Origin of the sequence: Amycolatopsis granulosa (assembly GCF_011758745.1) — a bacterium.
Classification (GTDB): Bacteria; Actinomycetota; Actinomycetes; order Mycobacteriales; family Pseudonocardiaceae; genus Amycolatopsis_E; species Amycolatopsis_E granulosa.
In genome coordinates, this window is record NZ_JAANOV010000001.1 from 4383877 (window position 1) to 4607026 (window position 223150).

211 protein-coding genes, 3 tRNA genes, 2 pseudogenes and 1 riboswitch (2 of these 217 running past the window's edge) are annotated in these 223150 nt (G+C 71.7%); of the genes and pseudogenes, 101 read left to right on the plus strand and 115 right to left on the minus strand.

The window, feature by feature from the left end:
* Window positions 1–4083: the 3' portion of an HAD-IC family P-type ATPase gene (locus FHX45_RS21515; protein ID WP_167104950.1), read on the plus strand. Its footprint begins 219 nt before the window's first position; 4083 of the gene's 4302 nt are visible here — the last part of the coding sequence; its start codon lies off the left edge, out of view; its stop codon occupies window positions 4081–4083.
* 67 nt (window positions 4084–4150) lie between these two features.
* On the opposite strand, the gene FHX45_RS21520 is transcribed toward FHX45_RS21515, so the two are convergent.
* The 3 genes from FHX45_RS21520 to FHX45_RS21530 are packed head-to-tail and all read right to left on the minus strand — an operon-like array spanning window position 4151 to window position 6319.
* Window positions 4151–4816: a GntR family transcriptional regulator gene (locus FHX45_RS21520; protein ID WP_167104953.1), complete on the minus strand. Its 666-nt coding sequence runs from the start codon at window positions 4814–4816 to the stop codon at window positions 4151–4153.
* 3 nt (window positions 4817–4819) lie between these two features.
* The gene (locus tag FHX45_RS21525) at window positions 4820–5536 is read right to left on the minus strand and encodes a maleate cis-trans isomerase family protein (RefSeq protein ID WP_167104956.1); all 717 of its coding nucleotides are present in this window, start codon (window positions 5534–5536) and stop codon (window positions 4820–4822) included.
* Window positions 5537–5578: 42 nt separating this feature from the next.
* On the minus strand, window positions 5579–6319 hold the full coding sequence (locus FHX45_RS21530) for a maleate cis-trans isomerase family protein (protein WP_167104959.1): 741 nt from the start codon (window positions 6317–6319) through the stop codon (window positions 5579–5581).
* A 92-nt stretch (window positions 6320–6411) separates the two neighbouring features.
* On the opposite strand from FHX45_RS21530, the gene FHX45_RS21535 reads away from it, so the two are divergent.
* The 3 genes from FHX45_RS21535 to FHX45_RS21545 all read left to right on the plus strand — a co-directional run bounded on the left by FHX45_RS21535 (window position 6412) and on the right by FHX45_RS21545 (window position 9862).
* Window positions 6412–7404: an NAD(P)-dependent oxidoreductase gene (locus tag FHX45_RS21535; RefSeq protein WP_167104962.1), complete on the plus strand. Its 993-nt coding sequence runs from the start codon at window positions 6412–6414 to the stop codon at window positions 7402–7404.
* A gap of 13 nt (window positions 7405–7417) precedes the next feature.
* Window positions 7418–8812, plus strand: a complete 1395-nt coding sequence (locus FHX45_RS21540) for an amidase (RefSeq protein WP_167104965.1) — start codon at window positions 7418–7420, stop codon at window positions 8810–8812.
* A 75-nt stretch (window positions 8813–8887) separates the two neighbouring features.
* Window positions 8888–9862, plus strand: a complete 975-nt coding sequence (locus tag FHX45_RS21545) for an aldo/keto reductase (RefSeq protein ID WP_167104968.1) — start codon at window positions 8888–8890, stop codon at window positions 9860–9862.
* A 40-nt stretch (window positions 9863–9902) separates the two neighbouring features.
* On the opposite strand, the gene FHX45_RS21550 is transcribed toward FHX45_RS21545, so the two are convergent.
* Window positions 9903–11267 carry a WS/DGAT/MGAT family O-acyltransferase gene (locus FHX45_RS21550; RefSeq protein WP_167104970.1) on the minus strand — a complete coding sequence of 455 codons (1365 nt, stop codon included), beginning with the start codon at window positions 11265–11267 and terminating at the stop codon, window positions 9903–9905.
* A 93-nt stretch (window positions 11268–11360) separates the two neighbouring features.
* Between FHX45_RS21550 and FHX45_RS21555 the strand changes: the two genes are divergently transcribed.
* From FHX45_RS21555 to FHX45_RS21575, 5 genes are all read left to right on the plus strand, one after another.
* Window positions 11361–12362 (plus strand): glutathione S-transferase family protein, encoded by a 1002-nt coding sequence (locus tag FHX45_RS21555; protein ID WP_167104973.1) that lies wholly within the window; start codon window positions 11361–11363, stop codon window positions 12360–12362.
* 22 nt (window positions 12363–12384) lie between these two features.
* Window positions 12385–14031, plus strand: coding sequence for a thiamine pyrophosphate-binding protein (locus FHX45_RS21560; RefSeq protein ID WP_167104976.1), 1647 nt, complete (start codon window positions 12385–12387; stop codon window positions 14029–14031).
* A 313-nt stretch (window positions 14032–14344) separates the two neighbouring features.
* Window positions 14345–14536, plus strand: coding sequence for a DUF2795 domain-containing protein (locus FHX45_RS21565; RefSeq protein ID WP_167104979.1), 192 nt, complete (start codon window positions 14345–14347; stop codon window positions 14534–14536).
* Between the two features lie 148 nt (window positions 14537–14684).
* Window positions 14685–15530: an alpha/beta fold hydrolase gene (locus FHX45_RS21570; protein WP_167104982.1), complete on the plus strand. Its 846-nt coding sequence runs from the start codon at window positions 14685–14687 to the stop codon at window positions 15528–15530.
* Between the two features lie 33 nt (window positions 15531–15563).
* Window positions 15564–16019, plus strand: a complete 456-nt coding sequence (locus FHX45_RS21575) for a MarR family transcriptional regulator (RefSeq protein WP_167104985.1) — start codon at window positions 15564–15566, stop codon at window positions 16017–16019.
* 134 nt (window positions 16020–16153) lie between these two features.
* Here the strand turns inward: FHX45_RS21575 and FHX45_RS21580 are convergent, their stop codons facing one another.
* From FHX45_RS21580 to pepE, 3 genes are all read right to left on the minus strand, one after another.
* Window positions 16154–16984 (minus strand): PaaX family transcriptional regulator, encoded by an 831-nt coding sequence (locus FHX45_RS21580; protein WP_341771657.1) that lies wholly within the window; start codon window positions 16982–16984, stop codon window positions 16154–16156.
* A gap of 161 nt (window positions 16985–17145) precedes the next feature.
* Entirely contained in the window at window positions 17146–18069 is a 924-nt protein-coding gene (locus tag FHX45_RS21585) for an aminoglycoside phosphotransferase family protein (RefSeq protein WP_167104991.1), read from the minus strand.
* A gap of 168 nt (window positions 18070–18237) precedes the next feature.
* On the minus strand, window positions 18238–18948 hold the full coding sequence (pepE, locus tag FHX45_RS21590) for a dipeptidase PepE (protein WP_167104994.1): 711 nt from the start codon (window positions 18946–18948) through the stop codon (window positions 18238–18240).
* 94 nt (window positions 18949–19042) lie between these two features.
* Between pepE and FHX45_RS21595 the strand changes: the two genes are divergently transcribed.
* On the plus strand, window positions 19043–19474 hold the full coding sequence (locus FHX45_RS21595) for a TIGR03667 family PPOX class F420-dependent oxidoreductase (protein ID WP_167104997.1): 432 nt from the start codon (window positions 19043–19045) through the stop codon (window positions 19472–19474).
* Here the strand turns inward: FHX45_RS21595 and FHX45_RS21600 are convergent.
* Window positions 19471–19746 carry a helix-turn-helix transcriptional regulator gene (locus FHX45_RS21600; protein WP_167109289.1) on the minus strand — a complete coding sequence of 92 codons (276 nt, stop codon included), beginning with the start codon at window positions 19744–19746 and terminating at the stop codon, window positions 19471–19473. The two genes, FHX45_RS21595 and FHX45_RS21600, sit on opposite strands and share 4 nt — an antisense overlap.
* 72 nt (window positions 19747–19818) lie before the next feature.
* On the opposite strand from FHX45_RS21600, the gene FHX45_RS21605 reads away from it, so the two are divergent.
* The gene (locus FHX45_RS21605) at window positions 19819–20106 is read left to right on the plus strand and encodes a GntR family transcriptional regulator (RefSeq protein WP_167105000.1); all 288 of its coding nucleotides are present in this window, start codon (window positions 19819–19821) and stop codon (window positions 20104–20106) included.
* Here FHX45_RS21605 and FHX45_RS21610 read toward each other — a convergent pair whose 3' ends face one another.
* Both FHX45_RS21610 and FHX45_RS21615 read right to left on the minus strand, forming a co-directional pair.
* On the minus strand, window positions 20107–21162 hold the full coding sequence (locus FHX45_RS21610) for a DnaJ domain-containing protein (RefSeq protein ID WP_167105003.1): 1056 nt from the start codon (window positions 21160–21162) through the stop codon (window positions 20107–20109).
* Window positions 21163–21281: 119 nt separating this feature from the next.
* Window positions 21282–21674 (minus strand): DUF2237 family protein, encoded by a 393-nt coding sequence (locus FHX45_RS21615; protein WP_167105006.1) that lies wholly within the window; start codon window positions 21672–21674, stop codon window positions 21282–21284.
* A 139-nt stretch (window positions 21675–21813) separates the two neighbouring features.
* On the opposite strand from FHX45_RS21615, the gene FHX45_RS21620 reads away from it, so the two are divergent.
* Together FHX45_RS21620 and FHX45_RS21625 are read left to right on the plus strand one after the other, a co-directional pair.
* Complete coding sequence (locus FHX45_RS21620; protein WP_167105009.1) at window positions 21814–22245, plus strand: SRPBCC family protein; 432 nt, start codon at window positions 21814–21816, stop codon at window positions 22243–22245.
* A 68-nt stretch (window positions 22246–22313) separates the two neighbouring features.
* On the plus strand, window positions 22314–23111 hold the full coding sequence (locus FHX45_RS21625; protein WP_167105012.1) for an aminotransferase class IV family protein: 798 nt from the start codon (window positions 22314–22316) through the stop codon (window positions 23109–23111).
* Between the two features lie 49 nt (window positions 23112–23160).
* Here FHX45_RS21625 and FHX45_RS21630 read toward each other — a convergent pair whose 3' ends face one another.
* On the minus strand, window positions 23161–24636 hold the full coding sequence (locus FHX45_RS21630; protein WP_167105015.1) for a flavin-containing monooxygenase: 1476 nt from the start codon (window positions 24634–24636) through the stop codon (window positions 23161–23163).
* Window positions 24637–24772: 136 nt separating this feature from the next.
* Here FHX45_RS21630 and FHX45_RS21635 point away from each other — a divergent pair, with 136 nt between their 5' ends.
* Both FHX45_RS21635 and FHX45_RS21640 read left to right on the plus strand, forming a co-directional pair.
* Complete coding sequence (locus tag FHX45_RS21635) at window positions 24773–25324, plus strand: TetR/AcrR family transcriptional regulator (RefSeq protein ID WP_167109290.1); 552 nt, start codon at window positions 24773–24775, stop codon at window positions 25322–25324.
* Window positions 25325–25554: 230 nt separating this feature from the next.
* Window positions 25555–26025 carry a hypothetical protein gene (locus tag FHX45_RS21640; protein WP_167105018.1) on the plus strand — a complete coding sequence of 157 codons (471 nt, stop codon included), beginning with the start codon at window positions 25555–25557 and terminating at the stop codon, window positions 26023–26025.
* 4 nt (window positions 26026–26029) lie between these two features.
* Here the strand turns inward: FHX45_RS21640 and FHX45_RS21645 are convergent, their stop codons facing one another.
* Window positions 26030–26251 carry a DUF3618 domain-containing protein gene (locus FHX45_RS21645; protein WP_167105021.1) on the minus strand — a complete coding sequence of 74 codons (222 nt, stop codon included), beginning with the start codon at window positions 26249–26251 and terminating at the stop codon, window positions 26030–26032.
* A gap of 101 nt (window positions 26252–26352) precedes the next feature.
* Here FHX45_RS21645 and FHX45_RS21650 point away from each other — a divergent pair.
* Window positions 26353–26426: transfer RNA gene (locus FHX45_RS21650), tRNA-Leu, on the plus strand.
* Window positions 26427–26914: 488 nt separating this feature from the next.
* Here the strand turns inward: FHX45_RS21650 and FHX45_RS21655 are convergent.
* The 5 genes from FHX45_RS21655 to FHX45_RS21675 all read right to left on the minus strand — a co-directional run bounded on the left by FHX45_RS21655 (window position 26915) and on the right by FHX45_RS21675 (window position 35043).
* Entirely contained in the window at window positions 26915–27388 is a 474-nt protein-coding gene (locus FHX45_RS21655; protein WP_167105024.1) for a helix-turn-helix domain-containing protein, read from the minus strand.
* Between the two features lie 193 nt (window positions 27389–27581).
* Window positions 27582–29300, minus strand: a complete 1719-nt coding sequence (locus tag FHX45_RS21660) for an LCP family protein (RefSeq protein WP_481726003.1) — start codon at window positions 29298–29300, stop codon at window positions 27582–27584.
* A gap of 85 nt (window positions 29301–29385) precedes the next feature.
* Complete coding sequence (locus tag FHX45_RS21665) at window positions 29386–31524, minus strand: phospholipase A2 family protein (protein WP_167105027.1); 2139 nt, start codon at window positions 31522–31524, stop codon at window positions 29386–29388.
* A 481-nt stretch (window positions 31525–32005) separates the two neighbouring features.
* The gene (locus FHX45_RS21670) at window positions 32006–33298 is read right to left on the minus strand and encodes a GGDEF domain-containing protein (RefSeq protein ID WP_167109292.1); all 1293 of its coding nucleotides are present in this window, start codon (window positions 33296–33298) and stop codon (window positions 32006–32008) included.
* Window positions 33299–33849: 551 nt separating this feature from the next.
* A complete protein-coding gene (locus FHX45_RS21675; protein ID WP_167109294.1) occupies window positions 33850–35043 on the minus strand; it encodes an MFS transporter in 1194 nt (397 codons plus the stop codon).
* A 438-nt stretch (window positions 35044–35481) separates the two neighbouring features.
* Here FHX45_RS21675 and FHX45_RS21680 point away from each other — a divergent pair, with 438 nt between their 5' ends.
* Window positions 35482–36375 (plus strand): SDR family NAD(P)-dependent oxidoreductase, encoded by an 894-nt coding sequence (locus FHX45_RS21680; protein ID WP_167105030.1) that lies wholly within the window; start codon window positions 35482–35484, stop codon window positions 36373–36375.
* Between the two features lie 76 nt (window positions 36376–36451).
* On the opposite strand, the gene FHX45_RS21685 is transcribed toward FHX45_RS21680, so the two are convergent.
* A complete protein-coding gene (locus tag FHX45_RS21685) occupies window positions 36452–38239 on the minus strand; it encodes an AMP-dependent synthetase/ligase (RefSeq protein ID WP_167109296.1) in 1788 nt (595 codons plus the stop codon).
* Between the two features lie 151 nt (window positions 38240–38390).
* On the opposite strand from FHX45_RS21685, the gene FHX45_RS21690 reads away from it, so the two are divergent.
* On the plus strand, window positions 38391–39551 hold the full coding sequence (locus tag FHX45_RS21690) for a kynureninase (protein WP_167105033.1): 1161 nt from the start codon (window positions 38391–38393) through the stop codon (window positions 39549–39551).
* Between the two features lie 165 nt (window positions 39552–39716).
* Here the strand turns inward: FHX45_RS21690 and FHX45_RS21695 are convergent, their stop codons facing one another.
* Genes FHX45_RS21695 through FHX45_RS21710 form a run of 4 tightly spaced genes read right to left on the minus strand, consistent with a single transcriptional unit; the run spans window position 39717 to window position 43188 of the window.
* Window positions 39717–40358: a response regulator gene (locus FHX45_RS21695; RefSeq protein ID WP_167105036.1), complete on the minus strand. Its 642-nt coding sequence runs from the start codon at window positions 40356–40358 to the stop codon at window positions 39717–39719.
* Entirely contained in the window at window positions 40358–41854 is a 1497-nt protein-coding gene (locus FHX45_RS21700; RefSeq protein WP_167105039.1) for a GAF domain-containing protein, read from the minus strand. The genes FHX45_RS21695 and FHX45_RS21700 overlap by 1 nt, the downstream gene beginning before the upstream one ends.
* A gap of 45 nt (window positions 41855–41899) precedes the next feature.
* A complete protein-coding gene (locus FHX45_RS21705; protein WP_341771559.1) occupies window positions 41900–42313 on the minus strand; it encodes a pyridoxamine 5'-phosphate oxidase family protein in 414 nt (137 codons plus the stop codon).
* A gap of 56 nt (window positions 42314–42369) precedes the next feature.
* A complete protein-coding gene (locus tag FHX45_RS21710; RefSeq protein ID WP_167105045.1) occupies window positions 42370–43188 on the minus strand; it encodes an inositol monophosphatase family protein in 819 nt (272 codons plus the stop codon).
* A 48-nt stretch (window positions 43189–43236) separates the two neighbouring features.
* Here FHX45_RS21710 and FHX45_RS21715 point away from each other — a divergent pair, with 48 nt between their 5' ends.
* Complete coding sequence (locus FHX45_RS21715) at window positions 43237–43752, plus strand: FBP domain-containing protein (protein WP_243870021.1); 516 nt, start codon at window positions 43237–43239, stop codon at window positions 43750–43752.
* 92 nt (window positions 43753–43844) lie between these two features.
* On the opposite strand, the gene FHX45_RS21720 is transcribed toward FHX45_RS21715, so the two are convergent.
* Window positions 43845–46436, minus strand: a complete 2592-nt coding sequence (locus FHX45_RS21720; protein WP_167105051.1) for a bifunctional FO biosynthesis protein CofGH — start codon at window positions 46434–46436, stop codon at window positions 43845–43847.
* A gap of 147 nt (window positions 46437–46583) precedes the next feature.
* Between FHX45_RS21720 and FHX45_RS21725 the strand changes: the two genes are divergently transcribed.
* The gene (locus tag FHX45_RS21725) at window positions 46584–48164 is read left to right on the plus strand and encodes an IS1634 family transposase (protein WP_341771560.1); all 1581 of its coding nucleotides are present in this window, start codon (window positions 46584–46586) and stop codon (window positions 48162–48164) included.
* A gap of 4 nt (window positions 48165–48168) precedes the next feature.
* Here the strand turns inward: FHX45_RS21725 and FHX45_RS21730 are convergent, their stop codons facing one another.
* On the minus strand, window positions 48169–49770 hold the full coding sequence (locus FHX45_RS21730) for a RecQ family ATP-dependent DNA helicase (RefSeq protein ID WP_167105054.1): 1602 nt from the start codon (window positions 49768–49770) through the stop codon (window positions 48169–48171).
* A gap of 49 nt (window positions 49771–49819) precedes the next feature.
* On the opposite strand from FHX45_RS21730, the gene FHX45_RS21735 reads away from it, so the two are divergent.
* Complete coding sequence (locus FHX45_RS21735; protein ID WP_167105057.1) at window positions 49820–50341, plus strand: NUDIX hydrolase; 522 nt, start codon at window positions 49820–49822, stop codon at window positions 50339–50341.
* On the opposite strand, the gene FHX45_RS21740 is transcribed toward FHX45_RS21735, so the two are convergent.
* The 4 genes from FHX45_RS21740 to FHX45_RS21755 all read right to left on the minus strand — a co-directional run bounded on the left by FHX45_RS21740 (window position 50338) and on the right by FHX45_RS21755 (window position 53978).
* A complete protein-coding gene (locus FHX45_RS21740; protein WP_167105060.1) occupies window positions 50338–50664 on the minus strand; it encodes a DUF8129 domain-containing protein in 327 nt (108 codons plus the stop codon). The genes FHX45_RS21735 and FHX45_RS21740 overlap by 4 nt on opposite strands.
* A 103-nt stretch (window positions 50665–50767) precedes the next feature.
* Window positions 50768–52300, minus strand: a complete 1533-nt coding sequence (locus FHX45_RS21745; RefSeq protein ID WP_167105063.1) for an alpha-amylase family glycosyl hydrolase — start codon at window positions 52298–52300, stop codon at window positions 50768–50770.
* A complete protein-coding gene (locus FHX45_RS21750) occupies window positions 52297–52737 on the minus strand; it encodes a hypothetical protein (RefSeq protein ID WP_167105066.1) in 441 nt (146 codons plus the stop codon). The genes FHX45_RS21745 and FHX45_RS21750 overlap by 4 nt, the downstream gene beginning before the upstream one ends.
* Window positions 52738–52772: 35 nt before the next feature.
* Window positions 52773–53978 carry a site-2 protease family protein gene (locus FHX45_RS21755; RefSeq protein WP_167105069.1) on the minus strand — a complete coding sequence of 402 codons (1206 nt, stop codon included), beginning with the start codon at window positions 53976–53978 and terminating at the stop codon, window positions 52773–52775.
* A gap of 169 nt (window positions 53979–54147) precedes the next feature.
* On the opposite strand from FHX45_RS21755, the gene FHX45_RS21760 reads away from it, so the two are divergent.
* Window positions 54148–54510: a hypothetical protein gene (locus tag FHX45_RS21760; protein ID WP_341771561.1), complete on the plus strand. Its 363-nt coding sequence runs from the start codon at window positions 54148–54150 to the stop codon at window positions 54508–54510.
* 28 nt (window positions 54511–54538) lie between these two features.
* Here the strand turns inward: FHX45_RS21760 and FHX45_RS21765 are convergent, their stop codons facing one another.
* The 4 genes from FHX45_RS21765 to FHX45_RS21780 all read right to left on the minus strand — a co-directional run bounded on the left by FHX45_RS21765 (window position 54539) and on the right by FHX45_RS21780 (window position 55810).
* A complete protein-coding gene (locus tag FHX45_RS21765; protein WP_167105075.1) occupies window positions 54539–54751 on the minus strand; it encodes a hypothetical protein in 213 nt (70 codons plus the stop codon).
* The gene (locus FHX45_RS21770; RefSeq protein WP_341771562.1) at window positions 54748–55023 is read right to left on the minus strand and encodes a PfkB family carbohydrate kinase; all 276 of its coding nucleotides are present in this window, start codon (window positions 55021–55023) and stop codon (window positions 54748–54750) included. Before FHX45_RS21770 ends, FHX45_RS21765 begins: the two co-directional genes overlap by 4 nt.
* Before the next feature lie 65 nt (window positions 55024–55088).
* The gene (locus FHX45_RS21775; RefSeq protein WP_167105078.1) at window positions 55089–55259 is read right to left on the minus strand and encodes a hypothetical protein; all 171 of its coding nucleotides are present in this window, start codon (window positions 55257–55259) and stop codon (window positions 55089–55091) included.
* A 77-nt stretch (window positions 55260–55336) separates the two neighbouring features.
* On the minus strand, window positions 55337–55810 hold the full coding sequence (locus FHX45_RS21780) for a hypothetical protein (protein WP_167105081.1): 474 nt from the start codon (window positions 55808–55810) through the stop codon (window positions 55337–55339).
* Between the two features lie 61 nt (window positions 55811–55871).
* On the opposite strand from FHX45_RS21780, the gene FHX45_RS21785 reads away from it, so the two are divergent.
* Window positions 55872–56453 (plus strand): TetR/AcrR family transcriptional regulator, encoded by a 582-nt coding sequence (locus FHX45_RS21785; RefSeq protein ID WP_243869169.1) that lies wholly within the window; start codon window positions 55872–55874, stop codon window positions 56451–56453.
* Window positions 56454–56467: 14 nt separating this feature from the next.
* Here FHX45_RS21785 and FHX45_RS21790 read toward each other — a convergent pair whose 3' ends face one another.
* Window positions 56468–57670 (minus strand): FAD-dependent oxidoreductase, encoded by a 1203-nt coding sequence (locus FHX45_RS21790; RefSeq protein WP_167105086.1) that lies wholly within the window; start codon window positions 57668–57670, stop codon window positions 56468–56470.
* A 106-nt stretch (window positions 57671–57776) separates the two neighbouring features.
* On the opposite strand from FHX45_RS21790, the gene FHX45_RS21795 reads away from it, so the two are divergent.
* Both FHX45_RS21795 and FHX45_RS21800 read left to right on the plus strand, forming a co-directional pair.
* The gene (locus FHX45_RS21795; protein ID WP_167105089.1) at window positions 57777–58802 is read left to right on the plus strand and encodes a glycosyltransferase family 4 protein; all 1026 of its coding nucleotides are present in this window, start codon (window positions 57777–57779) and stop codon (window positions 58800–58802) included.
* Window positions 58803–58897: 95 nt separating this feature from the next.
* The gene (locus FHX45_RS21800; protein ID WP_167105092.1) at window positions 58898–59359 is read left to right on the plus strand and encodes a DUF4383 domain-containing protein; all 462 of its coding nucleotides are present in this window, start codon (window positions 58898–58900) and stop codon (window positions 59357–59359) included.
* On the opposite strand, the gene FHX45_RS21805 is transcribed toward FHX45_RS21800, so the two are convergent.
* Window positions 59356–59961, minus strand: a complete 606-nt coding sequence (locus FHX45_RS21805) for a maleylpyruvate isomerase family mycothiol-dependent enzyme (protein ID WP_167105095.1) — start codon at window positions 59959–59961, stop codon at window positions 59356–59358. The two genes, FHX45_RS21800 and FHX45_RS21805, sit on opposite strands and share 4 nt — an antisense overlap.
* A gap of 75 nt (window positions 59962–60036) precedes the next feature.
* Between FHX45_RS21805 and FHX45_RS21810 the strand changes: the two genes are divergently transcribed.
* The gene (locus tag FHX45_RS21810; RefSeq protein ID WP_167105098.1) at window positions 60037–60456 is read left to right on the plus strand and encodes a MarR family transcriptional regulator; all 420 of its coding nucleotides are present in this window, start codon (window positions 60037–60039) and stop codon (window positions 60454–60456) included.
* A gap of 24 nt (window positions 60457–60480) precedes the next feature.
* On the opposite strand, the gene FHX45_RS21815 is transcribed toward FHX45_RS21810, so the two are convergent.
* The 3 genes from FHX45_RS21815 to rfaE2 are packed head-to-tail and all read right to left on the minus strand — an operon-like array spanning window position 60481 to window position 63496.
* On the minus strand, window positions 60481–61188 hold the full coding sequence (locus tag FHX45_RS21815; protein WP_167105101.1) for a methyltransferase domain-containing protein: 708 nt from the start codon (window positions 61186–61188) through the stop codon (window positions 60481–60483).
* Between the two features lie 5 nt (window positions 61189–61193).
* Window positions 61194–61994, minus strand: coding sequence for a glycosyltransferase (locus FHX45_RS21820; protein WP_167105104.1), 801 nt, complete (start codon window positions 61992–61994; stop codon window positions 61194–61196).
* A complete protein-coding gene (gene rfaE2 / locus FHX45_RS21825) occupies window positions 61991–63496 on the minus strand; it encodes a D-glycero-beta-D-manno-heptose 1-phosphate adenylyltransferase (protein WP_208406039.1) in 1506 nt (501 codons plus the stop codon). Before rfaE2 ends, FHX45_RS21820 begins: the two co-directional genes overlap by 4 nt.
* Before the next feature lie 153 nt (window positions 63497–63649).
* Here rfaE2 and FHX45_RS21830 point away from each other — a divergent pair, with 153 nt between their 5' ends.
* A complete protein-coding gene (locus FHX45_RS21830) occupies window positions 63650–64687 on the plus strand; it encodes a glycosyltransferase family 9 protein (RefSeq protein WP_341771563.1) in 1038 nt (345 codons plus the stop codon).
* Window positions 64688–64694: 7 nt separating this feature from the next.
* Here the strand turns inward: FHX45_RS21830 and FHX45_RS21835 are convergent, their stop codons facing one another.
* Entirely contained in the window at window positions 64695–65795 is a 1101-nt protein-coding gene (locus tag FHX45_RS21835; RefSeq protein WP_167105113.1) for an FUSC family protein, read from the minus strand.
* Window positions 65796–65826: 31 nt separating this feature from the next.
* On the opposite strand from FHX45_RS21835, the gene FHX45_RS21840 reads away from it, so the two are divergent.
* A complete protein-coding gene (locus FHX45_RS21840) occupies window positions 65827–66357 on the plus strand; it encodes a GNAT family N-acetyltransferase (RefSeq protein WP_167105116.1) in 531 nt (176 codons plus the stop codon).
* Here FHX45_RS21840 and FHX45_RS21845 read toward each other — a convergent pair.
* Together FHX45_RS21845 and FHX45_RS21850 are read right to left on the minus strand one after the other, a co-directional pair.
* Window positions 66305–67051, minus strand: a complete 747-nt coding sequence (locus tag FHX45_RS21845; RefSeq protein WP_167105119.1) for an ANTAR domain-containing response regulator — start codon at window positions 67049–67051, stop codon at window positions 66305–66307. The genes FHX45_RS21840 and FHX45_RS21845 overlap by 53 nt on opposite strands.
* Window positions 67052–67354: 303 nt before the next feature.
* Window positions 67355–67783 (minus strand): cupin domain-containing protein, encoded by a 429-nt coding sequence (locus tag FHX45_RS21850; protein ID WP_167105124.1) that lies wholly within the window; start codon window positions 67781–67783, stop codon window positions 67355–67357.
* A 93-nt stretch (window positions 67784–67876) separates the two neighbouring features.
* Here FHX45_RS21850 and FHX45_RS21855 point away from each other — a divergent pair, with 93 nt between their 5' ends.
* The 3 genes from FHX45_RS21855 (at window position 67877) to FHX45_RS21865 (ending at window position 71529) form a co-directional block, all read left to right on the plus strand.
* Window positions 67877–68674 carry an SDR family NAD(P)-dependent oxidoreductase gene (locus FHX45_RS21855; RefSeq protein ID WP_167105127.1) on the plus strand — a complete coding sequence of 266 codons (798 nt, stop codon included), beginning with the start codon at window positions 67877–67879 and terminating at the stop codon, window positions 68672–68674.
* 180 nt (window positions 68675–68854) lie between these two features.
* A complete protein-coding gene (locus FHX45_RS21860; RefSeq protein ID WP_167109302.1) occupies window positions 68855–69928 on the plus strand; it encodes an NAD-dependent epimerase/dehydratase family protein in 1074 nt (357 codons plus the stop codon).
* Window positions 69929–69939: 11 nt separating this feature from the next.
* On the plus strand, window positions 69940–71529 hold the full coding sequence (locus FHX45_RS21865) for an FAD-dependent oxidoreductase (RefSeq protein WP_167105130.1): 1590 nt from the start codon (window positions 69940–69942) through the stop codon (window positions 71527–71529).
* A 12-nt stretch (window positions 71530–71541) separates the two neighbouring features.
* Here FHX45_RS21865 and FHX45_RS21870 read toward each other — a convergent pair whose 3' ends face one another.
* Entirely contained in the window at window positions 71542–71976 is a 435-nt protein-coding gene (locus FHX45_RS21870) for an SRPBCC family protein (RefSeq protein ID WP_167105133.1), read from the minus strand.
* A gap of 56 nt (window positions 71977–72032) precedes the next feature.
* Entirely contained in the window at window positions 72033–72398 is a 366-nt protein-coding gene (locus tag FHX45_RS21875; protein WP_167105136.1) for an anti-sigma factor antagonist, read from the minus strand.
* Between the two features lie 243 nt (window positions 72399–72641).
* On the opposite strand from FHX45_RS21875, the gene FHX45_RS21880 reads away from it, so the two are divergent.
* Window positions 72642–73073, plus strand: coding sequence for an ATP-binding protein (locus FHX45_RS21880; protein ID WP_167105139.1), 432 nt, complete (start codon window positions 72642–72644; stop codon window positions 73071–73073).
* Between the two features lie 4 nt (window positions 73074–73077).
* Here FHX45_RS21880 and FHX45_RS21885 read toward each other — a convergent pair whose 3' ends face one another.
* From FHX45_RS21885 to FHX45_RS21905, 5 genes are read right to left on the minus strand one after another with little or no spacing between them, the layout of a single operon-like run.
* On the minus strand, window positions 73078–74385 hold the full coding sequence (locus tag FHX45_RS21885) for a PP2C family protein-serine/threonine phosphatase (RefSeq protein ID WP_167105142.1): 1308 nt from the start codon (window positions 74383–74385) through the stop codon (window positions 73078–73080).
* Complete coding sequence (locus FHX45_RS21890) at window positions 74382–75380, minus strand: ATP-binding protein (protein ID WP_167105145.1); 999 nt, start codon at window positions 75378–75380, stop codon at window positions 74382–74384. Before FHX45_RS21890 ends, FHX45_RS21885 begins: the two co-directional genes overlap by 4 nt.
* Window positions 75377–75802 (minus strand): ATP-binding protein, encoded by a 426-nt coding sequence (locus tag FHX45_RS21895; protein WP_167105148.1) that lies wholly within the window; start codon window positions 75800–75802, stop codon window positions 75377–75379. The genes FHX45_RS21890 and FHX45_RS21895 overlap by 4 nt, the downstream gene beginning before the upstream one ends.
* Entirely contained in the window at window positions 75799–76176 is a 378-nt protein-coding gene (locus tag FHX45_RS21900) for an STAS domain-containing protein (protein WP_167105151.1), read from the minus strand. Before FHX45_RS21900 ends, FHX45_RS21895 begins: the two co-directional genes overlap by 4 nt.
* Window positions 76176–77048 (minus strand): STAS domain-containing protein, encoded by an 873-nt coding sequence (locus FHX45_RS21905; protein ID WP_167105154.1) that lies wholly within the window; start codon window positions 77046–77048, stop codon window positions 76176–76178. Before FHX45_RS21905 ends, FHX45_RS21900 begins: the two co-directional genes overlap by 1 nt.
* A 150-nt stretch (window positions 77049–77198) precedes the next feature.
* On the opposite strand from FHX45_RS21905, the gene FHX45_RS21910 reads away from it, so the two are divergent.
* The 6 genes from FHX45_RS21910 to FHX45_RS21935 all read left to right on the plus strand — a co-directional run bounded on the left by FHX45_RS21910 (window position 77199) and on the right by FHX45_RS21935 (window position 84477).
* The gene (locus tag FHX45_RS21910) at window positions 77199–77567 is read left to right on the plus strand and encodes an STAS domain-containing protein (RefSeq protein ID WP_167105157.1); all 369 of its coding nucleotides are present in this window, start codon (window positions 77199–77201) and stop codon (window positions 77565–77567) included.
* A 166-nt stretch (window positions 77568–77733) separates the two neighbouring features.
* Window positions 77734–78147 carry a DUF6292 family protein gene (locus FHX45_RS21915; protein ID WP_167109304.1) on the plus strand — a complete coding sequence of 138 codons (414 nt, stop codon included), beginning with the start codon at window positions 77734–77736 and terminating at the stop codon, window positions 78145–78147.
* Window positions 78148–78227: 80 nt separating this feature from the next.
* Window positions 78228–78581 carry an STAS domain-containing protein gene (locus FHX45_RS21920; protein WP_167105160.1) on the plus strand — a complete coding sequence of 118 codons (354 nt, stop codon included), beginning with the start codon at window positions 78228–78230 and terminating at the stop codon, window positions 78579–78581.
* A gap of 9 nt (window positions 78582–78590) precedes the next feature.
* Window positions 78591–82643 (plus strand): SpoIIE family protein phosphatase, encoded by a 4053-nt coding sequence (locus tag FHX45_RS21925; protein ID WP_243869172.1) that lies wholly within the window; start codon window positions 78591–78593, stop codon window positions 82641–82643.
* A gap of 52 nt (window positions 82644–82695) precedes the next feature.
* Complete coding sequence (locus tag FHX45_RS21930; protein ID WP_167105163.1) at window positions 82696–83499, plus strand: DUF6597 domain-containing transcriptional factor; 804 nt, start codon at window positions 82696–82698, stop codon at window positions 83497–83499.
* A 57-nt stretch (window positions 83500–83556) separates the two neighbouring features.
* Entirely contained in the window at window positions 83557–84477 is a 921-nt protein-coding gene (locus FHX45_RS21935; protein ID WP_208406040.1) for a sugar kinase, read from the plus strand.
* Between the two features lie 126 nt (window positions 84478–84603).
* Here the strand turns inward: FHX45_RS21935 and FHX45_RS21940 are convergent, their stop codons facing one another.
* Entirely contained in the window at window positions 84604–85677 is a 1074-nt protein-coding gene (locus tag FHX45_RS21940) for a carboxylate-amine ligase (RefSeq protein ID WP_167105166.1), read from the minus strand.
* Between the two features lie 155 nt (window positions 85678–85832).
* Between FHX45_RS21940 and FHX45_RS21945 the strand changes: the two genes are divergently transcribed.
* Complete coding sequence (locus FHX45_RS21945; protein WP_167105169.1) at window positions 85833–86459, plus strand: class I SAM-dependent methyltransferase; 627 nt, start codon at window positions 85833–85835, stop codon at window positions 86457–86459.
* Between the two features lie 63 nt (window positions 86460–86522).
* Here the strand turns inward: FHX45_RS21945 and FHX45_RS21950 are convergent, their stop codons facing one another.
* The 11 genes from FHX45_RS21950 to FHX45_RS22000 form a co-directional block, all read right to left on the minus strand.
* On the minus strand, window positions 86523–87149 hold the full coding sequence (locus tag FHX45_RS21950; RefSeq protein ID WP_167105172.1) for a class F sortase: 627 nt from the start codon (window positions 87147–87149) through the stop codon (window positions 86523–86525).
* The gene (locus FHX45_RS21955; protein ID WP_243869175.1) at window positions 87146–87745 is read right to left on the minus strand and encodes an excalibur calcium-binding domain-containing protein; all 600 of its coding nucleotides are present in this window, start codon (window positions 87743–87745) and stop codon (window positions 87146–87148) included. Before FHX45_RS21955 ends, FHX45_RS21950 begins: the two co-directional genes overlap by 4 nt.
* A 317-nt stretch (window positions 87746–88062) precedes the next feature.
* Window positions 88063–88860: an SDR family NAD(P)-dependent oxidoreductase gene (locus tag FHX45_RS21960; protein WP_167105178.1), complete on the minus strand. Its 798-nt coding sequence runs from the start codon at window positions 88858–88860 to the stop codon at window positions 88063–88065.
* A 70-nt stretch (window positions 88861–88930) separates the two neighbouring features.
* Window positions 88931–89800 (minus strand): alpha/beta hydrolase, encoded by an 870-nt coding sequence (locus FHX45_RS21965; RefSeq protein ID WP_167105181.1) that lies wholly within the window; start codon window positions 89798–89800, stop codon window positions 88931–88933.
* 145 nt (window positions 89801–89945) lie between these two features.
* The gene (locus FHX45_RS21970; RefSeq protein WP_208406041.1) at window positions 89946–91121 is read right to left on the minus strand and encodes a substrate-binding domain-containing protein; all 1176 of its coding nucleotides are present in this window, start codon (window positions 91119–91121) and stop codon (window positions 89946–89948) included.
* Window positions 91121–92428, minus strand: a complete 1308-nt coding sequence (gene mmsB, locus FHX45_RS21975) for a multiple monosaccharide ABC transporter permease (RefSeq protein WP_167105184.1) — start codon at window positions 92426–92428, stop codon at window positions 91121–91123. The genes FHX45_RS21970 and mmsB overlap by 1 nt, the downstream gene beginning before the upstream one ends.
* Window positions 92425–93978, minus strand: a complete 1554-nt coding sequence (gene mmsA, locus FHX45_RS21980) for a multiple monosaccharide ABC transporter ATP-binding protein (protein ID WP_167105187.1) — start codon at window positions 93976–93978, stop codon at window positions 92425–92427. The genes mmsB and mmsA overlap by 4 nt, the downstream gene beginning before the upstream one ends.
* A gap of 41 nt (window positions 93979–94019) precedes the next feature.
* The gene (locus tag FHX45_RS21985; RefSeq protein ID WP_167105190.1) at window positions 94020–94871 is read right to left on the minus strand and encodes a fumarylacetoacetate hydrolase family protein; all 852 of its coding nucleotides are present in this window, start codon (window positions 94869–94871) and stop codon (window positions 94020–94022) included.
* Window positions 94868–95821, minus strand: a complete 954-nt coding sequence (locus FHX45_RS21990) for a VOC family protein (protein ID WP_167105193.1) — start codon at window positions 95819–95821, stop codon at window positions 94868–94870. The genes FHX45_RS21985 and FHX45_RS21990 overlap by 4 nt, the downstream gene beginning before the upstream one ends.
* A 30-nt stretch (window positions 95822–95851) precedes the next feature.
* On the minus strand, window positions 95852–97288 hold the full coding sequence (locus FHX45_RS21995; RefSeq protein WP_167105196.1) for an aldehyde dehydrogenase family protein: 1437 nt from the start codon (window positions 97286–97288) through the stop codon (window positions 95852–95854).
* Between the two features lie 29 nt (window positions 97289–97317).
* Window positions 97318–98421: an NAD(P)-dependent alcohol dehydrogenase gene (locus FHX45_RS22000; RefSeq protein WP_167105199.1), complete on the minus strand. Its 1104-nt coding sequence runs from the start codon at window positions 98419–98421 to the stop codon at window positions 97318–97320.
* 162 nt (window positions 98422–98583) lie between these two features.
* Here FHX45_RS22000 and FHX45_RS22005 point away from each other — a divergent pair, with 162 nt between their 5' ends.
* The gene (locus FHX45_RS22005; protein ID WP_167105202.1) at window positions 98584–99255 is read left to right on the plus strand and encodes a GntR family transcriptional regulator; all 672 of its coding nucleotides are present in this window, start codon (window positions 98584–98586) and stop codon (window positions 99253–99255) included.
* A 24-nt stretch (window positions 99256–99279) separates the two neighbouring features.
* Here FHX45_RS22005 and FHX45_RS22010 read toward each other — a convergent pair whose 3' ends face one another.
* The 3 genes from FHX45_RS22010 to FHX45_RS22020 form a co-directional block, all read right to left on the minus strand.
* Window positions 99280–99954, minus strand: coding sequence for an HAD-IA family hydrolase (locus FHX45_RS22010; RefSeq protein WP_167105204.1), 675 nt, complete (start codon window positions 99952–99954; stop codon window positions 99280–99282).
* Window positions 99955–100032: 78 nt separating this feature from the next.
* Complete coding sequence (locus FHX45_RS22015; protein WP_167105208.1) at window positions 100033–101103, minus strand: Gfo/Idh/MocA family protein; 1071 nt, start codon at window positions 101101–101103, stop codon at window positions 100033–100035.
* Window positions 101100–101930, minus strand: coding sequence for a sugar phosphate isomerase/epimerase family protein (locus FHX45_RS22020; RefSeq protein WP_167105211.1), 831 nt, complete (start codon window positions 101928–101930; stop codon window positions 101100–101102). Before FHX45_RS22020 ends, FHX45_RS22015 begins: the two co-directional genes overlap by 4 nt.
* 147 nt (window positions 101931–102077) lie before the next feature.
* On the opposite strand from FHX45_RS22020, the gene FHX45_RS22025 reads away from it, so the two are divergent.
* A complete protein-coding gene (locus FHX45_RS22025; RefSeq protein ID WP_167105214.1) occupies window positions 102078–103097 on the plus strand; it encodes a Gfo/Idh/MocA family oxidoreductase in 1020 nt (339 codons plus the stop codon).
* A gap of 123 nt (window positions 103098–103220) precedes the next feature.
* Here the strand turns inward: FHX45_RS22025 and FHX45_RS22030 are convergent, their stop codons facing one another.
* The 3 genes from FHX45_RS22030 to FHX45_RS22040 are packed head-to-tail and all read right to left on the minus strand — an operon-like array spanning window position 103221 to window position 105897.
* Window positions 103221–104012, minus strand: coding sequence for a crotonase/enoyl-CoA hydratase family protein (locus FHX45_RS22030; RefSeq protein WP_167105217.1), 792 nt, complete (start codon window positions 104010–104012; stop codon window positions 103221–103223).
* Window positions 104009–105049, minus strand: a complete 1041-nt coding sequence (locus FHX45_RS22035; RefSeq protein WP_167105220.1) for a quinone oxidoreductase family protein — start codon at window positions 105047–105049, stop codon at window positions 104009–104011. Before FHX45_RS22035 ends, FHX45_RS22030 begins: the two co-directional genes overlap by 4 nt.
* Window positions 105049–105897 carry an MBL fold metallo-hydrolase gene (locus FHX45_RS22040; RefSeq protein ID WP_167105223.1) on the minus strand — a complete coding sequence of 283 codons (849 nt, stop codon included), beginning with the start codon at window positions 105895–105897 and terminating at the stop codon, window positions 105049–105051. Before FHX45_RS22040 ends, FHX45_RS22035 begins: the two co-directional genes overlap by 1 nt.
* 76 nt (window positions 105898–105973) lie before the next feature.
* Between FHX45_RS22040 and FHX45_RS22045 the strand changes: the two genes are divergently transcribed.
* The gene (locus FHX45_RS22045; RefSeq protein ID WP_167105226.1) at window positions 105974–106324 is read left to right on the plus strand and encodes a winged helix-turn-helix transcriptional regulator; all 351 of its coding nucleotides are present in this window, start codon (window positions 105974–105976) and stop codon (window positions 106322–106324) included.
* A gap of 790 nt (window positions 106325–107114) precedes the next feature.
* Window positions 107115–108710 (plus strand): reverse transcriptase domain-containing protein, encoded by a 1596-nt coding sequence (locus tag FHX45_RS22050; protein ID WP_167105229.1) that lies wholly within the window; start codon window positions 107115–107117, stop codon window positions 108708–108710.
* Between the two features lie 634 nt (window positions 108711–109344).
* Here FHX45_RS22050 and FHX45_RS22055 read toward each other — a convergent pair.
* Window positions 109345–109581, minus strand: a complete 237-nt coding sequence (locus FHX45_RS22055; RefSeq protein WP_167105232.1) for a helix-turn-helix domain-containing protein — start codon at window positions 109579–109581, stop codon at window positions 109345–109347.
* A gap of 128 nt (window positions 109582–109709) precedes the next feature.
* Between FHX45_RS22055 and FHX45_RS22060 the strand changes: the two genes are divergently transcribed.
* Complete coding sequence (locus tag FHX45_RS22060) at window positions 109710–110009, plus strand: winged helix-turn-helix domain-containing protein (RefSeq protein ID WP_208406043.1); 300 nt, start codon at window positions 109710–109712, stop codon at window positions 110007–110009.
* A gap of 15 nt (window positions 110010–110024) precedes the next feature.
* Window positions 110025–110603: an HD domain-containing protein gene (locus tag FHX45_RS22065; protein WP_167105235.1), complete on the plus strand. Its 579-nt coding sequence runs from the start codon at window positions 110025–110027 to the stop codon at window positions 110601–110603.
* Here the strand turns inward: FHX45_RS22065 and FHX45_RS22070 are convergent.
* Together FHX45_RS22070 and FHX45_RS22075 are read right to left on the minus strand one after the other, a co-directional pair.
* Window positions 110572–111042 (minus strand): NUDIX domain-containing protein, encoded by a 471-nt coding sequence (locus FHX45_RS22070; protein ID WP_167105238.1) that lies wholly within the window; start codon window positions 111040–111042, stop codon window positions 110572–110574. The genes FHX45_RS22065 and FHX45_RS22070 overlap by 32 nt on opposite strands.
* Window positions 111043–111047: 5 nt before the next feature.
* A complete protein-coding gene (locus FHX45_RS22075) occupies window positions 111048–111794 on the minus strand; it encodes a helix-turn-helix domain-containing protein (RefSeq protein ID WP_167105241.1) in 747 nt (248 codons plus the stop codon).
* 203 nt (window positions 111795–111997) lie between these two features.
* Here FHX45_RS22075 and FHX45_RS22080 point away from each other — a divergent pair, with 203 nt between their 5' ends.
* The 8 genes and pseudogenes from FHX45_RS22080 to FHX45_RS28755 form a co-directional block, all read left to right on the plus strand.
* Window positions 111998–112309: a hypothetical protein gene (locus FHX45_RS22080; RefSeq protein ID WP_341771566.1), complete on the plus strand. Its 312-nt coding sequence runs from the start codon at window positions 111998–112000 to the stop codon at window positions 112307–112309.
* Window positions 112310–112319: 10 nt separating this feature from the next.
* Window positions 112320–112511: a hypothetical protein gene (locus FHX45_RS22085; protein ID WP_167105247.1), complete on the plus strand. Its 192-nt coding sequence runs from the start codon at window positions 112320–112322 to the stop codon at window positions 112509–112511.
* Between the two features lie 84 nt (window positions 112512–112595).
* Window positions 112596–113312: a hypothetical protein gene (locus FHX45_RS22090; protein WP_341771567.1), complete on the plus strand. Its 717-nt coding sequence runs from the start codon at window positions 112596–112598 to the stop codon at window positions 113310–113312.
* An 11-nt stretch (window positions 113313–113323) separates the two neighbouring features.
* Window positions 113324–114133: an FtsK/SpoIIIE domain-containing protein gene (locus FHX45_RS22095; protein WP_167105250.1), complete on the plus strand. Its 810-nt coding sequence runs from the start codon at window positions 113324–113326 to the stop codon at window positions 114131–114133.
* Between the two features lie 39 nt (window positions 114134–114172).
* On the plus strand, window positions 114173–114421 hold the full coding sequence (locus tag FHX45_RS22100; RefSeq protein WP_243869181.1) for a hypothetical protein: 249 nt from the start codon (window positions 114173–114175) through the stop codon (window positions 114419–114421).
* Between the two features lie 11 nt (window positions 114422–114432).
* On the plus strand, window positions 114433–115929 hold the full coding sequence (locus FHX45_RS22105; protein ID WP_243869183.1) for a replication initiator: 1497 nt from the start codon (window positions 114433–114435) through the stop codon (window positions 115927–115929).
* A 15-nt stretch (window positions 115930–115944) separates the two neighbouring features.
* Window positions 115945–116121, plus strand: a complete 177-nt coding sequence (locus FHX45_RS22110) for a helix-turn-helix transcriptional regulator (protein WP_167105253.1) — start codon at window positions 115945–115947, stop codon at window positions 116119–116121.
* A 17-nt stretch (window positions 116122–116138) separates the two neighbouring features.
* Window positions 116139–117236: pseudogene (locus tag FHX45_RS28755) on the plus strand (site-specific integrase); the annotation flags it as partial.
* Window positions 117237–117370: 134 nt separating this feature from the next.
* On the opposite strand, the gene FHX45_RS22120 reads toward FHX45_RS28755, so the two are convergent.
* Window positions 117371–117446 (minus strand) — tRNA-Lys (locus tag FHX45_RS22120).
* A gap of 175 nt (window positions 117447–117621) precedes the next feature.
* On the opposite strand from FHX45_RS22120, the gene FHX45_RS22125 reads away from it, so the two are divergent.
* Window positions 117622–118812 carry a L,D-transpeptidase gene (locus tag FHX45_RS22125; RefSeq protein ID WP_167105256.1) on the plus strand — a complete coding sequence of 397 codons (1191 nt, stop codon included), beginning with the start codon at window positions 117622–117624 and terminating at the stop codon, window positions 118810–118812.
* Window positions 118813–119368: 556 nt separating this feature from the next.
* Here the strand turns inward: FHX45_RS22125 and FHX45_RS22130 are convergent.
* From FHX45_RS22130 to FHX45_RS28195, 4 genes and pseudogenes are all read right to left on the minus strand, one after another.
* Window positions 119369–119444 (minus strand) — tRNA-His (locus FHX45_RS22130).
* A 72-nt stretch (window positions 119445–119516) separates the two neighbouring features.
* Entirely contained in the window at window positions 119517–120125 is a 609-nt protein-coding gene (gene orn, locus FHX45_RS22135) for an oligoribonuclease (protein WP_167105259.1), read from the minus strand.
* A gap of 83 nt (window positions 120126–120208) precedes the next feature.
* Window positions 120209–121135: a S1C family serine protease gene (locus tag FHX45_RS22140; protein ID WP_167109320.1), complete on the minus strand. Its 927-nt coding sequence runs from the start codon at window positions 121133–121135 to the stop codon at window positions 120209–120211.
* Window positions 121136–121501: 366 nt separating this feature from the next.
* Window positions 121502–121735: pseudogene (locus FHX45_RS28195) on the minus strand (rRNA adenine N-6-methyltransferase family protein); the annotation flags it as partial.
* Between the two features lie 115 nt (window positions 121736–121850).
* Between FHX45_RS28195 and FHX45_RS22150 the strand changes: the two are divergent.
* From FHX45_RS22150 to FHX45_RS22160, 3 genes are all read left to right on the plus strand, one after another.
* Complete coding sequence (locus tag FHX45_RS22150) at window positions 121851–122834, plus strand: DNA-3-methyladenine glycosylase family protein (protein ID WP_167105262.1); 984 nt, start codon at window positions 121851–121853, stop codon at window positions 122832–122834.
* A gap of 690 nt (window positions 122835–123524) precedes the next feature.
* The gene (locus tag FHX45_RS22155; RefSeq protein WP_167105265.1) at window positions 123525–124253 is read left to right on the plus strand and encodes a M50 family metallopeptidase; all 729 of its coding nucleotides are present in this window, start codon (window positions 123525–123527) and stop codon (window positions 124251–124253) included.
* Between the two features lie 51 nt (window positions 124254–124304).
* Window positions 124305–125546 carry an aldehyde dehydrogenase family protein gene (locus FHX45_RS22160; RefSeq protein WP_167105268.1) on the plus strand — a complete coding sequence of 414 codons (1242 nt, stop codon included), beginning with the start codon at window positions 124305–124307 and terminating at the stop codon, window positions 125544–125546.
* A 61-nt stretch (window positions 125547–125607) separates the two neighbouring features.
* On the opposite strand, the gene FHX45_RS22165 is transcribed toward FHX45_RS22160, so the two are convergent.
* The 3 genes from FHX45_RS22165 to FHX45_RS22175 all read right to left on the minus strand — a co-directional run bounded on the left by FHX45_RS22165 (window position 125608) and on the right by FHX45_RS22175 (window position 128327).
* Entirely contained in the window at window positions 125608–126561 is a 954-nt protein-coding gene (locus tag FHX45_RS22165) for an adenylate cyclase regulatory domain-containing protein (RefSeq protein WP_167105271.1), read from the minus strand.
* A 7-nt stretch (window positions 126562–126568) separates the two neighbouring features.
* Window positions 126569–127018, minus strand: a complete 450-nt coding sequence (locus FHX45_RS22170; protein WP_167105274.1) for a universal stress protein — start codon at window positions 127016–127018, stop codon at window positions 126569–126571.
* A 247-nt stretch (window positions 127019–127265) separates the two neighbouring features.
* Window positions 127266–128327: a chromosome segregation protein gene (locus FHX45_RS22175; protein WP_167105277.1), complete on the minus strand. Its 1062-nt coding sequence runs from the start codon at window positions 128325–128327 to the stop codon at window positions 127266–127268.
* A gap of 275 nt (window positions 128328–128602) precedes the next feature.
* Between FHX45_RS22175 and FHX45_RS22180 the strand changes: the two genes are divergently transcribed.
* Together FHX45_RS22180 and FHX45_RS22185 are read left to right on the plus strand one after the other, a co-directional pair.
* On the plus strand, window positions 128603–128977 hold the full coding sequence (locus FHX45_RS22180; RefSeq protein ID WP_167105280.1) for an SPW repeat protein: 375 nt from the start codon (window positions 128603–128605) through the stop codon (window positions 128975–128977).
* A 29-nt stretch (window positions 128978–129006) separates the two neighbouring features.
* On the plus strand, window positions 129007–129597 hold the full coding sequence (locus tag FHX45_RS22185) for a TetR family transcriptional regulator (protein ID WP_167105283.1): 591 nt from the start codon (window positions 129007–129009) through the stop codon (window positions 129595–129597).
* Here FHX45_RS22185 and mce read toward each other — a convergent pair.
* Window positions 129594–130037 carry a methylmalonyl-CoA epimerase gene (gene mce / locus FHX45_RS22190; protein WP_167105286.1) on the minus strand — a complete coding sequence of 148 codons (444 nt, stop codon included), beginning with the start codon at window positions 130035–130037 and terminating at the stop codon, window positions 129594–129596. The genes FHX45_RS22185 and mce overlap by 4 nt on opposite strands.
* A gap of 117 nt (window positions 130038–130154) precedes the next feature.
* Between mce and FHX45_RS22195 the strand changes: the two genes are divergently transcribed.
* Entirely contained in the window at window positions 130155–131342 is a 1188-nt protein-coding gene (locus FHX45_RS22195; RefSeq protein ID WP_167105289.1) for an acetyl-CoA C-acyltransferase, read from the plus strand.
* On the plus strand, window positions 131342–132307 hold the full coding sequence (gene meaB, locus FHX45_RS22200) for a methylmalonyl Co-A mutase-associated GTPase MeaB (protein WP_167105292.1): 966 nt from the start codon (window positions 131342–131344) through the stop codon (window positions 132305–132307). Before FHX45_RS22195 ends, meaB begins: the two co-directional genes overlap by 1 nt.
* On the opposite strand, the gene pdxR is transcribed toward meaB, so the two are convergent.
* Window positions 132291–133658, minus strand: a complete 1368-nt coding sequence (pdxR, locus tag FHX45_RS22205; protein ID WP_167105295.1) for a MocR-like pyridoxine biosynthesis transcription factor PdxR — start codon at window positions 133656–133658, stop codon at window positions 132291–132293. The genes meaB and pdxR overlap by 17 nt on opposite strands.
* 46 nt (window positions 133659–133704) lie before the next feature.
* Here pdxR and FHX45_RS22210 point away from each other — a divergent pair, with 46 nt between their 5' ends.
* Together FHX45_RS22210 and FHX45_RS22215 are read left to right on the plus strand one after the other, a co-directional pair.
* Window positions 133705–134169 carry a carboxymuconolactone decarboxylase family protein gene (locus FHX45_RS22210; RefSeq protein WP_167105298.1) on the plus strand — a complete coding sequence of 155 codons (465 nt, stop codon included), beginning with the start codon at window positions 133705–133707 and terminating at the stop codon, window positions 134167–134169.
* Window positions 134166–134879 carry an isocitrate lyase/phosphoenolpyruvate mutase family protein gene (locus FHX45_RS22215; protein ID WP_167105301.1) on the plus strand — a complete coding sequence of 238 codons (714 nt, stop codon included), beginning with the start codon at window positions 134166–134168 and terminating at the stop codon, window positions 134877–134879. The genes FHX45_RS22210 and FHX45_RS22215 overlap by 4 nt, the downstream gene beginning before the upstream one ends.
* A 62-nt stretch (window positions 134880–134941) precedes the next feature.
* Here FHX45_RS22215 and FHX45_RS22220 read toward each other — a convergent pair whose 3' ends face one another.
* Both FHX45_RS22220 and FHX45_RS22225 read right to left on the minus strand, forming a co-directional pair.
* On the minus strand, window positions 134942–135967 hold the full coding sequence (locus FHX45_RS22220; protein ID WP_167105304.1) for a class I mannose-6-phosphate isomerase: 1026 nt from the start codon (window positions 135965–135967) through the stop codon (window positions 134942–134944).
* Window positions 135964–136947 carry a LacI family DNA-binding transcriptional regulator gene (locus FHX45_RS22225; protein WP_167109322.1) on the minus strand — a complete coding sequence of 328 codons (984 nt, stop codon included), beginning with the start codon at window positions 136945–136947 and terminating at the stop codon, window positions 135964–135966. The genes FHX45_RS22220 and FHX45_RS22225 overlap by 4 nt, the downstream gene beginning before the upstream one ends.
* Window positions 136948–137204: 257 nt before the next feature.
* On the opposite strand from FHX45_RS22225, the gene FHX45_RS22230 reads away from it, so the two are divergent.
* Complete coding sequence (locus tag FHX45_RS22230; RefSeq protein WP_167105307.1) at window positions 137205–137567, plus strand: DUF3817 domain-containing protein; 363 nt, start codon at window positions 137205–137207, stop codon at window positions 137565–137567.
* 57 nt (window positions 137568–137624) lie between these two features.
* Here the strand turns inward: FHX45_RS22230 and FHX45_RS22235 are convergent, their stop codons facing one another.
* Window positions 137625–138125, minus strand: a complete 501-nt coding sequence (locus tag FHX45_RS22235; protein ID WP_167105312.1) for a MarR family winged helix-turn-helix transcriptional regulator — start codon at window positions 138123–138125, stop codon at window positions 137625–137627.
* Window positions 138126–138202: 77 nt separating this feature from the next.
* Between FHX45_RS22235 and FHX45_RS22240 the strand changes: the two genes are divergently transcribed.
* Together FHX45_RS22240 and FHX45_RS22245 are read left to right on the plus strand one after the other, a co-directional pair.
* Window positions 138203–138502, plus strand: a complete 300-nt coding sequence (locus FHX45_RS22240) for a thiamine-binding protein (protein ID WP_167105315.1) — start codon at window positions 138203–138205, stop codon at window positions 138500–138502.
* Window positions 138503–138572: 70 nt separating this feature from the next.
* Window positions 138573–139487: a tetratricopeptide repeat protein gene (locus tag FHX45_RS22245; RefSeq protein ID WP_208406045.1), complete on the plus strand. Its 915-nt coding sequence runs from the start codon at window positions 138573–138575 to the stop codon at window positions 139485–139487.
* A 41-nt stretch (window positions 139488–139528) separates the two neighbouring features.
* Here the strand turns inward: FHX45_RS22245 and FHX45_RS22250 are convergent, their stop codons facing one another.
* A complete protein-coding gene (locus FHX45_RS22250) occupies window positions 139529–141004 on the minus strand; it encodes a neutral zinc metallopeptidase (protein ID WP_167105320.1) in 1476 nt (491 codons plus the stop codon).
* On the opposite strand from FHX45_RS22250, the gene glgP reads away from it, so the two are divergent.
* Window positions 141003–143543 carry an alpha-glucan family phosphorylase gene (gene glgP / locus FHX45_RS22255; protein WP_167105323.1) on the plus strand — a complete coding sequence of 847 codons (2541 nt, stop codon included), beginning with the start codon at window positions 141003–141005 and terminating at the stop codon, window positions 143541–143543. The two genes, FHX45_RS22250 and glgP, sit on opposite strands and share 2 nt — an antisense overlap.
* A gap of 77 nt (window positions 143544–143620) precedes the next feature.
* Here the strand turns inward: glgP and FHX45_RS22260 are convergent, their stop codons facing one another.
* Both FHX45_RS22260 and FHX45_RS22265 read right to left on the minus strand, forming a co-directional pair.
* Entirely contained in the window at window positions 143621–144013 is a 393-nt protein-coding gene (locus tag FHX45_RS22260) for a rhodanese-like domain-containing protein (protein ID WP_167105326.1), read from the minus strand.
* Entirely contained in the window at window positions 144013–144552 is a 540-nt protein-coding gene (locus tag FHX45_RS22265; RefSeq protein ID WP_167105329.1) for a cysteine dioxygenase, read from the minus strand. Before FHX45_RS22265 ends, FHX45_RS22260 begins: the two co-directional genes overlap by 1 nt.
* 299 nt (window positions 144553–144851) lie before the next feature.
* On the opposite strand from FHX45_RS22265, the gene FHX45_RS22270 reads away from it, so the two are divergent.
* Genes FHX45_RS22270 through FHX45_RS22290 form a run of 5 tightly spaced genes read left to right on the plus strand, consistent with a single transcriptional unit; the run spans window position 144852 to window position 149339 of the window.
* Window positions 144852–145616: an ABC transporter ATP-binding protein gene (locus FHX45_RS22270; RefSeq protein ID WP_208407424.1), complete on the plus strand. Its 765-nt coding sequence runs from the start codon at window positions 144852–144854 to the stop codon at window positions 145614–145616.
* Window positions 145617–145667: 51 nt separating this feature from the next.
* Complete coding sequence (locus FHX45_RS22275; protein WP_167105335.1) at window positions 145668–146447, plus strand: enoyl-CoA hydratase-related protein; 780 nt, start codon at window positions 145668–145670, stop codon at window positions 146445–146447.
* A gap of 1 nt (window position 146448) precedes the next feature.
* Window positions 146449–147402, plus strand: coding sequence for a methyltransferase domain-containing protein (locus FHX45_RS22280; RefSeq protein WP_167105338.1), 954 nt, complete (start codon window positions 146449–146451; stop codon window positions 147400–147402).
* Window positions 147403–148548, plus strand: a complete 1146-nt coding sequence (locus FHX45_RS22285; protein WP_167105341.1) for a THUMP-like domain-containing protein — start codon at window positions 147403–147405, stop codon at window positions 148546–148548.
* A 50-nt stretch (window positions 148549–148598) separates the two neighbouring features.
* Entirely contained in the window at window positions 148599–149339 is a 741-nt protein-coding gene (locus FHX45_RS22290) for an HAD family acid phosphatase (RefSeq protein WP_167109324.1), read from the plus strand.
* Between the two features lie 187 nt (window positions 149340–149526).
* Here FHX45_RS22290 and FHX45_RS22295 read toward each other — a convergent pair whose 3' ends face one another.
* Window positions 149527–150930, minus strand: coding sequence for a protein kinase domain-containing protein (locus FHX45_RS22295; RefSeq protein ID WP_167105344.1), 1404 nt, complete (start codon window positions 150928–150930; stop codon window positions 149527–149529).
* An 872-nt stretch (window positions 150931–151802) separates the two neighbouring features.
* On the opposite strand from FHX45_RS22295, the gene FHX45_RS28475 reads away from it, so the two are divergent.
* Window positions 151803–153479, plus strand: a complete 1677-nt coding sequence (locus tag FHX45_RS28475; protein WP_279588889.1) for a DivIVA domain-containing protein — start codon at window positions 151803–151805, stop codon at window positions 153477–153479.
* 778 nt (window positions 153480–154257) lie between these two features.
* Here FHX45_RS28475 and FHX45_RS22305 read toward each other — a convergent pair.
* Complete coding sequence (locus FHX45_RS22305; protein WP_243869185.1) at window positions 154258–154878, minus strand: hypothetical protein; 621 nt, start codon at window positions 154876–154878, stop codon at window positions 154258–154260.
* Window positions 154879–154980: 102 nt separating this feature from the next.
* Between FHX45_RS22305 and FHX45_RS22310 the strand changes: the two genes are divergently transcribed.
* From FHX45_RS22310 to FHX45_RS22325, 4 genes are all read left to right on the plus strand, one after another.
* Window positions 154981–155418 (plus strand): Hsp20/alpha crystallin family protein, encoded by a 438-nt coding sequence (locus FHX45_RS22310; RefSeq protein ID WP_167105353.1) that lies wholly within the window; start codon window positions 154981–154983, stop codon window positions 155416–155418.
* A gap of 95 nt (window positions 155419–155513) precedes the next feature.
* Window positions 155514–156878 (plus strand): FAD-linked oxidase C-terminal domain-containing protein, encoded by a 1365-nt coding sequence (locus FHX45_RS22315; RefSeq protein ID WP_167105356.1) that lies wholly within the window; start codon window positions 155514–155516, stop codon window positions 156876–156878.
* A gap of 4 nt (window positions 156879–156882) precedes the next feature.
* Entirely contained in the window at window positions 156883–158145 is a 1263-nt protein-coding gene (locus FHX45_RS22320; protein ID WP_167105359.1) for an aminotransferase family protein, read from the plus strand.
* Window positions 158146–158225: 80 nt separating this feature from the next.
* On the plus strand, window positions 158226–158390 hold the full coding sequence (locus FHX45_RS22325) for a hypothetical protein (protein ID WP_167105362.1): 165 nt from the start codon (window positions 158226–158228) through the stop codon (window positions 158388–158390).
* A 212-nt stretch (window positions 158391–158602) separates the two neighbouring features.
* On the opposite strand, the gene FHX45_RS22330 is transcribed toward FHX45_RS22325, so the two are convergent.
* On the minus strand, window positions 158603–159169 hold the full coding sequence (locus FHX45_RS22330) for an NADPH-dependent FMN reductase (protein WP_167105365.1): 567 nt from the start codon (window positions 159167–159169) through the stop codon (window positions 158603–158605).
* A 34-nt stretch (window positions 159170–159203) separates the two neighbouring features.
* The gene (locus FHX45_RS22335) at window positions 159204–159824 is read right to left on the minus strand and encodes an NAD(P)-dependent oxidoreductase (RefSeq protein WP_167105368.1); all 621 of its coding nucleotides are present in this window, start codon (window positions 159822–159824) and stop codon (window positions 159204–159206) included.
* Between the two features lie 56 nt (window positions 159825–159880).
* Between FHX45_RS22335 and FHX45_RS22340 the strand changes: the two genes are divergently transcribed.
* Entirely contained in the window at window positions 159881–160246 is a 366-nt protein-coding gene (locus FHX45_RS22340) for a winged helix-turn-helix transcriptional regulator (protein ID WP_167105371.1), read from the plus strand.
* Between the two features lie 58 nt (window positions 160247–160304).
* On the opposite strand, the gene FHX45_RS28480 is transcribed toward FHX45_RS22340, so the two are convergent.
* On the minus strand, window positions 160305–161315 hold the full coding sequence (locus tag FHX45_RS28480) for a Glu/Leu/Phe/Val dehydrogenase (protein WP_167105373.1): 1011 nt from the start codon (window positions 161313–161315) through the stop codon (window positions 160305–160307).
* Between the two features lie 80 nt (window positions 161316–161395).
* Here FHX45_RS28480 and FHX45_RS22350 point away from each other — a divergent pair, with 80 nt between their 5' ends.
* A complete protein-coding gene (locus FHX45_RS22350) occupies window positions 161396–161863 on the plus strand; it encodes an Lrp/AsnC family transcriptional regulator (protein WP_167105376.1) in 468 nt (155 codons plus the stop codon).
* Here FHX45_RS22350 and FHX45_RS22355 read toward each other — a convergent pair.
* The 4 genes from FHX45_RS22355 to FHX45_RS22370 all read right to left on the minus strand — a co-directional run bounded on the left by FHX45_RS22355 (window position 161857) and on the right by FHX45_RS22370 (window position 168245).
* A complete protein-coding gene (locus tag FHX45_RS22355; protein ID WP_167105379.1) occupies window positions 161857–162471 on the minus strand; it encodes an SDR family oxidoreductase in 615 nt (204 codons plus the stop codon). The two genes, FHX45_RS22350 and FHX45_RS22355, sit on opposite strands and share 7 nt — an antisense overlap.
* On the minus strand, window positions 162468–165317 hold the full coding sequence (locus FHX45_RS22360) for an AfsR/SARP family transcriptional regulator (protein WP_167105381.1): 2850 nt from the start codon (window positions 165315–165317) through the stop codon (window positions 162468–162470). Before FHX45_RS22360 ends, FHX45_RS22355 begins: the two co-directional genes overlap by 4 nt.
* Window positions 165318–165412: 95 nt before the next feature.
* Window positions 165413–165856, minus strand: coding sequence for a DUF6401 family natural product biosynthesis protein (locus FHX45_RS22365; RefSeq protein ID WP_167105384.1), 444 nt, complete (start codon window positions 165854–165856; stop codon window positions 165413–165415).
* A 28-nt stretch (window positions 165857–165884) separates the two neighbouring features.
* Window positions 165885–168245 carry a Tex-like N-terminal domain-containing protein gene (locus tag FHX45_RS22370; protein ID WP_167105387.1) on the minus strand — a complete coding sequence of 787 codons (2361 nt, stop codon included), beginning with the start codon at window positions 168243–168245 and terminating at the stop codon, window positions 165885–165887.
* 193 nt (window positions 168246–168438) lie between these two features.
* Here FHX45_RS22370 and FHX45_RS22375 point away from each other — a divergent pair, with 193 nt between their 5' ends.
* The 3 genes from FHX45_RS22375 to FHX45_RS22385 all read left to right on the plus strand — a co-directional run bounded on the left by FHX45_RS22375 (window position 168439) and on the right by FHX45_RS22385 (window position 170737).
* Window positions 168439–168657, plus strand: coding sequence for a hypothetical protein (locus FHX45_RS22375; protein WP_243869188.1), 219 nt, complete (start codon window positions 168439–168441; stop codon window positions 168655–168657).
* 98 nt (window positions 168658–168755) lie between these two features.
* Complete coding sequence (locus FHX45_RS22380) at window positions 168756–169502, plus strand: alpha/beta fold hydrolase (protein ID WP_167105393.1); 747 nt, start codon at window positions 168756–168758, stop codon at window positions 169500–169502.
* Window positions 169502–170737 carry a cytochrome P450 gene (locus FHX45_RS22385; protein WP_167105396.1) on the plus strand — a complete coding sequence of 412 codons (1236 nt, stop codon included), beginning with the start codon at window positions 169502–169504 and terminating at the stop codon, window positions 170735–170737. Before FHX45_RS22380 ends, FHX45_RS22385 begins: the two co-directional genes overlap by 1 nt.
* Before the next feature lie 27 nt (window positions 170738–170764).
* Here the strand turns inward: FHX45_RS22385 and FHX45_RS22390 are convergent, their stop codons facing one another.
* Both FHX45_RS22390 and cobN read right to left on the minus strand, forming a co-directional pair.
* Window positions 170765–171526 (minus strand): LamB/YcsF family protein, encoded by a 762-nt coding sequence (locus FHX45_RS22390; protein ID WP_167105399.1) that lies wholly within the window; start codon window positions 171524–171526, stop codon window positions 170765–170767.
* Window positions 171523–175113, minus strand: coding sequence for a cobaltochelatase subunit CobN (cobN, locus tag FHX45_RS22395; RefSeq protein WP_167105402.1), 3591 nt, complete (start codon window positions 175111–175113; stop codon window positions 171523–171525). Before cobN ends, FHX45_RS22390 begins: the two co-directional genes overlap by 4 nt.
* 174 nt (window positions 175114–175287) lie before the next feature.
* Between cobN and FHX45_RS22400 the strand changes: the two genes are divergently transcribed.
* The 3 genes from FHX45_RS22400 to FHX45_RS22410 are packed head-to-tail and all read left to right on the plus strand — an operon-like array spanning window position 175288 to window position 178441.
* Window positions 175288–176334 carry a nitrite/sulfite reductase gene (locus FHX45_RS22400; RefSeq protein ID WP_167105405.1) on the plus strand — a complete coding sequence of 349 codons (1047 nt, stop codon included), beginning with the start codon at window positions 175288–175290 and terminating at the stop codon, window positions 176332–176334.
* Entirely contained in the window at window positions 176331–176954 is a 624-nt protein-coding gene (locus tag FHX45_RS22405) for a precorrin-8X methylmutase (RefSeq protein WP_167105408.1), read from the plus strand. Before FHX45_RS22400 ends, FHX45_RS22405 begins: the two co-directional genes overlap by 4 nt.
* Window positions 176951–178441 (plus strand): precorrin-2 C(20)-methyltransferase, encoded by a 1491-nt coding sequence (locus FHX45_RS22410; RefSeq protein WP_167105411.1) that lies wholly within the window; start codon window positions 176951–176953, stop codon window positions 178439–178441. Before FHX45_RS22405 ends, FHX45_RS22410 begins: the two co-directional genes overlap by 4 nt.
* A gap of 42 nt (window positions 178442–178483) precedes the next feature.
* On the opposite strand, the gene FHX45_RS22415 is transcribed toward FHX45_RS22410, so the two are convergent.
* Window positions 178484–181690: an arabinosyltransferase domain-containing protein gene (locus FHX45_RS22415; protein WP_208407433.1), complete on the minus strand. Its 3207-nt coding sequence runs from the start codon at window positions 181688–181690 to the stop codon at window positions 178484–178486.
* 254 nt (window positions 181691–181944) lie between these two features.
* Window positions 181945–182694, minus strand: coding sequence for a cobalt-precorrin-6A reductase (locus FHX45_RS22420; protein ID WP_208406049.1), 750 nt, complete (start codon window positions 182692–182694; stop codon window positions 181945–181947).
* An 11-nt stretch (window positions 182695–182705) separates the two neighbouring features.
* Here FHX45_RS22420 and FHX45_RS22425 point away from each other — a divergent pair, with 11 nt between their 5' ends.
* Window positions 182706–183755, plus strand: coding sequence for a cobalt-precorrin-5B (C(1))-methyltransferase (locus FHX45_RS22425; protein WP_167105414.1), 1050 nt, complete (start codon window positions 182706–182708; stop codon window positions 183753–183755).
* Here the strand turns inward: FHX45_RS22425 and cobM are convergent.
* Together cobM and cbiE are read right to left on the minus strand one after the other, a co-directional pair.
* Window positions 183742–184503, minus strand: a complete 762-nt coding sequence (gene cobM / locus FHX45_RS22430; protein ID WP_167109330.1) for a precorrin-4 C(11)-methyltransferase — start codon at window positions 184501–184503, stop codon at window positions 183742–183744. The two genes, FHX45_RS22425 and cobM, sit on opposite strands and share 14 nt — an antisense overlap.
* Window positions 184500–185675 carry a precorrin-6y C5,15-methyltransferase (decarboxylating) subunit CbiE gene (cbiE, locus tag FHX45_RS22435; protein ID WP_341771572.1) on the minus strand — a complete coding sequence of 392 codons (1176 nt, stop codon included), beginning with the start codon at window positions 185673–185675 and terminating at the stop codon, window positions 184500–184502. The genes cobM and cbiE overlap by 4 nt, the downstream gene beginning before the upstream one ends.
* Before the next feature lie 41 nt (window positions 185676–185716).
* Window positions 185717–185776: riboswitch (cobalamin riboswitch) on the plus strand.
* Between the two features lie 81 nt (window positions 185777–185857).
* On the opposite strand from cbiE, the gene FHX45_RS22440 reads away from it, so the two are divergent.
* The 8 genes from FHX45_RS22440 to FHX45_RS22475 all read left to right on the plus strand — a co-directional run bounded on the left by FHX45_RS22440 (window position 185858) and on the right by FHX45_RS22475 (window position 195357).
* A complete protein-coding gene (locus FHX45_RS22440) occupies window positions 185858–187825 on the plus strand; it encodes a putative cobaltochelatase (protein ID WP_167105417.1) in 1968 nt (655 codons plus the stop codon).
* The gene (cobO, locus tag FHX45_RS22445; protein WP_167105420.1) at window positions 187825–188439 is read left to right on the plus strand and encodes a cob(I)yrinic acid a,c-diamide adenosyltransferase; all 615 of its coding nucleotides are present in this window, start codon (window positions 187825–187827) and stop codon (window positions 188437–188439) included. Before FHX45_RS22440 ends, cobO begins: the two co-directional genes overlap by 1 nt.
* A gap of 4 nt (window positions 188440–188443) precedes the next feature.
* Window positions 188444–189790, plus strand: a complete 1347-nt coding sequence (locus tag FHX45_RS22450) for a cobyrinic acid a,c-diamide synthase CobB (protein WP_167105423.1) — start codon at window positions 188444–188446, stop codon at window positions 189788–189790.
* Window positions 189783–190802, plus strand: a complete 1020-nt coding sequence (gene cobC / locus FHX45_RS22455) for an Rv2231c family histidinol phosphate aminotransferase CobC (protein ID WP_167105426.1) — start codon at window positions 189783–189785, stop codon at window positions 190800–190802. Before FHX45_RS22450 ends, cobC begins: the two co-directional genes overlap by 8 nt.
* A 51-nt stretch (window positions 190803–190853) precedes the next feature.
* Window positions 190854–191519 (plus strand): cyclic nucleotide-binding domain-containing protein, encoded by a 666-nt coding sequence (locus tag FHX45_RS22460; protein ID WP_167105429.1) that lies wholly within the window; start codon window positions 190854–190856, stop codon window positions 191517–191519.
* A 108-nt stretch (window positions 191520–191627) separates the two neighbouring features.
* On the plus strand, window positions 191628–192464 hold the full coding sequence (locus FHX45_RS22465; RefSeq protein ID WP_167105432.1) for a hypothetical protein: 837 nt from the start codon (window positions 191628–191630) through the stop codon (window positions 192462–192464).
* Complete coding sequence (locus tag FHX45_RS22470; protein WP_167105435.1) at window positions 192461–194374, plus strand: hypothetical protein; 1914 nt, start codon at window positions 192461–192463, stop codon at window positions 194372–194374. Before FHX45_RS22465 ends, FHX45_RS22470 begins: the two co-directional genes overlap by 4 nt.
* Window positions 194371–195357 (plus strand): hypothetical protein, encoded by a 987-nt coding sequence (locus FHX45_RS22475; protein ID WP_167105438.1) that lies wholly within the window; start codon window positions 194371–194373, stop codon window positions 195355–195357. Before FHX45_RS22470 ends, FHX45_RS22475 begins: the two co-directional genes overlap by 4 nt.
* A gap of 37 nt (window positions 195358–195394) precedes the next feature.
* Here the strand turns inward: FHX45_RS22475 and FHX45_RS22480 are convergent, their stop codons facing one another.
* The 3 genes from FHX45_RS22480 to cobU are packed head-to-tail and all read right to left on the minus strand — an operon-like array spanning window position 195395 to window position 197798.
* The gene (locus FHX45_RS22480) at window positions 195395–196150 is read right to left on the minus strand and encodes an adenosylcobinamide-GDP ribazoletransferase (RefSeq protein WP_243869193.1); all 756 of its coding nucleotides are present in this window, start codon (window positions 196148–196150) and stop codon (window positions 195395–195397) included.
* Between the two features lie 5 nt (window positions 196151–196155).
* Complete coding sequence (cobT, locus tag FHX45_RS22485) at window positions 196156–197181, minus strand: nicotinate-nucleotide--dimethylbenzimidazole phosphoribosyltransferase (protein WP_167105441.1); 1026 nt, start codon at window positions 197179–197181, stop codon at window positions 196156–196158.
* Window positions 197178–197798 (minus strand): bifunctional adenosylcobinamide kinase/adenosylcobinamide-phosphate guanylyltransferase, encoded by a 621-nt coding sequence (cobU, locus tag FHX45_RS22490; RefSeq protein ID WP_167105444.1) that lies wholly within the window; start codon window positions 197796–197798, stop codon window positions 197178–197180. The genes cobT and cobU overlap by 4 nt, the downstream gene beginning before the upstream one ends.
* A 36-nt stretch (window positions 197799–197834) precedes the next feature.
* Between cobU and FHX45_RS22495 the strand changes: the two genes are divergently transcribed.
* Window positions 197835–198767 carry a cobalamin biosynthesis protein gene (locus FHX45_RS22495; protein WP_167105447.1) on the plus strand — a complete coding sequence of 311 codons (933 nt, stop codon included), beginning with the start codon at window positions 197835–197837 and terminating at the stop codon, window positions 198765–198767.
* Window positions 198764–200242 (plus strand): cobyric acid synthase, encoded by a 1479-nt coding sequence (locus tag FHX45_RS22500; RefSeq protein ID WP_167105450.1) that lies wholly within the window; start codon window positions 198764–198766, stop codon window positions 200240–200242. Before FHX45_RS22495 ends, FHX45_RS22500 begins: the two co-directional genes overlap by 4 nt.
* A 6-nt stretch (window positions 200243–200248) precedes the next feature.
* Here FHX45_RS22500 and FHX45_RS22505 read toward each other — a convergent pair whose 3' ends face one another.
* The 6 genes from FHX45_RS22505 to FHX45_RS22530 form a co-directional block, all read right to left on the minus strand.
* Window positions 200249–201034: a DeoR family transcriptional regulator gene (locus FHX45_RS22505; RefSeq protein WP_167105453.1), complete on the minus strand. Its 786-nt coding sequence runs from the start codon at window positions 201032–201034 to the stop codon at window positions 200249–200251.
* 349 nt (window positions 201035–201383) lie between these two features.
* Complete coding sequence (locus FHX45_RS22510) at window positions 201384–202835, minus strand: glutamate synthase subunit beta (protein WP_167105456.1); 1452 nt, start codon at window positions 202833–202835, stop codon at window positions 201384–201386.
* Window positions 202828–207357: a glutamate synthase large subunit gene (gene gltB / locus FHX45_RS22515; protein ID WP_167105459.1), complete on the minus strand. Its 4530-nt coding sequence runs from the start codon at window positions 207355–207357 to the stop codon at window positions 202828–202830. Before gltB ends, FHX45_RS22510 begins: the two co-directional genes overlap by 8 nt.
* 499 nt (window positions 207358–207856) lie before the next feature.
* Complete coding sequence (locus FHX45_RS22520) at window positions 207857–208630, minus strand: 2-keto-4-pentenoate hydratase (protein ID WP_167105462.1); 774 nt, start codon at window positions 208628–208630, stop codon at window positions 207857–207859.
* Entirely contained in the window at window positions 208627–209424 is a 798-nt protein-coding gene (locus FHX45_RS22525; protein WP_167105465.1) for a 2-keto-4-pentenoate hydratase, read from the minus strand. Before FHX45_RS22525 ends, FHX45_RS22520 begins: the two co-directional genes overlap by 4 nt.
* A 64-nt stretch (window positions 209425–209488) precedes the next feature.
* The gene (locus tag FHX45_RS22530; RefSeq protein WP_167105468.1) at window positions 209489–210031 is read right to left on the minus strand and encodes a TetR family transcriptional regulator; all 543 of its coding nucleotides are present in this window, start codon (window positions 210029–210031) and stop codon (window positions 209489–209491) included.
* Window positions 210032–210099: 68 nt separating this feature from the next.
* Between FHX45_RS22530 and FHX45_RS22535 the strand changes: the two genes are divergently transcribed.
* Complete coding sequence (locus FHX45_RS22535; protein ID WP_167105471.1) at window positions 210100–210855, plus strand: ABC transporter ATP-binding protein; 756 nt, start codon at window positions 210100–210102, stop codon at window positions 210853–210855.
* Window position 210856: 1 nt separating this feature from the next.
* Window positions 210857–212182, plus strand: a complete 1326-nt coding sequence (locus tag FHX45_RS22540; RefSeq protein WP_167105474.1) for an FtsX-like permease family protein — start codon at window positions 210857–210859, stop codon at window positions 212180–212182.
* Window positions 212183–212222: 40 nt separating this feature from the next.
* Here the strand turns inward: FHX45_RS22540 and FHX45_RS22545 are convergent, their stop codons facing one another.
* From FHX45_RS22545 to FHX45_RS22565, 5 genes are read right to left on the minus strand one after another with little or no spacing between them, the layout of a single operon-like run.
* Complete coding sequence (locus FHX45_RS22545; protein WP_167105477.1) at window positions 212223–213473, minus strand: ABC transporter substrate-binding protein; 1251 nt, start codon at window positions 213471–213473, stop codon at window positions 212223–212225.
* Window positions 213470–214609, minus strand: coding sequence for a branched-chain amino acid ABC transporter permease (locus tag FHX45_RS22550; protein ID WP_167109338.1), 1140 nt, complete (start codon window positions 214607–214609; stop codon window positions 213470–213472). Before FHX45_RS22550 ends, FHX45_RS22545 begins: the two co-directional genes overlap by 4 nt.
* A gap of 7 nt (window positions 214610–214616) precedes the next feature.
* Window positions 214617–215495, minus strand: coding sequence for a branched-chain amino acid ABC transporter permease (locus tag FHX45_RS22555; protein WP_167109336.1), 879 nt, complete (start codon window positions 215493–215495; stop codon window positions 214617–214619).
* The gene (locus tag FHX45_RS22560) at window positions 215495–216265 is read right to left on the minus strand and encodes an ABC transporter ATP-binding protein (RefSeq protein ID WP_208400048.1); all 771 of its coding nucleotides are present in this window, start codon (window positions 216263–216265) and stop codon (window positions 215495–215497) included. The genes FHX45_RS22555 and FHX45_RS22560 overlap by 1 nt, the downstream gene beginning before the upstream one ends.
* Complete coding sequence (locus FHX45_RS22565) at window positions 216262–217041, minus strand: ATP-binding cassette domain-containing protein (protein ID WP_167105483.1); 780 nt, start codon at window positions 217039–217041, stop codon at window positions 216262–216264. The genes FHX45_RS22560 and FHX45_RS22565 overlap by 4 nt, the downstream gene beginning before the upstream one ends.
* A 176-nt stretch (window positions 217042–217217) precedes the next feature.
* Here FHX45_RS22565 and FHX45_RS22570 point away from each other — a divergent pair, with 176 nt between their 5' ends.
* Together FHX45_RS22570 and FHX45_RS22575 are read left to right on the plus strand one after the other, a co-directional pair.
* The gene (locus FHX45_RS22570) at window positions 217218–218384 is read left to right on the plus strand and encodes a GAF domain-containing protein (RefSeq protein ID WP_167105486.1); all 1167 of its coding nucleotides are present in this window, start codon (window positions 217218–217220) and stop codon (window positions 218382–218384) included.
* Window positions 218381–219001 carry a response regulator gene (locus tag FHX45_RS22575; RefSeq protein WP_167105489.1) on the plus strand — a complete coding sequence of 207 codons (621 nt, stop codon included), beginning with the start codon at window positions 218381–218383 and terminating at the stop codon, window positions 218999–219001. Before FHX45_RS22570 ends, FHX45_RS22575 begins: the two co-directional genes overlap by 4 nt.
* A 173-nt stretch (window positions 219002–219174) precedes the next feature.
* Here the strand turns inward: FHX45_RS22575 and FHX45_RS22580 are convergent, their stop codons facing one another.
* Together FHX45_RS22580 and mtnA are read right to left on the minus strand one after the other, a co-directional pair.
* Complete coding sequence (locus tag FHX45_RS22580) at window positions 219175–221094, minus strand: S53 family peptidase (RefSeq protein WP_243869196.1); 1920 nt, start codon at window positions 221092–221094, stop codon at window positions 219175–219177.
* A gap of 107 nt (window positions 221095–221201) precedes the next feature.
* Complete coding sequence (mtnA, locus tag FHX45_RS22585; RefSeq protein ID WP_167105494.1) at window positions 221202–222176, minus strand: S-methyl-5-thioribose-1-phosphate isomerase; 975 nt, start codon at window positions 222174–222176, stop codon at window positions 221202–221204.
* Window positions 222177–222257: 81 nt separating this feature from the next.
* Here mtnA and FHX45_RS22590 point away from each other — a divergent pair, with 81 nt between their 5' ends.
* Window positions 222258–223150, plus strand: the 5' portion of a protein-coding gene (locus FHX45_RS22590) for a TrpB-like pyridoxal phosphate-dependent enzyme (protein ID WP_167105497.1). Its footprint extends 460 nt past the window's final position; the window shows 893 of its 1353 coding nt (coding positions 1–893); the start codon lies at window positions 222258–222260; its stop codon lies off the right edge, out of view.

Sequence of the window (223150 nt, forward strand, 5' to 3'; positions counted from 1 at the left end):
GTGAACGCGCCCTCCTCCCGGGTGATCGTCGGCGTGTCCGATCCCGCCCCGGACAGCGACGAGCTGATCCGGCTCGTCGAGGAGGCCGAGAGCGCCCCGGCCGATCTCGGCGAGCAGCTCGCCGAGGACGAGCTGCACCACCCGGCCGACGGCCCGCGCGGCACCCGTCTGCTGCCGACGCTGGCCGCGGACACCCTGGGGCTCGGTCTGTCGCTGATCACCCGGCTCGCGCCGTGGGCGCCGATCCCGACCGAGATCGCCGCGCTGCCCAACGTGGTCGACCTGCACCCGCGGCTGCGGCAGATCGCCGCCGCCCGGGCCGGCGGCCGGGAGAAGGCGGACAGCGCGACCTCGGCGTTCGGCGCGTTCGCGCAGGGGCTGGCCTCCGGTGGCGAGGGCACGGTCGTCGACATCCTCCAGCGCGCCGAGCAGTGGCGCGAGGCGCGCGCGCACGAACGGCAGTGGTGCCAGGCCGAAAACCGGCTGATCCACGGTCCGGAGGACGCGGCCGCCGGACCGGTCGTCGTCGAGCGCCCGCGGGAGCTGCCGGAGGGACCGGTCGAACAGTACGAGCAGCGCATTCTCAACCTGGGTGCCGCCGCGGCCGCGGTGTCGCTGCCGTTCGCGCGCCCCCGCCGGGCGATCGGGATCGGGCTGGCCACGCTGCCGAAGGCCGCCGAGGCCGGGCGCACCGCGTTCGGCGCGCGCCTGGGCCGGGTCCTGGCCACGCAGGGTGTGCTGGTCATGGACCGCTCGGTGCTGCGTCACCTGGACGCGATCGACACGCTGGTCCTCGACGAGGAGGCGTTCGACACCGGGCACATGATCCTCGGCGATCTCGTTCCGCTCGGCGATGCGGGCACCTCCGAAGTGGTCGAGCGCGCGTGGCAGCTGTTCGACGCGCACACCCCGGAGAAGGTCCACTCCGACGACGGCTGGCGGCTCGGGCCGCTGGACGAACTCGGCGTCGACGAGGGCGCGCACGAACGCGAGCAGCTGGAGAAGCGCGGTGCCGCCGCCGTCCTCGGGTTGGTGCACGAGCAACAGCTCACCGCGGTCATCGGGCTCGCCAGGCAGGTGCCGCCGGGCGTGGCCGCGGTGATCGCCGCCGCCCGCCGCTCCGGCATCGAGGTGATCAGCGCCAACGGCGGGCACGCCGCGTTCGAGGCCGACCGGCTGATGCCCGGCGGCGAGCGGCTCGTGCCGACGGTGCGCGAACTGCAAGGTGAGGGCCGCGTCGTGATGCTGGTGTCGGACGACCGGCGCGCGCTGGGTGCCGCCGACTGCGGCATCGGCACCCAGCGGCCGGGCGACCCGCCGCCGTGGGGTGCGCACCTGCTGATCGGCGCGGAGATCGGGGTGGCCGCGCTGGTCGTGGACGCGATCGCCGCCGCCAGGGAGGTCAACCGGGACAGCATCTGGTTGTCGCAGGGCGCTTCCGGTGTCGGTGCGGTCGCCGCGTTGCAGCCCGGCCGCCGCAGCCCGGCCAGCCGCGCGATGCGGGCGGTGAACCTGGGTGCCGCGGTGGCCCTGACCAACGCGCACCGCCGGGCGAAGCGGCTCGCGGAGCGGGATCTGAGCCTGGCCGGGGACGCCGCGCCCTGGCACCTGATGCCGGTGGACGTCGTCCTCGACCGGCTCGGCACCGACCCGGACGGGTTGAGCGAGGACGACGCCGGCAAGCGCGCCCGGGCGCGCGGCACCGGCAGCGGTGGCCGCACCAGCTTGATGCAGGCGTTCATCAACGAACTGTCCAACCCGCTCACGCCGGTCCTGATCGGCGGCGCGGCGCTGTCCGCGTCGGTCGGCTCGCCCGTGGACGCCGCGCTGGTCGCCGGGATCACCGGGGTGTCCGCGCTGGTCGGCAGCATCCAGCAGGTGCACACCGAGAAGCAGCTCGCCGAGCTGCTGAGCCGGTCGGCCATCACCACCACCGTCGTGCGTGGCGGCCGGGAAAGCGTGGTCAGCGCCGATGACCTCGTGCCGGGCGACATCATCCGGCTCACCTCGGGTGACGTGGTGCCGGCCGACTGCCGGCTGCTCGACGGCGACGGGGTCGAGGCCGACGAGTCGTCGCTGACCGGCGAGTCGCTCCCGGTGGCCAAGGACCCGGCGCCGGTGATCGCCGCGGATGTCGCCGAGCGCGCATCGATGCTCTACGAGGGCACGACGATCGCCGCCGGTGCGGCCACCGGGATCGTGGTCGCCACCGGAGTGGACACCGAGGCGGGCCGCAGCATGGCGATGGCCCGGGAGAACGCGCCGATCACCGGGGTCGAGACGCGCCTCGCGGAGCTGACGTCTAAGTCGATGCCGCTCGCGATCGGCTCGGCGGTCGCGGTCGCCGGTGCCGGACTGCTGCGCCGGGTACCGCTGCGGCAGAGCCTGTCCGCGGCGGTGAACCTGGCGGTCGCGTCGGTGCCGGAAGGATTGCCGTTCCTGGTCAGCGCCGCACAGCTGGCCGCGGCACGCCGGCTGGCCGAGCACAACGCCCTGGTCCGCAACCCGCGCAGCATCGAGGCGCTGGGCCGGGTGGACGTGCTGTGCTTCGACAAGACGGGCACGCTCACCGAGGGCACGCTGACCGTGCACGAGGTCGACGACGGCCGCAAGCGCCGCACCGTCGAGGAGCTCGATGCGGACACCCGGTCGGTGTTGCTGACCGCGTTGCGGGCGACACCGCACGCCGACGACGCGTCCGACCTGCCGCACGCGACGGACCGGGCGATCGTCGAAGGTGCGCAACGGGTTTCCCTGGACACCGGCGGGTGGGAGCTGGTCGACGCGGTGCCGTTCGAGCCGTCGCGCGGTTACCACGCCTCGCTGATGCGCCGCGGGGACGAGCTCGTGCTGAGCGTCAAGGGCGCGCCGGAGTCGGTGCTGCCGCGCTGCGCTCTCGACGAGGGGCAGCGCAAGAAGCTGACCGGCCGGATGAAGAAGCTCACCAAGACGGGACAGCGGGTGCTCGCCGTTGCCGAGTCCGCAGTGGACAGCACCGCTCTCGACGAGGACGCGGTGCGGGACCTGCGGTTCACCGGCTTCGTCGCGATCGCCGATCCGGTGCGGGGGAGCGCGGCGGCCGCCGCGGCGGACCTGCGGGCGGCCGGAGTGCAGATCGTGATGATCACCGGTGATCACCCGGACACCGGTGAGGCGATCGCGGGCAAGGTCAGCGAGGACGGCGCCGACCTGCACGTGGTGACCGGCGCCGAGCTGGACGCGATGGACGACGAGCAGCTGGCGTCCACTTTGGAGACCGTGGACGTGGTCGCCCGGTGCAGCCCGGCGCAGAAGGTGCGGATCATCAAGGCGTACCAGAAGCACGGGCACACGGTCGCGATGACCGGGGACGGCGCGAACGACGCGCCCGCGATCCGGCTCGCGGACGTCGGCATCGCGCTGGGCGGCCACGGTGCCCCGGCGGCGCGTGCCGCGGCCGACCTCGTGGTGACCGACGACCGGCTGGAGACGATCATCGCGGCGCTGGTCGAGGGACGGGCCATGTGGGCGTCGGTGCGGGAGGCGCTGGCGATCCTGCTCGGCGGGAACCTCGGTGAGATCGGGTTCAGCGTGCTGGGCGCGACGCTGACCGGCCGGTCACCGCTGGGTGCGCGGCAGTTCCTGCTGGTCAACCTGCTGACCGACCTGGCGCCGGCGCTGGCGATCGCGTTGCGGCGGCCCGAGGACGGCGCCGACCTGTTGCGGGAGGGTCCGGAGAGCTCGCTCGGCAGGCGCCTGCAGAAGGACATCGGCGTGCGCGCCGGGGTGACGACGCTGGGCGCCACGAGCGCGTGGATGCTGGCCCGCTTCACCGGCCGCAGCCGCCGGGCGAGCACGGTCGCGCTCGCCGGGCTGGTCGGTACCCAGCTGGGGCAGACCTTGCTGACGGGCGGGCTGAACCCCTCGGTGGTGGCGACGTCGCTGGGTTCGGTCGCCGTGCTCGCGGCGGTCATCCAGACGCCCGGGGTGAGCCAGTTCTTCGGCTGCACGCCGCTCGGGCCGGTGGGCTGGGGGATGGCGCTGGGCAGCGCCGGCGCGGCGACGGCGGTGGGTGCGCTGGTCGGCCGGCGGATCGCGGAGTGATCGGCCGCGTGCCTGAGCTGCCCTGAGCCGGTCCGATGTGGACCGCGTACCGGGCACGCCGACGTGTTCAGGCGTACAGGCTGGTTCCCGGGGCGAGCCGCTGCACCGCGTCCTCCATGTGTGCCTCCAGCAGGGACACCGCCTGTTCCTCGTCGGCGGCGCCGATCGCTTCCGCGATGCGCTTGTGCTCGGTCACCCGCTCCTCGTTGGTGGCGTACGTCCGGTGCAGCGCGGACAGGCACATCCGCGTCTCGATCAGCAGCGTGCGGGCCATCCGGCCGAGCCGCCTGCTGCCGGACGCCGCCACCAGCTCCTCGTGGAAGCGGACGTCGGCCGCGGACACCTCGTCCGCGTCGGCGGCGGAGGCCATGTCCTCGACCGCCTCCAGCAGCCGCGCGGCCACCGATTCCGCTTCGCCGATGCGCAGCACCCGGATCAGCGCGGCCCGTTCGATCGCGAACCGCGCCGAGTAGATGTCGTGCACGTCGTCGGGTTCCAGGTCGATCACGAACAGTCCGCGGTGCCGCTCGCTGCGCAGCAGGCCCTCCGACACCAGCCGCTGCATCGCCTCGCGCAGCGGCCCGCGGGACACCTGGAACCGGCCGGCCAGCTCGGTCTCACCCAGCTGCGTGCCGGGCGCGAACGTGCCGTTCATGATCGCCTCGCGGAGCTGCCGCGCGATGATCGCCGCGGTCGACTCCCGGCTCACCGGTTCGAGCTCGGTCAGGGCCATGGCTCACCTGCTTTCCGCGAACAGTCTGCCCAGCTGTTCGCACCGGGGCACCCGGCCGGTCAGCCGGAGCCCTTCCCAGATCGTCACCTGGTTCGCGGTGAGCACGGGCTTGCCCAGCCGCTCCTCGATCGCGGTCAGCACACCGAGCGTGCGCATCGCGGTGTCGGGCACCAGCACGGCGTCGGCGGCGGGATGGTCGTGTGCGACGGCCAGCTCGACCACCGCCTCCGGCGTCAGCCGGCCCACCTCGGCGGCGGTGTCGATGCCCTCGCTCGCCATCGCGACCACCTCGATCCCACCCGCGGCGAGGAACTCCACGAACAGCTTCGCCACGTCGTCCGGGTAGCTCGCGGCCACCGACACCCGCTTCAGGCCGAGTGCCCGCGCGGCCCGGACGAACGCGAACGAGGTGCTCGACGCGGGCTTGCCCGCGGCCGCCGCCAGCTTCTCCACCTGCTCGTGCGCACCTTGCCAGCGGTACACGAAGCTGCCGCTGGTGCAGGCCCAGACCACCGCGTCCGGCTCGTGCCCGGTTAGCAACCGGGCGCCTTCCGCGAGCCGCTGCTCGCTGCCCAGGTCGAGCAGCTCGGGCACGGCGTGCAGGTCGGTGCCGTAGATGTGCTCGACCGGCAGCGCGATCTTCTCGCCCAGCAGTCCCTCGGCGAAGGGGTAGTCGTCCTCCGCGGCGTGGTCCGGGTAGATGAAGCCGACGGTCGTCATGCACGAACCTCCAAGATTGTTGACAATCCTACGGTACGGTGTTCAGGACACTTCACGCAGCCACTGGCCCGGCCCGACGATCGGCAGTTCCATGCGCCGCAGGCACGCCCACATCGTCAGCTGGTTCGCGGTCAGCACCGGTTTGCCCAGCGCGGCCTCCAGCGGTTCGATCACGTCGTAGGTCGGCAGGTTCGTGCAGCTGACGAAGATGGCCTGCGCGTCGGGATGATCGGCGCCGAGGATCCGTTCGGCGATGGTCCGGTAGCTGACCTTCCAGATCCCGCCGCCGAGCCCGAGGTGGTCGCTGGAGACGGTGTCCACGTTCAGCTCGGCGAGGAAGTCGTGCAGGCTCCGGGTCAGGTCCGCGTCGTACGGGGTGATCACCGCGACCCGCTGGACGTCCAGCAGGTGCAGCACCTCGGCCAGCGCGCCCGAGGTCGTGACCGCGTCCGGCGCGCCGGCGTCGCAGATCGCCTTGCGCAGCGACCGTTCGTAGTCGACGCCGTTGACGAAGCTGCCCGAGGTGCACAGGTAGGCGACCACCTCCGGCTCGACGTGCAGGACGTCGCGGGTCGCGGCCGCCAGGTGCTGGTGGTTGCTGACCAGCTGGGCCATCTCCATGCTCACCGGCACCGGCTCGTAGGGGGTGCGGGCCAGGTGCAGCGACACCTCCACCGGGATCCATCGCCAGAGCTCGCGCTCGAGCGCCAGATCGAAGGGGGCGATGACTCCGATGCCTCGCTGTGCCAGTGGCCCGTCGAAGACAGGGAAGTCGAAATCCAAGGCTCAGCCTCCGAAGGAAGATCTCAAGGAAGCCTCCGGGGTGGCTCCTCGGATTGTTGACAATCATACGACCGGCTCCTACCGTGTCAACGGTGATCGGCAAGGAGAAACCGGTGCTGGCGGTGCTCTGCGGTGACGACCAGGCCGGGGACCTCACCGGATCACCGGCCATGCAGGGCATCGAAAAGACGGCCCTGGTGCGTTACACCGGTGCCGCCGGGCTCGCGGACGCGCTGCGGGACGCCGATGTCCTTTTTGTCTACGACTTCCTCTCCCGCGCGGTGCCGGACGCCTGGCACGCGGCGAACCGGTTGCGGTGGCTGCACATCGCCAGCGCCGGCGTCGATCCCGTGATGTTCCCCGGGATGCGGGACAGCGACGTGGTGCTCACCAATTCGCGGGGCGTGTTCGACGACTCCATCGCCGAGTACGTGCTGGGCGTGGTCCTGTCCTTCGCCAAGGACCTGCACGGCTCGCTCGACCTGCAGCGCGAGCGCCGCTGGCAGCACCGCGAGACCGAACGGATCGCCGGGCGGGACGTGCTGATCGTCGGCACCGGGCCGATCGGCCGCGCCATCGCGCGGATGCTCCGTGCGGCCGGGATGCGGGTCGCGGGCGCCGGCCGCCGGGCGCGGACGGGCGACCCCGACTTCGGCACCGTGCACGCCTCCGCCGCGCTGGCCGAGCACCTGCCCGCCTACGACTACGTGGTGGCCGTGGCGCCGCTGACCGAACAGACCAAGGGCCTCTTCGACGCCGCCGCCTTCGCCGCCATGAAGCCGTCCGCGCGGTTCGTCAACGTCGGCCGCGGCGAGCTGGTCGTCACCGGCGACCTCATCGAGGCGCTGCGGTCCGGCGCGATCGCCGGTGCCGCGCTGGACGTGTTCGACACCGAACCGCTGCCGGCGGAGAGTCCGCTGTGGACAATGCCGGGCGTGTTGATCTCCCCGCACATGTCGGGTGACTTCCTCGGCTGGCGCGATACCCTGATCGAGCTGTTCGCCGACAACTTCCACCGCTGGCGGACCGGCACTCCGCTTCGTAATGTCGTGGACAAGCAGCTGGGGTATGTGCCGTCGGAGTAGGTGAGGAGCCACCATGAGCACCCTGTTGACGGCGAGTGAGCTGGTCGCCGCGTACTCGACCGGCGAGATCAGCCCGGTCGAGGCGACCGAGGCCGCGCTGCGCTCGATCGAGGAGCGGGACGGGGAGTGCAACGCGTTCTGCCTGGTGGACCCGGAGGTCGCGCGCGAGGCCGCGAAGGCGTCGGAGACCCGGTGGCGCGAGGGCAACCCGATCGGCTCGCTGGACGGGGTGCCGGCCTCGATCAAGGACATGTTCCTGACCCAGGGCTGGCCGACCCTGCGGGGTTCGGCGTGCATCGACCGCGACCAGCCGTGGGAGGAGGACAGCCCGGTCACCGCGCGGCTGCGGGAGAACGGGCTGGTGCTGCTCGGCAAGACGACCACACCCGAGCTGGGGTGGAAGGGCGTCACGGACAACCCGCTGACCGGCGTCACCCGCAACCCGTGGGACCCGGCGAAGACACCGGGCGGGTCGAGCGGTGGCAGCGCGGCGGCGGTGGCGGCCGGGATGGGCGAGCTGTCGGTGGGCACCGACGGTGGCGGGTCCGTGCGGATCCCGGCGTCGTTCTGCGGCATCGTCGGGCTGAAACCGACCTACGGCCGCATCCCGATGTGGCCGGCCAGCCCGTTCGGCGCGCTGTCGCACGCGGGGTCGATGGCGCGGTCGGTGTCCGATGTGGCGTTGTTGCTGGACGTGCTGGCGTTGCCGGACCACCGCGACCCGACGGCGCTGGAGCCGCCGGTCGGCGCGTACCGGGAAGCAGTGCGGCGGGACGTGCGGGGGTTGTACGCGGCGTTCTCCCCGACGCTGGGATGGGCACGCGTGGACCCCGAGGTGCGGCGCATCGTCACGTCGGCGGTGGCGGCGCTCGACGAGGCCGGGTTGCGGGTCGAGGAGACGGACCCGGGGTTCGGCGATCCGCGCGAGGCGTTCGACGTGCTGTGGTCGACCGGCGCGGCCCAGTGGCTGGACACCTTCCCCGCCGGGTCGGACGCGAAGATCGACCCCGGCCTGCGGCGGTTGTGGGAGCAGGGCAAGACGTACTCGGCGTCGGACTACCTGGCGGCCAGCGCGGAGCGCGCGTCGCTGGGCATCCGAATGGGCGAGTTCCACACCCGCTTCGACGTGCTCATCACCCCGACGGTGGCCGTCCAGCCGTTCGACGCGGGCTTCGACGTCCCGCCGGGCAGCGGGATGAGCGGCTGGCCGGAGTGGACGCCCTTCACCTACCCGTTCAACATGACCCAGCAGCCGGCGATCAGTGTGCCCGCGGGGTTCACCGACGGCGGGTTGCCGGTGGGATTGCAGATCGTCGGCCCGCGGCATTCCGATGATCTGGTGCTGGCGGTCGCCCGGCTCGTCGAGGAGCTCCTCCCGTGGCCGACCGACCGGCCGGCAGGCCGCTGACCGGCCGGTCCACGAGGGCTGTGGCACCAGCCACCCCACCCTGCGTTCCGGCCCCCGCTGTGTTGTTCTGGGGGCATGCGCAGAACGACTTTGGGCAAGAGCGGACTGGACGTCTCCCGGATCTCGTTCGGGACCTGGCAGCTCGGCGGTGACTGGGGCTCCTTCGACGAGGACGCCGCCATCCAGGCCATCCGGCACGCGCGTGAGCTGGGTGTCAACTTCTTCGACACCGCCCAGGCGTACGGCTTCGGCAAGTCCGAGGCCATCCTCGGCCGTGCCCTGCGTGATGAGCTGAGGCGCGACCGCGACAGCCTGGTGATCGCCACCAAGGGCGGGATCAACCCGGGCAGCGACCGGCCCCGCGACGCGCGCCGTGACTGGCTGCGCAAGGGCGTCGAGGAGAGCCTGCGTCACCTGGACCTCGACCACATCGACCTGTACCAGGTGCACTGGCCCGACCCGGACACCCCGGCGGAGGAAACCGCGGCAGCGCTGCAGGAACTCGTCGACGAGGGCAAGATCCGGCACGTCGGTGTCTCCAACTACGACACCGAGCAGCTCGCCGCGTTCGACCGGACCCGTCCGGTGGAGACCCTGCAGCCGCCGTACCACCTGTTCCGCCGCGCGATCGAGCAGGACCCGCTGCCGTACTGCCGCGAGCACGACATCGGCGTCCTCGTCTACAGCCCGCTCGGCAGCGGCTTGCTCACCGGCGCGCTCACCCCGCACACCACGTTCGAGGACGGTGACTGGCGGGCGCACTCCAGCGCCTTCCAGGGTACGAACCTGCAGAAGAACCTCGAGGTCGTCGAGCAGCTGAAGAACCTCGCGGCCGAGAAGGGCGCCACCGTGAGCCAGCTCGCCATCGCCTGGACGCTGCACCAGCCGGGCGTCCACGTGGCGATCGTCGGCGCGCGCCGGGCGAAGAACATCGAGGACAGCGTTGCCGCCGCGGACCTCGATCTCACGCCCGAGGACCTGACCCGCATCGAGGAGATCACCTCGTACGGCATCCAGGTCGAGGGTGCCAGCCCGGAGGGCGTCGCCTGAGCACGGCGCCGACCGGACGGCGGGCGGTGGGGCCGTCCGGTCAGCGCGCCGCGAACTCCAGCTCCTCCAGCGCGGTGTCCAGATGGGTCAGGATCCGCTGCAGGTGCGGCACCGACCGGCGGCATCCGGTGATCCCGAAATCCAGGTTGTCCCCGTTGCTGGTCAGCGTGATGTTGAGCGCCTGGCCGTCGAGCAGCACCGACGCCGGGTAGATGCCGTCGAGCTTCGCGCCGTTCCAGTACATTTGCTTGCGCGGCCCGGGCACGTTCGAGATCACCAGGTTGAACGGCGGGCGCGTGTTGTTCACGACGCCGGGCACCGGGGAGATGCCCAGCTGGGCCACGTTGATCCCGGACAGCAGCAGCGCCTGCAGCGGCGTCAGCTCCTTGAAGATCCGCTTCGCCTCCCGCATCGACCGGTGGATGGTCATCAGCCGGTCCGCGGGATCGGACCGGTCCGTGCCGAGGTTGCACAGCACCGCGCCGATCTGGTTGCCCGAGGCTTCCCCGGGGTCGGCCGGTTTCCGCATCGACACCGGCACCATCGCGATCAGCGGCGCGTCCGGCAGCGCGCGCTGCTCGATCAGGTAGTCGCGCAGCGCGGCGGAGCACATCGCGAGCACGACGTCGTTGCGTGAGGTGCCGGTGGCGGTCGCGATCGCGCGCACCCGCTTGAGCGGCCAGGACTGCGCGGCGAACCGGCGGGCACCACCGATCGGCACGTTGAAGATCGTCTTCGGTGCCTGCATCGGCAGCAGCAGCGTGTGTTCCCGGAACGCCTCCCGCGCCACCTTCACCGCCGCCGGCGCCATTCCCGCGACCTGCTTCAGCGAACTGGTGCCCAGCCGCAGCAGTGACCGTGCGTTACGCGGCGGCTTGCCCTGCGGCAGCTGACGCGAGCCCCACGGCGGCGGGCAGCTGCGGTCGTCCGGGTCGTCCGACAGCGTCCCCTGCAGGTGCCGCAGCGCCGAAACACCGTCCATCAACGCGTGGTGCACCTTGCTGTACATCGCGAACCGGCCGTCTTCCAGGCCCTCCACCAGGTGGATCTCCCACAGCGGGCGGTGCCGGTCGAGCAGGGTGCTGTGCCAGCGCGAGGTCGCTTCCAGCAGTTCCCGCACCCGGCCCGGATAGGGCAGCGCCGAATGCCGGAAGTGGTAATCGAGATCGAGTTCCTCGTCGCGCGCCCAGGCGGTGTAACCCAGGGTGTTCACCGGCCGGGCGGGACGCTGCCGGAACGACGGCCGCACGTCGTTGTTCTTCACCAGGTCGTCACGCAGGCTGCGCAGGTACGTGTGATCGGCGCCCTCGGGGGTCTGGAACAGTTGCAGCCCGCCCACGTGCATCGGGTGCTCACGGCTTTCCACCAGCAGGAACATCGAGTCGGTGAAGGGCATCAACGGCATCGGTGACCACCTCTCCGTCCGGGCGGCGATGTGCCCAGGGTCATTGAGTCTACGCGCACTGCTACCGTCCCGGGCACAATCTACGCTGAGGGAATGACCATTCCGACGGACCCGGAAACCGGCGAGTTCAGGCGGTCGCCGAACCGCTTCACGGCACGGATCACCGCCGGCGGCGCGGACGGCTGGCCGGTCGAAGCGGGCCGGTACCGGCTGGTCGTCAGCCGCGCCTGTCCCTGGGCCAGCCGGGCGCTCGTCGTGCGGCGCCTGATGGGGCTGGAGGAAGCGCTCTCCGTCGCGATCGCCGATCCGATCCAGGACGATCGCAGCTGGCGGTTCACGCTCGACCCGGGTGGCCGCGATCCGGTGCTGGGCATCGGGTTCCTGGGCGAGGCGTACCGCGCGGCCGACCCGGAGTACGACGGCGGGATCAGCGTGCCGGCGATCGTCGACATCCCGAGCGGGAAGCTGGTCACCAACGACTATCCGCAGATCACGCTGGACCTGGACACCGAGTGGGGCCGTTACTACCGCGACGGCGCGCCGGATCTGTACCCGGAGAAGCGGCGCGACGAGATCGACGCGATCAACCGCGTGGTGCACCGGGACGTCAACGCCGCGGTGTACGAGGCGGGTTTCGCCACGAAGCAGTCCGCCTACGACGACGCCTACCGCCGGCTGTTCGCCCGGCTCGACGAACTGTCCGACCGGTTGTCGGGGCAGCGCTACCTGGTCGGGGACACGATCACCGAGGCCGACATCCGGCTGTTCACGACGCTGGTCCGGTTCGACCCGGTCTACCACGGGCACTTCAAGTGCAACCGGAACAAGCTGACCGAGATGCCGGTGTTGTGGGCATACGCGCGCGATCTCTTCCAGACGCCCGGTTTCGGCGACACCGTGGACTTCGACCACATCAAGCGGCACTACTACCAGGTGCACGAGCAGGTCAATCCCACGCGGATCGTGCCGAATGGTCCGGACCTCTCGGGCTGGGCGCAGCCACACGGACGTGCGGACCTCGGTGGCCGCCCGTTCGGCGACGGCACGCCACCGGGGCCGCCGCCGCCGGAGGAGGTCGTGCCACCGCAGTGGTGATGCGGTGCCCTACTCTGACGGCGTGACGAAGACCGGCGCCCAGCACCTCGCGGACGCGCTGCTCGAACTCGGGGCCGAGGTCGCGTTCGGTCTTCCGGGCGTGCACAACCTGCCGATCTGGGAGGCGCTGGCGGACAGCCCGCTGCGGCTGGTCGGCGTCCGGCACGAGCAGACCGCCGGATACGCGGCGGACGGGTTCGCGCGCGCGACCGGCAAGCTCGGGGTCGCGATCGTGACGACGGGCCCGGGCGCGGCGAACACGATCGCCGCGGTCGGCGAGGCGATGGCGTCCGGGTCGCCGGTGCTCGTCATCGCGACCGACATCCCGGCCGGGCTGCGACGGCCCGGTGTGGTGCGTGGCGTGCTGCACGAGACCGGTGACCAGGCCGCCTTGTTCGCGCCGGTGACGAAGGCGGGGTTCACCGTGGGTGCGCCGGAGGACCTGGCGCCGACGGTCCTGCGGGCCGCCCGGCTGGCGCTGGAGCCGCAGAGCGGGCCGGTGTACGTCGGGATACCGACGGATTTCCTGCGGCACAACGGTTCCCGCGGGCCGGACCCGGAGCCGACCGAAACGTTCCCGGCCCTGTCCGTCGGGGACCTGGACGCGGCCCGGCACATGCTGGCGATGGCCTCGAAACCGTTGATCTGGGCCGGCGGTGGCGCGGTGCGCGCCGAGGCCGGGCCGGTGATCGGGCAGCTGGCGGAGACGCTCGCCGCACCGGTGATCACGACGTTCGCCGCGCGTGGCCTGCTGCCGCCCGCGCACCCGTGCGCCGCACCCAACCCGGTGCACGCACCGGAGGTCGGTGCGCTCTGGGACGAGGCCGACGTGGTGCTGGGTATCGGCACCGACTTCGACGGGCTGATGACGCAGAACTGGGCGATGCCCCAGCCGCCGAAGCTGATCGTGATCAACGTGGATCCGAAGGACGCGGCCAAGAACTACCCGCCGGACATCACGCTCGTCGGCGACGCGCGGGACGTGGTGCCCCAGTTGCTGCGGGGGCTGCCGGCGCGGCCCGGGCTGGGCGAACTCACCGAACGGCTGCAGCGGATCTCCGATCAGGTTCGCCGCCGGGTCCGCCGCGAGGAGCCGCAGGCCGCGGATTTCCTGCGCACGCTGGAGGAAACCCTGCCCGAGCGGGCGATGCTGGTGGCCGACATGTGCATCGCCGGCTACTGGGCCGGCGGGTTCCACCGGGTGGCGGCACCGCACCGCTTCGCGTACCCCATGGGCTGGGGCACGCTCGGGTTCGGCTTCCCGGCCGCCCTGGGCGCGGCGGCCGCGGGGACGGGCCGGGTGATCTGCATCAGCGGCGACGGCGGTTTCCTGTACGGCTGCGGCGATCTGGCCACGCTGGCGCAGGAGTCCTTGCCGGTCACGGTCATCGTCGTGGACGACGGCGGTTACGGCATGTTGCGGTTCGACCAGGACCGGGAGGGCCTGCCGCACCGCGGGGTCGATCTGCACACGCCCGATTTCGTCGGTTTGGCGCGATCGTTCGGCGTCGACGCCGGCCGGGTGGACGGGTTCGGCCGCGCGTTCCGGCGGCTGCTGGGCGAGTTCGTGCGGAGCACCGAGCCGAACGTCCTCGTGGTGCGCGCGTCGCTGAAGCCTCCGGTGAACACCTCCCCTCGCTGGTACCGGACGTCGAAGCCCGGCCGGTAGGCCACGCCCGCCGGGTCGCGCTGCCACCCGGCGCCACCTTCGTGCCCGGCGGCAGCCGCGGATCGCGCGAGTCCTCGCCGACGCTGACGCATGCGATGCCCAGCGCCCGCGGGAACCGGACATCCGCGGAACCTCCCCGTCTGTCATCGGCTCCGCCCCCTTCGGTAGTGCCCGGAAGGCCAGCCGGGAGGACCGACGATTCCGGCGGTGCCGGGGAGTCCTCGGCCGGACGGCCCGTGGAGACGGACGAGTGAGCGGCCCAGGCGTGGGTAGCCCGGGGGACGAACGAGCCACAACAGGAAGGAGCACGACGATGTCGGCCCCGAATCCGATTCAGATGCAGAAGTTCCTGTCGGGTGTGGACTACCCGTGCACACGGGACGAGCTCGTGCAGCACGCGCAGAGCCAGGGCGCGCCGGATGACGTGCTGGGCCACCTGCGCCAGCTGCCGGACCGCGAGTACGACGGCCCCAACGCGGTGAGCGCCGAGTTCTCCCGCACCTGACCCGGAAAACCGCCACGGCGTCGCGCGCGACCGCGCGGCGCCGCTGGCGCTGCCAGGAGGACGTGCATCACCCGGTCGGGCGGGGGTGACGGCGGCCGGTCGCGGGAGGCCGCGTTCTTGTCGGTGGCAGGCCGTAGGGTCTGCGGACGTGATGGATTACCTGAGCATCCCGACCGCGGCCGGCACGTTCGACGCGATCGCGGCCGGTCCCACCGACGGCAGGCCCGTGTTGCTGCTGCACGGGTTTCCCGAAGCGGCGGTGTCGTGGGAGCACCAGGTCGCGGTGCTGGGCGACCGGGGTTTCCGCGCGGTGGCGCCCGACCAGCGCGGGTACTCGCCGGGCGTGCGCCCGGAGCAGGCGACCGAGTACGGCATGGACGAGCTGGTGGGCGACGTCCTCGCCATCGCCGGCTCGCTGGGGTGGTCCCGGTTCGACCTGGTCGGGCACGACTGGGGCGGGGCGGTCGCGTGGTGGACGGCGTCGGAGCACCCCGGGCGGCTACGCACCCTGACGGTGGTGTCGACACCGCACCCGGGCGCGCTGGGGCACGCCCTGCGTGTGGACGAGGACCAGCAGTTGCGGTCGCAGTACATGCGGGACTGGCGCTCGAGCTCGACGGAGCGGCAGATGCTCGCGAACAACGCCGAGGCGCTGCGGCGGATGTTCGAGTGGAAGGTGCCGGCGAGCCGGGTCGACGAGTACATCCGGCGGCTGTCCGAGCCGGGAGCCCTGACCGCGGCGCTGAACTGGTACCGCGCGAACCGGCCGCGGGCCGCGATCGAGAAGGTCGCGGTGCCGACCCTGTACGTGTGGAGCACGGAGGACGTCGCGTTCGGCTCGACCGCCGCGCTGGAAACCGGGAACTGGGTCACCGGTGCCTACTCGTTCCAGATGCTGGAGGACGTGACGCACTGGGTTCCCGAGGAGGTGCCCGAGGTCCTGACCGCACTACTGCTGGAACACCTGACCGCGTTCGCCGCGGACCGCGCTTGACCTCCAGCTAGGTCGAAGTTCTACGGTCGGGGCGTGATCAAGGAATACTCGGCGGAAGAACTGGCGGCCCAGCCCATCGGGGCGTGGAGCAGCGAAGCCTCCCGGCGCGTGGTCGGCGCGCTCCGCGCCGCGCTGGCGGTCGAGGACCTCACCCAGCCGCATTGGTGGACGCTCAACCACGTCGCCGGGAAGCCGGGGGAGTGGACTCGCCAGGCACTGGTCGAGCGCCTGGCGAGGTACGACGACCTGGGTATCGACTTCGACGAGGTCTTCGACGACCTCCTCGCCCGCGGCTGGATGACCGAGCGGGACGGGCGGCTGACGCTCACCGAGGCAGGTGAAGCCGGCCGGGCCCGAGCGCGCGAGCGCAACGCGCGGGTTCACGAACGGATGCACGAGGGCGTCGACACCGCCGACTTCGTGACCACCATCAACGTGCTGCGGCGCATGGTGGCGAACCTCGGGGGCGACGGCAACCTGCCGGACTAGTGCGTGTTTCGGCGGTGGCTTGCGTGGCGGCGCGGGTACCGCAACCCGGCGCGATGCCGGTGCACGGTCCACGGCGAGCAGCTCCGCCGCTGAGGAAGCAGAACTCGAGGAACCAGAACTCGAGGAAGGAGAACCTAGGCGGCCTCTTCCACGCCGATCAGCGCGTCCCAGTGCCGCTGTGCGACCGGGCGCCATTCCACGTGCCTGCGGTGGAACAGTCCCGCGGCCTTCGCGCCGCTCCAGTTCTCGGGCAGCAGCCGGCCCGGCAGCCGGGGGTCGAGGAACGGGAAGCGGCGCCACTCGTGCACCAGCCGCGTCTGCGCGTGCAGCACCGCCTCACCGGACGCGGGTGTCAGCCCGGCGAACTCGTCGACGAAGTCCTCGTACCGCTCCTCCAGGGCGCTCAGGTCCCACGCGCGGGCGACCATGGCGTCCTCCTCGCCGACGCTGCCGTAGGCGGCGACGAACGACATCGCCTCGGCGTCCAGTCCCAGGTCACGCACGATGGACTTCGCTTCGTCCTGCCTGTTCGGATGCGGGCTGATCCACACGCCGGGCGTCGGTGAGCCGAAGCCCGCCCAGGTCAGCCGGGTGCGCAGGCTGTGCCGCAGGTCCCGCTTCGTCTCCGGCACCGACACCAGCAGCATCAGCCAGGTGCCGTCCCACGGGGTGTGCTCGCGGCCGAAGCCGTAGATGCGCTCCGCGCCTTCGGTCAGCAACCGCCGGCCGGGCGCGGTCAGTGACCACTGGACCCGGCGGCCGTGCCGTTGCGACACCAGCCAGCCTTCCGCGGCGGTGCGGGCCAGTGCCTGGCGGGCCGACTTCTCCTCGATGCCGAACATCGCGAGCACGTCGACCAGGGTCGAGGTCCACACCGGGCGGTCCCGCGGCAGCACGAACTCCCCGAGCACGGTCATCAGAACCGATCGCGCGCTCGTGTGGCTGACCTCGCGCCGCCTGCTCACGGTGGGGCGGGTCGTGGTGTCCGCGATCGCGCTCACCTCCCCGCGAAGCCGACCTCGACGTCTTTGGCGCTGCCCAGGCTAGCCCAGCCCGATCCGGTTCCCGGAGCGTGGTCGTTCCGCGTCGGACGGGTGACCGGCTTTTCTCCGGAGCCTGGGAGCTCTCACCGAGGGGGCAGCAGGGCCGTGGTGATGGCGACCTGGACCGGTTCCAGTGTCACCTTGCCGTCTTCGACGTCCCACAGCGCGTTCTGCAGTACCCGGCCGAGGGTCCAGCCGGCCGCCCGGTCGCGGTCCAGCCCGAGGACCTCGGTCAGCAGGTCGAAGCGCCGGAGCACCGCGCGGGTGACGTCACCGGTGGCCCTCACCTCGTCCCACCGGTTGTCCAGCGCGGGCAGCAGCTCGAATCCCGGGTCGCCGGCCAGCGGTTCCGGATCGATCGCCAGCCAGGGTTCGCGTGTTCCGGCGAGCACGTTGTCGTAGTGCAGATCCCAGTGCAGCAGGCGGTCGCCGGGTTCCCCGATGAGTTCGGCGACGGCGGACGCGCAGCGGCGCACCAGCCGCTGTTCGGCGGGATCGCGCAGGGCCGGTACCGCTTTCGGGACCTGGTCGAGCATGGCGGCGGCGATGTCGGACAGCCGTCGCAGACCGGCCGGGGCGGGCACCGCGGTCAGCCGCGCCAGCAGATCGGCCAGGATCTGGATGGCCTCGCTGTCGTCGGCGACGGAGGACAGGGGCCGGGTCGTGTCCAGCCGCTCCAGCAGCTGAGTGGCGGTACCGTCGTCGTGGTCGAGCAGGCGGACGGTCCCGTCGCCGTTCCACGCCCGCAAGCCGGCCGCGATCCCGGCCGTCTCCTCCCGCGGCTGCTGAAGCTTCAGCACAGCGGGAGTTCCGTCGGACCGGAGCACGGGCAGGACCAGCGACGCCATGCCGTAGGCGGGCCGGCCGTCGAGCCGCAGGCTCCAGCGATCCAGGAACTCGCCGGCCAGACGGGGCAGCCCGGCGAGCCATGCCCGCGCCGCGGGGCCGTGCGCGCCGTAGGACGCGGCGAATCCGTCCGGTACGTCGATGGGGGCAGGTGTGGTCACGGAAATTCTCCTTCGTCAGCTCGAAATCCGGGCGCGGTGAACGAAGGAGATCGCGGAGGGGCCCGGGCACCGGGCAGACGTCAAACCACGCCGCCAGCCTACCTGGGAACGATCACGACCGGCGCCGTGGCGCCTGTCGTGGCGACCGGGCTGCAGCGGCCGGCGAGCTCAGGCGATCTCGTCGGCCAGCAGGTCGCCGAGGTTCGCGCCCGGGCGCAACTCGGCCGGTTCCGCGCCGCGGCGGAACAGCCGCGCGCCCACCTCCTCGCCGCCGAGGGTGAGCGCCCGGTCCTCGCGGCGCAGCCAGGTGCCTTCCCGCAGGCCCAGCACCGGCACGTCGTTCTCCTCGAGGAACTGTTCGATCCGCTCCTCGCGTGTTTCGCCCATGTGGGTGGCGGACGGCGGCGCGTCGAGGTAGTGCGGGTTGATCTGGAACGGCACGAACCCCGCCGCCTCGAACGCGGGCGGCTGCACGATCGGCATGTCGTTCGTGGTGCGGATGGTGGGGCAGGCGACGTTCGTGCCCGCACTCGATCCGATGTAGACGGTCCCGTGCGCCACCCGGTCGCGGATCGGGGCGAGCAGCTCGCGGCGGTAGAGCTGGCGCAGCAGCCGGAACGTGTTGCCGCCGCCGGTGAACACCGCCTGAGCGGAGTTGAGCAACCGGATCGGGTCGTCCTGGTGGGCGCCGGTGACCTCGACGCCGAACGGGGCGAGCGCCTTGGCGACGGTGGCCGTGTAGCCGTCGTGGTCGGCCAGGGCGAACGGGACGAACACCAGCCGGCGCACGTCCGCCAGCACCTCGGCCAGCGCGTCCGTCGCGTGCTCCAGGTAGCCGCGTCCGGGCGCGGTCGAATTGGACAGCAGCAGCAGACGCATCGACGTTCCCTTCCCGGCGTTCGCTCCCCGAATGCCTACCACGCGTGGTGCGCGGAGTTGCGGCGGACGTGAGCCGGGCCACTACCCTGGTGGCATGGCAGGTGATGTGCTTCCGGACCCGGCCACTGCGTTCGGACAGCGGGTGCGTGCCCGGCTCGAGCACGAGCGGGTCGTGTGGCTGACCACGGCCGGTGCCGACGGCACACCCCAGCCGAACCCGGTGTGGTTCGTGTGGGCCGGCGACGGGTTCCTGGTGTACAACGCCGTGCACGCGAAGCGCTTGTCGCACATCCGGGACCGGCCGCAGGTGTCGCTCAACTTCGACAGCGACGGTCAAGGTGGGGACATCGTGGTGTTCCGCGGCCTCGCCCGGCCGGTCGACCCGCACCCGGGGCCGCACGAGAACCCGTCGTACGTGGCGAAGTACGGGGATGCGATGACCCGGATCAGCGGCAGCCTGGAAGCGTTCGGGGAGGCGTACCCGCACGCCGTGCACATCACCGTCCGGGGAGTACGCGGCTTCTAGCGCGCGGCGGTGCCCGGGCTCTGCCGGTCGTCCAGCAGGTCGGCGGGGTGCACGCCGAGCGCCTCGGCCATGCGGAACAGCGTGTCGAGCGTGATGTTGCGGGTGGGGCGCGGGCCGCCGGCCGCCAGTCGCGACCGTTCCAGCTCGGCGACGACCGAGCGGGACACCCCCGCCCGGTCGGCGAGGTCGGCCTGGCTCAGGTCGCGCTCCCGCCGGAACCGCCGCACACGTGTCGCCAGCGCGCGCAGCCGGGCGTCCAGGGCCTCCTCCATCGTCACAGCGGCACAGCCTACCAACGGTCGTATTCTGCCTACTTTTTGTCCTTTACATGCTACCGTACAGGGGTGAACAGAGAACTCGCCGCGCACGGTCCCGCCTACCTCTACGAACTCGTCGCCGACGACCTGGCCCGCCGCATCGAGAGCGGTGAACTCGCGGTCAACCAGCCGCTGCCGGCCGAACAGGTGCTCGCCCGGCAGTACGGCATCGCGCTCGGCACCTGCCGCCACGCCACGCGGATCCTCCGCGAGCGCGGTCTCGTGCGCACGATCCCGTCGAAGGGCACGTTCGTCGTCGGGCGACCGCGGCGCACGCCCGTCTACTGCTTCGACCAGCTGCTCGGCGTGGCGTGACTACACGACCTGGTCGCGCACCTTCCGCAGCAGCCGCAGGTCCACGCGGGCCGGCTCGGCCGCCAGCCAGTCGCCGATCACCTGCACGAACTGGTCCGGCGTCATGGGCGGCGCGGGCACGTCGAAGTCCTCGTCGGTGGTGATCGCGCCGGTGCGGCTCGGGTAGACGATCAGCGCCCCGCGGATCTCCGCGCCCGGCAGCAGCGCCCGGAAGGCATCGAGTGCTTCCGGTAGTTGTGTCGCGCCGCCGCGGAACCGGCGGTTGTCCCGCCACAGCTCGCCGTACTCGTCGGCCGCGTAGTGCCCGGGCAGCCACGTCTTCGACTCGATCAGCACCAGACGCCGCCCGGCCAGCACCGCGTGGTCGATGTCGGCGAAGACCGAACCCGGCCAGGCGAGCCCGTGGAAGATCCGCGCGCCCGGCAGTCGCGTCAGGTACCGCTCCAGCAGCTCCGCCGTGAGCCGCTCGCCCCACTGGTCCGGCTCACTGCCCGGGCTGCCGAAGACGACCTCACCGGCGAACTCCTCGTCCACCGCGCGCTCGGCCCGCGCCATCTCCAGGTGCTGCCGCACCAGCCAGATCGCCACCGCCGACGCGAGCACCAGCCACACCGCGACCGCGAGCGCCCCTGCCATGATCGGCAACACGACCAGCAGCAGCCACGCCAGCAGCAAGGCCGCCGGTGCGTGACCGGGTGCGGCCCGGTCTCCCGCCCGCGCCTTCTCACGCGCCGCGTCCCACCACTCCAGCGCGTCCGGGTCGAGCACGGGCAATTCGGCCGTGAAGCTCGGGTCCTCACCCAGCCGGCGGCCCGGCCGGCGCGCCCGGACCGGGCCGGCGGTCGCGGCCGCGCGATCCAGCGCCCGGTCGTAGGAGGCGCGCTGCAGCGGGTCGACCAGCACCTCGTACGCCTGCCGCAGCGCCTGGAAGTCGTCCGGTGAACCGCCCGCGTCCGGGTGCACGGTCCGCGCCTTCTGACGGTAGGCGGACTTGATCTCCGCCATCGAGGCATGCCGGTCCACCCCGAGCAGGTCGTAGTAGCCCTCGCCGCGCACGCGGTCACTTTATGTGGTCCCCGGTTCCCGCACGCATCTGGCTGGAGTCACGCGGTGACCGCTTCCCGGGCGCTCGACCTCGGGGGTGGTGGTGCCCCCCGTGCCGGGCCGCCGGAGGGTCAGGTCAGCGAACCGGGGTCCGCGGGCACGTCCACGGCGTGCTGCCGCAAGGCTTCCAGCGGGACGACGTCCAGTGCCCGCTCGTGGGTCGACGCGAGCACCACCGGCGCCGCCACCCCGGCTTCGTACGCCTGCCGCCACCGCACGGCGACGACACACCAGCGGTCCCCGGGTTGCAGCCCCGGGAAACCGTATTCCGGACGCGGCGTGGACAGGTCGTTGCCGACGGTGCGCTGGTACTCCAGGAACTCCTTGGTCACCACGGCGCACACGGTGTGGCTGCCGAGGTCGTCGTCACCGGTGGTGCAGCAGCCGTCCCGGTAGTACCCGGTCATCGGATCGGTGCCGCAGGGCTCGAGTTCGCCGCCCAGAACATTGCGATCGGTCGTCATGGCAGTCCGTGCTGTCGTTTCCCATCGGCCTCGGCCAGAGCGTACTCGACCGGGCCGGGTTTCGGCGGCCGGAACTCTTCTTCCGGGAGCTGGTGGGCACAATGCGGGTGTGCGGCGAGGACGCGGCTACCCTCGCAGGGTGCGAGTCGACGTGCGTGCCGAAGTCGTGATCGCGCGGGCGCGGGAGGCGGTGGCGGCCTACGTCGCCGATCCCGCGAACGCGGCGGAGTGGTGCGCGAACGTCCTCGACGTGGAATGGCAAACGCGGCCGCCGCTGCGGGAGGGTTCCCGGCTCGGCTTTCTCACGCGATTTCTGGGGCGCACGGCGCGGTACACCTACGAAGTGGCCGAACTCGTGCCCGGGGAGCGGCTCGTCCTGCGTGCCGCCCGGCCGTTCCGGCAGGAAATCGCTTGTACCTGCGCATCGCTGTCCCCGTGCCGCACCTGCCTGACGCTCCGCCACCGCGCCGACCCGAAATTCGGCGGCCGGTTGCTCGCCTTCACCATCCGGCACGGGAACCGGCGGGACCTGCAGCGGCTGCGGAACGTCCTGGAAACGAGCCGCCACTGATCCGCCGCCGTGACGCAGCTCGCAGCCGGTTGACCTTCACGCCGGTATGAAGCCCTAGCGTCGGTGCCATGAACGATTTCGTGGCCCAGCGGAACGGACGGGCGGCGACGGCCGAAGACCTCGCGCCGCTGGCCTTCGCCGGTTACGCGCACTTCACCGCCATGCAGGTCCGGGACGGCCGGGTGCGCGGCCTGGACCTGCACCTGGCCCGCCTCCGCACGGCGTCGGCGGAGTTGTTCGGCCGCACGCCCTCCGACGAACTGGTGCGGACGGCGCTACGGTCGGCGATCAAGGCGGGACCGGACGCCCTTTCCCTCACCGCGACGGTGTACGAGCCGTCGGGGGAGTTCACCGGCTCCGGCGGTGAACCGGAGGTGCTGGTGCGCACCGGCCCGGCCGCGTCACCTCCGGCCGGTCCGCTGTCGCTGGCGGCGGTCGAGCACGAGCGAGTTCTGCCGGCGGTGAAACACGTCGGTGAGGTGGCGAAGACCTACCACCTCCGCCAGGCACGCAAGCGCGGGTTCGACGACGCCGCCTTCGTGGATCGCCGCGGCAGGCTGAGCGAGGCGACGATCTGGAACCTGGCCTTCTGGGACGGCAGCACCGTCGTGTGGCCGGTGGCCGAGATGCTCGGCGGGGTCACGATGGGCATCGTCCGACGGCAGCTGGACCGGCTCGGTGTGCCGCAACGGGCGCAGGAGATCACGACGGCGGACCTGCCCGCGCTGCGCGGCGCGGTGGTGATGAACTCGTGGACGCCCGCGGTGCCGGTGCGCCGGATCGGCGGTGCGGAGCTGCCGACGCCGCCGTCCTTCGCCGAGACGCTGCACCGCGCCTACGAGGCGGAGCCGCTCGTGGCGCCCTGACCCACCCGGCCGGCGTGCGACGTCGTCGCCGCACGCCGACGGGCACCCGTCACTGCGTGCCGACGAGTTCGAAGTCCGACGGCCGCAGCTTGCGTGTCGCCAGCCAGTACCGCCAGGTGAACCCCGGCCAGATGGTGCGGTTCACGCCCTTCGCATCGAGGTACCAGCTCGTGCAGCCACCCCGCGTCCACACGCCCTTCGCCAGCTTGTGCTGGATCTCGGCGTTGAACCGGTCCTGCACCTCCGCCCGCGGCTCCAGAGCCGCGGCTCCGCTGTCCTCGACCAGCCGGATCGCCTCGGCGACGTAGCGGATCTGCGACTCGATCATGAACACGACCGAGTTGTGCCCCAGGCCGGTGTTCGGCCCGAGCAGGAAGAACATGTTCGGGAACCCGTTGACCGTGATCCCCAGGTGGGTGCGCATGCCCTCGGCCGCCCACTCCTTGTTGAGCTTGCGCCCCGCGAGCCCGATGATGTCGAGGTTGTCGAAGGCGTCGGTGACGTGGAAGCCGGTGCCGAAGATGATCGCGTCCACCTCGCGCTCCACCCCGGCGGTGTCGATCACGCCGGTCTCGGTGACCTCCGCGACACCGTGGGTGATCACGTCGACGTTGTCCCGGTTCAGCGCCGGGTAGTAGTCGTTCGAGATCAGCACCCGCTTGCAGCCCATCACGTAGTCCGGCGTCAGCTTCGCCCGCAGCGCCGGATCGTCGACGTGCTTGTCGATGTTGGCCTTCGCGACCTTCTGCGCGAGCTTCATCAGGCCCTGCTGGCCGTTGAACCCGATCGCGCGCGCCTCGAGCAGCCAGTACAGCAGGTTGCGGTAGGCGCGTTGCGTGCCCGGGATCTTCGCGAACGCCGCCTTGGCCCAGTCCGGCATCGCGTGGTCCGGTTTGGGCATCACCCAGGCCGGGGTGCGCTGGAAGACGTGCAACTGCTCCACCTCGGGCGCGATGGCCGGGATGAACTGGATCGCGCTGGCGCCGGTGCCGACCACGGCGACGCGCTTGCCACGCAGGTCGTAGTCGTGGTCCCACTGGGCGGAGTGGAACGTCCTGCCGCGGAACCGCTCGATGCCCTTGAGGTCGGGGATCTGCGGGAGGTGCAGCGCGCCGACGCCGTTGACCAGGAACTGGCCACTGAAGGTGTCCCCGCTGCGCGTCGTCACGTGCCAGCGGTGCTCGTCGGGGTCCCAGCGTGCGCCGGTCATCTCCTGGCCGAACCGCGTCCGCGCGTACAGGTCGTACTTGCGGGCGACGCCGCGCAGGTAGTCCCAGATCTCCGGCTGCGGGGAGAAGGAGCGGGTCCAGTTCGGGTTCTGCTCGAAGGAGAACGAGTACATGTGCGACTGGATGTCACAGGCGCAGCCCGGGTAGGTGTTGTCGCGCCAGGTGCCGCCGACGTCGGCGGCCTTCTCCAGGATGACGAAATCCTCGCGGCCCTCCTTGCGCAGCTGGATCGCCATGCCCAGGCCGGAGAACCCGGTGCCGACGATGATCACGCCCGTACGCGTGTGCTCTGCCATGTACCTTCCTCCACACTGAGCATTAGGTGTTACCGCGAGTCCATCTTACTTGGAGTAGGTTACTTCCGGTAGAGTCAGTTTCATGACCGGGCCGACGCGCCGCCGGCGCATGCCGCGAGCTCAGCGCGAACAGCAGATGCTCGAGGTCGCGGAGGCCGTGTTCGCCGAGCGCGGGTTCGCCGCGGCGTCGATGGACGAGATCGCCGAGCGGGTGGGCGTGTCCAAGCCGATGCTTTATGAGTACTTCCACTCCAAGGAGGGGTTGCTGCTCGCGTGCGTCGCGCAGGCCAGGGCGGAGCTGCGCGAGGTGACCGAGCGCGCGGTCGAGGGCAGTACCGATGCCCGCGCGGCGCTGCGCAGCGGACTGCGGGCGTTCTTCGTGTTCGCCCGCGAGCGCCGGCAGGGCTGGTCGTTGCTGCGGCACGAGCTGGCGCTGATCGGCACCTCCGCCTCCGAAGCGCTGGAGGCGACGCGGCGGCAGCAGACGGACCTCATCGCGAAGCTCATGGCGCGGTACTTCGATGCCGGGGCGGGAGCGCTGGTGCTCGACGCCGCGGCCGAACTGGTGGTGGGCGCGAGCGAGCGCCTGGCGATCTGGTGCGAAAAGCACGACGAGGTGACACCCGATCTGGCGACGGATCTCGCCATGGAAGTGCTGTGGTCCGGCCTGGCTCCTCGCGCTCAGTGATCAGACGTTTGCGCAGCTGGTTGCTCCATCTGGTCGTCACGCATCGCACATTTCCGCCCAGAACTTGTCACGCAGAGTTCTGTTGATGTATCGATAGAAGCTGACAGAGCGTTAAGCGAATGGCGGCAGAAGCACCCCCGATCGGATGAACGCGATCGGCGTCATGACGGGGCTTCGGAGTGCTCCCTCACAGTGGAGTTGCAGCCGAGAGCGGCAGGGGTGTGAGACTCATGGCGGTACCGATCACGGCGATCTACGTGCAGGAGGACGACGACTGGGCGGTCACCGTAACCGGTCAGGGCAGGAGTCTGACCGCGCGGGCGCCCGGCATCATCGCGGCGCGGGACCGGGTCGACCAGTTCGTCGAGGAGCTGGGCGAGGTGGCGAAGGGGGCCACCGTCGTCCACCTGCTCAACGGGAGTGCGCTGGAGTTCACCGCGGCGTACATGACCGCGCGGCTGACCCGGCCGGAAGCGGCACCCGTCGACGTTCCGAAACCGGCTGCGGCGGCGACTACGGCGGAGGCACCGGCTGACGTACCAGAGCAGCCGGCGCCCAAGCCGGACAAGAAGCCGAAGGCGAAGCTCACCGCGGACATCGGGGACGCCCTGACGGCCGCCCGGCCGGCGCCGCCGGTGCCGGCGGCCACCTCGTCGGTCAAGGTGACCGCGGCGGCGACGACGCCGGCCGCGCGGGCCTGAGACCTCAGCGGAAGAGCTTGCGCAGCAACAGCGTCGCCACGAGCGCGCCCACCCCGATCAACGGGAACTTGACCCTGGGGTCGTCGAGCTTGGCGCGCACGGTCGTCTTGGCGTTGTCGGCCAGCCGCTTGGGGCTGGCCTTCTCGCCCAGCTGATCCAGCGTCGACGCGAGCGCTTCGCGGGCCTTCACGATCTCCCGCTCGATGGTGTCCGGGTCGCGAGCCACAGGTCCTCCTCACCTTCGCAGGGCACAACCGTAGATCACCGCCTCGGACGGGCGGCACCGGCCACGCCGTACCGCGCCCGGACGATAGGCTGGGGCGGTCGGGGCCCGTAGCCCAATTGGCAGAGGCACATGGTTTAGGTCCATGCCAGTGAGAGTTCGAGTCTCTCCGGGCCCACAGTCAAGCTCTGACCAGCGGCAACAGCATAGAGCTGAACGACTGCCGCCGCCCGTGCGCCGGGAACGCCGCTCCAGCGGCCGCCGGATGCCGAGAAGCGCCCGCTCCGGTCCGCCGGTGGCTGCACCATCCGGGCGCGCTGCGCTCGTCATCACCAGGACCTGCCACGCGGCCTCCGCCGCCCACGCGCGGAAAGCCTGATCGGCGTGGTGACCGCAGCCCGGGCCTGCCCGGGGATCTCGCCCAGGTGTTGCTCGCCGCGGTGCGCGAGGCGTTCGACCGGCCGTCCGCCTGCTGCGCCGGCCGGCCCGCCCCGGTCCGATGTGGACACCAGGGCGGATTTGACACCCGTCGCGGGTGAGCCCGCTCGACGGCTGATACGTGTCGTCCCCGGTGGACGTGCGACGGCGTCGGCGGGGGTCCCCCGCGTGCGCCGTCGCGGAGTGTGCCGCGACGGCGCAGCTGATCACCAAGGCGGGGCGGATGTCCTAGTCGTCTTCGACACCGGCGATGGTGTGCAGGCGCTCCAGCAGTTCGGGAACCGTGAGACCGCATAGCTGCGCCATCCACGTCATCGCGGAGCGGTCCAGCCGTACCTCGCGCGGGGCGCTGGGCTGGCGCAGCCGGTCCTCCGCCCAGCGGCGCAGGGGCAGCAGCTCGGTCCGGTCGTCGGCGACGATGTGGGCCAGGTCCAGCCGCACTTTGCCCGGTTCGTCGGCGAACACCCGCCGGTGCACGCGGGCGAGCAGATCCTGCGGCAGCTCGTCCATCGCCAGGCACAGCTCCACCAGCCGCACCACCGAGCACTGCCGCGTGCCCAGCTCGTAGGTCGCGAGCGTTTGCAGTGAGATGTCGCTCTGCAGGTGCTGGTTCAGCTCCTTGCGCGTCCAGCCCCGGCGCCGGCGCAGCTTGCGAAGTTCCTCCCCCAGGACTCGCTGGTAGAGGTCATTGTCGATGTGCACTCCCCGTCCCCTGCTCTGACCTTGCGGCGCGCCGCACCCCTGCCCTGGTACGCCCGGTCGGATTTCAGTGGTGTTCACGGGTATGAAAGTCGCTGAACGCGGATTCCTTACGCGACTTTGCCAACTCGGTGTCGTTGAGCCCCGTTATTAGACCGAACGGGCTAACCCGGAAGTGGGTGTCTCACCGGGGTGGTCAGTTGACGCAGGTGATGCCGTTGGCGGTGATCGGCTGGTCGTCGCCCGGGGCCGGCGCCGGGCTCGTCGGTGGCGCGGCCGCCGCCTGCTGCGCTACCCGGTTCGACGAGGCCGAATAGTCGTTGCCGATGAGCACGACGACGTGACCGCCGGCCACCGTCGGGTCCTGTTCGATCGTCGCCCCCGACCCCAGCGCGTCGGCGACCTCCTGGGCCGCCGCCTGGCCGCCCGCGGGGTAGCGGACCACGGTGGTCTTGCGGGCGGTGGTGTTGGAGGTCTGGCCGCCGGTGTAGCCCTTGCCGGTGAGGGTCTGCAGGACCGTCGACGCCAGACCAGCACGGCCGGTGCCGTTCCGGACGTCCACCGTGGTCGCCGATTTCGCCGGTCCGCCGCCGGTGGGCTGGGCGGTCTGGGACTCCCCGGTCGTGCCGCTCACGAACTGGCGGATCTGGGCCGGGTCGACCTGGATTGCCTGGCCGTCCTCCGGGGTGTTGTAGTCCATGTTGACGACCGGGATGGTGCGGAACTCCAGCTGGCCGCCGGTGAGGCCCTTCATCTGCTGGGCGAACCCGATGATGTCCCAGCCCTGGTTGAGCACGACCGACTTCTTGACCGCGTCCGCGAGGCTGCTCAGCTTGCCCGGGTCGGCGAGGGTGCCCGCGGAGAGCACCTTGCGCGCCATCCCGGCCATGAACACCTGCTGGCGCACGACGCGGTCGAGGTCACCGCGCGGCAGCCCGTGCCGCTGGCGGACGAACTCCAGCGCCTCCACACCGGAGATCGTGTGCTGGCCCTTGGTGAACTTCGCGCCCGAGTACGGGTCGTCGACGTTGTCCTTGAGGCACACGTCCACGCCGCCGATGGCCTGGGTGATCTCGGAGAAGCCGAGCAGGTTGACCGAGGCGTAGTTGTCGATCGTGGAGCCGGTGAGCTGCTCGACGGTCTGGATGAGCGTCCGCGCCCCGGCCTGGTTGCTCTGCACCTCGATGGACTTGCTGTCCGTCTGGCCCTCGTCCTGCAGCTTCTTGCGTTCCGCCGCCTTCGCGCGCGCGTACGCGGAGTTGATCTTGTGCTTGCCGAAGCCCGGGATGGTGACGTAGGAGTCGCGGGGCAGGGAGATCGCGACGGCTTTGCTGCCGTCGTTGGGGATGTGGACGAGGATCAGGGTATCGGTGTTCTCCTCGCCGTCGGAGACTCCGGCGCGGAGCTGGGCGAGGAGGTCCTCGGGCAGCGGGTTGCCCTGCGCGTCCGTGCGGCTGTCCATGCCGACCAGGAGGATGTCGCGGGCCCCGTCGGCGGGCTTGTTGCCGTCGATGACATCGGTGGTGGTCAGCCCGCTGACCAGACCCTGCATCGCGGCCCACGCGTACCCGGTCAGGCTCATGACCAGCAAGGACACCAGTCCGACGGCGATTTTTGCGCCGCGGTGCGGCTGGTGCGGTTTCCGTGGCAGCGGGGGCGGTGGGCGGCGGCGGACCGGTGCGGGCGCCGCCCGGTCCCGGGAGGCGGGTGGCCGCCCCGCGCGGCTCGCCGGTGGGCGGCCCGCGGAGGTCCGGTTGCCGGCGGGCCGGCCGGCACGATCGGCGGGAGGGCGTCCGGCCGAGGTCCGTTCGCCCGGGGTGCGCCGGACGGGGCCTTCATGGCGGGCGTCGATCTGGCGCGGCTGACGCGGCCGAGCGGGCCGGCCGGTCCCACGTTCGTTCCGCGGGTCGTCCACGCCAGGTACTCCTCTCGTGACCGTCGTCCACCTACTTGGCCGTAGCGTCGCACACGGCCCGCGCGAAGTGGCTCACAACACTCGGTTACGTGTTCTGCACCACCGCCTTCGCAGGAACGAGGGTGCTGGCCACCGCCGCGAGCGCGACCAGGGCTGTTACGCCGTGTACCACCATCGTCACCGCGTCCGGTGCTTCCAGCAACGCCGGGACGCACGCCAGCCCCGTCACGACCCACGTGCTGCGCGCCGCGCTGAACCCTGTCCGCACCGTGTGCAGCAGGAATACCCCGATCAGCAGCTGGATAAGGTTCTGAATCGGGTCAACGGGCAATCCGACGATCGTGCCGTGGTCCCCGCCGAACCGCGTCAGCGCGAAGCCGAACAGCCCGACCACCGCGAACCCGGTGCCCAGCACCGTTGCCGCGTGGGCCTGCCAGCCTGCCGCACCGGGGGTGCCCAGGACCGGAACGGCCCCGCGGGGGTGGCGCTCGAACCACCAGAACACCATGACCGCCGGCACGGCGAGCAGCGCCAGTGCGACCCAGGTGCGGGGGTCGGCGAGCCAGGTCAGGATCGCCGACGGGTGGTCCGGCAGGTAGACCAGCGCGACGACCAGCAGCATCGCCGCCAGGAACCCGAGGTACAGGCTCATCGGCGCGCGCAGCGCCACTCGCGCCGCACCCGCGAAGCGGGCGGCGAGCCGGGCGATCGGTTTCGCGGCCAGCCCGAGCAGGGCGATCTGGGCGGCGCCGAGCAGCAGGACCGGCAGGGCCGGCGCGGACAGCGCGGGCGGCGCGCCGGGTGCGCCGAGGAGGTCGCGGCTGACCCCGCCGACCGTCGTGAGCAGGACCAGTCCGGTGACGCCCGCCGCGAGGACAGCGGCCGGCACCAGGCGGTGGGTGGTGTGGATCCGGCCGAATGCGACCTGCTGGGCGAGCAGGGCCAGGGCGAACGCCGCGAGGTAGTGCGGGACGGCCGAGCCCAGGGCGTGGGCGGCCAGCTCGGCCAGCCCGACGAGCACGACCAGGCCGGCGACCGAGGCCACGGCGGCGCGGCGGTGCAGGGCGAGCATCAGCGGGGTCGCGACCACGGTGAGCAGGTAGACGCCCAGCAACCACAGCGGGTGCAGCGCGATGCGCATGATCGCCGCGTTGGTGCCCTCGGGGATGCCCAGCAGTTCGAGCGCCAGAGGGACGAGCAGGGCCACGACGACGAAGATCAGGGCCGGACGGAGGAGCCCGCTGGCCCGGTGGGCCAGGTACTGCCGGTACCCGCCGCCGCTGTCCAGGGTCGCGCGCCATCCCGCCGCGTTCGCGCGGCCTCCGGCGAAGAAGAACACCGGGGCCAGCTGCGCCAGCCAGGTGAACGGCCACAGCCAGCCCGGGCCGGCGCCGGCCCACCGCGCCAGTGCGATCGCGGATTCGCCGAGGATCAGCAGCACGAGACTGCCCACCGCGAGCGTGACCCACGGCGACAACGGCGCCGGCGCGACGGGCGCGGGCGCCGGGGCACGAACGTGCCGCTGCTGGAGCCAGCCGCGGAGACGGAAGACCAGCAGGCACGCGATGACCGCGACCCCGGCGAGGAGCGGGCCGATCGGGTCGCCCACCGGCGGTCCCCAGCGCTGGTGCCAGGAGTTCACGACGAGGCCGGCGGAGTAGAGGCTTGCCACGAGGCGGCACGTGCGCGGCGAGCCCATCGGGTTGATGCCGCAGGTCGCGTGCATGTCCGTGGACAGCCGCTGGTCGAGGGCCGCGCGGATGTCCGGGCCGAGTGGGTGCCCGACCGCGGCGGCGTAGCGGAGGAGGTCGTAGCCCAGGTCGTGCGCCTTGCACGGGACCGCGTAGTCCCACTTGGTGTTGTCGTCTCCCCAGGGCGTGGAGCAGCCGCCGTCGGTGTGGACGGCGCGGACCGTGCCGTCGCGCGCCTGCGTCTGGCCGGGGACGACGCCGGTGACCCGGGTGAAGTCCTTCGGCAACAAGGCCAGGGCGGTCGGCTGCGGACCCGGGTGGACCAGCGCCTCGATCGCCTGCTGTGCCGCGAGGGCGCCGCCGGTGGGCGGCCCCTGGTCCGGCGGGGTGTCCGGGCGGGACGCGACGAACCCGAAGGTGAGGACGGCCAGCGACAGCACCAGCAGCCAGGCGGAGGTGGCCAGGCGGCGGCGCACCCGTGGCGCCGGCCGGGCGCCGGGCGGGTGGTCGGTGAAGGTCGCCGGAGTGATCATCGCCTCCCAGGGTGGCAGGGGAGCGGCCGTGGCGGCCACCAGGGAAACCCCTGATCGTGGTTCCTTGAGCGGGTCACTCTAGTGGGTTACGGATGCCGGGTGGGGGCGCTGGGGTTCCTCTCCGCGGTGAAGTGCCTGGTCAGGCGGGGTGTGACCGGCTGGCCTGCGGTCGGGGCGTGCGAGTGGACATGTCGTGTCGCGGCGGATGCGGTCTTTCGGGTGCGCGCGAGTGGGCCAGTGGTACGAGGGGGTGTTGGGGACCGGTGGGGTGCCGGGCTGGGCTTCTGGCGGTGATGGCCGCGCTTTCGCGGGTGCGGGGCGTGAGTGGTGAGGGCCCGGGGCCGGGGTGACGTTCCGGGCTGGGTGCATTGCGCGGATTGGTGTGTTCGGCGGCCGAGGCGTGGCGAGGGCGGCCGGGCCGGGTGGCGCGGGCAGGTTGCACCAGGGTGCGGGAGGCGGCCGCAGAGCGCGGAAGCGCGGGTCAGTGGCTGGCGTGCTTCGCTTCGCGAGGGGGGCTCGCCGGGGGCTGTGGGGGGCGGGCGATGCGGACCTGGTTGCGTCCGCTCTCCTTCGCCTCGTAGACGGCCGCGTCGGCCGCCTGCATCAGGCCCGGCAGGCTGTCACCGTGCTCGGGGAACACCGCGACCCCGATGGAGGCCGTCCGTTCGGACACCAGCGTCCACTCCCCGCGCTTGTTCGTCGTCCTGATCCGCAGCGCCGCCACCGCCGCGCGGATGCGCTCCCCGGCCACCGTCGCCGCCGCCTGATCGGTGCCCGGTAACAGCACCAGGAACTCCTCGCCGCCGAACCGCCCGACCACGTCGCTCGGGCGCGTCACCTCGTCCAGCAGCTGCGCCAGGTTCCGCAGCACGTCGTCACCCGCGGGATGGCCGAACGTGTCGTTGATCCACTTGAAGTGGTCCAGGTCGATCATCAGGATCGCCACCGGATCGGCCGCTTTGGAGGCCCGGCTCAGCGCCCGCTCGGCCGACTCGGTCCACCCGCGCATGTTCGCCACCTGCGTCTTCGGGTCCGTCCGCACGTCCGCCTGCAACTGCTCGATCTCGGCGAGCCGGTTGAACACCACCGTCACCACGGCCATGATCGCGACCGCCGGGGGCATGATCACCAGCAGGATGGCCGTCACCGCCCCGAGACCGATCGTGATCGCCTCCAGCACGTTGTCCGCCGGGCTGCCCAGCACCGTCCGCGCGTTCGCGTTCTCCGGCGCGGCGAGCGCGATCACGGTGCCGATGTAGACGATCTGGACCCCTTCGTAGACCAGGCCGGCCACCAGCATCCAGGCGAACTCCACCAGCGACCCGCCGATGCCCAGCGCGCCCCAGTCGTGCGGGCCCAGCGCCACGAACACCTGGTGCGCCAGGGACGCCGCCAGCATGTGGGCCACGGTGGAGTAGACGAAGTTGTGTGCGGGCCGCCGGGCGACGAACCAGCGCTGTGCCCGGACCAGACCGACGACCAAGATCGTCAACGGTACCGGGAGAATAATCGCGGCCGGAACGATCCACACGGCGGTGAGGTCGATCAGCACCCGGCCGCCGGCATTTCGCCGCCGTTCTTCCTGCCGCCGGGTCAGCTGAATGTGCGCCGTCGCGCCCGCGGTGAGAATCGCGAACCGCAGCCAATCCAGGACGCTCGGCGCGCTCGCGTTCACGAATGCGATCGCGAGCCACGCGACCGCAATCAGTTCGGAGACGATCAGGAAAACGACGAAACGCTTCGGTCGGCGCCACAATGCCCAATTGCGGGGCATCATGGCGCGCCGTGTGTTCGACGCATCACTCTTTGTGTTCGCCTCCGCTCGCACGGGCGCGGACTGGCGGGGCACCGAATTCTGCTCCTCGATGACCGGAACGCCCTCCCTGAGGTCCGGATCGCCGTGCAGTGTAGGCGATCGCCGACGCGTGTGCGGCAGAGGCACCGGCTCACCTTCCCTCGACATCGAGTACTGCCGCCGGGTAACTTTGCGGTGCCCGGAACGACGCCGGGTACTTTCCATCAACGGGTATCATCTCACCGCACGCGATGCGACGCGTACCTCCGCCAGGAGCGGCCGTACCGACGCGACGCGTCCGGACCACAGGCACCGAATGGAGGTGTTCCTCGTGTCTGACCGCGACTTCTGATCCTGGGTTGTGAATCGTTTTCGTTTTCGGTCCCGTGGAAGAGGTGTTCGTCGTGCGCGACCGCGACTTCTGAGCCGTTGTGGATTTGTCATTGTGTCGGCCCGAAAAACGGGAGGTGAATGATCGTGCGTGACCGTGACTTCTGAGACTTCCGATCTTCCGAATGGACGCGCTGCTGTCAGTCCGTGCCGGTCGCATCGCTGTCCGTGCCCAGCACTCGTCCCCACGCCACGGCGAGGGGAACGCCGAGGACCACCCCGGCCGCGCCCGCGATCATGATCGCCGTGGTCGCCGTACCCGACCACTGCGCGAGCAGACCGCCGAACGCCACACCGACGCCCTGCGCGACCCGCAGGCCGGTCCGGTACAGACCGCCGGCTCCGCCGCGGAGCTCATTGGGCACCCACGTGATGAACGTGGCCCCGACGGTGATGATGTACGCGCCCGCCGCACCGGCGAGCGCGAGAACGCCCAGGGCGAGGACGAGCTCCGGCCGCAGTCCGAACACGAGCAGCAGTGCCGTCGGGACGACCGCGAGCACGCCGACCGACCGGCGGCGTGACGAGGCCGAGACGTAGCGGGACAGGACGAACACGCCCAGCGCGAACCCGAGCGGGTCCGCGGCCAGCAGCCAGCCCACCGACTGATCGGGCGCACCGATCTCGCGCGCCAGCGGGGCGGCCAGGCCCGCGGGCACCATCGCCAGTCCGACCAGCCAGGAAAGGCCGAGCAGGACGCGCAGCCTGCGCTGCGCGGCCACCCAGTGGATGGCGCCGAACCACGAGCCGTCACCGTCCCCCGCGGCCGGCCGCGGGCGCACCCAGTGGTGCAGGGCCAGTGCGCTGACCGCGAACGTCAGCGCGTCCAGTGCCAGGGCCAGTGACGGCCCGGCGGCCGTGACGATCACGCCGCCCAGCGCCAGGCCGGCCAGCATCGTGGTGTTCGTGGTGATGCCGCGCATGTCCTGGCTGCGCAGGTAGAGCTCGTCATCAGTGAAGATCTCGCGGGTCAGCGCGTTCTGGGCCGCGTTGGACGGCGCGCCGGCCAGGCGCGCCAGCATGACCAGCACGCACAACCACACGACCGGCATGCCCGGGATCGCCATGACGGCGACGAAGCCGGCCTGCAGCGCCGCGGTGACCACGAGGATGGTGCGGCGCGGATACCGGTCGGCCAGCTGGGCCAGACCCAGCCCGCCGGCCAGCGCGGGCAGGAAGGTGAGCGCGTAGGCGACCGCGGACCACAACGCCGAGCCGGTGCGGTGGTAGACGGTGAGGGCCAGCGCGACCGTGGTCAGCTGGTCACCGAGCACCGACTGTGCCTCGGCCAGCCACACCGTGCGGAACTCGCGGTTCGCGAGCGCCACACCCATGGATGGGCGAGTCGTGGTCTTCACACCTCTCCCCACTTCCCCCTCGTCGGGTCGCCGCCTGCGCTCACTGATTCTGTCGCTGCCCGCCCCGTTCCTGTGACCGCAGTCACCCAAAAGACACGTCCCGCGACAATCAGTATGCCGCTCACCACACGCGCCCGAACAGGAACAGCGTGACCGTATCGCGGGATTGCGCCCATACGGCCGTAGGCATTCTTACTTCTGGGTTACGACGAACGGCGGGCCCTTCCGGTGCCCCTGACCGGCGGCGGGGTCAGCCCGGCCGATCAGACGTCACTCGTTCGGCGCAGTGGGTGGACCGTTCGTCGGCGCGCGCTGACCGCGGGGCGGTTCGTGCGCCGAGACTGGACCCACAGGCCAGGAGACAGCCGAGGACGGGCTGGAGCTCGGGGACTGGCCGGTGGGGAGTGGAAACCGATGAACATGCTGATGCAGGACCGGGCCGTCGTGGTCACCGGCGCGGCCCGCGGCCTCGGTGAGGCGTTCGCGGTGCACCTCGCGCAGGCCGGCGCCGCGGTCGTCGTCAACGACGTCGACGCGGACCTGGCCGAGCGCACCGCGGCCAACATCCGGGCGCACGGCGGCCGCGCGGTCGCGAGCGGGCACACCGTGACCGATCCGGAGCAGGCCCAGGCGATCGTCGACCTGTGCGTCGCCGAGTTCGGGGCGATCGACGGCCTGGTGAACAACGCCGCGCTGAACTACGAATCACTGCCCTGGGAGGAGGACCTCGACGACGTCCGCGAACTGGTCGAGGTCAACGTCCTGGGCGTGATGTACACCGGGATCGCCGCCGTGAAGGCCATGGTCGCCCAGGGCCGCGGCGGGTCGATCGTCAACATCTCCTCCGGCGCCTCGCTGGGTCAGCGCAAGCTCGGCGTCTACGCGGCGACCAAAGGTGCTGTGGCATCGCTCACATACTCGTGGGCACTGGATTTGGAAGATTGCGGCATCCGGGTGAACGCTGTCTGCCCGCTGGCGCACACCCGGATGGTCTGGAAGTCGGAGCGCTCCCTGCGCAACTGCCCGCCCGATCGGACGCCGGCGCGGATCGCGCCCGTCGTGCTGTTCCTGTTGAGCGACGGCGCGGAGGGCATCACCGGTCAGCTCGTGCGGTGCAACGGGCCGCAGCTGCACATCGTCGGCCAGCCCTACCTCAAGGCGCCGATCCTGGAGCGGCAGACGTGGGACACCGAGACCGTGCGGCAGGCGTTCGACGAGGTGTTCAGCGCCCACCTCGAGGCCTACGGCCTGGAGAAGCGCGTCCCGCCCCGGCTCCGCAAGTGGACCACCCCGCTCCGGTCGGCCTAGGGCAGCAGGTCCGGGAACCCGCGGCGGGGCCGCCGGCCCGCTCGGTGCGGGACGGCCCCCCGCCCGGTACCGGCGACTACTGGTCGGCGGTGTAGAGCGCGGCGATGTCCGCCGCGTAGCGGTCGTTGATCACCCGGCGCTTGAGTTTCAGCGTCGGGGTGACCTCACCACTCTCCGGCGTCCACGGCTCGGCCAGTACCTGGTACTTCTTGATCTGCTCGACCCGGGACAGCCGGGCGTTCGCCGACTCGACGGCGCGCTGGATCTCCTCGCGCACGGCCGGGTGCCCGGCGAGCACGACCGGGTCGCCGCCCGCGATGCCCTGCTGGGCGGCCCACGCCGGCAGGAACTCGTCGTCGAGCACGATCAGCGCGGTGACGTAGGGCTTGTCGTTGCCGATCGCGACCGCCTGGCCGATCAGCGGGTGCTCCTTGAGCAGCCCCTCGATGCGGGTCGGGGCGATGTTCTTGCCACCCGAGGTGATGATCAGCTCCTTCTTGCGGTCGGTGATGGTGACGAAGCCGTCGGCGTCGATCGTGCCGATGTCGCCGGTGTGGAACCAGCCGTCGGCGTCGAGCGCGGACGCGATCGAACCGTCCTCCCGCAGGTAGCCCATGAACACCAGCGGGCCGCGCACCAGCAGTTCACCGTCGGGCGCGACCTCGATCTCGGTGTCGGCCAGTGCGCGCCCGACGCTGCCGGCGCGGAACGCCTTCGCCGAGTTCGACGTGACCGCACCGGAGGTCTCGGACAACCCCCACACCTCGTGGATCTCCACGCCCAGCCCGGCGAGGAAGTACAGCACCTCGACCGGCAGCGCGGCCGCGCCGCTGGCGCAGAAGTGCACCCGGTCGAACCCGAGCAGGGTGCGCACCGGGGCGAGCACGGTCCGGTCGGCCTCCGCGATCTTCGCCGCCAGGTCGTCCGGCACCTCCGCACCGGCGTTGCGCAGCCGGTAGCCCTGCTGGAGCAGCTCGCTGGCCGCCAGCAACGCGGTGCGGCGGTCCTCCGGCAGGTTCGGCAGCATCGCCTTGAGCCCGGCGGCGATCTTCTCCCACACCCGCGGCACACCGAAGAAACCCTGCGGGTGGACGCGGCCGAGCGCCGCCGCGACCTGCGTGGGATCGGCCAGGGTGTGCACGTGGCCGGCGTAGACGATCGGCATGTAGATCGAGATCTCCCGCTCGGCGATGTGGGCCAGCGGGAGGTAGGCGATGTTCGCCGGGTGCATCGGGGTCTCGTGCAGCGCGTGCACGGCATACGCCTCGAAGATCACGTTGTGGTGGGACAGCACCACGCCCTTCGGGTCGCCGGTCGTGCCCGAGGTGTAGATCATCGCGATCGGGTCCTCCGGGCGGATCCCGGCCCAGCCGTCCTCGAACACGCGCGGGTCGGCGCGGTGGAGTTCGGCGCCGCGCTTGCGCAGCTCGGCGAGGCTGACGAACCGTTCGTCGCCCGCCGGCACCGCCTCCGCGTCGATCATCACGACGCGGCGCAAGGCCGGCAGCTCGTGCAGCACCTGCTGCCACCGCTTCAGCTCGTCCATTCCCTGCAGCACGACCACTCCGGCCGCGCTGTGCCGGGCCACGTAGGAGATCTGGTCCGGGCTGAGCGTGGCGTACGCCGTGCACGAGATGGCGCCCAGGTGGGTGGCGGCGAGGTCGGCGATCAGGTGGTCGGGGGTGCTCGGCGCCATGATCAGCATCCGCTCGCCCCGCTGTAGTCCCAGGTCCGCCAGTCCGCGGGAGACGGCCGCGATCTCGTCGCGGAGGGTGGACCAGGTCAGCGTCCCGCGGTCCGGGTCGTCCAGCGACGTGAGCGCGGGCGCCTCGCCGTACTCCGCGGCGTTGCGACGGAGGAGCATGGGAATGGTCAAGCCCTCGGCCTGCGCGGCGACGGACGGTTGGCTGGTCAACTGCGACCTCCTCGTGATCGGCTGGCGGAGACAACCGGAGCCACCCGGAGACACCACTCTATGTGACCGCCGACACAGGCGATAGAGAGAAAGGGACACGATGTCGCTGCGAGACGAAGCGGCCGAACTGGACACGCGGGACCCGCTCGCCGGGAAGCGCGCCGAGTTCGACGTCGACCCGGATCTGTCCTACCTGGACGGCAATTCACTGGGCGCGCCGCCGCGCGGGGTGGCCCCGCGGCTGGCGGAGGTCGTGGGCGAGCAGTGGGGCCGGCGGCTCATCCGGTCCTGGGACGAGGGCTGGTGGGACGCTCCGGAGCGGATCGGCGACCGGATCGCGCCGCTGGTCGGAGCCGCACCCGGTCAGGTCGTGGTGGGCGACTCCACGACCGTGAACCTGTTCAAGGCTCTGGTCGCGGGCGTGCGGCTGAACCCGGATCGGCCGGAAATCCTGCTCGACGCCGCGACGTTCCCCACCGACGGCTACATCGCCGAGAGCGCCGCGCGGCTGACCGGTCACCGCGTGCGACGGGTACCGGTGCGGGAGATGGCTTCCGCGGTCAGCTCGCGAACCGCGCTCGCGCTGGTCAACCACGTCGACTACGTGACCGGCGAGCTGCACGACCTGCCTCTGGTGACGGAGGCGGTGCACGCCGCGGGCGCACTCGCGGTGTGGGACCTGTGTCATTCCGCCGGGGCGGTACCGGTGCCGCTGGACGCCGCCGGCGTGGACCTGGCGGTCGGGTGCACCTACAAGTTCCTCAACGGCGGCCCGGGTGCCCCGGCCTTCCTGTACGTCGCCCGGAAGTGGCTCGACGTGTTCGAGCAACCGCTGAGCGGATGGGCCGGGCACGCCGACCCGTTCGGGATGACGCCGTCCTACGCCGGCGGAACCGGCATCAGGCGCGGCCGCACCGGGACGCCGGACATCCTGTCGATGCTGGCCCTGGACGCGGCGCTGGACGTGTGGGAGGACGTGACGATCGACCAGGTCCGCGCCAAGGGGCTCGCGCTGGGGGAGTTCTTCCTGCGGTGCCTGGACGACCTGGTCCCCGATGCCGAGGTGGTCACCCCGCGCTCCCGCGGCAACCAGATCTCCGTGCGCCGGCCGGACGCCAAGGCGACGATGGGGGAGCTGATCGCCCGCGGTGTCATCGGTGACTTCCGGCCGCCGGACGTGCTGCGCTTCGGATTGGCCGCGTTGTACGTGCGGTACGCGGACGTGCTGCGTGCGGCGGAGGAACTGCGGGCGTTGCGCTGACGGTCCACAACGGACAACAGTGGGCCGGGGCAGCGGGGAGGGTGGGAGGTCGCTGCTCCGGCCCGTCGTCTCAGCTCGCGGCGACCGTCGTGGCCGAGAATTTTCTGTTGGCTCCGCCAGCTTCACCGACGCCGGGCACGCCGACCAGGGTCCAACGGCCCTGTTTCACGGGTTCCGCCGCCGGGTGGCGTAGACCGCGGCTTCCGTGCGCCGCGCGAAACCCAGCTTGTGCAGCACCGCCGACACGTAGTTCTTCACGGTCTTCTCCGCCAGGTGCAGCTGCCGGCCGATCTGCCGGTTGGTCAGACCGTCCGCGATCAGGTCCAGCACCCGCCGCTCCTGCGGGCTGAGCTGTGTGTACCGGGGATCGGCCGGCCCGGACCCGCCACGCAACCGGTCCATGACCGCTGCGGTCAGCTGCGGGTCGAGCAGCGACGCGCCGGCCGCGATCCGCCGCACCGACCCGATCAGGTCGGTGCCCGACACCTGCTTCAGCAGGTATCCCGCCGCCCCGGCCATGATCGCGCCGAACAGCGCCTCGTCGTCGGAGTACGACGTCAGCATCAGGCACGCCGGCGGTGGCTCCATCGACGCCCGGATCTCGCGGCACACCCCGATCCCTTCGCCGTCGGGCAGGCGCACGTCGAGGATCGCCACGTCCGGGGACAGCGCCGGGATCCGCCGCAGCGCCTCGGCGGTGGTGCCGGCCTCGCCGACCACGCGGATGTCGCCTTCGGACTCCAGCACCGTCGTCAGGCCGGTCCGGACCAGCTCGTGGTCGTCCAGCAGGAACACCGAGATCGTCATCACGCACCCTCCGCACCGGCGAGTTCGGCCGTCCACACGAGTATGGTGCCGCGCTTCCCGCCGCTCCGGACGGAACACCGGCCGCTCCACCGCGCCGCCCGCTCACCCAGGTTGACCAGCCCGCTGCGCCGTCCGGACTCCTCCGGGATCCCGATCCCGTCGTCGCTGACCGTGAGGGTCAGCGACCGTCCGGAGCCGTCCACCGCGACCTCGATCGACACCTCCCCGGCCCGCGCGTGCCGGGCCACGTTCGCCAGGGCCTCCCGCACGGTCGCCACCAGGTCCACGCGCACCTGGGGCGGCACCGCCGAATCCACCGGACCGGTGAACCGCAGGCGTGGCGGGAAACCCAGTGCCGACGTGCAGTCCTGCGCGAGCCGCAACAGCTCCGCGCGCAGGCTCCCGTCCGGCTCCTCCGGCTGGGTGAGGGAGAAGATGCTGTTGCGGATCTCCCGGATCGTGCGGTCCAGCTCGTGCACGAACCCGGTGAGCCGGTCGGCGACCTCGGGCTGCGTGACCAGCGGCCGCAGCCCCTCCAGGCCGAGGCCGGTGGCGAACAGCCGCTGGATGACCAGGTCGTGCAGGTCGCGGGCGATCCGGTCGCGTTCGGTGAACACGGCGAGCCGCTGCCGGTCCTCCTCCGCTCGCGCGAACTCCATCGCCAGCGCGGCGTGCCCGGCGAACGTCCGGGCCAGCGCCACCTCGTCGTCGGTGAACGGCGGCATGCCGCCGACCCGCGCGACCAGCAGCACGCCCAGCGTCTCCCCGCCGACGACCAGCGGCACCGCGACCGCCGAGTCCAGCGCCCTGATCGCCTCGGGCACCTCGACCTCGGCCTGTTCCCTGGCGACGTACCGTCCGTAGTCGCGCACCACCACCGGCGTGCCGGACCGGAACGCCGCACCGCTGGCCGTGCCGTGCAGCGGCACCGTCAGGCCGGTCAGGCCGGGCGGGGCGTCCGCACCCGCCGCGACCACGTCGAAGGACAACGTGTGCGGATCGTCCTCGCGCGGGACCGCGACCGCCGCGGCGGAGGCGCCGGACACGGCCCGCGCGTGCTCGGCGATCAGACCCAGCGTGCGTCGCGGGTCCTCGCCGGTGAGCAGGGCCGCCGTCACCTCGTGCGAGGCCTCCAGCCAGCGTTCGCGGGCACGGGTACGCGCGTACGCGGCCGCGTTGTCGATCGCCGTCCCGGCCGCGGCCGCCAGCGCGGCGACCACCTCCCGGTCGGCCCCGGTGAAGCCGCCCGCCTTGCCGGTGAGCCGCAGCTCACCGAACCGGCCGCGGCCGGCGTCCAGCGGCACGCCCAGCGCCGCGCCGGGCGCCGGATCGCCGGAGCTGACCGGCGCGGCGTGCGGTACCTCGACGACGGCGTGCCGGGCGCCGGTGAGCACGCGAGCGCTGGTGACGACCTTGGTGAGGATCCCGGGCAGGCTGAGATCAGCCGCGATCCCGACGACGGCTTCGCGGAGCGCGCGTGCGTCCGGTTCGATCACCGCTGCCCTCCCGGCGGCCGCGCGCCGGTGGGTGTGCCTCCGGCGTTACCTCCTGAGCCGCCGCCCCGAGACTACGTCGAGCGGCAGCCTGATCCAACGGTCGTCCGCGGACGACGCGGGCCACCCGCGGCCCGGCCGCCGGGTGGCGTGCGCGCGGCCCAGCACCGTCACCCACCAGCCGGTCTCCAGGTCCGGGTCGAAGACGTCGGCCTCGAACGCGACGACCCCGTCGCTGGCCGCGGCGAACAGCGGGCCGGCGGCCGGGGCAGCGAACGACACGGCATCGCCGGCCAGCACGAAGCGGACCGGCTGGACCGCGGGCAGGCCGCGCATGGTGAACACGATGCGCCCGAACCCGGCGGTGGCGAGCAGCTCGAGGCACTGCTCCCGGCCCAGCACTTCCAATCCGAACGGATCGACCATCGCGGGGACCGGCCCTTCGCGCACGGGAAACGTCACGGTTGGCACGATCACCCGTTGTGGTCGTGACCCGGTAGGGCCATTGGACCCGGTGCTCAGCCGAGCACGGTGGCGGCCAGCTCGTCGGCCAGGGCGCGGGTCGCGGCGGCGATCCCGGACCAGCGGCGCGTCAGGTCCGGGTCGATCTCCAGCGGACGGCCGTGCACGTCGATCACCGCACCGCCCGCCGCGGGCACGGTGACCATCGCCGTCGCCAGGTCCACCAGGCGGTGGGTGTCCGAGCCCGGGTCGCAGAACGCGTCGACCGAGCCCTCCGCGACGAGCGCGCACTCCAGCACCGTGGTGGACAGGATCCGCACGCGCTGCGCCCGGCCCGCGACGCGCAGCCACGCCTCGGCGTTGCGCTGATGCGGGCGGAGCAGGTTCACCGTCGCGCCGTCGAGGCTCGCGCGGCCGCTGGTGCGGAACGGCACCGGCTCGCCGGCGAGGGCGTGCCAGGTGCGGCCGGTGTCCAGCCACACGGTGAGCGCCTCGGTCGCCCGCCCGTCGACGGCGACGGTGCCGCCGAAGCAGCTCAGCGGGACGCCGGAAGCGGCGTTGTTGGAACCGTCGACCGGATCGACGACGAGGGTGACCGCGGAACCGTTGTCGACGAAACCGACCTCCTCACTGAGCAGGTTCACGCGGTGCCGGCCCGCCTCCTCGGCGATCGCGGCCTCGACGATCTCGTCCACCCGCATCGTCGGGGTGCCGTCCGCGCCGTCGGCGACCTTCTCGGCCAGCTCGGCGCGCGTGTGCCGGCGGCGGGCGCCGCCGTAGGCCGCGCTGGCGGCCCGGGCCATCGCGGCGAGTGCGGGGTGGACGGTCCCGGGGAGTTCCGGGGCGGGCACCGGCCACGTGATCTTCGTGCTCATCACAGCCGATCCTAAATGACTTGCCCGGTCACGGCGGTGCGACGGATGATGCCCGCCGTGCAACCCCTCGACGAGACCCGCATCCGCAAGTCGTTCATCAACTGCTCCAAGGGGGAGGCGCAGCGGCTGGCACTGCCGCCGGGGCTGGCCGGACTCGACTGGTCCGAAGTGGACTTCCTCGGCTGGCGGGACCCGAAGGCCCAGCAGAACGCCTATCTCGTGGCGCCGTACGGTGACGAGGTGGTCGGTGTCGCGTTGCGCGCCGCGGCCAAGCACCGCAGCTCGGTGAAGTCGTCGGTGTGCGCGTTCTGCGGGACCATCCACGCGGCGACGGACGTGTCGCTGTTCGCGGCCCGGCGGGTCGGTGCGGCCGGTAAGCAGGGCAACACCGTGGGCACCTACGCGTGCGCCGACCTCGCCTGTGGGCTGTACCTGCGGGGCAAGCGCCGCCCGGCCGTGCACAACCCGGTCGATCGTGCACCGCTCGAGGAGCGGGTGCAGCGGATGCTCGCCAACCTCGCCCGCTTCCTGGACGAGGTCACGACCGACAACGTCAGCGGCTGACGCCCAGCGGCCGACACGCCGCCCGGAGGGGCGAACACGGCGCCGGGAGCGGTGAACACGCCGGGGTGGACGGCGTGTTCACCGCTCGGGCGTCAGCCGACGATCGGGAGGGACAGCGGGCGCCGCACGGCCTGGGCGACCCCGTCGGAGGCCAGCGCCGCCGCCACCCGGTCGGCGGACGGGCGGCCGTAGGTCGTGGTCCGCTGGACCAGCGGGCGGCCGATCGGCTCGACCATCGCCGCCAGCTCGCTGATCGTCTTGTACGACCCGTTGTCCGCGCCGGCCATGCGGCTGATGGTCTCCTCCATCAACGTGCCGCCGAGGTCGTTCACCCCACCGTTCAGCACGTCGCGGCAGGTGTCCGCGCCGAGCTTCACCCACGAGCACTGGATGTTGTCGATCAGTCCGTGCAGCAGGATCCGCGCCAGCGCGTGCACCGCCCGGTTCTCCCGCTTGGTCGGGCCCGGCCGGGACAGACCGGCCAGGTAGATCGGCGAGTTCTGGTGGATGAACGGCAGCAGCACGAACTCGGTGAACCCGCGTCGCCCGGTCCGCTCCAGCGCCCGCCGCTGCAGGTCGGCGATCAGCTTGATGTGCCCCACCCAGTGCGCCGGCGTGTCCACGTGCCCGTACATCATCGTCGAGGTCGTCGGGATGCCCAGCTCGTGCGCCGTCGAGATCACCTCGATCCAGCTCGACGCCGGCAGCTTGCCCTTGGTCAGCACCCACCGCACGTCGTCGTCGAGGATCTCCGCCGCGGTGCCCGGCAGCGAGTCCACACCGGACTCGTGTGCGCGCGTCAGCCAGTCGCGGATGGACAGGTTCGTCCGGGACGCGCCGTTGACCACCTCCATCGGGCTGTAGGAGTGCAGGTGGATGTCCGGCTGCCGCCGCTTCACCTCGGCCGCGAGGTCGAAGTACGCGGTGCCGGGCATGTCCGGGTGGATGCCGCCCTGCATGCAGATCTCCGTCGCCCCGGCCTCCCACGCCTGGTCGACCCGGTCGCCGACCTGGGACAGCGACAACGTGTAGGCGTCGGCGTCGGTGCGCCGCTGTGCGAACGCGCAGAACCGGCAGCCGGTGTAGCAGACGTTGGTGAAGTTGATGTTGCGGGTGACGACGAACGTGACGTCGTCGCCGTTGACGTCGCGGCGCAGGCCGTCGGCCAGCGAGGCCAGCGCCTCCAGCTCGGCGCCGTCCGCGTGCAGCAGGGCCAGCGCGTCCTCATCGGACAGACCAGCGGGGTCGCGTTCCGCGCGGCGCAACGCTTCCGCGATGTCGGTGTCCATCCGGCGCGGCGCGCTCGGCACCTTCTCCGCCAGTTCTTTCCAGTCGCCGTAGACGGAGTCGAAGTCGCTGCGCCGGTCCTCGGTGCGGCCGGTGGTGTCGACCTCGACGTGCAACTCCGTCCGGCCGGTGCCGGCCTGGTCCTGCCAGCCGCCGTCCGGCTCCTGCCACGGCCGGCCCTCCAGCACCGCGTCCTCGCGCGCCAGCCCGGTCTCCGGATCGGCCAGCGCGGCGACGTGCCCGGCCACGCGCGGGTCCAGCCACGGCTCACCGGCGAGCAGGTACTCCGGGTAGATCGTGAGCCGCTCGCGCAGCGTGTAGCCGGCCTGCTCGGTCTGCCGGGCCAGTTCGTCGATCTGCGGCCACGCGCGCTCGGGGTTGACGTGGTCCGGGGTGAGCGGGGACACCCCGCCCCAGTCGTCGATGCCCGCGCGGATCATCAGGTCGTACTGGCTGCCGATCAGGTTCGGCGGTGCCTGGATGCGCATCTTCGGACCGAGCACGAGGCGCGCGACGGCGATCGTGGCGGCGAGCTCCTGCAGGTCGGCGTCCGGGGTGGCGCGCATCTTGGTGTCCGGCTTGGCGCGGAAGTTCTGCACGATGACTTCCTGGATGCCGCCGTACTGCCGCGCCACCTTGCGCATCGCGAACAGCGCGTCCGCGCGTTCTTCGTAGTTCTCGCCGATCCCGATCAGGATTCCGGTGGTGAACGGCACCGACGAGCGGCCGGCGTCCTCCAGTACCCGCAGCCGCACGGCCGGGTCCTTGTCCGGCGAACCGTAGTGCGGACCGCCGCGCTCGCTCCACAGCCGGGTCGCCGTGGTCTCCAGCATCATCCCCATCGACGGCGCCACCGGCTTGAGCCGCTGGAAGTCCTGCCAGGTCAGCACACCGGGGTTGAGGTGGGGCAGCAGACCGGTCTGCTCGAGCACCAGGATGGCCATCGCGCGCACGTAGGACAGCGTGTCGTCGTAGCCGTGCGCGTCGAGCCACTCGCGGGCCTGCTTCCAGCGGTCCTCCGGCCGGTCGCCGAGGGTGAACAGGGCTTCCTTGCAGCCCATCGCCGCGCCCTGACGGGCGATCTCCAGCACCTCGTCCGGCGACAGGAACGGGGCGTCCAGTTTGCCCGGAACCGTCGCGAAGGTGCAGTACCCGCACCGGTCCCGGCACAGCCGGGTGAGCGGGATGAACACCTTGCGGCTGTACGTGATGATCCCGTCGCGGCCGGCTTCGGCCAGTCCGGCGTCGCGGATCCGGGAGGCGTGCTCGGACAGCGTGCGGAGGTCTTCGTCGCGCGCGTGCAGCAGCACGGTCGCCTCGGTGACGTCGAGGGTCTTGCCGTCGCGGGCACGGGCCAGCGCGCGGCGCATCGCGGAGGCGGTGGGAGCGGATGCCATACCGGAAACGCTAGGACCGGCGTCACCGGACCTGCCAGGACCCGGCCGCGCAAGATCGGCCACACCGCACCGGCGGCACCCTGTTTGCGCTGCTCACCGTGGCCGGGGTCATTGCGCGGCGGGGCGGGCGAGCGTATTACCTAAAGTGTGGCTTCGGTGATCGGCAAGCGGATCGGCGGCAGGACCTACTACTACCTCGCGCGGACCGAGCGGGTGAACGGCAAGCCGAGGATCACCTCGCAGCGTTACCTCGGTACCGCCGAGGACATCGCGGCCGGCCTGGACGGCGCGGCCGGTTCCCCTGACGGTACGTGGCACCTCGCGTTCGGTGACGTCGCCGCCGTCTGGTCCACCCTGGAGCGGCTCCAGGTGCGTGCCGCGATCGACGAGGCACTGGGCGCGCGCAGCGTGCCGATGGGCACCTACCTCGCCCTGGCGGTGCTGCACCGGGCGACGGCGCCGGGTACGGATCTGGCGCAGTGGTGGGCGGAGAGCGCGGCGAGCCGGTTCGTGCGGCCACGCGTGGCGGCGGCCGCGGTGCACGACGACGAGTTCTGGCGGGCGACGCGGCGGTTGACCCGGCCGCAGCTGGAGCGGGTCGAGGACGCGGTGGCGGCGCGGGTGCGGGCGCACGTGGGGGAACCGATCCTGCTCGCGGTGGACGTGCCCAACTTCGCGACGTACGCCGAATCGGAGACCGCGGCGGCGTCCCCGGCGGGGCTGAGCACGGTGGTCACGCGCGACGGTGCGATCCCGCTCGCCTCGGCGGTGTACCGGCGCGAGGGGGCGGTGCCGTTCGGGGTGGCGGCCGACCGGCTGGCCGGGCGCGTGTCCGGGCCGGTGACGCTGGTGTTCGAGACCGGTCAGCACGCGCAGCTCGACCTGGACGACGGCCGGCACTTCGTCGGCGCCCTGCCGCTGGGCGACCACCCCGAGCTGCTGGCGCGCCCGGCGTCCGCGCGGCGGCCGGTGGAACCGGGCCGCTTCCCCGGGGTCACGGCGCTGGACACGCAGGCGACGGTGTCCGGCGCGGTCCGCCGGGTGATCCTCACGCACTCGGCGAAGCTGCACGCGGCGCAGGCGCGCGGGTTCGCGCAGGCGCTGAGCAGCGCGACACGGCAGCTGGACGGTCTCGCGCTCGCGCTCGCCGCCGGCACCAACCGCCGGCCACGCGACCAGGTGCTGACGGAGATCGCCCGCATCACCCGGGTGCGCTGGGTGGACCGGGTGCTGCCGGCCCGGCTCACCGGTACCCGGCCGGCGGAGCTGCGCCTGGAGTGGCGGGTCGACGAGAACGCCCGGTCGCGGCTGGACGAGGAGTACTTCGGCAAGCAGCTGCTGGTGACCGACCACGACTGGCCGGTCGCCGACGTCATCACCGCCTACCGCGCGCGCTACCACCTGGACTCGACGTTCCGGCAGCTCAACGGCCCGTTCGTGGCGGCGACCGCGCCGCGGCGGCACTGGACCGAACACCGGATCGCGGTGCACTCCCTGGTGAGCGTGCTGGCGACCGCGGTGACGCACGTCATGCGGCAGGAGGCCGACCGCGCCGGGCTCGACCTGTCCGTGCGGGAACTGCTCGACCTGCTCTCGCGAATCGGCGAGACGGTGCTGCGCTACCCCTCGACCGGCGGGCGCCCGCGCACGCGCCGGTTGCTCACCTGCCGGGACGAGGTGCAGCAGAAGCTGTTCGACCTGTTCGGGCTGGGGGCCTACGCACCCTGAGCGGTCACTCCTCGGTGAGCAGCCCGCGTTCGCGGACGGCCGGGAGCGACAGCGAGCGGTAGCCGGCCTCGTCGAACAACACGGTGACCTTCTCCGCCTCGCGGCGGACCACCTGGCCGATGCCCCACTCGGCGTGCCGGACCGAGGCGCCCGGCTGGAACTCGCCGTCGGCCGCGACCTGCCCGGCGGCGGTGCCGGCGTCGCAGGTGTCGCAGAACTCGCACGGCTCCGCCAGGCTCTCCCCGAAGTAGCCGAGCAGGAACTGGCGGCGGCACGCGGTGGTTTCGGCGTACTCGCGCATCACCTCGACCCGGGACCGGTCCAGCTTCCGGCGCCGCTGCGACACCTCGGCCGCGCGTTCGGCCGCCACCGCCGGATCGGTGCCGGCGTAGCTGAACCTGCCCTGCGTGGTCTCCTCGACCAGCCCGGACTGCTCCAGCAGGTTCAGGTTGTTCATGGCGCGCCGGTGCGACTGCTGCACCTCGCCGTCGATCTCCTGCGGGCTGGCCGGGCCGTGCTGCTCACGGAGCGTCTCCGCGAGCTCCTGGACACCCTTGTCGTCGAACGGCCGCGCGGTGAGGAACTTCTGCAGGCCCAGGTCCTCGGGCCGGTAGAACAGCCGCGCGTCGGCGCGCTCACCGTCCCGGCCGGCGCGGCCGATCTGCTGGTAGTAGGAGTCCACCGAGTCCGGCACCGAGGCGTGCGCCACGAAGCGCACGTTCGGCTTGTCGATGCCCATGCCGAACGCCGAGGTCGCCACCACCACCTCCACCCGGTCGGCGAGGAAGTCCTCGTGCACGCGCTTGCGGTCGGCCGCCTTCATCCCGGCGTGGAAGGCGACCGCGCCCAGCTCCTCGGCGTAGCGTTCGCTGTCCTTGCGGGTCGCCGCGTACACCAGACCGGGTTTGGGTGCCTGCCGGACCCACCGCAGGACGGCGCTGCGCTTGTCCTCCTCGGTGGTGGAGCGGTGCACCGCGAGGTAGAGGTTCGCCCGGTCGAATCCGGAGACCACGCGCACCGGGTCACGCAACCCGAGGTGCTCCACGATGTCGTCCCGCACCGGCCCGCCCGCGGTGGCGGTCATCGCGAGCACCCGCGGCCGCCCCAGCCGCTCGATGACGTGCCCGAGGCGCAGGTAGTCGGGGCGGAAGTCGTGCCCCCAGGACGAGACGCAGTGCGCCTCGTCCACCACGAACAGGCTCGGCCGGATCTCCGCCAGCTGCTCCAGGACCTCGTCCTTGGCCAGCTGTTCGGGTGCGAGGAACAGGTACTCGGCGTCGCCCTCGGTCACCGCGTCCCAGGCCTTGGTCGTGGTGCGCGCCGGCTGGGCGGAGTTGACCGCGACCGCGTCCGGCGCCTCGCTGTCCGCGATCTGCCCGACCTGGTCCCGCTGCAACGCCGTCAGGGGTGACACCACGAGCGTCGGCCCGTCCAGCAGCAGCGCGGGAACCTGGTAGATCGCGGACTTGCCGGACCCGGTCGGCATGACGGCGAGCACGTCGCGGCCGTCGAGCAGGGCCGCCATCGCGGTCAGCTGGTCCTCGCGCAGGTCCGGCCAGCCGAAGGTTTCCCGTGCGGCGCGGCGGAGTTCGTCGTGTCTGGACACCGGCGGGGTGTTCCCCCTCGGGTGGGGCGGAAACGTCTAGGCTGCCGGCATGCTGGTGGGATATCGCGCACGGGACGAGGTCGAGCGCGCCGATGTGGTGCGCATCCGGGAGTTGCTGGCGGCGACGGCGGATCCGTTCGCGCGGGACACGCCGTTGCACGTCACCGGGTCCGCGGTGATCGTGCACCCGGACACGCGGCGCGTGCTGCTGCGCTGGCACGAACGTCAGCAGGCGTGGCTGCAGGTCGGCGGGCACGGCGACCCGGGCGAGACCGATCCGCTCGCCATCGCGCTGCGGGAAGGGCGCGAGGAGACCGGGCTGACCGATCTGGTGCCGTGGCCCACGGCCGACCTGCTGCACGCGGTGGTCGTGCCGGTGCCGGCCAAGGGCGCCGAGCCCGCGCACGAGCACGCGGACCTGCGGTACGTGCTGGCCACCGGACAGCCGGACGCGGCGCGCCCGGAGAAGCCGGACGCGCCGCTGAAGTGGCTCCCGCTCGACGAGGCGATCGACGCGGTCTCGGAGGACAACGTGCGGGAAACCCTGCGCCGCGTGCGTGAGCGGTTCTAGGGCCGGCCGCGGTTCGGGGTCTGGCCCGCGACGCCGTGCCGCAACGGGGTGGTCGGCTCGGCCGCGGTCTGCTCCTTCGCCGACGAGCCGCCGGGGTGGGGCGTGACCTCGGGAATGGCGGTGTGCTGACCGCCGGAGGGTTCGGCGCCGTCGTCGAGTTGCTGTTTGCGCATGCGCATCAGCTCGAGCACCGGCAGCCGGTTGGCGTGCCGCAGCTCGTAGGACATCAGCCGGTCGAGCTGTTCGGCGTCCAGTGACCGGATGCGGTGCTGCAACGCGGCCAGGGGCAGTTCGTCGTATTCGGGCAGCGGTAGTTCGGACATGCGCAGGGCCTACCCGGGCGGCGGCCGCGCAAACGGTTGGACCTGGCCGGGCCGGGTATGCGGCGGGGGAGAGGAGGACGTCTGCCAGCAGCAGCGCGCGCACCTAGGCTGACAGCCACACCGCCGAATCGGGGGCCAGTTCGCCGCCGGGATCACCGGGTTCACTGGCGAGGAGCACCTTCCGGTGGGGCGGCAGCGCGGCCGGTGCCGAGCCGAGGTTCACCACGCACACGACGCCGGGCTCGCGGTGGAACGCGAGCACCTCCGGTGCACTGTCCATCCAGGACAGTGCACCGTCGCCGAAGGCGGGGTGTTCCTTGCGGATCCGCAGCGCGTCCCGGTAGAGCAGCAGCGTCGAGTCCGGGTCGTTCTCCTGCGCGGCAACCGTCAGCTCCGCCCAGTGGGCGGGCTGCGGCAGCCACGGGGTGCCGGTGGAGAACCCGAACGGCGGCGCCGCCCCGGACCACGGCAGCGGCACCCGGCACCCGTCGCGGCCGCGCCGGGTGTGCCCGGAGCGCTCCCAGGTCGGGTCCTGCAGCACCTCCTCCGGCAGGTCCTCGACCTCCGCCAGCCCGAGCTCCTCGCCCTGGTACAGGTAGGCGCCGCCGGGCAGCGCGAGCATCAGCAGCAGCGCCGCCCGCGCCCGCGGCAACCCGCCGCCGTACCGGGTGACGTGCCGGGTCACGTCGTGGTTGGACAGCACCCAGGTGGCCGGAGCGTCCACGGCCGACAGCGCCGCGATGCTGGAATCGATCACCGACCGCAACCGCGCGGCATCCCACGGGCAGCGCAGGAAGTCGAAGTTGAACGCGGTGTGCAGCTCGTCCGGCCGGACGTACCGGGCCAGCCGCTGGGGGCTGTCCACCCACGCCTCCGCCACGAAGACCCTGTCCTCGCCGTAGTGGCGGGCGAGTTCCCGCCACGAGCGGAAGATCTCGTGCACCCCGGGCCGGTCCCAGTGCGGGTGGTCGCTGCGGTCCGGTGGCTCGACCAGGCCCTCGTGGTCCAGACCGAGGTCGGGCAGTGCCGGGTCCTTGATCAGCCCGTGCGCCACGTCGATCCGGAATCCGTCCACCCCGCGGTCGAGCCAGAACCGCAGCACGTCCAGGAACTCCGCGCGCACGTCCGGGTGGTCCCAGTTCAGGTCGGGCTGGCGGGCGTCGAACAGGTGCAGGTACCACTGGCCGTCCGGTACCCGGCTCCACGCCGAGCCGCCGAACACGCTGCGCCAGTCGTTGGGCTCGTCGCGGAACACGTACCATTCTCGCTCGGGCGAGCCGGGGCCGGCGGCGAGCGCGGCCTGGAACCACGGGTGCCGGTCGCTGGTGTGGTTGGGCACGATGTCGACGATGACCCGCAGGCCGTGCCGGTGCGCCTCATCGAGGAGCGCCTCGGCGTCGGCGAGCGTGCCGAACCGCGGGTCGATGTCGCGGTAGTCGGCGACGTCATAACCGCCGTCGGCCATCGGGGACGGGTACCACGGGGTGATCCACAGCGCGTCGACGCCCAGCCCGGCCAGGTAGGGCAGTTTCGCGCGGAGACCCGTCAGATCGCCCACGCCGTCGCCGGTGCCGTCGGCGAAACTGCGGAGGTAGACCTGGTAGATGACGGCGTCCCGCCACCAGCCGCCGGTCACGGGCGCGGCAGGTCCTGCGCCCAGGCCACCAGGTGGACCAGCGCGTCGACCTGCCCGGACGGATCCGGGTCCGCCGCGATGAACTCCAGCTGCGTGGCCACTCCCGCGGCGTCGCCGTGCAGCTCGGCGAGCACGGCCCGCAGGACGGCCCGCAGCGAGGGCTGGACGTCGTCGATCGGCACGTCCCCCTCGCCCTCGTCCGACAGGGCCACGGTGAACAGGTCACCGCCGTCGGGACGGGCGCGGGTGAGCACCCCGCGGGCGATCACGGCGACCAGTTCCGCGCACAGCGGGCGGAGCAGGTCGCGGTCCGGGGCGTCCGCGCCGATCATCCGGGGCAGCAGGTGGGAGACCGAGTCGAAGTCCTGCCTGCCGAGGTCCTCGACGAGCTGGTCCGCCAGGCGCCGGACGTCTCGCTGGGTGTTTTCGTGGCTCATCGTCGGCAGGATTCCCGGTGGTGACCCGCCGAAACTCAGGGCCAGCGCTGGGTGGCCGGCCGGCCCAGCGGCGGGGCGACGCGGCTGCGCACGACGGCCACGTCGGCACCGCCGTGCCAGTCCACGCCGAGGCCGCGCAGAGTGACCGCGCGGCTGATGTCCGACGGGGACACGATGCCCACCAGGCGGTCGGCGTCGAACACCAGGGCACGCCCGTCGGCGCACCCGGACATCCGTGGCAGCAGCGCGAGCAGTGGCTCGTCCGGCGTGGCGCGCGGGATTTCCGTTGGCGCACAGGCGATTTCGCCGAGCAGAGTGCTGGGACGTTGCGCCGGCGGGACCGCGCGCAGGCGGGTCAGGGTGACCAGCCCGGCGAACCGGCCGACCGGGTCGACCAGCGGGTAGGCCGAGTGCTGGCGCAGCATCGCGTTGTCCCGCAGGAACGTCGCGACCGTGGTGGCGGCGGGCGCGGTCGCCGGGCGCATCGTCATCACGTCGCGCACCCGCATCGCCGCCACGCTGGTGCCGAGCTCGGCGTCCCGCTCCTCGGCCAGCGCCAGGTTGACGACGAACAGGCCGACCAGCAGCGGCCACACCCCGAGCCCGATCGGCCCGCGCAACAGGGTCAGCACACCGAGGGCGCACACCGCGAACCCGAGGAACCGGGCGGCGCGGGCGCTGCCGATCGTGGCGCGGTGCCGGTCGTGCCACGCCGCCCACAGGATCGAGCGCAGCACGCGACCGCCGTCCAGTGGCGCCACCGGGATCAGGTTGAACCCGCCCAGGATCACGTTGAGCACCGCGAGGTAGCCGAGCACCGCGCCGGACAGCGAGTTCCCGATCGGCGAGGTCATCCAGGTGGCGAACCCGAAGATCGCCGCCAGCAGCAGGCTGACCAGCGGCCCGGCGAAGGCGACGCGGAACTCCACGCCGGGCGACCGGGGCGCTCCGCGCAGCCGGGTCACCCCGCCGAGCAGCCACAGGGTCACCTCGCGCACCTCGATGCCGGACCGGCGCGCGACGAGCGCGTGGGGCAGTTCGTGCGCGCACAGCGACAGCACGAACAGCACCGCCGTGATCACGCTCGCGATGATCGCGGCGAAGATCCCCTGCCCGGGCGCGAGCGGCGGCCACTGCGTGATCGGCAGCCCGACGACCAGGAGCCCGGCCATGCCGAACACACTCCAATGCAGACCCACCCGGATCCCCTCGAACCGGCCCAGCCACACGGTCGACACCATCGCCGTCTCCCCTCTCCGCGATCCCCGCGTCTCACGTACCCGCGTCGGTCGGTTACTGAACGTTTCGGCTGCCACGGTTTGGTCTCGTCGGGTAACGGGAAGGCTCGAGTACCTACGACCGGCGTCAGACAGGGGACCGGCGAACATGGATGTGTCACGGAACAGTGAGGTGACGGCCAGCTGTGGCGGGCTGGCGGAACAAGCGCAGCAGGCGATGCGCGGGTTGTACCACCGCGCGTCGGGTATCGGCGGGGCCGCCGGCATCGGCGGTGCGGACGAGATCCAGCAGGTGCTGGGGTCGCTGAAGGCGCTCTCCCAGAACGTCGCCCGGAGCCTGCCCGAGCTGGGCACCTGGCTGGAGCGGCAGCTCTGGCTGGGAAACCTGGACGTGCCGGCTGATCAGGGCGGGTACGAAACGCTGATCACGTCGGTCTTCGACGCCACGGCCGCGCTGGCGCGGGCGCAGGAGGTCACGGTGCAGCTGTGCCAGGAGCTCGCGACGGCACAGGCCGCCGCGCGTGAACTGTCGTAGTGAACCCGCCCGCCGGCACCGCATGGCGCTAGGGGTTCCGCGGCGCGGGCAGCTCGGGCAACGGCGTGTGCGTGCGGCAGCTGGTACACACCAGCAGGGTCGCCAGTGCCTCACCGCTTTCGTCGACGAGCTTGGCGATCCGCAGGGCGGAGTAGCCGCATTCCTCGCACGGCACGGGCGGTGCCGCGCGGTCCGGGACGATGATGATCCGGGGTGCCGGTCGGGGCTGGCTGAGGGTCATGGTTGCTTCCGCGGCTCGAGGATGCCGGGGTCCGGCCGGGGACGGCCTCCGGCGGCGGCGTGGGCGGGCAGGTCGTGCCCCGCGTGGTCGTCGCCGGTCACCGACAGCGACGTGACCGGGACACCCGGCTGGGCAATGCCGGCGGCCTGGTTCGCGCCCGTGCCGCCGCGGGTCTCCGCCCGCGAGGCCGGCGCACCGGCCCTCGTGACGTCACCGACCCGCAGGACGAGGTCACGGGCGCTCGGCCCGGCCACGACCACCTCTGGTCTCACGGCCGGAGCAGTACCCGATAACGATTCGGACTAATCAACCCGAACGGGCGGCACCACCGCCGGTGTCACGGGACGGCGAGGACCTCGCCGCTGAGAGCGCCTTCCAGGGGCTGCGTGAGCTGCTCGTCCTCGGGCCGCGCGTGCCGCGCCCGGGCTTCGTGCCGGCCGCTGGACAGCAGGGCCGGGCCTCCCCACTTCGGGTCCCTGCCCGCGTCGTCGATGCGGTGCCTGCCCATGGCTGTTCCTCCCGGCTCGAACCTCCGGCCCGGATACCCTCGGGGCGCTGCGCCCACACCTCACCCGGACGGCTGGGTCAGCGGCGCCGTTTGCGCACGGTTGCGGCGAAGGTGGCCGCGGTGACGAACCCGTAGGCCACGTGCGGCACCAGGTCACTGACCCAGTCGGCGGCGCTCCAGCGGCGCGGGTCGGTGATGCCCAGCACGGTCATCGGGGCGTTCGCGCCGACCAGGGCGGCACCGGTGGCGGCGAGGCCGCCGGTGAGCACACCCGGCCGCCAGCCTGCCCCGTGCGCCGCGCCGTAGGCGGCGCCCACCGCGGTGCCGGTGAGCAGTCCCAGCAGCGCGCCGATGCCGCTTTCCCTGGCCTGTTTCTGCTTGTCGTCGCCGGGCACCTCGGTGCCGAGGGCGTGCGCGACCTTCTCGACCGTCTGCTCCGGCGTCTCGCTGGCCGGACGGCCGCGGACGGCCATGTCGACGTAGGTGGCGGCGTTGAGGGCGGTGGCCCCGGCCGCCCCGGCGGCCGCGCCCCGCAGGATCGAAGTCAGCATTCCGGGCGGATACCCGGCCGCGGTGGGGGCAACCTCTAGGATCGGGGGTATGACCCGGCCGATGACTTTCACCGAGCGTGCGCGCCGGGAGCAGATCATCGAGTGCACCATCGAACTCATCTCGAGCAAGGGCTACCGCGGCACGTCACTGTCGGCGATCGCCGAGCGCGCCGGGATCTCCAAGGCCGCCGTGCTCTACCACTTCTCGTCGAAGGACAAGCTCGCGCAGGCGGCGCTGGAGCGGGTGTTCCAGCAGTTCGGCGACTACGTCCGGGAACGGGTCGAGCAGCAGCCGGACGCGCGATCCGCGGTGACCGCCTACGTGCGGGCGATGGTGGGGTACCAGTCGGCGCACCGCCGGCACGTCCGGCTCATCACCGAGGTGCTCCTCGACGACGCGGGCGGCACGAAGCTCCGCACGCCCGGGTCGCACGACGCGGGTGACCGCTGGCAGGCGCTGGCCGCACTGCTCGCGGACGGCCAGCGCGCCGGGGAACTGCGTGCGTTCGACACGCAGGCGGTCGCGCTGGCCATCGGCGGTGCGATCGACGGGGTGGTGGCGCATTGGCTCACGCACCCGGAGCTGGACCTCGATGCCGCGGCCGGCGAGCTGGAGCGCTTCGTCCTCGCCGCGATCACCTAGGGTGTGCCCGGAACCTAGCGCCGCGCGAAGGCGGGTGCGTGCTCCGGGCGCACCCCGATCCCGCCGACGTAGGCGGTGACCCCGGCGAGCGCCGGGAAGCGCTGCACCATCCGAAGTGGACCGGGCACGCCGTTCAGGGTGCCGTCGAGTGCTGGCCGCAGCAGCATGTCGTGCTCGCCGAGCTGGGACCGCTGGGCCACGCGCATCGGGAACTCCCGTCGCTTTTGGACCTTCGCGAGGTCTGATGTGGACGCCGTGCCGGCGGCCAGCGGGCCGGCCAGGATCCGGGCGGCCGCCACGGCGTCCTGCACCGCGAGGTTGACCCCGACGCCGCCCACCGGTGACATGGTGTGCGCGGCGTCGCCCAGGCACAGCAGACCGTCGGTGTACCAGCGCGGCAGGCGTCCCATCGAGGTCTCCAGCAGTTTCACGTCGTCCCACGACCGGATGGCGGCCAGCACCTCGCGGTCCCAGCCGAACAGCTCCGCGAGCTGCCGGCGGAACCATTCGATGTCCCGGGTCCGGAGTGCGGCGTCCTCGCCCTTGCGGATCAGGTAGGAGGTCTGGTGGTAGTCGCCGCGGTCCATCGTCACCGCGGCCTGGCCACGGGTGAACACACCGAACACCCGGCCGTCGCGCTCGGCGTGCGACGGTGCCGGAACCCGGACCTGCCACACGTCCATCGGCATCGGGAACTCCCGCGGTTTCAGGCCCGCCGCCCGCCGCACGACGGAATCCCGCCCGTCGCACGCGACCACCAGGTCGGCGGTCAGCTCACCGGTACCGTTCTCGTCGCGGTAGGTCACACCCGTCACCCGGCCGCCGATGCGGCGCAGGCCGGTGACCTCGGTGCCCATGCGCAGATCCAGCTTTTCCGAGCCGGCCAGCAGGTCGAGGAAATCCCACTGCGGCACCATCGCGATGTACTTGTGCCGCCCCCGCAGGCGGCCGAAGTCCGCGGCGACCACGGTCTCGTCGCCGATCCGCATCCGCATCTGCTCCAGTTTCCGGTGCGGCAGCGCCGCGAACCGGTCCCCGAGGCCCAGTTCGTCCAGCAGCCGCAGGGTGGACGGGTGGACCGTGTCCCCGCGGAAGTCGCGCAGGAAGTCCTGGTGCTTCTCCAGAACGGCCACCTTGACTCCGGCCCTGGCCAGCAGGACGCTGAGCATCATCCCGGCCGGGCCCCCGCCCACCACACAACACGTCACATGCTCCATGTGGACCAGTCTAACCGATCGGTCAGTGCGCTGACCGGGCGGTTAGGTGTCGGGTGATCGCGGAACGGGTAGAACGTGTCCGATTTGCCGACTACGTGAGGTGGCGATGGAACGCCTGAACGTGGCACTGGTGGTGGACAACGAGGTGTTCGGTGGTGCGGAGGCCTACGTCCGGCGGCTCTTGCGGTTCCTGCCGGACTGGGTCGTGCCGAGCCTCGTCGTGGGCGAGAACCTGGCCGGCGCGTTCCCCGAGCGGCTGCCGGTGCAGATCGTGGCCCCGGCGGTGCGGGCGGTGTGGGCGCCGCAGATCGAGAACGCGCTGCGCGCGCTGGGGCCGGACGTCGTGCTCGTCAACCTCGCCGATGCCGGGATGAACCTGGCCGCGATGCAGGCCGCGGAGGCGGTCGCGCCCACCGTCGCGACGCTGCACCGCACCGGTGGTGCGCCGGTCTCCAGCGCGGTGTGGGACTGCTACCGCCGGCTGGCCGGTGCGCTCGCGCCCTCGCGGATCGTCGAAGCCAGGCTGCGCGAGCTCGGCGTTCCCGCGGAGCGGGTGACCCGCATCCCGCCCGGCGTGGAGATCCCGCCGGAGCCCGTCGCGCACCCGGACCGCACACCCGTCGTCATCGGCGCGATCGGCGGGGTGACCGGTCTGGACCTGCTGCCCGCGGTGGCGACCCTGCGGCGCCGCGGGCGCGAGGTACGGGTCCTGGTCGCGGGCGACGGACGCGACCTGGCCGAACGGGCGCGCGGGCTGCCGGTCCGGTTCGTCGGGCGGTTGCCGGAGGTGAGCGCTTTCCTGCGCGAGCTGGACGTGGTCTGCCTGCCGTCCCGGCGGGACACCTTGTCGCTGGCGGTGCTCGAGGCGATGGCGCACGGGCTGCCGTGCGTGACCACCGCGGTCGGCGAGACGGTCGAGGAGCTGGCCGGCGCCGCGATGATCGTCCCGCCCGGCGAGCCGGCCGCGCTGGCCGAAGCGCTGGACCGGGTGAGCACGGATGGCGCGCTCCGGCGCAAGCTCGCCGCCGCGGCCCGCGCCAAGGCCGAACACGACTTCGACGTCCGGCGGATGGCCCGCGAGACCGCGGACGCGCTGGCGGCCGCGCACGCCCTGAGCGGCTCGGCTCGCTGACGGCACCCGGACGTGGTACTTCCGCCGGCGTCCCGGCCGGGTTTCGGCGCGCCCGGCGGGGCTACCCGGGGCCTATTCGTCCCTGAGGAGTAGCCATGTCCGCTCGTTCCGCAACCACCACCGGGGTCCGCAGGCCGGTGCAGATCGCCGCGGCCGTGGTCGCCGTGGTCTTCCTGCTGGTCGGCATCCTCGGGTTCATCCCCGGCATCACCAGCCACTACGGCGAGCTCAGCTTCGCCGGGCACCACTCCGGCGCCATGCTGCTCGGGGTCTTCGCCGTGTCCGTGCTGCACAACATCGTGCACCTGCTGTACGGCGTCGTCGGCCTGGTGCTGTCCCGCTCCCCGGGCCCCGCCCGTGCCTACCTCGTGCTGGGCGGGTTCGTCTACCTGCTGCTGTGGATCTACGGACTGGCCATCGACCAGGACAGCGGCGCGAACTTCGTTCCGCTGAACAACGCCGACAACTGGCTGCACCTGGCGCTGGGCGTGGGCATGATCGCGCTCGGCTGGGCGCTCACCGCGGTCGAGCGCGCCCGGGAGAACCGCACCGCCTAGATCCCGGTCAGCTGGGGGATGGTCGCGGTGCGGCCGGCGAGCAGCATGACCAGTGCCTGGATCGGGCCGCGGATCTCCGCGCCCGATCCCGCGGCCCAGTCGGCGTCCGTCGCGATGAGACGGTGACCGGCGAACCGTTTCCTGGCGTGGAAGGGAAATCCGATCTCCCACAGGTGGTTCGCGGACGCGACCGCCGCCTCGGCCGGCATCACCAGCCGCCGCCCGAGCGGCATCGCGATGTCCTGCGCGTGGACGTGCACGTCCATCAGCGCGTTGTCGAGGGTCTGCCGGGGCGCGAGGCGGCGCAGGCCGGCCGCGTCCCGCAACATGGCCGTCACCTCGGCCGCGGAGCGCCGGGCCGCCTCGCGCTTGGTCAGGTCGTGGACCATGCGGTTGAAGCTCCCGCGCGCCTTGACCGCCGCCTTCAGGACGGTGCCGAACCCGACGTAGGGCGCCAGTGCCACGTGCGTGGCGACGTCGTGGATCGTCCAGCCGTCGCACAGCGACGGGGCGGCCCGCTCGACGTCGGTGAGAGTCGCGAAGAGGTCGGCGAGGCGTGCGCGTTCCGCGTCGATCGCCAGCCACTTGTCGTTGTGGTCCATCAGAACCTCGCCCGAAAGTGGTAAGATTATCTGACTAATTTAATCAGAGTCTCTGACTATCGTCAAGGAGTGCGCGTGAACACGGGCCTGCTGCTGTACATCCCGTACCGGCACCTGGAGAACCGGGTGATGGACGCCGTCCGTGCCGCCGGGTTCGAGCTCACGCTGGCGCAGGCGCGGCTGTTGCAGCGGCTGAACCCCGGCGGCAGCCGCCTGACGGAGCTGGCGGAGGCGGCGCAGGTGACCAAGCAGACCGCCGGGTTCCTCGTCGACCAGCTGGAGAAGGCGGGCTACGTGCAGCGGATGCCCGATCCGCGGGACGGCCGGGCGCGCCTGGTCCACGCCACGGACAAGGCCCGCGAGGCGGCACCCTTCGCCGACGCCGAGATCGCGCGCATCGAGGCCGAGTGGGAGAAGCACGTGGGCACGCGCCGGATGGCGCAGCTGCGGGAGACCCTGGCGAAGCTGTGTGAGATCACCGATCCGTACCGCTGACGGCCGCCGCACGAGCCGGACCGCTCAGTCGAAGAACCGGGCCAGGTGTCCCGCATCCGGGTGCGGTCCGTCCTTGAGCGGACGCAGCTCGGCGAAGATGCTCGCCCCGTCGCAGCCCGCGTGCAGCGGGTACCAGGTCCGCGGCGAACCGGGACGGCGGCAGATGCCCTTGATCGTCTGGACGTCCAGCAGCCGCACGTGCGTCGGGTCGGCCACCGCGTTCACGTAGCGCCACCACGGCGACAGCACGAAGGCGATGCCGTCCGGCCGCAGTACCCGGTGCACCTCGTCCACCAGCGGCAGGAAGTCGATCAGGTGCTCCAGGATGTGCACCAGGAACACCCGGTCCGCGCACGAGTCGGCGAACGGCAGCGGCCCGGACAGGTCCGCCACCACGTCCACCTCTCCGGTGGTCATCAGGTCCACGCCCAGGTTGCCCGGGTACTGCTTCTGCCCGCCGCAGCCCAGGTCCAGGATCAGCGGCTCCCGGCCGCCGACCCGCACCCGGTCCCACACGCCGAACACCCCGTCCAGCCGTCCGATCAGCTCGCGTGCGGTGTCCAGCTGGGCGGGCGCGGCGACCTCGCCGGTCAGGTGCGCCACCCCGCGGTCGAAGCGCACCTCCAGGTCGAGGCCGCGCAACCGCTCGTCGAACTTGACCATCTCCGCCGCCGCCCGGCTCAGGAACTCGTCCCGGAGCCGGAGGCGCTGCTGGGATACGGGCTCGATCATGATCCTCACGGGGAAACGACGTCGTAGGCTTCGGTGTCCCGGTTCACCACGGTAGTGGGTGACTCCAGGTGCACCGCGCCGGTGGGCAGGATGCCGGCGGCACCGTACTTGGCCGCGACCTTCATCTGGGCCAGCACGTCCTCGCCGCAGTGCTCGGCCGGAAGCTCGCACCAGAAGTCGAACCCGCCGGCGTTGACCAGTGCCTCGCGGTCGAACATCACGCACCCGCCGATCCATGCGACCTTGTACGGAGTCCACTTCGGACGGTGACGAACCCGTTCGGACAGGTGCGTCGGGTTGGCCGCGTTGTGCAGCGTCCAGCGCTGCCACTCGCGGGTACCGGGCACCACCTGCTCCGGCTCCGGCCGGCCCTCCCACTCCTCGTACGGTTCCAGCTCGTGCGGTCGACGGTCATCCACATAAGACAGTCCGGTGACCGCGTTGCCGACCATCCCGCAGCCCAGCTCGGTGATCGCCGAATGCAGGCGGCTGATCGCGCCGGGCTCGAGCCACACGTCGTCGTCGAGGAAGAGCACGTGGTCCGCGCGCGACTGCTCCAACAGGTGCGACCGCTGCTGCGCCAGACCGCGCCGGGGCAGGTTCCGGCCGAGGTGGACCGGGTGCCCGCGGTGCCGCAGCACCCGGACCATCGCCTGCGCGGGGGGCGAGTCGTAGGAGGCGGCCCCGTCGGACTGGTCGGCCACCCGCACGGTGAAATCCGGGAAGTCCTGCGCGGCGAGCCCGGACAGCGTCACCGCCAGCTCGGCCGGGCGCCCGCACGTCGGGATGAGGACGTCGACGCTCACGCGCCCTCCCCGGCCGGCGCGGAGGTGCGGATCTTCTCGATGACCGAGGTGGTCGAGTGGTCGGCGACGTAGCCGAGCACCCGGACCTCGCCGCCGTAGGACCGCACCGTCGGCGCCTCCGGCAGCATGTTCTCGGTGTAGTCGCCGCCCTTGACGTACAGCTGGGGCTGGAGCAACTCGAGCATCTCGATCGGCGTGTCCTGCTCGAACACGGCCACGTGGTCGACGCAGCTGAGCGCGGACAGCACGGCCGCGCGATCCTGCGCGGTGTTCACCGGGCGGTCCGGGCCCTTGAGCCGCCGGACGCTGTCGTCGGAGTTGACCGCGACGATCAGGACGTCACCGAGCCGTTTGGCCTCGTTGAGGTAGGTGATGTGCCCGCGGTGCAGCACGTCGAAGCAGCCATTGGTGAACACCACCCGCCGTCCGGCCTGGCGGTGCGCGGCGACCGCGCGGGCCAGCTCACCGGCGGGTACCGCGGCCTCGCGTTCCCGGCTCAGCGCCAGCGACAGCTCGGCCGGCGTGCAGATGGCCGTGCCGTCCTTGTGCACCACCACGTTCGCCGCCGCCTGCGCCAGCTCGATGCAGCTGGTGGTGGGCAGGCCCGCGGCGCGCGTCAGCACCAGCGCGGCCGCGAAGGTGTCGCCGGCACCGCTGGCCTGGCTCTCCGGCGCGGGGTCGGCCCAGGTGCGGTAGCCGCGGCCCTCACCGGTCAGCAGCATCGCGCCGTGCCGGTCCATGGTCACCACCGCGGCCGCGGCGCCGGTCTTGTCCAGCAGCGTCCGCCGTTCGTCCTCGAACAACCGCGCCCGCTCCTCACCGGCTTCCGGCAGCTCGGCGCCGAGCAGGCTCGCGGCCTCGGCCGCGTTCGGCGTGACCAGGTCGGGCCGGGCCCGCTGCCAGTGTTCGAAGTCGTGCGCGTCCACGACCAGCAGCGGGATGTCCGGCCGGAGCCGGGCCACCGCGTCGCGCAGCGGGGTGCCCAGCAAGCCGTTGCCGTAGTCGCACACCATCAGGGCGTCCGCACCGGCGAGGGCCTTCTCCAGGGCCGTGGCGAGGCGGTTCGTCTGCACCGCGGGCAGGTCCGCGCGGTCGCCCTCGTCGAAGCGCAGCAGCACCTGGTCGTCCGCGACGACCCGCTGCTTGCTGATGCTGCGCCGCGACGGGGCGGTGAGCAGGTTCTGCGTGTCGACCCCGTGCGCGTCGAGCAGTCCGGCCAGTTCGCGGCCGGGTTCGTCGTCGCCCACGACGCTGACGAAGCGGACCCGCGCGCCCAGCGCGGCCAGGTTGGCCGCGGTGTTCGCCGCGCCGCCCGGCGAGGTGGCCCGTGCCCCCACGTCGACGACCGGTGCCGGCGCCTCCCGGCAGATGCGTTCGCAGTGGCCGGACAGCCACACGTCCAGGATCGCGTCGCCGAGCACCACGACCGTGGGCGCGGTCTCCGACAGCAGCCGGACGAGGTCCGGCGTGATGGGGGCCACGTCCTTGGTCTCGCCTGCCATGTCCACCTCCACTTCTCCTCCTGCTCCACCAGTAGCCGGATCTTGGGCGGCGAAACATTTCCGTTTGCTGCCTGCGGAAACGGGCACCTCCTGCGCGTGGTGAACTCGGAGGCAGGGCCGTCGGTCGGCCCGATCGAAGCAAGCTGGCCGGACGTGCGCAGGATCGCCGTGCTGCGGGGTGGCGGGCTCGGGGACCTGTTGTTCGCGGTGCCGGCGATGGCCGCGCTGCGGGGTGCCTACCCGGATGCGGAGATCGTGCTGCTGGGCACGGAACTGCACCGCGAGCTGTTCGCCGGGCGCCCGTCGCCGGTGACCGAGGTGCGGCCGCTGCCGCCGTACCCGAACGTGCACGAACCCGCCGGGAAGCCGTTCGACGAGGCGGAGCAGCAGGCGTGGTTCGACGCGCTCAAGCCGGTCGACCTGGCCGTGCAGCTGCACGGCGGCGGCCGGAACTCCAACCCGTTCCTGCGCCGGCTGGAGCCGCGGTACCTGGTCGGGGCACGCACGCCGGACGCGGCGGAGGCGGACCGGTGGCTGCCGTTCCGCTACTACCAGCACGAGGTGCTGCGGGCGCTGGAGGTGGTGGGGCTGGCCGGGGCGCGGCCGGTGGAGCTGGAGCCGTCGGTCGCGGTGACCGGCGCCGACCGTGCGGCGGCGGCCGAGGTGCTGGCCGGACTGCCCGATCCGCTGGTCGTGGTGCACCCCGGGGCCGGTGACCCGCGCCGGCGGTGGCCGGCGGAGCGGTTCGCCGAGGTCGCCGCGAAGCAGGCGTCCAGCGGCCGCGGTGTGGTCGTGATCGGGGCACCGGACGAGCGTGACCTGGTCGAGCGGGTCGCGGGCCTGGCCGGGGAGCCGGTGCGGCCGCTGACGGCGCTGAGCATGTCCGCGCTGATCGGCGTTCTCGACCGGTGCTCGGCGTTCGCCGGCAACGACAGCGGGCCCCGGCACCTGGCGGCCGCGGTGGGTGCCCCGACGGTCAGCGTGTACTGGATGGGCAACGTGGTGAACGCCGGCCCGCTCGGCCGGGCGCGGCACCGCGTGCTGATCTCGTGGATGTCGCACTGCCCGGTCTGCGGGATCGACTGCACCCGCGAGGACCTGCCGCGCTGCGCGCACGACGACTCGTTCGTGGCGACCGTCTCGGTCGACGACGTGCTGGGTGAGCTGGAGGAACTGATCGCCGGCCGCTGACCGGCGATCAGCGCGGGGCGGCCGTCTCCAGGACGCGCGTCGAGCGGTCCACCGCGAGCAGCGCGGCGTCCTGGGCCTGCCGCATCACGGTGGTGACCTGATCCACCCGGATCCGGCGGTCCAGCTCGCGGTGCCGCTCGGCGACCTCGTCCAGGCGGCCCGGCAGGTCGGCGAGCCGGTCCTCCGCCTGGTCCAGGCAGGCGACCGCGCCGGCCAGCCCGTCCAGCAGTTCCGCATACCCGCTGGTGAATTCCGGATCGGCCTCGTCCTGACCGGCGGCCGCCACCAGCGCCTCGGTGATGCGTTTGACCTGCTCGGTGACCTCTTCCAGCACACTGAGCGGTGATTCGAACGACGACGGCAGCGGGCTGCGGCCGCGGCGGTGGTGCACCAGCCAGCGGATGTTGAACCGCACGCTCTCCCGTCCCCAGCTCAGCGCGTCGTCCGCGCGCACCACCGTCGAATCGAGCCGGCGCGCGTGCCGCAGCCAGCGCTCGGCCGTGTCGGAGTCCCAGTCGCCGCGCAGGTCGTCGGCGATCGACTGCACCAGGTCGCGCACTTCCCCGGCCAGCACGCTCACCGCGTCCCGCGCGTGCCGCAGGTGGACCGGCGGCAGGACGACCGTGTTCACCGCGACCCCGACGGCCGCGCCGAGCAGGCTCTCCGCGAGCCGTTCCACCAGGTAGACGAAGTTGCCCGCGGTGCCGTAGGAGATCATCAGCAGGGCCGTGACCCCCACCCAGATGCCGCTGCTGCCGAACCGGTGCCACTGGCCCAGCAGCATGCCGACGAACACCGCGGCCGCCAGCGCCAGAACCGGCGACGGGATCAGGTGCGCCGCGGCGTAGGCGATCACCAGGCCGATCAGGATCGCGCCGGCCTGCTGGAGCGCGTTGGTCAGCGACCGGTACACGGTCTCGGTCATCAGGAAGACCGCGGTGTAGGGCGCGATGAACGACTGCGGCGAGGGGATCACCACGCGCGCGAGCAGCCACGCGAGGACGGCGGCCAGCGCCATCTTCAGCGCCTGCACCACGGCCTCGCGCTCCCGGCCGGGAAACCGCAGCGCCCGCCGGAACCAGTACCAGGGGGACAGAATTCGTGTCATCGATCAAGCGGTACCCGCCACACTGGAACCCATGCGAATCCGCAAACCGACGGCGGCCGACCTCACCCGCCTGCCGGAGATCGAACGCTCGGCGGGGGAGTGCTTTCGCGGTATCGGCATGCCCGAGATCGCCGATGACGTGCTGCCCACCGCCGAGGACCTGGCCCGCTACCCGTACGCGTGGGTGGCCGGCGAGCCGGAACCGGTGGCCTACCTGGTCGCCGTGCCCGTGGACGGGAGCCTGCACATCGAGCAGGTGTCGGTGCACGCGTCCTGGGCGCGGCGCGGGATCGGCCGCGCGCTGATCGAGGAGGCCGCGCGGGCCGGGTTCCCCGCGCTGACGCTGACCACGTTCGCCGAGGTGCCCTGGAACGCCCCGTACTACGAGCGGTGCGGCTTCGTCCGGCTGGCCCCGTCCGCGCTCACGCCGGGGCTGCGGCGGATCCGGGCGGCGGAGGCGGCCCGGGGTCTGGACCGGTGGCCGCGGGTGGCGATGCGCCGCGACCCGCTCACCGGGAGCGCACCGAAGCCAGCAGGCCGAGGGCGACCTGGCGGAGCTTGACGTTCTGCCGCTGCGACTGCTCCACCAGCCGGTCGAACGCCTCGCTCGCGCTGATGCCGTGCACCGCCATCAGCACCCCTTTCGCCTGGTCGATCTCCGCCCGCGAGGTCAGTGCGTTCTCCAGGTGCCGGATCTGCTGGCGCGCGTGGTACCAGCGCCGCGCGTTCCGGATCGCCGCGGAGGCGGCGCCGGTGAACAACCGCATCAGCTGCTGGTCGAACGGGTCGAACGCGCCGTCGACCCGGCTGTACAGGTTCAGCGACCCCACGAGCTCGTCGCCGTCCCGGGTGCCGCTGCCCAGCAGCAGCGGGACCGCGAGGAACGCCAGCACACCGGAGTCCTGGGCGGCAGCGGCGAACTCCGGCCACGCGCCATCGTCCGGTTTGGACACTGCCCGCACCGGTTCGCGTGTCCGCACGGCCCGCAGGCACGGTCCGTCGCCCGCGGCGTACTGGGCCAGGTCGATCCCGATCAGCTGGTCGTGCGTGATCGCCGCGGTGCGCGGGCCGGTCTCGTCGAGCACGGTGACACTGACGGCGTCGGCGTCGGCGATCGCGTTCACCGCGGTTTCGGCGAGCCGTTGCAGTACCGCGTCGAGCGGTTCCTCTTCGTCGATACCGTCGCGCAGGTTCTCCAGCGCGAGTGTGACGTCGTCGAGTCTGGCCAGTGGCTCCGGCCGCTCGGTTCTGGTCATGTGTCGGTTTCTCTCCGCGTGTGCGCTGCCTGGCACACCGCCGGACCGCGGTCGGCGGGTGCTCGCGAGGTCTGGACGGTCCGGGATCCCAGGCGGATCAGAACCGGACCACCACCCGTGCGGACGGGCGCGAATGCACGGATATACGCGAGAAGTCGTTCATCGTCAAGCCTTTCGCCTGTGTGGTCCCGTCCGCCCGGCGGACGGTACTGGGCGCCGGCTGCTTGACGCTGGCGGAATCATACGTGGCCCTGCACGGCGGCCGACCGGAGCCCGGGAGAAGCGGCGCCGGGCCGGTCGGGATCAGGAATCCGGCTTCTCCACCGGAGACCACAGGCTGGGCAGGTTGACCACGATCCCCTCCTGGCTGCTGCGTGCGATGACGACCACCGCGTCCTCCGCACCGGGGTTCTCCTCGCGGTGCGGCACCCAGGGCGGCACGAAGATGTAGTCGCCCGGCTCCGTCTCCAGCCGGATCTCCGCGTCGCCGTCGGCGAAAACGAACACCGGATGCCCGGACTTCACGTAGATCGCGGTCTCGGCCTCGCCGTGGTGGTGGTCACCGGAACTGGTGTGCGGGCCGACGTGCGTCTCGCCCATCCAGACCTTCGCCGAGCCGGCCGTCTTGCCCGACACCGCTTCCAGCCGCCGCATCCCACCGGTCTGCGCGGTGTCGCCGGTCAGTTCGCTGCCCTTGATGTGCCGCAACGGGCGGTGCCAGGCCTCGGTCACGGTCGGTCCTCCCGGGTCCGGTGGAAGCTCTGCGTGCCACGGTAGCCGACCGTGCGGGCGGAGTGGGCCGCCCGCAACGGGGTAACCGGCGCCATGACCAGTGCACGGACCAAACCGCTCGCGGTCGTCACCGGTGCCTCCACCGGGATCGGGCGGGAGCTGGCGAAGCAGTTCGCCCGGCACGGCCACGACCTCGTGATCGCCGCGGAGAACGCGGAACTCGACGACGCGCGGCGCGAGCTGACCGAGCTCGGCGCCCGGGTGCTGGCCGTGCGGGGCGATCTCGCCGGCTTTGACGGCGTGGAGAACCTGGTCGCCGCGCTGGCCTCGGTGAACCGGCCGGTCGCCGCGCTCGCGGTCAACGCCGGCGTCGGGGCCGGCGGCGCGTTCGTCGAGGGATCGCTGCGTGATGAGCTGAACGTGATCCACCTCAACGTCACCTCGGCCGTGCACCTGACCCGGCGGCTGCTGCCGGCCATGGTCGAGCAGGCCGCCGGGCGGGTGCTGTTCACGTCCTCGGTCGCGGCGATGACCCCCGGCCCGTTCCAGGCCGTCTACAACGCGACGAAGGCGTTCCTGGCCTCGTTCGCCGAAGCGCTGCGGGACGAGCTGAAGGACAGCGGTGTCACGGTCACCGTGCTGATGCCCGGCCCGACCGACACCGCGTTCTTCGAGCGCGCCGGGATGACGGACACGAAGATCGCGCGGGGTCCCAAGGACGATCCGGCGGACGTCGCCGAGCAGGGGTTCGCCGCGATGATGGCCGGCAAGGACAAGGTGGTCGCCGCATCGGCGCGGAACAAGGTGCAGGCCGCGGCCGCACGTGCCGTGCCCGACCCGGTCAAGGCGGCCATCCACCGCCGGATGGCCGAACCCGGCTCCGGTACCTAGTCCTCTATGGACGTCCGGGGCACCCGAGCGGGGTCGCCCGGCTCGTGCGCGGTGCGCGGCTCGGTGACCGACCGGCACGCGGCCCGGCGTCCGCCCGTCCGGTCAACCACTCCGGTGCGTGGCTGACCAGCCAGTCGCCGCCGCGGGGTTAGCCTGCCGCGCGGGGTGGAACACGAGGGCATGAAGGTCGTGGTCACCGGCGCGTCCGGGAACATCGGGACCGCCTTGCTGCGCGCCGCGGCACGCCGGGCGGACTGGCAGATCGTCGGGCTCGCGCGGCGCGTGCCGGAGGGCCCGCCCTACGACACCGCCGGCTGGGTCGCCTGCGACCTGGGCTCCGACGACGCCCCGGACGTCCTGCCGAAGGTGTTCGCGGGCGCGGACGCCGTGGTCCACCTGGCCTGGGCGATCCACCCCGGCTCCGACGAGCCGCCCCGCCACCGGACCAACGTCGACGGCTCGCAGGAGGTCCTGGCCGCCGTCGCCGCGGCCGGGGTCCCGCACCTGGTGTGCGCGTCCTCCGTCGCCGCCTACACCCCGGCGCCGCGCTGGGCGCGGATCGACGAGGACTGGCCGCGCACCGGCGTCCCGGGCAGCGCCTACAGCCGGGACAAGGCCCGGCTGGAACGGCTCGTCGAGCTGTTCGCACGGCAGCACCCGGACACCCGGGTCGCGGTGTTCCGGCCGTGCGCGGTGGCCCAGTACGACGCCGGATCGCAGCTCACGCGCTGGACGCTCAGCCCGCTGCTGCCGACCGGTCTCATCGGCAACCGGTGGCTGCCGGTGCCGCTGTGGAACGGCCTGCGCGCGCAGGTGGTGCACTCCGACGACGTGGCCGAGGCCATCTTCCTCATGCTGGAGCGCCGCGCGGAGGGCGCGTTCAACCTCGCCTCCGAACCCGTGCTCGGCGTGCACGACCTCGCCGAGCTGTTCGGCGGGTTCCGGGTCCCGGTGCCGCGGCGGCTGGTCACCGGGGCCGCGCTGCCGACGTGGCGGCTCGGTCTGCAGCCGATGCACCCCGGCTGGCTCGCGTTGGCCGACCAGGCGCCGCTGATGGACAACACCCGGGCGCGCGCCCACCTGGACTGGCAGCCCCGATACGACTCGCAGGAGGCGCTGGCGGAACTGGTCGCCGGGATCCGCGACGGCGGTGGCACCGCGAGCGGCCCGCTCGCCCCGGAAGGTGCGCAGCCGTGGCTGTCGCGGTTGGCTGGGATCAAGCTCGGGCGGCCCAGCCGCCAGACGCAGGCCTAGGGAGGGGCGTCGTGACCGAAACCGTTGACGCGGTCGTCGTGGGAGCAGGGCAGAACGGGCTGGTGGCGGCGAACGTGCTCGCCGACGCGGGCTGGAGCGTGCTGGTGCTGGAGGCCGAGCCGGAGCCGGGTGGCGCGGTGCGCAGCGCGGAGATCACCGCGCCCGGGTTCCTCAGCGACCTGTGCAGCGCGTTCTACCCGCTCGGCTACGCGTCCCCGGTGCTGCGGGAGCTCGGGCTGGACTCCTACGGGCTGGTGTGGCGGCACGCGCCGCTGGTGCTCGCGCACGTCCGGCAGGACGACCGGTGCGTGGTGCTGTCGCGCGACGTCGACGAGACGGCCGCGTCGGTGGCCGGTTTCGACGCGCGGGACGCCGGCGCCTGGCGGGACGCGTTCGGCCAGTGGCAGCGGATGCGCCACGACCTGCTGGAATCGGTGTTGCGGCCGTTCCCGCCGGTGCGTTCGGCGGCGAAGCTGGTGCGGCGGATCGGGGTCGCCGACACGCTGCGGCTGGCGCGGATGGTGACCCTGCCGGTGCGGCGCCTGGGGGAGGAACTCTTCGACGGCGAGGGCGCGCGGTTGCTGCTCGCCGGCAACGCCCTGCACACCGATCTCGGCCCGGACAACGCCGGCAGTGGTGTGTTCGGGTGGCTGCTCGCGATGGCGGGGCAGGACGTCGGGTTCCCGGTGCCGGAGGGTGGCGCCGACCGGATCACCACGGCGCTGGTCCGGCGCCTCGCCGACCGCGGCGGCCGGGTCGAATGCAACCGCGCGGTGCGGTCCGTGCTGGTCGCGGGTGGCCGGGCGATGGGGGTCCGGGACGAGCACGGTGAACTGGTGCGGGCGCGGCGGGCGGTGCTGGCGGACGTGCCGGCGCCCGCGCTGTACCAGGAGCTCGTCGGCGAGGAGCACCTGCCGGCGCGGTTCGTGTCCGACCTCGACCGGTTCCAGTGGGACAACGCGACGATCAAGGTGGACTGGGCGTTGTCCGGGAAGATCCCGTGGATCGCGGAGGAAGCGCGGCGGGCCGGCGTGGTCCACCTGGACGCGGATCTGGACGGCCTGACCGCGTTCGGGGCCGCGCTGGCGTGCAAACGGGTGCCCGAGCGGCCGTTCCTGCTGCTCGGCCAGATGACGACGGCCGACCCGTCCCGCTCGCCGGAGGGGACGGAATCGGTGTGGGCGTACACCCATGTCCCCCGGGGTGACCGGTGGGACGAGGGCAAGCTGAACGAGTACGCGGACCGCATGCAGGAGGTCGTCGAGCAGCGGGCGCCCGGTTTCACGAGCTTGATCCGGGCCCGGAGCGTGCAGGGGCCGGAGGATCTTCAGGCCCACAACCCGAGCCTCGCCGAGGGCGCGATCAACGCCGGAACCGCGGCGATCCACCAGCAGTTCGTGTTCCGCCCGGTGCCCGGGCTGGCGCGCGCGGACACGCCGGTGGACCGGCTGTACCTGGCGAGCGCGTCGGCGCACCCGGGAGGCGCGGTGCACGGCGCCTGCGGAGCCAACGCCGCCCGCGCCGCCCTGGCTCGCAACGGCCTGGCGGGCGGACTCTACGGAGCCGCGATGCGCGCCGCCCAGCGCACGATCTACTCCTGACTTCGTGGGCGGCTAGCGGTGTACCGCGATGTCCGCGAGCCGTTTCAGGGATTCGGTGTTACGGGGGCCGAGCAGGACGCTTTGCACCGGGTGCGGGAGCAGGCTCAGGGGGCCTTTGACGAGTTTCTCGGCCATCTGGATCTCGGTGCCGCCGTCGCCGTCCGCCGTCAGGGTGAGGGTGATCTTCGCGGCACCCATCGGCCACATGCGGGCCTCGAGTTCGAGCAGTTCGCCGTCCTCGACGGCGAGCACACGACTGGTGTCCTGCACCTGGGTGGGCCAGGGCCCGATGCTGTGGTGGATCCGCGCGCCGATCTGCGGCCAGTGGCCGTCCACCTGCCGGATGTGCGACGCGCCGACGACCCAGCTCGCGTACAGCCATCCGTCGGACAGGACGGCGAACACCCGCTCGGGCGGGACGGGCACCCGCTGGCTCACCACGACCATGTCTCGCTCCCCGGATCGGCTCACCGGCAGCGAGTACCCGCCTCCGCCGGGGGCAATCAGCTCGCTTCGGTCGCGGGCGGAGCCACCGCCTCTTCGAGCGACGAGGTGATGTGCAGCTGCTCGTCGAGCCGCGTCACCTGCAGCGGGCGCAACACCGCGCGACTGGTGGCCACGACACGCAGCTCCACCGAGTTCTCCTGGCACTTCTGCTGCGCGTTGACCAGCATGCTCAACCCGATCGAGCCGAGGAACGACACCCCGGACAGGTCGACCACCACGGGGCCCGGTGGCTGGGTTTCGGCGCAGGCGGACTGGACCTGCTTGTCCAGCTCCGGCGCGCTGGTCAGGTCCACGTCGCCGATGGCGGCAACGACGATCGCCCCGTCCACGAGGCGTCGCGTGACGCGCAACTCGGTGGTCACCCGAGATACCTCCTACTGTCGTCTCACACCGCGTCCTGCCATCGGCGACCACAGGGAAGCTGCACCGATACCCGCAAAGCCGCCACGGCACCAGGCTGGCGGCTCAACCGTCCGCCGATCCTAACCGGGCTGCCCGCCCGATGAGGATCGGGGCGGGATGTGGTTAACCCGCCCCGTGGGGGGAATCTCCCGGACAGCCGATCCGCGAGTGAGGACCGCTGGCAGGAGGACCGGGAGGGCAGTGTGAGGACCGACGGCTCGCGCCGACCGACCACGCAGCACAGCACGACGCCCGAGTTGCGCCGGGCCGTGACGCGGCTGCCGGAGGAGGCCACCGCGGCCGGGCGGGCCAGAGAATTCACCACGTCGGCGCTCCAGGCGTGGGAGGTGCCGCCGGACCTGCGTGACGACATCGTGCTGGCCGCGTCCGAGCTGGTCACCAACGCCGTCGAGCACGGGCACGGCGAAGTCACCGTGGTGCTGCGTCAGAACGGGGACCGCCTGCTGCTGCGCGTGTGGGACGAGGACGTGCACGTCCCGGCTCCGCGCCCGGTCCAGCGTAGTGCGGTGCGCGGGAACGGACTCGTGATCGTCGACGCGGTCAGCGAGAGCTGGGGTTACGAGGCCGCGGCGGACGGCAAGTGGGTGTGGGCCGAGTTCGCGGTGCGCTGCTGACCGGTCAGCGCGGCACGGTGACGTGCCGCGCACGATGGCGCGCCGGCCGGCCGGGCCGCGCGGACCACCGGCACAGCAGCAGGCACACGTCGTCGTCGTGCTCGTTGCGGCCGAGCATCTCCGACAGGATGGCATCGCCCGCCTCGTCCGTGGGCAGCCCGGCGATCCCGCCGACCGCCCCGGTCAACCGGGCCAGGCCGTCGTCGAGGACCTCGTTCCGGCGCTCCACCAGCCCGTCGGTGTAGAGCAGCAGGTCGCTGCCCGGGGTGATGGTCTCCTCGTACTCGGAAATGTCGAACGCGAACGGCACGCCGAGCATCGGCGCGTTCGGCCGTTCCAGGTAGCGGATGCCGTCGTCCGCGCAGATCAGCATGGGCAGGTGCCCGGCGCTGGCCCACCGCATCCGGCCGGTCGACAGCTCCAGGTCGGCGACCACGGCGGTGGCGAACAGCGTGCTGTCCAGCCCGCGCAGCAGGTGGTGGGCCAGTCGCAGCGCCTCCGCCGGGCGATGGCCCTCCGCGGTGTAGGCGCGCAGCGCGTTCTGCAGCTTCCCCATCACCACGGCGGCGTCGAGACCGTGCCCGGTGACGTCGCCCACGGTGAGCACGATCGTGCCGTCGGCCCGCGTGAACGCGTCGAACCAGTCGCCGCCGATGTTCACGCCGGTCGCCGCGGGCCGGTACCGCGCGCACAGCTCGAGGTCGTCGGGCGTGCTCAGGGTGGGCAGCATCGCGTGCTGCAGGCGTTCGGCCAGCTCCCGCTCGCGCTCGTACTCGCTGGCGTTGCGCAACCCGACCGCGGAGCGGGCCGCGACCGCGGTGAGGAAGGTGACGTCCTCGCCGGTGAACTCGGTGTCGCGGTGCAGTTCGAGCACACCCAGCAGGTGCGGTCCGACGGTCAGCGGCAGCAGCAGCCGCTTCGGCTCGACGTGCGGCTGGTGCTTGGCGATCACGCGCATCACCTCGGAGTCGGGCGCGTCGTCCGGCCCCGGCAGGCGCTTGAGGGCGCGCGGCTCGGTGGTCACCAGCCACACCGCGGCGGAGTCGGCCACGTGCTCCCGTTCGATGAGCGCGACCAGGGCGTCCACCACCTCCCGGCCGCGCAGGGACGCGGACACGCTGCGGCTCACCTCGTCCAGGAACGCCGAGCGCTGGCGCTGCAGCTCGACCTCGGCGTGCAGGGCGAGCAGGCCGGCGTTGGTCTGCTCCAGCTCCGACTGGTGCAGCCGCAGCTCCCGTTCCTGCCGCGCGATGGTCTCGCGCAGCTCGCGGAGGAGGTCCTGGGTGGTCTCGCCGGGGCGGGCCTCGGTCATGACCGGCCACCTCCGGTGATGACCACCACGCAGGCGTCGTCCCGTCCGCGGCCGCGTTGCCCGAGGATCCAGCCGGCAACGGTGGCCGGGTCGTGGTTGAACAGGCCGGGCCAGTCGGTGCTGCTCCACCTGTCCGAGATGCCGTCGCTGTGCAGGATCAGCCAGCTCCTCTCGGCCCACGGGTGGGCGGAATCGGTGGGCCGGGGCCGGGCGGCGACGCCGACGATGCCGTGGCGGGACACGATGCGCTGCACGGGCCCGTCGGGGTCCGCGTAGAACCGGGTGGACACGTTGCCCACCCCGCAGAACCGCATGCGCCCCTCCGCCGGTGTCAGCTGCGCGACAGCCACGGTCGCACCGCGAGTGGAGGCGAGGGACGGCTGCATCAGCTCCAGGATACGAGCCGGTCTCAGCTCCGTGTGCGCGGCGACAGTGGAGATCGCCACGTCACTGGCCCGGGCTGCTAACTCTCCGTGCCCGAGACCGTCACTCACGGCAATGGTCACGGTATCGCCGGTGACTTCCGCCGTCCACCGGTCCCCGCACTCGGTTTCGCCCGGTGCGGTGAGGATCGCGCTGCCCACCCGCAGCCCGCCCGGCAGCGGCGAGGCCGTCACACGCCACCGCGCCAGCACCACGGTGCCCTGGCCGCGCCGGCTGTAGAGATCGAACTCCTCGGCGGCGCGGCGCACCGCGCCGAGGCCGCCGCCGAGCGTGCCGGTGGTCGAGTAGCCGTCGCGCATGCTGTCCTCGATCCGGCTGATCCCGGGGCCGGCGTCGGTCGCCAGGACGTCCAGCCGGCCCAGCCCCGGCACCACGCTGAAGACGCCCCGGCCGGCGTGTTTGAGCAGGTTGGAGGCCAGCTCGGTGGCGGCCAGCGACACCTGGTGGACCCGGTTCACGGGCAGGCCGGCCCGGGCGGCGGCCGCCGCGGCGATCACCCGCGCCCTGCCGACGTGACTCGGTTCGGTCACGACGAGGTCGTCGCGTGTCACGGTCCCGCGATTCTGCGCACCGACATGCTGATCTCCACCATCGTCCCGCGGCCCGGTTCCGACTCGATCCGGAAGTGGTCGGCCAGCCGTTTCGCGCCGCCCAGGCCGAGACCGAGGCCGGACCCGGTGGTGAACCCGTCCGCCATCGCCGCGTCGATGTCCGGGATGCCCGGACCCTTGTCGGTGAACGTCATCCGCACGGTCGGGTTGCTGCCGAGGTTCTCGACGACGATCTCCGCCTGCCCGCCACCCCCGTAGACCAGGGCGTTGCGGGCCAGCTCGCTGGCGGCGGTGACCAGCTTGGTCTGCTGGACCAGGCTGAACCCGGCGGTCGACGCCGCCTCCCTGGCGGCGTGCCGCACATGCACGATGTCGTACTCGTCGTGGATGGCGACCGTGCTCGTCGAGGCCGCGCGTGTCACGGCCGGGCCGTCCGCGCAGGCCCCGGCGCCGGGCTGAGGAGCGACAGACCTTCCTCGACGGAGAGCGCCGTCTCCAGGCCGGGCAGGGTCAGGCCGAGCTCGACCAGGGTGATCGCCACGGCCGGCCGCATCCCGACCACGACGGTGCGGGCGGCCATCAGCGACGTGATCGCCGCGATGTCGTGCAGCGTGCGGGCCAGGAACGAGTCGATGATGTCCAGGACGGACACGTCGATGAGCACGCCCCGGGCGCGGGTCTCCACGACCTTCTCGGTGAGTTCCTGCTCGAACTCGGCCACCGACTGGTCGAGGAGCTCCTCCTGGATCGTGACCAGCAGGACACCGTTCAGGCTGACGATGGGTACGCCCGCCATCAGCGCACGTCCGGGCCCGCCGGCGACGACCCGACCTGCAGGCCCAGCCGGTGGAGGGCGTAGGCGAGCGCGTCGGCCAGCCGGGCGCGCGTGGCGACCTCGCCGAGGTCGATGCCGAGCTGGACCATCGTGTTGGCGATCTGCGGACGGATGCCGCTGATCACGCACTCGGCGCCCATCAGCCGCGCCGCCATGGCGGTCTTCAGCAGGTGCTGGGCCACCATCGTGTCGACCGTGGGCACGCCGGTGATGTCCAGGATCGCGACCTTCGCCTGCTGGGTCATGATCGCCTGAAGCAGGCTCTCGGTGGCGACCTGGCTGCGCATGCTGTCCAGCGTGCCGATGAGCGGGATCGCCAGCACGCCGTCCCACAGCTTGATCACCGGGGTGGACAGCTCGGACAGCTGTTCCCGCTGGATCGCCAGGGTGTCCCTGGCCGCCGCGAGCGCCGACTCGACGAGCACCAGCCGGAGCGTGTCGACGGCACCGACGAGCATCACCGCGCCGGGTGTGAGCAACTCCGCATCCGCCTGCTCCTGCCACAACCGCAGCAGGGGCTGCTTGAGCTCGCTCACCTCGACGGCGGTGCGCGCGCTCACACCCTCGTTCCCGTCCAGCTGCGAGGCGAGCGCGGTGAGCAGTGAACGCAGGTCGTTGAACCCGTCGGCACCGGGGTTGTCCGCCTGACCGGCGGCGATGGCCCGGCGCACCCCGCGCAGCACCTCGGCGCTGTCGCCGGCGGCCTGATCGGAATCCTGTGCCACGGAGCGGAAGAACGACGAGCCGGCCCACTGGGCGACGATCGCATCCTTTTGCGCGTCAAGGAAATCGCTGACCACGGTGGTGATCTGGCGGTCGGAGGTTGTCGTCATCGCTCCCAGGCTCCAGCATGGTGGGAAGGTCGCGGGCACGCGAGCGCAATCCACGAAGTTCGTTGTTTTGCGGCAAACTTATTGCACGCGGCCGCCGGGGGACAACCGGGGCCGAAGCCGACGCCACGATTTTTGGAGAGAGTTCGAACCATGACGACGGACGAAGGCGCGACCAGGTCTGCCAGCGCTTCCGTGGTGCGCACGGAGATCAGCGGCGACACCGGACGGGTGCTGCTGCTCGGCGAGATCGACCACGGCGCGGTCGACCAGCTGGACCAGGCCGTGGAGGAGCTGCTCGGATCCGGCGTGGTCCACCTGGTGCTCGACTTCGCGGGCCTCAACTTCTTCGATTCGGCCTGCATCAGCGCCCTGATCAGGGCGAAGACCAGCGCCGAGGAGCGCAGCGGCACCGTGAAGCTGGCCAACGTGGACCGTTACGCACGGCGCATCCTCGACATCACCGGACTGCTGGGTTCGTTCACCATCGAGGGAGAGGAATCACCCAGCCCGAGCGCGTGACCCCTCTCACGTGCACCCACGGTGAAACCGGCAGGTTTGGCATTACCGAACGCGGGTACCCACCGCGAGCCGTGAGCGGTTTCAAACCCGTCAAGGGGCCGGTTTCCGGCGTGGCGTCAAGCAGCGGCGCCCCGCCGGAGGACCGGTGGGCGAAGTGCGAGGGCAGATGTACCTGGAATACGAGGACGCGCAGGCGCGGGGACTGCGGCGTTATGTGCGACTGGTGACCGAGGCTCTGGGACTGGGCGGCAACGCCTACTTCGTGCAGCTGGATCCACCACCGGCGAACGCCTACCTGGCGCTGGAACGGCGCCTCCCGGAATTCCCCGATCGCGACGCTGCCCTCCTCTGGAGCGAGGACACCGGATGGTCCCTGGTGGTGGAATCCCACTGCGGCGAGGACCTGATCGTGCTGTCCTACCTGGGCACCGACGTCCTGCCCGCGCCGCGGGTGGTGGCTCGGTTCGCCGAGGACCTCTGCGACGGCACCGCGCGTGGTGTGCTCGATCCGCCGGGGCGCGATCCGGTGGACGTCCGGGAGCGGCTCGCGGCCTACGCCGCCCCCGCGCTGGCGGGGTGAACCGCGGGATCGCCGACCTCCCGTGGGCGCATTAGGCTGAGCGCATCTACGAGGACCTGTTGCGCGTCCAGGAGGTTTCGTTGCCGGAAGACGTTTTCGCGGTGCGTCATCGCGTGACCGGGGACGCCGTTGTCGTCACGGTGAGCGGCGGCGTTGACCTCTGTTCCGCGCCCGCGATGATCAGCGAGATGGACCAGGCCCGGCGTGCGGCACGCCCGCCGCAGCCGGTGATCGTCGACCTGTCCCGCGTGGACTTCCTCGGCTCCGCCGGGTTGTCCCTGCTGGTCGAGGCCGAGCAGCGGTGTGCCGAGGCCGGCACGCCGCTGCGCCTCGTCGCGTCCAGCCGCGTGGTGCTCCGGGCACTCGAAGCGGCCGATCTGGGGCAGGTGTTCACGGTGTCCGGGTCCCTCGAGTGCGCGCTGGGCGAGGGCTGAGCCGGGGCGATGACGAAACCGGCGGACACGTCTTATTTGGACAGTCTCGGCGAGATGGGGGACCGGATCGCCGCCCGTGACTGGTCGGCGACCGCACTGGGACCGATCGGGGACTGGCCGGAGGAACTGCACGGCGCGCTGCGGCTGGTGCTGTCGTCGCGGTTCCCCATGCTGGTCTGGTGGGGCCCTGAGCTCACCACCTTCTACAACGACGCCTACCGCCCGGCGATGGGCGAGAAGCACCCCCGGTACCTCGGGCGGCCCGCGGCGGAGTGCTGGGCGGAGGCCTGGGCCGAGCTGGGCCCGCTCGCGCGGCACGTGCTGGCCGGCGAGGGCGCCACCTATTCGGAGAACCAGCTGCTGTTCCTCGACCGGCACAACTACCTCGAAGAGACCTACTGGACGTTCTCCTACAGCCCGATCTGCAACGACCGCAACGAGGTGCTGGGCATCCTGATCGCGGTGCAGGACACCACCGTGCAGGTGGTCCGGCAGCGGCGGCTGGCCGTCCTCAACGATCTCGGGGAGGTCTCCGCGGCCGGGACGGTCACGCGGACGGCGCGCTCGGCGGTCGCCGCGCTCGGCAGGCACGGCGCCGACCTGCCGTTCGCGCTGGCGTACCTGTTCGAGGACGGGCAGGCGTCGCTGGCCGCCGCCTACGGCGTCGGGCCGGGCGAACGCGCCGCGCCGGCGGTGCTGGAACGCACCCCGGAACCGGTGTGGCCGCTGTGGGCCGGGGAGACGCGCGTGTGTTCCGGGCTGCGCCGGCGGTTCGGCCCGGACTTCGTGCAGCCGGTCGTGGTCGGTACGACGTCGCCGGACGAGGCGGTGGTACTGCCGCTGATCGCGTCCGGCCGGGCCGAGCCGGTGGGTGCGCTGGTGCTCGGGGCGTCGGCCTACCAGGCGCTGGACGCCGACCACCGGGCCTTCCTCGAACTGGTCGGCGGGCAGGTGTCCAGCCTGATCACCGACGCCCTCGCCTACGAGAGCGAGCGGCGGCGCTCGGCGGCGCTGGCCGAGCTGGACCGCGTGAAGAGCGAGTTCTTCGCCAACGTCAGCCACGAGTTCCGCACCCCGCTGACCCTCATCGCGGGTCCGGCCGAGGACGCGCTCGCCGACACCGCGGAGCCGCTGCCGCCCGGCCAGCGGGAGCGGCTGGAGCTGGTGCACCGCAATGCCGGGCGCCTGCGCCGGCTGGTCAACGACCTGCTCGACTTCGCCAAGATCGAGGCGGGACGGCTCCAGCCCGACACCGCGCCGCACGACCTCGCGGCGCTGACCACGGAGATCGCCGAAAGCTTCGCCCCCGCGGTGCGGCGGGCCGGGTTGCGGTTCGAGATCGACTGCCCGCCGCTGTCCCGCGCCGTGGACGTCGACCCGGACATGTGGGAGAAGATCGTTCTCAACCTGCTGTCCAACGGGCTCAAGTACACCCGTCAGGGCGGCGTCGTCGTCCGGCTGCGGGAGAAGGACGAGCACGCCGAGCTGACCGTTACCGACACCGGCGTGGGCATCCCGGCCGACGAGGTGCCCCGGCTGTTCCAGCGCTTCCACCGGGCACGTGGCCGGGAGGGCCGGTCGCACGAGGGCGCCGGGATCGGGCTGGCGCTGGTGCAGGAGCTGGTGCGGCTGCACGACGGATCGGTCACGGTCGAGTCGGTGGAGGGCGCGGGCAGCACGTTCACGGTCCGGCTGCCGCTGGCGGAAGTCCCACCGCCACCCGCCGCCGGGCTCGCGCTGTCCGCCACGGTGGCCTACCGCGACGAAGCACTCCAGTGGCAGGCGGACGGTGACGGCGAACCGGCGCCGGCACCGGCGGGCGACGCCCCGACCTTGCTGGTGGTGGAGGACAACACCGACCTGAGCCGGTTCATCGCGCGGTTGCTGCGCCCGGTGGGGCGGGTGCTGCTCGCGCGGGACGGTGCCGAGGGGCTCGAGCTGGCCCGCCGGCACCGGCCGGACCTGGTGCTCTCGGACGTGATGATGCCGCGGCTGGACGGGATCGGGCTGGTGCGGGCGTTGCGCTCGGAACCGGCGACGAAGTCCGTCCCGGTGCTGTTCCTGTCCGCACGCGCCGGGGTCGAGGCGGCGGTGTCCGGGCTGGAGGCCGGCGCGGACGACTACCTGCCGAAGCCGTTCTCCGGCGCGGAACTGCTCGCCCGGGTGCGGGCCAACCTGGCGCTGTCCGATCTGCGCCGCCGCGAATCGGAGTTCCGGCGCGCCCTCGTCGAGTCGTTGCGGGAAGGCGTGTTCGTCGCCGACAGCGGCGGCACCATCGCCGAGGTCAACGAGGCGTTCAGCACGATCACCGGGTACGGCGCGGACAACCTCCCGATGGCGTGGCCGTACCCGTGGCTCGGCGCGGACGCCGCGCGCGTCCCGGCCGCGGGACTGGTGCCGTACCTCGGCGACGGGCACGAGGTGCCGCGGGTGATCGAGCGGCCGGACGGCGGTGAAGCCTGGGCTGCGCTGACCCTCACGCGCGTCGCGGAGGCCGAGGGCGGTTCCGGGTGGATCGTCGGGACGCTGCGGGACGTGACGGTCGAGAAGAAGGCGGCCGACCGGGAGGCCGTGCTCGCCGCGTTCGCGGCCGACCTGGCCGCCGCGACCGACGTGGCCGAGGTGCTGCACGCCGGGGTGAGCGCGCTGCGGGCGATCCTCGGCGCGACGCGCGTGGTCGCGGCGATCTGGCCGAGCACGGAGACCGGCGGGCTGCTCGCCGCCGTCCCCGCCGCCGGCGCGTTCGACGAGCTGGACCCGGAGCTGTACGAGCGGCTGGACCGCGCACGGCAGCAGTCACCCGGACAGATCTGGCCGCCGGACCCCGGCCACGAGCTGGGCGCCGCCCTCGGCGGTGGTGACTCCGTCGTGTGGGCCGAACGCACCGACCAGCCGCTGGACGGCGAGGACCGGGCGCTGTTCGGGATGCTCGTCGCGCAGCTGGGGCAGGCGCTGGGCCGCGCCCGCAGCTACGACCAGGCGCGGGCCGTCGCACTGACCTTGCAGCACGCCATCCTCGGCCCCACGGACCTGCCGGGCGGGTTCGCCGTGCGGTACGAGCCGGCGGTGCGGCCGCTGGAGGTCGGTGGCGACTGGTACGACGTGGCGCGGTTGCCGGACGGCCGGATCGCCGTGGTCGTCGGCGACTGCGTGGGCCGCGGGCTCCCGGCCGCGTCGGTGATGGGGCAGCTGCGCAGCGCGTGCAGCGCCCTCCTGCTCAGCTACGGCGATCCGGCGCGGGCGCTGGACCAGCTCGACGGGTTCGCGCGGCAGATTCCGGGCGCCTTGTGCACCACGGTGTTCTGCGCGGTGGTCGATCCGGTCGCCGGGCTCGTGACCTACTCCAGCGCCGGGCACCCGTCCGCGGTGCTGAGCCACCCCGATGGCAGCGACGAACTGCTCGACGGCGCGTTGTCGGTACCGCTCGCCGTGCGCCGGCGGAAGCCACGGCCGCGGTCGACGGTGCCGCTGCGGCCCGGTTCGGTGCTGCTGCTCTACACCGACGGACTCGTGGAACGGCACGGCCTGCCCATCGACGAGGCGATCGAGCGAGCCCGGGCGACGCTGCGCGAGGCGCCGCGCCGCCAGTCCGGTGACATCACCGAGCACCTGCTCACGAGCCTGCTGCCGGTCGCGGGCCACAACGACGACGTGGCGGTGCTGGTTTACGTGCACCCGCCCGGCCCGTTGCGTCTCGACCTCCCGGCGGAGCCGGAGAGCTTGATCGACGTACGGCGCGAACTGCGCCGGTGGCTTGCGCTCGCGGACGTGCCCGAGGACCCGGCGGCCGACGTGATCCTGGCGGTGGACGAGGCGTGCACGAACTCGATCGAGCACGGGTACGGCGGCCGGGGCGACGGCGTGCTCACCCTGACGGCAACCGCCGGGGACGGCAGCGTGGAGATCGTCATCACCGACGACGGCACCTGGCGCCCGCCGCCCGCCGATCCCGGGATCCGCGGGCGCGGGGTCGGGCTGATGCGGGCGCTGATGACCGAGGTGGACATCACTCCCGGGGAGAACGGGAGCCGCGTCCGCCTCGCACGGAACTGGAAGGAATAGCGGGTTCCGCGGCCCGGACGGACTCCCGGGGTGGATCGCTAAGCTCGGATTCGTGGTGGAGCCGGTCGAACGGGACAGTCGCGGCATCCTGCATCCGCAGGCCGGGCTGCGGCGGTTCGATCTGGCGCGGTTCCCGCCCTCGCCGGAGGTCGGCCGGTTCGTCGACCGGTACTGGCTCGTCTCGTGGGACCTGCCGGACGTGCACGAGCAGCACGTGCTCGTGCACCCGGTCGTCAACGTGGTGTTCGAGGCGGGCCGGGCCGCGGTGTACGGCGTCCAGACGCGACGGTTCACCCGGCGGCTTTCCGGCCGGGGCCGGGTGCTGGGCGTGATGTTCCGCCCGGGTGGGTTCCGGCCGTTCCTGGGCCGTTCGCTCGCCACGATCACCGACACCGTCCGTCCGCTGGCCGAGGAGGTTCCCGCGTTGCGGCCCGGCGTGCCCACCCTGGTGGACGCGCTCACCGGGGGTGCCGGCGGTGCCGAGGTGGCCGGCCTGGCCGACGCGGCGCTCGCCGCGCTCGTCCCCGCCGCACGCCAGCCGTCCGAGGACACCACGGCACTGGCCGAGCTCGCGGCGAGCGATCGGGACCTGCGCCGGGTCGAGGAGCTGGCCGCGGCGGGTGGTCTGAGCGTGCGCCGCCTGCAGCGCGCCTTCCGCGACCACGTCGGGGTGAGCCCGAAGTGGGTGCTGCGGCGCTACCGTCTCTACGACGCGGCGGAACGCGCGGCACGGGCGGAGCCGGTGGACTGGGCCGCGCTCGCCGCGGACCTCGGCTACGCCGACCAGGCCCACCTGACCCGCGAGTTCACCGCCGTGGTGGGGGAGCCGCCCAGCTGGTACGCGCGCCGGGCTTGACCCCGCATGCCCTGCGGTCCGCCCCTGCTACATTGCGTTACCGGCACTGGGATCGCAATGTGCGCAACGAAAGGCGGGCCGGTGGACGTGCTGGCGGTGGGTGAGACCATGGTCGTGGTCACGCCCGAGGCGGGTGGTCGTCTGGTCTCGGGCAGCCGGTACCTGCTCCGGCCCGGCGGCGCCGAGTCCAACGTGGCGGCCCTCCTCGCGCGGCTCGGGCACAAGGCCGCCTGGGCGAGTGCGCTCGGCGCCGACCCGCTCGGCGACCTCGTCCTGGACGACCTGGAGCGCCACGGGGTCGACGTGTCGCTCGTGCGGCGGGACGGTCAACGCCCCACCGCGGTCTACTTCAAGGACCCCACCCCGACCGGTACCCGCGTCTACTACTACCGCGGCGGCTCGGCCGCCTCGGCCATCTCCACCGCCGACATCGTGCACTGGTCCGCGCAGCCGGCGCGGCTCGTCCACGTCTCCGGCATCACGGCGGCCCTGTCCGAACAGACCCGCGAGGCCACCCGCGCGCTCGTGCGCGGTGCCGGCCTGGTCAGCTTCGACGTCAACCACCGCCCGCAGCTGTGGCACGGCGACGCCCCCGAGGTCCTGCTCGACCTCGCCCAGGACAGCGACATCGTGTTCGTGGGCCGGGACGAGGCCGAACGCCTGTGGGGCACCGCCGACGCGGAGAGCGTGCGCGCGCTCCTCGACCGGCCGCGATACCTGGTGGTCAAGGACGCGGCGATCGAGGCCGTCAGCTTCACCCCCACCGGCGTCCACCGGGCGCCGTCGGCCGAGGTCGAGGTGGTGGACGTCGTCGGCGCGGGTGACGCGTTCGCGGCCGGATGGCTCAGCGGTTTCCTCGACGACCGTGACGAGACGACCCGTCTGCGACTGGGGCACTACGTCGCCGCACGCGTGCTCGAATCGCCGTCCGACTTCGCCGACCTGCCACCCGCCGGTGAGATCCTGGCGCGCCTGTGACGTCCCGGAAACCGCCGCCCGCCGTGCGGGCGCGGTGACCACAGTGGACGGATCGTCGCGGGTTTCTGAAAGCGCTTCCCGTGGTCCGGTCCCGGCCTGGGCACCACTCAGCCGGCGGGGCCGGGGTCAGTGCAGGCTGAGGAGGTCGATCACGTCGCACAGCTCCTGCCTGCGGGCATAGGCCCGGCGCTGCCGCTGGGCGCCGTTGCCGTGCTCGCGCACCCAGGCCAGCGACTCGATCACGAAATCCAGGTCGCCGGTCTGCTCGAGGGCAGGCCGGACCCGCTCGACGAGCTGCCCGACCAGCGCCGGGGCCGGGGTGAGCCGGCCGGTCTCCGGGTGCAGTGCCGAGCCGTCCAGCCCGTCCCGCGCCGCACGCCACAGGTTGGCGCGCAGCACCTCACCGGGTACCCGCGGAGGTGGTGAGTCCAGTTCGGACAGTGCGGTGAGGACCAGGGCGCGGACCAGGGCGGCGAGCGTGGTCGCCTCGCGGGCCGTCGCCGTCACGTCGCTGATCCGGAACTCCAGGGTGGGGCGCTTCTCGGACAGGCGGATGTCCCAGTAGATCATGCCGCGGTCGAGCATCGCGCCGGCTTCGAGCAGCGCCGCGACCCGGCTTTCGTAGTCGTCGAGCGAGGCGAGCAGCGGCGGGCCGGCGGAGGGCCAGCGTGACCACAGCACGTACCGCCAGCTGCTGTAGCGCGTGTCCGTGCCGCCGTCGAACGGCGAGTTCGCGGTGAGCGCGAGCAGCACCGGCAGCCACGGCCGCGTGTGGTTGCTCACCCGCACCCCGGTGGCGCGGTCCGGGATCCGCACGTGCACGTGGCATCCGCAGGTGGTGCCGGTGCGGGCGATGAGGCCGAAGTGCTCACCCATCCGCCGGTAGCGCGGGGTGGGGGTGATGCCGGGCGGGTGCTGCTCGGCCAGCAGCGGGGTCGCCGTCGCGACCAGGCGGAGCTGGCGTTTCCCGGCCTCGCCGGCCAGTCTGGAGCGGAAGTGGGTGAGCCGGTCGAGCAGCTCCGCGGCGTCCTGGCACACTTCGCTCGCCAGCTCGACCTGGCTGCGCGCCAGTTCCCGCTGCACGTCGCCGTCGGGGCGCGCGGACGCCTCGACCACCTCCGGCCCGCGCTCCGACAGGTGGCCCTGCTCGTCGACGAGCAGGAACTCCTCCTCGACGCCGAACGTCGGTATCTGCTCCAACCTTCGCCCTCTCCACTCGGTCGCCGCTGGTTACCCGCTCCCCGGCGCTTCAAGCCCGGCCGCCGCGAGTTGCCGGGCCGGGTGCTTGCCGCGGCGGGCGGCTGCGTGGATAGTCGCCGGCATGGACGACGAACTGGCGCCGGGGGTGTCCGGCCATGCGGTCTGAGGAGGAGTACGGCGAGCAGTTCTGGGAGGAGCGCTACTCCTCGCGCCCGTCGGTCTGGAGTGGACAGCCGAACCCGCAGCTGGTCGCGGAGGTCGCGGATCTGCCACCGGGCACCGCGCTCGACGTCGGCGCCGGCGAAGGTGCCGACAGCTGCTGGCTCGCCGAGCGCGGCTGGCGGGTGACGGCGCTGGACCTGTCGGCGACCGCGTTGCGGCGCGGCGCCGAGCACGCCGCGCGGGCGGGGGTCGGGGAGCGGATCGAGTGGGTGCGGGGGGACGTGCGGACCTGGGACCCGGGCGAGCGGCGGTTCGACCTCGTCTCGGCGCAGTTCCTGCACCTGCGCAACCCGGAACTGCGGGACCTCGTGCGCCGGCTCGCCGGGACGGTGACGCCGGGCGGGACGATGCTGGTGGTCCAGCACGACGCGCACGACCTGGACACCACCGTGGGCCGGCCGCACCTGCCCGACCGGTTCGCCGCCGCGGCGGACGTGGCGTCCTGGCTGCCCGCCGGGTGGGCCGTCGAGGTCGCCGAGGCCCGCCCGCGGCAGGCCACCGACCCCGACGGCAACCCGGTGACGGTGCACGACGCCGTGGTGCGCGCCCGCCTGCCGTAACACCCGCCCCACCACACCGGCCAACACGCCACCCCCGGCGTGTTGGCCGGTGGCGGTCGCGCGTCAGCCGCGGTATGCCTGGAACAGGCGCGCGTAGGCGACGATGTTGTCCTCGTAGTTGCGGGTGGACCGGTCGAACGCGCCGCCGCAGGTGATCATCCGCAGCTCCGGTCCGGCGGTGTCGCCGTAGACGTCGTCGGTCGGGAAGGCCGACTTCGGGTACCGCTCGACGCGGTAGACGGTGAACACCGCGGTGGTCCCGTCGGCGCGGTGCACGATCGCCTGGTCGCCCGGCCTGGTGTCCTTCAGCCGGTTGAACGTGCCGGGCACGTGGTTGTAGTCGACGTGCGCGGCCAGCACCGCGGGGCCGGTCTCGCCGGGCGACGGGCTGCCGGTGAACCACCCGGTCGTGACGGCGTCCCCGGGCACCTCGAGCGCGCCGTCACCGGCGAGCCCGAGGTCGACGATGGGGCCGGTGCTGACCCCGATCGCGGGCACCTCCAGCCGCACCGGGCGCGCGTGCGGCAACGGACCGTCGACGGTGGTGGCCGGGGCCGCGTTGGACGGCGCCACGGCACCCGACGGTGGTGCCTGCGGCGCGGGCGCCGGGACCGCGGGAGCGCCGCAAGCGGTGAGAGCGGCGCCGATGGCCGCGATCGCGAGCCACCGGCGCCAACGTGCGCTCGTCATCGGCCGGCGCGCCGCCGCATCAGCAGCACGGTGCCGGCGCCGCCGCCGACCAGCGCGAGCGCGCCGACCGCCACGGCCGGGCCCGCACCCGGCTCACCGGCGTCACCGCCGCCGGTGGCCACGCCGCCGACCGGCTTGACCTTGATCTGCGTACCGCCGCCCGCGGCCTTCTTCTCGCCGAACCGGGACTCGCAGGCGTAGCCGTCGTGGTCGGCGTCCAGGTGGTTCGGGTCCCTGCGGTCGGCGTCCAGGACCGCCTGGGCCTGCGCCTGGGTCGCGAAGTCGGCGCAGTCCAGGTCGGCCGCGCCGGTCTTCGTCGGGGTCACCGGCGGCGCCTCGGGGCTGCGGCTGCTGGTCGGCGTGGACGGCTGCGTGGCGGGCCGGTGCGGCCGGTCTTCGCAGGCGATTCCGTCCTTGTCGCGATCCAGGTTGTTCGGGTCGGACCGGTCCTGGTCGAGAACGGCCTGCGCGTCTTCCTGGTAGGCGAAATCGCTGCAGTTGTACCGGTCGGCCGGCTGCGCGGCGAACACCGCGGGTGCCGGACCCAGCAGGGCGATACCGGCGACCGCGGCCGTGCCGAGAACGCGACTGATCATACGCATGGGGGGACGTCCTTTTCCGGAAAACGATCTCGGGGCAATTCAGCCGCTTTGTCGTTTCCGTGATCGCGAACGTTACCGCCACAATGCAGGAAATTGTTGTCGCGATAATGCCGGTATCCGGACGTTGTTCACCGTGCAAGGGACGCCACGCGCCGCGGTCTTCAACCCGGCTCCGTCCGGTGACGGCGTGGACGCCGGTCGAGGTGGTTCCGCGCGACGCGCAGTGCCGGATCCGGGTGGTCCCGGTCGCGCCGGTGGTACCGGCCGGCGCGAGCCGGTGAACGCATCCGCTTGACCGGACCGGGCTGACGTCAGAAGAAGACCTGCTCACCGCCGGTCAGATTCAGCGCGGCTCCGGTGATGAACCCGCCGTCATCGCTGGCCAGGAATGCCGCCAGAGCGCCGATATCGCCGGGCACGCCGAGGCGACCGACCGGAATCCTTTCGGCCACGTAATCCCGGAACGCGGTATCGAGATCGACGCCCAGTTCCGCGGCGTATTCCATGCCGGGCCGTCCGTCAGCCGTCGACAGAAGCTGGGTGGCCATGGTCCCGGGGCAGATCGCGTTGGCGGTCACTCCATACGGTCCCAGCTCGAGTGCCAGCGCCTGGGTCAAGAGGATCACGGCGGCCTTGGACGCCGAATATATCCCGTAGCCTTCCCGCGCGACCTTCCCCAACTGGGACGAAGTGCTGATGATGCGGCCCCAGCCCTGGTCGCGCATGCCGCGCCCCGCAGCCCGCGACCACGCGAACACCGCGTAGGTGTTGACCGCGAACTGCTTCTGGAAGCTCTCATCGGTCTCGTCGATGATGTTGCGGACGCGGTAGGTCCCGGCGTTGTTCACGAGAATGTCGAGCCGGCCGTGCCGGCCGACCGTCTCGGCGATCACCATTTCGGCCACCGCACTGTCGGTCACATCGGCGACGACCGCGGTGGCCTTCTTGCCTGCGCTGCTCAGCGGCAGGCCGTCCGCCAGGTCGGAGGCGTCGGCGCGATCCACGATGATCGTCGTCGCGCCCTCGTCGGCGAACCGCCGCGCGATACCCTCACCCAGTCCTTGTGCCGCACCCGTCACGATAGCGGTCTTGCCGTCGAGCTTTCCCAAGATTCGTTCCTCCCTGTCGTAGCGGCTGTTCCGGTTGAACACATTCCCGGGGGACGAAGCGCCACCGGGTTCAGTCGCCCTGGAAGAAGTCGAGCAGGATCTCGGTCAGCTCGTGTGGCTTCTCCAGGGCGAGGCTGTGCCCGCAGTCCATGCACACATAGCTCCAGTCCTCGGCGATGCTGCTGACGATGCGCTTGACTTCGTCGCCGAGCCAGTAACTCGCGCCGATGCCGAGGGTCTTCTGCTTCAGCTTCGGGTTCTTCCGGGTCTGCTCGGAGTTTTCGAACGCGGCGCGGTACACGTTGAGGATCGCCCGTAGCCCGCCCGGCGCGGTACAGCCGCGCAGGAAGATGTCGATGTCCTCGTCGGTGATGGCGTCCGGGTTGACGCACTCGTCGCGCATGAAGGCGGTCCAGAATTCGCGGTCGTGCCCGGGGATGAGCATCTCCGGGTAGTCGCGGAGCGCGAACAGGTTGAGGTGCCACACCCAGTGGCCGGACTTGACGTTCTCGGGCGTGTAGTAGGCGCCTTCGGTCAGGCCGTAGCCCGGCAACAGCATGTCGGCGTACGACAACTTCTCCACCAGTTCCGGGTGGTACGCGGCCAGTGCATAGCCGAACGCCGCCCCCCAGTCCTCACCATGGACCTTGACGGAGGAGTAGCGCAGTCCCGTGACCAGTTCGGCCAGGTCATCACTCACGGTGCGCATGTCGTAGCCGGAATCGGGGCGGGCCGAGTCGCCGAAGCCGCGGATGTCGGGGGCGATGACCGTGTAGTGGGGGGTCAGCAGCGGCAGCACCAGGTGCCAGTAGTGCAGTGATTTCGGGACACCGTGCAGCAGCAGGAGCGGTTCGCCCGAGCCGGCGACCACATAGTGCAGACGAGTGCCGTTGACGGCGATCCGGCCGTGGGTGGCCGGCCGTCCTTGATGATCCAGCATGAGCCGGCTCCTCCTGGGATTCTCCGTGGGGTTCGCCGCACCCGGGTTCCGGGAGCGGGCGGCGGGTACGGCGTGCGTGCCGGGGAAGTCCGGGCAGGTGGGGAGGCGACGGCGCTGTCGCCTCCCCCGCACGGCGGTGCCCTCGCTACTTGTTCGTCTTCGCCAGTGCCGCGAGTTCGGGGTTGCCCTGGAACGCTTCGGCCGCGTTGTCCTTGGTGACCAGCACCGGCGGGACCAGGACCGCGGGCACGACCTTGACGCCGTTCCAGGCGTTGTCCTTGTCGTCGGCCACGACGGTCGGCTGCTTGCCCTGGGCCAGCTGGCTGATCAGATCGACCGCGGCCTGCGCCTCGACGCCGCTGTCCTTGTACACGGTGCAGTACTGCGTCCCGTCCATGATCAGGGGGACCGATGCCTTGTCGCCGTCCATGCCGGTGACGACCTGGCCGGACAGCCCCGCTTGCCGGAGGGCGGTGATGATGGAGCGCGCCAAGGTGTCATTCGGCGAAAGCACTCCGTCGAGCTGCCTGCCGCCGGCGTAGGTGCTGGTGATCAGGTTCGTCATGCGGTTCTGGGCGTTCTGGCCGAGCCAGCCCTCGGTCGCCACCTGCTGGAATCCGGTTTGCCCGGAGGGCACGACGACCTGCCCGGACTTGATGAGGGGGTCGAGCACGCTCATGGCGCCGTTGAAGAAGATGGTCGAGAGGTTCGTGGTGGCGGCTCCGGCGAACAGCTCGACGTTCCACGGCCCGTTCGGATTCTTCTTCTTGAGCCCCTCGAGGAGTGATTGGGCCTGCAGCTGCCCGACCTTGAAGTTGTTGAAACTCACGTAGTAGTCGACATTTTCCGTGCTGACGATGTTCCGGTCCCAGGCGATGATCGTCACGCCCGCCTTCTTGGCCTGCGCCAACTGGTTGCCGAGCTGGCCGCCGTCCTGCGCGGAGATCGCGATGACCTTGTAGCCCTTGGTGACCATCGACTGAATCTGGTTCTGCTGGTCCGGCACCGGGTTGGAGTTCGACGCGTACTGGATGTCGGCTTTGAACCCGGCCTTGGTCAGGGCGTCCTGCCAGTATCGCTCGTAGTTGGCGACGTTCTCGGAAGTCTTGGTGGGGAGGGCGACTCCGATGGTGTCGCCCACCTTGAGGGCCGTCGCCCCGGACTCGGCGTTCCGCTGGGAACATCCGGTGAGCGCGATTGCGGCGACGGCGGTGGCTGCCGCAGCGGCCAGTAGTTTTCTACGCATGTCGTCAATTCCTTGCTGTGTGGAGGCAGGCGCGGTCCTCGTTGACCGGCCCGTGATCGCCGCGCTGAGCGACATCAGCCCAGCGATGCTTTTTCCCTGCGGTCACCCGCTTCGGATGGCAGATCCCCGGAGATGACCTCGGGGGCGGCGCGAGCCCGTTTGCGCCGAACGCCGTTCAGCACGAGTCCCGTCAGCGACGGCTTGCCCTGCGTCTTGTTGTAGACGTCGAACGCGACAGCCGCGAGCAGCACCATGCCGCGAATGATGGACACGATGTTCTGGTCGATGCCCTTCAGCGACAAGCCGTTGGCGAGGAAGGCCATGACGAAGGCTCCGACGATGGAGGCCGGCACGGTTCCGACACCGCCGAAGATGGCCGCGCCGCCCACGAAGACCGCCGCGATGGCGTCGAGCTCCCAGTTGGTTCCGTCGGAGGGCCCGGAGGCGTTCGAGTTACCGACGAACACCATTCCGGCGACCGCCGCGAGGACCGACATGTTCATCATGACGAAGAAGCTGACGCGCCGGGTGTCGACACCGGACAGGGCGGCGGCCTGCGAGTTGCCGCCGACCGCGTAGATCTGGCGGCCGAACACGGTTTTCGAGGTCACGAACGAGTAGACGATGACCAGGACCCCGCTGATGATGCCCGCGACCGGGAGGCTCGTGCCGATCCGCCCGCCACCCAGCAGCAACGTCGCGTAGACCGTGATCCCGCCGAGCACCAGGACCTTCACCACCGAGACCCAGCGGGGGCGGGGGACCTCGCCCATCTTGTGACGACGTCGGCGAGCGCGGATCTCGAGCCAGGCGATGGCCGCCACGACGACGGCGCCGAGGATGAGCGTGGGGTTGTTGTAACCGGTGTCCGGACCGAAGTCGGGCAGGAATCCCGCGCCGATCCAGTTGAACGACTCCGGCGTGGTGGTCGCGGTCGAGTTGCCCACCACCTGGTTGGCGCCGCGGAAGATGAGCATGCCGGCGAGGGTGACGATGAACGCCGGTACGCGAACGTAGGCGACCCAGAAGCCTTGCCAGGCGCCGACGAGGGCGCCGATGCCCAGCCCGAGGAGCATCGCGAGTCCTGCCGGGAGGTGCCAGACCGACATGGACTGGGCCACGACGATCCCGACGAAGGCCGAGACCGACCCGACGGACAGGTCGATGTGCCCGTTGATGATCACCATCACCATGCCGACGGCCAGGATCAGGATGTAGGAGTACTGCTGGACGACGTTGATCACGTTCGTCGGGTCCAGCGTGACACCGCCGGTCCACAGCTCGAAGACGAGGATGATGACGACGAGGGCGATCGTCATGCTGTACTGGCTGATGCCGCGGCCGCCGGTGAGCGCGCGCACGGGCGAAGGCTTGGTACTCATGCGGCGGCACCCGCCTTTCTGGTCGAGGTCATACTGACCATCAGTGCCTCGGATGTCGCTTCGGCGGCCGTGAACTCGTTGGTGATCCGGCCTTCGAAGATCGTGTAGATGCGATCGGAGAGACCCAGTACCTCGGGCAGTTCGGAGGAGATCAGGATGATCCCGGTTCCGGCGGCCGCCAGGTCATTGATGATCTTGTAGATTTCGTACTTGGCACCGACGTCGATTCCCCGTGTCGGTTCGTCCAGGATCAGCACTTCGGGATCGGTGAACATCCATTTCGAGAGGACGACCTTCTGCTGGTTGCCGCCGGACAGCTTGCCCACGCCGACGTCGACGGTTGCCGCCTTCGTTCCCAGCGCCGCCCGGTACCGCTCGGCGATCTCGTGCTCTTGGAGTTCGTCGACGACACCGGCGCGAGAGGACACCTTGTCCAGCCGGGCGGACACGGTCGCGCGCCGCACGCTGTCGAGGAGGTTGAGGCCGAGCCCTTTGCGGTCCTCGCTGACGTAGCCGATGCGGTGCCGGATGGCTTCCCGGACGTTGCCCACCTTGATCGGGCGGCCGTTCTTGAAGATCTCACCGCTGACGTAGGTGCCGTAGGAACGTCCGAACACGCTCATCGCGAGCTCGGTCCGCCCGGCGCCCATGAGCCCGGCGAGACCGACGATTTCGCCTCGCCGGACCGAGAGGTTCACGTCCTTGCAGACGAGGCGGCCGGGATCGAGCGCGTGCTGAACCGTCCAGTTCCGGACCTCGAAGAGCGTGTCGCCGATGTCCGGGGTGCGCGGCGGGAAGCGGTTCTCCAGCGATCGCCCGACCATACCGCGGATGATGCGGTCCTCATCGACGCTTCCGCCCTGGAGGTCGAGCGTTTCGATCGACCGTCCGTCCCGCAGCACGGTGATCGAGTCGGCGACCTGTTCGATCTCGTTGAGCTTGTGCGAGATCATGATCGACGTGACGCCGCGCTCCTTGAGACCCACGATGAGACCGAGGAGGTGCTGCGACTCGGTCTCGTTGAGCGCCGCCGTCGGTTCGTCGAGGATGAGCAGCTTGACCGACTTGTGGAGGGCCTTCGCGATCTCCACGAGCTGCTGTTTGCCCACTCCGAGGGACTTGACGAGCGTGTCGGGGTGATCGTCGAGTCCCACCCACCCCAGGAGCTCGCGAACCCGCCGCTGTGCGCTGACCCAGTCGATGACACCGAACCGGGCGGTTTCGTTGCCCAGGAGGATGTTCTCGGTGATCGACAGCTCGGGGATGAGCGCCAGTTCCTGGTGGATGATGCCGATCCCGGCGGCCTCGCTCTGCCGGACGTTGGCGAAGCGCATTACTTCCGAGCGGTAGATGATGTCACCGTCGTAGGAGCCGTACGGGTAGACACCCGAGAGCACCTTCATCAGGGTGGACTTGCCGGCACCGTTCTCCCCGCAGATCGCGTGGATCTCGCCGCTGCGCACTTCGAGGTTGACGCCGGAGAGCGCGGTCACACCCGGAAACTTCTTCGTGATGGAGCGCATCTCCAATATGTACGAAAGTTGGGTCATCGTGTGGTCCCTTGGACATCGTTGTCGGACTCCGGAATCTGCTACCCGACCGAGGCGGGCCTTCCTCCCGCTGCGACCTCGTCGGCGACTGTGCTCGTGATCCGGCCGATACCGTCGATCTCGACGCGGATCTCGTCACCGTGCTTGAGGAAAACCTGGGGGTTCCTGCGGTAACCGACTCCTCCGGGCGTCCCGGTGAGGATCACGTCCCCGGGTTCGAGCGCGGTGAACTCGGACAGCTCCGACACCAGCCGCGGGACGTCGAAGATCAGCTTGGACAACGTGGACTCCTGCACGACCTCGCCGTTCAGGATCGTGCGGATGCCCGCCGTGGTCAGGTCCATCTGGTCGGGAGTCACGATCCACGGTCCGAGCGGGGTCGAGCCGTCCCAGGCCTTTCCCTGCAACCATTGGTGGGTCTTGTACTGGTAGTCCCGGACGGTGATGTCGTTGGCGATGGAGTATCCGAGGACGTGGTCCAGTGCGTCGCCGCGGGCGATACGCCGGCCGGGTCTGCCGATGATCACGGCGAGTTCACCCTCCCAGTCCACCTGGCGCGACTCGGGCGGAAGCTGGATGGGCGCGCCGGCTGCGATCAGGTTCGAGGCGAACTTCGGGAAGAGCACCGGATAGCGGGGGAGTTCCCGCTTGGTTTCCTCGACGTGATCGAGGTAGTTGAGCCCGACGCAGAAGATCTTCTTCGGGGCCGGGCTCGCCGGCAGAAGGCTCACCTGCGCGAGCGGGACGCGACGGGTTTCGTGCCGGGGGGCCGCTTGCAGCGCGTCGGTTCCGGCGTTGACGGTGAGCGTGGCGTCTCCGAGCGGGACGATCGTGTCCCCTTCGACGACGCCGACGCGTGCAGATCCCTCGATCTGGTAGCTGACGTACTTCACCGGCCCGCCTCCGCGGCTCCGCGGTGGCCTTCGCTGGTCTTGCGCCAATGGGGAAGCTGACCACCCCAGAGGTTCACGCTCTCGGGTACCGGATGCCACTTACGGGCCACGTACTCCACCTGGTCGTCGTAGAACTTCTCCATCTCGGCCGACAGTTCGATGTGGTTGCCGGCCGGGTCGTCGAAGAACACGAACAGGTTGTTGCCGGGTCCGTGCCGTCCCGGTCCCCACTGCACGGTGACCCCGAGCTCGGTGAGCCGGTCACACCAGGACTTGAAGTCCTCCCACTCCGCGAGGTCGTACGAGTAGTGGTCCAGAACCCCGGACCGCCCCACGTGCACGATCGCGAGCGTGTGGTGGTCCTTGTTGCTGCGCAGCCAGCAGAAGCGGCCGTCGGAGAGCTGGTCGGTGACGCGGAAGCCGACGGCATTGGCGAAGAAGTCGACCTGCCGTTGCACGTCGTCCGTGCCGATGGTGGTGTGCTGGAACTTGACTGGACGCCGGCCGGTGTCGGCGGCGGTTTCGCCCTGCCGCCACACCGCCGAGTGGAAGTGCACGGGGACGCCGTCGGGGCTGACGGCCGAGATCGCCTCGACCGGTCCGGCGGCGAAGTCGACGAAACCCGGGTCGAGATCGGTGACCTCGTAACCCGCGGTCGTCAGCCGATGACGGATTCCCGCCACGCCGCCGGGGTCGCGGACCTCGAATCCGAAGTGGTCCAGCCGTGACTCACCGGGCAGCAGGTCGATGACGTGATGGCCGGTGCCCCACCCGAGCCGTACGCCGCCGTCGGGCAGCTCCTCCTGCCGGACCAGCCCGAGGACGTTGGCGTAGAACGCCTCGCTCGCCGGCACGTCCGGCACCCGGAACCCGATGTGGGAGACCGCGGTGTCCCGCAAGATCCCGGCGTTGTCGTTCTCGATGATGGCAACGCGATTTTCTGCACTCATGTGTGAAACCTTCGTGTCGTGCTGGTGCGCTCAGACAGCGGCGCGGTAGACGTGCTTGACTTCCTGGAATTCGGCGAGGCCGCCCGGGCCGTTGAGACGGCCGACTCCGCTGTGCTTGTAGCCGCCTTCTTCGAACTGGTCGAATATCTGCGCCCAGGCGTTCGTCCAGACCGTGCCGGCCTCGATCGCCCGCGACATCCGAAGCGACCGCCCGCCGTCGGCGGTCCACAACGATGCGGACAGCCCGTAGTCCGTGGCGTTCGCCCTCCGCACCGCCTCGTCCTCGTCACGGAACGTCTCGAAGGTCGCGACGGGGCCGAACAGCTCCTGCTGGATCAGGGGTGACTGCAGGTCGGTCACGCCCACCAGGGAAGGACGGTAGAACGCGCCCGGACCGTCCACCGGACCGCCGCGGAGGATGACCTCCGCCTCGTTGCCGGTGACGAGGCGGTCGACGCGGTCGACCGAGGCGTGGTCGATCAGGGGGCCCATCTCGCTGGCCGGGTCGATGCCCGGGCCGAGCTTCACCGACGCGAGCGCGGCGGCGAGGCGGTCGCGCAGTTCGCCGGCGATCGCTTCGTGGGCCAGCACCCTGCTGCCGGTCATGCAGAACTGACCGGCGAAGGTGGTCACCGCCGCACGCAGTGTGGGGACCACGGCGTCGAGGTCGGCGTCGTCGAACACGATCATCGGCGTCTTCCCGCCGAGTTCCAGGGACACTCGTTTGAGCTGGGGTGCCGCGGCGGCCATGATCCGGGCACCGACGGCCGAGCTTCCCGTGTAGCTGATCACCCCGACGGCCCGGTTCGCGACGATTTCCTTGGCGCCCTCGTCGCCGGACTCGGTGAAGAAGTTCACCACGCCCGCAGGCAACGACTCCACCTGTGCGAACACCTCCGCGACGAGTGCGTTGGTGAGGGCCGTCTGGGCCGGCATCTTCACCGCGACGGTGCATCCGGCCGCCAGCGCCGGCGCGAGCGACCGGATGGTCAGCACTCCCGGGGAGTTCCACGGGACGATCACGCCGGCCACTCCCACCGGTTCCCGCAGCAGCATCGACATCCCGCCCGCGGTCTCGGCGGCCGTGCCCAGATCCGTCAGCGCGAGCCCGGCGAAGTAGCGCAGCTTCGGCGCCGCGATGCTCAGTTCGAACTGCGCCTCTCGCAGTGGCTTGCCGTTCTCCAGCGTGATCGCGGTCGCGATCCGGTCGAGGTTGCGCTCCAGCACCAGCGACAGCTCCCACAGTGCCCGCGCCCTGGCTTCGCGGTCCGACCGCCACCAGCTCGTCCTGAACGCCCTGTCCGCCGCATCGATCGCGGCGTTGGCGGCCTCGGATCCACCGTCGTGAAAGGTGCCCAGGACTTCGTCCGTGGCCGGGTTCCGCGATTCACGTACCGGGCCGGTCGCGGCCCACTCGCCGTCGATGAAGTGCCGGGCTGGTCCGGACGTGAACGGGTTGGATGACATGTGCACTCCTGGCTGGTGGTTGGAACGGTCTAGAAGACCAGGACGGGTTTGACTGTCCGGCCGTGCTCGGAGTCGGCGAAGGCGGTCGCGATGTCGCTGAGCTCGTAGTGGCGGATGATCTTGTCGAACGGGAAACGCCCCTGCTGCCAGAGGCCGATCAGCTGGGGAATGAACACCTGCGGCACCGAGCTGCCCTGGATGATCGTGCGGAACGACCACCCCTTGTTCAGGGATTCGCCGATCTCGAAGGAGACCTCCGTGCCCGGCAGCGATGCGCCGACGAGGGCGACCGCTCCGCGTGTGCCCAGCGCGTCGGCGGCGGTCCGGAGCACCTGGGGCCGTCCCGTCGTGTCCAGTGCGAAATTCAGCCCGGCGCCACCGGTGATCGCGTCGAGCCGCGCGGTGACGTCCTCGCTCTTGCTGTTGATCACGTCCGTGGCGCCGAGCTCGCGCACGAGGGTGAGGCGCGAGTCGTTGATGTCCACGGCGACGATGCGTGAGCACCCGGCGATGACCGCGGCCATGATCGCGCCCGCGCCGACCGCCCCGGCGCCGAACACGGCGAAGGTCGATCCCAGCGCCGGCCGCAACTCGTTGAGAACGGCGCCGGCACCGGTCTGGATCCCGCAGCCCAGGGGCGCGACGAGGGTCAGATCGACGTCCGGGTCGACCTTCACCAGGCTGCGCTCGGCGACGTTGGCGTAACTCGCGAACGACGACTGGCCGAAGAAGTGGGAGGAGACGGTCTGCCCGTGGTCGTCGGTGAAGGACGTGCTGCCGTCCGGGCGCCGGCCGCCGAAGTTGCGGGCGAAGAGGTCTGCGCAGTAGGCCGGGCTCCCGCTCAGGCACGGTGTGCAGTGCCCGCACGAGTTCGCCGACAAGAGCACGTGATCACCGACGCCGACCCGCGTCACCGCGGAACCGACGAACTCGACGACCCCGGCACCTTCGTGACCGAGGACCGCCGGCAGCGGCGTCGGGTACACCTGGTCGCGGATGATCGCATCGGTGTGACACACGCCCGAGGCCACCATGCGCACGCGGACCTCGTCCTCGCGGGGCGCGTCCAGCTCGACACGAGTGACAGTGGGCGTTGCGCCCCGGGAAGCGATGACGGCGGCTTCGACGTGCATCGATGGTGCTCCTTGTGGGTCGGAACTCGCGGAGGTGCCGACTGCGGCGACTCTCCCTGGGGCATCATCGAAACAGGCACCCTACGAAAAAGCAACATTATTTCGAAAATCCTGTGGATTTGAGGACGATGCTATGGTTGACTTCATCGAAGGAGGCAGACAATGACTGAGGGCGCGGGGTCCGCCCCGATTGCCACAACTCGGAGTGCGGTCGTCTTCGAGGCGATCCGTGCGGAGATTCTCGGGGGGCTCCTCAAGCCGGGGGCGCGCTTGCCCTTCGCGGCGCTGGTGGAGAAGTACGACTGCTCGATGGGCACACTGCGCGAGGCCCTGCAGCGGCTGGTGGAGACCGGGCTCGTCGAGTCGTTCGCGCAACAAGGGTTCCGCGTGGTTCGCCTGTCCGACGAAGACCTGGCCGATCTGACCGAGGCGCGCATCGACATCGAGGTGGCGGCCTTGCGTCACGCCGTTCGCGAGGGCGACATCGCGTGGGAAGGCGCTGCTGTCGCGTCCCTGCACGTGCTCGAGCGCACGCCCCGGCACGACGAGACGTCGCCGGATCACCTCACCGAGGAGTGGGCGGTGGCGCATGCCGCCTTCCATCACGCCCTCCTCAGCGGCTGTCGCAATCGTCGCCTGCTCAACGTCGCGGCCCGGTTCCGCGATGCAGCCGAGCTGTACCGGCGATGGTCTCTGCCGCCCGCCCGCGATACCGCTCGGGATCCGGACGAGGAGCATCGGGCGATCTTGAAAGCGGCGGTCGACCGGGACGAAGAGCTCGCCTGCCGGCTGCTGCGAGAGCACATCGAGAAGGCCGCGTCCCATCTGGAATGATCCGGCGGGCGGCGTTCGCCGGCCTCATGGCCGGCGAGGTTCCCGCCGGGTCACCGGCGCGTCGGGGGTACTCGAGATCGTGACGGCCCCCGCTCTGCCGGTGACGGACAGGTTCGTGAAATCCGGCAGCCTCGGCAGCGCGTTGGCGCGCGGGGAATCGTGGTTGCCCACAACCACCGTGAACGCCCCTGCGCCCATCGCCGCGGCCAGCCCGGCTTCGGCGTCCTCGAACGCCAGGCACGCCCCTGCGGGGATCCGCAGTCGCCGCGCGGCCAGGAGGTAGCCCTCCGGCGCCGGCTTGCCGGTGCGCACATCGCCACCGCTGATGAGGACGTCGGGAACCGGCACGCCGGCCGCCGCCAGGCGCGCCTCGGCGAGCCGGCGCGGAGCGGACGTCACGATGGCCACCGGCACATGGGCGGCGACCCGGGTCAGGAACTCCGGGGCCCCGGGAACCGCCCTGATCTCCTCGAGCCGGTTGAGTTCTTCCTCGAGGAGTGCGGCGGTGGCCGCGTCGACGCTCGTCTCCGGCAGGAACCGCGCGACGATGTCGCGGCTTTGCCGCCCGTGTGCGTAGCTCAGGATCCGGGCGGGCTCGATGCCGTGCCGCGCACCGAACTCCGTCCACAGTGTTTCGACCACCTCGGTCGAGTCCACGAGCGTGCCGTCCATGTCGAAGAGGGCGGCACGCCCTGACATCGTGGGAATACACCCGTCCCGCACCATGCCCCCTTCGACATCGCCGGCTTCCATCCCGGTCCGGTCCGCAGACCTGGCTCAGACCTTGACCTCAGCGCCGCCCTCGGCGGAGGAGCGGTACACGGTCTCGATGACGTGCGCCGCGTTGTAGGCGTCCCTCGGCGTCACGACAACCTGCGCTTCGCCCCGGACCGCCCGCAGGAAGGCGTCGCCCTCGATGTCGAAGAACTCGGTGTTCGCGATCTCCGCGAGCTCCGGTGAGTACTCCGTCGTGTGCGCGGCCCAGGGCTCCGGGAACGCGCTTTCCGACCATCGCGTCCATCCCTTCGGATAGCCGGCGAAACCGTTGGCGAGGAACAGGTCGAAGCCGACCGGGAGCGGGCGCGTGTACAGGCTGCCGCCCGTTCCGTGTGCCTCGATGACCCAGCTCTCCACCCAGGGCATGGAGTCCCAGGAGAAGAAGTCGATCGAGACGGAGCGGTCCGGGTAGTTGAGGATGGCGACCGCGGCGTCCTCGCGGTAAGCGGAACGCTGGTCGCCAGGAAGCTTCGACACCCGCCCGTTCACCGATACCGGAACCCCGAACTGGGACAGGACGAGGTCGACGATGTGCGAACCGATGACCCAGAACGCGCCTCCCATGTCGTCCGGCAGGTTGATGTGCGATGTCGCGGCCTCGTCCAGGGAACAGGCCCCGTGCGCACGCACCTGGAGCACGTCCCCGAGGGCTCCCGCTCGCAGGATCTCGCTGGCCGCGGTGATCGCCGGTGAGAAGCGGTAGGTGAACCCGACCTGGCAGACCGATCCGGTCTCTTCCGCCACCTCGGTGAGTTCCTTCAGGTCGGACACCGACGCCCCGCCCGGCTTCTCGACCAGGACCGCCTTGCCCGCGCGCATGGCGCGTACCGCCAGCGGTGTCATGTCCTTGCTCTTCGAGTGGATCAGCACCGCGTGGACGCCGGGATCCGCCAGCAGCTCGTCGGCGGACCTGCGCGGGATGTTCAGCAGCCGCGTGAACGGTTCGATGACATCCGCGTCGTCGGCCGCGCCCACCACCCGCACGCCCGGCGTCCCGATCATCTTCCGGACCCGTCCGGAAGCGTGCGGATGAGTGACCCCGAGGCAGGCGATGCCAAGCGTGTCCGTCACAGGAACCTCCTGGCCGTCCGGTAGGACTCGTGCGCCTGGTCCTTGAGCGCGCGGGCACGATGCTCGTCGGAGATGATCTCCACGCCCCAGGGACCGGAGAACCCGGTGGCACGGATCGCGGCGACGAAGCCCGCCACGTCCATCCCCCCTTCACCGGTCAGGTTCCGGTCGTGCAGCGTCTCGTGGAGCAGATCGTCGCCCAGCGGCTCCGCGGGTCCGTCATCGAGTTCGACGCCGACCACGTAATGGCCGGGCAGCGCCGCGATCTCCTCGAACGTGCTGGCCGACCGGCTGATGTGCCAGAGATCGATCATCAACCCCGCATTGGCGCGGTTGGCCCGGTCGACGATGGCCACGCCCTTGCCGATCGTGTTCACGTTGCCGTGCGGCATGATCTCGAACGCGACAGCGCACCCCGCCTCGGCGAAGTCGTCGCACACCGAGCCGAGCGCATCACCGACGACGGCCACGTCGAGTGCCTCACCGTCGATGCTGCCGCCGACCTTCACGTGCCGGGGGTGGAAGAAGTGCGCCGCCCGCAGGAGGTACGCGCGGTCCTCATCGGACTTCTGCCGCGCCGCGCCCGTGCGGAACCAGTCGTTGAGCATCTCGATCTCGATGTGCTCGATGCCCGAGGCACGCAAGTGGTCGCGGACCTGGGACCACCCGACGGACTTCTCGGCGATCTGCAGGTCCTCCAGGAGCAGCCCGAAACCCGTGAAGCCCGCTTCGGCCGCGGCCGAGATCCGATCGAGGAGCCCGAACTCACTGTGGTCATTGCCGATGAGCGGCCCGGCGGAGCCAGCCGTCGTCCAACACGTTGCCAAGAGATCAACATCCTGCGCCATTGCCTGGGGCCTTCCACGGTGAGGAGTCCGACGACTACGTAACGAATATCTCCGACTATTTCGAAAATACAGGATCTGCGGCTATGGTCAAGCCACTGGTCACCAGCGGACACGAGGGAGTGCTCTATGACCGACATCGCGCTACTGGGCTTCGGCCGGATCGCGCAGGTCCACGCGAAGGCCATCGCCAGCGGGAACCTGCCGATCAACGTCCGTGCGGTCGCGGACGCGAATCCGGACGCGAGGGCAGCCGCCGCGCAGCTCGGTGCGAAAACCTTCGAGTCGGTGGACGAGCTTCTGTCCGCCGGCCTGGAACTGGACGCCGCCCTCGTCGCCTCGAGCACTCCGTTCCACGTCGAGCACACCACGCTGGCGCTCGACGCCGGCCTGCACGTGCTGTGTGAGAAGCCGTTGTCCGAAGACGTAAAGGAAGTACGGCACCTCACGGCACTGGCCGCCGAGAAGGGTCTGGTGCTGCGGACGGCCTTCAACCGGCGGTTCGACCCGCTGTTCCGGGATCTCAAGGCGAGAATCGGCACGGAGACCGGACCGGTCCGCTCGGTGCACATCATCTCGCGCGACCCGTTCCCGCCGCCTCCCGGCTACCCGCGCTCGGCGGGCAGCATGCTGCGCGACATGACGATCCACGACTTCGACACGGCGCGGTATCTCGTCGATGACGACATCGTGGCCGTGACCGCCCGCGGGACCGGGACCTTCGACACCGACGCGCTGGCCGTCGGCGACACCGACACCGTCTTCCTCATCCTCGAAATGGCCCGCGGGACGCTCATCGGGATCGACAACTGCCGCGCCACCTCGTACGGGTTCGACCAGCGCATCGAGGTGCACGGCGAAGCGGGCACGCTGCACGCCGGGAACGAGGCGCTCCCGCAGGCGACGCGCATCGGTGCCGGAGGGTTCACGACTCCGCGCCTCGTCGACTTCTTCCCCACGCGCTACGCGCAGTCCTACATCGACCAGCTCAGCTCGTTCGGCAACGCCATCGCGGCCGCCAAAGCGGGTGCGGCCCCGGACGACATCGCCGCCGACGGCCGTGATGCGCTGCAAGCCCTGCAAGCAGCGTTGGCAGGCTGGCGTTCGATTGTCGAGGGACGCCGTGTCACGCTGGAAGAAGTCGTGTGACGACCGGCCACGCCCCGCTCGAACGAGTGGGTTGATCTGGCTGTCGTTGGGATCGAAGGGAGGCCGGACCGGGGTGGGGCCCGGTCCGGCCTCCCGGCGGTAGGAGCGCGCTGACGGGTGCTCCTACCGGCCGGTGAAGACCGCCTTGCGCCGCTCGATGAACGACTGGATGCCCTCCTGACCGTCGGCGGTGGCGAACAGCCGGGTGACGGTGGGGGTGAGCTCCTCGATGGCGGCCGGGTCGCCGTGGTCGCGGGCGCGGTGTGCCGACTCGAGCACGGCGCGGACGCCGAGCGGCGCGGCGGTGTCGGCGATGCTGCGGGCGATCGCGACCGCGTGTGCCACGGGGTCGGCGCTGACGACCTCCTGGACGAGACCGATGCGGTGGGCCTCGGCGGCGTCGAACTCGTCGCCGGTGAGCATCCAGCGCATGGCGTTGCCCCAGCCGGTTTCGCGCGGGAAGCGCAGGGTCGCTCCGCCGAACGGGTAGATGCCGCGGCGGACCTCGAGCTGGGAGAAGCGGGTGTCGCGGGCCGCGACCCGGATGTCGGCGGCGAGGAGCAGCTCGATGCCCAGCGTGAGCACGCGGCCCTGGGCGGCGGCGACGACCGGGGTGGTCCAGTCCCCGTCCAGGCGCCACGGATCGCGGCCGTCTTCCGGGTAGAAACCGGTGCCCGACTGGATTGCCGGGCCGACGTCGGCCAGGTCCAGTCCCGCGGTGAAGTGCTCGCCGTGCGCGAACAGCACACCGCAGCGCAGGTCGTCGTCCGATTCGAGCAGGGCGTAGGCGCGGGAGAGGTCGTGCAGCATCGCGAGGTTGAACGCGTTGTGCTTCTGCGGCCGGTTGAGGCCGATCAGCAGGATGTGCCCGTCGCGTTCGAGCGTGATCGTCCCGTGCTCGGAGGTGAGGGTCATGTGGTCGCTCCCTTGGTGTCGGGACGATTCTGGTGGTCGGTGCCGGTCGGGTCGAGGAACACCCGGCCGGGCGGACGGTCCTCGACGACGCGCCGTTGCGCGTCGGCCGCCTGTTCGAGCGGGTAGATCCGGTCGACCGCCGGTTTCAGGGCACGGGTGGCGAGCTGCTCCAGCAGGGTGCGGTAGGTGTCGGCGATCTCCTGCTGGGTGAACGCGGTGAAGAGGAAACCGGCGATCTTCACGGTTTTCCAGATCAGGTCGGTGACGTCGATCGTGGCCTTGGTGCCCGCGGTGTAGCCGATGCTGACCAGGGTTCCGCCGGACCGCAGGGTGCCCAGCGCCGGACCGGTGATGTCGCCGCCGAGCGGGTCGAGCACGATGTCCACGCCGGAGCCGCCGGTCACCCGTGCGACGCCCTCGGCCAGGGTCTCGCGGCCGAGGTCGATGACCGTGAGCTTGTCGTCGTGCGGAATCGCGGTGGCGCGGTCGGCGCCACGAGCGGTGGAGATGACCTGTGCGGCGCCGAGGACCGGCGCCACCTGAGCCGCGGCGGAGGCCACCGCGCCGTGGATGCCCGGTGCCAGCACGACCTGTCCCGGGCGCAGGGGCACGACCCTGGTGAGCGCCAGCCAGGCGGTGAGATATCCCGACCCGGCCACCAACGCCGCCGCCTCGTCGTCGGTCACGCCGTCGGGGATGGCCACCAGGTGGGTCGGCGGAACCGCCAGCACTTCCCGCCAGGTCCCGTCGGTCTTCGTGCCGTAACCCCACCCGCACAACAGAACTCGCGTTCCCGGCGCGTACCCGGAACCACCCGGATCGGTCACCCGGCCCACGGCGCTGGCGCCGGGTACCAGCGGCAGCGGCTTGCGCATCGACGACGGCAGCACACCGGCTCGGACCTTGTCGTCGAGCGGGCTGACACCGGCACGGGTGACCCGGATCAGTACGTGTTCGCCGTCGGGCTGTGGATCGGGGAGCTGCTCGACGCGAAGGTGCTCCGGTCCGCCGAACTCGTGGAATCGAACTGCCCGCATCACGTCAGCCTCTGCGCGTTCAGCCAGACGGTGCCCGGGTTGAGCCGGTCCGGGTAGTGCCGGACCATCTCGTCGAAGAACTCGCGTGGCGCGGGTTTGCCGGCCAGCACCCGCTGGGCGGTGCGCAGGTAGTCGGCGGTCTCGTCGAGGATGCCGGGATCGTCGGCGCGGGCGGGATCCTTGTGACCGGCGACCACGGCCGTGGGCGCCAGGCCCCGCACCTTGTCGAGGGCCCGCAGCCAGGCGTCGATGCCGCCGTCGAGCCCGCCGTCGGCGAGGTACTGGTGCACGTTGTTGTAGGCGACGTCGCCCGCGACGACCAGCCCGAGGTCGGGCACGTGCAGCACGGTGGAGTCGTCGCAGTCGCTGTGCCCGACCTCGACCGCGATCAGCGGATGTCCTTCCAGCGCCAGGGTTTCGGCCGGCAACGGCCGGGCGATCACCCGGGTGTCGGGGATCTGCCCGGGAAAGAGCCTGTCCCAGAACGCTTTCCGGGCCCCGGACGCCGAGGCGTGCATGAGCGCGACGGTGCCTTCGGTGGCGTGCACGGTCGATCCGGGGAAGCGCTCGACCAACGCCGCCGCCCCGAACCAGTGATCGCCGTGGCCGTGCGTGACGTAGATGTGGGTGAGCCGCTTGCCGGAGCGCTCGATCCAGTCACCGACCCGACGGGTCTGCTCGGCCGTGAACGGCGGGTCGACCAGAACCGCGTCGGCCGCGCCCGAAATGAGCGTCGTCGAGAGGGGTGACCACAGCTGGGGCTTCCCGGTGGGGAGCGTGCCGGTGGTGGGGATGGGCTCGGACACAAAAACGTCGTACGACAGTGTGGTCGTACGGGACTCGGGCATATTCTGCTCCTCGGTCGAGCTAGTAGCTATCATGAGGATAGGGACTTTCCCCATGTGGAATGTCGAGGAGTGAGCCATGACACAGCGGGAGCTGGACATCGAGTCCATCCGGCCGTACTGCCCGTACTTCGCGTCGGCGATGGACACGCTCGGCCGCCGCTGGGCGGCGACGGTGTTGCGCGCACTTCTGGCGGGGGCCACCCGGTTCAGCGACATTTCCAGCGCGGTTCCCGGTATGACCGACAAGCTGCTGTCGCAGCGCCTGAAGGATCTCGAGGCCGACGGGCTCGTCGAGCGGACTGTGCACGCCAGCACGCCGGTGCGCATCGAGTACCGGTTGACCGAGAAGGGGGCGGCCCTCGGCAAGGTCCTGCTGGAACTCAACCAGTGGGCACTGGAGTGGGTCGAACTCCCGGCCGGGCGTTGATACCGCTCGCGGGGTGGGCTGCGGCGGCCCACCCCGCGAGCGCGGTAGCGGCAGCGCGGGGCGCGGACAGCAAAAAAACCCCAGGCCCGTGGACCTGGGGTGACTGTGCGCCATCAGGGACTCGAACCCCGAACCCGCTGTTGGGAGATCAACTCCTCCGGGCACCTGGGGAAGGTCCTGAACATCCCTCGTGACCTCGGTCTTTCGCGGATGCAAACGACGGTCGTCCAGGGCCGTTGCGGGTTTCCTCGGGTCCATTGGGCACAGTAAAAGCACAGTTGCCGGGCTGGCGCACACTACGGAACGTGATCAGCGGGCGCGGCTGGCACCGGACCACCAACCAGGCGCCACCTTCCCGCGATCCAAAGCCGCCCACAGCCGGGACGGGCGCTGTCAACCCTGTAACCGATCACGCCCGACCCGCGACGTACGTTCCGTGACCTTCCGGACGCAGAGTGAGCACCGCGGGCGTGATCGGCGCGCAGCGGGGTTGACGGCGCCCGTCCCGGCTTTGACCATCCGGCGATCGCGGGAAGGTGGCCCGGTCGGGCAGTGGCCTGCACTCGGAGCCCCCTGCCCGTCTTGTGCCCCTCCCTGACGTGCGCGCGCTGGCCGACGGCGTTCAGCGCGGCCGGGCCAAGCAGAGCGGTCCAGCTCGGCCGCGCGCCAGTTCGGTCCGCGCGCCCGCCCGGCAGGGCGGCTTGAAGACGTAAAGAAAGTTCTCACCTCACGCCCCCAGGTAACTAGGCCGTCGATCATGGACCGATGACCGGGAAGGATCTTGGCTTTAATGAAGATGGATGCGAAACTAGTGAGCAGACTGAAGCTTTCGGATGCAATCGAGGCGGAGTCAAAAGGCGATCCGGATCTCCTTCCCCGCATGCCTGGTTGGACTGAAGCACTAAAGAATTCGCAGAAGTTAGAGAAATGGATAAAAGGTCGCCTTCAGGCCGGATTTTTTCCTAGCGGTCAGGTCAATGTAGCTACGCGCAAGGCGCATCGCGGTATTCGTCCGCTCTCGATATGGGGAATTCCTGAGCGGATTATTTACCGGGCGATCTCGGATCTGGTACTGGCGGGCGAACCGGCGCTTGATCGAAGCCCCCAGGCTTATCTAGCCTTCATTGGTGGCCCGATCGAGTACGCGAGAAGCAGTCAGCCGAGACTTGTGGAACAGCCCGATAGTCAGACCCTTCTTCTCGGAGAGTTCTTCTCCCATATTACGTTGGAGGGTTCAGACGTTCGGTATATTGTGAAGACTGACTTGACTGCGTTCTATCAGTACATAGATCATGCGGTTCTTTCAAGTGAGCTTACGGCACGGTCCTCTGAATTCGAAGCGATCGAATTCCTGGGCGGCTTTCTCGGTCAGGTAACTGGTAGGGGTTTCGGCGTGCCACAACTCTTCGACTCTTCCGATCGACTTTCTGAGATCTACGCATACATGATCGAACGTGACTTGTTGAGACAAGGGGTGCCGACCTGGCGGTTCAACGATGACTTCAGAATCGCTGCAACAAGTTTCTCTGAAGCACTCGACTTTATCGAGCGCGTCGATTCTGCTGCACGCGAAGTGGGGCTAACCATCAACGACGCAAAGACGACGACACCAAAGGCTGCAACGTATGCGGAGGAGAATTTCGGTCTGGCTATCGACGACGAGATTCCGGAGCATTTGGTGCATAATGCCCCAGAAGATGTAGTTGGCGACTACACTGAAGGCATCGGAGCGGACGACGCCGACTGGGCCGTCGACGTCATACAATCCACGGTTGTTAAGAGCAAGAAAGAGAAGGACACCGATTTTCGGGAGATTGAGCTCACGAACCTTGACGGAGCGCAAATCAAACTTCTAAGGCGTGCACTTCGGGTTCTTATTCGTGACAAAAATCCGTCTGTGCTGTCTGATGTTGCTAAATTGGTCACCTACACGCCTTCGCTTACGCCTTGGGTTATGCAATACGTCTCCCAGACGGGCAACGCGGACCTGGAGATCACAAGGAACTTCATCAAGACTGTAGTTACAGAGCTGAGTTTGAGTGATTGGCAGCGCATTTGGACTTTGCGAATGATTTCCGATCTCGAGCTTGTCGGCGACGAAAATTTGGAGCGGAGTACGCAGATTACCCAATGGATAGAGGACATGCTTTACAAACAACATACCGCGCCGACCAGGGCCGAAGCTGCCCTCGCATTGTCGACTGTCGGGCGAGTAAAATATAAAGAAGTAGACATTTTGCTACGTACACAGCCTGACGCCTTGGCTTCATGGTATCTCCAATGCGCTTCAAACCTAAGAAGTCAGCAGGCAATGGACGAGAAACAGTACCGCGCGCTGAGAGGAACGACACCACTCTTCGCTGCGCTACTGCCGGAGAACCCCTAATGCTCGAAACCGTCCTCCATCCGCTCACGCAAAGTGCCATACAGCAATTTGGATCGACGCTCATTTCGTACCTTCAGGCCGCGAAATTTGAAAGACCCTTGATCGGCCGGATCCCTACTACTTTCAGCGCTCCTGGCGCGCCAGACCACGAAACAATTCAACTCCAGAGCTATTGCTTCCGGCTGGTTAGCATTACTGAGAGCTATACCGACTTGCTCTTTAGCGACCTACTTGTTCGGTCAATCTACCCTGACGACCCCGTGCAGCGAAAGATGGCTGAAACAATAAAGGACAAGACAGCGATGTCGTGGTCCGAGCGAAAAGAGTCGTACGCGGCCTACTTTCAGATATCGTGGGGAGGTTGGCACTCCTGGGGTCGCTTCAATCTACTTATTGAAGCGCGAAACGCGGTTGCTCACGGTCTTGGAAGACTCACTTCGCGTCAGATACAGAAAAATTCTTTGTCTCAGGTTAAGCAAGTTGGACTAGAAATCGTTGACGGTGGCCTAGTTTTCACAAAGGAGAGTGTTGAGATTTGCTACGACGTCTGTAAAGGCTTTGTCTTGGATCTCGATAAGGCTGCTACGGTACTTCCCCTCTTTCCGCAGACGTATCATATGTAGTGCTCGGCATCTCATTCAAGATCGAGTTGGGAGATGACTTCTATTGGTGCTATGCCGAGTGTGCGGCATACTTTTATTAGCTCGATCACATCTAATCGCCGCTCGCCGGTCTCGTATTTGCTCACGAACGATTGCGGGACCCCGAGACGCTCTGCCACCTGCACCTGTGTGAGGCCAGCTTCCTTGCGCAACTCGCGCAGGATGCGGCAGAGCTCCCGGTATTCGGCCGAGTAGATCGACTTCTCCACCTGTCAAGGCGACCGGAGAGCCCGCGAGTATCCCAACTTCGGATACTCTGGCAACGTGCCCGCTGCGATCGGCAGCACCACCACGCGGCGAGGCGCACGACCGGTATCGCCGAGAGGCAGGAGGGAGCATGAGCGATGACCTCGACGGCAGTCAGGCCGTCGACGAACGCATCGTCTTTGATCCGGAGAGCAATCCGGACAAGTACATCTACGAGCACCTGGCCGATCACCTGGCCAGGCTCATCGCGGCGGGGCAGCTCAAGCCCAATACGCCGTTGCCGGCCGAACGGCGCCTGGCCGCTGAGTACGGCGTGGCGCTGGGCACGGCTCGTCACGCGACCAGCATCCTGCGGGAACTGGGCCTGGTCGTCACTGTCCGCTCTAAGGGCACCTTCGTTCGCGGGCCTCGTGCGTCCGCTGAATCTTGACGTTACGGTGGGCGGATGTCGCTGATCTCGTGGGCATACGACCTCTCCGAGGCGAAGCTGCGTGACGCGCTGCCTCGACGATGGGCCCACGTCCAGGGCGTAGCCCGGCAGGCGCGCACCCTCGCGCCGATCGCCGGATCGGACGCCGAACTCCTCGAAGCCGCGGCCATCCTTCACGACATCGGGTATGCCCCCGATCTGGTCGACACCGGCTTCCACCCCATCGACGGCGCTACCTACCTCGCCAAGGTCGATGCCCCCGAACGGCTCGTGCACCTCGTCGCACACCACTCCTACGCCGTCTATGAAGCCGAACTGCGGGGGCTGACCGACGAGCTGGCCGACTTCCACGATGAGCGCGGCTCGATCCGCGACGCGCTCTGGTACTGCGACCTCACCACCTCGCCGGACGGCGAGACCGTCGACGCTGAAGACCGTATCGCGGAGATCAAGCGGCGCTACGGCCATGACCACCTCGTGACTCGGTTCATCACGGGTGCCACTCCTGAACTGCTGGCAGCCGTCGAGCGCACGAAGGGCCGTCTCTCCGCCGTCTCGGCGGCTAACCCAAATGGACGTCCGCGGGGTTCTTGACCGCGTGGTCGATGCGCAGCCGCATGGACGGGTGAATGTCCAGCTCGTCCAGGCGCTCCGGCGCGACCCAATACACCTGCCGTGACTCCGAGCTGGGCCGCAACGTCCCTGCCAGCGGGCGGGCGTGGAAGCAGATCGAGAACTCCTGGCGAACCTCGCCGTCGTCGTAGGCGATGACGTGCTTGGGGTCGGAGTAGATGCCACTGATCCCAGTGACCTCGACCGTCAGCCCGGTCTCTTCCTCGACCTCGCGCCGCACGGCGTCCACCACTGACTCGCCGAGGTCCTGGGCCCCGCCGGGGAGCGCCCACAGGCCGTTGTCGGTGCGCTCGATCATCAGGATTTCGCCAGCCTCGTTGCGCACGACTGCGGCGACCGCGGTCACGATGCTGTTGGCGGCCGGGGCGTCGGGGTCGTCGTAGTAGTCCTTCTTCGGCACGAGCCTCAGTCCTCCCACTTGTGCGGTTGAGCGTGCTCCCACACGGCGGTGAAGCTGTCCGCGTAGGTGGTGAACAGGTCGCCCGCCGACAACCGCCGCAGGTGCAGCGCGGGGGCGTGGGCGGCCATCTTGCCGTAGACGTGCGGGTTGACGATCATCTGGTCGTCGAACCGGAAGATGCTGTTGTAGAGCACCGTTCGGTGAGTTCGGATGTCGATCCCGGGCACGTTGTCGAGCTTGCGGAAGTAGGCCAGGGCGTGGTCGATCTTCGCGGAGATCGTGTGCGGTCCGATGCCCTCGTCGATGCTTCGCTGGACAACCGCGTCTGCATTTCGGTCACCGAACAGCAGCCGGATCCGCGCCCCCGCTTCGGCCTTGCTGCGCAGGAGGTCCAACAGGCCGGGCTTCTCGGTCATGAACATGCCGACGTAGACCAGCATGTCCACGTACGTCGTCGCCTCGTCCAGGAGCTTGTCCCAGAGGTCGGCCGGCACCGAGTTGCGGTGGGCGTAGACCTTCACGATCTCGGAGTTGCTGACCTCGCTCGCCTTGGCCTCGGACAGCGCGTCCGGCCACAGGTAGCTCTCGCTCTCCTGCAAGATCGCGGCGATCTTGTGGCGCGATTTCGCGTAGGGCGTGCGGCCCTTGGTGATCCAGCGCTCGACCGTCTTCGGGTCCACTGCGATACGCTCGGCAAGCTCGTCCGGCGTGATCCCCTGGGACAGCATCGCGTCACGAAGACGCTCGTTCATCCTCAACCCTCCCCCTGTACAGCTAGGGACGTCTTCAAGGTACCAAGGACGTCCTGAGATGTCCTTCCGTGCGGTGAAGTGGTCCCCGCGCCCCGAGGCATCTTGATACGGCACACCGCAATACACCGGGGCATACCGCGGGTGCTGAATCAAGTAGCTGCCTTGGAGGCATTGAGATGCGATTGATGATTGACACTTCGCAGGTGACGTTCACGGTGGGTCGTGAGGCTCAGCCGAAGACGGATCAGAACGGGGTGCAGCGGGTCGAGCGCAACACCAACGTTCCCATGTGGTCTGTGCAGCTGGTTGCGATGGACAACGGCGGGGCTGAGGTGATCACCGTGACCGTGGCGGCTGCGCAGCCGCCGAAGGTTCCGACTGGTTCCCTTGTCACCCCGGTGGAGTTGCAGGCGATTCCGTGGGCACAGAACGGCCGCAACGGTGTGGCTTTCCGCGCGACCGACATCAAGGCTGTCCCCGCTTCGAAGTCCGGTTCGAACACGTCCGGCTCCTGAGGAGCCACCCGTGAACAACTACCCCGTCGATCCGAAGGAAGACGATCGAGAACCGCGCTTCACCTTCAGTCTGATCCACGACGTGGCCGATTTGCTGGCCTGTAAGGGATATCCGAAGGTCGAGAGCAGTCAGGACTTCGTCCGGCTACAGCAGGCGCTGTACGAATTCTTGTACAGCACCGAATTCTGTCACTATTTCTGATCCACGAGAGAAGCACGGGACCGGTCTGGTTCTTGGCGGTTCCTGCCCGGCCCGTGCCTCTGTCGTCTCCACCTTGGAGGAGTCGTGACCAAGTCTATCCGTGGTGCGCGTGGCGCGCGCCGTGTCGACGTCATGGAGTTCTGGCACGCCCCGAAGCAGCACTGGTTCGTGGTCGGCCTGGGCGTGCTGCTGCGCTGGCGCGCAGAGATCTTTCTGGCTGCCGTGTTCCTTGCGAGCATGGCGTGGCTGTACCACGAGGTCGGCGAGGGCTTCGCCTGGCTGATCTTCACCGGGGTCGTCGTGGTGGTCGTGCTGGTGCCACCGACCCGGTGGTTCGTGTTCTCCCGGTTCTGGTGCCTGGTCGATCGGCACCGGTTGCGCACGTGTCTGCGGCAGGCGCGGGCACGCACGATGAACCTGGACGGCGCGTTGCCGTTCATGCTGTGGGCCCGGCCCACGAAGACCGGGGAGCGGGTCTGGTTGTGGAGCCGTGCGGGCTCCTCGGCCGGGGATCTGGAAGCGGTCCTCGAGTACATCGCGCCTGCCTGCTACGCCCGGGATGCGCGGGTGCACCGGGTGCGCAAGCTGTCCACCCTGTTTGCGGTCGAGGTCATCCGTCGTGACCCGCTGGACCGCTCGACGCCCATCGACTCGCCCCTGGCGAAGGTAGCGAACCTGGTACGCAAGTCCCGGGGTGAGGGCACCGAGCCGATCGCGGCCGCCCCTGTTGTGCCTGTGCGGGAGAAGCCTGCGCCGAGGCCGGCCGTGGTGGTCGACGACCTGTCCGACTACATCGACTGAGGAGGCCGGTCATGCGCAAGACCACGATCCCCGTCGCGGGACTGTCCATCTACGACCCCGTCCACCTCGGCATCTATGAAGACGGCTACGGCGTCGACATCGAACTGATCTGGCGCAACATCCTGCTCGCCGGGGAACCCGGCGCAGGCAAGTCGGTCGGGCTCAACAACATCGTCGCCCACGGTGCTCTCTGCCCGGACCTGTCGTTGTGGCTGTTCGACGGCAAACAGGTCGAGCTGGGCCTGTGGCGCGAGGTGGCCGACTTGTTCGTCGGTCCCGACATCGAACGCGCTCTGATCGCGTTGGAGCGGTTGCAGGCGGAGATGGACCGCCGCTACGCCGAACTGGACCGGGTCCGTCGGCGCAAGATCGACCGTCACGACCCCGTCGACGTCATCATGGTCGTCATCGATGAACTGGCCCTGTTCTCGGCCACCATGGGCAGCAAGGACCAGCAAGACACCTTCGTGCGGCTCCTGCGCGACCTCGTCGCCCGGGGCCGGGCCGCCGGAATCATCGTCGTCGCTGCTACTCAACGGCCCTCGGCCGACATCATCCCCACCAGCTTGCGGGACCTGTTCGGGTACCGCATGGCCTACCGGTGCACCACTGATTCCAGCTCCGACATCATCCTCGGCCGCGGCTGGGCCTCCCAGGGCTTCGACGCCTCCCACATTGCACCGGAGGAACGCGGCGTCGCTCTGCTGCTCGCCGAAGGCGGCACCCCACGGCGGATGAAAACTGCCTACCTCACCGACGCGCACATTCACTCGCTCGTCGAATACGCGCGCCAGCTTCGCACCAAAAAGACTGTCGCGTAACGCAATTCCCCTTTCGTCTCGCAGGAGAGGACTGCCCTCATGCTGACCGCAACGAAACCCATGGCCCTCACTCCCGAGCAGCTGTGGGTCTTCGTCACCGGCGACAACAACGCCGTCGACGTTGCCCGCCTGGCCCACGCTCCTGAGATCGGCGGCTTCATCGCCTTGCCGATTTCCGCGTTCGACCCTTACGCGCTGCTGCCTGCTTACTCGCCAACTGGCGAACTCCTGGAGGGCTGGCGGTGGGCCACCACCCGCGACGTCGAGACCTACGCCCACCTGTTCTGACCGGAGCACTGTTGACCGTCTCGACCATGACCCTCAGCCCCACCACCAAGACGGTGGTGGGGCTGGGAGCCGTCGCCGAGCCGGACATCCTCCGCCGCGCCGCCAGCCCCGACTACCGCTGGTGGCTCGCCCACGTCATGCCCGCGGCCGCCTGCTCCAGACCAGTACGCCTCCGCGTCGAAGCCGACTGGGGCGGCGGTGGGGTCGAGCGGGTCACCGACGACATGCCGGACGGGCTGCTCTACGTCGCTTGTAAGAACCGCCGTGCCTCGGTCTGTCCCGCCTGCGCCGAGACCTACCGGGCCGACACCTATCAACTCGTCAGGGCCGGGCTCGTCGGCGGCAAGGGCGTGCCCGCAACCGTGACCGAGCACCCGTGCTTCTTCGTCACCCTCACTGCGCCGGCCTTCGGGCGTGTGCACAGCCGCGTGGTCAGCAACGGGCAGGTTAAGCCGTGTCGGCCCCGGCGCTACGCCCCGCTCTGCCCGCACGGTCGCTCGACTGAGTGCCGGGTCCGACATGGCGAGGATGACTCGCGAGTGGGGGAGCCGATCTGCCGGGACTGCTACGACTACGAGGCTCAGGCCGTCTGGAACTTTCACGCCGGGGAGCTGTGGCGGCGCACCACGATCACCCTGAACCGCTACCTCAAAACCGTCGCCAAGGACCGGGGCGTCAAGGTCCGGCTCTCCTATGCCAAAGTGGCCGAGTACCAGCGGCGCGGCGTGGTGCACTTCCACGCCCTGATCAGGCTCGACGGGCTCGACCCGGCTGATCCGGATACCATCGTGACGCCGGACCCGAGTATCACGCCGGAGCTGCTGAGCAGCCTCATCGACACCGCTGCGACCGTCACGCGCTTCACCACGGCACCCCACCCCCGGCGACGCACCGGCTGGGCTCTGACCTGGGGCAAGCAGCGCGACATCCGCCCCGTCCACCTCAACACGAGCGATCAAGATGACCGTGGCGCGCTGACGACCACTGCGGTGGCCGCCTACCTCGCCAAGTACGCCACCAAGGCCACCGAGGATGCCGGGCACGTCTCCCGGCGGCTGACGCAGCTCGACGCCAACATGCACGCGGAGCGCGATAACCACCAGTCACGGCAGCTCGTCGCGTGCTGGTGGCTCGGGCAGCGGCCCTTCTACTACACCAGCACACAACAACGCACCGAATGGGCCGAAGGCTGGGGAAAGCTCCAAAAGTGGGCGCACATGCTCGGCTTCGGCGGCCACTTCTCTACCAAGAGCCGCCGCTACTCCACCACGCTCACGGCGCTGAGGGCCGTCCGCAAAGCCTTTCATCGCGGCGAACACCCCGATGAGGTGATGCCGGCAGACGCAGACCGGGACGGCGACGCATCAGTGGTCATCCTCAATTGGATTTTCGACGGCATTGGCTGGCTCACGATCGGAGACGCGGCCCTGGCCAACACGGCGGCCGCCAAAGCCCGCGAGCGCAAACGGGTCGCACGTGAAGAGATGGAGGAATCCCTTGCCCGGTAAGTGAGGAGACACGATATGGAAAGGCTCTGGACTGTCGATGACGTCGCCGAGTACCTCGGCGTCCCGGTGACCACCCTCTACGACTGGCGCACCCGCAACTACGGCCCGAAGGGCAAGCGGGTGGGCAAGTACCTGCGCTACAAGGCAGCCGACGTCATCGCGTGGTTCGAATCGCTCGACGACGCTGCCTGAGAAGGGAACACGACGACATGGGGCGTCCGCCGCTACCTGTGGGCACCTACGGCAAGATCAGTTCCAAGAAGGACGGATCGAGCTGGAAGGCTTGGTGCAAGTACCGGGACGTTGACGGTGTTGTCCGACCGGTGCGCTGCTGGGCTGATACCAAGACCAGAGCGGAGAACAAGCTCCGCGAGCGGCTCCGTGAGCGGCAGATCGGCACGGGCCTGATCAAGCCCGACACCAAGGTCGTCATCGTCGCCGAGAAGTGGCTGGAAGAGTTCCGCGAACAGGTCGCTCTCGGCCAGCGGAGCGGCACCTCACTCGACACGTACGAACAGCGTTGGCTGACCCTCGTGAAGCCGTGTGTCGAAGCGCTCCGCATCGACGAGCTGAACACTGGGCGGGTCGACAAGATCATCCAGGACGTCAACAGGGACTACTCGGCGAGCACGGCTAGGACCGTCCGAGCGATCATCTCGGGGTTCTGCGGCTTGGCTGTGCGGCACGATGCACTTAAGGCGAACCCTGTCCGTGATGCCCGGCCCGTCGAGACGCGCAAGCGTAAGAAGCCGGTCCGAGCGCTGACGGCCGACGAGGTGCTGAGCATCTTCGCCAAGGCCGATGCCGACGAGGTCGCGCAGCGGCAGGACCTGCCGGACATCATGCGGTTCTACGGCGGCACGGGGGAGCGTACCGGCGAGGGCATCGCCGTGCGATGGGAAAACATCGACTTCGCCGAGAAAGTGGCGTGGGTCGAGGGCAACATGGTCCGCACGAAGGCGGACGGTGCCAAGATCAACGAGGGCAAGAGCGCCAACGCGCTCCGCGGTGTCCCGCTAGCTGATTGGCTCGTCGAGATGCTCCTGGACCGGCGAGCCCGTCTGGCCGCCGAGCAGGGTGTCAGGCCCGAGGAACTGACGGGCTGGGTCTTCCCCAACACTTTGGGCGGGCTCCGCGAGGCCAGCAACCTCCGACGAGACTGGCGCGCCTTCCGTGAGCGTCACGGGATCGGCGACTGGTTCACACCGCGCACGTTTCGCCGGACGGTGGCGACGCTGGTCACCGACGTGCTTCCGACGCGCGAAGCCAGCGATCTTCTAGGGCACTCTCGTGTGTCCCAAACCACAGATACCTACGTCGGGCGGCACGCTCCGTCACGGGGCCCGGCGATCGTCCTGGGGGCGCTCGGTGGGCCGAAAAGGAACAGTAAAAGCACAGCAAGATCAAAAAGCAAAAACCCCAGGTCTTTGACCTGGGGTGATGGTGCGCCATCAGGGACTCGAACCCCGAACCCGCTGATTAAGAGTCAGCTGCTCTGCCAGTTGAGCTAATGGCGCTGGCGTGGGCCGCCTGGTCTCCCTGGCGACGTGGAAAAGGTTAGCACGTCCTGCAGGGGCCCTTTACGGAGGGTCCTGAAAAGCGTTTCGGCAGGTCGCGGCGCGGTGCGGGCGGTGATCGGGCAAACTGGAGCTACAGGTGCGAAGCGGACGATCTTCACTCGATGGGGGCGCGATGCGGCGTTCGGTGGCGGCGGGCGGATGGGCAGGGCTGGTGCTGGCGGCCGTGTTGCTGGCCGGGTGCACGGCGGGGCCGGCCCAGGGTGGCTCCGGTGGGCACGACGCTCCGGCGGGCCAGGCGGATGTGGCCAGGCCGGTGTCGCTGGCCGTGGTTCCCCCGGCCGGTGCCGTGGACGTCGCGCCTGGGGAGCCCGTTTCGGTCAAGACGACCGACGGCAAGCTGACGGAGGTCACGCTTCGTAATCCCGAGGGTGTGGCGGTGCCGGGCGTGTTGTCGCCGGATGGCCGGTCGTGGGAGTTCGCCGAGGGGCTCGGTTACGGCAAGCAGTACGCGCTCACCGTCGTCGCGGTGGGGGCGGACGGGAAGCCGGTCACCTCGACCTCGGCGTTCACCACGGTCGCGAAGCCGCGGCGGACGATCTCCGTCTCGCTGAACGCGCAGGAGGGCGAGACGGTCGGCGTGGGGATGCCGTTGATCTTCACGTTCACCTCGCAGGTGGCCGATCGGGCGGCGGCGGAGCGCGCATTGCGGGTGGTGACCGAGCCGGTCACCGAGGGCGCCTTCCGCTGGACGGGGGACAGCACGGTGATCTGGCGGCCGAAGGACTACTGGCGGCCGGGCACGAAGATCTCGGTGGACGCGGCGATCTACGGCAAGCCGCTGGGTGGTGGCGCGTACGGCCTGGAGGACCGGTCGGCGCACGTCACGGTGGGCGACAAGGTGGTGGTGGTCGCGGACGGTGCCTCGCACCGGGCGACGGTGTCGGTGAACGACGCCGAGGTGCGGACCCTGCCGATTTCGATGGGCAAGCCGGGGCACACGACGCCGTCGGGTACGTACACGGTGATGAGTGAGCATGAGGGGTACACGATGGATTCCGGGACCTACGGTGTCCCGGCCGACACGCCTGGTGGTTACCGCACCTTCGTGAAGTACGCGGTGCGGTTGTCCAACAGCGGGATCTTCTACCACTCGGCGCCGTGGTCGGTGGGTTCGCAGGGGCGCCGGAACGTGAGCCACGGCTGCATCAACTTGTCGAACGACAACGCCAAGTGGCTGATGGACTTGTCGAAGAAGGGCGATGTGTTCACGGTTGTCAACAGTGGCGGCCCACAGCTGGAGCCGACCGACGGCTGGTCGGTGTGGCAACTGAGCTGGCCCGCCTGGACCACCCCGGCAAACTGACGCGCCCCCACACTCGGAACCCAGCCACAGTCCGCGCGACCACCACAGCTCACGCCCACGGCCCACGAGGTCGCTCCGCGACCGGTAAGGCCCCGCCTCAACGATGCTGGTTCGTGGCCAGCGTGATCAGCGCCCGCCAAGGTGAGAAGCTCGCACGCGGGGGGTGACCCTGAGGTATGAACGCCCCAACCCGGCGGGGCCGCTAGGCGACCTGTGCTCCCCGCCCGCGCCTGGCCCACGAGGTCGCTCCGCGACCGGTAGGGCCCGCCTCAACGATGCTGGTCCATGGCCAGCCTGATCAGCGCCCGCCAAGGTGAGAAGCTCGCACCGTGGGGGCCTGGGGGCTCGGCCCCCAGAAACAATGACGAACCCCACCCAGCGAGGCCGCGAAGCGACCGAGCAGGGCTTACCTCAACGGTGCTGGTTCATGGCCAGCGTGATCAGCGCCCGTCAAGGTGAGGAGCTCGCACCGTGGGGGCCTGGGGGCTCGGCCCCCAGAAACAATGACGAACCCCACCCAGCGAGGCCGCCAAGCGACCGAGCAGGGTGGGGCCATTGGGGTGAGTGACGGGACTCGAACCCGCGACTTCCTGGACCACAACCAGGTGCTCTACCAACTGAGCTACACCCACCGCGCGGGGCGACTTTCGATCGCCACCAGCCGGGATATCGTAGCGTGGCCGCGGTGCGGGCCACGCGCGGGGTCACTTGCCGTGTTCGAGCTGCACTTTCGCGGCGGCGGCGCGGGCTGCTTCGGTGCTCGGGCCGGGCATGGGCACGAACGCGGTGCGCCGGTAGTAGTCGAGTTCGCTGATGGATTCCTTGATGTCGGCGAGTGCCCGGTGGGCGAGGCCCTTCTCCGGCTTGGCGTAGTAGATGCGCGGGTACCAGCGCCGGACGAGTTCCTTGACGGAGGACACGTCGACCATGCGGTAGTGCAGGTGGGCGTCGAGTGCGGGCATGTCGCGGGCGATGAAGCCGCGGTCGGTGGCGATGGAGTTGCCGGCGAGCGGGGCGCTGTTGGGTTCGGGGACGTGGGCCCGGATGTAGTCGAGGACGCGGTGTTCGGCTTCTTCGAGGGTGACGGCGGAGCGGCGGACTTCGTCGGTGAGCCCGGATTTCGCGTGCATCTCGCGCACGATGTCGGGCATGCCGGCGAGCGCGTCGTCGTCGGCGTGGATGACGAGGTCGAGGCCGTCGCCGAGGATGTTGAGGTCGGCGTCGGTCACCAGGGCGGCGATTTCGATCAGGGCGTCCTTCGCGAGGTCCAGCCCGGTCATCTCGCAGTCGATCCAGACAAGACGGTCGGTCACCGGGAAACCCTAACGCGGTCCGCGCGCGGGGACAGTTCGGCACAGCGGTTCGGGCCGCCCCGACCGCGGCCCGTCCCGGTGTGTCAGCTGTTCTCGATCTGCTGGATGATCGTTTTGGCGTCGTTGATGGGGATGGCGAACCCGATGCCGACCGATCCGGCAGAGGTGGACGAGGGGCTGTAGAGGGCCGAGTTGATGCCGATGACCTCGCCGTTCGTGTCGACGAGCGGCCCGCCGGAGTTGCCCTGGTTGATGGGTGCGTCGGTTTGGATGGCGGTGTAGCTGGGGCTGTCGCCGGTGCGGTTCGCGGTCTGTCCGAACGGGGTGTCCTGTTTGCCGCTGGAGATGTCGGAAAGCTGCCGGTTGAGGGCGCTGACGATGCCGGAGGTGACCGTGTTCTGCAGTCCGCCGGGGGAGCCGATGGCTACGACTTGCTCACCGACTTGCAGTTTGCTGGAGTCGCCGAGCTTGGCGGGGGTGAGCCCGCCGGCGCCCTTGGCCTGCAGGACGGCGATGTCGGCCTTGGTGTCGGCGCCGAGCACGCGGGCCTGGTATTTGGCGCCGTCGGACAGGGTGATGGTGATGTTCCCCGCCGCGCCGGACACGACGTGGGCGTTGGTGAGGATCTTGCCGTCGGCGGTGAGGATCACCCCGGAGCCGATGGCCTCGCCGTCGCCGGTGGTGACGTTGACCTGGACGACGCTGGGCAGCACCTTCCGGGCGACCGAGCTGACGTCGGTGTTGGTCGTGCTGGACACGGTGGTCGCGGAGGGCGGCGCGAGCGAGGTGGTCGACGTCGCGTGGTCGAGGCCCACGATGGCGGCCCCGCTGGCACCGCCGACGACGGCGGCGGCGAGTGTGCCGGTGGTGACGAGGACGGCGAGGCGCTTCTTCTTCGGCCGCGGGGGCGTGAGCGCCGGCGCGACCGCGACCGGCTGCTGGTAGTGGGGGTGGCGGTAGGTCGGCGGGATCCCGCCGGCCTGGCTCGCCCGGAACTCGTTGTCGTTCATGTCATCGAGGTTGGCCGGTTTCCTTGAGAGAATGCTGTGGGATGGCCCGGGAATCCGCTGAGAAGAATTTCCTGAGAACCTCAGGTGCCGAGCCGCCTGGGGAGAGCGGGCCGGCGCTTTCCCGGGGTTCAGGTCGCAGGCGAGCCGAGCCCACTCGTTGGGCCGCACGGTCGCCGCGAGTTGGGACAGCCGGATTCCGGCGCGGCGCAGTGCTCGGTGGTCGAACGGCGCGTGGGCTGGTGTGGCGGATCGCCGGTAGGCGGTGGACAGGATCGTCCACAGTGCTCTTTCCGCCGATCGGGGGAGGTGATTCCGGCGGATCGACAGGTGTGCGGAGTCGACGCGCGGTGGCGGGGAGAAGTGGCGGGCGCCGGTGCGCGATACCAGGTGGAGGTCGAAGCGGGCGGCCCAGCACGCCTGCACCGCGTGCCGCGGCACGGTGGCGCAAATCCGTTCGGCGAAACCCCGTTCGACGAGCAGGTCCGCGCGGTGGAGTGCGGTGCGTGAGGTGAGCAGTCGGCGCAGGAGAGTGGTCGACAGCGCATGCGGAATGTTCGCCACGACGAGGAACCGTCGCGGCAAGGGGATCTCGCCCGGCATCGGCGTGCACGTTGAGCCGGTCCCGGAACCGGACGGTCAGCGGGGTCATTTTCCGGATTTGTCGGTGGGTCCCGCTACCGTCGTCCCATCATCGTCGAGCCGAAGGAGAACAACGATGACGAGCACCGTGACGAGCACCGTGACCAGGGCGGCGCGGGGCGCCGTGGAGATCGGCGTGCCGGGGCAGTTCGACCTCACCGCGGCGGCCCGTTTCCTGGAGGGGTTCACGCCCGCGGCGCGACCGGACGCGGCGGAGGAACCGGGCACGCTCCGGTTCGCTTTCCCGCTGCCGGGTAGCTGGGTCCATTGCGGGGCGCGGGTACGGCAGCGGGCCCCCGGCGCGGTGGAAGTATCCGTGGTAGCGGGGAAATCGGATGTCGCGGAAGTCCCTGATGCCGCGGAAGTGGCGCGGCACGTGGCGCGCATCCTCTCGCTGGACGTGGACGGTTCCGGTTTCGGCGCGGTCGGCGAGCGCGATCCCGTCGTGGCCGCCTTGCAGCAGCGGTATCCGGGGTTGCGGCCGGTGCTGTTCACATCTCCGTACGAGGCCGCCTGCTGGGCGATCATCGGGCAGCGGATCCGGTTCGGGCAGGCGGCGTTGTTCAAGCAGCGCATCGCAGAGGCGCGCGGCACCCGACTGGATGTCGACGGCCGTCCGTTGTGGTCATTCCCCGCGCCGGCGGAGTTGCTGGCGATGCCGGCGCCGCCCTGGTTGCCGGAGATCAAAGTGGACCGTCTGCGGGCGGCGGCCGAAGCCGCGCTCGACGGCCGTCTCGATCCCGCGGCGTTGCGCGCTGCGGAACCCGAGGACGCGCTGGAGGCGCTGCGTGCCCTCTCCGGAATCGGGGCGTTCTCGGCGCAGCTGATCCTGATCCGTGGTGCCGGCCACCCGGACGTCTTTCCGAGGGACGAGCGTTATCTGCTCGAGGAGATGCGGCGCGCCTACGACCGTCCTGGTGCTTCCGTTGCGGATCTGGCCACCATCGCTGACGCCTGGTGCCCCTACCGCAGTTGGGTCGCTCTTCTGTTCCGCGTGAACCGTGGTCACCACGCGACGCCGGAGGGAGGTGAACCGCGACGCGATGGTCGAGCCGACTGAGCGACGACAATCCCTGCTGTCCAGGGAGACCGCCGGTTGGTCGCGTGCCGCCGGCTCACCCTGTGCTGATGGCGCGCTCCCCACACCGGCGGCTGATCACGCTGGCGGTTGATCCGGCTGGTGGCTGATCACGTGCCGGTCGCCGATGAGCGGGCGCGGCTGATCCCCTGGCTCTGGTCGTACCGGGGCGCATCACGCTGCCGCTGATCGCGGTGCAGTGGTTCGCGCGCTGCCGGCCGGTCGCCGTGCGGACCGGCCGGGACGCCGGTGGATCGCGCGCTGCCCGGCCCGTATCGCAGCCTGGGCTGATCACCGTCTTCGCCTGATCACGCGCGTGCGGCTGATCACGCTGCGGCTCGGCTCGCCGGTGATCGATGCCGCTTCCGGTCGGGCGAGTGGCGTTGCGGGGAGGTGTCCGGGTAGCGGTCGTTCAGGTGGTTGCGAGTCCAGCCCTGTCCGCGCGTGCACCACGTGCGCGGACAGGCCCGGTCGGGTCCACTGGCCCACGGGTGGGCCGCGGTGGCCGTTCGGTCGTGCCGCTTGTGCTCGTGGGTGCTGCCGGTGCGCGCTGAGCTCCTCGCCGGGGGCGGTGCGCCCGAGGTGGGATCGGGTCGAACTATCAGGGAAGGAGCTGTGCACGCGATGGGGGTGATAACAGGGAGCGCACTCGCTGTGTGGTGAGCTTCGCGCGTGAACGAGGCGACGGCAGATCTCCACGTGCTGGCGGGTCTCTTCGGGGCGCAACCCGGTCCGTCCATCCCGGTGCCGCTGGTGACCGGCGGTATAGCGCTGCTGCTGGTGCTGTCCGGCGCGCCCTGGCGGCTGGCTCGCAACGTGGTGACGATTGTCCACGAGGCAGGCCACGCGCTGGTCGCGGTGCTGGCCGGGCGCCGGCTGCAGGGGATCAAGCTGCACTCGGACACGTCGGGCGTCACGCTCTCCCGGGGCAAGCCGGAAGGTCCGGGCATGGTGCTGACCGCGCTCGCGGGCTATCCGGCGCCGGGGATGCTCGGGCTGGTGTTCGCGAGTTTGCTGGCCGCCGGGCGCATCACGGCGCTGCTCGTGCTCGCCGCGTTGCTGTTGCTCGGCGTGCTGGTCATGGTTCGCAACGCCTACGGCGTGCTGTCCGTGGTGCTCACGGCCGGCGGGCTCGCAGTGGTCGCGCTGCTGGCCGGGCCGGAGGTGCAGGCGTGGTTCGTGTACCTGATCACGTGGTTCCTGCTCCTCGGTGCGCTCCGCCCGGTCGTCGAGCTGCAGATGAAGCGGCGACGGGGCGCGGCGCGGGACTCGGACGCGGACCAGCTGGCCCGGCTGACCGAGGTGCCGGCGGCGCTGTGGATGCTGATGCTGGCCGTGATCGCGATCACCTGTCTGGTCGTCGGGGGCGCCTGGCTGCTCGAACCCGCGCTGACGCCCTGACCTGCCCGTGCGGCACACTGGTGTCTCCTGGTTTCACGTGTGGAGGTAGCGGTGTCCGACGAGGTGGCGAAGGCTGTTGAGGAATGCGCGCGGGCGGCCAAGGCGGCGGCCCCGTCGTTGGCCACCGCGTCGGATGCGGCCATCGACGCGGCCCTGACCGCCATGGCGGCCCGGCTCCTCGACGCGCGGGACAGCGTCCTGGAGGCCAACCGGGCCGACGTGGAGCGCGCCCGGCAGGACGGCATGAGCGCCGGCCTGCTCGACCGGCTCACGATCACCGAGGAACGGCTCACCGGCATGGCCGAGCAGCTGCGCCTGCTCGCCGGAGCGCCGCACGCGGAGCGCGAAATTCCGGTGAAGGCGCTGTCCGGCGGTCTGCGGCTGGTCGAGCGCCGCCGCCCGGTCGGGGTGATCGGCGCGAACTACGAGGCGCGGCCGAACGTGACGGTCGACGTCGCGTCGCAGCTGGTCAAGTCCCGCAACGCCGGGGTGCTGCGCACCGGTTCGGCGGCGCTGGGCTCCGCGCAGCGGCTGCTCGAGGTGGTCGTCGCGCCGGCGCTGGCGGAGGCGGGGATCGACCCCGCCGTGGTGCAGCTGGTGCCGCGGGTCGAGCGGGAGGCCGCCGCCGCCCTCGTCCGGTTCCCGGACCTGGTCCCGCTGGTCATCCTGCGCGGCAGTGGTGAGAGCACCCGCGCGCTCGCGCTCGAGGCCGCCCAGCACGGCGTCCGCACGCTGGCCCACGCCGACGGTGGTGGGGTGCTGTACGTCGACGAGGCCGCCGACGCCGGCAAGGTGCGCGACCTGGTCTTCCACAGCCTCGACCGGCTGGGCGTGTGCAACCGGCTGAACCTGCTGCTCGTCCACTCCGCGGTGCACGACCAGCTGTGGCCGGTCATCGCCGAGGCACTGGCCGAGCGGAACGTGACCCCTTCCCTCCCGCCGCACGACCACCCCATCGGCTACGAGTGGGCCCTCGACTCCGAGCGCGAGGCCACGGTCACGGTCGCGCAGGTCAGCGGCGTGACCGAGGCGGTCGAGATCGCCAACGAGCGAACCTCCGGCCTCGCCGCGGGCATCGCCACCGAGGACGCCGGGACCGCCCAGGCGTTCTTCGACGGCTACACCGGCACGGGCGTGTTCTGGAACGCCCCGACCCGCCTGCTCGACGGCTTCAAGCTCCTCGCCGTGCCCGAGACCGGCATCAACCTGGACAAGGTGCCGGGTCCCCGCGGGCCGGTCACCTACACCGACCTGTACGTGCGCCAGTTCGCGGTCCTGCCCGGGAACCAGTGAGCACGAGTGGCTGCCGGGATGCGCCCGGCAGCCACCACGGGCCACCGGCGATGCGGCGACCTCAGTCGCGCCTGAGCACGTACGGGTGCAGCCGCGGGTAGCCCCGCACCGCCACCGGCCGCCGGGACCGCACCGCGAACCCCGGCACGCCGCCGAGGGCGTCGGCCAGGGCGCGGTCGGCCAGCACGGTTCCCGGGCGCGCGACGGACGTGAGCCGGGCGGCCACGTTCACCACCGACCCGTACACGTCACCGAAGCGGCTCAGGATCCGGCCCGCCGCCAGCCCGGCCCGCACCTCGGGCAGCTCCGGATCCGCCGCCGTGCGTTCGGTCAGCGTCAACGCGATCTCGGCCGCGTCGGCGGGCGCGTCCGCCACGAACAGCACCTCGTCGCCGATCATCTTCACCACCCGGCCGTGGTGATCGGCGATCACCTCGGTGGCGAGCAGCTCGAAGCTCTCCAGCACGGCGCTGAGCTCGCTTTCGCCGAGACGGCGGGTCATCCGGGTGTAGCCGACCATGTCGACGAACCCGACGGCCTCGGTCCGCGCCTCCAGGTTCTCCTCCGGGGAGGCCAGTGCCCGCCCCGCGAACGCTGCCAGGTGGCGGCGCCACACGAAGTCCTGCACGCGTTGCAGTTCCGGCAGCAGCCGCTCGACGAGCGTGACGACCTGCGCGTCGTCCTCGCCGAGGTGCCCGGTCTCGGTGATCAGCGTCCACAGCATCCGCACCTGCCACTCGGCCAGCCGCGACAGGTGCAGGCCGAGCGTGCGGGCGACCGGGGCCTCCAGCCGCTCGTCGAGCAGCCCGGAGGAGATCAGCTGATCGGTGGTGCGGACGGCGTCGATGTCCGCGTCGGTGAAGACGACTTCGTCGTCCCCGACCGTGGCGAACCCGAGCGCGCGCCACAGCCGGGTGGCCCGTTCGATCGGTACACCCGCCCGCTCGGCCACCTCGAGCCGGGTGTACCGGCGCTTGCCGCCGAGCAGAATGCCTTCCAGACGCTCGGAATCCACGCCCGGCCTACGTCGTGTGCACGATCAGGACGTCGACGCCGGATTTGCGTGCTGCCTCGGACGGCACCGAACCGAGGAGCCGGCCGGTGAGGGTGTTCAGCCCGCGGTTGCCGACCACCAGCAGGTCGGCCGCCCGGTCGGACACGACCTTGCGCAGCGCCTCCACCGGCTCGCCGACCACCGCGACCGTCTCGGTCTTCTCCGCGCCGGCGGTGCGGGCGCGGTCCTGCGCGCTGCGGAGGGTGTCCTCGGCCGGTGCGGAGCCGACCACCTGGTAGGCCTCGTCACCCAGGACGTCCTGCGCCTTCTCCACGTCCTGCCTGGTCGCCGGGTAGTAGGCGCACACGATGACCAAGGTGGCACCGGAGTCCGCCGCGACGGCGGCCGCGCGATCGACCGCGCGGAACGATGAATCAGACCCGTCCGTACCGACGACCACGGTCCGGTATGCAGCCATCCCAATACCTCCGGCAAGGGTGCGCGTCCTGTGCGCATTCGCAAGTGGCGCCAGGTTACTCGCCAGTCGGTTCCGGCGCAGCCCCAGCATCAGGACGTGTTCCCGGCCGGGTCTGCTGGTGGAGGGGAGGTTGGCGACCGGGTGACGCGGGCGGTGTGGCGGGGCGCGTGGTGAACCGACCTCCCCGCTACCGGCGTGACCACCGTCGGCACTGTTGGCGGCCCGTGCCGGCGGGCGGAGCCGCGGGTTACTGGCGTCCGGCCGGCTTGCCCGCGGAGGTGGCCTCGCGTTCCTCCGGCAGCGGTTCGATCACCGGTTCGGCGTCGCCGAGGACCGAGTTCGCCTCGACGAGCACTTCGCGCGCCGCCTTGACCTGTTCGGCTATTCCGGCTCGCAGTTTGCGCAGGGCCTCGACCCGGTCGGCCGCCGCGTTGATGCGGCGGTTCGACTCCTCCGTGGCCTCGCGCACGCGGCGCGCTGCCTCGTCGGACGCCTCCGCCAGCCGCGCGTTCGCCTCGGTGATCGACTCCGTCCGGCGCCGGTTGGCGTCCTCGATGGACTCGCGGCGGCGGCGCTCGATCTCGGCGTTCGCGGCGGCCTCCTCCTCGGCGACCTTCTTGCGGATGGCCGCGGCTTCGTCCGTCGCTTCGCGCACGCGCCGCTCGGCTTCCGCCTTGCTGGTCGCCTCCTGCTCGGCGAGCACCTGCATCGCCTCCGCGCGTCGCGTCGCCATCGCGATCTCGAAGTCCTCTTCGACCTGGGTGCGGCGCTGCTCGGCCTCGCGGTCGAGGCGGTCCCGCTCCTCCCTGGCCTTGGTCGTGATCGACTCGGCCTCGGCGCGCGCGGTCTCCAGCACCTTGCGGTGCTCGGCCTCCATCTCCTTGCGCCGTGCGTCCAGCTCGGCCAGCAACTGCTCGTAGCGGGCCCGCATGGCGCTGGCGTCCGCCTCGGCCTTGGCCCGGATGTGCCCGGCCTCGGCCTCCGCGCGGGCGCGGGTGTCCGCGGCTTCCTCCTGCGCCAGCCGCAGCATGCGCTGCAGCCGCTCGGACAGTCCTTCGACCGTGGTCGGCGGCTGGCCCAGCCGCTCCACCTGCCCCCGCAGGTTCTCGATATCCCCGCGAGCCTGCTCGAGCTGCCGGGCGAGGTCGCCGGCCTGCGAGATGGCGGCGTCCCGGTCGGCGGCGAGCATTTTCAGATCGCTGTCCAGCCGTTCGAGGTGCTCGTCGACCTGGTGGCGGTCGTAGCCGCGCTTGACCAGGTCGAAACCCGCGCCGAGCGGTACCAGCTCTCGTTCGTCGCCAAGGCTCATGCGGCTCAGACTACTGAGGTCCGGCGGATCAAACTGATCCGGTCGAGGTGCTCCGCCCGCATCCGCGCGTCGCGCACGCGTTCCGGCCGGCGTGCCAGGGCGCCCACCTCGGCTTTCCGTTCCCGGCCGCGCCCGGAAATCCGTGGAAGGCGAGCAGTGGTCGTTTTCGAATTCATCCCGGGGTGAGATTGACCGGGCGGCCAATCAAGGCGCACGATGGAGGTGCGGAGACCGCGGGACGTGGCCTCCCGGATCGGTTTCGGAGGTGATCACGAATGGCTGATCGGTCGAAGCGGGCGTGGACCCGTCCGCACGACTGGGCCGAGGTCGTGCTCGGACTGGTGGCCCTGCTGACACCGTTGTGGGCGAGCACCGGCAACGCCGCGATGTGGACGATGATCGTGCTCGGCGCCCTCATCGCCCTGGACGGCCTGCTGTCGCTGGCCGTGCCGGGCCTGGTGTACGGCGAGGGACTCCAGGTCATCCTCGGAGCGCTGCTGTTCATCGCACCGTGGGTGATGTCCTACACGGGCCTGGGCGTGGCGGCCTGGTCGTCGTGGATCATCGGTGCCCTGACCGTGATCGCCGGCCTGGCGGCCCTGCCGGTGGCGAACTCCGTGCACCGCGGCGGGATGCGGACCGCGCACTGAGCGCGGCAGGGAAACGAGAGGCGGGCGGAGTGGCGCGTTCCGATCACGAGGACGATCTTCCGGCCAAGGAGCGGATTTTGCGCGCGGCCGAGGACCTGTTCGCGGAAAACGGTTTCGACGCCACTCCGACCTCCCGGATCGCCGAGCGCGCGGGCGTGCCCAAGGGGCTCGTGCACTATTACTTCCGCCGCAAACCGGACCTGCTCGGCGCGCTGATCAAGCGGCTTCCGGAGGAGCAGATCGACGCCGCCCGCGTCGTGGTGCCGGGCGACATCGCGGAAAGCCTGCGGCGGCTGGTCTCCGAGCTCGACGCACGCCTGGCCCGGTCCCGGATGCTGTCGCACCTGCTGTGGCGGGAGGCGGACACGCACCATGCGGTGCGGGATGCGCTGCAGGAGCGGTTCCAGCAGCTGGTCCGGCAGGTGCGGGCGGTGATCGTCGCCGCCGGGAGTGGTGAGCTGGCGGTGGCCGACGTGGACAGCGCGGCCGGGCTGCTCGCGCTGGCGGTGAGCTACCGGCACTCGGTGGCACGGCACGCCGGTGACGATCCACCGGACCTGATGGACCGCGAGGTGAACTTCGTCGCCGACGCCCTGACGGCCCGGGCCGCGCCGGGTTAGTGCGCGGCGGCCGGTTCGACCAGTTCGACGAGGACGCCACCGGCGTCCTTGGGGTGCACGAAGTTGACCTTGCTGTTCGCGGTGCCGCGCCGGGCCTTGTCGTAGAGCAGCCGCAGCCCCTTGGCCCGCAACGCCTCCGCCGCCGCTTCGACGTCGGTGACGCGGTAGGCGAGCTGCTGCAGGCCCGGCCCCTTGCTGTCCAGGAACTTGCCGATCGTCGAGTCCGGGCGCAGCGGGGCGAGCAGCTGGATCGCCGGGCCGGACTCGTCGCCGGGCGCGTGCAGCATCGCCTCGCGCACGCCCTGCTCCTCGTTGACCTCGGAGTGCGTGGCGATCAGGCCGAAGTTCGACGCGTAAAATTCGATCGCGGCGTCCAGGTCGGCGACGGCGATGCCGACGTGGTCGATCGTCGTCACGAACGGCTTCAGCGCGTCATCCATGGTGGTCAGAATAGGCCGTGGGGCCGGTGACTGTTCGTGCCGCGGCTCACACCTGTACTGAACGGCCGCTCCGGGTATCGTCGGAGCGACCGCCGTTGTTCGTATTTGGAGGCTGCCGTGTCCGGTTCCGTCATCCTGGGTGCCGCTCGTACCCCGATCGGGCGTCTGCTCGGATCTCTCAAGGACTTCACCGGGGCCCAGCTCGGCGGGATCGCCATCAAGGCCGCGCTGGAGCAGGCCGGGGTGTCCCCGGACGCCGTCCAGTACACGATCATGGGCCAGGTCCTCACCGCGGGCGCGGGGCAGATCCCGGCGCGGCAGGCCGCGGTCGCCGCCGGCATCCCGATGGACGTGCCCGCGCTGACCATCAACAAGGTGTGCCTGTCCGGCCTGGACGCGATCGCGCTGGCCGACCAGCTCATCCGCGCCGGCGAGTTCGACCTGGTGGTGGCGGGCGGCCAGGAGTCGATGACCCAGGCGCCGCACCTGCTGCCCAAGTCGCGTTCCGGCTTCAAGTACGGCGACACCACGCTGCTCGACCACATGGCCTACGACGGCTTGTTCTGCGCGTTCGACCAGTGCGCGATGGGCGCGTCGACCGAGAAGTACAACTCCCGCTACGGCATCACCCGGGAAGATCAGGACGCCTTCTCGGCCCGCTCGCACGAGCGCGCCGTGGCCGCCGCCGGCGCCGGCCGGTTCAAGGCCGAGATGGCCCCGGTGACGATCCCGCAGCGCAAGGGCGACCCGGTCGTCTTCGACACCGACGAGGGCGTGCGTGCCGGCACCACGGCGGAGAGCCTGGCGAAGCTGCGCCCGGCGTTCGCCTCCGACGGCACCATCACCGCGGGCTCGGCCTCGCAGATCTCCGACGGTGCGGCCGCGGTGGTCGTCGCCAGCCGCGCCAAGGCCGAGGAGCTGGGTCTGGAGCCGCTGGCCGAGATCGGCGCGCACGGGGTGGTCGCCGGTCCGGACGCGAGCCTGCACGAGCAGCCGGCCAACGCGATCAAGGCCGCGCTCGCGAAGGCGAAGCTCGACGCGAGCGCGCTGGACCTGGTGGAGATCAACGAGGCGTTCGCCGCGGTGGGCCTGGTGTCGATCGAGAAGCTCGGCATCGACCCGGAGATCGTCAACGTCGACGGCGGTGCCATCGCCCTCGGCCACCCGATCGGCGCGTCCGGTGCCCGGCTGGCCGTGCACCTGGTGCACGAACTGCGCCGCCGCGGTGGCGGTCTCGGTGCGGCCGGCCTGTGCGGTGGCGGTGGCCAGGGTGACGCGCTGCTGATCAAGGTGCCCACCCGGTAGTGCCGCTGGACGTCGCGGACCTCGTCGACCGCGCGCGGAACGGGCAGCCGCGCGCGGTCGCCAGGCTGATCTCCCTGGTCGAGGACGCGCACCCGGCCTTGCGTGAGGTGGCCGCGGCGCTCACGCCGTACACCGGGCGTGCGTGGGTGATCGGCCTGACCGGGCCGCCCGGGGTCGGCAAGTCGACCTCGACGTCGGTGCTGGTGTCGGCGTTGCGCGCGGCGGGCAAGCGGGTGGGCGTGCTCGCGATCGACCCGTCGTCGCCGTTCTCCGGGGGTGCGCTGCTCGGCGACCGGATCCGGATGACCGAGCACGCGACCGATCCCGGGGTCTTCATCCGGTCCATGGCCACCCGCGGCCATCTCGGCGGCCTGTCCTGGGCGACGCCGCAGGCGGTGCGGGTGCTCGACGCCGCCGGGTTCGATGTCGTGCTGATCGAGACCGTCGGCGTGGGGCAGTCCGAAGTGGACGTCGTGCGGCTCGCCGACACCACGGTGGTCCTGCTGGCGCCCGGTCTCGGCGACGGTGTCCAGGCGGCGAAGGCCGGCGTGCTGGAGATCGCCGACGTGTTCGTGGTGAACAAGGCCGACCGCGAAGGTGCGGACACGGTGGTGCGCGATCTGAAGCAGCTGATCGCCTTCGCCCGCCGGGAGATCCGGGGGGAGAGCTGGCGGCAGCCGGTCGTGCGGACCGTCGCCGCCCGCGGCGAGGGTGTGTCGGAGCTGGTGAAGGCGTTGTCCGGGCACCGCGACTGGCTGGCCGCGCACGGGGAGCTGGCCCGCCGCCGGGCGGGGCGTGCCGCGAGCGAGGTGGCGGCGATCGCGTTGCGGGAACTGCGGGCCCGCATGACCGACCCGCACCGCGGCGGACATCTGCCGGCGGTCGCGAAGAAGGTGGCCGACCGGGCGCTGGACCCCTACGCCGCCGCGGACGAGCTGCTGGCCGCGCTCAGGGACGATTCGTAGCGACGGCGCGCAGCCCGTCCACCAGCGCCGCCACCGCGGGGCCGAACGCGTGCTCCGCCGGGGTCCCGTAGCCGATCACGATCCCGCCGGGGCCGCTCGTCATCCAGTGGCGGCTGAGCCGGTCCACCGCCACCGAACGCCTGCGCAGCGCCCGTGCGGCCGCTTCCTCGTCCGGCACCTTCAGCACCAGGTGCAGGCCGGCGGAAATACCTTCCGGGACGAACTCCGGCGGCAGCGCGGCGAGCAGGCGGTCCCGGCGGCGGCGGTAGGCGATCCGGCGCTGGCGGACGTGCCGGTCGTAGGCGCCCGAGGTCAGCAGGTCGGCGAGGACCAGGTGGTCCAGCACGGGCGGGCGCCAGCCCAGCTCCGCCATCCGGTCGCACACCGGGGCGACCAGCCGGCGGGGGAGGACCAGCCAGCCGATCCGCAGCGACGGCGCGAGCGTCTTGCTCACCCCGCCGGCGTAGACGATCCGTTCCGGCGCCAGCGACTGCACCGCACCGAGTGGCTGGCGGTCGAACCGGAACTCGCCGTCGTAGTCGTCCTCGATCACGAGACCGCCGGCCGCCGCCCAGCCGGCGAGCGCCGACCGGCGCTCCGGCGCGAGCGTGACGCCCAGCGGGTACTGGTGCGCGGGCGTCACCACCACGACCGGACTGTCCAGTTCGGACACCCGCAGGCCGCGCTCGTCCACCGGCACCGGCACGGTCCTCGCTCCGCCGCGCGCCGCGGCCAGGCGGAATTCGGGCAGCGAGGGATCCTCGAAGGCGATCTCGCCGTACAACTGCCCCAGGACGGCGATGGCTTGCAAGTAGCCGCCGCAAACCACGATGCGGTCCGGTTCGGCGAGGACGCCGCGGCTGCGCGCGAGGTACCGCGCCAGCGCCTCGCGGAGCGCGGCCGGCCCTGCCGGGTCGCCGTAGTCGAACGAGCCGGCCGGCATCGCGTGCAGGACGCGCCGGGTGGCCGAGGCCCACGCCGCGCGCGGGAACGACGACAGGTCGGGCCGCCCGGGGAACAGGTCCCAGCGCGCGTCGCGGCGCCACGCCGCCGTCGCCGGGCCGGGCTTCTCGCGGGCTTCGGCGGGAGCGCGGGTGTCGGCGGCGACCCGGGTGGGGGCGCCCTGGCGGCTGCGCAGGTAGCCCTCGGCGGTCAGGTCGCCGTACACACGGGTGACGGTGCCGCGGGCGACGCCGAGGTCGGCCGCGAGCACGCGGGTGGACGGCAGCGCCGTGCCGGGTGCGAGGCGGCCGTCCCGGATGGCGGAGCGTAGCGCGCCGGTCAGTCCGCGCCGGCCCGTACCCGGATCCCAGTCGAGGTGGAGATCGGAACTGGACCACGAACGTGCCATGAAACTGGACCATACTCGTAGGCCAGCGCGGGTTAGGTTGGGTGTCATGACGAAGCGAATCCAGTTGTCGGCCGCGCTGCCCGACGCCTTCCGCGCGATCCGCGACCTGCACACCGTGGTCGAGAAGGCGGCCGCGAACGCCGGTCTCGACCAGCGGCTGATCGAGCTGGTCAAGATCCGCGCGTCGATGCTCAACGGGTGTGCCTTCTGCCTCGACATGCACTCCCGGGACGCGCGCAAGCTCGGCGAGAGCGAGCGCCGGATCGTCATGGTCAGCGCGTGGCGGGAGACCGACCTCTACACCGAGCAGGAGCGGGCCGCGCTCGCGCTGACCGAGGCGATAACCCGGCTGTCGGAGCACCAGGACGTGCCCGACGATGTGTACGAGCAGGCGACGAGCGTGTTCACCGAGGAGCAGTACGTCGCGATCGCCTGGGCGGCGGCGGTGATCAACGCGTTCAACCGGGTCGGCGTGACGAGCCGCAAGGCGCTGCCGGCCGAGCCGAAGTGACGGCCGGTGCGCTGCGGGCGCTGCATGTGCCGGGCGACCCGCTGATCCTGCCGAACGCGTGGGACGCCGACAGCGCCCGGCTGGTCGCGGAGGCCGGCTTCCCCGTGGTGGCCACGTCCTCGGCCGCGGTGGCCGCGTCGCTCGGCTACCCCGACGGGGAGGCGGCGCCGGTGGAGGAGATGTTCGCCGCCGCGGCACGCATCGCGCGGGCCGTGCCGGTGCCGGTGACGGTGGACGCCGAGGGCGGGTACGGCCTGCCCGGGCACGAGTTCGCCGAACGGCTGCTGGCGACCGGGGCGGTCGGGTGCAACTACGAGGACACCGACCACGCCGGGGGTGGGCTGCGACCGGTGGGCGAGCAGGCTGCCCGCCTCGCCGCGATCCGCGAAGCCGCGGGAGCGGACCTGGTGGTGAACGCCCGCATCGACGTGTTCCTCACGGCCACCGACGCGCGCGCCGCCCTGCCCGAGGCGATCGAGCGGGCCCGCGCCTACCTCGACGCCGGCGCCGACTGCGTGTACCCGATCCTGCTGCGCGACCGCGGCGTGCTGGCCGAATTCGTGCAGGCGGTGCGCCCGGCCGCGGTGAACGCGAACGGCCCGGACTTCGCGGTGCTGGCGGAACTGGGCGTGGCGCGGATCTCGCTCGGGGCCGGCCTGTGGCGGGACACGCGCGGCTGGCTGGCCGAGCACCTGAAGTCCCTGCGCTAAGTCGCTGCGCTGAACGCCCGGGGAGGAGCGTGCCTCCCCGGGCGCCGGGCCGGGCGGAGCCGTCAGCGCGCGTGCGGGAGCGGCGGCCGGCAGCGGATGACGGTCAGGTCGCCGGCCAGTTCGAGCTGCCCGGCGGCGTGGGGCACGACGAGCGTCTCGCCCTTGGTGACGGCGAGCTCGGCGCCGCGTTCGGTGCGCAGGGTGCCCTGCCCGTCGAGCACCACCAGCACGGCGAACGACGGGTCGAGCGCGAGCGCGGGCGCGGGACGCAGCTGGTCGGCGCGGAAGAACTCCGCCGACCCGGCGGCCAGCAGGTCCACTGTGGACCCTTCGGCGGTCGCGGTGCGCTTGACGATCGACGCCAGCCGCTCGTCGTCCCACCCCGAGGTGTCCAGTGCCCGCAACGCGGTGTCGAACCCGAGCCCGAGGTGCGCCTGGTCCGGGTCGTCCAGGAAGTCCCGCCACTCGATGCTCAGCGAGAAGTCCGTCGGCTGTTGCAGCTCGACGACGAACACGCCCGCACCGATGGCGTGCGGCAGCCCGGCCGGGATGTAGACCGTGTCACCGGGCCGGACCGCGACGCTGTTGAGCGCGCCGAGCATCGTGCCGGTGTCCTGCTCACGCACCCACTCGTGCACGGTGGCGGGGCTGACCGTCTCGCGGAAACCCGGGTAGACGCGGGGGTCCTCGCCGCTGGTGCCGACCACGATCCACGCCTCGGTCTTGCCGAAGTGCGAGTCGAAGTGCTCACGTGCGAAGCCGTCGGTGGGGTGGAAGTGCACCGGCAGCCGCTGACCGGCGTCGAGCAGCTTCACCAGGAGCGCGGTGGAATCGCGGAACGCGGCGACGTGCTCGGCGCCCAGCCAGGACTCCGGGTCGGCGCGGACCGCGTCGCGCAGCCACCGGCCGTCGGGCAGCCGGGTCAGCCCGGCCTCCTCCTGGCCGAAGCGGGTGGTGGTCGAGGCGACCCAGTCCTCGGGGCCGAACGCGGAGTCCGGTCCGGACACCCCGCGCAGCGCGGCGATCGCGGCACCACCGCGGTAGAACTGGGCCGGCTGGTTGGCCGGGAGCTTGATCGGGGCGGTCACGGGGACACCTCTCCGGAGCCGCGGGGAACGAGACGCACGGGCAGCACAACCTTTCTCGGTGCGGAGGCATCACCGTTGATGCGGGCGAACAACAGCTCGGCCGCTGCCGATCCGAGACGGCTCACGTCGTGTGCGACGACGGTCACCGGCGGGTCGAGCAGATCGGCGAGTTCGAAGTCGTCGAAGCCGACGACGGCGGGGCGCGGCGTGACGTGGGCCAGCGCGCGCAGCAGGTGGACCGTGACGCGGTTGTTGCCGGCGATGATCGCGGTGGCCGGGTCCGGGTCGGCGAGCAGCCGGGCCACCGCGTCCGCGACGCCCTGCCGGGTGGGCGGGCGCATGATCACCAGGCGCTCGTCGGGGCGCAGGCCGGCGCGCGCGCACCCGTCCCGGTAGCCGCGCAGGCGCTCGGCGGCGGTGTGGATACCGGGCCGGTCGCCGAGGAAGGCGATGCGGCGGTGGCCGTGCCGGACCAGGTGGGCCACCGCCTGCACGGTGCCGCCGGCGTTGTCGACCAGGACGGTGTCGGCCGCGATGTCCCCGGGCGGGCGGTCCACGAAGACCACCGGCGTGCCGGCGCGCACCTCGGGCCGGAGGTAGCCGTGCTCGCGGCCGGCCGGAACCACCAGCAGGCCGTCCACCCGGCGCGCGCAGAACTCCAGGGCCAGCTCGCGCTCGCGGTCGGGGTCCTCCCCGGACGAACCGGACAGCACGCGCCGCCCGAACGCGGTGGCGACCTTCTCCGCCGCGCGGGTGAGCTCGGAGTAGAACGGGTTGCCCACGTCCTCCAGCACCAGGCCGATCGTGCCGGTGGTCGAACCGCGGCGCAGGTTGCGCGCGCCGAGGTTGCGCCGGAACCCGAGCTCGTCGATGGCGGCGAGGACCCGCTCGGCCGTGTCCGGGTGCACCGCGGGCTCGTCGTTGACCACACGCGACACCGTCTTGACGCTCACTCCGGCCAGACGGGCGACGTCGTTCATCGTGGCGCGCCGAGACGCCTTGCCCGCACCGGACGACAACGTTGTCATAGCGGGTGGATTCCACACCACGGGCAGCGCGGTGTCAACCGGTGGTCACCGTGCGTCGGGCCCGTCCGGCGGTGGTGAGGATGATCACGACCCCCGGAGTTCCGGTGACCACGATCACGGCCCACACTGGGTACCGGAACGTCCGACAGCGTGGTTGACGTCAACGGAGTCGGACGTTTTTCCATGTGCTTCTCACGAGGAGGAAAGCAGTGACCAGCAAGGCCGCTCTCGTGTTCCGCGTGGCCGCCGTCGCCGAGGCGCTGTCCTGGGCGGGTTTGCTGATCGGGATGTTCCTGAAGTACGTCGTGGACGCCCCGAACGACGGTGGCGTGCCGGTGCTCGGGATGGTGCACGGCGTCGTCTTCGTCGTGTACGTCGTCGTCACGCTCGCCGTGTTCAAGCCGCTGGGCTGGCGCCCGCGCGTGCTCGCCATGGCGCTGCTGGCCAGCATCCCGCCGCTGTTCACCTGGTGGTTCGAGACCTGGGCGCTGCGCACCGGCAAGCTGGACGGCCCGGAGCGCCTCACCTACGGCGGCACCGGCCTGATCGTCCGGAACACCGTCTCCGCCTGACCCCGCGGCACCGAAGCGCCGCCTCCGCACGCGCCGGGGCGGCGCTTCGCGCTGCCGTCAGCCGTTGAAGTCGCCGGTGGCCTTGCGCACCTTGGTGAGCAGCTCGGACAACTGCTCGGTCTGCTTGGCGGTGAGACCGACGAGCCCGAAATCGATCTCGGTGACCGCCTTCGTCGCCTCCGCCAGGCGCGCGTGACCGTCGTCGGTGATCTCCACCAGCGTGGTGCGCCGGTCGGTCGGGTGCGGCATCCGCTTGACCAGCCCGTCCTTCTCCAGCCGGTCCACGATGTTGGTGACGCTCGTCGGGTGCAGTTGCAGCCGTTCCCCCATCACGCGCATCGGCAGCGCGCCGCGCCGCGCGAACGACAGCAGCACCAGCGCTTCGTAGCGCGCGAAGGTCAGGTTGTGCGGTTTGAGCGCGCCGTCGACGGCCGACTGGACGATCTGCTGGACCCGCATCACGCCGGTGACCGCCGCCATCGTCGCGGACGGCCCGATCCGTTCCTCCCACAGCTGCGCGGCGCGGGCGATCGGGTCGAAAGGCAGCGGGCGGTTCATGGCAGGGAAGCTACCAGCGGGTTCTTGACCGGCGGGGCAGGGTAGTGCGCAAAGTGTCACAAGTGTGAGGAGAGCCGATGATCGTCGCGTTCAGCGTGAGCCCGTCCGGCGGTGACCCGGACGGCGGGGTCAGCGAAGCCGTCGCCCGTGCGGTGCGGGTCGTGCGCGAGTCCGGCCTGCCGAACTCCACCAACGCCATGTTCACCAACGTCGAAGGCGAGTGGGACGAGGTCATGGACGTGGTGAAGCGGGCGGTGCAGGCGGCCGGCGAGGGCGCCGCCCGGGTGTCGCTGGTGCTCAAGGCCGACATCCGGCCCGGGTTCGACAGCGGTCAGCTGGAGGCGAAAGTGGACCGGCTGGAGGAGCACCTCCGGTGAAACGGCGGACCGTACATGCCAGGATGGAAGCGTGACAAATCCACGCGCACAAGCAGCGAAGTCAGCCGCCATGTCCGCCGCGCTGTCCGGCGCGGTGGATCTGTCCGCGCTCAAGGCCCGGGCCGAGGCCCAGCGCAACGCCCCGCCGCCGTCCAGCGGTGCTCCGGCGGGGGGCGGCGGCGCCGGGGGTGCGGTCATCGACGTCACCGAGGCCACGTTCCAGGCCGAGGTCGTCGAGCGGTCGATGCGGCAGCTCGTCGTGGTGGACCTGTGGGCCGAGTGGTGCGGGCCGTGCAAGCAGCTCAGCCCGGTGCTGGAGCGGCTGGCCGAGCAGTCCGGTGGTGCCTGGGCGCTGGCGAAGGTCGACGTGGACGCCAACCCGCGCATCGCGCAGGTCTTCGGGGTCCAGTCGATCCCGATGGTCGTCGCGATCGCCGGTGGCCAGCCGGTGAACGCGTTCCAGGGCGCGCTGCCCGAGCCGGAGATCCGCCAGTGGCTGGACCAGCTGCTGGAGGCGCTGCAGGGCAAGCTGCCCGGCATCCCGCCGTCCGGCGCGGAGGACGCCGAGCAGCCCGAGGACCCGCGGTTCACCGAGGCGGAGACCGCGTTCGAGCGGGGCGACTTCGCCGCGGCCGAGGCCGCCTACCAGAGCATCCTGGACACCGAGCCGGCCAACGACCTGGCCAGGGAAGGACTGGCGCAGGTCCGGTTCGCCGCCCGCGCCGCCGAGGCCGACCCGTCGGCCGTCGCCCGGGCCGACGCGGCCCCCGACGACCTGGAGGCCCAGTTCGCGGCGGCCGACTACGAGGTGGCGACCGGCAAGGTCGAGGACGGTTTCTCCCGGCTCATCGAAGCGGTGCGGCGCACCGCGGGCCCGGACCGCAACCGCGTCCGCGAGCACCTGGTGAGCCTCTTCGAGCTCTTCGACCCGGCCGACGAGCGGGTGGCCGTGGCGCGGCGCAATCTCGCCTCGGCCCTGTTCTGACCGACCCGGCGCTTTCCCTCCCGCACCCGGTGCGGGAGGGATCAGCCGTACCGCTGCGAGCAGGGTTGCGAGCCCTGCAGGTACCCGGTCCGCATGGCCTCCACCCGGTTGAACCCGCCGGCCGCCGGCTTGCCGTGCACGTCGGCGGCCACCAGCGAATCCGGCCGCAGCAGGTCGGAGATCGCCTCGTCCAGGTCCCCGGCGGACAACCGGAGCTGCTGGCCGGGCCTCGCCGCCACCGCCGCCCACGCACCGACCAGGCAGGCCGTCCGCAATCCCGCGTTGGCGTTGTCCAGCGACGCCCCCACGCCCTTCTGGATGCCCAGCGCGTACCGGGAGGCGACCTCGGCGAACGCCGCGAAGTCGCCGTGCCCGCCGCTGCCGGAACCGGTGAACTCGCCGTTCTGGTCGACCGGGCGGCCCAGTTCGGCCAGCGCCGCGAGGTCGATGCTGACGGTGTTGCCGTCGGCGCAGTAGGACGCGGGCGGGGTGGACGCTCCACCCGGGCAGGTACCGCCGTCGTCGGCGATCCGCGGCGCCGGCACCTGGGCACCGGCGAACGCCTGGTCGAGGCTCGCCCCGAGCAGCGTGATCGCGTTCCGGTCGACCCTGAGGTCACCGTCCCGGTCGCCGGCGTCGAAGGGCCGTTCGGTCAGCCGCGGCCGGATGCTGTCCATCGTCATCGCCGCGCACTCCTTCGGGCCGCGCTCGAAGCCGATCTGGAAGGCGTAGGTGCGGTCGAACCCGGTGCCGTGCGCCGCCCGGTCCGTCGCCGCGGTGCCGGCGTCGTCGCGCACCAGGAACAGCGACGACAGCGCCGAGTTGAGCCCGTCGGAGGTGGACACGGCGAAGTACTTGCTCCGGCCTTCGGCGACCCAGCGGTAGTAGCCGCCGGCGAAGCAGTCGGCCTGCTGCTCCTTGACGATCGTCGGCGTGCTGCGGGTGATGCCGGCGCGGTCGCCGAGCCGGTACTGCACGGCGTGGCCGAACTCGTGGGCGAGCACCGTGACCACTGACAGCGGCCCGAACTTGTCCATCATCGCGGGCAGCAGGGCGCCGCGGTCCCAGGCGACCGAATCGTCGCTACTGCAGTAGAACGCGTTGGCGTTGCCCTTGGTGTCGCCGCAGCCGTTGTGCTGGTTCGCACCCGCCGAGTCGTAGGACAGCAGGGACTTCACCGGCCGGAAAGCAACGCCGAAGCCGGACGGCAGGACGTCCGACCAGTAGTCCTCGACGTCGGCGATGGTGGCGACCGCGATGCGGTCGGCCTCGTCGTCGCTGACGTTGATCACGTTCAGGTCGGGGTCGGGCGCGTCCCGTTTGAGGCCGCTGTCGAAGTGCGTGATCGGCAGGCCGGCCACGTCACCCTCGGTGGTCAGCGCGGAAGTGCCGCCACCGCACCCGGTCAGGGCCAGCGCCAGCACCCCGCTCAGCGCCACCAGCGATCGCCGCACCCGGCCCCCTCGATGTTCGTCATGCTTGTCGCAGCGCACCTTACCGATATCGTCGATCCTCATGAGAGCAATCCGCCGGTTCACCGTCCGCGCGAGCCTGCCCGAGCCGCTGGCCGGGCTGCGCGCGCTGGCCACCAACCTGCGCTGGACGTGGCACCCGCCGACCCGCGACCTGTTCGCGTCGATGGACGACGAGCTGTTCCGTCGCGTGCGGGACCCGCTGCGGATGCTCACCGCGGTGTCGCCCGCCCGCCTGGAGGAGCTCGCCGCGGACGAGGACTTCCTCACCCGCGCCCGCACCATGACCGAGGACCTGGACCGCTACCTGACCGAGCGCCGCTGGTACCAGCAGCGCCCGCAAGGGGAGCGGGCGCCGGCGGCGATCGCGTACTTCTCCATGGAGTTCGGGGTGCACGAGGCGCTGCCGAACTACTCCGGTGGTCTCGGCGTGCTCGCCGGCGACCACCTCAAGGCGGCCTCCGACCTCGGCGTGCCGCTGATCGGCGTGGGACCGCTCTACCGGTCGGGGTACTTCCGGCAGTCGCTGTCGCTGGACGGCTGGCAGGTCGAGCACTACCCGGTGATCGAGCCCAGCGCGCTGCCGCTGGAGCTGCTGACCGGCCCCGACTCCGAGCCGGTGCTGGTGCACGTCGCCATGCCCGGTGGCCGCGACCTGTACGCGCAGGTGTGGCAGGCGCAGGTCGGACGGGTGCCGTTGCTGCTGCTGGACACCGACGTCGACGCCAACGACGAGGACCTGCGCCGGGTCAGCGACCGGCTCTACGGCGGCGACGCCGACCACCGCATCCGGCAGGAGATCCTGGCCGGCATCGGCGGAATGCGCGCGGTGCGGCGGTACTGCGAGCTGACCGGCCACCCGCAGCCGGAGGTCTTCCACACCAACGAGGGCCACGCCGGGTTCCTCGGCCTGGAACGGGCGCGCGAGGTGATCGCCGAGCACGGCCTGGCCTTCGACGAGGCGCTGTCCGCGGTCCGCGCCGGCACGGTGTTCACCACGCACACGCCGGTCCCGGCCGGCATCGACCGGTTCCCGGTGGACCTGGTGCAGCACTACTTCGGGGACGGCCGCCTGCTGCCCGGCCTGGAGCTGCCGCGGATCCTCGCGCTGGGCGCGGAGGACAACCCGGGCATGTTCAACATGGCGCACATGGGGTTGCGGCTCGCGCAGCGGTCCAACGGGGTGTCCCAGCTGCACGGCCGGGTGTCGCGGCGCATGTTCGCGCGGCTGTGGCCCGGTTTCGACGACGCCGAGGTGCCGATCTCGTCGGTCACCAACGGGGTGCACGGGCCGACCTGGGTGGCGCGTGAACTGACCGCGCTCCTGGGTGGCAAGCACAAGGCGTGGGGGCACGACGGCAAGCTGCCCAGTCAAATGGGTGTGTCCGACGAGGAGTTGTGGGCGCTGCGGCGGGACCTGCGGCAGAAGCTCGTGCTCGAGGTGCGCCGCCGGGTGCGCAACGCGTGGTTGCAGCGGGGCGCGTCGGCGTTGGAGCTGGGCTGGGTGAACCAGGTGTTCGACCCGGACGTGCTGACGGTCGGGTTCGCGCGGCGGGTGCCGACCTACAAGCGGCTGACGCTGATGCTGCGCGATCCGGAGCGGCTGCGTGCGTTGCTGCTGGACGAGGAGCGGCCGCTCCAGATCGTGGTGGCCGGCAAGTCGCATCCGGCGGACGAGGGCGGCAAGGCACTGATCCAGCAGGTCGTCCGGTTCACCGACGATCCCGCGATCCGGCGGCGGATGGTGTTCCTGCCCGACTACGACATGTCGATGGCCCGCTACCTCTACCGCGGCTGCGACGTCTGGCTGAACAACCCGACCCGGCCGCTGGAGGCGTGCGGCACGTCGGGCATGAAGTCGGCCCTCAACGGCGGGCTCAACCTGTCCATCCGGGACGGCTGGTGGGAGGAGTGCTACGACGGCAGCAACGGCTGGGCCATCCCGACGGCGGACGGTGTCACCGACCCGCTGCGCCGGGACGAGCTGGAGTCCGCCGCGCTGTACGACCTGCTGGGGCAGCAGGTGGCGCCGCTGTTCTACGAGCGCGACGCCGCGGGCGTGCCGCGCGGGTGGATGTCGATGGTGTGGCACACGCTCGACGTGCTGGGGCCGCGGGTGCAGGCGTCGCGGATGGTGCGGGAGTACGTGGAGACCGCGTACCACCCGGCGGCGGTGACGAGCGCGGCGGCGGCCGCGGACGGCTACGCCGGGGCGCGGTCGCTGGCGGCGTACCGGCGCCGGATCGACACCGTGTGGCGGCAGGTGCGGGTGCTGGACACCGAGCTGACGGTGGAGGCGCAGGAGCGCCTGGTGGTCGGCGACGAGGTCCGGGTGCGGGCGAAGGTCGACCTGGCGGGCCTGGCGCCGTCCGAAGTGGAGGTTCAGACGGTGGTGGGCCGCGTCGGTGACACGGACGAGCTCGCCGAGCCGGTGACGGTGCCGATGGTGGCCGCCCAGGAGGGCGAGTACGTGGCGACCGTGCGGCTGCCGCGGGCGGGCTCGCTCGGGTACACCGTGCGGATCCTGCCGCGGCACGACCTCCTCGCGACCCCGGCGGAGCTGGGCAAGGTGGTGCTCGCCTGACCCCGGGTCCCCGCGGTCGCCCGCACCGTCGACTTCGGACGGTGCAGGCGGCGCCACCGGCCGGCGGCCGGTGGCGCCTAGGGAACCGCCGGGGTGCCACCCGGCCGCACGGGCAGCCCGGCCGCCCGCCAGGCCCGGAACCCGCCCACCAGGTCGGTGGCCCGGGACAACCCGAGCCGCCGGAGGTCGGCGGCGGCCAGGCTCGACGCGTACCCCTCGTTGCAGACGACGATCACGGGCAGGTCCGCGTGCACCCCGGGCAGCCGGTGCTCGCTCGCCGGGTCGAGGCGCCACTCCAGGTGGATCCGCTCGACCGGCACCGCGCCGGGAATCTCACCCTCGGCCACGCGGTAGGCGATCGGCCGGATGTCCACGATCAGCGCGCCCTCGGCCTGCAAGCGCCACGCGTCGGCGGGCTCCGCCCGGTCCAGCGCGGACCGGGCGGCCGCCAGCATCTCGTCGACGGTCATCAGCGCAGCACGCCGGGCAGCGGCGGGATCTCTGCGGGCACGTCGTCCAGGCTCGCGTACTCCCGGGTGGGCACCAGCGGCGGCGAGTAGGCGTGGATGCTCACCGAACCGCCGGCAGCGGCGCCGGTCACCCGGTGCGCCCGCCCGGCACCGAATCCGATTCCGTCGCCGGCCACGTGCACCCGCTGCCGGACCGGGCCGCCCGGGTAGCGGTACTCCTCGGCCAGCTCGCCCCGCAGGACGGCGAACGAGCCGGCCGCGCCGCCGTGGTCGTGCGGCTTGGTGCCCTGCCCGGGCAGCCAGGTCAGCACCCACAGCTCGAGCCCCTCGGTGAGCGCGAGCCGTGCCCACCACCGCCGGTCCTCGTCGAAGTGCAGGAACCCGGCGATCCGCTCGCCGAGATCCAGCGTCACGGTGCGGGTGAGGCCCGCGAGCTGGGTGGGCGTCCAGATCAGTCGTTCGGGGTGCAGCAGTTCGTCGAGCGCGGTCCCGGCCAGGCGGGGGTGGATCTCGGACGGGCGCAGGACGGACTGGGTCATGACGGTCTCCCGGATTGGTCGCGTGAACAACGGCGGGGCGAGACGCGGCAGGTCAGCGACCCTGCCGCGTCGGGCTACACCCGCACGACGCGACCAGCACCAGATCCACGGCACGGTTGCGCCAGAAGCGGCGCCGACGGAACCGGGAGGTGCTCACGAAGCGCATACTGCCACGGCGCCGGGGTCACCGGTTGTGACGTCCCACCAAGTGGTACGGGGGCGGCGGGACCGCGGCCACGCCCGGCCGCCACAATGGGCTCGTGAGCGAGCCGAACGACCTTGACGATCTCGTGGTGCGCATGGCCGGGGTGGGGGTCCGCCGCGGGCGCACCGACCTCCTGGCCGGCCTCGACTGGTCCGTGGAACTGGACGAGCGCTGGGTGGTGCTGGGTCCCAACGGCGCGGGCAAGACCACTCTGCTCCGGCTCGCGGCCGCCGAGCTGCACCCCACCACCGGGACGGTGCACCTGCTGGGCGAGCAGATCGGCCGCACCAACATCTTCGACCTGCGCCCGCGCATCGGCTTCAGCTCGGCCGCGATCGCCGCGCGCGTGCCCGGGGACGAGAAGGTCAGCGACGTCGTGGTGAGCGCCGGGTACGCGGTGATCGGCCGGTGGCGCGAACAGTACGACCAGCTCGACACCGGCCGCGCCGCGGAACTGCTGGCCGCGATGGGCATCCGGCACCTGGCCGAGCGCGACTACGGCACCCTGTCCGAGGGCGAACGCAAGCGCACCCTCATCGCCCGCGCCCTGATGACCGATCCCGAGCTGCTGCTGCTCGACGAGCCGGCCGCGGGCCTGGACCTGGGCGGTCGCGAGGACCTGGTGGCGCGGCTGTCCGAGCTGGCCCTCGACCCGGACGCGCCGGCCATGGTCCTCGTCACACACCACGTCGAGGAGATCCCGCCCGGCTTCACCCACGCGCTGCTGCTGCGTGACGGTCAGGCCGTGGTCGCGGGCCTGGTCGAGGACGTCCTCACGGCCGAGAACCTGTCCAAGACGTTCGACCAGGATCTGGTGCTCGAGCGTTCGGGTGACCGCTTCTTCGCGCGTCGCCGGTAAGGTCAATCCCTACCAGCCGGTAGGCACCGCACGATCAAGGAGGATGCCAGCGTGGGCGAGTTCGTTCGGCTCGAGGTGGACGGCGGGATCGGCACGATCCGGCTGGAGCGGCCCCCGGTCAACGCGATCAACGGGCAGGTCACGGCGGAGCTCGCGGTGGCCGCGCAGGAGGCCACCGAACGGGCCGACGTCCGCGCGGTGATCCTCTACGGCGGCGAGAAGACGTTCTGCGGTGGCGCCGACGTCAAGGAGATGGTCACCCGCTCCTACGTCGAGATGCGGTCGTTCGGCGCCAAGCTGCAGAACACCGTGGCAGCGGTCGCCGCGATCCCGAAACCGGTGGTCGCCGCGATCACCGGCTACGCCCTGGGCGGCGGGCTCGAGCTGGCGCTGGGCGCGGACTACCGGATCGCCGGTGACAACGTGAAGGTCGGCCAGCCGGAGATCCTGCTCGGCATCATCCCCGGCGCGGGCGGCACGCAGCGGCTGTCCCGGCTGATCGGCCCCAGCAAGGCCAAGGACCTGGTGTTCACCGGCCGCTTCGCCAAGGCCGAGGAAGCCCTCTCGCTGGGCATCGTGGACCAGCTGGTCGCGGCCGACGACGTCTACTCGGCGGCGCAGAAGTGGGCGGGCCAGTTCGTGAACGGCCCGGCGGTCGCGCTCGCGCAGGCCAAGGCCGCCATCGACGGTGGCCTCGACATGGACCTGGCCGGCGCCCTGAAGCTGGAGACGCAGCTGTTCACCGCGCTGTGGGCCACCGAGGACCAGACCACGGGCATGACCTCGTTCGTGGAGAACGGTCCCGGTAAGGCCACCTTCGAGGGGAAGTGACGTGACCGCCGATCCCGCGCCGAACCCGCACGCCACCGAGGAAGAGGTCCAGGCGGCGTACTCGGATCCCAAGCTGGCCAACATCCTCTACCACGACTGGGAGGCCGGCACCTACGACGAGAAGTGGTCGATCTCCTACGACGAGCGCTGCATCTCCTACGCGACCGACGTGTTCACCGCGGTCGCCGGCGAGGCGGGCCGGCCCTACCCGACCGCGATGGAGCTGGGCAGCGGCACCGGCTTCTTCCTGCTCAACCTGATGCAGGGCGGCGTGATCAAGAAGGGGTTCGTCACCGACCTCTCGCCGGGCATGGTGCAGGTCGCCTTGCGCAACGCGCGGAACCTGGGCCTGGACGTGGACGGCCGGGTCGCCGACGCCGAGCGCATCCCGTACCCGGACGACAGCTTCGACCTGGTGGTCGGGCACGCGGTGCTGCACCACATCCCGGACGTGCCGGGCGCGCTGCGCGAGGTGCTGCGGGTGCTCAAGCCGGGCGGCCGGTTCGTGTTCGCCGGTGAGCCGACCAAGATCGGCAACTTCTACGCGCGCAAGCTGGGCCAGCTGACCTGGTGGCTGACCACGAACATCACCAAGGCCCCGGCGCTGAGCGGCTGGCGCCGCCCGCAGGAGGAGCTGGACGAGTCGTCCCGGGCCGCGGCCCTGGAGGCGGTGGTCGACCTGCACACGTTCGACCCGTCGGAGCTGGAGCGGATGGCGCTCGGCGCCGGTGCGGTGGACGTCCGGGCGGTCACCGAGGAGTTCAGCGCCGCTCTGGCCGGCTGGCCGATCCGGACGTTCGAGGCCGCGGTGCCGGCGGAGAAGCTGACGGTGCGGTGGCGGATGTTCGCCTACCACCTGTGGCTGCGGTTGTCCGCACTGGACCGGAAGGTGCTGGCCAAGGTCCTGCCGCGGCAGCTGTTCTACAACGTGATGATCACCGGCACCAAGCCGTAAGTGCCCTACGCGTTCACCCTCGACGACGTCGCCTTCCTCCGCTCGGCGGACGGCGCGCGTGCGCTGGCCGCGGTCGCCGCGCTGCCGTTGACCGGCCGGGTCGCGGACGTGGCGGCCGTGCGCAAGCTCGTGGGCGAGCGGTTCGCGCCGGTGCTGGAGACCGTGCTGCTGCGCCGCAAGGGCAAGCTCGACCCGAACTGGCTCTACACCTCCGACGCGCTCCAGCAGGCCAGCGTGCCGCCGGTCGCGCGGCACCGGGCCGCCCGGCTGGCCGGCCGGGACGTGCACGACGTGACCTGTTCGATCGGCGCCGACCTGGCGGAACTGGGCCGGATCGCGCGGCGCTGCGTCGGTTCCGACCTGGACCCGGTGCGGCTGGCGATGGCCCGGCACAACTGCCCGGACGTGCCGGTGGTCCGGGCCGACGCGCTGAAACCGGTGACCCGGAACGCGGTGATCGTCGCCGACCCGGCCCGCCGCGACTCCGCGGGCCGGCGCACCTGGCGACCGGCGGACTTCGCCCCGCCCCTGGACGCGCTCGCGGAGGTGTACGCGGGCCGCGACCTGGCCGTGAAGTGCGCACCCGGCCTCGATCCGGCCGCGGTGCCGTGGGCGGCGGAGATCGAGCTGGTCTCCCTCGACGGGCAGGTTCGCGAGGCGTGCGTGTGGAGTGCCGGGCTGGCCACCGCGCGCCGCCGCGCCACGGTGCTGCGCTCGGACGGGTCGCGGTGGACGGTGACCGACCGGGACCCGGACGACGTCGGCGCGGCCGCACCCGGGGAGTGGATCGTCGATCCGGACGGCGCCGTCGTGCGGGCCGGCCTGGTCAAGCACTACGCCGCCCGGCACGGGCTGTGGCAGCTCGACGAGCGCATCGCCTACCTCACCGGGCACACACCACCGCCCGGTGTGCGCGCGTTCCGGGTCGCCGAGCACGGGCACTACCAGGAGAAGTCCCTGCGCACGCTGCTGCGCGCCCGCGGCGTGGGGCGGCTGGAGATCCTGGTCCGTGGTCTGGACGTCGACCCCGACGCCCTGCGCAAGCGGCTCAAGCTCACCGGCGCCGAGGAGGCCACGGTGGTGCTCACCCGCATCGGCCGGACTCCGCACTTCTTCCTCTGTCGCGCGGAACGGGTTCCCCGGTAGGTTCTCGCCTCGTGCACAGTCCACGGGGAGGAAGCATGTTCCGCAAGAAGATGACCGGATTGGTGAAGCTGGCCGCGGCGGCCGTGGTCGGCGCGGCCATCGCCGGAGGCACCACCGCGCTGGCGACCTCCGGCGGCGGCCACGAACCGGTCAACCTCGGCCAGGTCAAGCTGGACGTCAAGGCCTACTACGGCGACCGGATCGACGCCGAGGGCAAGCACCACGAGTCCGGCGACAGCCGGTGGGCCACCGACCTGCGGCGGCAGGTCGACGGCGCCCGGCGCTACCTCGCGGTCCGCCTCCAGCAGGGCGTGCGCAACCCGGCGATCGTGCTCGACATCGACGACACCTCCGAGGTCACCTACGGCTGGGAGGCGGACAACGACTTCGGCTTCGACCCGGTCAAGCAGGAGAAGGCCATCGCGGACGGGGCGTTCCCGGCGATCCAGCCGACCCTCGAGCTGGCCAACTGGGCCGCGCAGCGCGGGGTCAAGGTCTACTTCCTGACCGGCCGCAAGGAACACCAGGGCCCGGCCTCGCTGAAGAACCTGGCCAACGAGGGTTATCCGGCGCCGGCCGCCGCGTTCTTCAAACCGGAGACCGCCGCGCCGGACTACCTGTCGTGCGGCCTGACCTGCACCACGGTGCAGTACAAGTCCGGGACGCGGGCACACATCGAGTCGCTGGGGTCGACGATCGTGCTCAACCTCGGCGACCAGTACAGCGACCTCGAAGGCGGTCACGCCGAGCGGCCGGTGAAGCTGCCGAACCCGATGTACTACCTGCCCTGAGGCGGAATCGGGCCGGCGTCGCTGACGGCGACCACGGTGCCCCGGTGGCGCGGGCGGCTTTCCGGTACGGGGAGCCGTCCAGCGCCCCGGTGCCGGCTGGCCGCTGCCGGGCTGCCGCAGCGGCATCATGCCCGCGCCGCGGGTGCGGCGGGTGCCATGGGGCCGTGCTCCCGGGTGCCGCCACCGGCTACCTGCCCGCCAGCGTGTCGGTGTTGATCAGCCATTTCCCGTCGCGCTGGATCATGCCGAGGTGGTGCCGTTCCCGCGAGTGCGAGCTGCCCTTCACGAAGTCGAGCGTGACCTCGACGGTGCCGTCGTCGATCTGCCGGGGGCCACCGACGATCGTGACCGCGGTGATCGTGGACCAGAAGTTCACGTAGCTCGCCTTGCCCTGCGCCTGCAAGGCAGGGCCGAGGCGCGCCCAGCCGGCGTCGGTGCCGCCCGGCATCAGGGCGTAGTAGTCGCTGACGGCCTGGGCCGCGGAGGCGGTGGCCGGGCTGGGACGGACGCTCACGGTCTCGGTCACCGTGGTGACGCGGTGGGAGGGCGGGGCGCTGCTGCCAGTCGGGAGGGTGCTGGTGGACGGCAGGGTGCCGGCGGTGTCGGCGGGGGCCTGGGTGTCGCCGCGGAACGAGGGCAGCAGGACCACCAGCGCCACCACGAGAGCGGTGACCACGGCGAGCCCGGCACCGACGTAGGTGGATCTCCGTCTGGACGGTCTCGGCGGCGGGACCGGCTCAACCTCGGTACCGGCGGTCATCAGGGCGAGTTTGCCCAGCTCCGCCGCCAATTCGGGCATCGTCGGGCGGTCCTTCGGGTCCACCTGGAGCATCCGGGTGAGCACGCCGGTGAGCGGCCCGGCCTGCTCCGGCGGGGCGACCCGGCCGGCGGCGGCCGCGTAGAGGAGCGCCATCTGGTTGTCGAGGTCGCCGTAGGGCATGCGGCCCTCGACGGCGGTGTAGAGGGTGGCGCCGAGGGAATAGACGTCGGACTCCGGGCCGGGCTGCTCGCCGCGGGCGGCTTCCGGGGAGAGGAAGGCGGGGGTGCCGGCGAAGCGTCCGCTGCCGGTGAGGGTGCCGTCGTCGGCGGCCTTCGAGATGCCGAAGTCGGTGATCTTGGCCGTGCCGTCCGCACCGAGCAGGATGTTGCCCGGCTTCACGTCGCGATGCACGATCCCGGCGGCGTGCGCCGCCGCCAGGGCGGAAGCCGCGTGGGCGCCGATGCGCGCGACCTCGCCGGGCGGGAGGCTGCCCCGCTCGGCGAGGACCTCGGCCAGGCTGTGGGAGGGCAGGTACTCCATCACCAGCACGGGCCGGCCGTCGTCATCGGCCACGTCGAAGATGGTGATGGCGTGCGGGTGCTGCAACCGCGCGGCCAGGCGGGCCTCGCGGAACGACCGCTTGCGGGCCTGCTCGGCCTCGTCGGCGGTGAGCCGTGGCGGGAGCAGGAGTTGTTTCACCGCAACGGTCCGGTCGAGCAGCTGATCGCTCGCCTCCCAGACGACGCCCATCGCGCCCCCGCCGATGTGCCGCCGCAGCCGATACCGCCCCGCGATGACGCGCTCGTGGTCCTGCCCCTCGGTCTCCGTCACCGGGCAAGGCTACGGTGTGGCCCCAACCCCGCGCGCGGCAAGCACCGGGTGCCCGGCCCGGATACCGGTCGCCCGGTCACGGAGCCTCCCACCGAGCGATTTCCGCTGGCCACCGCACCACGCGGCGGTCGTCGGCGGGTTGGCGACCTCAACACCTACTTGACCCTTTTCGCGGCACCGTCGGCCGGGAGCATGGGAACCGAGGGTGCCCGGCCGGCGCGAGATGCGGGGATGGCGGAGGGCAACCGCATGGCAGCGCGCCAACGACGCCGCCACACCCGCAACGAGAAACGGCGCGGCACAAGCCGCCGGTACCACGCGGGCCCGGTGCGGCCGCGCTGCCCGAACCGCGCCGCGACCGGCCCGCCCCGCCCCGGCCGGCGGGCGTCTTCCTCGTGGTGCCGCTTCGGTCGGCAGCACCGGCTTTTGCCAGTTCATCGCGCTCGGCTAGGGTTTCGCCGCACCGTCCCGGCAGCCGGTGTCCTTCCCCATCCGCGCCGGCGCACCGCACCCATGCCTGCGAGGAACCGATTCATGGCGACGCAGTGCCGACGGTGCGCGTCGGTTTTGCCGGAAGGGTGCGGCCGCCATTGCGCGGGCGGCTCGCCGCATCGGGGCGCCCAGGGCCGGCTGTGGTGCGGCGTGCTGTGAACCCGCGAACCGATTCGCGGTGGCACAGCGGCGTTCTCGCCGCCCGGAGGTGGCGCCGGAGCGCGCCGTCGGGTGAAGCCGGACGCGGTTCCACGAGCGTCACACGGAAAAATTGCATTCGCCCGCCCCAGCGAGTGGACGGCGGGCACGGATGAGAGGATGCTGGTTGGTGGCAGGCTTTCAGCTTTGTCCATTGAGGACAGTCTCTTCGGGAGGTGCGGATGACGGCCGTGGACGCTCGCGAGGATCTGGTGCCACTGCGGACGGATTTCGACCGCTCGTGGCGAGGCTACGATGCTCGGCAGGTGCAGGCGTACGTCCACGCCGTGGAGGCCGACCTGCGGATGGTGATAGCTGATCGCGACGCGGCGGCCGCCGCCGTGGAGCGTCTTGCCGCTCGACTCGAGGATCTGCGCTCCGAAAACGACGGCCTGCGGGAGAAGATCGACCGGATCAGCCGGAGCCCGATCGACGCGGAGGGGCTGACCGAGCGGCTGCTGCGGATGGTGGAGCTGGCTGAGGACGAGGCCGCCGAGGTCACCGAGCGGGCTCGGCTGGCGGCCGAACGGAGCTGGGCCGCGGCCGAGCAGGCGGCCGGGCGGCTGCGGGAGCGGCACGAGCGTCTGGTAACCGAACTGGACGCCCGCCGCCGGCAGATGGCCGAGGAGCAGGCCGAGCTGATGCGCCGTACCCAGGCCGAGGTGGATCTGATGACCCGGCAGGCCACGGAGAGCAGGCACAAGCTGGACGAGCAGGCCGCCCGCCGCCGTGCCGCGGTGGAAAAGGACTTCGAAGAGGCGATGGCGGTGCGCCGCGCCACGTCGCTCCGCGCCATCGCCGAACGTGAAGCCGAAGCGCGTGCCAAGGCCGACGAGCTGGTCACCACCGCCCAGACCCGCGCCGACAAGCTCCTCACGACCGCCCGCGCGGACGCCGAAGAGGCCGTGACCTCGGCCCGCGCCGAGGCGGAGGAGACCCTGACCTCGGCCCGCGCCGAAGCCGACCGGCTGGTCGCGTCCGCCCGGACCCGGTCCGACGACCTGCTTGCCTCCGCCCGTGCTGAAGCCGAAGCCACGGTCGCTTCGGCTCGCGCGAAGGCGGACGACCTGGTCAGCTCCGCGCGCAAGGAGGCCGACAAGCTGCTGACCTCCGCCCGCGCCGAAGCGGAGGAGACGCTGACGTCGGCGCGGCGTGAAGCCGAACAGACGCTGAGCGCGGCCCGCGAGGAGGCCGGCACACTGCGGGCCGAGGCCACGAAGCAGGAGGCCGACGCCCGCGCCAGGGCCGAGGACCTGGTCGCCCGGGCCACCGCCGAGGCCGACGAGTTGGCCGCCGACGCCCGGTCCCGGGCCGATGAGCTCCTCGCCGAGGCCACCGCGCGTGCCGACGCCAAGCTCGCCGATGCCGATTCCCGGCTGTCCGACGCGACTCGGCGTGCCGATGCGATGGTCGCCGAAGCCACCGACCGGGCGAGCTCGCTGGTCGCGTCGGCGACCGCTCGTGCCGAGGACAAGGTCACCAGGGCGAGCGCCCAGGCCGAGCGGCTGCTGGCCGAAGCCACCGCCGAGGCACGCCGCCGCACCGAGGAAGCTGCTGCCAAGGTCGCCGAGCTGACCCAGATCCGCGAGGACACAGCCACCAGGCTCCGTGCGGTCAACGCCCTCCTGGCCGAGGCGACTCCGCTCTGGGCGGAAACCGCACCAGGTGCGCCGGACTCGCAAGAAGCCTCGCAGGACAGCGTCTCCGCTCACGAAGAAGGCCAGGAACCACGGCCTGAGACGGCGGTGCCCGGTGAGTCCGGAGCCGAAGGCCAGCCACCCGCGGTCCCGCGCCTCGACATCTCCGTCCCGGTGCAACCTGCGCCCGCAGACAAGTCGCCGGTGGAAGCGGCTCCCTGACGGCCGGTGTCACCCGCCGATCCAGCTGGGTCGGTGGCGGAAGCATGATCACCTCCGTCCTGCTGGGCTCATCCCGGTCGGAGGGGCTCGACGTCTGGCGGCCGCACCGTCCCGCCCAGCAGCACCCCCACCCCTTGTCCTGCCCAGGAGCGCCCTACCCCTCGCCGGGCACGCTGCCCAGGAGCGCCTCACCCTCGCCGGGCACCTGTCCAGGTGTATTGATCGCCCAGGTGTACGCACTGCTCAGGTGCACGCACCGCGTTGCGGATGTGCCGCACCCGCGCCGGTCCGCCCTCGTCCGGCCCGGTGAGTGACGAGGCCTGGATCGCCCGAGCCGCGCTCGTCAAAGCTCCCCATGGCGGGCCCCTCCCGCGTCCGGGAGTTGCTTCCCGGGCTCAGGCGCTGATTCCCGCAGTTCGGTGACGTCTAGGGCTGTCAGAAAGTCGCGTCGATGCCTCCTTGCTGTGGTCGGAGCTGTGTACCTGCCTTCGAGCATGCGCTGCCGGATGGTCGGCCGCTGTCACGGCTCACACGGGAGGGTGCGAGCCGACGCTGGTGCGCGGATTCTTGCCGGGCCGCTACCCCGCACCGGAGCTCGTCGCCGAGGGGCCTGGCGTTCATCCGCCCGCAGTTCTTGAGGGCTGCCGCTGCCGCTCGTCGTCCCGCTGTCGCTCGACTCGCCGTGGCACTTGGCCTGCCGCTGTCGCTCGACCTGCCGTGGCACTTGGTGTGCCGCTATTACCCGGCCTGTCCCGTCACGGGCGGCATGGGCGACCGGTCAGGAACTGCTGGTCGTGCGCGACGACTGTCTCCTTTCCTGGGTCTCCCGGCGGACCCGGTCCATGTGTTCGTGCAAGGCCGTCACCTCCACGGCCAGTTCGGGGTACACCTGGTCGAGGTGCCGGCTGACCCCGGCCAGCGGCGACAACAGTGCCGAGGCGTCGTCCTCGGCCAGTGCCCGCCGGACCCGTCCGACTCCCGGCACTCCCTCCAATGCGCTGATCTGCCCCGCCAGCCGGCGCAGCGAAGCCGAGTTCTCGCGCGCCCATCGGGTGACTGCCTTCTCCTCCGCGCGGCGGTCACGTGTCTCCTGTACTCGTTGATCGGCCGTGTTGCCGCTGCCCGTGGCATCCCGGAGCCGCAGGTAACGACGCTCGGCCGCCTGTCTGCTGGCCACGCCGAGCGCCGGCGCCAGCTCCGCCCAGCTGACTCCCGCGTCGCGCGCGGCCTTGATGAGTTGCGGCTCCCAGGCCGTCAACTCGTCGCGCAGTGCTCGCAGTACGCGGAGCGCCGCGAGCACCTCCGCCGGGTCGTACTCGCCGGCGTCCTCGCCGAGCACGTCCTCCAGCAGTTTCACTGCGTCCTGCATGTTTTCGTAGGGCGGCACGAATGTCATCATCCCGATGACGGATGGTATTGTCAACCGGAGGACGACGCGCTATAACTGTGGTGTGCGACGTCAACGCCAAGGAGATACCGGACCCGAGGAGGTGTGACCCAGATGTTGATGCGCACTGATCCCTTCCGCGAACTGGACCGCCTGACCCAGCAGGTGTTCGGCCAGGGGCCTGGAACGTGGTCACGCCCGGCGATGATGCCGATGGACGCCTACCGCGCGGGGGACGAGTTCGTCGTGGTGTTCGACCTGCCCGGTGTGGACCCGGACGCGATCGAGCTGGACGTCGAACGCAACGTGCTGACCGTCAAGGCGGAGCGGCGTCCCGCTGGTGCTGGAGACAACGTCGAGATGCAGGTGGCCGAGCGGCCGCTCGGGGTGTTCTCCCGGCAGCTCTTCCTGGGCGACACGCTGGACACCGAGAACATCAAGGCGAACTACGAGGCGGGTGTGCTGACGCTGAGGATCCCGGTCGCCGAGGCCGCCAAGCCGCGCAAGATCGCAGTCGAGAGCGGGGAGAGCCGCAAGGAGATCACCGCCTGAGATTGCTCCGGGAGGGGTGATGCCCGGATGGCCGTGGGTGAGTGCCCGGGCATCACCCGGTTCTCCCACTGCTCGTCGCTCGATACGGTGAGTTGGTGGGACTCATCGCCGAGCTCGAAGCCGATTTCGTGACGACCGACCGGGATGTGCTGGCCGGTTACCGCTTCGACCAGGCCGGTTTCGGCACCGCGGGTGTGCCGATCGCCCTGGCCCGGCCGTCCAGGACCGAGGACGTCGTAAGAATCCTGCGTATCGCTTCCCGGTACCGGACCCCTGTCGTCCCGCAGGGTGCCCGGACGGGACTGTCCGGAGGGGCGAACGCGGTGGATGGGGCGATCCTGCTCTCGATGGAGCGGATGACCCGCATCCTGGACATCGACGAGATCAACCACACGGCGACAGTGCAGCCGGGAGTCGTGAACGCCGTCCTGTCCCGCGCGGTCGGGGACAAGGGCTTGTTCTACCCGCCCGACCCCGGCTCGTGGGAGTCGTCGACGATCGGTGGCAACGTCGCCACCAACGCCGGCGGGCTCTGCTGCGTGAAGTACGGCGTCACTGGTGATTTCGTTCGGGAGCTGGAGGTGGTGCTGGCCGACGGGCGGGTGCTGCGGACCGGGCGCCGTACGGCCAAGGGGGTTGCCGGGTACGACCTCGTCCGGTTGTTCACGGGCTCGGAGGGAACGCTCGCGGTGATCACCGAGATCACCGTGGCGCTGAGGCCCGTGGCGGAGTCGCCGTTGACGGCGGTCGCGTTCTTCGCGAACCCGCCGGCGGCGTGCCGGGCGGTCACGGAGTACCTCGGCACGGGCCAACGTCCGTCGGTACTGGAGCTGATGGACAAGCCGACGATCGACGCGGTCGCGGCGTACCGGGACCTGGGTTTCCCGGACGACGTCGAGGCCGTGCTGATCGCCCAGTCGGACCGTGGTCCGGCGGCGCCGCAGGATCTCGAGGTCTTCGCGAAGGCCGCGCGAAGCTGCGGCGCGACCGACGTGCTGGTGGCGAGCAACCGTGCCGAGGCGGACATGCTCATCGCGGCACGTCGGCTCGCCGGGGTGGCGATGGAACGGCTGGGTGACCGGCTCGTCGACGACGTGTGCGTGCCGCGGTCGCGGTTGGCGGAGTTCTTCGAGGGTGTCACCGCGATCTCCCGCGAGCACGACGTGCTCATCCCGACATGCGGGCACGCGGGGGACGGCAACATGCACCCGAACGTGGTCTTCGACGGCGCGGACCCGGACTCGGTGCGGCGTGGACGGGCCGCGTTCGACGCGATCATGGCGCTCGGTCTCCGGCTGGGCGGCACGATCACCGGTGAGCACGGCGTAGGCATGTTGAAGCGGGACTGGCTGGAGACGGAGCTGGGCGAGGTGGGTGTCTCGGTCCACCAGGCGGTCAAACAGGTGTTCGACCCGCTCGGAATTCTCAACCCCGGCAAGGTCGTTCGCCCGCTACCGTGAGGGGATGGAAACAGCACTGTGGCATCCGTTCTCGGACATGGCAGTGGTCCGGGACGAGGAATTCGTCCTCGAACGAGGCGAGGACGTCTGGGTCTACGACACCGCCGGCAACCGCTACCTGGATGCCACGGCCAGCCTGTGGTACGCCAACGTGGGCCACGGCCGGGCGGAGATCGCCGACGCCGCGGCCGAGCAGATGCGCAAGCTCGCCGGCTACTCGGTATTCGGCGACTTCGCCAATGAACCGGCTCGCGCACTCGCGGGACGGCTCGCGGAGCTCGCACCGATGCCGGATGCCAAGGTGTTCCTCACCACCGGAGGTGGCGAGGCGATCGACAGTGCGGTCAAGATCGCCCGCCGCTACCACGACGCGCAGGGGCAGCCCGAGCGCGTGCACGTCATCAGTCGTACGAACTCCTACCACGGCACGAACGGCATCGGCACCGGCGTCGCCGGCATCGACGCCAACCGAATCGGGTTCGGCGAAATCCTGCCCTCCTCGTCGCGCGTTGCCCACGACTCGGTGGACGCGTTGCGCGAGGAGATCCGGCGCATCGGTCCGGACCGCGTCGCGGCGTTCCTGTTCGAGCCCGTCATCGGCGCTGGCGGTGTGCTCGCGCCGCCGGAGGGCTACGTGCAGGGCGTGGTGGACGTGTGCCGCGAGTACGGCGTCCTGGTGATCGCCGATGCGGTGATCTGCGGGTTCGGCCGGCTCGGCACGTGGTTCGGCGTCGAGCGGTGGGGCGTGGAACCGGACCTGATCACCTTCGCCAAGGGAGTCACCAGCGGCTACCTGCCGATGGGTGGCGTGGTCGTGCACGGGCGCGTGGCCGAGCCGTTCTGGGAGCGGCCCGGCACCACACTCCGGCACGGCGCCACCTACTCGGGCCACCCGGCCTGCTGCGCAGCTGCGCTGGCCAACCTCGACATCCTCGCGCGCGACAACCTGGTCGAGCGGGGCCGGCTCCTGGAAGACGAGCTCGCGGCGGCTCTGAAGCCGCTGACGGCGCACCCCCTGGTGCGCGAGGTGCGGGCGGGAGTCGGCCTGCTGGCGGCCGTCGAATTGCGGCCGGAGCTGTTCGACCGGTTGCCTTCCGCCGTACCCGACCTCAGCCTGCTCATCCGTCAGCGCGGTGTGCTCACCCGGACGCTCGCCAAGGCGCTGGCCGTGTCGCCGCCGTTGACGATCCGAAGCCCGGAGATCAGCGAGATCGGCCGGGCGTTCGCAGCCGGGCTCGACGAGCTGGCGCAGAAGGCAGGGGAGTGATCCCAGGTCGGTGACGCACCCGGTGCGCGCGGCGCGGCGGACCGGCGAACGGCACGGGATGGGTGCGTGGTGGTGAGCTGGTGACCTTGACGCGCGACCTCGTGCCGCGGCGGTCCAGCGCCGGGGCCGGCACCCGGTACCAGCGGGACTGGGCCGGTAACTGGTGGTGGGACAACTGGACGACCGGTGCGGGCCGGGTGGCGGGGAGCAGCACTGCTCCCCGCCACCCGGTGCCTCGCCGGTGAACCGGGCGTGCCAGGCGAGCGGAGGCCAGCCCTGGGGTGGCTGACGAGGGTGAGTCGAGCGTGCGCCACTCGAGTGCAGGCCAGGTCCGGGGTGAGCCGGCGAGGGTGCGCCGGGCGCCACGCGAATGCAGGCCACGCCCCGAAATCTGCTCCCGATGGAGTGGGCACCGGCATGGCGGGGCCGGCCCCGGGTGGGCCGATCGCCAGCGGGGTCAGCTGGCGTAGGGCCGCACACGCCGCGCGTCGCGGAGCGCGTGGGCCCACCAGGACAGCTGGTCGAGCAGGGTCTTCGCCGCGGCGGTGGCCGCGTCGGGGCTCACCAGCTCGCCCTGGTCGTCGAACTGGCCCCAGACGCCGTGGAAGCTCACGGTTTCCCGGATCGTCGTCGCGTGCAGCTCGGCGAAAACCGGGCGCAGGTGCTCCACCGCCCGCAACCCACCGGACAGGCCGCCGTACGACACGAACGCCACCGGCTTCGCCCGCCACTGCGTTCCGTGCCAGTCGAGCAGCGTCTTGAGCGATGCCGGGTAGCTGTGGTTGTACTCCGGGGTCACCACGACGAACGCGTCCGCCCGCTCCAGCCGCTCGCTGATCGCCCGCACCTCGGCGGTCATCCGGCCGGAGAGCGCCGCGGGAAGGTTCGCCTCGGCGAGGTCGATCACGTCGACCCGGTAGCCGCCGTGGGTGGACGCCTGCTCGGCGAACCACTGCGCGACCACCGGGCCGAACCGGCCCTCCCGCGTGCTGCCGACGATCACCGCAACATCAAGTTTGTCCATGCCGGCCAGCATGGAACCTCTATATTACTTGAGGTCAAGCCCCGCTGATCACGAGGTGCTGCCGCTGGTGACGCCCGTTCAGGGCCTCGTCGACCAGCGCGATCCCGAAGTCCGCATAGGAAATCCGGTTCGCTGGATCCCCGTGCGCGGCGACCCGGTAGGCGCCGGTACGCCCTCCGGTGTGATCGAAGTCTCCGGCCGGGCTGACGTACAGCCAGTCCACATCGCTGTCGCGCAGCACGGCCAACCCGGCCGCGTGTGCCGCCGAGAACGGGCGGAACTCGGCCGGGAACCCGGGCGTGTCCATCCACACCTGCCCCGAGGCGTCCGCCGCCAGCGACGCGATGCCCACGACGACCAGGCGCGCCGGCTCGGCCGCGACCAGCGCCCGGGCCGACTCCGTGAAGAAGGCGTGCGGATCGGTGCCCTCGCCGTAGACGGCGGCTGCGGAGATCACCGCGTCCTGGCCCTTCACCAGCGCGGCGACGGCTGCCGGATCGGTGACGTCGCCCGCCACCAGTTCCACCCCGTCCGGCGCCGCGTGCTGCGACGGGTCCCGGACCACCGCCGTCACCTCGTGTCCACGTCGCGAAGCCTCCGCGACCACCTGCCGTCCCGCTCGCCCACCGGCGCCGAAAACCACGATTCTGCTCATGACGCGACCGTAGCCAGCACCCCGGTTTCCTCCCGGATACCGGTTACCGTGGCAGTATGCGTGAACCCCTGCCGCCGGACATGTTCGACGAGATCTGCCCGTCGGGCCTGGTGCCGATCCGGTTCGGCGACAAGTGGGCGCCGCTGGTGATCGCCTGCCTGGAGGGCGGGCCGCGCCGGTTCTCCGAACTGCGCGTGCCGTTGCGGCGGGTCACGCCGAAGATGCTGACCAAGTCGCTGCGCGGTCTCGAACGCGACGGTCTCGTCCGCCGCACCAGCCACCCCGGGACACCGGCGCGCGTCGAATACGCGCTCACGCCCCTCGGCCGCAGCATGCTGGCGCCGATGAAGTCGGTCTGCGCCTGGGCGGGCGAGCACTGGGAGGAGCTGCTCGACGCGCGGGAGTCCTACGAGCAGCGCTAGACGGTCCGGGGAGCCGCCGGACGGGCCGGCGGCTCCCCGGCAGCCTGGTGGGCACCGCTCAGGGCGTCAGCCGCGCCGAGGCGCGGGCCAGGGCTTCCGCCAGCGGGGTCGTGCCCTTGTCGCGCGCAGCCGTCAGGACCGCGGACACCGTGTCCCCGATCGACTCGACCCGGGACATCGCCGCGGCGTGGGACAGGCCCTCGACCTCCCGGAGCAGGACGTACACCGCGCCGCCCGCGCTCGCCACGAAGTCCGGCACCCACACGACTCCCCGGGCGGCCAGCTCCGCCGCGACCGGATCCTCCGTCAGCTGGTTGTTCGCCGGCCCCACGATCAGCGGCACGGACAGCTCCGGCACCAGCTCCGCCGACAGCACCCCGCCCACGGCGGCCGGCACCAGGATGTCCGCGGGCGTGCGCAACGCCTTCGCCGGCTCCACCCACTCGAACCCGCCCGCGCGCTTCGCCGGGTCCACATCGGACACCAGCACCCGCGCACCCGCCTCCGACACGTGGCGCGCCACCAGCGAACCGACCGAACCGAGCCCGCTCACGACCACCGTGCGGCCGGTGAGATCGGCACTGCCGAACACGTGCCGCGCCCCCGCGCGCACCGCCGCGTACACCCCCGCCGCCGTCGGCACGCTCGACGAGCCCGTCCCGCCGTGCTCCGCCGGCAGGCAGAACACCCGCGACGTCGCCCGCCGCACCACCACCATGTCGTCCGGGCCCGTCCCCACATCCGGGCCGCCGAAGTAGGACCCGCCGAAGGAGTCGATCATCTCGCCCAGATCGAGCAACGCCGCCTCGCGCAGCTCCGGCGTCAGCGACGTCCCCGGTTCGAGCGCGATCACGCTCTTGCCGCCGCCGAAATCCAGTCCCGCCGCGGCGTTCTTCAACGTCATCGCCTCCGACAGGCGCAACGCGTCGGCCAGCCCGTCCCGCCAGTCCGGGTACCGGCGCAACCGGATGCCGCCCGCCGCGGGCCCCAGCGCCCGCGAGTGGATCGCGACGATCAACGCCAGCCCGGAACGAGGACCGCGCCGCACCTTCACCTCGTCATGGTTCATGAGCCGGGACGGTAGGCTGATGCCCAATTGAATAGCGAATTGGCCGAACGATATTCGGCGCGAGCATCGGAGCTGCGAACATGGATGAACTTGATTCGGCGATCGTACGGCTTCTCCAGGAGGATGCGCGGCAGTCGAACCGGGACATCGCGCGCAAGGTCGGGATCGCGCCCTCGACGTGCCTGGAACGGATCCGCCTGCTGCGCCAGCGCGGCGTCATCCGCGGCTACCACGCCGACATCGACCTGACCGCTCTCAACCGCGGGGTGCAGGCGCTCGTCGCGACGCAGCTCCGGCCGCTGACCCGGGACGTGGTGGACGCGTTCGAACGCTCGATGGCGCAACTGCCCGAGGTGATCGCGGTGTTCTCGATGGCAGGCAGCGACGACTTCCTCGTGCACGTCACCGCGCAGGACATCGACCAGCTGCACGCGTTCCTCCTGGAACGCTTCACCAGCCGCCGGGAGATCTTCGCGTTCCGGACCTCGATCATCTACCAGCACCGCAGCAAGCAGGTGCTGGAGCCGCTACCCGCGCCGCGTCACTGATCGGGGTGCAACGCGGCGAACACCGACGGCCAGTCCGGGCGCGGTGAGTCCGCGTCGTCGTACAGCTCGAAGGTCTTGCCCGACGCGGCGGGGTCGAACAGCGCGGCGACCGCGGCGTCGGCCACCGCGTCGCGGCTCACCCGGCCTTCGCCGGTGTCGCCCTGTTCGACGCGCACCCCGGCGGCCGGCAGGTCGTGCAACCAGCTCGGCCGGACGATCGTGTACTGCGCCCCGCTGTCGCGCAGCGCCTGCTCGCCGCGGGCACGCGCCTCGATGCGCGCGCTCATCTCCGGGTGCGCGGCCGGCCGGGTGAGGTAGATCTGCGACACCAGGACCACCGGGATGTCGTCGCGCGCCGCGATCTCGGCGATGGCCGCGATCCCGTGGTGCATCGCGGCCTCGGCGGCCTCCGGGTCCTTCGGCGGCTCCACCGCGATCACGACACCCTCGGCGCCGGTGAACAGGGCCGGATCCGGTTTGCCGGTGAGGTCCAGCGCGGGCTCCGAACTGCGGCTCGCCGCCACGACCCGGTGGCCGCCGCCGCTGAGCCGGTCGGCGATCCGCCGCCCGGTCCGGCCGGTACCGCCGACCACGACGAACGTGCTCATCGCCGCCTCCCGGCTGTCTCCGAAGTCACTGGGGTTGCTGAGGGCAGCATGGACCCGCTGGTGATCATGGTCAATGGCTGGTGACACAACCGTTCCCGCAGCGCGTCCGCCGCGTCGTCGGCGCCGAGCTCCGCCCAGATCTCCAATGATCGCCGGAACAGGCCGTGGGCCTCGTGCACCTGCCCGAGCCGCTCGTGCAGCTCACCCAGCAGCTGTCCCGCCTCCGCCTCGGACCGCCGGTCACCGTCGCGCCGGTGGACCGCCAGCGAGTTGACCAGCAGCAGCTTCGCGTGCGTGAGCTCGCCGGTGCGCAGGCACAGCTCGCCGAGGCTCTGGTGCGCGTAGCGCACGCAGTGGTCGTCGCCCAGCTCGCCGAAGATCGTGATCGCCCGGTCCAGTTCTTCGCGAGCCGTGCCGAGGTCGCCGCGGTGCTGGTGCAGCAGCGCGATGCGGTGCCGCGCATGCGCCTCCCGGTGCCGGTCGCCGATCTCCACGCACACCTCGCGCGCGTCGGTCAGCCAGCGCTCGGCGGTGGCCCCGCAACCGCGCGCGAGCCAGACGGACCCGATGGCGATCCGCACCACCGCCTCGCCGTGCCGGTCGCCGTGGCGGACGAACAACTCCAGTGCGTCGTGGCAGTGCGACAGCGCCGCCTCGTACTCGCCCGCCATCCGCCGGATCGTGCTCAGCCCGGCCAGCGCGACGGCCGCGCCCTGGTCGTCGCCGATGCTCCGGAACAATGCCAGCGCACGCGTGAACGCGCTGTGCGCGGCGGCGTAGTCGTCCTGGTAGATCTCGAGCTGCCCGAGGTTGCGCAGTACCACCGCCTGCCCGCGCGGGTCTCCGGCGCGTTCCGCCGCGCCGAGCGCCAGCTCGTGCGTGCGGCGCCAATCCTCGTGGTGGCCGCGCAGGTCGAAGTACGGGGCGAAGGCCGTTGCCATCCGCCACGCGAGCGCGTCGAGCCCGTGGCGGACGGCGAGTTCGACGAGCGCTACGGGTTGTTCCCCCGCGTACCACGCCACGGGATCGGCGAGCACCGTCCGATCCGGACACCACAGGTCCGGCGGCAGCGGTCCGGGCGTGGCGCCGAAGAACCGCACCGGCATCCGCTCCGCCGCCTCGGTGGCCAGCGACAGGCAGCCCTCGACCACGCGCCGGATGCCGTCCTCGGCCGGGTCGGCGAGTTCCCGCGCGTAGCAGCGCACCAGGTCGTGCAGCCGGTACCGCCGGCCCACCGACTCGACCAGGTGCGCGTCGACCAGCGCGTCCAGCACCTCGTCGGCGCACTCCCGGCCGAGCAGCGCACCGACCATCCAGCCCGGGAACGGCAGCGGTCCCAGCGCGGCCAGCGCCCGGAAGGCGCGGGCGCAGCTGCCCGGCAGTTGCTCGTAGCTGAGCGTGAGGCTGGCGCGCACCGCGAGATCGCCGACGCGCAGCTCGTCGAGGCGGCGGCGTTCGTCGGCGAGCCGGCGGGCGAGCGTCCGGAGTGTCCATTCGCGACGGAGCGACAGGCGGGCCCCGGCGATGCGGATGGCCAGCGGCAGCCGGCCGCACGCCTCGACGATCTCGGCCGCCGCCGCGGGTTCCGCCTGTGTGCGCGCCGGTCCGGCGATCCGCGTCAGCAGCTCCGCGGCCTCCGCCGCGGACAGCACACCGACGTCGGCGTGCCGGGCTCCGGTGAGATCCGGCAGCCGTCCCCGGCTGGTCACCAGCACCGCGCACGCACCCGCGCCGGGCAGCAACGGGCGCACCTGGGCCGCGCAGGCGGCGTCGTCGAGCACCACGCACACCCGCCGCCCGGCGAGCCGCGACCGCAGCAGGGCGGACCGTTCGCCGAGCTCACGCGGGATCGCGGGGTCCGGCACGCCGAGCGCGTGCAGCAGCTCGGTCAGGACGTCCAGTGGCCGGCGGGGCGAGTCCGACGTGCCGCGCAGGTCGACGTAGAGCTGACCGTCGGGATAGCGGTCGCGGACGACGTGGGCGGCGTGCACGGCCAGCGCGGACTTCCCGGCGCCGGGCGGCCCGGACAGCACGACGACCGACGTCCGCTCGCCGTCGAGCACCCCGGTCAGCTCCGCGAGCGGCTCCGTGCGGCCGGCGAAGTCCGGCAGGTCGAGCGGCAGCTGGCACACCGGCGTGACCGTGCCGACGTCGGCGACGGCCTGCCGCAGCCGGGCTCCGGGCTCGGTGTCCAGTTCCGCCCGCAGCAGCTGCTCGGCCTCGGCGTAGGCGGCGAGCGCCTCGACCTGGCGCCCGTCCGCACCCAGCGCGACGATGAGCAGCCGCCACAGCTCCTCGCGCAGCGGATGCTCGGCCAGCAGACCGCGCAGGTCGGCGATCGCCTCGTCGTGCCGCCCGGACTCGACGCGCAGCCGCAGCCGGTGCTCCTGCACGGACAGGCGCAGCTCACGCAAGCGGGCCACAGTGGACAACCAGGTGTGGTGGTGCGGCAGGTCTTCGAGCACGTCGCCACGCCACAACCCCGCCGCGCGGTCGAGGAGCGCGGCCGCGGGTTCGGTGTGCGCCCGGGCCGCCAGCTGCTCGGCGAGGGTGGCGTCCAGCTCGTCCGGCGCGACACGCAGCAGGTACCCGCCCGCGCGGCCCTCGATGCGGTCGCCCAGTAGCCGGCGCAGACCGTGCACATAGGTCCGCAGGTTCGCCGCGGCGGACCGCGGCGCCCGGTCCGGCCACAACACGTCGGTCAGCGTGTCCGCGGAAACCGTCGCGTTGGGCTGGAGCAGCAGCGCGGCCAGCAGCAGGCGCGGCTTCGGGCCACCGAGGGCTGCCGGCCGCCCGCGAACCTCCACCTCGAGCGGCCCGAGGACTCGGAAGAACACCAACGGCATCACCTCCGGACGCCCTGCCGGAAAAAAGGAAATATGATAGTAGGCAAGTCCGTCAGGGATTCACCAGTACCAGTGCGGGGCTTTTTTTCCGAAGTTCAGCCGAACAACTCGGGTCGATTGTTCACTTGTTCACCGGTTCCCGCGGACCGGACCCGGGCGGCCTCGGCGGCGCGCGGCAGTTTTGGCCCGTGCGGCTCCGCGGCGGCCAGCCGGAGGCACGCCAGCAGGCGCAGGCCCGTCCACTCCCGTTCGTTCCAGGAGGCGCCGTCGAGCGGCGGCTGCCAGCCCGCGCGTGCAGCCTCGGTCCACACGTCGTGCGCGTGCCCGGCGAGCAGGACGAGCCTGCTCACCGGCTCCTGGCGCGGGACCATGTCCTGCTCGCACCGCACCGCGTCGGCGACCGCGGCCTCGTGCCGGTCCACCGCACGCCACAACGCAGGGTCCGCGGTCAGCGCGTGCCAGCCCGGGCCGAGCCGGCCGGCGACACCGCGCAGCCACCGCCGCGCGGATCGCTCCGCCAGGAAATCGGCCCACCGCACCCCTCGATGATGGACCCCGAACAGCGCTTCAGCGACCGTAGCCGGCCTTCCGGAGTGCCTCGGCCAGCGCGCCACCGCCGCCGGCCGGCTCGCGCCGCTTCGGCTGACCGCCCTTGCGCGGCTGGGCGCCCCGGCGCTCACCGCCGCCCTGACCAGCGGGTTTCGCGCGGCCGCCGGTGACCTCGTCGTCCAGCCGCAGGGTCAGCGAGATCCGCTTGCGTGCGATGTCGACCTCGAGCACCTTCACCTTCACGATGTCACCCGGCTTGACCACCTCGCGCGGGTCCTTGACGAAGTTCTTCGACATCGCCGACACGTGCACCAGCCCGTCCTGGTGCACCCCGATGTCGACGAACGCGCCGAACGCGGCCACGTTGGTGACCACGCCCTCCAGCCGCATGCCGGGCTTGAGGTCGCCGATCTTCTCCACACCCTCGGCGAACGTCGCGGTCTTGAACGCCGGGCGCGGGTCGCGGCCGGGCTTCTCCAGCTCGGCCAGGATGTCGGTGACCGTCGGCAGGCCGAACGTGTCGTCGACGAAGTCCTCCGGCCGCAGCTTGCGCAGCACCCGCTCATTGCCGATCAGCTCACGCAGCTCGACACCGGTCCTGGACAGGATCCGCCGCACCACCGGGTACGCCTCCGGGTGCACGCTGGAGGAATCCAGCGGGTCGTCGCCGCCGCGGATGCGCAGGAAGCCGGCGCACTGCTCGAACGCCTTCGGGCCGAGCCGCGGCACCTCCTTCAGCGCCGAGCGCGACCGGAACGGGCCGTGCGCGTCGCGGTGGTTGACGATGTTCTCCGCCAGCCCCGCGGTGATGCCGGAAACCCGGGTCAGCAACGGCGTCGAGGCGGTGTTGACGTCCACCCCGACGGCGTTCACGCAGTCTTCCACCACCGCGTCCAGCGAGCGGGACAACGCCACCTCGGACACGTCGTGCTGGTACTGCCCGACACCGATCGACTTGGGGTCGATCTTCACCAGCTCGGCCAGCGGGTCCTGCAGCCGCCGCGCGATCGAGACCGCGCCGCGCAGCGAGACGTCCAGTTCCGGCAGCTCCTGCGAGGCGAACGCGGACGCCGAGTACACCGACGCGCCCGCCTCGGAGACGACGGCCTTGGTCAGCTTCAGCTCGGGGTGCCGCTTGATCAGCTCGATCGCCAGCCGGTCGGTCTCCCGGGACGCGGTGCCGTTGCCGATCGCGATCAGGTCGACCGAGTGGGCGGCACACAGCTTCGCCAGCTCGTCGATCGACTGATCCCACCGGTTCTGCGGCTGGTGCGGGTAGATCGTGTGGGTGTTGACCACCTTGCCGGTCGGGTCGACGACCGCGACCTTCACCCCGGTGCGGAAGCCCGGGTCCAGGCCCATCGTCGCGCGGGTGCCCGCGGGCGCGGCCAGCAGCAGGTCACGCAGGTTCGCGGCGAACACGTTCACCGCGTCCTCCTCGGCCTTCTGCCGCAGCCGCATCCGCAGGTCGATGCCCAGGTGCAGGAGGATCTTGGTGCGCCACGCCCATCGCACGGTGTCGGCCAGCCACTTGTCGGCGGGCCGGCCGGCGTCGGTGATCCCGAACCGCTGCGCGATCCGCTGCTCGTAGTCCGACGGGCCGGTCCGCGGCTCCGCAGCGGAGTCCCGCGGCTCCGCGGGCTCCACGGTGAGGTCGAGGACCTCCTCCTTCTCCCCGCGCAACATCGCCAGCACCCGGTGCGAGGGCATCTTGGTGAACGGCTCGGCGAAGTCGAAGTAGTCGGCGAACTTCGCGCCCTCGGTCTCCTTGCCCTGGCGGACCTTCGAGGAGAAGTACCCCTCGCGCCACATCTTCTCGCGCAGCTCACCGATCAGGTCGGCGTCCTCGGCGAACCGCTCGACGAGGATCGCGCGGGCGCCGTCGAGGGCGGCCTGGGCGTCCGCGACGCCCTTGTCGGGGTCGGCGAAGGCGGCCGCGGCCGCGTGCGGGTCGGTGCCCGGGTCGTTCAGCAGGCCCTCGGCCAGCGGCTCCAGCCCGGCCTCGCGGGCGATCTGCGCCTTGGTGCGCCGCTTCGGCTTGTAGGGCAGGTAGATGTCCTCCAGCCGGGCCTTGGTGTCCGCGGCGCGGATCGCCTCGGCCAGCTCCTCGGTGAGCTTGCCCTGGCTGTCGATCGACTCGAGGATCGCGGCCCGGCGCTCGTCGAGCTCCCGCAGGTACCGCAGCCGGTCCTCCAGCGTCCGCAGCTGGGCGTCGTCGAGCGCGCCGGTCACCTCCTTGCGGTACCGAGCGACGAACGGCACGGTCGCCCCGCCGTCGAGCAGGTCCACGGCGGCCTTGACCTGCCCTTCGCGGACGCCGAGTTCCTCGGCGATCTTCTGCTCGATCGACTGCACGGCCACTGTCACGATGTTGATCACTCCCTGCTCGCGGTTGCGGGGGCCAATTCTGCCCGCGCCACCCCGGTAGGACGCGGAAGGGGTGCCCGCCGTTGCCGAATCGGGAGCAACGGGCGGTAACCAACGCGGCCCGGCGGACGACCTCGGGGTACCGGGGTCGAGCGGGCAGGTGTGGATGGGTGGTTCGCGCGGGACGCGCCAGGTGCGGGTGGCCATGCGCCTGAGACGGGTCGAGGTGGCGGGGCCGGACGGTGAGCCCCTGTCCCTGTCGTACCCGGGGTTGCTGCTGACCGGGTACGAGGACGGCCGCGAGGTGTGCCGCCGGTGGGTGCCACTGGGCCGGGATCCCTCGTTCGCCGACGACGAGCGCCTGATCGAGGCGCTGCACGCGGCGACGCTGTGGCAGAACCACGAATCGGGGGACTGCTCCTGACCGCTCCGGATCGCCGCTGGACGGCGGCGTGCCAAGGCGGCGCGTCTGTGCCAAGCTCGCGACTGCAAGGAGTCAGCGAGGACTTGGAGGGTGCACACATGGAGCGGGTCGGCACCGGTGGTCACGTGGTGTTCGTGCTGCACGGCTGGTTCGGGTCGTCGGGGGCGTGGGGGGAACTCACCCCGCACCTGGACACCGAGCGGTTCAGCTACGTCTTCCCCGACTACCGCGGCTACGGCACGCGCAAGGACGAAGCCGGGGCGCACACGATCGCCGAGGCCGCCGGCGACGTGCTGCGGCTCGCCGACGAGCTGGGCGCCGACCGGTTCTCCCTCATCGGCCACTCGATGGGCGGCTGCGTCATGCAGTACGTCCTCGCCGAGGCGCCCGGCCGGGTCCGCTCGCTGTTCGGCATCTCGCCGGTCCCCGCGACCGGGGTGCCCATGGACGAGGCCACCTGGGGCCTGTTCAGCAGCGCCGCCGAGGACCCGTCCAGCCGCCGCGCGATCATCGACTTCACCACCGGCGGCCGCCACCCCGGCGCGTGGCTCGACGGCATGGTCCAGCACTCCCTGGACAACTCCGACAAGACCGCGTTCGGCGAGTACCTGCCGTCCTGGGCGAAGGCGGACTTCGCCGACCGGGTCGCCGGCAACCCGGTGCCGGTCAAGGTCGTCATCGGCGAGCACGACCCCGCGCTGAACGAGGAGCTCATGCTCGCGACCTTCGGGCAGTGGTACCCGAACTTCGAGATCGAGGTGCTGCCCGACGCCGGGCACTACGCCGCGGACGAGATCCCGGTGACGCTGGCCAACACGATCGAAGTCTTCCTGGACGAGCACTGATGTCCGAAGTGGACGTGTTCGACCCGCGGGTGTTCACCCGCGGGGTGCCGCACGACGAGCTGCGCCGGCTGCGGGACACCGAGCCGGTCGCCTGGCAGGACGAGCACGAGGTGCTCGGCTGGCCGTCCGGGCCGGGCTACTGGGCGGTGACCCGCTACGCCGACGTCAAGCACGTGCTGCGCACCCCGGAGACGTTCTCGTCGTGGCTCGGCGCGACGCAGATCCGCGACCCCGAGCCGGACGACCTCGCGTTCATCCGGCGGATGATCCTCAACATGGACCCGCCGGAGCACAACCGCCTGCGCCGCATCGTGTCCGCGGTCTTCACGCGCCGCCGGCTGGAACGGTCCGCCGACCAGATCGCCGACCGGGCCCGCGCCCTGATCGGGGCCGTCGTGCCACGCGGGCACTGCGACCTGCCGGCCGAGGTGACCGACGACTTCCCGCTGCTCAACCTCGCCGACCTGATCGGGGTCCCGGCGCGCGACCGCGGGCTGCTTCTGAAGTGGACCAACCGCGTCATCGGCTACCAGGACCCGGAACACGCCGAGATCGTGCGCGGCCCGGACGGCAAACCGGTCAACCCGCGGTCACCGGCGATGCTGGCCGACATGTTCGGCTACGCGCAGGAACTGGCGGAGGCCAAACGGCGCGACCCGGCCGACGACCTGATGACCGCGCTCGTCCAGGCCACAGTGGACGGACGATCGCTGGACGACGCCGAGCTGCGGATGTTCTTCTTCCTCATGGTGATCGCCGGGAACGACACCGTGCGCAGCGCCCTGCCGGGTGGGGTGCTGGCGCTGGTGCAGCACCCGGCCGAGTACCGGCGGCTGCGGGCGGACCCGTCGCTGGTGCCGTCGGCGGTGGAGGAGATGCTGCGGTGGCACCCGCCGGTGCTGACGTTCCGCCGCACCGCCGCGCGGGACACGGAGCTCGGCGGGCATCGGATCGCGGCCGGGGACAAGGTCGTCGTGTACTTCGCCTCCGCCCACTACGACGACCGCCAGTTCCCCGACCCGTACCGCTTCGACGTGACCCGCTCCCCGAACGATCACCTGGCCTTCGGGCAAGGGCCGCACCTGTGCCTGGGCGCGCACTTCGGCCGGTTGCAGATGCGCGTGTTCTTCCGCGAGTTCCTGACGATGCTGCCCGAGGTGCGGCTGGACGGCGAGGTGCGGCGGCTGACGTCGAACTTCATCAACGGGATCACGCACCTGCCGCTGGCCTGGTGAGCCGCCGGACCCCGGCTCGCGAGGGGGTCAGCCGGTGAAGGCGCGGACCTCCACCCCAGCCTCCACCAGCGCCGCGCGCACGCGCCGCCCGATGGCCACGGCGCCCGGGGTGTCACCGTGCAGGCAGATCGACTCCGGCCGCACCTTCACCTCGCTGCCGTCGATCGCCGTCACCACACCCTCGGTGGCCATCCGCACGCAGCGCCGCACCACCTCGTCCGCGTCGTGGATCACCGCCCCGGGCTCGCGCCGTGAGACCAGCGTGCCCGCCGGGGTGTAGGCCCGGTCGGCGAAGGCCTCCCGCACCGGTCGCAGCCCGGCCGCCTCCGCCTGGCGCAGCCACTCCGAGCCGGGCAGGCCCAGCACCGGCAGCGCCGGGTCGAACTGGCGCACCGCCTCGACCACCGCCGCGGCCTGCTCCGCGTGGTGCACGATGGCGTTGTACAGGGCGCCGTGCGGCTTCACGTAGGCCACCCGCGTGCCCGCCACCCGGGCGAACGCGTGCAGCGCCCCGATCTGGTACAGCACGTCGTCGGTCAGCTCCGCCGGCGCGATGTCCAGGAACCGCCGCCCGAAGCCGGCCAGGTCCCGGTAGCCCACCTGCGCGCCCACGGCCACGCCCCGTCCGGCGGCGGCCGCCGTCACCCGCCGCAGCACACCCGGGTCACCCGCGTGGAACCCGCAGGCCACGTTGGCGCTGGTGACGATCTCCAGCAGCGCGTCGTCCTCGGTGAGGCGCCACACCCCGAAACCCTCGCCGAGATCCGCGTTCAGGTCCACCCCGGTCATTCGCCCTCCAGTTCACCCTCGGTCCGCAGGTACACCTCGCGCAACCGCCCCAGCAGCTCCGGGTCCGGCTCCGCCCACAGGCCGCGGTCGGCGGCCTCGGTCAGCCGCTCGATGATGCCACGCAGCGCCCACGGGTTGGCTTGCGCGAGGAACTCCTGGTTCTGCTCGTCGAGGACGTAGGACCGGGACAACTTCTCGTACATCCAGTCCGGCACGACCCCGGCGGTGGCGTCGAAGCCGAACAGGTAGTCCACAGTGGCCGCCAGCTCGAACGCGCCCTTGTAGCCGTGCCTGCGCATCGCCGCGATCCACCGCGGGTTGACCACCCGCGCCCGGAACACGCGGGCCGTCTCCTCCGACAGCGACCGCGTGCGCACCGAGTCCGGGCTCGTCGAGTCGCCCACGTAGGACGCCGGTGCCCGCCCGGTCAGCGCGCGGGTGAACGCGATCATGCCGCCGTGGTACTGGAAGTAGTCGTCGGAGTCGGCGATGTCGTGCTCACGCGTGTCGGTGTTCTTCGCCGCGACCTCGATGCGCCGGTACGCGCTCTCCATGTCCGGCCGTGCCTCGGCCCCGTCCAGGCCGCGGCCGTAGGCGTAGCCGCCCCAGGTCGCGTAGACCTCGGCCAGGTCGGCGTCGTCGCGCCAGTTGCCCGAGTCGAGCAGCGGCAGGATGCCGGCACCGTAGGCGCCCGGCTTCGACCCGAAGATCCGGGTGGTGGCCCGCCGCTCGTTGCCGTGCGCGGCCAGGTCGGCCTGCACGTGCGCGCGCACGAAGTTGTCCGCGGCCGGTTCGTCCAGCGACGCGACCAGCCGCACCGCGTCGTCGAGCAGGTCCACCACGTGCGGGAACGCGTCCCGGAAGAAGCCGCTGATCCGCACGGTCACGTCGATGCGCGGCCGGCCCAGCTCGGCGAGCGGGACCGGCTCCAGCCCGGTCACCCGCCGGGACGCGTCGTCCCACACCGGCTGCACACCCAGCAGCGCCAGGACCTCCGCCGCGTCGTCACCCGACGTGCGCATCGCCGAGGTGCCCCACACCGACAGGCCCACCGATTTCGGCCACTCGCCGGTGTCCTCGCGGTAGCGGCGCAGCAACGACTCAGCCAGCGCCTGCCCGGTCTCCCAGGCCAGCCGGCTCGGGATCGCCTTGGGGTCGACGGTGTAGAAGTTGCGGCCGGTCGGCAGCACGTTGACCAGCCCGCGCAGCGGGGAGCCGCTCGGCCCGGCCGCGATGTAGCCGCCGTCCAGCGCGTGCAGCACGGCGTCGATCTCCGCGGACGTGCCAGCCAGCCGCGGCACGATCTCGGTGGCCGCGAAGGCCAGCACCCGCGCCACCTCCGGGCCGGGAGCCACCTCGGCGACCGCGGCGGGCGACCAGTCGCGCTTCTCCATCGCCTCCACCAGCGCGCGGGCGGTGGCCTCGACCGAGTCCACTTCGGACTTCGGTGCGCCCTCGCGCAGGCCCAGCGCGGACCGCAACCCGGGCACCGCACCCGCCTGGCCGCCCCACATCTGCTGTGCCCGCAGCATCGCCAGCACCAGGTTCACCCGGGCCTCGCCGGCCGGCGCGGCGCCCAGGACGTGCAGCCCGTCGCGGATCTGGGCGTCCTTCACCTCGCACAGCCAGCCGTCGATGTGCAGCAGGAAGTCGTCGAACTCGGCGTCGTGCGGGCGCTCCGCCACACCCAGGTCGTGGTCGAGCTTCGCGGCCTGGATGAGCGTCCAGATCTGCGCGCGGATCGCGGGCAGTTTCGCCGGGTCCATCGCCGCGATGTTCGCGTGCTCGTCGAGCAGCTGTTCCAGCCGCGCCAGGTCGCCGTAGCTCTCCGCGCGGGCCATCGGCGGGATCAGGTGGTCGACGATCGTGACGTGCGCGCGCCGCTTGGCCTGCGCGCCCTCGCCCGGATCGTTGATCAGGAACGGGTAGATCAGCGGCAGGTTGCCCAGCACCGCGTCCGGCCCGCAGGAGGCCGACAGGCCCGCGTTCTTGCCCGGCAGCCATTCCAGCGACCCGTGCTTGCCCAGGTGGACGACCGCGTGCGCGCCGAACTCCTCCTCGATCCAGCGGTAGCAGGCGAGGTAGTGGTGGCTCGGCGGCAGGTCCGGGTTGTGGTAGATCGCCACCGGGTTCTCGCCGAACCCGCGCGGCGGCTGGATCATCAGCACGACGTTGCCGGCGCGCAGCGACGCCAGCACGATGTCACCGTCCGGATTGGACGACCGGTCGACGTAGAGGTCGCCCGGCGGCGGGCCCCAGTGCTCCTCGATGTCCGCCCGGAGATCCGCGGGCAGCGCGGCGAACCACTCGCGATACCGCGCGGCGGGCACCCGGACCGGGTTGCCGGACAGCTGCTCCTCCGTCAGCCACTCCGGGTCCTGACCGCCCGCGGCGATCAGGGCGTGGATCAGCGCGTCACCGTCCGGCCGGCCGGTCCCGGCCGGCTCGACGCCGGGGAACGGCTCGTCGCCCAGGTCGTAGCCCTGCGCACGCATCCGGCGCAGCAGCTCGACCGCGGAGGCCGGGGTGTCCAGGCCCACCGCGTTGCCGACGCGGGAGTGCTTCGTCGGGTACGCCGAGAGCATCAGCACGATCCGGCGCTCCGGCGGCGGGGTGTGGCGCAGGCGGGCGTGCGCCAGGGCGATCCCGGCGACGCGCGCGGCGCGTTCCGGGTCCGGCACGTAGTGCGGCAGGCCGTCGTCGTCGATCTCCTTGAACGAGAACGGCACCGTGATCAGGCGGCCGTCGAACTCCGGCACCGCCATCTGGTTGCCGGCGTCCAGCGGGGACAGGCCGTCGTCGTTGTCCGCCCAGGTCGCGCGGTCGCTGGTCAGGCACAGCGCCTGCAGGGTCGGCACGTCCAGGGCGGCGAGCTCGGCGACGTCCCACGCCTCGTCGTCACCACCCGCCCCGGCCTCCGCCGGCCGGGTGCCGCCGGCGGCGAGCACGGTCACCAGCAGCGCGTCCGCCTTGCGCAGCTCGGCCATCATCGCCGGCTCGCGGGTGCGCAGCGACGCGCAGTAGACCGGCAGGGCCTGGCCGCCCGCGTCCTCGACCGCCTCGGCCAGCGCCTCGACGAACCGGGTGTTCCCGGACAGGTGGTGCGCGCGGTAGTAGAGGATCGCGACGACCGGAGCACCGGAGTCCACCACGCGGCGCGGGGTGCGGCGCAGCACACCCCAGGCCGGCTGCTCGGCCGGCGGTTCGAAACCGTCGCCGGTGAGCAGCAGCGTGTCGGAGAGGAACCGGTGCAGCTGGGTGAGGTTGGCCGGCCCGCCCTGCGCGAGGTACGCGTGGGCCTCGGTGGCGATGCCCGCCGGCACCGTGGACAACGCCATCAGCTCGGCGTCCGGCGTCTGCTCACCGCCCAGCACCACCACGTGCTTGCCGCTGGCGCGGACGACGTCCAGGCCCTCCTGCCAGGTCCGGGCCGATCCCAGGATGCGGACCACGACGATCTCGGCGGCCGCCAGCAGCGCGGGCAGCGCGGCCAGGTCCAGCCGGGCCGGGTTGGCCAGCGTGTAACCGGCCTCGCTGGTCCGGGCGCTGAGCAGGTCCGTGTCCGAAGTGGACAGCAGCAGGATCACGCGGTTCCCTCCTAGGTCACCCAACCCTGTCCGGTGAGGCGCCCCGGAGTCAAGCAGCCCGGCCATCCCGCCCTGGGCGCGGGCCGCGTGGAGAAGATCACTCCGAGCAGCACCCCCGCATCCGGTATGAGCCAGGTAATACTTCGGGCCCGGCCCGCCGTTTACAGTGAGCGCATGGCCCCTCCCGCACGCGTCCGCCCCGATGCGTGCCCGGGTGTCTTCGCCACCCACGACGCCGCCGACGGCGCGCTCGCCCGGATCCGGCTGCCCGGCGGACGCGTCAGCGCGCACCAGGCCGAGGCGCTGGCCGCCTGCGCGGAAGACCTCGGCGACGGCAGCGTGCACCTGACCTCACGCGGCAACATCCAGCTGCGCGGCCTGTCCAGGGACACCGGCGAGCTGGCCGCGCGGCTGAGCGCGGCCGGCCTGCTGCCCGCGCCCGCGCACGAGCGGGTGCGCAACTACCTGGCCTCCCCGCTGAGCGGACTGACCGGCGGGCTGGTCGACGTGCGCGAGACCGTGCTCGAACTGGACCGGGCGGTGTGCGCGCGGCCCGGGCTGGCCGCGTTGCCGGGCCGGTTCCTGTTCGCCCTCGACGACGGCCGCGGTGACGTGTCCGGCGAGGACGCCGACGTGTGCTGGCGGGCGCTGGACTCGTCGTCCGGTGCGGTGCTGCTCGCCGGCCGCGACACCGGGGAACGGGTGCCGCTCGCCGGGGCGGTCGGCGCGCTCCTGCGGAAGGCGGCGTGGTTCCTGCGGGTCCGCGGCAGCGCGTGGCGGGTGCGGGAGCTCGACCTGCCCGCGGGTGAGCGGCTGCCGTCGTCCCCGGGCGTGCCGATCGGCGTGTTCACCCGCGCCGACGGGCGCACCGGTGTGTGCGGCGCGCCCGTGCTGGGGCAGCTCGCGGCCGCGGACCTGCGCGCGCTGGGGGAGATCGTGGTGACGCCGTGGCGATCGGTCGTCGTGCCGCTCGGCACGGACGCGCCCGGGCTGGTGACCGATCCGGCCGCGCCGGGACTGGGGATCAGCGCGTGCATCGGACGGCCCGGCTGCGCCAAGTCCCGCGCCGACGTGCGGGCGGACGCGCGGGCGCTGATGCCCCGCGTCGCCGCCGGGGTGCGGATGCACTTCAGCGGATGCGAACGGCGCTGCGGCCGGCCGCACGAGCCGCACGTGGACATGCTCGCGGGCAGCGAGGGATACCGGAAGGGAACAGCGTGATCGACTACATCCGCGACGGGGCGGAGATCTACCGCCACTCGTTCGCCACGATCCGCGAGGAGGCCGACCTCGCGATCCTGCCGGAGGACCTGGAGCCGGTCGCGGTCCGCATGATCCACTCGTGCGGCATGGTCGACCTCGTCGACGACCTCGCCTACTCGCTCGACGTCGTCGAGTCGGCCCGGGCCGCGCTGCGCGACGGCGCGCCGGTGTTCTGCGACGCCCAGATGATCGCCAGCGGCGTGACCCGCCGCCGCCTGCCCGCGGCCAACGAGATCGTGTGCACGCTGTCGGACGAGCGGGTGCCCGCGCTGGCCGAGCGGATGGGCACGACCCGCTCCGCGGCGGCGCTGGAGCTGTGGCGGGACGAGCTGGCCGGCTCGGTGGTGGCGATCGGCAACGCGCCGACCGCGTTGTTCCGGCTGCTGGAGATGCTCGACGAGGGCGCCGGGGTGCCGGCCGCGATCATCGGGGTGCCGGTCGGGTTCGTCGGCGCCGCCGAGTCCAAGGACGAGCTGGTCAAGCGGGCACCCGCGCCGTACCTGGTGGTGCGCGGGCGGCGCGGCGGCAGCGCGCTGGCCGTGTCGGCGGTCAACGCTCTCGCGAGCGAGGCCGAATGAACACGGGCAAGCTGTGGGGTGTCGGGCTCGGCCCGGGTGACCCGGAGCTGGTGACGGTCAAGGCGGCGCGGCTGATCGGCGAGGCCGGCGTGATCGCCTACCACTGTGCGCGGCACGGCCGCAGCATCGCGCGGTCGGTGGCCGAACCGTACCTGCGCGAAGGGCAGATCGAGGAACGCCTGATGTACCCGGTCACCACCGAGGGCACCGACCACCCGGGCGGGTACGAGGGCGCCATCGCCGAGTTCTACGAGCTCAGCGCGAAACGGCTCGCCGAGCACCTGGACGCCGGGCGGGACGTGGTGCTGCTGTGCGAGGGCGACCCGTTCTTCTTCGGCTCCTACATGTACATGCACGAACGGCTCGCCGACCGGTACGAGGCCGAGGCGGTGCCCGGCGTGACCTCGGTTTCGGCCGCGTCGGCGGTGCTCGGCAAACCCCTGGTGCAGCGGGACGAGGTGCTGACGGTGCTGCCCGGCACGCTGCCCGCGCCGGAACTGGCGCGGCGGCTGGCGGACACGCAGGCCGCGGCGGTGATGAAGCTGGGCCGTACGTTCGGCTCCGTGCGCGAGGCGCTGGCCGAGTCGGGACGGCTGGACGAGGCGTACTACGTCGAGCGGGCCACCTGGGCCGGCCAGCGGGTCGAACCGTTCGCCGACGTCGACCCGTCGTCGGTGCCCTACTTCTCGCTGGCGCTGGTCCCGAGCCCGGCCGCCGCGTCCCGCACGGTTCCGGCGGCCGGGACCCCGTCGGCCGCCGCGGGGGGCGGCGAGGTGGTGGTCGTCGGGCTGGGGCCGGCCGGGCCGGAGTGGCTGACCCCCGAGGCGTCGGAGGCGCTGGCCGCGGCCGAGCACATCGTCGGGTACGGCCCGTACGTGGCGAAGGTGCCGCAGCGGGCCGGGCAGGTGCGGCACGCGTCGGGCAACCGGGTCGAGGCGGACCGGGCGCGGCACGCACTGGAGCTGGCCGCCGCCGGAGCCCGCGTGGCGGTGGTGTCCTCCGGTGATCCCGGTGTGTTCGCGATGGCCTCGGCGGTGCTGGAACAGGCGGCCGAGCTGGCCGAACCGGTGCCGGTGCGGGTCCTTCCCGGCGTGACGGCCGCTTCCGCCGCGGCGGCCCGGGCCGGGGCGCCGCTGGGCCACGACTACTGCGTCCTGTCGCTGTCCGACCGGCTCAAGCCGTGGGAGGTCATCGAGCGGCGGCTGGACGCGGCCGGGGCCGCGGACCTCGTGGTGGCCATGTACAACCCGGCGTCGAAGACCCGCACCGGGCAGCTGGCGCGAGCCCGGGAGGTGCTGCTGCGGCACCGCCCCGGGTCCACACCGGTCGTGGTGGCGCGTGACGTCGGCGGTGCCGCGGAATCGGTCACCGTGACCACACTGGCCGAGTTCGATCCCGGCACCGTCGACATGCGGTGCCTGGTGATCGTCGGGTCCTCGCGCACGCGGGTGACCCACGGGCAGGTGTGGACGCCCCGGTCGTACTGACCGCCGGGCGGGCGCCCGCCGTGGCGGCGGTAGCCCGCCCGGTCACCGGGTCGGGGTGGAACCGGTCGGCTGGTGCGGGCCGGGGCCGAGGCTCTGCCAGCCCCACAACGCCTGCGTCCCGTGCTCGACCTGCGGGGCGACCCCGTCGGTGTACGGCTCGATCTGCAGCAGGCTGCCCCAGGACCGGCCGGACGTGTCGCCCTTGAGGTAGCTCGGCACCTCCAGCTCGTTGGCCAGCTCCTCGATCCACCCGTTCGGCCCGCCACCGTAGCTGTCCGCCACCCCGGCCTCCGCCGGCTGGAGACCCGTGGTGATCCGGTACGCCGGGATCTGCGAGATGCCGTCGCGTGAGGGGACCGGGTTCATGCACGGGTAGACGAACGCCACCGGCCAGTCCATGTACACCGGGGCGCTGCCGACCCGCTGGGTCAGCGTGGTGTACGTGGGCTCGCGCGGCGCGCTCACCGCGACCCAGCCGTCGGTGGTGATGTCGTCGTCCTTGGCCACCACGCGCACGCGGTTCAGGTCCGGCGGCAGCCCGCCGATGTCCACCCGCAGGTCCGCCCACCTGGGGTCGCCGCTCGTGGCGCCGGTGCCCGAGTACGGGGCCAGCACGGCGGTCGACCGGGCCACCTCCACCCCGGCCGGGGTGTCCTTGCCGAACTCCAGCGCGACACTCGTCGCCTTGCCGGAGGGCGCCGACACCGCGATCGCCAGCTGCGCGCCGGCGTGCTCAGACGGCAGCGCGTACCAGTCCGTGCGCAACCGCCCGGTGGCCGAGCTCTCGTTGTAGCTGCTCCACATCGGCACGGTCGCCGTGGTGAAACCGTGCGGCGGCCGGTTCAGCGGGTCGGCGTCGCCGGTGCGTTCGGCGTGGAAACCCGACGAGGTCTTCTCGTTGCCGGAGTCCTCCGGCTGGGGCAGTGCGTTGTTCTGCTCCGGCTGCGCCGCCGGCACGGTCCGCGAGCCCACCGGTTTGAGCATGCTCGACACCGGGTCCTGCTCGACCATCACGTAGTCGGACAGGTTGCAGCTCTTGCCGAGCAGGTGGTCCACGTTCGCCGCGGCGAGGGTGTAGCTGCCGGTGGACAGCTGCTTCTGGATCGACTTCGCCATGCTGGCGACCTCGAACACCACGACCGCGCCGCACACCACGACCAGCGACGCCGCACCGAGCCGCAGGGCGCGACCGCGGCGTTCCTGCACCGGCGGCGGTGAGCCCGGCCGCTGCATGCGCACGTTCTCGACGAACGCGAAGACCGCCGCGACCGCCGCGGCCACCAGCAGCCCGGTGGACAGGTGCCAGCCCTTGATCGCCGGCGCCCTGTCCCACCACGGCACGCCCAGGCTGGACACGAAGAAGTAGTCGTTCGGGCCGGTCGCCGCGAGCGCGGCCATCGCCAGCAGCCCCGCGGTGAACGCCGCCCGGTTGCGCCGCGACCGCAGCACGGTCGAACTCGTCGCCAGCGCGGTCAGCGCCGCCATCGCCGCACCCACGCCGGCGAAGGCACCGAAGTGGTGCGTCCACTTCGTCGGGGTCAGCGCGAGCAGCAGGAAGAACAACGCCACCGTGCCGATCAGCCGGCGCGCCGGGCCGAGCGCCGCGCCCTGGATGCGGCCGCGGCGCAGCAACACCACCAGGCAGGTACCGGTGCACAGGATCAGCAGCAGCACGGGGAACCGGCGCGTCATGGCGCCGTCCGCGGTGTTTTCGAACAGCAGCTCGTACCGCGCGAGCTCCTCGTACCAGGCCTTGTTCGGGCCCACCAGACCGCGCAGCCGGGTCGCCTCCATCACCGTGGCGAAGCTCTGGTCGGCGAACACGACGATCAGCACGATGAACCCGGCCGCGGCGATCGGCGCGAGCACCGCCAGCCAGCCGGACTCGCGGGCGCGGCTGCGCAGCAGGTGGAACAACGGTTTCGCGGCGACCAGGAACGGGGCCACCGCGATCAGCGCGGTCGGGGTCGCCGCCAGTGCGAGCGCGGCGCCGATCAGGCCCAGGCACAGCGGCAGCAGGCGCCGCGTGACCAGCGCCCGCTCCACCGCGCACAGCGCGACCAGCGAGCCGAACGCGGCCCACGGCTCGGGCCGGACACCGTTGTTGAACGGCAGCCACCACACCAGGAACACCACGGCCGCGGCCCAGCCCGCCGCCGGGCTGATCCGGACCTCCTTGCCCAGCCGCGGCAGCACCTCACGGCTGATCAGCAGCCAGCTCAGCACACTCAGCAGGAACGACGGCAACCGGATCCATGGCGGCACGGTGGAGACCATGGCCATCAGCTCGTAGATGTGGTCGTTCCACCCGAACGGGGCCTCGGCGACGCCGAACCACCGGTGGTAGTTGGTGAGGTAGCCGACCTGGCCGGCGACCCGTGCCATGGTCAGGATGTACCCGTCGTCCGCGGTCACCGGCCCGATGAACACCCACGCCCCGAGCACGCCGAACACCAGGACGTCCCGTTTGGTGAGCTTCCACCAGCCGATCGGCGCCCAGCGCGGCGCCCGCCGCGCGCTGCCGGAGTCCAGCCGGTTGACCGCGATCAGGCAGCCGATCAGCGACAGCACGCCGAACACGCCGATGCCGACCTTCAGCCCGGTCGGCGAGGACTGGTAGCGGGTGTCCGGCGTGATGCCGACGGACAGGCCGGCGATCGGGTCCCGCGCGGAGGAGATGTCGGTGTAGATGCCCAGCACCCGTGGCCGCACATCGCCGCCCGAGTCGTAGACCGGGGTGCCGGCCACCGTCAGCGTGGTGTGCGTCGCGCTCGAGCGCAGGCGGACGTCGCAGCCGGCTTCCGGCAGCGGCTGGCGCGCGACCTGCTGCCCGCGGCTGGTGGCGCTGAGCACGTTGTCGTCCACGGTCAGCTGCATGCCGACGCCGTCGCCCACGCGGGCCTGCGGCACGGTGGAGAACAGCAGCGCCGGACCCGCGGTGCGGGCGTCGACCGACTTGATCGTCGCGCACGGCAGGTCGACCTGCATGTCCTGCGCCCAGTAGCCGACGAGCGGGGCGTTGACCGGGCGGGTGTCGCTGCCGGCCGGCCACACGATCTTCGCCGTGTCCTGGACGATCGGCAGCAACGGGAAGGCGATCGCGCAGGCGGCGGCGAACAGGCCGAGCACGATGGCGAGCAGCCGCCACAAGAACGTGTGCGGCCGCGCCGGTGAGGTGCGCTCCGCCGTGCCCGGCTGGTCCGGGCCGGTCACCTCATCCGGTGCGGCAGTAGGTGTCCTGCTGGCCATCCACATTGGGAGAACGTTATCGCGGCGCATCGTCGTGCTCGCTTCGGGCCGGGCGTGTGCCGGACCGTTCCCGGTGCACCGCGGCCGGGGTAACGATCAGGTCGCGCGGGAAGTCCTCGCGGCCGGAGCTCACCCCAGCCGACGCCGGACAGGCCCGCGAGGTCGCGGAGACGCGGTGCCCGTCCGGGTGCCGTGCACGAGCACGAATTCCCACGGCCGGGTGAGACCCACGCTCGGCGTGGAAGTGACGCTGGTCACGTTCCTAGAACCGCCGACACCCAGTCCAGCGCGGCAGCCACGTCGGCGACGGTCGGCGCGGGCGGCCGCGGCGGGCGCCGCACGACCACCACCGGTACCCCCTCCTGCCGGGCCGCGACCAGCTTCGCGGTGGTCATCGCGCCGCCGCTGTCCTTGGTGACCAGCACGTCGATGCGGTGCTCACGCAACAGCGCGGTCTCACTCTCGACCGTGTAGGGGCCGCGGTCGAGCAGGACCTCCAGCCGCGGCGGCAGCGGCGGCTCCGGCGGGTCGACGCAGCGGGCCAGGAAGTGCGGCCGGGTGCAGCGGGCGAAGGCCGACAGGCCCTGGCGGCCGCTGGTGAGGAAGATCCGGTCGCCGAGCCGCTCGACGAGGGTGGCGGCCTCCTCGAGCGTGTCCACCCAGTGCCAGGTGTCGCCAGGGCCCTGCCGCCAGCCGGGGCGTTGCAGCCGCAGCAGCGGGACCCGCGCCCGTGCCGCCGCGGTCACGGCGGACGCGCCGATGCGCTCGGCGAACGGGTGCGTGGCGTCCACCACCGCGGCGGTGCCGTGCTCGGCCAGCCAGCGCGCGAGACCGTCCGGGCCGCCGAAACCGCCGACGCGCACCGCGCCGGCGGGCAGGCGCGGGTTGGCGACCCGTCCGGCGAGCGACGAGGTGACCGCGACGCCGCGGGCTACCAGCCCCGCGGCCAGCGCGCGGGCCTCACCGGTGCCGCCGAGCACGAGTACTTGCGTCACGCCAGCCATACTGCCTCCTGATGAGGTACGGGTGGACCACCGGAGCGTGTGCGACCGCGGCCACCACGGCCGCGTACACCGCCCTGCTCACCGGTGAGTTCCCGGACCCGGTCGAGGTCCGGCTGCCGCAGGGGCGGCGCCCGGCGTTCGCGCTGGCCACCGAGCGGCTGGACGTGGAGTCGGCCACCGCCGGGGTGATCAAGGATGCGGGCGACGACCCGGACGTGACCCACGGCGCGCTGATCCTGTCGACGGTGAGCCGTGGCGCGCCGGGGAGCGGGGTGAGTTTCCGGGCGGGTGCGGGGGTCGGCACCGTGACGCTGCCGGGACTGCCGCTGGCGGTGGGGGAGCCGGCGATCAACCCGGTGCCGCGCCGGCTGATGACCGAGGCGGTGCGGCGGGTCGCCGCGGCGCACGGCGACCCCGGGGACGTGGTGGTCGAGATCTCCGTGCCCGGGGGCGAGGAGCTGGCACGGCGGACGTGGAACCCGCGGCTGGGCATCGTCGGCGGGCTGTCGATCCTCGGCACCACCGGGGTGGTGGTGCCGTACTCGTGCTCGGCGTGGATCGACAGCATCCGGCGCGGTGTGGACGTGGCGCGGGCGCTCGGGCACCAGCACCTGGCGGGCGCGACCGGCAGCACCTCGGAGCGGGTGGTGGCCCAGCGGTACGGCCTGCCCGAAACGGCGCTGCTCGACATGGGCGACTTCGCCGGCGCGGTGCTGAAGTACGTGAAGCGGCACCCGGTGCCACGGCTGACGATCGCGGGCGGGTTCGCGAAGATGTCCAAGCTCGCGGCCGGGCACCTGGACCTGCACTCGAACCGGTCGCAGGTCGACCTGGGGCTGCTGGCGGGGCTCGCGCCGGAGCCGCTGGCCGGGCGGATCCGGGCGGCGAACACGGCCTTGCACGCGTTGCAGCTGTCCCAGGCGGAGGGTTTCCCGATCGGTGACCTCGTCGCCGACCGGGCCCGGGAGTTCGCCGCCTCGGTGCTGGCCCCGGCGCCGGTGGCGGTGGACGTCCTGGTGATCGACCGCGCCGGGACGGTGGTCGGGGTCAGCGGGGCCTGATCTTCTCCGCGCGGTCCCGCGCCGCCGAGTACAGGTAGCTGTCCGGGAAGCCACTCGCCGCCAGGACCCGGCCGACGAAGATCACCGCCGCCGTCTCGATCCCCGCCGCGCGCACTTCCGGCGCGATGCCCGCCAGCGTGCCGCGCAGGATGCGCTGCCCGGGCTGGCTGGCGCGGTGCACCACGGCCACCGGGCAGTCGCCGCCGTAGTGCGGCAGCAGCTCCGCCACGACCTGCTCGATGCGGTTGATCGCCAGGTGCACCGCCAGCGTCGTGCCGCTCGCGGCGAACGTGGCCAGCGTTTCGCCCGGTGGCATGGCGGTCGAGCGCGCCTGGACACGCGTGATGACCAGGCTCTGCCCGATCGCCGGCACCGTCAGCTCCCGCCCCAGCTCGGCAGCCGCCGCGGCGAACGCGGGCACCCCCGGCACCACCTCGTACCGCACGCCGGCCGCGTCCAGCCGGCGCATCTGCTCGGCGACCGCGCTGTAGATCGACGGGTCGCCGGAACACAGCCGCGCCACGTCGTGCCCGGCCCGGTCGGCCGCGACCAGCTCGCCGGCGATCTGGTCCAGCGACAGGCCCGCCGTGTCGATCCGGCGGGCCTCGGCCGGGCAGTGCGCGAGCAGGTCGGGCGGGGTCAGGCTGCCGGGGTAGAGGCAGACGCCGCAGCGCGCCAGCAGATCGCGCCCGCGCACGGTGATCAGGTCCGCCGCGCCGGGGCCGGCGCCGATGAAGAACACGGTCATTTCACGAAACTCCATTGCGTGACGGTCCGGGCCGGCGTCCAGCCGGTGAATCCTCCGAGCGGCGCGGCGTGCTCGACCGCGATGCGCACGAGCTCCCCGCCGTGCTCCCGGTAGGCGCGGGCCAGTGCCTGCTCCGATTCGAGCGTCACCGCGTGCGCGACCAGCCGCCCGCCCGGCCGCAGCGCCTCGCGGCAGGCGTCCAGCGACGCGAGCCCGCCACCGACGAACACCGCGTCCGGGGTGGGCAGGTCCGTCAGCACCCCGGGCGCCGCACCGGTCACCACCCGCAACTCGGGCACCCCCAGCCGGTCCGCGTTGCGCCGGATCCGCCCAGCGCGTGACTCGTCGCGCTCCACCGCGATCGCGCGGTTGGCCGGGTGCGCCCGGGACCACTCGATCCCGACGCTCCCCGCGCCCGCGCCCACGTCCCACAGCAGCTCACCGGCCACCGGTGCCAGCCGGGCCAGTGCGGACGCCCGAAGGTCCCGCTTGGTGATCTGCCCGTCGTGTTCGAAGGCGTCGTCCGGCAGGCCGGGCAGCGTCGGCAGCGCCGGTCCCGCGCACTCGATCGCGACGACGTTCAGCGCGTCCCCCGGCGGATGCGGCCAGTCCCGCGCCCGGCCGTCGGCGCGCCGCTCGGCCGGACCGCCGAGCTGTTCCAGGACCGTGAGCTTGCTCTCGCCGAAGCCGCGCTCGGTCAGCACCGAAGCCAGCTGCGCGGGCGTCTCGCCGCCGGAGCCGAGCACCACCAGCCGCGCGCCCGGCGCGAGCGCCCGGCTCACCCGGTGCACGCTGCGCCCGACGACGCTGATCACCTCGGTCTCCTCCGCGGACCAGCCCATGCGCGCCCGCGCCAGGGCCACCGACGACACCGCGGGCACGATCCGCACCTGCTCCGCGCCGAACCGCCTGACCAGCGTCGTCCCTATCCCGGACAGCAGCGGGTCACCGCTGGCGAGCACGCAGATCCGGCGCCCGCGGTGGGCGGCGAACAGACCGTCCAGCGCGGGCAGCAGCGGGCTCGGCCAGGGCACCTTCTCGACGTCCGCCGGCACGAGGCCGAGCTGGCGGCGCCCGCCGAAGAGCACCTCGGCGGCCCGGATCTCCGCGCGCGCGGACTCGGCCAGCCCGGCCCACCCGTCGGCCGGGACACCCACAACGACGATCCTCACGGGGCTGACGGTATGCGATGATCCGGGGGACGGTCGCGCGAGGAACCCGGTGTGAATCCGGGGCGGTCCCGCCACTGTGACCGGCCCGCGGGCCGGGAGCCAGAGCTTCGGCGGCCGTTACGTGCCCGGCACGTGCCCTGTTCAGGCGGGCGAGGACACCCGCGCGTGGCGAAGGAGTTCGCTTGAGGCCGTATCCGTTCACCGCTGTCGTCGGGATGCCGGACCTCCGGCTCGGACTGGTGCTGTCGGCGATTTCCCCGGCCATCGGTGGCGTCCTGGTGCGGGGCGAGAAGGGCACCGCGAAGTCGACCATGGTGCGCGCGCTGGCCGGCCTGCTGCCCGAGGTCGACGTCGTCGAGGGTTGCCGCTTCTCCTGCGACCCCGTGGCACCGGACCCGGACTGCCCGGACGCGCCGCACGAGGTGCGCGCGCTCCGCCGCCCGGCCCGGCTGGTCGAACTCCCGGTCGGGGCGGCCGAGGACCGCGTGATCGGCTCGCTCAACCTGGAACGCGCCCTCACCGAGGGCATCACCGACTTCCAGCCCGGGCTGCTCGCCGCCGCGCACCGCGGCCTGCTCTACGTCGACGAGGTCAACCTGCTGCACGACCACCTCGTCGACACGCTGCTCGACGCCGCGGCGATGGGCCGCGCGACCGTCGAACGCGAGGGCGTGTCGGTGTCGCACGCGGCGCGGTTCGTGCTGATCGGCACGATGAACCCGGAGGAGGGCGAGCTGCGGCCGCAGCTGCTCGACCGGTTCGGCCTCACCGTCGAGGTCGCCGCGAGCCGCGACCCGGAGCAGCGCGCCGAGGTGATCCGCCGCCGGCTGGCCTACGAGGCCGACCCGGATTCCTTCGCCGCCGGCTACGCGGACTCCGACGCCCAGCTCGCGGCCGAGATCGCCGCGGCGCAGAAGCTGCTGCCGGCGGTCGAGCTGACCGGCGACGCGGTGCGGCGGATCGCCGAGGTGTGTGCCGCGTTCGAGGTGGACGGGATGCGCGCGGACATCGTCACCGCACGCACCGCCGTCGCGCACGCGGCGTGGAGCGGGCGCACCGAGGTGACGAGCGAGGACATCCGTGTCGCCGCGCGGCTGGCGCTGCCGCACCGGCGGCGCCGCAACCCGTTCGACGCGCCCGGCATCGACGAGGAGCAGCTGGAGCAGGCGCTGCGGGACACCGAGCCGCCGGAGGACCCGGGTCCACCGGATGACGACGGTCCCGGCTCGGGCGCCCCGCCCGCGAACGGTGAAGACGGTGCCGGGAACGGTGAAGACGGTGACCGGAGCGGCGAACGCGGTACCGCGAACGGTGAACACGGTGGGGGGCAGCAGCAGTCCGTCGGTGCCGGGAAGCCCTACCGGGCCAGGATGTTCAGCGTCGCCGGGGTGGGGGCCGGCGCGCACGGGAGGCGGTCCCGCGCGCTGACCGATGCCGGGCGCACCATCGGTGTCCGGCCGCCGGGAACCCGGCAGGGACGGCCGCACCTGATCGCGACCGTGCGGGCGGCGGCGCCGCACCAGCGGTCGCGCGGCCGGGACGGGGCCGGACTGGTGCTGCGGCCCGGCGATCTCCGGTTCGCGCTGCGCGAGGGCCGCGAGGGCAACCTGGTGCTGTTCTGTGTGGACGCATCCGGCTCGATGGGGGCGCGGGCGCGGATGCGCGAGGTCAAGGCCGCAGTACTGTCCCTGCTGCTGGACGCCTACCAGCGGCGGGACAAGGTGGGGCTGGTGACGTTCCGCGCCGGTGCCGCGGAGCTGGCGCTGCCGCCGACGATCAGCGTCGAGGCGGCCGCCGCGCGGCTCGAAGGGCTGCCGGCCGGCGGCCGGACTCCGCTCGCCGAGGGGCTGCTCGAGGCCGCGCGGGTGCTGCGCGTCGAGGCCGTCCGCGATCCGCGCCGCCGTCCGCTGCTGGTCGTGGTCACCGACGGCCGGGCGACCAGCGGCGCGGACGCCGTGGCGCGTGCGCACGCCGCCGCGGAGGTGCTGGCCGCGGCCGGGGTGGCGTCGGTGGTGATGGACTGCGAAACCGGCCGCATGCGCCTGGGGCTGGCCGCGGAACTGGCCGCCCACCTCGGCGGCGAGCACGTGCCACTGGGCGAGGTCGCCGCGGACGCACTGGCCACCGAGGTCCGACGGAGGGCTGCCTGATGCCACAGGGAAAACCGCTGGTGGTGCCGGACGACGGGCTCACCACACGGCAGCGCCGCAACCGGCCGCTGCTCGCCGTCCACACCGGTGCGATGAAGGGCAAGTCGACCGCCGCGTTCGGCATGGCGCTGCGTGCCTGGAACCAGGGCTGGTCGATCGGCGTGTTCCAGTTCGTCAAGTCGGCGAAGTGGAAGGTGGGCGAGGAGAACGCGTTCCGCGCGCTCGGCGCCCTGCACGAGAGCACCGGCCAGGGCGGGCCGGTCGAGTGGCACAAGATGGGCGAGGGCTGGAGCTGGTCGCGCAAACAGGGCTCCGACGAGGACCACGCCGCCAACGCGCGGGAGGGCTGGGCGGAGATCGAACGGCGCCTGGCAGCCGAACGGCACGACTTCTACGTCCTGGACGAGTTCACCTACCCGCTGCACTGGGGCTGGATCGGCACCGCGGAGGTCGTTGCCGCGCTCGAGAACCGGCCGGGCCGCCAGCACGTGGTGATCACCGGCCGCAACGCGCCGGCGGAGCTGATCGAGGCAGCCGACCTCGTCGTGGAGATGACCAAGGTGAAGCATCCGATGGACACCGGGCAAAAGGGCCAGCGCGGGATCGAATGGTGACGGCGTGGTAGCGCGCCTGATCATCGCCGCGCCCGCCTCGGGGCACGGCAAGACGACGATCGCCACCGGGCTCATGGCCGCGCTGCGCGCCCGGGGGCTGGCGGTCTCCGGGCACAAGGTCGGGCCGGACTTCATCGATCCCGGCTACCACGCCCTCGCCACCGGGCGGCCGCCGCGCAACCTCGACCCGTTCCTGCAAGGGGAGGACCGGCTGGTCCCGCTGCTGCGGCATGGTGCCGCGGGTGCGGACATCGCGGTGATCGAGGGCGTGATGGGCCTGTTCGACGGGCAGCTCGGCACCGCGGGGTACGCCTCGACCGCGCACGTCGCGCGGCTGCTGGCCGCGCCGGTGGTGCTGGTGGTGGACGCGAGTGCGGCGAGCCGGAGCGTCGCGGCGACGGTGCTCGGGTTCGCGCGCTACGAACCCGGGGTGGAGATCGCCGGCGTGATCCTCAACAAGCTGGGCTCGCCGCGGCACGAGGAGGAGATCCGCGCGGCGCTGGTGCGGACCGGCATCCCGGTGCTCGGCGCGTTGCGGCGCAACGACGGCATCCACGCCCCGAGCCGGCACCTCGGGCTGGTACCGGCGGCCGAGCGGGACGCCGAGTCGCGGGAGCTGCTGCCGAAGCTGGCGGCGTGGGTGGCCGACGGGGTGGACCTGGCGGCGGTCGTGCGGGTGGCCCGGTCGGCTCCCGCGCTGACCGCTCCCGTGTGGGAGCCGGCGGGGTCGCACTCGGGGCCGTACTCGGGGCCGCGGCGGGTCGTCGCCGCGGCCGCGGGACCGGCGTTCACGTTCCGCTACACCGAGACGGCCGAGCTGCTCGCGGCGTCCGGAGTGGACGTGGTCGACCTGGACCCGTTGCGCGACAAGGCATTGCCGGAGGGCTGCGCCGGGTTGTACTTCGGCGGCGGGTTCCCCGAGGTGCATGTCTCGGACCTCTCGGCGAACGCGCCGCTGCGCGCGGAACTGGCCGCGGCGATCCGGCGCGGCATGCCGGTGGTGGCCGAATGCGCCGGACTGCTGTACCTGTGCCGGGAGCTGGACGGGCTGCCGATGGTGGGGGCGCTGGACGCGTCGGCGGCGATGACGCGGCGCGGCGCGCTCGGCTACCGCACCGCGGTCGCGCCCGCGCCGAACCTGCTGGCCGAGCCCGGGCACCAGGTCACCGGGCACGAATTCCACCGGACGGAGGTAAGGCCGCGGGCCGGTGCTCCGGCGGCGTGGACCTGGGACGGGGCCCCGGACGGGTTCGCGTCGCGCACGCTGCACGCGTCCTACCTGCACGTGCACTGGGCCGGGCATCCCGTGCTGGCGCGGCGGTTCGCGGCGGCGGTGCACGCGCATGGCTGACTACGACCTGCACCACCACGGGGATCGGGAGGTGGGCGACGGGCTGGCCGACCTGGCGGTGAACGTCCGGTTGCCCGCGCCGCCGCCCTGGTTGCGCGCGGAACTGGTGGCGGCGCTGGACGAGCTGGCCGCGTACCCCTCGGCCGAGGCAGCGAGGGAGGCGGTCGCCGCCCGTCACGGCCGCGACGCGTCGGACGTCCTGGTGACCGCGGGCGCGGCCGAGGCGTTCACCTTGCTGGCCACGGCGTTGCGGCCGCGGCACGCGGTGGTGGTGCACCCGCAGTTCACCGAGCCGGAAGCGGCGTTGCGTGCGGCCGGGCACGAGGTGGAGCGGGTGGCGCTGTCCGCCGCGGACGGTTTCGTGCTGCGACCGGTGCCCGCGGACGCGGATCTGGTGTTCGTCGGCAACCCCACCAACCCGACTTCGGTGCTGCACCCGGCCGCCGCGCTGCGCGCGCTGGCCCGGCCGGGGCGGATCCTGGTGGTCGACGAGGCGTTCCTGGACGCGGTGCCCGGTGAGCCGGAAAGCCTGGCGGGGGAACGGTTGCCGGGCGTCGTGGTGATCCGGAGCCTGACGAAGACCTGGGGGATCGCCGGGCTGCGCGCGGGATACGTGCTGGCCGAGCCGCCGGTGGTGGCGGCGTTGCGGGCCGTGCAACCGCCGTGGTCGGTGTCCACGCTCGCCGCGCGCGCCGTGGTCGCGTGCTCCCGGCCCCCGGCGCTCGACGAGGCGGACAAGCTGGCCGTGCGCGCCGAGCAGGACCGCGAGTACCTGGTGGCCGGGCTGCGCGCGCTGGGCGTCGAGGTCGCCGGTGAGCCGCGAGGCCCGTTCGTGCTGGTGCGGATCCCCGGCGCGGCGGCGTTGCGCCTGCGGTTGCGGGAGGCCGGCTACGCCGTCCGGAGAGGCGACACGTTCCCCGGCCTGGACGGCGACTGGCTGCGCATCGCGGTCCGCGACCATGCCGTGACGGACGGCTTCCTCGCGGCCCTGGAGTCTCGGCTGAACGGGTGAACTCCCGGCATTCCCCGGTGGGGGCGGCAGGTGAGGCAGTAGTCACGACCCGTGATCTTGTCCAACGTTCTACGTGGGTTCCGGGCTCTGATCGGCGAACACCTGTGGGACGCGCTCGTCTCCCAGGGCGCAACGCGCAGCTTCCGGGCCGGATCCTTCCTGTTGCGCCAGGGTGACCCCGGTGGTTCGGTGCTGGTGCTCCTGCGTGGCCGGGTGAAGGTCACCGGCCACGACCAGCAGGGCGCGGAACTGCTCGTCTCGTTGCGGGCCGCCGGCGATCTGGTCGGAGAGATCGCGGGTGTCCCGCAGATGACGCGGACGGCAAGCGTGCAGGCGATCGACCACTGCACCGCGCAGGTGCTCACCGCCGAGAAGTTCCGCGAGTTCCTCAAGCGGAACCGGATCGACGGGCACTTCACCGACTACCTCCTCGGGAAGTTGTCCGAGACCGTGCCCTACCAGATGCAACTCGTGCACTTCAGCTCACGACGGCGGCTCGCCCGGCTCATGCTGGAGCTGGTCGCGCTCGCCGACCCGGGGCATCCGGACCGCATGCGCGTGCCGTTTTCGCAGGAGAGCCTCGCCCGTGCGCTGGGGTTGTCGCGCAGCACGGTCGCCGAGCAGATCGCGGTGCTGCGCGAGCTGGGAGCACTCACCGCCGGACGGCGGCTCGTGGTGGCAGACCTCGACAAGCTGGCCGGCAGCGCCGGCTTGTGACGATAGTCACCCGCGAGTTTGTCCGGTGCCGGACAATTCCGCGGACGCGGTTCGGTGATCGTCGTGATCGCGCCGCACACCCCGGATGCGGGCGGAAAGGTGATCACGATGACCAAGCACGACCACGTCGAAGCTCTGCCGCCGTATCGAGCGCTGCTCGTGGTGGACATCCGGCACTTCAGCGGACGGCGCGGCCGGTTCCACGCGGAGCTGACCGAGTCGGTTCCGCAGATCCTGGCGCAGGCGTTCCAGCGAGCCGGGCTGGACCGGCTGTGGGGGGAGCACAAGTTCGGTGCGACGACCGGTGACGGCTACGTCGCGGGGTTCCCGGCCGAGGAGCTGCCGTTCCTGCTCAATCCGTTCCTGCCCGCGCTGCAGGAGGAATTGGAATACCGCAACACCGTGGGCTGGCGTCCGGCCGGCGACGAGCCGTTGCGGATGCGGGTCAGCGTCAACGTAGGCCCCATGACGGATTCCGGCGGGAAAGCGCTCTCCGATGGCAGCGGTGCGTCCCGGGTGGAGAACCACCGCCTGCTCGACTCGGATCCGGTACGGGACCTGCTCACCCGCTCGGGGAAACCGACCTGTGTGGCCGCGATCGTGTCCGAGCGGGCGTTCGCCGACGCGGTCGTCACCGGCTACACCGCCGAGGACGAAGACCTGTACGTGCGGGTGCCCGTGGACCAGAAGACCTACCACGGCACGGCCTACCTGCGCGTGCCCAAACCCTCGGGGGATCTGCTGAACCGGGGCTTCCGGACCGAGGTGGATGTTGCCGGCGAGCAGGCCACTCAGCGCCCTGCGCCGGTCAACTCGACCGTGATCCACCAGGCGAGCGGCCCCGTGCACACCGGCTCCGGCAGCAATTACCACGCGGAAGCCCAGAACATCGTCGGCCACAACAGCGGCGGCATCCACCAGTCCTTCGGCGGGCGTGATCGATGACGGCGCCGGTGAACCAGACCGAGATCGCGGACGTGCACGGCTCGGTGCACAGCGGCAGCGGTGACCAGATCGACAACTCCACCCATTACTACCAGTTCCTCCGCTTGGTGCGAGACGATCCGGCGCCTGCGGTGCGCCGGCCCATCACCGCCGGCGACCTGCGCTGGCTGCAGCTCAGGTTCGAGCCGCCACCCGGGTTCGACAAGGCGGAGCGGGTGGTGCTGAGCGGGGTCGTCGTCCTCAGCGGCACGACGGGCTCGGGACGGGAGACCGCCGCGCGGATGCTGCTGTGCCCGGAGGGGCACGAGGACAACGAGATCCAGGAGATCGAGATCGAGGCGGGGGCCGGTGCGGCCCTGGGAGACGTCGAAGCCGGGGATCGCCTCCTGGTCAACCTCTCCGAGCTGGACCGGTGGACTTTCCACGGCTACCACCAAGAGTTGCGTTCTCTCGCGGCTGCGGTGGAGCAGAGCGGGGCGCGGCTGGCCGTCGTTATCAGCCGGGAGCAGGAGGCGTGGCTCACCGACGAACTGCGGCGGCGCGTCGTGCCGCTGGGGCGGCCGGGTGCTGTTTCCGTGGTGCTCACCCATCTCGCCGCCGCTGGGATCGACCTGCACCCCGAGGGCGTCGATCGGGCGGCCGAGGAAGTGCTCGAGGCGGCTGCGATGAGCGAGCTGGCGCGGGTGGCGTACCTGGTCGTCGCGGAGAGCGACAACAGGCACGGCGCGGCGGCGGACCGGCTGGCCGCGGCGGTCGAGGCGATCCGGGGCTATCCCGGAGAACTGGGGCACCTGCTGGACCGGCATCGGGACGGCCGGCAGCGCGCTCTGCTGTTCTCCGCCACCGCGTTCGCCGGCGCACGGCTTGACACCGTGGCTGTGGCCGAGCGGACGCTGCTCGGGCTGATCGGCTTTCCGCAACCCGAGCAGCACTGGCTTGAACACGACGGTGTCGTGGGACGGCTCGGGCGTCTGGGCGCCGAGGTGACGGATCGGCGGGTGGGGTTCGGGCGCATCGGTTATGCGGACGCGGTTTTCGGCAGGCTGTGGGACGAGTACGCCGGTCTGCACGAGGACCTCGAACGCTGGATCGCGGACACGGTGGTGACGCCGCCTCTGGCGGGCGACGAGCGGCGTCTGGCGGGCGACCGGCTCGGTGACCAGTTGCTGCGCAGCCGCGACGGGCGGTCGGTCGTGCGGGTCGCGCGGAGCTGGGCCACACAGCCCCGCAGCGAGGTCCGGTTGCTCGCGTACCGGTTGCTGGCCCGCGCGGTGGTCGATCAGCACGTCGGGCGGGCGGTGCGGAGGCAGCTGTACGAATGGGCGGAGGATCCCTCGCTGTCGGCGCGACTCGCCCACGTGATCCTCGCTGTGTGCGAGCGGGTGCTGACGCACACCCACCCGGACGTCGCGATCGTGCGGTTGCGCCTGCTGACCCTGCATTCCGCACCGGCGGTCAGCGCCGCCGCCCGCGACGTCCTGATCCGCCTGGCCGACGACGCCCGGTTGTCGCGGCGGATCCTCGTCGCACTCGCGCGGACGAACAGGATCGATCACGAGCTCTTCGCGGTGCTCGCGGCACCGCACCGGGTCGATCACCACCCGTGGAACCGGGTGCGGCTGATCGAGTGCTGGCGGGCAGCCCTGAACGACCGTGCTGTGGAGCAGTGGTCACCGCTGGTCCAGGCGTGGCTCGCGGAGGCCGGGACGCGGGCGGATTTCCTGGACGTCCTGGCTGCCGCGGCCGGTGACGACGAGGCCCGAGCGGCGCGGCTGTTCGTGGTGGCCCGGGACTGGGCGCGCCGGGCCGACGGCGGGGCGGCCGTGTTCGCCGCCCTGCGGGATCGGATCGACCGGCAACAGGGCGTGGCCGAGTGGTGGGACGACGAAAGAACGGAGCTCTCGCGATGAACAATCGGATGGTGGTCTCGGCAGGACTGGGAGTGGCGGCACTGCTGATCGTGTCCGCGCTGCTGGGCGGCTGGGTCGCACTCGTTGTGGTGATCGTGGTGCTCGGCCTCGGCGGCGTCGCGCTCGCCGCGGCGTACTCGCGGCCGCGGATCGCCCCGCCCGCACCGGCGCCGGCGGTGATGAGCGCCGAGTACGAGATCAGTGCGGAGCCGCTGCAAACGGCCGACCCGGACTACCGCGCCTTCTTCTCGGCGCAGGTGCACTGCCAGATCACGGCCGGTCCGGGGGCAGGGGATGCCGGGAGCTGGGCCGTTCGGAGCATCCGTGATCGCGCCGCCGGGATCGTGGCTCGCTACCAGCCGGAAGATCTGGCACAGGCCCAGCGCGACGTCGCGGCCGCAATGGGGCAGGCGTTGGGGGACAGCGCGTCCCGCTGGGCCTGGGCCACGCAGGTGACGCTGGCCCTGTCGGACGACGACCGCGAGCTCGTGCAGCGTCGCATCGAGTTGCGGAAGAAGGTCCGGCAATGGGAGGACGAAATCGCATTGGAGAAGGCTCTGCGTGCCTATCTCCGGGACGACGCGCTCGCGACCCCCAGCAACGCCCTGATCTGGTGGCTGGCACAGCACAAGGACCGGGTCGAGGACGCGGTGCGGATGCGCGGTACGTTCGCGCTGCTCTCGTCCGCGGTGCACGAGTCCGCGGTCTCCCCGTACTTCGCCGGCCTCGCGGCGGAGGCGGAACCGTCGGGCGAACCGCGGCCGGCCGAGGCTGTCCGGGACGACCGGCCCAGTTCGCCCGCCGATCTTGCCGACCGGTTCGTGCGGGCGCTTCACCCCGCCGCGGAGGAGGAGCCGGAGCGCGAGCTGCTGCGGGACCGGCTGGCGTCCTTGATGGTCCGGGCCGGGCGGCCGGACCTCGCCGGTTCGCTGCGTGACCTGGGGGAGGGCGACGTGCCCGACAATGTCACCGCGTTGCGGTGAGCCGCGGGGAGGCCGGTTGGGCGGCCGGACCTCCCCGCTACGGCGCGAGCGCCAGCCAGCTCGCCGCGGCGGCGAACTCCACGCAGGCGCCGAGGACGTCCCCGGTGATGCCGCCCAGCCGCGCGGTGCACCGCCACACCACCACACCCGCGGCGAGGAAGGCCGCGGCGACCGCGACCGGGCCGCGCCACCACGGTAGGCCGGGGGCGAGCGTGGTCAGCCCGGCCGCGACGCCGCAGGTCAGGACCGTCCACGGGAGACGGACGCTGCCGGCCACGGTCGCGCCCAGACCCTCCGGCCGGGCCGGGGGCACACCGCGGGTACAGCACAGCGCCAGCACCCACCGGCTGAGCAGCGTGCCCACGACGGCGGCGGTGACCCCGCGACCGGCGCCGATCGCGCCCGCCAGGGATCCACATTGGACGATCAGCACGAGCACGAGCGTGGCGACGCCGGTGGGGCCCGAATCGCCCCGGCGCATGATGTCCAGGGCCCGGGTGCGGTCGAACGAGGCGCCGAGGCCGTCCGCGGTGTCGGCGAGGCCGTCGAGGTGCAGGCCGCGGCTGGCCAGGCCCACCGCGCCGACGGTGAGCCCGGCCACGGCGATGGCCGGTAACCGCAGGGCGTCCCCGCCGAGGACCACCACCCCGGCGAGCACCGCGAGCGGAACCGCCGCCAGCGGGGCCAGCAGCATCGCTCCGGCGGCGACCCGGCGGTCGATGACGCGCGGAGCCGGGGTCGGGAGAGCGGTGAGGGTGCCCACGGCCATCCGCAGTGCGTCGCCGGTCAGCATGCCGGTCAGGCGAGGTCGGCCAGCAGGCCCATGTCCGCGATCACGGCACGCGCCGCGCGCAGCGTGGGCACCGCCTGGACCGCGCCGCTGCCCTCGCCGAGCCGCAGGCCCAGGTCCAGGATCGGCGTCAACCCCAGCGACTTGAGCGCAAACGCTTGCGACGGCTCGGTCGAGCGGTGCCCGGCCAGCCACCACCGCGCCGCCCCGGGCGCGATCTCCGCCGCCACCACCGCGGCCGCGCCGGAGAACACCCCGTCCAGCAGCACCGGCACCCCGCGCACGGCACCCTGGACCAGGAACCCGGCGGTCGCGGCCGCGCACGCACTGCCCAGCGCGGTGAGCAGCTCGAACGGGTCCGCCACCCGCGCGCCGGCCCGCTCGACCGCGGCGCGCACCACCGAAACCTTCCGTGCCCGCCCGGCCTCGTCCACGCCGGTCCCGGCGCCGACGACCTCCTCCGCCGGCACCCCCAGGGCCGCGGCGACCAGGGCCGCGGCCACGGTCGTGTTGCCGATGCCCATGTCACCGGGGATGAGGAGGTCCGCACCGTCGTCGACCTCGCCGTCGGCCACCGCGCGGCCCGCGTCGAACGCCCGCCGCGCCTCGCCCGGGGCCAGCGCGTCCTCGACGTCGATCGACCCCGAGCCGCGCCGGATCTTCCACGCCCGCACCGCTTCCGGCACGTCGGACAGGTCCGCGTCGACCGCGATGTCCAGCACCCGCACACCGGCACCGGCCTCGCGGGCCAGCACGTTCACGCCGCTCCTGCCGGCCAGGAACACCCGCACCATCGCGGCGGTGACCTCGCGCGGATAGGCCGACAGCCGGCTGACGCCGTGGTCACCGGCGAAGACGACCACGCGTGGCCGGGTGATCGGCGGCGGCGGGACCTGCCCGGACGCGGCGCACAGCCACGCGGCGAGCTCCTCCAGCCTGCCCAGCGCGCCCACCGGTTTGACGAGCGCGTCCAGCCGCTCCACCGCGGCGGCGTGCGCGGCCGCGTCGGGCACCGGGATGTCGAAGCGGGTCACAGCCGAGCCCTTTCGTCGAGGTGCAGGATCCGTCCGGCCACCACCAGCTGCACGCTGTCGGCCTGCGCCGCGACGCGATCGTTGAGCGCCCCCAGCACATCACGGAACAGCCGCCCGGAGGTTGTCGCGGGCACCACACCCATGCCGACCTCGTTGGTCACCGCGACGATCGGCACGTGCGCGACCTGCCAGGCGTCGAGGAACTCCTCCAGCCGTTCGTCCAGCCGCAGCTCCCAGTCCCGTTTGCCCTCCCACGCGCCGACGTCGCCGAGCACCCGGGTGACCCAGGTGCCCAGGCAGTCGATCAGCAGCGGGCGCGACGCCTTGCGGACGGTCGTCGCGAGGTCGCCGGTCTCCACCGTGTGCCAGTTCGCGGGTCTGCGGGCGCGGTGCAGCGCGATCCGCGCCGCCCATTCGGGGTCGTCGCCGGTGGGCACCGGGCCGGGCGCGACGTAGACGACTTCGGGATGGCGGGCCATCAGACGCTCGGCGTGGCGCGACTTGCCCGAGCGGACTCCGCCCAGGACCAGCACCTTCGCCTCGTCGTCCCCGTACCGGCGGAGCAGCCGGGCGGCGGCCTCCAGTGAGGCGGCCAGCCGCTGGGTCAGCTTGGTCATACCCGGCATTGTCGTGCACGGGCTACCGTGCCGTGTGTGGTGTATGCAAGATCGTTGACCGCGCTCGGTCTCGCGGCGGGATACGCGCTGGACGCGGCCCTCGGCGACCCGCGGCGCGGTCACCCGGTGGCGCTGTTCGGGCGGGCGGCGCACGCCCTGGAGCGCCGCGTCTGGGCCGATTCGCGCGCCCGCGGAGCCGCCTACGCCGCGACCTGCGCCGGAGCCGCCGCCGGGCTCGGGGCGCTCGCCCGGGCCGCGACGCGCGACCGCCCGGCCGCCCGCGTCGTGGTGACCGCGCTGGCGACGTGGACCGTCCTCGGCGGCCGGAGCCTGGCGGCCGAGGGGGAGGCGATGGCGGTGCGGCTCGAGGCCGGGGACGTGCCCGCCGCGCGGCAGCGGCTGGGGCACCTGTGCGGGCGCGACGCTTCCGAGCTGGACGAGAAGGGCCTGGCCAGGGCCGCCACCGAGTCGATCGCGGAGAACACCAGTGACGCCGTCGTCGCGCCGTTGCTGTGGGGCGCGGTCGCCGGGCTGCCCGGGCTGCTCGGGTACCGGGCGCTGAACACGCTCGACGCGATGGTGGGCCACCGCACGCCGCGCTTCGCGCGGTTCGGCTGGGCCGCCGCCCGCGCCGACGACCTCGCCAACCTGCTGCCCGCCCGTGCCGGAGCGCTGGTCACCGCGCTGTGCGCACGCGTCGTCGGAGGCAGGCCGGGGCGCTCTTTGCGCGTGTGGCGCCGGGACGCCCGGCGGCACCCCAGCCCGAACGCCGGGCAGATCGAGGCGGCGTTCGCCGGAGCGCTGGACGTGCGGCTGGGCGGGGTGAACAGCTACGGCGGCCGGATCGAGGACCGGGGCACCCTGGGCGAGGGCCCCGCCCCGGACGTCACCGACGTGCGCCGCGCGGTCCGGTTGTCGCGAGCGGTCGGGCTGGCGGCCCTCGTCCTCGCCGCGGGGGTGGCCCGATGAGGGGCCTGCTGGTCGCCGGCACCACCTCGGACGCCGGGAAGAGCCTGGTCACCGCGGGCATCTGCCGCTGGCTCGCCCGGCGCGGGCTCCGGGTGGCGCCGTTCAAGGCGCAGAACATGTCCAACAACTCGATGGTGTGCGCCGACGGCGCGGAGATCGGCCGCGCGCAGTGGCTGCAGGCGGTCGCCGCGGGGGCCGAGCCGGAGGCCGCGATGAACCCGGTGCTGCTCAAGCCGGGCAGTGACCGGCGCAGCCACGTCATCGCGCTGGGCAAACCGTTCGGCACGCTGGAAGCGGGCGAGTTCGCCACCGGCCGCGGGGAGCTGGCCCGCATCGCCTTCGCCGCGTTCGAGGACCTGCGCGGCCGGTTCGACGTCGTGGTGTGCGAGGGCGCGGGCAGCCCGGCCGAGATCAACCTGCGCCAGGGCGACTACGTCAACCTGGGGCTGGCGCGCCGGTTCGGGCTGCCGGTGGTCGTCGTCGGCGACATCGACCGCGGCGGCGTCCTGGCCGCCATGTACGGCACGGTCGCGCTGCTCGGTGCCCAGGACCAGGCTCTGCTGGCCGGCTGGGTGGTGAACAAGTTCCGTGGCGACGAAACCCTGCTGCGTCCCGGGCTGGACCGCATCGCCGAGCTCACCCACCGGCCGGTGCTCGGGGTCCTGCCCTGGCTGGACGGGGTGTGGATCGACTCCGAGGACGCGCTCGCGGCCGCCGGATGGCGGCACGAGCAGCACCCGGCGGGCGGACTGCGGGTCGCGGTGGTGCGGTTCCCGCGGGCCTCGAACGCGACCGACGTGGACGCCCTGGCCGCCGAACCGGGTGTCACCGTCACGCTGACCGCCGATCCGGACACGGTGCGCAGCGCGGACCTGGTGGTGCTGCCCGGAACCCGGGCCACCGTGGATGACCTGCGCTGGTTGCGCGACCGCGGGATCGACCAGGCACTGGCCGCGCGCGCCGCGGCCGGGCGTCCGCTGCTGGGCATCTGCGGTGGTCACCAGATGCTGGCGCGGACCATTGTGGACGATGTGGAGTCCGGCGCCGGCACCGTGGCCGGGCTCGGTCTGCTGCCCACCACGGTGACGTTCCGGGAGGAGAAGGTGCTCCGGCGGCCGGCCGCGCGGTGGCGCGGGCACGAGGTCGCGGCCTACGAGATCCACCACGGCAGCGCGTCCCTGGAGGCGGAGGACGGCGTCGAACCGTTCCTCGACGGCTGGCGCCGCGGCGCGGTGTGGGGCACCACCTGGCACGGCACGCTCGACAACGACGGCTTCCGTCGGGCGTGGCTGTCGGAGGTGGCGGCGCAGGCCGGTGTGCCGTGGTCACCGGCACCGGGTGCGCCCGGGTTCGCGGCCCTGCGGGAGGCCATGCTGGACCGGCTCGCCGACGCCGTCGAGGAGTGCCTGGACACCGGCGCGCTGCTGCGGCTGATCGAGCAGGGCGCGCCGCCGGGGCTGCCGACCGTGCCCTGAGCCGGGTCACGCCACCGTCACCCGCACGCCCTCCAGCTCGAAGGCCGACACCAGGTCCGGTTCGGCACCCGAGTCGGTGATCAGCAGGTCGATGTCGAGGGTCGAGCAGATGCGCGCGAACGCGTAGCCACCGAGCTTCGAGCTGGCGGCCACCACCACGACCCGCTTGGCGCGGTGCGCGAGCAGCTTGTCGATCGCCGCCTCGGCCTCGTGGTGGGAGTAGGCGCCGCGCAGCGGGTCGACCGCGTCGACCCCGAGGAACGTCAGGTCGAGGCTGACCTCTTCGAGCACCATCCCGGCCAGGTGCCCGGTCAGCTCGAACGACTGCGGCCGCGCGACCCCGCCCGTGCTGACCAGCCGGATGCTCTGCCGCACGGCCAGTTCGTGCGCGATGTTCACCGCGTTCGTCACCACGGTCAGCACCGGGGAGCTGCCGCGGTCGTTGAATTCCGGCCGGGCCGCGATGGCGCGGCTCACCTCGGTGGTGGTGGTTCCGCCGTTGAAGCCGATCACCATCCCGCGGTTCACCAGCCGGGCCGCGGCTTCGGCGATCCGCCGGTTCTCCCCGGTGTGCCGCGCGCCGCGGTGGCGGCCGGGCAGGTCGTAGGCGACATTTCCGGCGACCGCGCCACCACGTGTCCTGGTGAGCAATTGGCGGCTCGCCAAATGGTCGAGATCCCGGCGCACCGTGGCGGGGGAGACGTTCAGCTTCTCCGCCGCCTGCTCGACCTCGATCCGGCCCTGCTGACCGATGATCTCCAGCAGGGTGTCGAGCCGCTCATGCCGGTCCACGCATCAGTAATACTCGCTCGCGCGCGGCTTGTGAACATTGATCAGCGCCCGGCTCGGTCGGTTGAAATCCCCGCGCCGGTCGGAAAAACACCCACAGCCCGCCGGGCGAACCCGGCCGCCGGCAAAAACCCCAGCCCAGTCGGCGAACACGCCACCCCAGCCGGCGAACACGGCGCACCGGCGTGTTTGCCGCTCCGGGCGGTGTGTTTGCGGGGGCGGGTCGGTGAGTGGCGTGTCCGAGGGGGTGCGCTCAGCCTCGCGGCGGTCGTGCTGCTCCGCGGGAGCGTCCGGGGCTGGGGACGGGGCGGGCCGGCGCGACCGCGTTGTCGCGGCGGCCCGCCCCGGGGTCCTAGGCGATCGGCCGGTCCGTCGGCGCGATCGGGGCCGGCAGGACGTCCCGGCCCGTCAGGTAGGCGTCCACCCCGGCGGCCGCGGACCGGCCCTCGGCGATCGCCCACACGATCAGCGACTGCCCGCGGCCCATGTCGCCGGCCACGAACACGTTGTCGACGCTGGTGCGGAAGTTCTCGTCCCGGGCCACGTTGCCGCGGGCGTCCAGCTCCACGCCGAGCTGCTCCAGCAGGCCCTCGCGCTGCGGGCCGACGAAGCCCATCGCCAGCAGCACCAGCTGCGCGGGCAGCTCCCGCTCGGTGCCCTCGACCTCGACGAACTTCCCGTCCTCGCTGCGCACCTCGACCAGCCGCAGCGCCCGCAGGTTGCCCTCGTCGTCGGCGAGGAACTCCTTCGTACTCACCGAGTACAGGCGCTCGCCGCCCTCCTCGTGCGCCGAGGACACCCGGTAGATCATCGGGTAGGTCGGCCACGGGTGGGCCTCGGACCGCGACTCGGGCGGGCGGGGCATGATCTCCAGCTGGGTGACCGACAGCGCGCCCTGCCGGTGCGCGGTCCCGACGCAGTCCGCACCGGTGTCACCGCCGCCGATGACCACGACGTGCTTGCCCTCGGCGGAGATGGGCGCCGACTCCAGCGCGCCGGCGGCGACCCGGTTCGCCAGCGGCAGGTACTCCATCGCCTGGTACACCCCGGGCGTCTCGCGGCCCGGTGCCGGCAGGTCCCGCCACGCGGTCGCACCCCCGGCGAGCACGACGGCGTCGTAGGACGACCGCAGCTCCTCGGCGGTGATGTCCACGCCGACGTCGACGCCGGTGCGGAACTCGGTGCCCTCGGCGCGCATCTGGTCCAGGCGCCGGTCCAGCCGCCGCTTCTCCATCTTGAACTCGGGGATGCCGTACCGCAGCAGCCCGCCGATCGCGTCGGCCCGCTCGAACACGACCACCTCGTGCCCGGCGCGGGTCAGCTGCTGGGCGGCGGCCAGGCCGGACGGCCCGGACCCGACGACGGCGACCTTCTTGCCGGTGCGCGTCACCGGGGGCTGCGGCGTGATCCAGCCCTCCTCCCAGGCGCGGTCCACAATGGAGATCTCGACCCGCTTGATCGTCACCGGGTCGTTGTTGATCCCCAGCACACAGGCGGTCTCGCACGGCGCCGGGCACAGCGTCCCGGTGAACTCCGGGAAGTTGTTCGTGGCGTGCAGCCGCTCGATCGCGTCCCGCCAGTCGTCGCTCCAGACCAGCGTGTTCCACTCCGGGATCAGGTTGCCCAGCGGGCAGCCCTGGTGGCAGAACGGGATGCCGCAGTCCATGCAGCGGCCGGCCTGCTTCTCCAGCTTGTTCGACGCGAAGTCCTCGTACACCTCACGCCAGTCGAGCAGCCGCAGCGGCACCGGGCGGGTCTTCGGCGTCTCGCGGGGCGTCGTGAGAAAACCCTTGGGGTCAGCCATGTGCGGCCTCCATGATGGCTTCGTTCACGTCCCGGCCGTCGCGCTCGGCTTCCGCCTGCGCGGCCAGGACTCGCTTGTAGTCCTTGGGCATGACCTTGCCGAAGCGGGTGACCGTGGCCTCCCAGTCGGCCAGCAGCGTCCGTGCCAGCGGCGATTCGGTTTCCACGAAGTGCGCCTCGACCGCGTCCCGCAGGAACTCGACGTCCTCGTCGTCCAGCGGGTCGACGTCGACCATCTCCGGGTTGACCCGCAGCGGCGACAGGTCCAGCACGTAGGCGATCCCGCCGGACATGCCGGCCGCGAAGTTGCGCCCGGTCGGGCCGAGCACGACGACGCGGCCGCCGGTCATGTACTCGCAACCGTGGTCGCCGACGCCCTCGACCACGGCCAGCGCGCCGGAGTTGCGCACGCAGAACCGCTCGCCGACCCGGCCGCGCAGGAAGATCTGCCCGCTGGTCGCGCCGTAGCCGATCACGTTGCCGGCGATGATGTTCTGCTCGGACGCGAGCTTCGCCTCCCTGGGTGGTCGCACGACGATCCGTCCGCCGGACAGGCCCTTGCCGACGTAGTCGTTGGCGTCGCCGAACAACCGCAGCGTGATGCCCTTGGGCACGAACGCGCCGAACGACTGGCCGGCGGTGCCGGTGAACGTCACGTCGATCGTGTCGTCCGGCAGGCCCTCGCCGCCCCAGCGCTTGGTCAGCTCCGACCCGAGCATGGTGCCCACGGTCCGGTTCACGTTGCGCACCGGCAGTTCCAGGCGCACCTTGTCGCCGGAGCTCAGCGCACCCTCGGCGAGCTGGATCAGCGTGTTGTCCAGCGCCTTCTCCAGGCCGTGGTCCTGGGCGACCACCTGGTGCCGCGCGGCCCGCGGCTCCAGCTCGGGCACGTGGAAGATCGGCGACAGGTCCAGCCCGCGCGCCTTCCAGTGGTCGACGGCCTTGCGCGTGTCGAGCATCTCGGCGTGCCCGACGGCCTCCTCGATCGACCGGAAGCCCAGCCGCGCCAGGTACTCGCGCACCTCCTGCGCGATGAACTCGAAGAAGTTCACCACGTACTCGGCCTTGCCGCTGAACTTCTCGCGCAGCTTCGGGTTCTGCGTCGCCACGCCCACCGGGCAGGTGTCGAGGTGGCAGACCCGCATCATGATGCAGCCGGACACCACCAGCGGCGCGGTGGCGAAACCGAACTCCTCGGCGCCGAGCAGCGCGGCGATCACCACGTCGCGGCCGGTCTTGAGCTGGCCGTCGGTCTGCACCACGATCCGGTCGCGCAGCCGGTTGGCCAGCAGCGTTTGCTGGGTCTCGGCCAGGCCCAGCTCCCACGGGCCGCCGGCGTGCTTGATCGAGGACAGCGGCGAGGCACCGGTGCCGCCGTCGTGACCGGAGATCAGCACCACGTCGGCGTGCGCCTTGGACACCCCGGCCGCGACCGTGCCGACGCCCACCTCGGACACCAGCTTCACGTGGATGCGTGCGGCCGGGTTGGCGTTCTTCAGGTCGTGGATCAGCTGCGCCAGGTCCTCGATCGAGTAGATGTCGTGGTGCGGCGGCGGGGAGATCAGCCCCACACCGGGTGTGGAGTGCCGGGTGCGCGCGATCCACGGGTACACCTTCGCGCCGGGCAGCTGGCCGCCCTCGCCGGGCTTGGCGCCCTGCGCCATCTTGATCTGGATGTCGTCGGCGTTGACCAGGTACTCGCTGGTCACCCCGAACCGGCCGCTGGCGACCTGCTTGACGGCGCTGCGCCGCTCCGGGTCGTAGAGCCGCTCCGGGTCCTCGCCACCCTCACCGGTGTTGGACTTGCCGCCCAGCCGGTTCATCGCGATGGCGAGGGTCTCGTGCATCTCCTGCGAGATCGAGCCGTAGGAGATGGCGCCGGTCGCGAACCGCTTCACGATCGACGAGACCGGCTCGACCTCCTCGATCGGCACCGGCGGCCGCACGCCCTCCTTCAGCTCGAACAGCCCGCGCAGCGTGAACAGCTTCTTCGACTGTTCGTCGACGGCGTTGGTGTACTCCTTGAACACCTCGTAGCGGCCGGTGCGGGTGGAGTGCTGGAGCTTGAAGACCGTGTGCGGGTTGAACAGGTGCGGCTCGCCCTCGCGCCGCCACTGGTAGTCCGAGCCGATCTCCAGTTCGCGGTGGCCGGCGCGGAACCCGTCCCGCGGGAACGCGCGGGCGTGCCGCTGCCGGACCTCCTCGTGCAGCACGTCGAAGCCGACGCCGCCCAGCCGGGAGGTGGTTCCGGTGAAGCAGGTGTCGATGACGTCCTGCGAGAGGCCGAGCGCCTCGAAGATCTGCGCGCCGGTGTAGGAGGCCACAGTGGACACTCCCATCTTCGACATGGTCTTGCGCACGCCCTTGCCCAGCGCCTTGATCAGGTTCCGGGTCGCCTGCTGCGGCGTGACGCCGGGGATCTTGCCGTCGCGGGCCAGTTCCTCGACCGTGGCCATCGCCAGGTACGGGTTCACCGCGGCGGCGCCGTAACCGAGCAACAGCGCGATGTGGTGCACCTCGCGGGCATCGGCGGTCTCGGCGATGATGCCCACCTGGGTGCGGGTCTTCTGCCGCACCAGGTGGTGGTGCACCGCGCCGGTGAGCAGCAGCGACGGGATGGCCGCGTGGTCGGCGTCGACCCCGCGGTCGGACAGCACGATCAGCCGGGCGCCCTCGGAGATCGCGTTGGACACCTCGGTCCGGATCTCCTCCAGGCGGGCCACCAGCGCGTCCCCGCCGCCGTGCACGTCGTAGAGGCCGTGGATGGTGACCGCGGCGAACTCCGGCAGGTCGCCGTCGTCGTTGATGTGCACCAGCTTGGCCAGCTCGTCGTTGTCCAGCACCGGGAACGGCAGGACGACGCGGCGGCAGGATTCGCCGCCGGCCTCCAGCAGGTTCGGCTGGGCACCGAGCTGGGTGCCCAGCGATGTCACCAGCTCCTCCCGGATCGCGTCCAGCGGCGGGTTGGTGACCTGGGCGAACAGCTGGATGAAGTAGTCGAAGATCGGGCGCGGGCCGGACGACAGGGTCGCGAGGGGCGAGTCGTTGCCCATCGACCCGATGGGCTCGGCGCCGGTGCCTGCCATCGGCGACAGCAGCGTGTCGAGCTCCTCCTCGGTGTAGCCGAACGCCTGCTGCCGGCGCACCAGCGAGGCGTGCGTGGGCACTTCGCGCTCGCGCTCGGGCAATTCCTCCAGCCGCACCAGGCCCTGGCGGACCCACTCGTCGTAGGGGTGCTCGGCGGCGAGCTGCCCCTTGATCTCCTCGTCGTCGACGATGCGGCCCAGCGCGGTGTCGACGAGGAACATGCGGCCCGGTTCCAGCCTGCCCTTCTGCACGATCGTCGCCTGGTCCAGCTCCAGCACGCCGACCTCGCTGGCCAGCACGACCAGGCCGTCCTCGGTGACCCAGTACCGGGCCGGCCGCAGGCCGTTGCGGTCGAGTACCGCGCCGATCTGGGTGCCGTCGGTGAACGACACCAGCGCCGGGCCGTCCCACGGCTCCATCAGGGTGGAGTGGAACTCGTAGAACGCCCGCCGGGCGGGATCCATCTCCTCGTGGTTCTCCCACGCCTCCGGGATCATCATCAGCACGGCGTGCGGCAGGCTGCGGCCGCCCAGGTGCAGCAGCTCCAGCACCTCGTCGAAGGACGCCGAGTCGCTCGCGCCGCGGGTGACGACCGGGTAGATCCGCTTGAGGTCACCGGGGATCAGGTCGGTGGCGAGCATCGACTCGCGCGCGTCCATCCAGTTCCGGTTGCCGCGCAGCGTGTTGATCTCGCCGTTGTGCGCCACGTACCGGTAGGGGTGCGCCAGTGGCCACGACGGGAAGGTGTTGGTGGAGAAGCGGGAATGGACCAGGCCGATCGCGCTGGTCACCCGCTCGTCGGTCAGGTCGGGGAAGAACCGCGGCACCTGCGGCTCGGTGAGCATTCCCTTGTAGACGATCGTGCGGGCGGACAGGCTCGGGAAGTACACGTCCTCGTCGGCGAGCAGGTGCTCGGCCCGCTTGCGCACGCAGAAGGCGGCCCGTTCCAGGTCGAGGCCGGTGCGCAGGCCCTCGTGCGAGGTGAGGAACAGCTGCGCGAAGTGCGGCATCGTGGTGGCCGCGGTCGGCCCGACGTGCTCGGGGTCCACCGGGACCTCGCGCCAGCCCAGGACCCGCAGGCCCTCCTCGGCGGCGATGCCCTCGATCGCGCTCATCGCGCGGCCGCGGGCGGTCTCGCCGGTGGGCAGGAACGCGGTGCCCACGGCGTAGTGACCGGCCTCCGGCAGGTCGAAGCCGACGACCTCGCGGAAGAACGCATCCGGCACCTGGATCAGGATGCCCGCGCCGTCGCCGGTCTCCGGTTCGGCTCCTCTGGCGCCACGGTGTTCCAGGTTGCGCAGGGCCGTGAGGGCCTTGGTCACGATGTCGTGGCTGCGTCGGCCGGACATGTCGGCGACGAACGCGACACCGCAGGCATCGTGCTCGTATTGCGCGTCGTACAAGCCTTCCGGCTTGCGAACACTGGGGCGGGTCACGGCTGGCCGTCTCCTCACACGTGGGCGCGGCGCGGGCGCTGCTAACACAGCGGCCCTCCTGCGCGATGGTCAGTCGGGAGCAGAGGTAGGAGTCGCCCGGACGAGGGCAGGACTCACCTACACCGGCCACACGTCATCGGGTGGCCGCGGTCGGCACGTCGTCGGGCCGCTGGCGCGCATCAGCGTGTCCCGGGTCGTGGTGGGCGGGTCCCCGCGGCGCGCCAGTTACCCCCGGGTTCGCCGGGTCTTATGACAGTAATGTGAATTCGCCGTGATCGATATACGCCGACCGGACTCGTGGCATATGCCATAGGGGCGTTGACGGCGCCGCCTCCGGTGTGGAAGTGCTTCCCATACGCCGCTGACCTGCACAAACACCGAACCGGTCGCGCCGGTGATCGATTCACCGGATCGGGTGGCGATCCGATCAAGTAATCAAGGTGTTACGAACGGGTGCCGGCCCGGCCCCGGCCCGGGTCCCGGAACCGGGCCCGGGCGCTCAGCCCGACACCGTCACCGACCCGAGACCGGTGAAGTGCGCCGCGACGCGCGAGCCCGCCTCGACGGGCACCGCATCCGTCAGCCCGCCGGTCAGCACGATCCACCCGGCCTCCAGCGCCAGCCCCCGCTCCGCCAGCGTGTTCGCCGCCAGTGCCAGTGCTTCACCCGGATGGCCGAGCACCGCCGCGCCGGTGGCACTGTCCACGATGGCCCCGTCGACCTCCAGCAGGCACGCCTGGAGGGACAGATCCAGCCCGGACGGCGCGACCCCCACCGGCCCGACGCGGAACACGCCCGACGACGCGTTGTCCGCGATGGTGTCCGGTGCGGCGAACCGGAAGTCCTGGTAGCGCGAGTCGATGACCTCGATCCCGCCGTGGACCCGGTCCACCGCGCCCATCGCCACCGCCGCGGTGACACCGGGCCCGGCCAGGCGTTCACCCAGCACGAACACGATCTCCGGCTCGGCACGTGGGTGGATCAGCGGCGGCAGCGGGTCCGCGGCAGGCAGCACCATGGCGTCGGTCAGCCAGGCCAGCACCGGACGGTCCACGCCCATGCGCTCCTGCTGCGCCCGGGACGTCAACCCCAGTTTGAGCCCGATCAGCTTCTCGCCGCGGGCCAGCCGCAGCCGCAGCACCTCGTCCTGGACCGCGTATGCGGTGCGCGCGTCCAGCCCCGGCCATTCCGCGGTGATCGGCCCGCGCGCGACGCCGGCGTCCCCGGCCGCCAGCAGCACCCGTGCCGCCTCGGCGATGCTCCACTCGGTCATGCGTCCTCCCCGCCCGCGAACACCGCGGTCACACTGCCCAGCCCGGCCACCGTGGCCACCACCGTGTCCCCGGGCCGCACCGGGATCGCCCGGGTCATCGAACCGGGCAGCACGACGTGGCCCGGCTCCAGGTCGACGCCCAGCGGGCCGACCGTGTTGGCCAGCCACACCAGCGCGTTCAGCGGCGATCCGAGCACCGCGCCGCCCGCCCCGGTGGCGGCCAGCTCCCCGTTGGCGTGCAGGGTGCACCCGGCGAGCCGCAGGTCCACCGACGACAGTGCGGTCGGCCTGCTGCCCAGCACCACTCCGCCGGAGGAGGCGTTGTCGGCGATGGTGTCCACGATCGAGATGCGCCAGTCCGCGATCCGGGAGTCGACGATCTCCAGCGCCGGCAGCACGAAGTCGACCGCGCGCACCGCGTCGGCCACCGTCACGCCCGGTCCGGACAGCTTCCGCCCCAGCACGAACGCGATCTCGGGTTCGATCCGCGGCTGCAGGAAGCCGCCGGCCGGGATCGGCTGGTGCTCGAGGTGGAACATGCCGCCGGTGAGGTGCCCGTAGTCCGGCTGGTCCACGCCCATCTGCCGCTGCATCGCGGCCGAGGCCAGGCCCACCTTGTGGCCCTTGATCTCCGCGCCGCCCTCGGTCCACACGCGCACCTGGTCGAGCTGGATCCGGTAGGCGTCCTCGACGGTCGCCTCCGGGTAGGTCTCGATCAGGGGCGCGATCGGCTTGCCCGCCGCGTAGGCCCGCAGCAGGAGGTCGGCCGCCTCGCGCACCGCTGTCGCATCCATGGCCCGAACTCTCGTGCCCGGGCCGGCGGACCGCAAGCACCGCGTTCCGCTGCGCGGCACACCGCTACACGTGCGTGTGCTGGTCGGCCGCGACGATCTCCGCCGCCGACGGCGCGTGCTCCGGGTCGGTGAGCCACTGCAGGGCGACGCCGACGAGCAGCGAGTAGTAGTGCGAGCCGACGATCCGGACCCGGTCCGGGTCGGCATCCGGGCCGAGGCCGCCGAAGGCCCTGGCCAGCGCGGTGCGGGCCGCCTGCTGCGCCTGCGCGGTCATCTCCCGGATCTTCGCGTCGTGCTGGAGGTAGGCGACCCCCTCGAAGTTGACGAACCACAGCTGCCGGTTGCCGCGGATCGACTCGATGATCCGCTCCCACAGCGCCTCGTGGGTGTCGCCGTCGCCGAGGGCGCGGAAGAGCAGTTCACCCCATTCGGTGTTCAGTTCGTGCAGCGCGCGCGTGAGCAGCTCGTCCTTGGACCCGAAGTGGTAGTTGATCGACGCCAGGTTCGCCCCCGACGCGGCGGCCAGGTCCCGTGCCGTCGTGCGCGCGTAGCCGACGCGAAGGAGGCATCCGCGTGCCGCCGTCAGCAAATTCTCTCGATGTCCCACGTCTGCTAACGTATCATGTGTACGTTCGTTTAAAACGACCGTTCATCACATCGAAGGGGATCATCACCATGGGCACACCAGCCGTGCGCATCAGGGGGCTGCGCTGCAGGTTCGAGGGAGAGGCGGGGCCGGTCGACGCCCTGCGCGGCGTCGATCTCGACGCCGAACGAGGGTCGTTCCTGGCGATCATGGGACCGTCCGGATCGGGCAAGACGACGCTGCTGCACAGCGCGGCCGGGCTGCGCACCCCGACCGCGGGCAGCGTCGAGCTGAACGGCGAGAGCCTGGCCGGGCTCGGCGAGACCAAGCTGGCGGAGTTGCGACGCCGGCGCATCGGGTTCGTGTTCCAGGCGTTCAACCTGCTCCCGGCGCTGACCGCCAGGGAGAACGTGGAGCTGCCGCTGCGGCTGGACGGGCGTCGTCCGGATCCCCAGCGGACCGAGGCGATGCTCGCCGGCGTCGGCCTCGCACAGCGCGGCGGGCACCGCCCGGACCAGCTCTCCGGCGGGCAGAAGCAACGCGTCGCGGTGGCGCGGGCGCTGATCACCGACCCGGAGGTCGTCTTCGCCGACGAGCCCACCGGGGCGCTGGACATCCGCAGCGCCCGCGAGGTCCTCAGCCTGCTGCGCGGGCTCGCCGACCGGGGCCAGACCATCATCATGGTCACCCACGACCCGGTCGCCGCGTCGTTCTCCGACCGGGTGCTGTTCCTGGCTGACGGCCTGATCGTCGACCGCCTGGACCGCCCGTCCGCGGCGGCGGTGGCCAGCCGGATGGCGACGCTGGTCGAGTCCGCCGAGCGCGCCGCGATGGGGGTGAGCTGACGTGGTGGGTCTCGCACTGCGGCTGTTCCGCCACCACCGGGGCGCGGCCATCGCCACCGGCCTGGTGGCGCTGATCGGGATGGGGCTGGTCACCGCGATGACCGCGCTCCTGGGCACCGGGCTCGCGGACACCACCGCGGCCGCCGACCGGCCGTTCCTCACCGAGTTCCCGGTGATCATGGGCGGCTGGGTGGTGGCGATCGTGCTGTTCGCGATGGTCTCCACGGTCGGCGTGACCCTGAGCGGCCGCACCGCCGAGATCGGCGGGCTGCGGCTGATCGGGGCGACGCCCCGCCAGGTGCAGGTGATGGTCTCGGCCGAGACCTTCGCCGTCTCCGCGGTGGCGTTGCTGCCCGGCCTGGGCGCGGGCTACCTGCTCGGCTGGATCGTGCTGAGCGCGGTGCGGTCCTCCGGGCTGATCGATCCGGCCTCGGTGTATTCGCCGGGGCTCGGGCTGCCCCTGCTCGGCGTCGTGGTCGTGCTGGTCGCGACCGTGGTGGCGGCGTGGATCGGCAGCCGCGGCACCGCCGGGCGCAGTCCGGTCGAGAGCGCGGGCCCGGCGCGGGGCAAGCGGTCCGGCCGGTCTCCCCGGCGGATCATCGCGGTGGTTGTGCTCGTCGCGGGTATCGGTTCGGCGTCGGCGGTGCTCGGCCTGGACGCCGACAACATCGCCACGACCGCGATGACCGGGCCGGCCACGGTGCTCACCGCGATCGGGCTGGCGGTGCTCGCACCGGAGCTCGTCGGAGTGGCGAACCGGGTGCTGCGTGCCCTGTCCGCGTTGCCGCGTGGTGCGGCGGGCCACCTCGCGGCGATCAACCTGGCCGCGGCACCGGAGCGGGTGCGGCCGGCGGTCACGTTCCTGACGCTGCTCGTCGGGGTCTCCGCCGGCACGCTCAGCATGCAGGGCATCGAGAACCAGCACTCGGTCGCGGGCAGCACGGCGCAGGTGCTGGGGTCGATCAACTACCTCGTGGTGGTTCTGATCGCGGTGTTCATGGCCATCGCGCTGACCAACAACCTGGTGGCCGCGCTCGGCCGGCGGAGCGAGGAGTTCGGCGCGATGTCGCTGGTCGGGTCCACGGCGGGGCAGACCCGCGGGATGCTGCTGCGGGAGATCGTCGCGGCGACGCTCGTCAGCGTCATCGCCGCGGTGGTGGGCGCGGTCGTGTGCGTCATCCCGTTCTCGATCGTCAAGACCGGCGGCGTGGCTGCCGCGTTCGCGGCCGGCCCGTACCTGCTCAGCGTCGTGCTCGGTGTGGTGATCGCGGTCGGTGTCACCACCGCCGCCGGTGGCCGCGTGGTGCGCGCGGCCATGGTCCACTGAGGACCCGGCCGGGCCGTCACGACGGCCCGGCCGGGTTCGCTCACTTCTGGTGCGGCGCCACGTAGTCCTTGGCGTCCGCGGCTTCGAACAGCGGCTTCACGTACTTGATGCCGCCCACCGAACTCGCGTCCGCCTGCGCGACGTAGACCTCGCGGGTCGGCGGTGCGCCCGGCTTGGAGAAGTCCAGGGGGGCCACCAGGTTGCCGGTGTCTGCCGAAGTGGTCTGCTGCAACGCCCGCAGGATGCCGTCGCGGGTCAGGTCCTTGTTGTCGCAGGCCTTCTTCAGCACCGTGCCCCACACCTCGGCCACCGCGTAGCCGTAGGGCACGCCGGCGTTCGGCGGCTCCGGGAACTTGGCCGCCTGGTACTTCCCGAGCACCTCCTTCGCCTTCGGGATGTCGGCGGCGACCGGCACGCTGCTGGCCACCACGTACAGCCGGTCCAGCGCGTTCGCGGCCGGGCTGTTCAGCAGCACCGGGTCGAACGTGGGGTTGTTGCCCAGCACCGGGACGTTCAGCCCGAGCGCCTTGTTCGCCGCGGCCACCGAACCGGTCTGCGCCGGGGTGGTGGTCAGCAGGATCGCCTTGACACCCTCGCCGCGCAGGCCGGTGACGATGTTGGTCAGGTCGTTGTCCGACGAGGTGATCTTGACCTCGCGCAGGTTCAGGCCGTGCTTCTGCGCGTAGTACTGCGACCCGCGCAGGCCGTTCGCGCCGTACTCGCCGTCGATGTAGATGTGCGCGACGGTGTCGCCGTCCTTGATCATCCCCTGTTCCTGCAGGTAGGACAGGCCGTCGATCATCTCCACGTCGTAGGTCGTGCCGACGATCATCACGTACGGGTTGTCCAGCAGCTCCGAGGACCAGGACGCCGGCGTGGTGGTCACCTTGTCGGACTTGATGTTCTGCTTGAGCGCCGCCATGATCGGCGACCCGACCACCTGGACGAACCCGAGCACCTTGGGCTCCAGCTGCGGATACAGGGTCTTCGCCTGGTCGGCCTTGTAGCCGTGGTCCACGACCTCCAGCCGGACCTGCCGGCCGCACACGCCACCGGCGGCGTTGAAGTCGTTGGCCCACAACTGGTTGCCGTGCGTGATGCCGATGGAGAGGTTCTTGAACGGACCGGTCAGGTCGCTCATGACGCCGAGGGTGATCTCGTTCGCGGTGACCCCGAGGTCGGTCTTGACGCCGGAGGCGTCCGAGCCGGACGATCCCTGATCGCCCGCCTTGGTGCCGCACGCGGCGACGACCAGCATCGCCGCGAGGACCAGGGAAAGCCGTCGCTTCATCGGGACGTTCCTTCCTTCTTGCGTTGCGCGTGCAGGCCGCCGGTGATCCGGCGCCCGATCGCCGCGAGCCCGCCCGGCTCGAAGAGCACGACCAGGATGATCGCGGCGCCGTAGACGAAGGTGCTGACGAGGATCGGGGTGACCGCGCCCGCGCCGCTCCCGGTGAAGATCCCCAGCTGGTTCGAGTACAGCGAGAGCACCTGCGGCAGCCCGAACACGATGAGCGCGCCGACCAGGGCGCCCCCGATCGAGCCGAGGCCGCCGATGATCACCATCGCCAGGTAGGCGATCGAGACGTTGATGCCGTAGGTACCGAACTCGTTCTCGTCCGGCTTGAGGATGTCGAACCACAGCACCGTCATCGCCCCGGCCAGCCCGGCGTAGGCGGAGGACACCGCGAACGCGCCGGCCTTGGCCCACGCCACGTTGACGCCCATCGCGGCGGCCGACGCCTCGTGGTCACGCACCGCCCGCCAGGACCGCCCGACCCGGCTCCGTACCGCACCGCGTGCCAGCACGAACGCGATCACCGTCAGCGCCAGGTACAAGTACCACAGGCGTTCGGCCTGCCGCAGCGGCACACCGAGCACCACCAGGCTGCCCGAGTTGTCGAAGGTGAACCCGAACAGCGCGAACGGCGCCGGGGTGCGGCCGGTGGAGGTACCGCCGGTCAGCCGGTCCGCGGACTGTCCGAAGTAGAGGCCGATGAACACCAGCGACAGCGACGCCACGCCCAGGTAGATGCCGCGCAGCCGCCCGGACACGGGCGCGAACGCCAGGCCCAGCAGCGCGGTGACCGCCACCGCGGCGAGCAGCGCCAGCAGCGGGTCCACGCCGAACCCGACCACCCTGCCGTCTTCCGTTCCGCTCGCCAGCACGGTGTAGGTGGTGCCGCCGGCGAGCAGGAAGAACGCGTGCGCCAGCGACAGCTGACCGGCCTGGCCCACCAGCATGGTCAGCCCGATCGCGCCGACCGCGCCGGTCATCATCCACTGCCCGGCCTTGAGCCACTCGGAGCCCACGTACAGCGGCAGCGCCAGCAGCACCACCAGCAGGACCAGCCACGCCGACCACCGCAGCCAGCGCAGCGGTTTCACCGGGGCGTTCGCGGTCGCGCCGGCGACCGTCGCCCGCATCGCGAGGTCAGACACGGGTGCTCTCCCTCGTTCCGAACAGGCCGGACGGCCGGACCACCAGCACCAGTAGCATGACCAGGAACACCGCGCTCTTGGAGAAGTCGAACGAGATGTACTGCGCGGACAGTGCCTCGACCAGGCCGACGACCAGGCCGCCGACGATCGCGCCCGCGGTCGAGTCGAGCCCGCCCAGGATGGCGGCCGGGAACGCGGCCAGCGCGATCGAATGCGTGCCACGGGACAGGCCGGCGCCGGAGAAGTCCTGCGTGGCCAGGAACAGCACGGCGACGCCCGCCAGCAGTCCCGCGACGAGCCACGCGGTCATCGTCACCTGCCGGCTGCGGATGCCCATCAGCGCGGCGGCCTCCCGGTTCTCCGCCTGCGCGCGCATCGCGACCCCCCAGTTGGAGAACTTGAACGCCAGGTAGAAGGCGGTGATCAGCACCGCGGCCACGGCCATCGCGACCAGGTGCGTGCGGAACAACGTGATGCCACCGACCTGGATCGGCTTGGCGTCCCACGCCTCGCCGAGGAACGGCACGCCGACGCCGAGCCGCCGCACGATCTCCTCGGCCACGATCACGTCCACGCCGATCGTGAGCAGCGCCAGGCTGTTCGGGTCGGCCAGCTTGGTGCGGGACAGCAGCAGCCGTTCCACCACCACCGCGAGCAGCCCGGCGCCGGCGACGCCGACCAGCGAGGCACCGAGCCAGCCCAGCGACTCGCGGGTCACCACCACCAGGTAGCCGCCGAAGAGCACCAGCGAGCCGTGCGCGAAGTTGATCACCTCGGTGGCCTTGAAGATGATCACGAATCCCAGTGCGAGCAGCGCGTAGACCGCGCCCTTGCCGAGGCCGTTCACCGCCAGTTGCAGGAACGTGTGCATCACGCGGCCTCCGTTCCCAGGTACGCCCGGACCACTTCCGGGTCCCGCTGCACCTCATCGGGCGGGCCGTCGGCGATGCGGCGGCCGAAGTCGAGCACCGTGACCCGGTCGGCGATACCCATCACCAGGCCCATGTCGTGCTCCACCAGCAGGATCGAAATGCCCAGCTCGTCGCGCACCGCCCGGACCGTCTCGGCCAGATCGGCCGTCTCCGCCGCGGTCATGCCCGCGGCCGGCTCGTCCAGCATCAGCAGGACCGGCTCCACGGCCAGCGCGCGGGCGATGTCGACTCGTTTGACCTGGCCGTAGGGCAGCGCGGCCACCGGGGTGTGCAGCAGGTGCCCGATGCCGAGGAACTCGCAGATCTCCGTGGCCCGCCGGGTGTGCCTGCGTTCGGCCCGCACGATCCACGGGGCGCGCAGCGCGCATTCCAGGAAACCGCCGCGGGTGAGGGCGTGCCGGCCGAGCATCACGTTGTCCAGCACGCTCGACCCGGGCGAGAGGGCCGCGTTCTGGAAGGCGCGGCCGACGCCGAGCGCGGCCATCCGGTGCGGGCGCAGGCCGGTCAGCTCGGTGTCGCCCAGCCGGACCCGGCCTTCCGTGGCCCGGTAGAGGCCGCCGATCACGTTGAAACAACTGGACTTCCCGGCGCCGTTCGGGCCGATCAGGGCGTGCAGCGAACCGGGCCGCACGGTGAACGAGACGTCCTCCAGCGCGGTCAGGCCACCGAAGCGGAGCGTGAGGTGCTCGACGCGCAGTTCCGGGATCATCCGCCCCACCTCGACAGGACCTGCTTGCGTGGCTCAGCTGCCGCCTCGGATCGCGCGTGCCCGCCCAGGTACAGGCGCCGCACGTCCTCGCTGCGGGACAGCTCGTCGGACCGGCCGGCCAGCGCGACCCGGCCCACCTCGAGCACCGCTGCGTGGTCGGCGACGCTCAGCGCCATCACGGCGTTCTGCTCGACCAGCACGACCGCGGTGCCCTGCGCGTGGATCTCCCGGATGATGGCGCTGATCTGGGCCACCACCTTGGGCGCGAGTCCCAGTGAAGGCTCATCCAGCAGCAGCACGCGCGGTGCGGACATCAGCGCCCGGCCGATCGCGAGCATCTGCTGCTCGCCGCCGGAGAGCAGCCCGGCGCGCTGCCGGGCGCGCTCGGCCAGCACCGGGAACAGCTCGTGTACGCGCTCGCGGGCCTTGACCCGCTGCTCCGCGGACGCCGAGATTCCGCCCGCGCGCAGGTTCTCCTCGACGGACATGCGCGTGAAGATCTGGCGCCCTTCGGGCACGCCGACCACGCCGAGCCGGACGATCGCGGCCGGGTCGAGCCGGTCGATCCGGGTATCGCCGAGCCGGACGTCACCGCGGGTGACCACGCCGCGGTGCAGTTTGAGCGTCCCGGAAATGGTGCGCAGCAGCGTGGACTTGCCGGCGCCGTTGCCGCCGAGGACGGCGAGGACCCCGTCCTCGGGCACGGCCAGGTCGACGCCGTGCAGGGCGGCGACCGAGCGGCCGTAGCGGACGTGCAGGTCTCGGACGTTCAACACGGTGGGCACCCGCCTCCTCCGATCGTGTGACCGGTGTCACTCTCGGTGGCGGCAATCGTTGATCGGCCCCCGCCCGTCCGGCACCCCCACCTGGAGAGGTTTGCCGGACCTTTGCGCAACCGTGCCCTCTCCAGGAGGGGATGTCCGCACGCCGCCGGGTGTGCGATCGTGGGCAGGTGACCGCAGAGCAGCGTGTCGCCGCGGACCGTGCCGTCGAGCACAGCGACGTGCTCGACGAGCTGTTGCGCGAACGCGAGGGACTACTCGGCACCCTCGACCGGGTGATGGCCCTGCAGGGCACCGCGCACCTGATCCGCGAATCGCTGGGCGTGCACGCCGCGTTCGTGGGCGAGCTGGAACGCCCGGGCACGGCGGTGATCCGGTGGATGGCCGGGAACAAGACCGACGCGCTCCAGAACCTCGTGGTGCCCACCGGGCAAGGGGTCGGCGGCCGGGTCCTGGCCTCCGGCCGGCCGGTGCGGGTGTCGGACTACCTGAGCGCGCCGACCATCACGCACCAGTTCGACGCGCAGGTCGCCGGCGAGGGGCTCGCCGCGCTGCTCACCGTGCCGATCATCGGCCGCGCCGGGGGCAAGGCGGACACCCTGGCGATCGCCTACGCCGCCATGCGCGAACCGGCCGACTTCGGCGACGACGCGGTGCGCCGCCTCGAAGGCATCGCCGATCAGGCCGCGTCCGCGCTCAAGCTGGCGGGCATCGCCGAGTCCGGCCGGGCCGACGCGATCTCGGCGGAGCGGCGGCGGATGCAGAGCGCGCTGCACGATTCGGTCGGCGCACTGTTGTTCTCGATCGGCGTGCAGGTGCGCAACCTGCACCAGGACGTGGCCGGTGACCCGGTGCTGGAAGGCCGGTTGTGCCGGCTCGAGGGTGACGTCTCGGCGGCGTCACGGGCGCTGCGCGAGTCGTTGCTGTCGTTGTCGGAGTCCACTCCGGAGCGGGCGCTGCCGGTGGAACTGGCCGAGCACTGCCGCTCGTTCGAGTCGCGCTGCGGGCTGCCGGCACGCTTCGTGCAGCTCGCGCCGGTGCGGCCACTGGACGGTGAGCGCACCGCGTTGCTGGTGTGCGCGGTGCGGGAAGGGCTGCTCAACGTCGAAAAGCACGCGCACGCGTGCTCGGTCGTGGTCAGCCTCGGGCCGAGTGCGGGCGGCGTGCAGGTGGTGGTTGCCGACGACGGCACCGGTTCCGGTGACTCCGCTTCCGGAACCGGGGTGGGCCTGCGTTCCCTGGCCGAACGGGCGGCGCGGATGGGCGGGCGGGTGAGCCTGGTCCGGGACGAGGACGGCGGCTGCACGCTGCGGGCCTGGGTGCCCGAGGTGCCATGACCGCGACGGTCCTGGTGGTCGACGACCACCCCGTGGTCCGCGACGGGGTCACCCTGTTGCTGCGGGCCGAGCCGTCGCTGGAGCTGATCGGCAGCGCGGAGTCCGGCCGGGGTGCGCTCGCCCAGGTCGGACAGCTGCGGCCGGATCTGATCCTGCTCGACCTCCGCTTGCCGGACATGCTCGCGCCCGAGGTCATCGCCGGGCTGCGGCAGGTCCACCCGTCCGGGCGGATCGTGGTGTTCACCGCGCACGGTGATCACCAGGGGTTGCTGGCGGCGCTGGACGCGGGGGCGCACGGGTGCCTGCTCAAGGACGTGACCGGCACCGACCTGGTGTCGGCGCTGCGGCGGGTGCTGCGCGGGGAGCGGGTGGTGGACCCGCGGATCATGCCCGACCACCCGCCGCGGTCCGACGCGCTGGCGCGCAGCGGCCTGACCCGGCGGGAGTACGAGGTGCTGCGGCTGGCCGCCCAGGGGCAGACCAACCCGGAGATCGCGGACACCACCGGCCTGACCCGGAACACGGTGAAGACCTATTTGCAGTCGGCTCTGCACAAACTGGGGGCGCGGAACCGGGTGGAGGCGATCGGGAAGGCGTCGGAGGCCGGGCTGCTGTGATTCCGGAGCGGCGTTTCAACCGGTGCGACGGCTTCAACACGAGGAAACCCCGTGATCAGCAGTGGATCCGCAGCCGCACGACCAGCAGGCAGACGGTGACCAGCTCGTGCGCCATGTGGTCGAACGTTACCGTGGAGGCCACCGGTTTCCCGGCGGCCTCCACGGCGGCCCCGCTACGGCAGGAGCAGGAACGCGAGCCCGTTCGGCACACCCAGCCCGGTCACGTCGTCGTACCCGGGCGTGGTGTGGATCGTCAGGTCCGGCCAGTCGAGGTCACGCGCCGAGGTGACCAGGCCACCCGAGGCGTCCACCGAGTTGGCGTAGTCGACCCGCATCACCGCGGCATCGACGTGCCGCACGTCCCGCACCGCCGGGGTGCGCGCGGCCACCTGGTAGAGCACCGGGTTGACGAACCCGTGGTGGAACCCGGTCAGGCTGTCCGACACGGCCATGATCCCGGCGAGCACCGGCGACGCCAGGCTCGTGCCGCCGATGCGGTACTGGTCGTAGTGGACGCCGTCGGGGAAGGTCTGGGTCTGCCCGATCAGGAACCCGGTGTTCGGGTCGCCGACCGCGGAGATGTCCGGCACCACCCGGCCGCGCGCCTTGCCGTGCTGGTTCTGCGCGGCGAGCGCGTCCGGCACGACACCCTTCTGGTAGAACGGCTCGTCGAACAGCACGCTCGTGCCGCCACCGGAACCGGAGGTGTAGGCACCCGGGTAGGGCGGGGTGTACGCACCGCCCGTGAGCGTGCTCTTGCCGGTCTCCCAGCCGGTTTCGAACAGTGTCCGGCCGTCCTTGCCGATCGCGAGGCTCGTCCCGCCGACCGCGGTCACCCACGAGTCCGACGCCGGGAAGTCCGCCGACGGCGCGCCGAGCCGCGCGGCCTCGTCACCGTTGTCGCCGGACGAGAAGTACACGCCGATGCCCTCGAGCGCCGCCTGTTGCGCGATCTGCGTCCACACCCGCACTTCGGCGGCCGGGATGTCCTCACCCGCGTCGCCGTAGGAGTTGGAGATGATGTCCGCGTGGTGCCCGGCCACGATCCAGTTCAGGGCCTCGTCGAGCGAGGCGTCCTGGCAGTCGGATCCGCCGACGTAGAGGATCTTCGCGCCCGGCGCCATCGCGTGCACCGCCTCCACGTCCAGCGTCTGCTCGCCGTACCAGCCCGCCGCGTCGCACTGGTCCGGCGGCTCCTGGTCGACGTTGGCCGGGAAGACCTGCTGCGCGAACTGCGACGGCCGCAGCGGGTGCCCCGGGTCGTTGCGGCGCGCGTACTCGGCCGCGTCCGCGTACAGCGTCGGTGACGCGAAAGCGTCCACGATCGCCACCGTCGTGCCGGTGCCGTCCGCGCGCACCCCGTCCACCCCGTAGGCCGACCGCAGCTGCGCGGGCGTGTAGCCGCACGGCGCGTACGGCCGCTGCCGGCCCTGGTAGGCCGGGTCGGTGGTGTCGATCTTCTCGCCGTAGTAGGCGCTGCACGGCCGCGCGTTGCGGAAACCAGCCGGCGGCGGCACGTCGGATGGCGAACCGTCCGTGATGTCCGGCTTCATCAGGGCCGTGGCCTGGTCGACGCCGATCACACCGAGCACGTCGGCGGACAGCGCGGCCGGCACCGACAGCTCCCGGTCCGCGGCGCGCAGCACCTGGCCCTCGACGCGGTAACGCGCCAGATCCACGCCGAACGCCTGCTCCACCTGGCCCGTGGTGCCGGTGGCTTCGACGTAGGCCCGGTTCGGCGGGATGTCGCCGATCGCGAACCCGCTGCCGGACAACCAGTTCCGCACCGCACCGAGCGTGGCGTCGCTCGCCGCGAACCGGTCGCGTACCTGGTCCGGTGACAGGTACTGACGGAAGGACGGACCGGACGGATCGGACACCGCGCGGGCGGCGGCGTCCGCACCGGCCTGGTCGCGCGTGGTCAGGTAGACCCGGAAGCTCAGCTTCGCGGACGGGGCCGAATCGGTGACCTTGGCCTGCGGGGTTGCCCAGCTCGGGTGGGACGCCGGGATCACCGCGCGGTCCTGCGCCGAAGCGGTCACGGGGAGGGCGAGCGCGCCACCGGCCAGCGCCAGCGACGCGACAACGGTCATAGCTCTTCGCATTGGCCCGACAGTAGGTCGATGTCCGGAAAAAGCCAGACCGGCGGCGAATTCGTTACCTCCTTACCGAAGAAAGTCGGAAAACCGGCAAATGGGGTTCATCGCACCAGCGGGCCCTTTTCGGTGACCACGGCGGTGACGAGGTCGGCCGGGGTCACGTCGAAGGCCGGGTTGAACACGGGTGTTCCGGGCGGTGCGACCGGAATGCCGGAAAACGTCGTGATTTCCTCCGCGGCTCGTTCCTCGATCACGATCGACTCCCCGGACGGCAATTCCGGGTCCACTGTGGAGGACGGCGCGACCACCACGAACGGCAGCTCGTGCCGCGCGGCGGCCAGCGCGAGCCCGTAGGTGCCGATCTTGTTCGCCACGTCGCCGTTGACCGCGATCCGGTCGGCGCCGACGACGACGCAATCGACCATGCCGCGCGCCATCGCCGCGGCCGCCGCCGAGTCGGGCAGCACCCGGTGCGGGACACCGGCCGCGGCCAGCTCCCACGCGGTCAGCCGCGCGCCCTGCAACAGGGGCCGGGTCTCGTCGGCGAGCACGTACTCCACGTGCCCGGCGGCGTGCAGGTGCCAGACCACGCCGAGCGCGGTGCCCCAGCCGACCGTGGCCAGCCGCCCGGCGTTGCAGTGCGTGAGCAGTCGCAGCGGGCGGCGCGCGCAGATGCCGAGGATCAGCTCGGCGGCGCGGGCGGAGGCGTCGTGGTTGAGGCGCTCGTCCTCGTCCAGCAGCGCGAGCGCCTCGGCGAGGACCGCGTGGGGGCCCTCGCCGAGGCGCGCCAGCGCACGGGAGACGCCCCAGCTCAGGTTGACCGCCGTCGGCCGGGCGTCCGCCAGCCGCGCCGCGTCGGCGCGCACCGCGTCCGGGTCGTCGTGGGCGAACGCGGCCAGCGCGGTACCCAGCGCCCCGGCTCCGCCGAGCGCGGGCGCGCCCCGGACCGCGAGCCGCCGGATCGCGTCGATCAGCTCGTCGACGCTCGCGAGCCGCAGCGTCCGGTACTCACCCGGCAGGGCGACCTGGTCGATGATCTCGACCGCCCCGTCCACCCAGTCGATCGTTCTGCGCACGCCTCCATTCAACGCCATCTGGACGGCGGTGCCGACCAGGCATAACTTGGGGAAACCGCGCGAGGGGAAGGGGTACCGCCCATGACCGGCCGGACGAAATACCTGCTCGACGAGTCGGACCTGCCAACCACCTGGTACAACGTGGTCCCCGACCTCCCGGAGCCGCCGCCCCCGCCGCTGCACCCGGGCACCCGGGAACCGGTCGGCCCGGACGACCTCGCCCCGCTGTTCCCCCAGGCGCTCATCGCGCAGGAGGTCACCGGTGACCGGTTCGTCGACATTCCCGGGGAGGTGCTGGACGTTTACCGGCTCTGGCGGCCCTCGCCGCTGTACCGGGCGCGGCGGCTGGAGAAGGCGCTCGGCACCCCGGCCCGCATCTACTACAAGTACGAGGGGGTCAGCCCGGTCGGTTCGCACAAGCCGAACACCGCGGTGCCGCAGGCGTTCTACAACGCCGCCGAAGGCATCCGGCGGCTGACCACGGAGACCGGCGCCGGGCAGTGGGGCAGCGCGCTGGCGTTCGCGTGTGCCACGTTCGGGCTGGAGTGCGAGGTGTGGCAGGTGCGCGCCTCCTACGACCAGAAGCCCTACCGCAAGATCATGATGGAGACGTTCGGGGCGACCGTGCACCCGAGCCCGTCCAAGGAGACCGCGGCCGGGCGCGCCGTGCTGGAGAAGGACCCGGACAGCACCGGCAGCCTGGGCATCGCGATCAGCGAGGCCGTCGAGCAGGCGGCCGCCGACCCGGACACCCGGTATGCGCTGGGCAGCGTGCTCAACCACGTGCTGCTGCACCAGACGGTGATCGGGGAGGAGGCGCTGCTGCAGTTCGAGCAGGCCGGGGACAGTCCGGACGTGATCGTGGGCTGCACCGGCGGCGGGTCCAACTTCGGCGGCCTGATGTTCCCGTTCCTGCGGGAGAAGCTGGCCGGGAAGATCGCGCCGGTGATCCGGGCCGTCGAGCCGGCCGCGTG

Excerpts from the sequence above, each read along its gene's own strand:
- FHX45_RS21520 (WP_167104953.1), bottom strand. The coding sequence starts at position 4,816 with ATGGCCCTGACCGAGCTCGAACCGGTGAGCCGGGAGTCGACCGCGGCG.
- FHX45_RS22510 (WP_167105456.1), bottom strand. The coding sequence starts at position 202,835 with ATGGCTGACCCCAAGGGTTTTCTCACGACGCCCCGCGAGACGCCGAAG.
- cobU (WP_167105444.1), bottom strand. The coding sequence starts at position 197,798 with ATGACCAAGCTGACCCAGCGGCTGGCCGCCTCACTGGAGGCCGCCGCC.
- FHX45_RS21640 (WP_167105018.1), top strand. The coding sequence starts at position 25,555 with ATGGCGGTACCGATCACGGCGATCTACGTGCAGGAGGACGACGACTGG.
- FHX45_RS22475 (WP_167105438.1), top strand. The coding sequence starts at position 194,371 with ATGAACAATCGGATGGTGGTCTCGGCAGGACTGGGAGTGGCGGCACTG.
- FHX45_RS21785 (WP_243869169.1), top strand. The coding sequence starts at position 55,872 with ATGACTTTCACCGAGCGTGCGCGCCGGGAGCAGATCATCGAGTGCACC.
- FHX45_RS21905 (WP_167105154.1), bottom strand. The coding sequence starts at position 77,048 with ATGACGACAACCTCCGACCGCCAGATCACCACCGTGGTCAGCGATTTC.
- FHX45_RS21925 (WP_243869172.1), top strand. The coding sequence starts at position 78,591 with ATGACGAAACCGGCGGACACGTCTTATTTGGACAGTCTCGGCGAGATG.
- FHX45_RS22575 (WP_167105489.1), top strand. The coding sequence starts at position 218,381 with ATGACCGCGACGGTCCTGGTGGTCGACGACCACCCCGTGGTCCGCGAC.
- FHX45_RS22330 (WP_167105365.1), bottom strand. The coding sequence starts at position 159,169 with ATGGACAAACTTGATGTTGCGGTGATCGTCGGCAGCACGCGGGAGGGC.
- FHX45_RS22060 (WP_208406043.1), top strand. The coding sequence starts at position 109,710 with ATGAGCGATGACCTCGACGGCAGTCAGGCCGTCGACGAACGCATCGTC.
- FHX45_RS21680 (WP_167105030.1), top strand. The coding sequence starts at position 35,482 with ATGAACATGCTGATGCAGGACCGGGCCGTCGTGGTCACCGGCGCGGCC.
- FHX45_RS22400 (WP_167105405.1), top strand. The coding sequence starts at position 175,288 with ATGGCCCCTCCCGCACGCGTCCGCCCCGATGCGTGCCCGGGTGTCTTC.
- FHX45_RS21750 (WP_167105066.1), bottom strand. The coding sequence starts at position 52,737 with ATGAGCCACGAAAACACCCAGCGAGACGTCCGGCGCCTGGCGGACCAG.
- FHX45_RS22355 (WP_167105379.1), bottom strand. The coding sequence starts at position 162,471 with ATGAGCACGTTCGTCGTGGTCGGCGGTACCGGCCGGACCGGGCGGCGG.
- FHX45_RS21990 (WP_167105193.1), bottom strand. The coding sequence starts at position 95,821 with ATGAGTGCAGAAAATCGCGTTGCCATCATCGAGAACGACAACGCCGGG.
- FHX45_RS21870 (WP_167105133.1), bottom strand. The coding sequence starts at position 71,976 with ATGGTCGTGGTGAGCCAGCGGGTGCCCGTCCCGCCCGAGCGGGTGTTC.
- FHX45_RS21840 (WP_167105116.1), top strand. The coding sequence starts at position 65,827 with ATGCGAATCCGCAAACCGACGGCGGCCGACCTCACCCGCCTGCCGGAG.
- mmsA (WP_167105187.1), bottom strand. The coding sequence starts at position 93,978 with ATGACCCAACTTTCGTACATATTGGAGATGCGCTCCATCACGAAGAAG.
- FHX45_RS22025 (WP_167105214.1), top strand. The coding sequence starts at position 102,078 with ATGACCGACATCGCGCTACTGGGCTTCGGCCGGATCGCGCAGGTCCAC.
- FHX45_RS22560 (WP_208400048.1), bottom strand. The coding sequence starts at position 216,265 with ATGATCCCGGAACTGCGCGTCGAGCACCTCACGCTCCGCTTCGGTGGC.
- FHX45_RS22415 (WP_208407433.1), bottom strand. The coding sequence starts at position 181,690 with ATGGCCAGCAGGACACCTACTGCCGCACCGGATGAGGTGACCGGCCCG.
- FHX45_RS22500 (WP_167105450.1), top strand. The coding sequence starts at position 198,764 with ATGAGGGGCCTGCTGGTCGCCGGCACCACCTCGGACGCCGGGAAGAGC.
- FHX45_RS22250 (WP_167105320.1), bottom strand. The coding sequence starts at position 141,004 with ATGAGGATCGACGATATCGGTAAGGTGCGCTGCGACAAGCATGACGAA.
- FHX45_RS21950 (WP_167105172.1), bottom strand. The coding sequence starts at position 87,149 with ATGACGAGCGCACGTTGGCGCCGGTGGCTCGCGATCGCGGCCATCGGC.
- FHX45_RS22000 (WP_167105199.1), bottom strand. The coding sequence starts at position 98,421 with ATGCACGTCGAAGCCGCCGTCATCGCTTCCCGGGGCGCAACGCCCACT.
- FHX45_RS28475 (WP_279588889.1), top strand. The coding sequence starts at position 151,803 with ATGACGGCCGTGGACGCTCGCGAGGATCTGGTGCCACTGCGGACGGAT.
- FHX45_RS21525 (WP_167104956.1), bottom strand. The coding sequence starts at position 5,536 with ATGACGACCGTCGGCTTCATCTACCCGGACCACGCCGCGGAGGACGAC.
- FHX45_RS28480 (WP_167105373.1), bottom strand. The coding sequence starts at position 161,315 with ATGAACCATGACGAGGTGAAGGTGCGGCGCGGTCCTCGTTCCGGGCTG.
- FHX45_RS22350 (WP_167105376.1), top strand. The coding sequence starts at position 161,396 with ATGGATGAACTTGATTCGGCGATCGTACGGCTTCTCCAGGAGGATGCG.
- FHX45_RS21735 (WP_167105057.1), top strand. The coding sequence starts at position 49,820 with ATGCTGGTGGGATATCGCGCACGGGACGAGGTCGAGCGCGCCGATGTG.
- FHX45_RS22030 (WP_167105217.1), bottom strand. The coding sequence starts at position 104,012 with ATGACCCTCACCTCCGAGCACGGGACGATCACGCTCGAACGCGACGGG.
- FHX45_RS21790 (WP_167105086.1), bottom strand. The coding sequence starts at position 57,670 with ATGGAGCATGTGACGTGTTGTGTGGTGGGCGGGGGCCCGGCCGGGATG.
- cobO (WP_167105420.1), top strand. The coding sequence starts at position 187,825 with ATGCCACAGGGAAAACCGCTGGTGGTGCCGGACGACGGGCTCACCACA.
- FHX45_RS22180 (WP_167105280.1), top strand. The coding sequence starts at position 128,603 with ATGGCTGATCGGTCGAAGCGGGCGTGGACCCGTCCGCACGACTGGGCC.
- FHX45_RS22525 (WP_167105465.1), bottom strand. The coding sequence starts at position 209,424 with ATGGATGCGACAGCGGTGCGCGAGGCGGCCGACCTCCTGCTGCGGGCC.
- FHX45_RS21625 (WP_167105012.1), top strand. The coding sequence starts at position 22,314 with ATGAACGATTTCGTGGCCCAGCGGAACGGACGGGCGGCGACGGCCGAA.
- FHX45_RS21965 (WP_167105181.1), bottom strand. The coding sequence starts at position 89,800 with ATGCTGGATCATCAAGGACGGCCGGCCACCCACGGCCGGATCGCCGTC.
- FHX45_RS21910 (WP_167105157.1), top strand. The coding sequence starts at position 77,199 with ATGACGACGGACGAAGGCGCGACCAGGTCTGCCAGCGCTTCCGTGGTG.
- FHX45_RS22340 (WP_167105371.1), top strand. The coding sequence starts at position 159,881 with ATGCGTGAACCCCTGCCGCCGGACATGTTCGACGAGATCTGCCCGTCG.
- FHX45_RS22550 (WP_167109338.1), bottom strand. The coding sequence starts at position 214,609 with ATGCGGGCGACGGTCGCCGGCGCGACCGCGAACGCCCCGGTGAAACCG.
- FHX45_RS21900 (WP_167105151.1), bottom strand. The coding sequence starts at position 76,176 with ATGGCGGGCGTACCCATCGTCAGCCTGAACGGTGTCCTGCTGGTCACG.
- FHX45_RS22005 (WP_167105202.1), top strand. The coding sequence starts at position 98,584 with ATGACTGAGGGCGCGGGGTCCGCCCCGATTGCCACAACTCGGAGTGCG.
- FHX45_RS21550 (WP_167104970.1), bottom strand. The coding sequence starts at position 11,267 with ATGCCGTTGATGCCCTTCACCGACTCGATGTTCCTGCTGGTGGAAAGC.
- cobM (WP_167109330.1), bottom strand. The coding sequence starts at position 184,503 with ATGACCGTGTTCTTCATCGGCGCCGGCCCCGGCGCGGCGGACCTGATC.
- FHX45_RS22050 (WP_167105229.1), top strand. The coding sequence starts at position 107,115 with ATGAAGATGGATGCGAAACTAGTGAGCAGACTGAAGCTTTCGGATGCA.
- FHX45_RS21670 (WP_167109292.1), bottom strand. The coding sequence starts at position 33,298 with ATGCCCCGCAATTGGGCATTGTGGCGCCGACCGAAGCGTTTCGTCGTT.
- FHX45_RS21740 (WP_167105060.1), bottom strand. The coding sequence starts at position 50,664 with ATGTCCGAACTACCGCTGCCCGAATACGACGAACTGCCCCTGGCCGCG.
- FHX45_RS22380 (WP_167105393.1), top strand. The coding sequence starts at position 168,756 with ATGGAGCGGGTCGGCACCGGTGGTCACGTGGTGTTCGTGCTGCACGGC.
- FHX45_RS22580 (WP_243869196.1), bottom strand. The coding sequence starts at position 221,094 with ATGACCGTTGTCGCGTCGCTGGCGCTGGCCGGTGGCGCGCTCGCCCTC.
- FHX45_RS22555 (WP_167109336.1), bottom strand. The coding sequence starts at position 215,495 with ATGCACACGTTCCTGCAACTGGCGGTGAACGGCCTCGGCAAGGGCGCG.
- FHX45_RS22210 (WP_167105298.1), top strand. The coding sequence starts at position 133,705 with ATGACGAAGCGAATCCAGTTGTCGGCCGCGCTGCCCGACGCCTTCCGC.
- FHX45_RS21695 (WP_167105036.1), bottom strand. The coding sequence starts at position 40,358 with ATGACGATCTCGGTGTTCCTGCTGGACGACCACGAGCTGGTCCGGACC.
- FHX45_RS21915 (WP_167109304.1), top strand. The coding sequence starts at position 77,734 with ATGTACCTGGAATACGAGGACGCGCAGGCGCGGGGACTGCGGCGTTAT.
- FHX45_RS22520 (WP_167105462.1), bottom strand. The coding sequence starts at position 208,630 with ATGACCGAGTGGAGCATCGCCGAGGCGGCACGGGTGCTGCTGGCGGCC.
- FHX45_RS22075 (WP_167105241.1), bottom strand. The coding sequence starts at position 111,794 with ATGAACGAGCGTCTTCGTGACGCGATGCTGTCCCAGGGGATCACGCCG.
- FHX45_RS22470 (WP_167105435.1), top strand. The coding sequence starts at position 192,461 with ATGACGGCGCCGGTGAACCAGACCGAGATCGCGGACGTGCACGGCTCG.
- mce (WP_167105286.1), bottom strand. The coding sequence starts at position 130,037 with ATGGATGACGCGCTGAAGCCGTTCGTGACGACGATCGACCACGTCGGC.
- FHX45_RS21545 (WP_167104968.1), top strand. The coding sequence starts at position 8,888 with ATGCGCAGAACGACTTTGGGCAAGAGCGGACTGGACGTCTCCCGGATC.
- FHX45_RS22260 (WP_167105326.1), bottom strand. The coding sequence starts at position 144,013 with ATGACCGTCGACGAGATGCTGGCGGCCGCCCGGTCCGCGCTGGACCGG.
- FHX45_RS21795 (WP_167105089.1), top strand. The coding sequence starts at position 57,777 with ATGGAACGCCTGAACGTGGCACTGGTGGTGGACAACGAGGTGTTCGGT.
- FHX45_RS22150 (WP_167105262.1), top strand. The coding sequence starts at position 121,851 with ATGACGAGCACCGTGACGAGCACCGTGACCAGGGCGGCGCGGGGCGCC.
- FHX45_RS21720 (WP_167105051.1), bottom strand. The coding sequence starts at position 46,436 with ATGGCATCCGCTCCCACCGCCTCCGCGATGCGCCGCGCGCTGGCCCGT.
- FHX45_RS21630 (WP_167105015.1), bottom strand. The coding sequence starts at position 24,636 with ATGGCAGAGCACACGCGTACGGGCGTGATCATCGTCGGCACCGGGTTC.
- FHX45_RS22045 (WP_167105226.1), top strand. The coding sequence starts at position 105,974 with ATGACACAGCGGGAGCTGGACATCGAGTCCATCCGGCCGTACTGCCCG.
- FHX45_RS21855 (WP_167105127.1), top strand. The coding sequence starts at position 67,877 with ATGACCAGTGCACGGACCAAACCGCTCGCGGTCGTCACCGGTGCCTCC.
- FHX45_RS21710 (WP_167105045.1), bottom strand. The coding sequence starts at position 43,188 with ATGAGCACGAAGATCACGTGGCCGGTGCCCGCCCCGGAACTCCCCGGG.
- pdxR (WP_167105295.1), bottom strand. The coding sequence starts at position 133,658 with ATGGCACGTTCGTGGTCCAGTTCCGATCTCCACCTCGACTGGGATCCG.
- FHX45_RS21675 (WP_167109294.1), bottom strand. The coding sequence starts at position 35,043 with ATGGGTGTGGCGCTCGCGAACCGCGAGTTCCGCACGGTGTGGCTGGCC.
- cobC (WP_167105426.1), top strand. The coding sequence starts at position 189,783 with ATGGCTGACTACGACCTGCACCACCACGGGGATCGGGAGGTGGGCGAC.
- FHX45_RS22335 (WP_167105368.1), bottom strand. The coding sequence starts at position 159,824 with ATGAGCAGAATCGTGGTTTTCGGCGCCGGTGGGCGAGCGGGACGGCAG.
- FHX45_RS22100 (WP_243869181.1), top strand. The coding sequence starts at position 114,173 with ATGCTGACCGCAACGAAACCCATGGCCCTCACTCCCGAGCAGCTGTGG.
- FHX45_RS21685 (WP_167109296.1), bottom strand. The coding sequence starts at position 38,239 with ATGCTCCTCCGTCGCAACGCCGCGGAGTACGGCGAGGCGCCCGCGCTC.
- FHX45_RS22010 (WP_167105204.1), bottom strand. The coding sequence starts at position 99,954 with ATGTCAGGGCGTGCCGCCCTCTTCGACATGGACGGCACGCTCGTGGAC.
- FHX45_RS22385 (WP_167105396.1), top strand. The coding sequence starts at position 169,502 with ATGTCCGAAGTGGACGTGTTCGACCCGCGGGTGTTCACCCGCGGGGTG.
- FHX45_RS21970 (WP_208406041.1), bottom strand. The coding sequence starts at position 91,121 with ATGTCGCTCAGCGCGGCGATCACGGGCCGGTCAACGAGGACCGCGCCT.
- FHX45_RS22310 (WP_167105353.1), top strand. The coding sequence starts at position 154,981 with ATGTTGATGCGCACTGATCCCTTCCGCGAACTGGACCGCCTGACCCAG.
- FHX45_RS21635 (WP_167109290.1), top strand. The coding sequence starts at position 24,773 with ATGCTCGAGGTCGCGGAGGCCGTGTTCGCCGAGCGCGGGTTCGCCGCG.
- FHX45_RS22465 (WP_167105432.1), top strand. The coding sequence starts at position 191,628 with ATGACCAAGCACGACCACGTCGAAGCTCTGCCGCCGTATCGAGCGCTG.
- FHX45_RS22040 (WP_167105223.1), bottom strand. The coding sequence starts at position 105,897 with ATGCCCGAGTCCCGTACGACCACACTGTCGTACGACGTTTTTGTGTCC.
- FHX45_RS21955 (WP_243869175.1), bottom strand. The coding sequence starts at position 87,745 with ATGATCAGTCGCGTTCTCGGCACGGCCGCGGTCGCCGGTATCGCCCTG.
- FHX45_RS22235 (WP_167105312.1), bottom strand. The coding sequence starts at position 138,125 with ATGAACCGCCCGCTGCCTTTCGACCCGATCGCCCGCGCCGCGCAGCTG.
- FHX45_RS22245 (WP_208406045.1), top strand. The coding sequence starts at position 138,573 with ATGTCCGCCGCGCTGTCCGGCGCGGTGGATCTGTCCGCGCTCAAGGCC.
- FHX45_RS22410 (WP_167105411.1), top strand. The coding sequence starts at position 176,951 with ATGAACACGGGCAAGCTGTGGGGTGTCGGGCTCGGCCCGGGTGACCCG.
- FHX45_RS22175 (WP_167105277.1), bottom strand. The coding sequence starts at position 128,327 with ATGAGCCTTGGCGACGAACGAGAGCTGGTACCGCTCGGCGCGGGTTTC.
- FHX45_RS22390 (WP_167105399.1), bottom strand. The coding sequence starts at position 171,526 with ATGACCGGGGTGGACCTGAACGCGGATCTCGGCGAGGGTTTCGGGGTG.
- FHX45_RS22420 (WP_208406049.1), bottom strand. The coding sequence starts at position 182,694 with ATGGCTGGCGTGACGCAAGTACTCGTGCTCGGCGGCACCGGTGAGGCC.
- FHX45_RS21600 (WP_167109289.1), bottom strand. The coding sequence starts at position 19,746 with ATGGAGGAGGCCCTGGACGCCCGGCTGCGCGCGCTGGCGACACGTGTG.
- mmsB (WP_167105184.1), bottom strand. The coding sequence starts at position 92,428 with ATGAGTACCAAGCCTTCGCCCGTGCGCGCGCTCACCGGCGGCCGCGGC.
- FHX45_RS21775 (WP_167105078.1), bottom strand. The coding sequence starts at position 55,259 with ATGGGCAGGCACCGCATCGACGACGCGGGCAGGGACCCGAAGTGGGGA.
- FHX45_RS21595 (WP_167104997.1), top strand. The coding sequence starts at position 19,043 with ATGGCAGGTGATGTGCTTCCGGACCCGGCCACTGCGTTCGGACAGCGG.
- FHX45_RS22535 (WP_167105471.1), top strand. The coding sequence starts at position 210,100 with ATGGGCACACCAGCCGTGCGCATCAGGGGGCTGCGCTGCAGGTTCGAG.
- FHX45_RS22065 (WP_167105235.1), top strand. The coding sequence starts at position 110,025 with ATGTCGCTGATCTCGTGGGCATACGACCTCTCCGAGGCGAAGCTGCGT.
- FHX45_RS21815 (WP_167105101.1), bottom strand. The coding sequence starts at position 61,188 with ATGATCGAGCCCGTATCCCAGCAGCGCCTCCGGCTCCGGGACGAGTTC.
- FHX45_RS22095 (WP_167105250.1), top strand. The coding sequence starts at position 113,324 with ATGCGCAAGACCACGATCCCCGTCGCGGGACTGTCCATCTACGACCCC.
- FHX45_RS21800 (WP_167105092.1), top strand. The coding sequence starts at position 58,898 with ATGTCCGCTCGTTCCGCAACCACCACCGGGGTCCGCAGGCCGGTGCAG.
- FHX45_RS21555 (WP_167104973.1), top strand. The coding sequence starts at position 11,361 with ATGACCATTCCGACGGACCCGGAAACCGGCGAGTTCAGGCGGTCGCCG.
- FHX45_RS21690 (WP_167105033.1), top strand. The coding sequence starts at position 38,391 with ATGTCGCTGCGAGACGAAGCGGCCGAACTGGACACGCGGGACCCGCTC.
- rfaE2 (WP_208406039.1), bottom strand. The coding sequence starts at position 63,496 with ATGGCAGGCGAGACCAAGGACGTGGCCCCCATCACGCCGGACCTCGTC.
- FHX45_RS22140 (WP_167109320.1), bottom strand. The coding sequence starts at position 121,135 with ATGAACGACAACGAGTTCCGGGCGAGCCAGGCCGGCGGGATCCCGCCG.
- FHX45_RS22320 (WP_167105359.1), top strand. The coding sequence starts at position 156,883 with ATGGAAACAGCACTGTGGCATCCGTTCTCGGACATGGCAGTGGTCCGG.
- FHX45_RS21835 (WP_167105113.1), bottom strand. The coding sequence starts at position 65,795 with ATGACACGAATTCTGTCCCCCTGGTACTGGTTCCGGCGGGCGCTGCGG.
- FHX45_RS22375 (WP_243869188.1), top strand. The coding sequence starts at position 168,439 with ATGCGCCTGAGACGGGTCGAGGTGGCGGGGCCGGACGGTGAGCCCCTG.
- glgP (WP_167105323.1), top strand. The coding sequence starts at position 141,003 with ATGAGAGCAATCCGCCGGTTCACCGTCCGCGCGAGCCTGCCCGAGCCG.
- pepE (WP_167104994.1), bottom strand. The coding sequence starts at position 18,948 with ATGCGTCTGCTGCTGCTGTCCAATTCGACCGCGCCCGGACGCGGCTAC.
- FHX45_RS22360 (WP_167105381.1), bottom strand. The coding sequence starts at position 165,317 with ATGCCGTTGGTGTTCTTCCGAGTCCTCGGGCCGCTCGAGGTGGAGGTT.
- FHX45_RS22265 (WP_167105329.1), bottom strand. The coding sequence starts at position 144,552 with ATGACCCAGTCCGTCCTGCGCCCGTCCGAGATCCACCCCCGCCTGGCC.
- FHX45_RS21540 (WP_167104965.1), top strand. The coding sequence starts at position 7,418 with ATGAGCACCCTGTTGACGGCGAGTGAGCTGGTCGCCGCGTACTCGACC.
- FHX45_RS21860 (WP_167109302.1), top strand. The coding sequence starts at position 68,855 with ATGAAGGTCGTGGTCACCGGCGCGTCCGGGAACATCGGGACCGCCTTG.
- FHX45_RS21845 (WP_167105119.1), bottom strand. The coding sequence starts at position 67,051 with ATGACCAGAACCGAGCGGCCGGAGCCACTGGCCAGACTCGACGACGTC.
- FHX45_RS21995 (WP_167105196.1), bottom strand. The coding sequence starts at position 97,288 with ATGTCATCCAACCCGTTCACGTCCGGACCAGCCCGGCACTTCATCGAC.
- FHX45_RS21755 (WP_167105069.1), bottom strand. The coding sequence starts at position 53,978 with ATGGTGTCGACCGTGTGGCTGGGCCGGTTCGAGGGGATCCGGGTGGGT.
- FHX45_RS21805 (WP_167105095.1), bottom strand. The coding sequence starts at position 59,961 with ATGGACCACAACGACAAGTGGCTGGCGATCGACGCGGAACGCGCACGC.
- FHX45_RS21665 (WP_167105027.1), bottom strand. The coding sequence starts at position 31,524 with ATGATCACTCCGGCGACCTTCACCGACCACCCGCCCGGCGCCCGGCCG.
- FHX45_RS22480 (WP_243869193.1), bottom strand. The coding sequence starts at position 196,150 with ATGCTGACCGGCGACGCACTGCGGATGGCCGTGGGCACCCTCACCGCT.
- FHX45_RS22425 (WP_167105414.1), top strand. The coding sequence starts at position 182,706 with ATGAGGTACGGGTGGACCACCGGAGCGTGTGCGACCGCGGCCACCACG.
- FHX45_RS22305 (WP_243869185.1), bottom strand. The coding sequence starts at position 154,878 with ATGATGACATTCGTGCCGCCCTACGAAAACATGCAGGACGCAGTGAAA.
- FHX45_RS22170 (WP_167105274.1), bottom strand. The coding sequence starts at position 127,018 with ATGGCTGCATACCGGACCGTGGTCGTCGGTACGGACGGGTCTGATTCA.
- FHX45_RS21780 (WP_167105081.1), bottom strand. The coding sequence starts at position 55,810 with ATGCTGACTTCGATCCTGCGGGGCGCGGCCGCCGGGGCGGCCGGGGCC.
- FHX45_RS22110 (WP_167105253.1), top strand. The coding sequence starts at position 115,945 with ATGGAAAGGCTCTGGACTGTCGATGACGTCGCCGAGTACCTCGGCGTC.
- FHX45_RS22035 (WP_167105220.1), bottom strand. The coding sequence starts at position 105,049 with ATGCGGGCAGTTCGATTCCACGAGTTCGGCGGACCGGAGCACCTTCGC.
- FHX45_RS22240 (WP_167105315.1), top strand. The coding sequence starts at position 138,203 with ATGATCGTCGCGTTCAGCGTGAGCCCGTCCGGCGGTGACCCGGACGGC.
- FHX45_RS22290 (WP_167109324.1), top strand. The coding sequence starts at position 148,599 with ATGACCGGATTGGTGAAGCTGGCCGCGGCGGCCGTGGTCGGCGCGGCC.
- FHX45_RS22545 (WP_167105477.1), bottom strand. The coding sequence starts at position 213,473 with ATGAAGCGACGGCTTTCCCTGGTCCTCGCGGCGATGCTGGTCGTCGCC.
- FHX45_RS22125 (WP_167105256.1), top strand. The coding sequence starts at position 117,622 with ATGCGGCGTTCGGTGGCGGCGGGCGGATGGGCAGGGCTGGTGCTGGCG.
- FHX45_RS21885 (WP_167105142.1), bottom strand. The coding sequence starts at position 74,385 with ATGACCGAGGCCCGCCCCGGCGAGACCACCCAGGACCTCCTCCGCGAG.
- FHX45_RS21935 (WP_208406040.1), top strand. The coding sequence starts at position 83,557 with ATGTGCGCAACGAAAGGCGGGCCGGTGGACGTGCTGGCGGTGGGTGAG.
- FHX45_RS22225 (WP_167109322.1), bottom strand. The coding sequence starts at position 136,947 with ATGAACGACGTCGCCCGTCTGGCCGGAGTGAGCGTCAAGACGGTGTCG.
- FHX45_RS22270 (WP_208407424.1), top strand. The coding sequence starts at position 144,852 with ATGGCCGGGGTGGGGGTCCGCCGCGGGCGCACCGACCTCCTGGCCGGC.
- FHX45_RS21565 (WP_167104979.1), top strand. The coding sequence starts at position 14,345 with ATGTCGGCCCCGAATCCGATTCAGATGCAGAAGTTCCTGTCGGGTGTG.
- FHX45_RS21715 (WP_243870021.1), top strand. The coding sequence starts at position 43,237 with ATGCCCGCCGTGCAACCCCTCGACGAGACCCGCATCCGCAAGTCGTTC.
- FHX45_RS21765 (WP_167105075.1), bottom strand. The coding sequence starts at position 54,751 with ATGACCCTCAGCCAGCCCCGACCGGCACCCCGGATCATCATCGTCCCG.
- FHX45_RS21945 (WP_167105169.1), top strand. The coding sequence starts at position 85,833 with ATGCGGTCTGAGGAGGAGTACGGCGAGCAGTTCTGGGAGGAGCGCTAC.
- FHX45_RS21615 (WP_167105006.1), bottom strand. The coding sequence starts at position 21,674 with ATGACGACCGATCGCAATGTTCTGGGCGGCGAACTCGAGCCCTGCGGC.